Source organism: Sphingomonas sp. 320_CC, from assembly GCF_059691795.1.
The window spans coordinates 737,755-920,510 of the sequence record NZ_JCAWAE010000003.1 but is presented as its reverse complement, the minus strand read 5'-3'; the positions used below and the strand labels follow the sequence as shown (position 1 = coordinate 920,510).

The 182,756-nt window shown below is 65.8% G+C and carries 165 protein-coding genes, 6 tRNA genes and 1 other RNA gene (1 of these 172 running past the window's edge); 77 read left to right on the top strand and 95 right to left on the bottom strand.

The features are described from left to right. A tRNA-Asp gene (locus tag AC59GX_RS15825) sits at nucleotides 1-77 on the bottom strand. 54 nt (nucleotides 78-131) lie between these two features. Then, nucleotides 132-1,280 (bottom strand): AI-2E family transporter, encoded by a 1,149-nt coding sequence (locus AC59GX_RS15820; RefSeq protein WP_426282432.1) that lies wholly within the window; start codon nucleotides 1,278-1,280, stop codon nucleotides 132-134. A 172-nt stretch (nucleotides 1,281-1,452) separates the two neighbouring features. Between AC59GX_RS15820 and glpK the strand changes: the two genes are divergently transcribed. Further along, on the top strand, nucleotides 1,453-2,937 hold the full coding sequence (glpK, locus tag AC59GX_RS15815) for a glycerol kinase GlpK (RefSeq protein ID WP_426281924.1): 1,485 nt from the start codon (nucleotides 1,453-1,455) through the stop codon (nucleotides 2,935-2,937). 290 nt (nucleotides 2,938-3,227) lie between these two features. On the opposite strand, the gene AC59GX_RS15810 is transcribed toward glpK, so the two are convergent. Continuing rightward, the gene (locus tag AC59GX_RS15810) at nucleotides 3,228-4,934 is read right to left on the bottom strand and encodes a class I adenylate-forming enzyme family protein (RefSeq protein WP_426282431.1); all 1,707 of its coding nucleotides are present in this window, start codon (nucleotides 4,932-4,934) and stop codon (nucleotides 3,228-3,230) included. A gap of 193 nt (nucleotides 4,935-5,127) precedes the next feature. Between AC59GX_RS15810 and AC59GX_RS15805 the strand changes: the two genes are divergently transcribed. From AC59GX_RS15805 to AC59GX_RS15780, 6 genes are all read left to right on the top strand, one after another. Beyond that, nucleotides 5,128-6,348, top strand: a complete 1,221-nt coding sequence (locus tag AC59GX_RS15805) for a serine hydrolase domain-containing protein (RefSeq protein ID WP_426281922.1) — start codon at nucleotides 5,128-5,130, stop codon at nucleotides 6,346-6,348. Between the two features lie 115 nt (nucleotides 6,349-6,463). Next, nucleotides 6,464-8,494: a 3-hydroxyacyl-CoA dehydrogenase NAD-binding domain-containing protein gene (locus tag AC59GX_RS15800; protein ID WP_497302050.1), complete on the top strand. Its 2,031-nt coding sequence runs from the start codon at nucleotides 6,464-6,466 to the stop codon at nucleotides 8,492-8,494. Nucleotides 8,495-8,531: 37 nt separating this feature from the next. After that, nucleotides 8,532-9,836 (top strand): amidase family protein, encoded by a 1,305-nt coding sequence (locus tag AC59GX_RS15795; RefSeq protein WP_497302049.1) that lies wholly within the window; start codon nucleotides 8,532-8,534, stop codon nucleotides 9,834-9,836. Between the two features lie 4 nt (nucleotides 9,837-9,840). Beyond that, on the top strand, nucleotides 9,841-11,022 hold the full coding sequence (locus tag AC59GX_RS15790; RefSeq protein ID WP_426281915.1) for an acyl-CoA dehydrogenase family protein: 1,182 nt from the start codon (nucleotides 9,841-9,843) through the stop codon (nucleotides 11,020-11,022). A gap of 138 nt (nucleotides 11,023-11,160) precedes the next feature. Next, nucleotides 11,161-12,288, top strand: a complete 1,128-nt coding sequence (locus tag AC59GX_RS15785; RefSeq protein WP_426281913.1) for an acyl-CoA dehydrogenase family protein — start codon at nucleotides 11,161-11,163, stop codon at nucleotides 12,286-12,288. 133 nt (nucleotides 12,289-12,421) lie between these two features. Beyond that, nucleotides 12,422-13,309 (top strand): acyl-CoA thioesterase, encoded by an 888-nt coding sequence (locus tag AC59GX_RS15780; protein ID WP_426281911.1) that lies wholly within the window; start codon nucleotides 12,422-12,424, stop codon nucleotides 13,307-13,309. A 9-nt stretch (nucleotides 13,310-13,318) separates the two neighbouring features. On the opposite strand, the gene AC59GX_RS15775 is transcribed toward AC59GX_RS15780, so the two are convergent. Continuing rightward, a complete protein-coding gene (locus tag AC59GX_RS15775) occupies nucleotides 13,319-14,989 on the bottom strand; it encodes an amidohydrolase (protein WP_426281910.1) in 1,671 nt (556 codons plus the stop codon). Nucleotides 14,990-15,162: 173 nt separating this feature from the next. After that, complete coding sequence (locus AC59GX_RS15770) at nucleotides 15,163-16,017, bottom strand: NAD(P)-dependent oxidoreductase (RefSeq protein ID WP_426281909.1); 855 nt, start codon at nucleotides 16,015-16,017, stop codon at nucleotides 15,163-15,165. A 57-nt stretch (nucleotides 16,018-16,074) separates the two neighbouring features. Here AC59GX_RS15770 and AC59GX_RS15765 point away from each other — a divergent pair, with 57 nt between their 5' ends. After that, nucleotides 16,075-17,334, top strand: coding sequence for a threonine ammonia-lyase (locus tag AC59GX_RS15765; protein WP_426281908.1), 1,260 nt, complete (start codon nucleotides 16,075-16,077; stop codon nucleotides 17,332-17,334). Between the two features lie 127 nt (nucleotides 17,335-17,461). Next, nucleotides 17,462-18,238 carry an arginyltransferase gene (locus tag AC59GX_RS15760; RefSeq protein WP_426281906.1) on the top strand — a complete coding sequence of 259 codons (777 nt, stop codon included), beginning with the start codon at nucleotides 17,462-17,464 and terminating at the stop codon, nucleotides 18,236-18,238. Between the two features lie 266 nt (nucleotides 18,239-18,504). Here AC59GX_RS15760 and AC59GX_RS15755 read toward each other — a convergent pair whose 3' ends face one another. The 4 genes from AC59GX_RS15755 to AC59GX_RS15740 all read right to left on the bottom strand — a co-directional run bounded on the left by AC59GX_RS15755 (nucleotide 18,505) and on the right by AC59GX_RS15740 (nucleotide 24,051). Further along, nucleotides 18,505-19,314: a transglutaminase family protein gene (locus AC59GX_RS15755; protein WP_426281904.1), complete on the bottom strand. Its 810-nt coding sequence runs from the start codon at nucleotides 19,312-19,314 to the stop codon at nucleotides 18,505-18,507. Next, entirely contained in the window at nucleotides 19,314-20,249 is a 936-nt protein-coding gene (locus tag AC59GX_RS15750; protein ID WP_056048449.1) for an alpha-E domain-containing protein, read from the bottom strand. The genes AC59GX_RS15755 and AC59GX_RS15750 overlap by 1 nt, the downstream gene beginning before the upstream one ends. Then, entirely contained in the window at nucleotides 20,249-21,769 is a 1,521-nt protein-coding gene (locus AC59GX_RS15745; protein WP_497302048.1) for a circularly permuted type 2 ATP-grasp protein, read from the bottom strand. The genes AC59GX_RS15750 and AC59GX_RS15745 overlap by 1 nt, the downstream gene beginning before the upstream one ends. Before the next feature lie 233 nt (nucleotides 21,770-22,002). Continuing rightward, a complete protein-coding gene (locus tag AC59GX_RS15740) occupies nucleotides 22,003-24,051 on the bottom strand; it encodes a protein-disulfide reductase DsbD family protein (RefSeq protein ID WP_426281901.1) in 2,049 nt (682 codons plus the stop codon). 108 nt (nucleotides 24,052-24,159) lie between these two features. Here AC59GX_RS15740 and AC59GX_RS15735 point away from each other — a divergent pair, with 108 nt between their 5' ends. Further along, nucleotides 24,160-25,800, top strand: a complete 1,641-nt coding sequence (locus tag AC59GX_RS15735) for an alkaline phosphatase family protein (protein WP_426281900.1) — start codon at nucleotides 24,160-24,162, stop codon at nucleotides 25,798-25,800. 95 nt (nucleotides 25,801-25,895) lie between these two features. On the opposite strand, the gene AC59GX_RS15730 is transcribed toward AC59GX_RS15735, so the two are convergent. Continuing rightward, on the bottom strand, nucleotides 25,896-26,816 hold the full coding sequence (locus tag AC59GX_RS15730; RefSeq protein ID WP_426281898.1) for a right-handed parallel beta-helix repeat-containing protein: 921 nt from the start codon (nucleotides 26,814-26,816) through the stop codon (nucleotides 25,896-25,898). Nucleotides 26,817-27,064: 248 nt separating this feature from the next. Here AC59GX_RS15730 and AC59GX_RS15725 point away from each other — a divergent pair, with 248 nt between their 5' ends. Further along, on the top strand, nucleotides 27,065-28,273 hold the full coding sequence (locus AC59GX_RS15725) for a cation:proton antiporter (protein ID WP_426281897.1): 1,209 nt from the start codon (nucleotides 27,065-27,067) through the stop codon (nucleotides 28,271-28,273). Between the two features lie 129 nt (nucleotides 28,274-28,402). On the opposite strand, the gene pspF is transcribed toward AC59GX_RS15725, so the two are convergent. Further along, nucleotides 28,403-29,440, bottom strand: a complete 1,038-nt coding sequence (pspF, locus tag AC59GX_RS15720; RefSeq protein ID WP_107961990.1) for a phage shock protein operon transcriptional activator — start codon at nucleotides 29,438-29,440, stop codon at nucleotides 28,403-28,405. Between the two features lie 172 nt (nucleotides 29,441-29,612). Here pspF and AC59GX_RS15715 point away from each other — a divergent pair, with 172 nt between their 5' ends. From AC59GX_RS15715 to AC59GX_RS15670, 10 genes are all read left to right on the top strand, one after another. Further along, complete coding sequence (locus tag AC59GX_RS15715; RefSeq protein ID WP_168711631.1) at nucleotides 29,613-29,756, top strand: hypothetical protein; 144 nt, start codon at nucleotides 29,613-29,615, stop codon at nucleotides 29,754-29,756. A gap of 52 nt (nucleotides 29,757-29,808) precedes the next feature. Beyond that, on the top strand, nucleotides 29,809-30,474 hold the full coding sequence (gene pspA / locus AC59GX_RS15710; RefSeq protein ID WP_056482347.1) for a phage shock protein PspA: 666 nt from the start codon (nucleotides 29,809-29,811) through the stop codon (nucleotides 30,472-30,474). Between the two features lies 1 nt (nucleotide 30,475). Beyond that, the gene (gene pspB, locus AC59GX_RS15705) at nucleotides 30,476-30,763 is read left to right on the top strand and encodes an envelope stress response membrane protein PspB (RefSeq protein ID WP_426281896.1); all 288 of its coding nucleotides are present in this window, start codon (nucleotides 30,476-30,478) and stop codon (nucleotides 30,761-30,763) included. 1 nt (nucleotide 30,764) lies between these two features. Then, on the top strand, nucleotides 30,765-31,148 hold the full coding sequence (gene pspC / locus AC59GX_RS15700; protein WP_056482352.1) for an envelope stress response membrane protein PspC: 384 nt from the start codon (nucleotides 30,765-30,767) through the stop codon (nucleotides 31,146-31,148). Between the two features lie 32 nt (nucleotides 31,149-31,180). Continuing rightward, the gene (locus AC59GX_RS15695) at nucleotides 31,181-31,456 is read left to right on the top strand and encodes a hypothetical protein (RefSeq protein WP_121903299.1); all 276 of its coding nucleotides are present in this window, start codon (nucleotides 31,181-31,183) and stop codon (nucleotides 31,454-31,456) included. An 11-nt stretch (nucleotides 31,457-31,467) separates the two neighbouring features. Continuing rightward, on the top strand, nucleotides 31,468-31,794 hold the full coding sequence (locus tag AC59GX_RS15690) for a hypothetical protein (protein ID WP_426281894.1): 327 nt from the start codon (nucleotides 31,468-31,470) through the stop codon (nucleotides 31,792-31,794). Nucleotides 31,795-31,805: 11 nt separating this feature from the next. Beyond that, nucleotides 31,806-32,105: a hypothetical protein gene (locus AC59GX_RS15685; RefSeq protein ID WP_426281893.1), complete on the top strand. Its 300-nt coding sequence runs from the start codon at nucleotides 31,806-31,808 to the stop codon at nucleotides 32,103-32,105. A 25-nt stretch (nucleotides 32,106-32,130) separates the two neighbouring features. Continuing rightward, nucleotides 32,131-32,379, top strand: a complete 249-nt coding sequence (locus AC59GX_RS15680; protein WP_426281892.1) for a hypothetical protein — start codon at nucleotides 32,131-32,133, stop codon at nucleotides 32,377-32,379. 9 nt (nucleotides 32,380-32,388) lie between these two features. Continuing rightward, on the top strand, nucleotides 32,389-32,628 hold the full coding sequence (locus AC59GX_RS15675; RefSeq protein WP_056482364.1) for a hypothetical protein: 240 nt from the start codon (nucleotides 32,389-32,391) through the stop codon (nucleotides 32,626-32,628). A gap of 110 nt (nucleotides 32,629-32,738) precedes the next feature. Continuing rightward, the gene (locus tag AC59GX_RS15670; protein ID WP_426281891.1) at nucleotides 32,739-33,146 is read left to right on the top strand and encodes a SufE family protein; all 408 of its coding nucleotides are present in this window, start codon (nucleotides 32,739-32,741) and stop codon (nucleotides 33,144-33,146) included. A 135-nt stretch (nucleotides 33,147-33,281) separates the two neighbouring features. Here the strand turns inward: AC59GX_RS15670 and AC59GX_RS15665 are convergent, their stop codons facing one another. After that, a complete protein-coding gene (locus AC59GX_RS15665; protein ID WP_426281890.1) occupies nucleotides 33,282-33,602 on the bottom strand; it encodes a (2Fe-2S) ferredoxin domain-containing protein in 321 nt (106 codons plus the stop codon). Next, nucleotides 33,587-34,126: a J domain-containing protein gene (locus tag AC59GX_RS15660; protein WP_056058203.1), complete on the bottom strand. Its 540-nt coding sequence runs from the start codon at nucleotides 34,124-34,126 to the stop codon at nucleotides 33,587-33,589. Before AC59GX_RS15660 ends, AC59GX_RS15665 begins: the two co-directional genes overlap by 16 nt. A 216-nt stretch (nucleotides 34,127-34,342) precedes the next feature. On the opposite strand from AC59GX_RS15660, the gene AC59GX_RS15655 reads away from it, so the two are divergent. Both AC59GX_RS15655 and AC59GX_RS15650 read left to right on the top strand, forming a co-directional pair. Beyond that, nucleotides 34,343-35,923 (top strand): SulP family inorganic anion transporter, encoded by a 1,581-nt coding sequence (locus tag AC59GX_RS15655; RefSeq protein WP_353464271.1) that lies wholly within the window; start codon nucleotides 34,343-34,345, stop codon nucleotides 35,921-35,923. Beyond that, on the top strand, nucleotides 35,920-36,558 hold the full coding sequence (locus tag AC59GX_RS15650) for a carbonic anhydrase (protein WP_056058200.1): 639 nt from the start codon (nucleotides 35,920-35,922) through the stop codon (nucleotides 36,556-36,558). Before AC59GX_RS15655 ends, AC59GX_RS15650 begins: the two co-directional genes overlap by 4 nt. A gap of 47 nt (nucleotides 36,559-36,605) precedes the next feature. Here the strand turns inward: AC59GX_RS15650 and AC59GX_RS15645 are convergent, their stop codons facing one another. The 3 genes from AC59GX_RS15645 to AC59GX_RS15635 form a co-directional block, all read right to left on the bottom strand. Then, on the bottom strand, nucleotides 36,606-38,627 hold the full coding sequence (locus AC59GX_RS15645; protein WP_497302047.1) for a hypothetical protein: 2,022 nt from the start codon (nucleotides 38,625-38,627) through the stop codon (nucleotides 36,606-36,608). A gap of 60 nt (nucleotides 38,628-38,687) precedes the next feature. Further along, nucleotides 38,688-39,072: RNase P RNA component class A (gene rnpB / locus AC59GX_RS15640), an RNA gene on the bottom strand. A 242-nt stretch (nucleotides 39,073-39,314) separates the two neighbouring features. After that, a complete protein-coding gene (locus tag AC59GX_RS15635) occupies nucleotides 39,315-39,947 on the bottom strand; it encodes an N-acetylmuramoyl-L-alanine amidase (RefSeq protein ID WP_497302057.1) in 633 nt (210 codons plus the stop codon). Nucleotides 39,948-40,228: 281 nt separating this feature from the next. Here AC59GX_RS15635 and dcd point away from each other — a divergent pair, with 281 nt between their 5' ends. Continuing rightward, a complete protein-coding gene (gene dcd / locus AC59GX_RS15630; RefSeq protein ID WP_055878967.1) occupies nucleotides 40,229-40,783 on the top strand; it encodes a dCTP deaminase in 555 nt (184 codons plus the stop codon). Nucleotides 40,784-41,314: 531 nt separating this feature from the next. Here the strand turns inward: dcd and AC59GX_RS15625 are convergent. From AC59GX_RS15625 to AC59GX_RS15605, 5 genes are all read right to left on the bottom strand, one after another. Further along, nucleotides 41,315-41,674 carry a tetratricopeptide repeat protein gene (locus tag AC59GX_RS15625; protein WP_497302046.1) on the bottom strand — a complete coding sequence of 120 codons (360 nt, stop codon included), beginning with the start codon at nucleotides 41,672-41,674 and terminating at the stop codon, nucleotides 41,315-41,317. 246 nt (nucleotides 41,675-41,920) lie between these two features. Continuing rightward, nucleotides 41,921-42,349 (bottom strand): ExbD/TolR family protein, encoded by a 429-nt coding sequence (locus tag AC59GX_RS15620; RefSeq protein WP_056058196.1) that lies wholly within the window; start codon nucleotides 42,347-42,349, stop codon nucleotides 41,921-41,923. 59 nt (nucleotides 42,350-42,408) lie between these two features. After that, complete coding sequence (locus AC59GX_RS15615; protein WP_056058193.1) at nucleotides 42,409-42,885, bottom strand: ExbD/TolR family protein; 477 nt, start codon at nucleotides 42,883-42,885, stop codon at nucleotides 42,409-42,411. Nucleotides 42,886-42,976: 91 nt separating this feature from the next. Then, nucleotides 42,977-43,771, bottom strand: a complete 795-nt coding sequence (locus AC59GX_RS15610; protein WP_056058190.1) for a MotA/TolQ/ExbB proton channel family protein — start codon at nucleotides 43,769-43,771, stop codon at nucleotides 42,977-42,979. A 53-nt stretch (nucleotides 43,772-43,824) separates the two neighbouring features. Beyond that, on the bottom strand, nucleotides 43,825-44,505 hold the full coding sequence (locus AC59GX_RS15605; protein ID WP_056058187.1) for an energy transducer TonB: 681 nt from the start codon (nucleotides 44,503-44,505) through the stop codon (nucleotides 43,825-43,827). A 320-nt stretch (nucleotides 44,506-44,825) separates the two neighbouring features. Between AC59GX_RS15605 and AC59GX_RS15600 the strand changes: the two genes are divergently transcribed. Next, nucleotides 44,826-45,626, top strand: coding sequence for a hypothetical protein (locus tag AC59GX_RS15600; RefSeq protein ID WP_426281887.1), 801 nt, complete (start codon nucleotides 44,826-44,828; stop codon nucleotides 45,624-45,626). Nucleotides 45,627-45,648: 22 nt separating this feature from the next. Here the strand turns inward: AC59GX_RS15600 and AC59GX_RS15595 are convergent, their stop codons facing one another. Both AC59GX_RS15595 and AC59GX_RS15590 read right to left on the bottom strand, forming a co-directional pair. Next, the gene (locus AC59GX_RS15595) at nucleotides 45,649-45,924 is read right to left on the bottom strand and encodes a Rossmann fold domain-containing protein (RefSeq protein ID WP_426281886.1); all 276 of its coding nucleotides are present in this window, start codon (nucleotides 45,922-45,924) and stop codon (nucleotides 45,649-45,651) included. A gap of 4 nt (nucleotides 45,925-45,928) precedes the next feature. Beyond that, nucleotides 45,929-46,300 carry a dihydroneopterin aldolase gene (locus tag AC59GX_RS15590; RefSeq protein ID WP_107954904.1) on the bottom strand — a complete coding sequence of 124 codons (372 nt, stop codon included), beginning with the start codon at nucleotides 46,298-46,300 and terminating at the stop codon, nucleotides 45,929-45,931. Nucleotides 46,301-46,460: 160 nt separating this feature from the next. On the opposite strand from AC59GX_RS15590, the gene AC59GX_RS15585 reads away from it, so the two are divergent. The 4 genes from AC59GX_RS15585 to AC59GX_RS15570 are packed head-to-tail and all read left to right on the top strand — an operon-like array spanning nucleotide 46,461 to nucleotide 49,372. Further along, entirely contained in the window at nucleotides 46,461-46,988 is a 528-nt protein-coding gene (locus AC59GX_RS15585) for a GNAT family N-acetyltransferase (protein ID WP_426281885.1), read from the top strand. Between the two features lie 43 nt (nucleotides 46,989-47,031). After that, on the top strand, nucleotides 47,032-47,610 hold the full coding sequence (locus AC59GX_RS15580; protein ID WP_426281884.1) for a DUF1285 domain-containing protein: 579 nt from the start codon (nucleotides 47,032-47,034) through the stop codon (nucleotides 47,608-47,610). Continuing rightward, nucleotides 47,607-48,203, top strand: coding sequence for a CoA pyrophosphatase (locus tag AC59GX_RS15575; RefSeq protein WP_136190440.1), 597 nt, complete (start codon nucleotides 47,607-47,609; stop codon nucleotides 48,201-48,203). Before AC59GX_RS15580 ends, AC59GX_RS15575 begins: the two co-directional genes overlap by 4 nt. Further along, complete coding sequence (locus AC59GX_RS15570) at nucleotides 48,200-49,372, top strand: CCA tRNA nucleotidyltransferase (RefSeq protein WP_426281883.1); 1,173 nt, start codon at nucleotides 48,200-48,202, stop codon at nucleotides 49,370-49,372. Before AC59GX_RS15575 ends, AC59GX_RS15570 begins: the two co-directional genes overlap by 4 nt. 27 nt (nucleotides 49,373-49,399) lie before the next feature. Here the strand turns inward: AC59GX_RS15570 and AC59GX_RS15565 are convergent, their stop codons facing one another. Together AC59GX_RS15565 and parC are read right to left on the bottom strand one after the other, a co-directional pair. Then, nucleotides 49,400-51,073: a putative bifunctional diguanylate cyclase/phosphodiesterase gene (locus tag AC59GX_RS15565; RefSeq protein ID WP_426281882.1), complete on the bottom strand. Its 1,674-nt coding sequence runs from the start codon at nucleotides 51,071-51,073 to the stop codon at nucleotides 49,400-49,402. A gap of 65 nt (nucleotides 51,074-51,138) precedes the next feature. Next, nucleotides 51,139-53,388 carry a DNA topoisomerase IV subunit A gene (gene parC / locus AC59GX_RS15560; protein ID WP_426281881.1) on the bottom strand — a complete coding sequence of 750 codons (2,250 nt, stop codon included), beginning with the start codon at nucleotides 53,386-53,388 and terminating at the stop codon, nucleotides 51,139-51,141. Nucleotides 53,389-53,511: 123 nt separating this feature from the next. On the opposite strand from parC, the gene AC59GX_RS15555 reads away from it, so the two are divergent. The 6 genes from AC59GX_RS15555 (at nucleotide 53,512) to purQ (ending at nucleotide 58,394) form a co-directional block, all read left to right on the top strand. Next, a complete protein-coding gene (locus AC59GX_RS15555) occupies nucleotides 53,512-54,432 on the top strand; it encodes an alpha/beta hydrolase family protein (RefSeq protein WP_426281880.1) in 921 nt (306 codons plus the stop codon). Beyond that, on the top strand, nucleotides 54,429-55,643 hold the full coding sequence (kynU, locus tag AC59GX_RS15550; RefSeq protein ID WP_497302045.1) for a kynureninase: 1,215 nt from the start codon (nucleotides 54,429-54,431) through the stop codon (nucleotides 55,641-55,643). The genes AC59GX_RS15555 and kynU overlap by 4 nt, the downstream gene beginning before the upstream one ends. Nucleotides 55,644-55,705: 62 nt before the next feature. Further along, nucleotides 55,706-56,563 (top strand): hypothetical protein, encoded by an 858-nt coding sequence (locus AC59GX_RS15545; RefSeq protein ID WP_426281878.1) that lies wholly within the window; start codon nucleotides 55,706-55,708, stop codon nucleotides 56,561-56,563. 155 nt (nucleotides 56,564-56,718) lie between these two features. Next, the gene (purC, locus tag AC59GX_RS15540) at nucleotides 56,719-57,498 is read left to right on the top strand and encodes a phosphoribosylaminoimidazolesuccinocarboxamide synthase (RefSeq protein ID WP_056050712.1); all 780 of its coding nucleotides are present in this window, start codon (nucleotides 56,719-56,721) and stop codon (nucleotides 57,496-57,498) included. Next, on the top strand, nucleotides 57,499-57,729 hold the full coding sequence (purS, locus tag AC59GX_RS15535) for a phosphoribosylformylglycinamidine synthase subunit PurS (protein ID WP_056482414.1): 231 nt from the start codon (nucleotides 57,499-57,501) through the stop codon (nucleotides 57,727-57,729). Beyond that, entirely contained in the window at nucleotides 57,726-58,394 is a 669-nt protein-coding gene (purQ, locus tag AC59GX_RS15530; RefSeq protein WP_056482417.1) for a phosphoribosylformylglycinamidine synthase subunit PurQ, read from the top strand. Before purS ends, purQ begins: the two co-directional genes overlap by 4 nt. A 170-nt stretch (nucleotides 58,395-58,564) precedes the next feature. Here the strand turns inward: purQ and AC59GX_RS15525 are convergent, their stop codons facing one another. Then, nucleotides 58,565-59,320 (bottom strand): queuosine precursor transporter, encoded by a 756-nt coding sequence (locus AC59GX_RS15525; protein WP_426281877.1) that lies wholly within the window; start codon nucleotides 59,318-59,320, stop codon nucleotides 58,565-58,567. 61 nt (nucleotides 59,321-59,381) lie between these two features. On the opposite strand from AC59GX_RS15525, the gene AC59GX_RS15520 reads away from it, so the two are divergent. From AC59GX_RS15520 to AC59GX_RS15500, 5 genes are all read left to right on the top strand, one after another. Continuing rightward, nucleotides 59,382-59,458 (top strand) — tRNA-Arg (locus tag AC59GX_RS15520). Nucleotides 59,459-59,753: 295 nt separating this feature from the next. Beyond that, complete coding sequence (locus AC59GX_RS15515) at nucleotides 59,754-60,923, top strand: fumarylacetoacetate hydrolase family protein (RefSeq protein ID WP_497302056.1); 1,170 nt, start codon at nucleotides 59,754-59,756, stop codon at nucleotides 60,921-60,923. Between the two features lie 22 nt (nucleotides 60,924-60,945). Further along, entirely contained in the window at nucleotides 60,946-61,713 is a 768-nt protein-coding gene (gene xylB, locus AC59GX_RS15510) for a D-xylose 1-dehydrogenase (RefSeq protein ID WP_426282427.1), read from the top strand. Next, nucleotides 61,697-62,605 carry an SMP-30/gluconolactonase/LRE family protein gene (locus AC59GX_RS15505; RefSeq protein ID WP_426281876.1) on the top strand — a complete coding sequence of 303 codons (909 nt, stop codon included), beginning with the start codon at nucleotides 61,697-61,699 and terminating at the stop codon, nucleotides 62,603-62,605. Before xylB ends, AC59GX_RS15505 begins: the two co-directional genes overlap by 17 nt. A 72-nt stretch (nucleotides 62,606-62,677) precedes the next feature. Continuing rightward, complete coding sequence (locus tag AC59GX_RS15500; protein WP_426281875.1) at nucleotides 62,678-64,093, top strand: sugar porter family MFS transporter; 1,416 nt, start codon at nucleotides 62,678-62,680, stop codon at nucleotides 64,091-64,093. A 433-nt stretch (nucleotides 64,094-64,526) separates the two neighbouring features. On the opposite strand, the gene AC59GX_RS15495 is transcribed toward AC59GX_RS15500, so the two are convergent. Then, nucleotides 64,527-66,305: an IlvD/Edd family dehydratase gene (locus AC59GX_RS15495; RefSeq protein ID WP_426281873.1), complete on the bottom strand. Its 1,779-nt coding sequence runs from the start codon at nucleotides 66,303-66,305 to the stop codon at nucleotides 64,527-64,529. Nucleotides 66,306-66,386: 81 nt separating this feature from the next. Next, nucleotides 66,387-67,478 carry a LacI family DNA-binding transcriptional regulator gene (locus tag AC59GX_RS15490; protein WP_426281872.1) on the bottom strand — a complete coding sequence of 364 codons (1,092 nt, stop codon included), beginning with the start codon at nucleotides 67,476-67,478 and terminating at the stop codon, nucleotides 66,387-66,389. 413 nt (nucleotides 67,479-67,891) lie between these two features. Between AC59GX_RS15490 and AC59GX_RS15485 the strand changes: the two genes are divergently transcribed. Beyond that, nucleotides 67,892-69,445 carry an aldehyde dehydrogenase (NADP(+)) gene (locus AC59GX_RS15485; protein WP_426281871.1) on the top strand — a complete coding sequence of 518 codons (1,554 nt, stop codon included), beginning with the start codon at nucleotides 67,892-67,894 and terminating at the stop codon, nucleotides 69,443-69,445. 363 nt (nucleotides 69,446-69,808) lie between these two features. Beyond that, nucleotides 69,809-72,931: a PAS domain-containing protein gene (locus AC59GX_RS15480; RefSeq protein WP_426284202.1), complete on the top strand. Its 3,123-nt coding sequence runs from the start codon at nucleotides 69,809-69,811 to the stop codon at nucleotides 72,929-72,931. A gap of 287 nt (nucleotides 72,932-73,218) precedes the next feature. Here the strand turns inward: AC59GX_RS15480 and AC59GX_RS15475 are convergent, their stop codons facing one another. Further along, nucleotides 73,219-74,814, bottom strand: coding sequence for an isocitrate lyase (locus tag AC59GX_RS15475; protein ID WP_497302044.1), 1,596 nt, complete (start codon nucleotides 74,812-74,814; stop codon nucleotides 73,219-73,221). 257 nt (nucleotides 74,815-75,071) lie between these two features. Here AC59GX_RS15475 and AC59GX_RS15470 point away from each other — a divergent pair, with 257 nt between their 5' ends. The 5 genes from AC59GX_RS15470 to AC59GX_RS15450 all read left to right on the top strand — a co-directional run bounded on the left by AC59GX_RS15470 (nucleotide 75,072) and on the right by AC59GX_RS15450 (nucleotide 79,937). Next, nucleotides 75,072-75,653, top strand: a complete 582-nt coding sequence (locus tag AC59GX_RS15470; protein ID WP_426284205.1) for an SRPBCC family protein — start codon at nucleotides 75,072-75,074, stop codon at nucleotides 75,651-75,653. Beyond that, nucleotides 75,653-76,831, top strand: a complete 1,179-nt coding sequence (locus AC59GX_RS15465) for a zinc-dependent alcohol dehydrogenase (protein WP_426284206.1) — start codon at nucleotides 75,653-75,655, stop codon at nucleotides 76,829-76,831. The genes AC59GX_RS15470 and AC59GX_RS15465 overlap by 1 nt, the downstream gene beginning before the upstream one ends. Nucleotides 76,832-76,843: 12 nt before the next feature. Beyond that, nucleotides 76,844-77,629 carry an SDR family NAD(P)-dependent oxidoreductase gene (locus AC59GX_RS15460; RefSeq protein WP_497302043.1) on the top strand — a complete coding sequence of 262 codons (786 nt, stop codon included), beginning with the start codon at nucleotides 76,844-76,846 and terminating at the stop codon, nucleotides 77,627-77,629. A gap of 29 nt (nucleotides 77,630-77,658) precedes the next feature. Continuing rightward, the gene (locus AC59GX_RS15455) at nucleotides 77,659-78,144 is read left to right on the top strand and encodes a DUF4142 domain-containing protein (protein ID WP_497302042.1); all 486 of its coding nucleotides are present in this window, start codon (nucleotides 77,659-77,661) and stop codon (nucleotides 78,142-78,144) included. Nucleotides 78,145-78,266: 122 nt separating this feature from the next. Continuing rightward, on the top strand, nucleotides 78,267-79,937 hold the full coding sequence (locus tag AC59GX_RS15450) for a formate--tetrahydrofolate ligase (protein ID WP_426284209.1): 1,671 nt from the start codon (nucleotides 78,267-78,269) through the stop codon (nucleotides 79,935-79,937). Between the two features lie 143 nt (nucleotides 79,938-80,080). On the opposite strand, the gene AC59GX_RS15445 is transcribed toward AC59GX_RS15450, so the two are convergent. The 12 genes from AC59GX_RS15445 to AC59GX_RS15390 form a co-directional block, all read right to left on the bottom strand. Further along, the gene (locus AC59GX_RS15445; RefSeq protein WP_497302041.1) at nucleotides 80,081-81,967 is read right to left on the bottom strand and encodes an XrtA/PEP-CTERM system amidotransferase; all 1,887 of its coding nucleotides are present in this window, start codon (nucleotides 81,965-81,967) and stop codon (nucleotides 80,081-80,083) included. Further along, on the bottom strand, nucleotides 81,968-83,443 hold the full coding sequence (gene xrtA / locus AC59GX_RS15440; RefSeq protein WP_497302040.1) for an exosortase A: 1,476 nt from the start codon (nucleotides 83,441-83,443) through the stop codon (nucleotides 81,968-81,970). Then, nucleotides 83,440-84,726: a glycosyltransferase gene (locus tag AC59GX_RS15435; protein ID WP_497302039.1), complete on the bottom strand. Its 1,287-nt coding sequence runs from the start codon at nucleotides 84,724-84,726 to the stop codon at nucleotides 83,440-83,442. The genes xrtA and AC59GX_RS15435 overlap by 4 nt, the downstream gene beginning before the upstream one ends. Further along, entirely contained in the window at nucleotides 84,723-85,748 is a 1,026-nt protein-coding gene (locus AC59GX_RS15430; protein ID WP_426284346.1) for a FemAB family XrtA/PEP-CTERM system-associated protein, read from the bottom strand. Before AC59GX_RS15430 ends, AC59GX_RS15435 begins: the two co-directional genes overlap by 4 nt. Nucleotides 85,749-85,756: 8 nt before the next feature. Continuing rightward, nucleotides 85,757-86,584 carry an XrtA system polysaccharide deacetylase gene (locus AC59GX_RS15425; RefSeq protein ID WP_426284213.1) on the bottom strand — a complete coding sequence of 276 codons (828 nt, stop codon included), beginning with the start codon at nucleotides 86,582-86,584 and terminating at the stop codon, nucleotides 85,757-85,759. 19 nt (nucleotides 86,585-86,603) lie between these two features. Then, the gene (locus AC59GX_RS15420; protein ID WP_426284214.1) at nucleotides 86,604-87,677 is read right to left on the bottom strand and encodes an ExeA family protein; all 1,074 of its coding nucleotides are present in this window, start codon (nucleotides 87,675-87,677) and stop codon (nucleotides 86,604-86,606) included. A 13-nt stretch (nucleotides 87,678-87,690) separates the two neighbouring features. Further along, nucleotides 87,691-89,343 (bottom strand): TonB-dependent receptor, encoded by a 1,653-nt coding sequence (locus AC59GX_RS15415; protein ID WP_426284215.1) that lies wholly within the window; start codon nucleotides 89,341-89,343, stop codon nucleotides 87,691-87,693. 23 nt (nucleotides 89,344-89,366) lie between these two features. Then, complete coding sequence (locus AC59GX_RS15410) at nucleotides 89,367-90,461, bottom strand: AAA family ATPase (protein WP_426284216.1); 1,095 nt, start codon at nucleotides 90,459-90,461, stop codon at nucleotides 89,367-89,369. A gap of 4 nt (nucleotides 90,462-90,465) precedes the next feature. Next, nucleotides 90,466-91,989 (bottom strand): XrtA system polysaccharide chain length determinant, encoded by a 1,524-nt coding sequence (locus AC59GX_RS15405; protein ID WP_056058096.1) that lies wholly within the window; start codon nucleotides 91,987-91,989, stop codon nucleotides 90,466-90,468. A gap of 10 nt (nucleotides 91,990-91,999) precedes the next feature. Continuing rightward, nucleotides 92,000-92,644, bottom strand: a complete 645-nt coding sequence (locus tag AC59GX_RS15400) for an XrtA/PEP-CTERM system exopolysaccharide export protein (RefSeq protein WP_056058093.1) — start codon at nucleotides 92,642-92,644, stop codon at nucleotides 92,000-92,002. A gap of 140 nt (nucleotides 92,645-92,784) precedes the next feature. Further along, nucleotides 92,785-94,011, bottom strand: coding sequence for a pyridoxal-dependent decarboxylase, exosortase A system-associated (locus AC59GX_RS15395; RefSeq protein WP_497302038.1), 1,227 nt, complete (start codon nucleotides 94,009-94,011; stop codon nucleotides 92,785-92,787). Continuing rightward, entirely contained in the window at nucleotides 94,008-95,648 is a 1,641-nt protein-coding gene (locus AC59GX_RS15390; RefSeq protein WP_497302037.1) for an acyl-CoA ligase (AMP-forming), exosortase A system-associated, read from the bottom strand. Before AC59GX_RS15390 ends, AC59GX_RS15395 begins: the two co-directional genes overlap by 4 nt. A 93-nt stretch (nucleotides 95,649-95,741) precedes the next feature. Here AC59GX_RS15390 and AC59GX_RS15385 point away from each other — a divergent pair, with 93 nt between their 5' ends. The 3 genes from AC59GX_RS15385 to AC59GX_RS15375 are packed head-to-tail and all read left to right on the top strand — an operon-like array spanning nucleotide 95,742 to nucleotide 97,491. Then, nucleotides 95,742-96,020: an acyl carrier protein gene (locus tag AC59GX_RS15385; RefSeq protein WP_497302036.1), complete on the top strand. Its 279-nt coding sequence runs from the start codon at nucleotides 95,742-95,744 to the stop codon at nucleotides 96,018-96,020. A 29-nt stretch (nucleotides 96,021-96,049) separates the two neighbouring features. After that, the gene (locus AC59GX_RS15380; RefSeq protein ID WP_426284220.1) at nucleotides 96,050-96,727 is read left to right on the top strand and encodes an alpha/beta hydrolase family protein; all 678 of its coding nucleotides are present in this window, start codon (nucleotides 96,050-96,052) and stop codon (nucleotides 96,725-96,727) included. Continuing rightward, nucleotides 96,715-97,491 (top strand): hydrolase 1, exosortase A system-associated, encoded by a 777-nt coding sequence (locus AC59GX_RS15375; RefSeq protein ID WP_426284222.1) that lies wholly within the window; start codon nucleotides 96,715-96,717, stop codon nucleotides 97,489-97,491. The genes AC59GX_RS15380 and AC59GX_RS15375 overlap by 13 nt, the downstream gene beginning before the upstream one ends. A 105-nt stretch (nucleotides 97,492-97,596) precedes the next feature. Here AC59GX_RS15375 and trxB read toward each other — a convergent pair whose 3' ends face one another. Next, nucleotides 97,597-98,565, bottom strand: a complete 969-nt coding sequence (trxB, locus tag AC59GX_RS15370) for a thioredoxin-disulfide reductase (RefSeq protein WP_426284223.1) — start codon at nucleotides 98,563-98,565, stop codon at nucleotides 97,597-97,599. Between the two features lie 126 nt (nucleotides 98,566-98,691). Here trxB and AC59GX_RS15365 point away from each other — a divergent pair, with 126 nt between their 5' ends. Genes AC59GX_RS15365 through fdhD form a run of 3 tightly spaced genes read left to right on the top strand, consistent with a single transcriptional unit; the run spans nucleotide 98,692 to nucleotide 102,280 of the window. After that, nucleotides 98,692-100,980, top strand: a complete 2,289-nt coding sequence (locus AC59GX_RS15365; RefSeq protein ID WP_426284224.1) for an FdhF/YdeP family oxidoreductase — start codon at nucleotides 98,692-98,694, stop codon at nucleotides 100,978-100,980. Next, complete coding sequence (mobA, locus tag AC59GX_RS15360) at nucleotides 100,947-101,492, top strand: molybdenum cofactor guanylyltransferase (RefSeq protein WP_497302055.1); 546 nt, start codon at nucleotides 100,947-100,949, stop codon at nucleotides 101,490-101,492. Before AC59GX_RS15365 ends, mobA begins: the two co-directional genes overlap by 34 nt. Further along, complete coding sequence (fdhD, locus tag AC59GX_RS15355; protein WP_426284226.1) at nucleotides 101,489-102,280, top strand: formate dehydrogenase accessory sulfurtransferase FdhD; 792 nt, start codon at nucleotides 101,489-101,491, stop codon at nucleotides 102,278-102,280. The genes mobA and fdhD overlap by 4 nt, the downstream gene beginning before the upstream one ends. 33 nt (nucleotides 102,281-102,313) lie before the next feature. Here the strand turns inward: fdhD and AC59GX_RS15350 are convergent, their stop codons facing one another. The 6 genes from AC59GX_RS15350 to AC59GX_RS15325 all read right to left on the bottom strand — a co-directional run bounded on the left by AC59GX_RS15350 (nucleotide 102,314) and on the right by AC59GX_RS15325 (nucleotide 109,118). After that, nucleotides 102,314-103,102 (bottom strand): formate/nitrite transporter family protein, encoded by a 789-nt coding sequence (locus AC59GX_RS15350; RefSeq protein ID WP_497302035.1) that lies wholly within the window; start codon nucleotides 103,100-103,102, stop codon nucleotides 102,314-102,316. Next, nucleotides 103,099-105,471: an FdhF/YdeP family oxidoreductase gene (locus AC59GX_RS15345; protein WP_497302034.1), complete on the bottom strand. Its 2,373-nt coding sequence runs from the start codon at nucleotides 105,469-105,471 to the stop codon at nucleotides 103,099-103,101. The genes AC59GX_RS15350 and AC59GX_RS15345 overlap by 4 nt, the downstream gene beginning before the upstream one ends. A 180-nt stretch (nucleotides 105,472-105,651) precedes the next feature. Beyond that, nucleotides 105,652-105,728 (bottom strand) — tRNA-Met (locus tag AC59GX_RS15340). A 66-nt stretch (nucleotides 105,729-105,794) separates the two neighbouring features. Then, complete coding sequence (locus tag AC59GX_RS15335; RefSeq protein ID WP_426284232.1) at nucleotides 105,795-106,316, bottom strand: 2'-5' RNA ligase family protein; 522 nt, start codon at nucleotides 106,314-106,316, stop codon at nucleotides 105,795-105,797. Between the two features lie 175 nt (nucleotides 106,317-106,491). Beyond that, nucleotides 106,492-108,390, bottom strand: a complete 1,899-nt coding sequence (locus AC59GX_RS15330; protein WP_426284348.1) for a potassium transporter Kup — start codon at nucleotides 108,388-108,390, stop codon at nucleotides 106,492-106,494. A 287-nt stretch (nucleotides 108,391-108,677) separates the two neighbouring features. Further along, entirely contained in the window at nucleotides 108,678-109,118 is a 441-nt protein-coding gene (locus tag AC59GX_RS15325; RefSeq protein ID WP_056482500.1) for an Lrp/AsnC family transcriptional regulator, read from the bottom strand. Nucleotides 109,119-109,245: 127 nt separating this feature from the next. Here AC59GX_RS15325 and ald point away from each other — a divergent pair, with 127 nt between their 5' ends. Both ald and AC59GX_RS15315 read left to right on the top strand, forming a co-directional pair. After that, the gene (gene ald, locus AC59GX_RS15320; protein ID WP_426284234.1) at nucleotides 109,246-110,352 is read left to right on the top strand and encodes an alanine dehydrogenase; all 1,107 of its coding nucleotides are present in this window, start codon (nucleotides 109,246-109,248) and stop codon (nucleotides 110,350-110,352) included. A 51-nt stretch (nucleotides 110,353-110,403) separates the two neighbouring features. Then, nucleotides 110,404-110,622 (top strand): DUF3072 domain-containing protein, encoded by a 219-nt coding sequence (locus AC59GX_RS15315; RefSeq protein WP_056058060.1) that lies wholly within the window; start codon nucleotides 110,404-110,406, stop codon nucleotides 110,620-110,622. A 42-nt stretch (nucleotides 110,623-110,664) separates the two neighbouring features. On the opposite strand, the gene AC59GX_RS15310 is transcribed toward AC59GX_RS15315, so the two are convergent. The 20 genes from AC59GX_RS15310 to AC59GX_RS15215 all read right to left on the bottom strand — a co-directional run bounded on the left by AC59GX_RS15310 (nucleotide 110,665) and on the right by AC59GX_RS15215 (nucleotide 128,284). Then, a complete protein-coding gene (locus AC59GX_RS15310) occupies nucleotides 110,665-111,309 on the bottom strand; it encodes a tetratricopeptide repeat protein (RefSeq protein ID WP_497302033.1) in 645 nt (214 codons plus the stop codon). Continuing rightward, nucleotides 111,309-111,689, bottom strand: a complete 381-nt coding sequence (locus AC59GX_RS15305) for a cytochrome c-type biogenesis protein (RefSeq protein WP_426284237.1) — start codon at nucleotides 111,687-111,689, stop codon at nucleotides 111,309-111,311. Before AC59GX_RS15305 ends, AC59GX_RS15310 begins: the two co-directional genes overlap by 1 nt. A 137-nt stretch (nucleotides 111,690-111,826) precedes the next feature. Continuing rightward, the gene (locus AC59GX_RS15300) at nucleotides 111,827-112,354 is read right to left on the bottom strand and encodes a DsbE family thiol:disulfide interchange protein (RefSeq protein ID WP_426284238.1); all 528 of its coding nucleotides are present in this window, start codon (nucleotides 112,352-112,354) and stop codon (nucleotides 111,827-111,829) included. Then, nucleotides 112,351-114,264: a heme lyase CcmF/NrfE family subunit gene (locus AC59GX_RS15295; protein ID WP_426284239.1), complete on the bottom strand. Its 1,914-nt coding sequence runs from the start codon at nucleotides 114,262-114,264 to the stop codon at nucleotides 112,351-112,353. The genes AC59GX_RS15300 and AC59GX_RS15295 overlap by 4 nt, the downstream gene beginning before the upstream one ends. Further along, nucleotides 114,261-114,707 (bottom strand): cytochrome c maturation protein CcmE, encoded by a 447-nt coding sequence (ccmE, locus tag AC59GX_RS15290; protein WP_426284241.1) that lies wholly within the window; start codon nucleotides 114,705-114,707, stop codon nucleotides 114,261-114,263. Before ccmE ends, AC59GX_RS15295 begins: the two co-directional genes overlap by 4 nt. 97 nt (nucleotides 114,708-114,804) lie before the next feature. Continuing rightward, the gene (gene ccmC / locus AC59GX_RS15285; protein ID WP_426284243.1) at nucleotides 114,805-115,530 is read right to left on the bottom strand and encodes a heme ABC transporter permease CcmC; all 726 of its coding nucleotides are present in this window, start codon (nucleotides 115,528-115,530) and stop codon (nucleotides 114,805-114,807) included. 178 nt (nucleotides 115,531-115,708) lie between these two features. After that, nucleotides 115,709-116,758, bottom strand: a complete 1,050-nt coding sequence (locus tag AC59GX_RS15280) for a Leu/Phe/Val dehydrogenase (protein WP_121903357.1) — start codon at nucleotides 116,756-116,758, stop codon at nucleotides 115,709-115,711. A 111-nt stretch (nucleotides 116,759-116,869) separates the two neighbouring features. Next, nucleotides 116,870-116,946, bottom strand: a tRNA-His gene (locus tag AC59GX_RS15275). 66 nt (nucleotides 116,947-117,012) lie between these two features. Further along, nucleotides 117,013-117,738, bottom strand: coding sequence for a type II secretion system protein N (gspN, locus tag AC59GX_RS15270; RefSeq protein WP_426284244.1), 726 nt, complete (start codon nucleotides 117,736-117,738; stop codon nucleotides 117,013-117,015). Then, nucleotides 117,735-118,211, bottom strand: coding sequence for a type II secretion system protein GspM (gene gspM / locus AC59GX_RS15265; protein ID WP_426284246.1), 477 nt, complete (start codon nucleotides 118,209-118,211; stop codon nucleotides 117,735-117,737). Before gspM ends, gspN begins: the two co-directional genes overlap by 4 nt. After that, the gene (gspL, locus tag AC59GX_RS15260) at nucleotides 118,208-119,293 is read right to left on the bottom strand and encodes a type II secretion system protein GspL (RefSeq protein ID WP_426284248.1); all 1,086 of its coding nucleotides are present in this window, start codon (nucleotides 119,291-119,293) and stop codon (nucleotides 118,208-118,210) included. Before gspL ends, gspM begins: the two co-directional genes overlap by 4 nt. Continuing rightward, complete coding sequence (gspK, locus tag AC59GX_RS15255; protein ID WP_426284249.1) at nucleotides 119,290-120,288, bottom strand: type II secretion system minor pseudopilin GspK; 999 nt, start codon at nucleotides 120,286-120,288, stop codon at nucleotides 119,290-119,292. The genes gspL and gspK overlap by 4 nt, the downstream gene beginning before the upstream one ends. After that, the gene (gene gspJ, locus AC59GX_RS15250; protein WP_426284250.1) at nucleotides 120,275-120,961 is read right to left on the bottom strand and encodes a type II secretion system minor pseudopilin GspJ; all 687 of its coding nucleotides are present in this window, start codon (nucleotides 120,959-120,961) and stop codon (nucleotides 120,275-120,277) included. The genes gspK and gspJ overlap by 14 nt, the downstream gene beginning before the upstream one ends. Beyond that, nucleotides 120,958-121,362, bottom strand: coding sequence for a type II secretion system minor pseudopilin GspI (gene gspI / locus AC59GX_RS15245; RefSeq protein ID WP_497302032.1), 405 nt, complete (start codon nucleotides 121,360-121,362; stop codon nucleotides 120,958-120,960). The genes gspJ and gspI overlap by 4 nt, the downstream gene beginning before the upstream one ends. Further along, nucleotides 121,352-121,867 (bottom strand): GspH/FimT family pseudopilin, encoded by a 516-nt coding sequence (locus AC59GX_RS15240; protein ID WP_192977054.1) that lies wholly within the window; start codon nucleotides 121,865-121,867, stop codon nucleotides 121,352-121,354. The genes gspI and AC59GX_RS15240 overlap by 11 nt, the downstream gene beginning before the upstream one ends. After that, nucleotides 121,842-122,282, bottom strand: coding sequence for a type II secretion system major pseudopilin GspG (gspG, locus tag AC59GX_RS15235; RefSeq protein ID WP_136190649.1), 441 nt, complete (start codon nucleotides 122,280-122,282; stop codon nucleotides 121,842-121,844). Before gspG ends, AC59GX_RS15240 begins: the two co-directional genes overlap by 26 nt. Nucleotides 122,283-122,290: 8 nt before the next feature. After that, the gene (gene gspF / locus AC59GX_RS15230) at nucleotides 122,291-123,517 is read right to left on the bottom strand and encodes a type II secretion system inner membrane protein GspF (protein WP_132740198.1); all 1,227 of its coding nucleotides are present in this window, start codon (nucleotides 123,515-123,517) and stop codon (nucleotides 122,291-122,293) included. Nucleotides 123,518-123,639: 122 nt separating this feature from the next. After that, entirely contained in the window at nucleotides 123,640-125,292 is a 1,653-nt protein-coding gene (locus tag AC59GX_RS15225) for a GspE/PulE family protein (protein ID WP_426284255.1), read from the bottom strand. Beyond that, nucleotides 125,289-127,505 carry a type II secretion system secretin GspD gene (gene gspD, locus AC59GX_RS15220; RefSeq protein WP_426284256.1) on the bottom strand — a complete coding sequence of 739 codons (2,217 nt, stop codon included), beginning with the start codon at nucleotides 127,503-127,505 and terminating at the stop codon, nucleotides 125,289-125,291. Before gspD ends, AC59GX_RS15225 begins: the two co-directional genes overlap by 4 nt. Beyond that, a complete protein-coding gene (locus AC59GX_RS15215; RefSeq protein ID WP_426284258.1) occupies nucleotides 127,502-128,284 on the bottom strand; it encodes a type II secretion system protein N in 783 nt (260 codons plus the stop codon). The genes gspD and AC59GX_RS15215 overlap by 4 nt, the downstream gene beginning before the upstream one ends. Nucleotides 128,285-128,466: 182 nt before the next feature. Here AC59GX_RS15215 and AC59GX_RS15210 point away from each other — a divergent pair, with 182 nt between their 5' ends. Next, nucleotides 128,467-129,123 (top strand): prolyl hydroxylase family protein, encoded by a 657-nt coding sequence (locus tag AC59GX_RS15210; RefSeq protein ID WP_497302031.1) that lies wholly within the window; start codon nucleotides 128,467-128,469, stop codon nucleotides 129,121-129,123. A 267-nt stretch (nucleotides 129,124-129,390) separates the two neighbouring features. On the opposite strand, the gene AC59GX_RS15205 is transcribed toward AC59GX_RS15210, so the two are convergent. Together AC59GX_RS15205 and AC59GX_RS15200 are read right to left on the bottom strand one after the other, a co-directional pair. Further along, nucleotides 129,391-132,183: a TonB-dependent receptor domain-containing protein gene (locus tag AC59GX_RS15205; protein WP_426284261.1), complete on the bottom strand. Its 2,793-nt coding sequence runs from the start codon at nucleotides 132,181-132,183 to the stop codon at nucleotides 129,391-129,393. Between the two features lie 108 nt (nucleotides 132,184-132,291). After that, nucleotides 132,292-133,920 carry a beta-helix domain-containing protein gene (locus AC59GX_RS15200; protein ID WP_426284263.1) on the bottom strand — a complete coding sequence of 543 codons (1,629 nt, stop codon included), beginning with the start codon at nucleotides 133,918-133,920 and terminating at the stop codon, nucleotides 132,292-132,294. Between the two features lie 321 nt (nucleotides 133,921-134,241). On the opposite strand from AC59GX_RS15200, the gene AC59GX_RS15195 reads away from it, so the two are divergent. Continuing rightward, on the top strand, nucleotides 134,242-134,577 hold the full coding sequence (locus AC59GX_RS15195) for a DUF6481 family protein (protein ID WP_056058003.1): 336 nt from the start codon (nucleotides 134,242-134,244) through the stop codon (nucleotides 134,575-134,577). Nucleotides 134,578-134,846: 269 nt separating this feature from the next. On the opposite strand, the gene AC59GX_RS15190 is transcribed toward AC59GX_RS15195, so the two are convergent. The 7 genes from AC59GX_RS15190 to lon all read right to left on the bottom strand — a co-directional run bounded on the left by AC59GX_RS15190 (nucleotide 134,847) and on the right by lon (nucleotide 142,957). Next, on the bottom strand, nucleotides 134,847-136,310 hold the full coding sequence (locus AC59GX_RS15190) for an efflux transporter outer membrane subunit (protein ID WP_426284265.1): 1,464 nt from the start codon (nucleotides 136,308-136,310) through the stop codon (nucleotides 134,847-134,849). Next, nucleotides 136,310-137,926, bottom strand: coding sequence for a DHA2 family efflux MFS transporter permease subunit (locus AC59GX_RS15185; protein ID WP_426284267.1), 1,617 nt, complete (start codon nucleotides 137,924-137,926; stop codon nucleotides 136,310-136,312). Before AC59GX_RS15185 ends, AC59GX_RS15190 begins: the two co-directional genes overlap by 1 nt. Before the next feature lies 1 nt (nucleotide 137,927). Then, entirely contained in the window at nucleotides 137,928-139,109 is a 1,182-nt protein-coding gene (locus AC59GX_RS15180) for an HlyD family secretion protein (protein WP_497302030.1), read from the bottom strand. Next, the gene (locus AC59GX_RS15175) at nucleotides 139,106-139,744 is read right to left on the bottom strand and encodes a CerR family C-terminal domain-containing protein (protein WP_120299981.1); all 639 of its coding nucleotides are present in this window, start codon (nucleotides 139,742-139,744) and stop codon (nucleotides 139,106-139,108) included. Before AC59GX_RS15175 ends, AC59GX_RS15180 begins: the two co-directional genes overlap by 4 nt. A 277-nt stretch (nucleotides 139,745-140,021) precedes the next feature. Beyond that, nucleotides 140,022-140,096, bottom strand: a tRNA-Val gene (locus AC59GX_RS15170). A 67-nt stretch (nucleotides 140,097-140,163) separates the two neighbouring features. After that, nucleotides 140,164-140,460, bottom strand: coding sequence for an HU family DNA-binding protein (locus AC59GX_RS15165; protein ID WP_268795398.1), 297 nt, complete (start codon nucleotides 140,458-140,460; stop codon nucleotides 140,164-140,166). A 103-nt stretch (nucleotides 140,461-140,563) separates the two neighbouring features. Then, entirely contained in the window at nucleotides 140,564-142,957 is a 2,394-nt protein-coding gene (gene lon, locus AC59GX_RS15160) for an endopeptidase La (RefSeq protein WP_120300468.1), read from the bottom strand. A 249-nt stretch (nucleotides 142,958-143,206) separates the two neighbouring features. Between lon and AC59GX_RS15155 the strand changes: the two genes are divergently transcribed. From AC59GX_RS15155 to AC59GX_RS15145, 3 genes are read left to right on the top strand one after another with little or no spacing between them, the layout of a single operon-like run. Beyond that, nucleotides 143,207-144,931 carry a M1 family metallopeptidase gene (locus AC59GX_RS15155; protein WP_426284271.1) on the top strand — a complete coding sequence of 575 codons (1,725 nt, stop codon included), beginning with the start codon at nucleotides 143,207-143,209 and terminating at the stop codon, nucleotides 144,929-144,931. Between the two features lie 56 nt (nucleotides 144,932-144,987). Then, complete coding sequence (locus AC59GX_RS15150) at nucleotides 144,988-145,242, top strand: hypothetical protein (RefSeq protein ID WP_426284273.1); 255 nt, start codon at nucleotides 144,988-144,990, stop codon at nucleotides 145,240-145,242. Beyond that, a complete protein-coding gene (locus AC59GX_RS15145; RefSeq protein ID WP_426284274.1) occupies nucleotides 145,239-145,625 on the top strand; it encodes a c-type cytochrome in 387 nt (128 codons plus the stop codon). Before AC59GX_RS15150 ends, AC59GX_RS15145 begins: the two co-directional genes overlap by 4 nt. Nucleotides 145,626-145,627: 2 nt before the next feature. On the opposite strand, the gene AC59GX_RS15140 is transcribed toward AC59GX_RS15145, so the two are convergent. Further along, a complete protein-coding gene (locus AC59GX_RS15140) occupies nucleotides 145,628-146,752 on the bottom strand; it encodes a calcium:cation antiporter (RefSeq protein WP_426284276.1) in 1,125 nt (374 codons plus the stop codon). A gap of 133 nt (nucleotides 146,753-146,885) precedes the next feature. Here AC59GX_RS15140 and AC59GX_RS15135 point away from each other — a divergent pair, with 133 nt between their 5' ends. Continuing rightward, complete coding sequence (locus AC59GX_RS15135) at nucleotides 146,886-147,305, top strand: hypothetical protein (protein WP_497302029.1); 420 nt, start codon at nucleotides 146,886-146,888, stop codon at nucleotides 147,303-147,305. A gap of 316 nt (nucleotides 147,306-147,621) precedes the next feature. On the opposite strand, the gene clpX is transcribed toward AC59GX_RS15135, so the two are convergent. From clpX to AC59GX_RS15110, 5 genes are all read right to left on the bottom strand, one after another. Further along, nucleotides 147,622-148,887, bottom strand: a complete 1,266-nt coding sequence (gene clpX / locus AC59GX_RS15130) for an ATP-dependent Clp protease ATP-binding subunit ClpX (protein WP_056048170.1) — start codon at nucleotides 148,885-148,887, stop codon at nucleotides 147,622-147,624. Between the two features lie 123 nt (nucleotides 148,888-149,010). Beyond that, a complete protein-coding gene (locus tag AC59GX_RS15125; RefSeq protein ID WP_107954964.1) occupies nucleotides 149,011-149,700 on the bottom strand; it encodes an ATP-dependent Clp protease proteolytic subunit in 690 nt (229 codons plus the stop codon). A gap of 213 nt (nucleotides 149,701-149,913) precedes the next feature. After that, nucleotides 149,914-150,840, bottom strand: a complete 927-nt coding sequence (locus AC59GX_RS15120; protein ID WP_426284279.1) for a glycosyltransferase family 2 protein — start codon at nucleotides 150,838-150,840, stop codon at nucleotides 149,914-149,916. Between the two features lie 216 nt (nucleotides 150,841-151,056). After that, a complete protein-coding gene (tig, locus tag AC59GX_RS15115) occupies nucleotides 151,057-152,712 on the bottom strand; it encodes a trigger factor (RefSeq protein ID WP_426284280.1) in 1,656 nt (551 codons plus the stop codon). A gap of 68 nt (nucleotides 152,713-152,780) precedes the next feature. Further along, nucleotides 152,781-152,865: transfer RNA gene (locus AC59GX_RS15110), tRNA-Leu, on the bottom strand. Between the two features lie 109 nt (nucleotides 152,866-152,974). Between AC59GX_RS15110 and AC59GX_RS15105 the strand changes: the two genes are divergently transcribed. The 3 genes from AC59GX_RS15105 to AC59GX_RS15095 all read left to right on the top strand — a co-directional run bounded on the left by AC59GX_RS15105 (nucleotide 152,975) and on the right by AC59GX_RS15095 (nucleotide 154,050). Beyond that, entirely contained in the window at nucleotides 152,975-153,130 is a 156-nt protein-coding gene (locus AC59GX_RS15105; protein WP_426284282.1) for a hypothetical protein, read from the top strand. 2 nt (nucleotides 153,131-153,132) lie between these two features. Then, the gene (locus AC59GX_RS15100; protein ID WP_426284284.1) at nucleotides 153,133-153,351 is read left to right on the top strand and encodes a hypothetical protein; all 219 of its coding nucleotides are present in this window, start codon (nucleotides 153,133-153,135) and stop codon (nucleotides 153,349-153,351) included. 135 nt (nucleotides 153,352-153,486) lie between these two features. Next, on the top strand, nucleotides 153,487-154,050 hold the full coding sequence (locus AC59GX_RS15095) for a retropepsin-like aspartic protease family protein (protein WP_497302028.1): 564 nt from the start codon (nucleotides 153,487-153,489) through the stop codon (nucleotides 154,048-154,050). Between the two features lie 331 nt (nucleotides 154,051-154,381). On the opposite strand, the gene gatB is transcribed toward AC59GX_RS15095, so the two are convergent. From gatB to gatC, 3 genes are read right to left on the bottom strand one after another with little or no spacing between them, the layout of a single operon-like run. After that, a complete protein-coding gene (gatB, locus tag AC59GX_RS15090; protein WP_426284288.1) occupies nucleotides 154,382-155,863 on the bottom strand; it encodes an Asp-tRNA(Asn)/Glu-tRNA(Gln) amidotransferase subunit GatB in 1,482 nt (493 codons plus the stop codon). Between the two features lies 1 nt (nucleotide 155,864). Further along, on the bottom strand, nucleotides 155,865-157,349 hold the full coding sequence (gatA, locus tag AC59GX_RS15085) for an Asp-tRNA(Asn)/Glu-tRNA(Gln) amidotransferase subunit GatA (RefSeq protein ID WP_426284291.1): 1,485 nt from the start codon (nucleotides 157,347-157,349) through the stop codon (nucleotides 155,865-155,867). Beyond that, on the bottom strand, nucleotides 157,349-157,651 hold the full coding sequence (gene gatC / locus AC59GX_RS15080) for an Asp-tRNA(Asn)/Glu-tRNA(Gln) amidotransferase subunit GatC (RefSeq protein ID WP_056048145.1): 303 nt from the start codon (nucleotides 157,649-157,651) through the stop codon (nucleotides 157,349-157,351). Before gatC ends, gatA begins: the two co-directional genes overlap by 1 nt. A 247-nt stretch (nucleotides 157,652-157,898) precedes the next feature. Here gatC and AC59GX_RS15075 point away from each other — a divergent pair, with 247 nt between their 5' ends. Next, on the top strand, nucleotides 157,899-159,005 hold the full coding sequence (locus AC59GX_RS15075) for a DUF3089 domain-containing protein (RefSeq protein ID WP_426284292.1): 1,107 nt from the start codon (nucleotides 157,899-157,901) through the stop codon (nucleotides 159,003-159,005). Beyond that, nucleotides 159,002-159,469, top strand: a complete 468-nt coding sequence (ruvX, locus tag AC59GX_RS15070; protein ID WP_060524389.1) for a Holliday junction resolvase RuvX — start codon at nucleotides 159,002-159,004, stop codon at nucleotides 159,467-159,469. The genes AC59GX_RS15075 and ruvX overlap by 4 nt, the downstream gene beginning before the upstream one ends. Here the strand turns inward: ruvX and AC59GX_RS15065 are convergent. Continuing rightward, nucleotides 159,466-161,001: a hypothetical protein gene (locus tag AC59GX_RS15065; RefSeq protein ID WP_497302027.1), complete on the bottom strand. Its 1,536-nt coding sequence runs from the start codon at nucleotides 160,999-161,001 to the stop codon at nucleotides 159,466-159,468. The two genes, ruvX and AC59GX_RS15065, sit on opposite strands and share 4 nt — an antisense overlap. 122 nt (nucleotides 161,002-161,123) lie before the next feature. On the opposite strand from AC59GX_RS15065, the gene AC59GX_RS15060 reads away from it, so the two are divergent. Beyond that, nucleotides 161,124-162,110, top strand: a complete 987-nt coding sequence (locus AC59GX_RS15060) for an aspartate carbamoyltransferase catalytic subunit (protein WP_056482600.1) — start codon at nucleotides 161,124-161,126, stop codon at nucleotides 162,108-162,110. Next, entirely contained in the window at nucleotides 162,107-163,327 is a 1,221-nt protein-coding gene (locus AC59GX_RS15055) for a dihydroorotase (protein WP_426284294.1), read from the top strand. Before AC59GX_RS15060 ends, AC59GX_RS15055 begins: the two co-directional genes overlap by 4 nt. Nucleotides 163,328-163,478: 151 nt before the next feature. Here AC59GX_RS15055 and AC59GX_RS15050 read toward each other — a convergent pair whose 3' ends face one another. After that, nucleotides 163,479-164,795 carry an SPOR domain-containing protein gene (locus AC59GX_RS15050; RefSeq protein WP_497302026.1) on the bottom strand — a complete coding sequence of 439 codons (1,317 nt, stop codon included), beginning with the start codon at nucleotides 164,793-164,795 and terminating at the stop codon, nucleotides 163,479-163,481. Between the two features lie 212 nt (nucleotides 164,796-165,007). Here AC59GX_RS15050 and AC59GX_RS15045 point away from each other — a divergent pair, with 212 nt between their 5' ends. Together AC59GX_RS15045 and AC59GX_RS15040 are read left to right on the top strand one after the other, a co-directional pair. Further along, nucleotides 165,008-166,066 carry an SPOR domain-containing protein gene (locus AC59GX_RS15045; protein ID WP_426284297.1) on the top strand — a complete coding sequence of 353 codons (1,059 nt, stop codon included), beginning with the start codon at nucleotides 165,008-165,010 and terminating at the stop codon, nucleotides 166,064-166,066. Nucleotides 166,067-166,420: 354 nt separating this feature from the next. After that, nucleotides 166,421-166,903: a hypothetical protein gene (locus AC59GX_RS15040; RefSeq protein ID WP_426284300.1), complete on the top strand. Its 483-nt coding sequence runs from the start codon at nucleotides 166,421-166,423 to the stop codon at nucleotides 166,901-166,903. Nucleotides 166,904-167,107: 204 nt separating this feature from the next. Here the strand turns inward: AC59GX_RS15040 and serB are convergent, their stop codons facing one another. Further along, nucleotides 167,108-167,989: a phosphoserine phosphatase SerB gene (serB, locus tag AC59GX_RS15035; RefSeq protein ID WP_426284302.1), complete on the bottom strand. Its 882-nt coding sequence runs from the start codon at nucleotides 167,987-167,989 to the stop codon at nucleotides 167,108-167,110. Here serB and miaA point away from each other — a divergent pair. The 6 genes from miaA to leuA all read left to right on the top strand — a co-directional run bounded on the left by miaA (nucleotide 167,982) and on the right by leuA (nucleotide 175,421). Further along, a complete protein-coding gene (miaA, locus tag AC59GX_RS15030) occupies nucleotides 167,982-168,911 on the top strand; it encodes a tRNA (adenosine(37)-N6)-dimethylallyltransferase MiaA (RefSeq protein WP_497302025.1) in 930 nt (309 codons plus the stop codon). The genes serB and miaA overlap by 8 nt on opposite strands. An 82-nt stretch (nucleotides 168,912-168,993) precedes the next feature. Continuing rightward, entirely contained in the window at nucleotides 168,994-170,742 is a 1,749-nt protein-coding gene (locus AC59GX_RS15025; RefSeq protein WP_426284305.1) for an acetolactate synthase 3 large subunit, read from the top strand. Between the two features lie 137 nt (nucleotides 170,743-170,879). Further along, complete coding sequence (ilvN, locus tag AC59GX_RS15020; protein WP_056048113.1) at nucleotides 170,880-171,395, top strand: acetolactate synthase small subunit; 516 nt, start codon at nucleotides 170,880-170,882, stop codon at nucleotides 171,393-171,395. 98 nt (nucleotides 171,396-171,493) lie between these two features. Then, nucleotides 171,494-172,513 carry a ketol-acid reductoisomerase gene (gene ilvC, locus AC59GX_RS15015; protein ID WP_192977086.1) on the top strand — a complete coding sequence of 340 codons (1,020 nt, stop codon included), beginning with the start codon at nucleotides 171,494-171,496 and terminating at the stop codon, nucleotides 172,511-172,513. Nucleotides 172,514-172,962: 449 nt separating this feature from the next. Further along, on the top strand, nucleotides 172,963-173,568 hold the full coding sequence (locus AC59GX_RS15010; RefSeq protein WP_426284308.1) for a YceI family protein: 606 nt from the start codon (nucleotides 172,963-172,965) through the stop codon (nucleotides 173,566-173,568). A gap of 194 nt (nucleotides 173,569-173,762) precedes the next feature. After that, nucleotides 173,763-175,421, top strand: coding sequence for a 2-isopropylmalate synthase (gene leuA / locus AC59GX_RS15005; protein WP_426284311.1), 1,659 nt, complete (start codon nucleotides 173,763-173,765; stop codon nucleotides 175,419-175,421). A gap of 44 nt (nucleotides 175,422-175,465) precedes the next feature. On the opposite strand, the gene AC59GX_RS15000 is transcribed toward leuA, so the two are convergent. The 4 genes from AC59GX_RS15000 to folE all read right to left on the bottom strand — a co-directional run bounded on the left by AC59GX_RS15000 (nucleotide 175,466) and on the right by folE (nucleotide 178,134). Then, the gene (locus AC59GX_RS15000) at nucleotides 175,466-176,143 is read right to left on the bottom strand and encodes a type 1 glutamine amidotransferase domain-containing protein (protein WP_426284312.1); all 678 of its coding nucleotides are present in this window, start codon (nucleotides 176,141-176,143) and stop codon (nucleotides 175,466-175,468) included. 233 nt (nucleotides 176,144-176,376) lie between these two features. After that, on the bottom strand, nucleotides 176,377-176,733 hold the full coding sequence (locus AC59GX_RS14995) for a dihydroneopterin aldolase (RefSeq protein WP_426284314.1): 357 nt from the start codon (nucleotides 176,731-176,733) through the stop codon (nucleotides 176,377-176,379). Then, nucleotides 176,726-177,496 (bottom strand): SDR family NAD(P)-dependent oxidoreductase, encoded by a 771-nt coding sequence (locus tag AC59GX_RS14990; protein WP_497302024.1) that lies wholly within the window; start codon nucleotides 177,494-177,496, stop codon nucleotides 176,726-176,728. The genes AC59GX_RS14995 and AC59GX_RS14990 overlap by 8 nt, the downstream gene beginning before the upstream one ends. Beyond that, the gene (gene folE, locus AC59GX_RS14985; protein ID WP_426284317.1) at nucleotides 177,496-178,134 is read right to left on the bottom strand and encodes a GTP cyclohydrolase I FolE; all 639 of its coding nucleotides are present in this window, start codon (nucleotides 178,132-178,134) and stop codon (nucleotides 177,496-177,498) included. The genes AC59GX_RS14990 and folE overlap by 1 nt, the downstream gene beginning before the upstream one ends. Before the next feature lie 203 nt (nucleotides 178,135-178,337). Here folE and AC59GX_RS14980 point away from each other — a divergent pair, with 203 nt between their 5' ends. Further along, complete coding sequence (locus tag AC59GX_RS14980) at nucleotides 178,338-181,397, top strand: TonB-dependent receptor (RefSeq protein WP_426284318.1); 3,060 nt, start codon at nucleotides 178,338-178,340, stop codon at nucleotides 181,395-181,397. 412 nt (nucleotides 181,398-181,809) lie between these two features. Here AC59GX_RS14980 and fghA read toward each other — a convergent pair whose 3' ends face one another. Together fghA and AC59GX_RS14970 are read right to left on the bottom strand one after the other, a co-directional pair. Then, nucleotides 181,810-182,643, bottom strand: a complete 834-nt coding sequence (gene fghA / locus AC59GX_RS14975; RefSeq protein WP_426284320.1) for an S-formylglutathione hydrolase — start codon at nucleotides 182,641-182,643, stop codon at nucleotides 181,810-181,812. After that, a protein-coding gene (locus AC59GX_RS14970; protein ID WP_426284321.1) for a VOC family protein crosses the window boundary here: on the bottom strand, nucleotides 182,643-182,756 show its end. 270 nt of this gene lie beyond the right edge of the window; 114 of the gene's 384 nt are visible here — the last part of the coding sequence; its start codon lies off the right edge, out of view; the stop codon is at nucleotides 182,643-182,645. Before AC59GX_RS14970 ends, fghA begins: the two co-directional genes overlap by 1 nt.

Genomic DNA, 182,756 nt, shown 5'->3' with positions numbered 1-182,756 from the left:
TGGCGCGAGTGACGGGACTCGAACCCGCGACCTCCGGCGTGACAGGCCGGCGCTCTAACCAACTGAGCTACACCCGCTGAAACAGCGTGGAGGCGGCAACTAGGCGAGGGTTCGGATACCGTCAACCCAAATTATCCGCCAGTTTCACGTTGTGCCTCGGGCGGATCGCCGCGACGGCGATTTCGCCCGGTCTTGGGCTGCACTAGCGTCCCGTGCTCGAACAGGAACCCGGCGATATCGGGCTTGCCCGCCGCCTTCACGACCGTCTGGATGATGATCAGCAGTGGCACCGCCAGCAACGCACCCGACGTGCCCCATACCCATCCCCAGAAGCTCAGCGAGATCAGGATCAGTAACGGGCTGATCGTCAGCCGATGCCCGACGACGAACGGCGTGATCGCGTTCGCCTCGACCAAGTGCAGCCCGTACATCAGCGCCGGCGGCAGCATCGCCATCCAGATGTCCGAAAACGTCATCAGCCCGCCCAGCGCGAGCAGGAACGCGCCGATCACCGGCCCGAAATACGGGATGTAGTTGAGCAACGCGACGATCCCGCCCCACATCGCCGGATACGGCATGCCAATGAACCACAGCGCTACCCCGGTAATGATCCCCAAAACGATGTTAATGAGGGTAATCGTGCCAAGATACGCGGACACGTCGTCGACGATGTCCTGGATCACGCGCGCGGTCGCCATCGCGCCGTCGAAGCTGGTCCGCCCGGTGATCGTCTGGCGCCGCATCCGCGTCCAGCCTGAGAGGAAGAAGAACACGATCAGCACGCCGAACAGGAATTGCACGATAACGGCCGGCGCCGACGTCGCCGCAAGTTCGAGGATCGAGCCCGGCGCGGCGACGCCAGCGGTCGCCGGCTGCTTGATCGGCGTCGACGCGACCTGCCGCAGCGTCTTGTTCACGTATTTTTCGAGGCTCGAATAAAGATCGAGCAGCGGTGCGAGGTTGTTCTGGATCCGGTCCAACCGCGTCGGCAGGAGGCGGAAGAAGTCGGTCGCGGGCACGAGGATCGCCGCGATCGCGATGTTCGCGGCGATCAGGAACACGAGGATGCACAGGATCGCAGCCAGCGGCGACGGCACATGGCGTCGCTCGAGCCATTCCAGCACCGGCACGAGCGCGACCGAGATCACGAGCGCGATGGTGAGCGGAAGGAAGAACTCCGCCCCCGACTTCAACGCGAACGGCGTGGCGAGGATCAGGCCGACGCCAGCGGTGAGCGTCAGCGCCGCCAGCAACCGATCGCGCCGCTGCGCGATTCGCATCGCATCCTCGACCCCGACCGCGATCGGCAATCCGAACGCACTCTCGGCCGGCGGACCTTCGGTAACGGCGCTGTCCCCGCCCTGCGGCTGGTTCGTTTCGTGGCGAAGGCCCTCGTCCGTCATGGCATTTTCCTTTGTTCCCCCATCCCGTAATCGTGGCTAGCATTCAAGCATGCCGAACGACGCCAACGATCTAATTCTCGTCATCGACGAGGGCACCACGTCCACCCGCGCCATGCTGTTTGCGACCGACGGCCGCTGCATCGCCAGCGAAGCCCGCGCACTCGACCAGACATACCCCCGCGCCGGATGGGTAGAGCATGATGCCGCCGAGATCTGGCGCAAGACGTTGCGCGTAACCGCGGCGATGGTCGCGCAGGCAGGCGGCGCGCACCGGATTGCCGGGATCGGCATCACCAACCAGCGCGAGACGATCGTCTTCTGGGACCGCGCGACCGGCGAACCGCTCGCGCCCGCGATCGTCTGGCAGGATCGGCGTACCGCTGCGACCTGCCGGGACTTGCGCGAACGGGGCCACGAAGCTGAGGTTCAGGCCAAGACCGGCCTGTTGCTCGACCCGTATTTCTCCGCCTCGAAGATCGGGTGGGCCATGCGTGAATGGCCGCATCTCGCCGACGCGGGAGCGCGCCTTGCGATCGGCACGGTCGACAGCTGGCTGATCTGGAAACTGACCGGCGGGTTGCACGTGACCGACGCGACCAACGCCTCGCGCACCGCCTTGATGGACGTGCACACCGGCAGCTGGGACGACGGACTCTGCGCGCTGTTCGGCGTGCCCCGCGCAGCCTTGCCTGAGATCGTCGATTGCGCCGGACGGTTGGGCGAGACGACCGCGTTCGGCGGGGCGATTCCGATCTGCGGCATCGCCGGCGATCAGCAGGCAGCCGCGATCGGCCAGGCCTGCCTCGCGCCCGGCCAGACCAAGGCCACGTTCGGTACAGGGGCGTTCATCCTCACCCACGCCGGTGCGACACCGCCGACTTCGGGCCACCGTATGCTCTCAACGGTCGCGTGGCAGCTCGGCGGCGAGCGCGCCTATGCGCTGGAGGGGTCGGTGTTCGTCGCCGGCAGCCTCGTCCAGTGGCTCCGCGACACGCTAGGCCTGATCGGCACGGCCGCCGAAACCGAAGCGCTGGCCCGCAGCGTGCCCGACACCGGCGGCGTGTACCTGGTGCCAGCGCTCAGCGGCCTCGGCGCGCCGTGGTGGGAACCGGACGCCCGCGCGAGCATCTCGGGACTGAGCTTCGCCACGGGCAAGGCGCATGTCGCCCGCGCGGCACTGGAGGCGATGGCGTACCAGGCGCACGACCTGAAGACCGCCTTCGCCGCCGACGGCATCGACTGGCACAGTCTGCGCATCGACGGCGGCATGGTCGCCAACGACTGGATGGCGCAGGACATGGCGGACCTGCTCGGCATCGAGGTCGAGCGGCCGAGATTTGCAGAGACGACCGCGTTGGGCGCGGCGATGCTGGCCGGCGTGGGTGCGGGACTGTTCGGAGGGCTCGATGAGGCCACCTCAATGCGCGGCGAGGTCGAGACGTTTACGCCGTCGCTGGGAGAGGACGAGCGGCAGGCGCGACTTGTAGGGTGGAAGACAGCCGTCGATGTGGTGGTGGCTGCCAGCCGTTTGTAAGCGCAACGTGCTTCCCTCCCTGGAAGGGATGAGTTGGTGGGTTGATCGGTTCGATTCACGCTGCATCGAGCATGCGGCAATCGATCCACCCCCAGCCCCTCCCTTCCAGGGAGGGGAGCAGAAGATTTACGCGGTCACTCGGGCCAGATCCTCGAACAACGCCTGCTATTCCTCCTCAGGTCTTCCCATTCGCTCCACCATAAATTTCGATCAGGAGCGCGGCTGCGACCGACCACCACCGAAGCCCAGAGCACCACATGCCCCCTCCCTTCCAGGGAGGGGGCAGAAGATTATGCCGACACCCCGGCCCGATCCTCGAACAACACCTGCAGGTCCTTCTTCAAGATCTTCCCATTCGCATTCCGCGGCAACGTCTCGTGCACGAAGCGCACCGCGACCGGCGTCTTGAACGCCGCCAGATGCTGCCGCACCCAGCCCTGCAACTCCGCCTCGGTCGTCACCGCACCCGGCGCGAGGTGCACCACCGCTGCGGGCTCCTCCCCCAAAATACGATGTGGAATGCCGATCAGCGCCGCGTCGGTCACCGCGGGGTGCGCGTAGAGGACGTTCTCGACCTCGCTGGAGTATATGTTCTCGCCGCCACGGATGATCATGTCCTTGGCGCGATCGACGATGTAGCAGAATCCTTCGTAGTCGAGGCGCGCCAAGTCTCCGGTCCGAACCCAGCCATCGACGAACGTCGAGGCGGTCGCGTCCGGCTTGTTCCAATAGCCTTTCACGATCATCGGCCCGCGCGCCCAGAGTTCGCCGACCTCGCCCAGCGGCATCTCCGTCACGCCGTCGTCCGCCATGATCTTCAAGTCGGCAGCCGCAACCGGAGGCCCCGCGCTGGTCGGGCGGTTGAGATAGTCCTCTCCCCCATGATGCGTGACCGTCGCCATCGTCTCGGTCATGCCCCAGCCATTGCCGGGCATCGCGCCGAACTCGGCATAGATGCGCTTCACCAGTTCGGGGGCAGCGGGCGCTCCACCGTAAGCAATCGATTCGAGCGACGAGAGGTCGTATTTCCCACGATCGGGATGTTCCAAAAGCTGCCAGGCGATGGTCGGCACGCCACCGGTGATGTTGACCTTCTCGCGCTGAATGATCTCCATCGCCCGCACGGTGTCCCATTTGCGCATGAAGATCATCGTGCTGCCGGTCGCGATCACCCCCATCATCCCCGCGGAGCAGGCGGTGACGTGGAACAGCGGGATCACCGTCAGCGTCACACGCGGCGTCGGCTCGGGCGGTGCCTCGCCGCGCCGCAAAAACGAGCGGGCGGAGGAATAGCCGCCGGACATGATGTTCGACATCATGTTGCGGTGCGTGCCGAGTGCTCCCTTGGGCGCGCCGGTGGTGCCGCTGGTGTAGAAGATCGTCGCGTCGTCGTCGGGCGCGATCGTCGCTTCTGGGAGGCCTACATCGGGCAGCGCAGCCCAGTCGTGCGGGGTGCCGATCACGTCCTCAAGCCGCGTGACGATCCCCGTCAGCGGTTCTGCGGCGCGCGCGACGAACACGTGCTCCAGCGCCGGCAGCGTCGCGTAGGCCGCCTCCAGCCGGTGATGACGCTCGTCGTCGGTGATCAGCACGCGCGCGCCCGAGTCGGCTAGGCCGTATTCCATCTCCGCGCCGGTCCACCACGCGTTGAGCGGCACCATGATCGCACCGATGCTCGCGCCCGCAAAGAACGCGACCGGCCATTCGGACAGGTTGCGCATCGCCAGCGCGACGCGGTCGCCGGGACCGATACCCATCTCGCGCAACCGGTGCGCCAGCACCGCGATTGCGCGAAAGTTCGCCTCGTAGGTGACGCGCTCGTCCTCATAGGCCGTGAAGACCCGTTCGCCATGCGCGCGCGCCGCCTCGGCTAGCCAGCGCAACGACGGCGGCGCGTTCTTCCAGATGCGCGTTTCGATGCCGTCGATCGTCAGCATCTCCATCTCGAACTTCGCGCCGGGCGCGGTCAGCATTCGCTCGGCATCGGCGAGCGACATCGCCGGCCAGGAGGGATCGAGTGCGATGATCGGTTCGCTTGCCAAGACCGGTGGACTCCAGAGTTGAATTTCGGGTTTGGCTTATCGCCTGTTCGAAGACAGGTTATAGTTGATTCCTGCCGCACTCAAGGCAATAGAGGCACCAAGTTCGAACTAGGGGTATGGAGCGAGTCATGACACGGACGGTCGAATCGTGAAAATCGCTGAACCTGCCGCGCACGGCTTCGATGCGAGCCGGTTGGCGGCGATCGATACGCTGCTCCAGGCCCGCTACATCGATTCGGGCAAGCTGCCGAACGCGCAATTGCTGATCGCGCGTGACGGCGAGATCGTCCATTTCTCGAACGCGGGCGCGGCGCGCGAAGGCGGCAAGAGCGTCGACGAGGGATCGCTGTTCCGGATCGCGTCGATGACCAAGCCGATCACCTCGGTCGCGTTCATGATGCTGGTCGAGCAGGGCCTCGTCGCGGTCGATACGCCGGTCCACCACGTGCTGCCCGAGTTCAAGGATATCGGCGTCTATGATGGCGGCGGTGGCGGCGTGCCGTTCGTGACCAGGCCGACCGCCGAGCCGATGCGGATGGTCGACCTGCTCCGCCATACCTCGGGGCTGACCTATAGTTTCCAGAACCGCTCGAACGTCGATGCCGCGTACCGCGACGGCAAGATCGAGGGCTGGCATGGCGGGTATGACCTCGACGGGTTCATCGGCGCACTAGGGAAGATCCCGCTCGAATTTTCGCCCGGCACCGCGTGGAATTACTCGGTCGCGACCGACGTGCTCGGCGCGGTCGTGCAGCGCGTGTCGGGCCTGCCGCTCGACCAGTTCTTCCGGACGCGCATCTTCGCGCCGCTGAAGATGGACGACACCTTCTTCCAGGTTCCTGCCGACAAGCTCGACCGGTTGACCGATTGCTACACGCTCGCGCCGGGCAAGGGCCGCGTGATGTACGATCGCGGGACTGAGAGTGCGTGGAGCCGGCAGCCGAAGCTCGTTTCCGGCGGCGGCGGGCTCGTCTCAACCGCGCTAGACTACCACCGGTTCAACACGATGCTGCTGAACGGCGGCGAGCTCGATGGCGCGCGCATCCTCGGGCGCAAGACGCTCGACCTGATGACTCAAAACCACCTGCCCGGAAAATCCGATCTCGCGGCAATGTCGAAGTCGCTGTTCAGCGAGGCGTCTAACGCGGGCACCGGCTTCGGGCTCGGGTTCGCGATCACCGACGACGTCGCGAAGACGATGGTGCCGGGGTCGAAGGGCGAGTTCTACTGGGGCGGGATGTTCTCGACCGCGTTCTTCGTCGACCCGGTCGAGCGCCTGTCGATGGTGTTCATGACGCAGCTTTCGCCGAGCAGTTTCTATCCCATCCGCCGCGAGCTGAAGACGATGATCTACGCGGCGATGACCTGATCCCCCAACGGCCGTCATCCCGGCGGACGCCGGGACCCAGGGCCGCACGCACACCGAATTTGGCTCTGGGTCCCGGCGTTCGCCGGGATGACGGGGCCGGCACCAGGAGACTAGAATGACCAGCCCGATCAGCACCGAACGCCATGACGACGTGCTCGTCATCATCTCGAACAATCCCCCCGTCAACGCGCTCGGCGCGGCGGTCCGGCAGGGTCTCGAAGCGGCGATCAAGGAGGGCGTCAACGACGACAGCATCACCGCGATGGTGATCCGCTGTGATGGCCGCACGTTCTTTGCGGGCGCCGACATCACCGAGTTCGGCAAGGAAATGGTCGAGCCCGGCCTGCCCACCGTCGTCGACATGATCGAGGCGTCGTCGAAGCCCGTCGTCGCGGCGATCCACGGCACCGCGCTCGGCGGCGGCTGCGAAGTGACGCTCGGCTGCCATTACCGAGTCGCGGTCCCTTCGGCTAAGATCGGTACGCCCGAGGTGAAGCTCGGCCTGCTCCCCGGCGCTGGCGGCACGCAGCGTATCCCGCGGATCGCCGGCGTGAAGCTCGCGCTGGAGATGACCGCGAAGGGCGATCCGATCTCGGCGAAGAAGGCGCTCGACGCCGGCCTGATCGACAAGATCGTCGGTGAAGACAGCCTTGAGGCCGATGCCGTCGCCTTCGCGCGCGAGATCGCGACCAAGCGTCCCCTGCCCCGCGCGTCCGAGAAGACGGCGCAGGCCGATCCCGACGCCGTTGCGGCGTTCAAGAAGGAAAATGGCCGTCGTTTCCGTGGCTTCGAGGCGCCTCTTGCCAACATTGCTTGCATCGAAAAGGCCGCCGATGGCTCCAGCTTCGAGGAGGGCATCGCCTTCGAACGCCAGGAATTCATGAAGCTCATGACCGGCGTGCAGTCGGCCGCCCAGCGCCACATCTTCTTCGCCGAGCGTCAGGCGGCCAAGATCGACGACGTTCCCGCCGACACCAAGCTTCGCGAGATCAAGCGCGTCGGCGTGATCGGCGCGGGCACGATGGGCGGCGGCATTTCAATGAACCTCCTGTCCGCGGGCATCCCCGTGACGATCGTCGAGATGCAGCAGGACGCGCTCGACCGTGGCACCGGCGTCGTGCGGAAAAACTACGAAGCGACCGCCGCCAAAGGCCGGATGAAGCCCGAGCAGGTCGAGCAGGCGATGGGCGCGCTGAAGCCAACGCTCGACTTCGCCGATCTCGCCGAATGCGACCTGATCATCGAGGCTGTCTACGAGACGATGGAGGTGAAGAAGGAGATCTTCACCAAGCTCGACGCGATCGCCAAGCCGGGCGCGATCCTGGCGTCGAACACGTCGTATCTCGACATCGATGCGATCGCGGCGTGCACCAAGCGGCCCGAGGACGTGGTCGGGATGCACTTCTTCTCGCCGGCCAACGTGATGAAATTGCTCGAAGTGGTGCGCGGTGACAAGACCGCGGACGACGTGCTGGCAACGGTCATGGCGCTCGCGAAGAAGATCAAAAAGGTGGCCGTGGTGGCGGGCGTCACCTACGGGTTCATCGGCAACCGCATGCTGATGCCGCGCCAGGTCGAGGCGACCAAGCTGCTGCTGGAAGGCGCGAGCCCGGAGCAGATCGACAAGGTCCATGTCGCGTTCGGTATGCCGATGGGTCCGTTCCAGATGAGCGATCTCGCGGGCGTCGACATCGGCTGGCACCGCGATCCGAGCCGGATCGAGAACATCCGCGATGCGCTGGCGGCGGAGAACCGCTGGGGCCAGAAGACCAAGGCGGGCTTCTACGATTACGACGAGAAGCGGACGCCGTCGAACTCTGCGCGGGTGACCGAGATCATCGACGATTTCCGCAAGAAGTCGGGCGTGACGCCGCGCGAGATCAGCGACGAGGAGATCGTCGTGCGGACGCTCTACACGATGGTGAACGAAGGCGCGCTGATCCTCGAAGAGGGCAAGGCACAGCGGGCGTCGGACGTCGATGTGGTCTGGATCTACGGCTATGGCTGGCCCGTCTACCGCGGCGGGCCGATGTTCTGGGCGCAGTCCGAGGGGTTGGCAAAGGTCGTCGCGGGGCTCGAGAAATACGGGTTCCCGGTGGCGAAGTCGCTCAAGGACGCGGCGGCATCGGGCGGTCGGCTGAAGTGATCGGTCGCGGTCGTTTCTTGCCGGTAGTCGATCGCTGATGGAGCGTTCCGCGCTTCAGACTGCGGCTGCGATCCGTGCGGGCGAGACGACCGCGCTCGCCGCGTGCGACGCGGCGATCGCGCGGATCGAGGCGCGCGACGGTGCGATAAACGCCGTCGTGATCCGGGATTTTGCGCGGGCGCGCGAGGCCGCACGGGCGCTCGATGCGGAAGGGCCGGACGATCGGCCGCTGTTCGGCGTGCCGATGACGGTGAAGGAGTCGTTCGACGTCGCCGGCTTGCCGACCAGCTGGGGCGTCGGCGTCCACCGCGACAACATCGTCGACCGCGATGCCGTCGCCGTCACCCGGCTGAAGGCGGCGGGCGCGGTGATCCTCGGCAAGACCAACGTGCCGGTGCGGCTGAGCGACTGGCAGGCGGACAATCCGATCCACGGCCGGACGAACCATCCGCTCGACCCGACGCTGACGCCCGGCGGATCGTCGGGTGGTGCCGCGGCGGCGCTCGCATCGGGGATGGTACCGCTCGAGCTCGGCTCCGATATCGGCGGCTCGATCCGCGTGCCTGCCGCGTTCTGTGGCGTCTGGGGGCACAAGCCGACCTATGGCGCCTTGTCCGATCTGGGTCACCGCGTGCCCGGCACCGATGGGGCTAGTGCGGCTCTCGGCGTGATCGGGCCGCTCGCGCGCAATCCCGAGGATCTGGCCGTTGCGCTTGATATACTCGCCGACATCCCCTTGCCGCGCGCGACCGTCGACTTAGCCCGCCCACGCATCCTGCTGCTCACCGCGCATCCCTCGGCACGGGTCGATTCGTCGATCATCGGCGCGATCGAGCGCGTCGGTGAAGCCCTCGCCGCGGCCGGCGCCACCATTTCGAGTGCCCGCCCGCCGATCGACCTCGCTGCTCAGCATGCCGACTATATGCGGATGCTCGGCATCGCGATGACCCGCGGCGGGCCTGCGCGCGATGGCAAGGTCGCGACGCTGTCGCACTGGTTCGACCTCCTCGACTCGCAGGCGCGACTGCAGCGCGCTTGGAGCTTGCTGTTCGAGCGGTTCGACGCGGTGATCGCGCCGGCGAGCGGCGTGAACGCCTTCCCGCATATCGCCGAGCGCAACGTCGCGCGACGCACGCTGACGATCGATGGCGAGGATACCCCGTTCGGCGTCCAGTTCGCCTGGGCGGGGCTCGCCACCTTCCCCAACCTGCCCGCGACCAGCGTGCCCGTCGGGATCGACCCGCGCGGCCTGTCGATCGGCGTGCAGGTCATCACCAACCGTTACCGCGACCACGACGCGATCGCCGTCGCCGCGCTGTGCAATCGACTAAGCAGGAGCTGATCCGATGTCCGACCTCGATACTTTCCGGTCCGAAACGCGTGCGTGGCTCGCGGAGAATTGCCCGCCCGAGATGCGCAAACCGGTGCGCTCGGAGGACGACGTCTGCTGGGGAGGCCGCCAGTTCAAGCCGTCGAGCCCTGCGCAGAAGGAGTGGCTCGACAGGATGGCCGCCAAGGGCTGGACCGTGCCCGACTGGCCCAAGGCCTATGGCGGCGGTGGGTTGTCGCCTGCGGAGACGAAGATTCTGCGCGAAGAGATGGCAGCAATTAAGGCGCGCAACCCGCTCAATTCGTTCGGGATCTCAATGCTCGGACCGGCATTGCTCAAATACGGCACCGAGGAGCAGAAGCTCGATCACCTGACCAAGATCGCGCGCGGCGAAATCCGCTGGTGCCAGGGCTATTCGGAGCCGAATGCAGGATCCGACCTTGCCGGGCTTGCGACCTCCGCGGAGGACAAGGGCGACCATTATCTCGTCAACGGGCAGAAGGTGTGGACGTCCTACGCCGACAAGGCCGACTGGATCTTCTGCCTCGTCCGCACCGACAAGACCTCGAAGCAGGGCGGGATCAGCTTCGTGCTGTTCGACATGGCCTCGCCGGGCGTGTCGACCAAGCCGATCCTGCTGATCAGCGGCAATTCGCCGTTCTGCGAGACGTTCTTCGACAATGTCGAGGTGCCCAAGGTCAACCGCGTCTACGAGGAGAACAAGGGCTGGGACGTCGCGAAATACCTGCTCGGGCATGAGCGCGAGATGATCTCGGGGATGGGGCTGGCGTCGAGCGGCGGCAACCCGCTGATCGACGGGGCGATCGCGACCGTCGGGCTTGGGCATGACGGGCGGCTGGCCGATCCGTTGCTGCGTGCGTCGATCGCGCTGTTCGAGGTACGCGCGAAGGCGTTCGGGGCGATGTCCGAGCGGTTCATCGACGAGCTCAAGGCGGGCAAGGCGCATCCTGCCCAGCCGAGCATGATGAAATATTACGGCACCGAGCTGAACAAGGGTCGGTACGAACTGATGATGGCGGCAGGCGGTTCGGATGCGCTCGAATGGGACAGCGATCGGTCGCGCGGCGGGGCGATCCCGCGGTCGTGGCTGCGGACCAAGGCGAACTCGATCGAGGGCGGGACGAGCGAGATCCAGCTCAACATCATCACCAAGCGGATTTTGGAACTGCCGGCGTAATTCCCTCACCCCTTCGGGGAGAGGGTGCCGCAGCGAAGCGTAGGCGGGAGAGGGGCAGTGAGGCTCGGGCGATCCGACCCAACAGCCCCTCTCCCCGACCCTCTCCCCGACGGGGCGAGGGAGCAGAAGGACGAAAACATGCCATTGTATCTAGACGACGACCAGACCGTCCTTCAGGACACCATCCGCGATTTCGTCGCGGAGCATGCACCCGTGAGCCACATGCGGGCTTTGCGCGATGCCGACGACACGACCGGCTTCTCGCGCGACCTGTGGAAGCAGTTCGCGGAGATGGGCTTTACCGGCATCCTGATCGGCGAGGACCAGGGCGGGCTCGGGCTCGGCCATGTCGAGGCGGGCGTGGTGCTGGAAGAGATCGGACGCAATCTGTCCCCCTCCCCGTTCCTCTCCACCGCGGTCGCGGCGGTCGAGGCGCTCAAGGGCACGGGGCAGGCCGAACGCTGGTTCCCGAGCATCATCGCCGGCGAGACCGTGGCGGCGCTGGCGATCGATGAGGGTGCCAAGCATCGCGATACGGTGGCGATGACGGCGGAACGCTCGGGGAACGGGTTCAAGCTGACCGGCGCCAAGCGGTTCGTGACGCACGGCCACACCGCCGACCTGATCATCGTCGCCGCGCGGACCGGCGGTAGCGCCGACGACACGGACGGTATCACGCTGTTTGCGGTGCCGAAGGACGCTGCGGGGCTGACCGCGAATGCCGAGCGTCTCGCGGATTCGAGCTTGGCGGCGCGGCTGGAGTTCGAGGGCGTCGAGGTCGATGCGGATGCGGTAATCGGCGAAGTCGATGCGGGCCGTTCGCCGCTCGATCGACTGTTGCGCGCAGGCCGGACCGGGGCTTCGGCGGAGCTGCTCGGTGTCGGCGGTGGCGCGATGGACATGACGATTGGCTACATGAAGGAGCGCAAGCAGTTCGGCACGCTGATCGGCAGCTTCCAGGCGCTTCAGCACCGCGCCGCGCATCTGTATTCGGAGATGGAGGTGGCGCGGGCCGCCGTGCTGAAGGCGCAGCAGTTGCTCGACCAGGGCAGCGATCGCGCGGACGAGGCGGTATCGGTGGCCAAGGCGATGACCGCGCTAGCCACGACGCTGAGCGTGCAGGAGGGCGTGCAGATGCATGGCGGAATCGGCATGACCGACGAATACGACATCGGCTTCTATATGAAGCGCGCGCGGGTGCTGGCCGAGATGTTCGGGGATGCGAACTTCCATGCGGATCGGTTGGCCGTAGCCGCGGGGTATTGACCGTAGGGTGTGCCCCCGCGAAGGCGGGGCCCCAGTCTGGGAGTGCTGGGTCGGATCGTCCGCCGGACGATCCTTGCGCATGCGGGGCATGCGCATCCCAGCACTCGCCTTCGCGGGTGAACACGGAGGTCAGATGAGCTTAGATACTGCCGATACGTCGCCCGAAGCACTCGCGCAGGGGCTCTTGGACCTGCTCGAGATCGAGGAGGTGGACACCGATCTCTATGTCGGGAAGCGTCAGCCGGGCGGCGTCGGTCGCGTGTTCGGGGGGCAGGTCATCGCGCAGGCGTTGCAGGCCGCGCAACGCTCGACCGAGGCACCGAAGGCGGCACATTCGCTGCACGCGTATTTCATGCGGCCGGGCAACGAGGATTACCCGATCGTCTACCGCGTGGTGCGCGATTTCGAGGGGCGGAGCTTCGCGACGCGGCGCGTGATCGCGATGCAGAAGGGGCAGCCGATCCTCAACATGGCGGCGTCGTTCCAGACGCCGGAGGACGGCCTTCATCATCAGGACGCGATGCCCGATGTCGCCCCGCCCGAAGACCTGCGCTCCGATCGCGAACTGCGCCTGGAGAGCATCGACGGCATCCCCGAGAAATACCGCGCGCACATGCTGCGCCAGCGCCCGATCGAGATCCGTCCCGTCAACCCGCGCAGCTGGATCGAGCCCGTTCCGCAACCCGCGGCGCATGCCAACTGGTTCCGCCTGGTCGCGCCGATCGGCGACGATCCGGCGATGCACCGCGCGATCCTGTCCTATGCGTCCGACATGGCGTTGCTCGGTACCGCGCTGCTGCCGCACGGCGTCAACTGGATCACGCCGGGGCTGCAGACCGCAAGCCTCGACCATTCGCTGTGGCTGCACGAGGATTTTCGCGCCGACGACTGGCTGCTCTATGCGTGCGACGCACCGTGGTCCGGGCATGCCCGCGGGTTCAACCGCGGGCGCATCTTCTCGCGCGACGGCCGACTAGTCGCCAGCGTTGCGCAGGAAGGGCTGATCCGGATGCGGCAATAACCCGCGCGGTTACTTGCGCACCCAGACCTTTTCGCCGCCGATCCACGTCTCGCTGACCTTGGTCGCGCGTAGGTCGGTCGGCGAGGCCATTGTCGGGTCGCGGTCGACGACGATGAAGTCCGCACGCTGGCCGGGCGCGAGCGCACCGAACTGCTTCTCGGCGAACCCGGCATAGGCGGCCGCACCGGTCATCGCCCACCACGCCTGTTCGCGCGTGACGAGTTCCTGCGGCTGCCAGCCACCTTGTGGTTGCCCATCGGCATCCTGACGGGTGAACGCCGCCGCCCAAGTCGCGAACGGATCGGGCTTCTCGACGGGAAAGTCGGTCCCGAAGGCGAGCTTCGCGCCGTTGGTCAGCATCGATTTCCACGCATAGGCGCCGGCCAACCGGTTCGGCCCTAACCGTGCCTCGGCCATCGTCCGGTCGCTGGTTTCGTGCGTGGGCTGCATCGAGGCGATCGTGCCGAACTTGCCGAAGCGCGGCAGGTCGGTCGGATCGACGATCTGCGCATGCTCGATCCGCCAGCGGCGATCGCCGGTGTAGGTCTCGCTCTCGACCTGGATCGCGTCGAGCACCTCCCGGTTCGCCTTGTCGCCGATCGCATGGACCGCAACCTGGAACCCGTCCATCGCCGCGCGGCTCATCTGGTTCTGAAGCTGATCGTCGGTCAGGAAGCCGAGCCCCGACTGGCCCGGTGCGTCCGAGTAGGGCTTCAGCAACCACGCACCGCGCGAGCCGAGCGCACCATCGGCATAGAGCTTCACGCCGCCCATCCGCAGGTGATCATTGTACAGCCACGGCGTCGGCCCCTTGCCGCCGATCCGGCTCGCGGTCTCGACGCCCATCGCATAGCTCATGATGCGGACGCGAAGCCCGCCGATGTCCGCCATCCGGCGATAGGTCAGCCAGTCGTCGAGCGTCGTGCCCATGTCGGCGACCGCGGTGACGCCGTAGCCGAGCAGGATGCGTTGCGCGGTCAGGAACGCGGCATCGCGCTCCTTGGGCAGTGGCTGCGGCACGACCTTCTCGATCAGTCCTTGCGCGCCGTCGACGAATACGCCCGCGGGGGCGCCGCCGGTCTTCTCGATCCGCCCGCCCGCCGGCGATACGGTCGCGCCGGTGACCCCGGCCTCGCGCATCGCCTCGCGGTTCGCCCAGCCGGCATGCCCGTCGGCGCGCGACAGCCAGATCGGGTGGCCGCCGGAGACGGACTCCAGATCGGCGGCGGTCGGGAAGCGACCCAGCCCCCACGCCTCCTGGTTCCAGCCGCGGCCCAGGACCCATTTGCGATCGGGGTTGCCGGCGATGTAAGCGGCGATTCGCGACTTCGCCTCGTCGAGCGACTTGGTCATCGACAGGTCGAGCGACAGCGCGCCGAAGCCCATCTCGAGGACATGGCCGTGCGCGTCGATGAAGCCCGGCAACACCGTCTTGCCCCCCAGGTCGACGCGCCAGTCGTACAGCGGCTTGCCAGCGTTCTTCTTGAGTTCCTTGCGGCTCAGCTTGGGCGCTTCCTCGCCGGGGGGGACGAGCCGCGTGACGCGACCATCCTTGTCTACGAGGATCGCCTTGAAGTGGATCACGCGTCCGCCGTCAGCAATGGTGACCCCGTTGACGTTGTCGACGATCCCGTCGGCGAGCGCGGGAGTCGGAAGGAGTAGCGCCGAAAGAGCCAACAATGCTCCCCTCCCTGAAAGGGAGGGGTTGGGGGTGGGTCGGCTGGTTGGGGCAACGTGCCGCCTGAACGACGGGCCAACCCACCCCCGGCCCCTCCCTTCCAGGGAGGGGAGCAGTGTTGCAGTGACGAAGGCATTCTCGATGCAGGGGAGCAGTGCTGTGGTGTTGCGCTTGATCACTTCGGCAATCTCCGTACCAGCGCGCTCGTATCCTGGCGGGCGCCGCCCATCGCCTGAACATCGGCGTAGAATTGATCGACCAGCGCTGCGACCGGCAGCACAGCGCCGTTGCGTCGCGCCTCGTCTAGGGCCAGCCCGAGATCCTTGCGCATCCAGTCGACCGCGAAACCGAAGTCGAATTCGTCCTTCGCCATCGTTGGCCAGCGATTGACCATCTGCCAGCTCTGCGCCGCGCCGCCCGAGATCGCCTCGAACACCTTGTCGAGATCGAGACCAGAATTTTGCGCGAACCGCAGCGATTCGGCGACGCCTTGGATCACGCCGGCAATAGCGATCTGGTTGCACATCTTGGTGGTCTGGCCCGCGCCTGCCTCGCCGACGTGGACGATGCGTGCGGCATAGGCCTGCATGAACGGTTCGGCCTTTGCCATCGCATCGGCCGAGCCGCCGCACATGATCGAGAGCTTGCCGTTCTCCGCGCCAGCCTGTCCGCCCGATACCGGTGCGTCGACTACCAGCGCACGCTCACCCGCGAGGCGTCGCGCGATCGAGGCCGAGACGGTAGTGTGATCGACGAACACGGCGTCGTCGCGCATCGCGGCGAACGCGCCGTCTTCGCCAAGAGTGACTGAGGCAAGATCGTCGTCGTTGCCGACGCAGGCGAACACCGCATCAGCATCCTTCGCCGCAGCGCCGGGCGTGTCAGCGACCTTGCCACCATATTTTTCGGCCCATGCCAACGCCTTGGCCTGAGTCCGATTGTAGACGGTGACGTCGTGCCCTGCCGCGGCGAGGTGTCCCGCCATCGGCGCGCCCATGACGCCGGTTCCGATGAATGCCAGTTTTGCCATAGCGTCCGCGCATAAGCGGTGTTTCCCATGCGCGCCAGATGGTCTAGCGGGTCGGGCATGGCTACCCACGCTGCCGTAGCGGCACCCACCCTCCCCGTCTCGATCGACGACGTCCGCGTCGCGCATGACCGGATCCGCGACTCGATCGTTCGCACGCCGACGCTGATCAGCAAGACGCTGAGCAAGATGACCGGCGCGACGGTGTATCTGAAGTTCGAGAACCTGCAGTTCACCGCGGCGTACAAGGAGCGCGGTGCGCTCAACACGCTGTTGCAGCTGTCGGCCGAGGCGCGCGCGAAGGGCGTCATCGCCGCGTCGGCGGGCAATCACGCGCAGGGCCTCGCCTATCATGCCAACCGCCTGGGCATTCCGACGACGATCGTGATGCCGACCAACACGCCGACCGTGAAGGTCATGCAGACCGAAGGCCACGGCGCCAACGTCGTACTACACGGCGAAACGTTCGACGCGGCTTACGCACACGCTCGCATCCTCGAAGGTGAGTGCGGCTTTACCTTCGTCCACCCGTTCGACGACCCGCGCGTCATCGCCGGCCAGGGCACCGTTGCGATCGAGATGCTGGAGGACGTGCCGCAGCTCGATACTTTGGTCATCCCGATCGGCGGCGGCGGGCTGATCTCGGGCATGTCGACAGTCGCGCGCGCGTTGAGCCAGCAGGCCGGCGGACACCCGATCGAGGTCGTCGGCGTGCAGGCCGAGCTGTTCCCGTCTATGTACAACCGGATCAACGGCACGGACATGGCCTGCGCCGGCGATACGCTGGCCGAGGGCATCGCGGTCAAGGAGCCGGGTGCGATCACCTCGAAGATCGTTGCCGAGCTGGTCGATGACATCGTTCTTGTCAGCGAGCGCAGCCTTGAGGAATCGGTCAGCCTGCTGCTGCAGATCGAGAAGACGGTAGTCGAGGGTGCGGGTGCCGCCGGGCTCGCCGCGCTGCTGTCGCATCCCCAGCGGTTCGCGGGGAAGACCGTCGGGATCGTGCTGTGCGGCGGCAATATCGATACGCGGTTGCTCGCCAACGTGCTGTTGCGCGATCTGGCGCGGTCGGGGCGCCTCGCACGGCTGCGGATCCGGTTGCAGGACAAGCCGGGCGCGCTGTTCCATGTCGCGCGGATCTTCGACCAGGAACGCGTCAACATCATCGAGATCTATCACCAGCGCGTCTTCACGACGCTGCCGGCGAAGGGGCTCATCACCGACATCGAATGCGAGCTTCGCGACCGTGCGCATCTCGATCGGCTGGTGGGGGCACTGCGGGCTGGCGGATACGAGACGTCGACCGTCGAATTGGCATAATCCCATTCTGATACGGTGATTTAACGCGTTAACCGACATTCGTGGTAAACCGATTGCACGTCGCCACAGGGCGGCCATATACGGGGCGACGCGGCTGATCGCGCCTGCCTGAAGGACTTTTCGCTCGGTGACCGCGCCTTTCCGTTTCCCGCGCTTTTTCGTCACCAGCCCTGCGCCGTGCCCGTATCTGCCGGATCGGCAGGAGCGCAAGGTGTTCACCGAACTGACCGGTCCGCATGCGAACGAGCTGAACGACGCGCTGGGGCGGATCGGCTTTCGTCGCAGCCAGGGGGTAGCGTATCGGCCGTCGTGCGCGGGGTGTATCGCGTGCGTCTCGGTCCGTGTGGTGACCGACGAATTCGTGCCCAACGCGACGCAGCGTAAACTGCTGAAGCGGCTCGGCGATATCGAGGTGACTGCGTGCAAGGCGTGGGCGACCGACGAGCAGTTCCAGTTGCTGCGGCGTTACCTCGGCACGCGTCATCCTGGCGGCGGCATGGCGGGGATGGACGAGGACGATTACGCCGACATGATCGAGCATTCGCCGGTCAATTCGGTGATCGTCGAGTATCGCGAGCCGAGTGTCGACGGTGTGCAGGGCGCGCTGATCGGTGCGTGCCTGACCGATCGGCAGGCGGACGGGTTGTCGATGGTCTACAGTTTCTTCGCGGCCGATGACACGGCGCGACCGGGGTTCGGTAATTTCATCATCATGGACCACATCCTCCGCGCGCGCGATGCGGGGCTGCCGTACGTGTATCTTGGATACTGGGTGAAGGGCTCGCCGCGGATGGAGTACAAGACGCGGTATCGGCCGCTGGAGGTTCTGGGGCCGGCGGGGTGGCGGCGGTTAGAGGATGCGGATCTGGTGACGAAGGCTGCGCGGGTTGCGGCGTTGGTTTGAATTCTGTCAGAGGTGGTTGCCGAGCTTGTTAGCCCACCTCAAGAACCACCACCCCGGCGAAGGCCGGGGTCCAATTGGGAAACGCCGCTAATTGAGTGCGGCCCTCCGTTACGACCACCTTGCCAATTGGGCCCCGGCCTTCGCCGGGGTGGTGCATCGCGAGAAATCCGTCGCCTTTTTGTCTCCTGCGGTCGCCCCCTTGTTCTCCCGCGAAGGCGGGAGCCCAGTCTGGGTACCCGCCTTCGCGGGGAAACAAATTTTAAAGCTTAGTCTTCCCGCTGCACCACGACGTCGACGTCGAGTTCCTCCCCGCCTTCGCCCAACCTCGACCCCGCCACCGGCGCGGCTCCCGCCGCATCCAGCGCCATCGCGACGCGGACGTAATGCTCCTCCGGCGACATCCCCGTGCACGGATCGAACCCGACCCAGCCGAGCCCATCGACGAACGCCTCCGCCCAGCCGTGCGGCGTCGGCAGATGCACGACCTCGTGATCGTTGTGATGATACCCCGACACATACCGCGCCGGCGCCCCGAGCGACCGCGCGGCGACGGCGAACATCTGCGCCATGTCACGCGGCGTAGCGCTGTCCATGCGAAACGCCGCAGCGGCCGTCCGACCGGGTTCGGGACGCCCGGCATCAAACGCAAACCGCTTATGAAACGCACGGTTCAACCTATGTAGCGCGCCGATCCGGTCGCGTGCGCCCTCGGCTGCATTGGCGGCGAACTTCGCGATGGCCGTATCGAGGATGGTCGCCTCAGTGGACCGGAGGAACAGCGCGGGTGGGAGGGTTTCGTGCACGCCGTGCAGGACGCCGTCCGAATGGCTGGTCAGCACCTCGCCTTTTACGGTGATCTCGATCCCGTCGACCGGCCCTTCGGCATACAGCATCGTCACCGCGTTGCCGAAGCCGTCGCGCCCCGGCCGCAGCCGCGCGTCGCAATCGACGTCGATCCGCCACGACGCAATCGTCTGGTCATGCGTGTTCTCGGGTGTCAGCCGGAGCATCTGCACCAGCCGGCCCTGCGGCTGTGCGAAGCGGTAGATCGTGTGATGATCGATCGACAGCCGCATCAGAGGAACTTGAACTGACGGCCGATCGCGCCGTGCAGCAGCGCGTTCTCGGCGATGAATGCTTGCAGATACTGGTGCAGCCCGGAGGCGATGACCTCTCCCGATCGCGTCTTCGCCATTCGCGACGCCCGCATCCGGGCCATCCGGTCGGCCTCGCCGTGGTTGCCCGTCCGCTTGGCGAGCAGGTTGAGCACGTCGACCGTCTCCTCGACCGACGCGGCCAGACTGCGCGGCAGCTCGGAACGCGCCAGCAGAAGGTCGATGACGTCGGCAGGCCGCAGCCCGTCATTGTAGAGCCAGCGATAGGCGGTGACGGCGGACACGGTCTGGAGGATCGTCGTCCACTGATCGCGATCGATCGCACCGCCGAGCCGTTCGCCCTCGGGCAGCAGGATGTGATATTTGACGTCGAGCAAACGTGCGGTGTTGTCCGCGCGCTCGACCGCTTGACCGAGACGTATGAACCACGTCGTCTGGTTGCGGAGCATGCGGTGGACCGCGCCTTCGAAGCCGCGCGTCTCGTTCTTGACCGCCTCGACGAGGTTCAGCTGCGAGGTCGTGCTGCCGGGCGTGGCGCGGTTCTCGAACAGCAACCATGCGCGGTTGATCGCGGTCCACGCCTCGCGGGTCAGCGCGGTGCGGACCGCCTTGGCGTTGTTGCGCGCCATGTCGAGGCAACGGACGATCGATCCCGGATGACTCGAATCGAGCGTCAGGAACCGGACGACGTCGCGCTGGCCGATCTCGACGCCGGTCGCGGCGAAAGCCTCGTCGGTCTCGGTGACGGCCAGCGCGGACGCCCAGGCGGCGTCGCCCGAGGGTTGCGACGAGAGCACGTCGAGGCGGACGGTGGCTTCGACGAGCCGGGCGATGAAGTCGGCGCGCTCGAAATAGCGGCCGAGCCAGTAGAGCGAGGATGCGGTGCGCGAGAGCATCAGGCGGTCCCGCCGGACGTCTGGTCACCGAGGGTCTGCGTCATGCCGCCCATCGTCTGCGTCATCCCGCCGGCGTTCATTCGCTGCGACTGGTCGGCCATCAAGACGAAACTGTCCTTGGTGCCGCCGCCCTGGCTGGAATTGACCACGAGCGATCCTTCCTTGAGCGCGACGCGGGTGAGGCCACCGGGGACGACCTGGACGCCCTTCGCGCCGCTCAGGACGAAGGGGCGGAAGTCGACGTGGCGGGGGCTGAGGCCGCCTTTCGCCATCGTCGGGACGGTCGACAGAGCGAGCGTCGGTTGGGCGATGTAGCGATGTGGTTCCGCAATGAGCGCGGCGCGGAAGTCCTCGATCTCCTGCTTGGACGCGGTCGGGCCGACGAGCATGCCGTAGCCGCCCGAGCCGTCGACCAGCTTGACGACGACGTCTTCGAGATTGTCGAGGACGAACTTCAACGCCTGCGGTTCGCGACAGCGCCACGTCTCGACGTTGCGGAGTTTGCACTCGCCGCCCGAGTAGAACTTCACGATGTCGGGCATGTAGCTGTAGATCGCCTTGTCGTCGGCGATGCCGTTGCCCGGCGCGTTCATGATCGCGACGTTGCCGGCGGCGTAGGCTGCGATCAGACCGGGCACGCCCAGCGCGGAGTCCGGACGGAACACGAGCGGATCGAGATAATCATCGTCGATCCGGCGATAGATCACGTCGACCTTCACACGCCCCGCGATCGTCCGCATCCAGACGATGTCGTCATCGACCACCAGATCGGCGGCTTCGACGAGTTCGATGCCCATCGAGTCCGCGAGGAAGCTGTGCTCGTAATAGGCGGAGTTGTAGTGGCCGGGGGTCAGCAGCACGCAGGTCGGGTTGGAGCCGGTGCCGTGTGGCGCCACCGACTTCATCGTTTCGAGCAGGAGGTCAGGATAGCTGTCGACCGCAGCGACGCGGAACTCGCGGAACAGCTCGGGGCAGAGCCGGAGCATCGCCTCCCGGTTCTCTAGCATGTAGCTTACGCCGGACGGCGTGCGGGCGTTGTCTTCGAGCACGAAGAAGTCGTCGGGGCCGGTGCGGACGAGATCAATCCCACATATATGCGCCCATACACCGTGCGGCGGGCGGATACCGGCAATCTCGGGCCGGAACTGCGCGTTGCCGAGCACGAGGTCTTCGGGAAGGATACCCTCCTTCAGGATGCGTCGTTCGCCGTAGATGTCGTCGAGGAATGCGTTGATCGCCTCGACGCGCTGGACGAGACCTTCTGAAAGCCGCGTCCATTCGTCATGCAGGAATACGCGCGGGACGATGTCGAACGGGATGATCCGCTCGGCTGCCTCGTTCTCGCCGTAGACCGCGAAGGTAATGCCGAGTTGCCGGAACGTCGTCTCGGCGGCTTCCTGCCGGCGTCGCAGCTCGGCGTCGGGCGTATCCTCGATCCACTTGCCGAGAGCCGCCAGTTCGGGCCGGGCGGTCGTGTCGCCCGGTGTGCCCATGATCTCGTCGAACGCTTGTTTCCCCATCGAAACGGTCAATTCCCCATCAAGCGTTGCGGTTCCATGCTGCAACGCATCGCTGCGCTGCACAAGGTCTGAATGCGCAAGCATTAGTAGGCTGGCTGCGGTTAATCCTCCCCCGCAACGGGGAGGTGGCACCGCAGGTGACGGAGGGGGAGGACACGGAACAGCGGTTTCCCTTACCTCCCCCTCCGTCTGGCAAGTGCCAGCCACCTCCCCCTGGCGGGGGAGGATCGTGGTTAGGCGCCAAGGCCTACGAGCAGACCCGGTGTCAGAACCTGCGGCAACACGGTGGGCTCGGCTGCGCCTGGTGCGTAGTATAGGTACAGCGGCACGCCGGCGCGGTTGTGGGCCTGGATGAAGCGGCCCATTACCGGGTCGCCGTCGGTCCAGTCGCCGATCAGCGCCGCGACCTTGTGCTTGGCGAAGGCGTCGCGGACGCCGGCGGTGTCGATCGCCGCCTTCTCGTTGACCTTGCACGTCAGGCACCAGTCGGCGGTGAAGTAGACGAACACCGGGCGCTTTTCGGCGCGCAGCGAGGCGAGCTTGGCCTCGGTGAACGCCTCGTCGCCCGCGGTCGCTACTTTCGCGGACACTGGTGGCGCGCGCGAGATCAATACTGCGCTACCGACGAACACGACGAGCAGCAGGACCTGCGCGACCACGCCGAACGACTTGCCCTTGCGCTGACGCGAGCCGCCAATCCACAGCACCGCGCCGACCGCCAGCACCGCGACCAGCGCGAGCGTCAGCGTATCCACGCCGGTCTGGCGCCCGAGCACCCAGCCCAGCGCGATCGCGGTGAGGAACATCGGCACCGACAGGATGTGGCGGAACGTCTCCATCCAGACGCCGGGCTTGGGCAGCCAGCGCCGCCACGACGGGATGAACCCGATCGCGAGGAACGGGAGCGACAAGCCGATGCCGAGCCCGCCGAACACGGCGAGCGCCGCCGGCCACGGCAGCACCAGCGCCGCGCCGAGCGCTGCGCCCATGAACGGCCCGGTGCACGGCGTTGCGATGAACGCGGCGAGTGCGCCGGTCGCGAATGCGCCGCTGGCGCCGCTCTCGCCGGCAAAGCGTGGGGTCGGGACCTCGAACAGTCCGGCGAGGTTGAACGCGATCGCGGTGCTCAGCAGCAGCAGCGCGACGATCGCGCCGGGATGCTGCAACTGGAACGCCCAGCCGACCGCGGATCCGCCTGCGCGCAAGGCCAGGATCGCGCCACCGAGGCCGAGGCAGACCAGCACGACGCCTGCGGTGTAGGCCAAGGCCTCGCCGCGCGCGTCCTTCTCGCTGGCACCACCGCGGGCGAGGCTGAGTGCCTTGAGGCTGAGGATCGGGAACACGCAGGGCATGATGTTGAGGATCAGGCCGCCAAGCACCGCACCGGCGAACGCGATCAGCGCGGTCAGCCAGAGGCTCTCGCCATTCGCGCCCGTCTCGCCGCCGCCGGCCGCTTCGGCCACCGCACCGGGCGTCGCCTTGACGCCGAGCCCCTGTCCGTCGCCGATCCGGAGCACGCCCTCGATCGGGCCGCCGGTCTTCGCGTTCGCCGCAACCTTCGTCGTTATCGTCAGCCGGTCGCCGTCGCGCGTGACGGTCTGCGGCGCGCCATTCTCGATCGCACTGGTGTTGACGGGGAAGAAATACGCCTTGTCGGCTTTCGCGCTCGCCGGGAACGGCACCGCGATCCGCATCGTCCCGTTGCTCGCTGCATAGGTCGCACCGGCGTCGAGTGGCTTGGGGATCGCCTGACGCCAGCCTGCGAACGCGGCGGCCTGCGATGGCGCGCCGTCACCGATCGTGAGGTCGAGCGATAGTGCCTTTTCCTCGGGAACGCAGATCGTTGCCGAGCAGACGAGATAGCTCGTCTTCAGGCGGATCGGGAATTTCGTGCCCTCGGCCAGCCCGGCCGGTACCTGGATCGTCACGAGCGGCGCATAGGGCGCCTCGTAGACATAGTTCATTAGGCCAGCGATCAGCAGCGTCGTCGGCACCGGCCATTCGGGCTCGCCCGCCTTCGCACCCGTCGGCAGTGTCCAGTCGAACGTCGCGGGAAAACCCGCATCGCCGGGATTGCGCCAATAGCCGTGCCAGCCGGTCTCGGGCGTCGTCGCGAGCGCGATCGTCAGCGGCGCGCCGGCCTTCGGGTGATCGCTCTCGGCGACCAGCTTCATCATCAGATGCTGGCTGGAGCCGTTCAGCGATTCCGCAAGCGCGGGCGCACTCGCCAGCCCGCAGACGGCCAGCAAGACCGTCATGAGGACGCAACGTAATCCGCGCATGGCCATCCTTGTTTCGTTCATCGCGTAAAGCCATAGCGGTGACCTTGTCGTATTGCACTTCAAAGCGACGGCCGCGCTCGATGGTCTTCGCTTGCTAAAGGACTGTTCGTGAAAGCACTTATCGCCGCGATCCTGCTGACTTCGGCCGCTTCGGTCTCTGCCCAGACCTCACCGACACCCGCGCCACCTGCGCCGGCGACTCCGACGACCCCGCCAAAACTGATCGTCGCGATCTCGGTCGACCAGTTCGCCGCCGACCTGTTCCAGCAATATCGCAACCATTATATCGGCGGCTTCACGCGGCTGCTGAACGGCGCGGTGTTCCCGAGCGGGTATCAGAGCCATGCGGCGACCGAGACGTGCCCGGGCCACTCGACGATCCTGACCGGCATGCGGCCCGCGCATACGGGCATCATCGCCAACAACTGGATCGACCAGCGCGCCGGACGGCCCGACAAGGTCGTCTACTGCTCGGAGGACGAGCGCGTCACCGGCAGCACGCACGACAGCTACACCGTGTCCGACATGCATTTGAAGGTACCGACGCTCGGCGAGATGATGAAGGCACGCGATCCGCGGACGCGCTCGGTATCGGTCGCGGGGAAGGATCGCGCGGCGGTGATGATGGGCGGCCACAAGGTCGACGAGCTCTGGTGGTGGGACGGCAAGACGTACGTTTCCTATGCGGGCCGCGCGGTGCCGCCGGCGGTGCAGCGCACGCGCGACGCGGTCGCCGCGCTGATCGCCAAGCCCCAGGCGGCACTGCCGCTGCCCGGCTATTGCGCAGGCGTGAACCATCCGATCGTTATCGCCGGCAAGACGTACGGTCAGGGGCGCTTCGAGCGTGAGGCCGGCGACGCGAAGGGCTTCCGGGTTTCGCCCGCGTCCGACGCAGCGGTGTTCGCGATGGCGGCGGCGCTGGTGCAGGACATGAAGCTCGGCAAGGGTCCGCAGACCGACATCATCGATATCGGTGCGTCGGCGACCGATTATGTCGGGCACACCTACGGGACGCAGGGGTCGGAGATGTGCATCCAGATGGCGCAGCTCGACAAGACGCTGGGTGATTTCTTCGCGGTGATGGACGAGACTGGGGTCGATTACGAGGTGGTGCTGACCGCGGACCACGGTGCGCACGACGCGACCGAACGCCAGCAGCAGCGCGCGATGCCGATGGAGGCGCACATGGACGAGAACGTGCTCGCCAAGCAGGTCGGCACCGCGATCGCCAAGGACATGGGGCTGCCGGGGAGCGTGTTGCTCGGGACCGAAGGCGACGTGTATATCGACGATACGCTGCCGGCGAAGACGCAGGCGAAGGTGCTTGCGGAGTCGCTGCGTCGCTATCGGGCGATGCCGCAGATCGCGGCGGCCTTCTCGGCGGCCGAGATCATGGCGACGCCGATGGCGAAGTCTCCGCCCGAGACGTGGACGCTGATCGAGCGTGCGCGGGCGTCGTTCTATCCCGAGCGCTCGGGCCAGATGGTAGTCCTGCTCAAGCCGCGCGTGACGACGATCGTCTCGCCGGCGGGGGGCTATGTCGAGACGCACGGGTCGCCGTGGGATTACGACCGCCGCGTGCCGATCCTGTTCTGGCGCAAGGGGATGACCGGGTTCGAGCAACCGCTTTCGGTGGAGACGGTGGATATCGTGCCGACCTTGGCGGCGACGATCGGGTTGCCGGTTAGCGGGCTGGATGGGCGGTGTCTGGATCTCGATCCGGGGGCTGCGAGCACCTGCGCTAACTGAGCGCCGCGCACCTTCATTGCAAAGCATGTTCTCCCGCGAAGGCGGGAGTCCAGTCTGGGCTCCCGCCTTCGCGGGAGAACATGCTTTTTGGAAAGCTACCGCGTCTCGAACGCCCGTAACCCGGTGCCCAGCCGGTTCGCGCCCAGCGCCAGCTTGTCGTGGCTGTAATCCGCCAGAAACGCCGGGCTCGTACCGTCCCCCGGCGACAGTCTCGCGTCGTTCCCCTCGACCCGTAGCCCGGTCGAGCGATACGTCTGCGCCTCTGCCGCGACCACGATCAGGCCGGTGTGGTTCTCCTTGTTGCGCCCCTGCACGAAGGTGTTGCGCGCGATCAGGCCGGTGGCGCCTTCGGGGAGGTCGATCATGTAGTTGGTCTTGCGGCCCGCGGTGTCGTCGAAGCTGTTGTCGGTGATCGACACGTTGGGCACGCGGAGCTTGACGTAATGCCCGCCCGTACCGCGCTCGAACCGAGAATTGGTGATCGTCACGCTGCCCTTGTTGGCGAGGTAGATCGCGTGCGAGCAGCCGGGCGATTCGTCGCACTGGCCAAGCCCGGCGAAGGTGGAATGGTCGATGAGGATCTTCTGACCGGTAGGTTCGCCGCCGAGGATGCCCTCCTGGCTGTCGAGGAACATCGCGTTGGTGACGGTCAGGTCGCCCATCTCGGTGCGGATGCCGGCGCCGTTGCCGTCCGACACGCGGTAGCCGCGGAAGACGAGGCCGTCGACGACCGAGCCCTGCCCGCGCAGGACCAGCGCGGCCTTGTCCTCGCAGGCGACTTTCTCGAAGATCGCGGTGCCGGGCTTGACCGCCTTGAAGGTGATGCGGCCGCCGGCCTGCACCGCGCATTGCCGGTACGTGCCCGGTGCGATCAGGATCGTCGCGGTGCCGAGCCGGATCGACGAGACCGCCTCCTGCAACGTCGCGAACCCCTGCCCGTTCACGGTGAACGGCGCCGAGCTTTGCGCGAACGCGGGCGCGGCGAACAGCGCGAGGGCGAGCAACGATCGTTTCATCCGAGATCCTCTTCGTTCCGCAGCGGTGGCCCGCCGGCGATATCGGTTTCCTGATCGCACGGAACGTCGCGCCTCGACCAGTCTGTCCGCCGCTCTTTGACGACACCTGTCCCGTTATGAAGCATTGGAAAGAATGAACCGGCGCGGGGTAATCCCGGCGTCCGCATATTGCCGTGTCCGCGCCGACCGCATAATACCGCTACCGTAACAAAGCCGGCGGGGGGAACCGACCGGCGCGGGGGATCCACATGCACGCCATGACGCCGACGGAGGTCTTCCTCCTTGCGATGCTCATCATCTTCACCGTGCCGTATCTGGTGTGGCGGCTCGGGCGGACCGATTACTGGGCGCCGCTGGTGGTGGTGCAGATCATCGGCGGCATCCTGCTGGGGCCCGGCGTGCTCGGCGCGGCGTATCCCGATTATTATGCGACGATCTTCACGCCCGCGACGTTGGGTTCGCTGAACGGCATCGCGTGGTGGGCGGTGATGATGTTCGTGTGGGTCGCCGGTATCGAACTCGATCTCGGTGAGGCATGGAAGCGGCGCGGTGAAACCGGCGTCACCGCAGGGCTCGCGCTTGCAGTGCCGCTGATCACCGGCAGCATCGCGGCGGTATTGATGTTGCGCTACCCAGGGTGGCGTGGGCCGAACGGCGCGACATGGCAGGTGGTGCTCGGTATCGGCATGGCGTGCGCAGTCACCGCCTTGCCGATCCTCGTGCTGTTTCTCGAAAAGCTCGACGTGCTGCGTCAGCCGATCGGCCAGCGGATCCTGCGCTATGCGAGCCTCGACGACATCGCGATCTGGGGCGTGCTCGCGCTGATCCTGCTCGACTGGGAGCGCGTCGGGCGGCAGGGCGGCTTCCTGGTCGGGTTCGCTGTCGCCACGTTGCTGGTGCGGAAGCTGATGGAGCGGATCGAAGAGCGTGATCGCTGGTATGTCAGCCTGATCTGGCTTGCCGGCTGCGGGTTTGCGGCGGACTGGGCGGGGCTGCACTTCATGGTCGGCGCGTTCCTGTCGGGCGCGGTGCTCGACTCCAAGTGGTTCACGACAGCGAAGATGGACCAGTTCCGTCACTTCGTGCTGCTCGCGGTGATGCCGGTGTTCTTCCTGTCTACGGGGTTGAAGACGCAGTGGGCGGTCGGCGGCTATGCGGTGTTCGGGGCGGCGGCGTTGCTGCTGGTCGCGTCGGTCGGCGGCAAGCTGGCTGGGGTTCACGCCGCCGGACGGATCCTGAAGTGGCGGCCGGGCGAGGCGTCGGCGATCGGCTGGCTGCTGCAGACCAAGGCGCTGATCATGATCATCTTCGTCAACATCCTGCTGGATAAGAAGATCATTACGAATGAGACGTTCACCGCGCTGCTGCTGATGGCGCTGGCTAGCACGATGCTAACCGTGCCGGTGGTCGCGCCGAAGTTGAAGAAGCTGGCGGGATTGGTGGGGAAGAGCGCGTGACGCTTTTCTTCCCCCCTCCCTGGAAAAGAGGGGTTGGGGGTGGGTCGGCTGGCTTGTGCCGCTGACGTCGCCTGATGCGGAAGCCTACCCACCCCCGGCCCCTCCCTTTCAGGGAGGGGGGAAGTAGGCTTAGCCGCCCGCGTTAAGCAGGTCGTGGCGTTTCAGGGCGTGGCGGAGTTGATCGTAACTCAGGCCTAGGGCTTCGGCGGTGGCGCGTTGGTTGAAGCGGTGTTCGGAGAGGGCGCGCGAGAGCAAGTCGCGTTCGAAGCGGGACACCCGGGACTTGAAGTCCGAGGGACCTTCCTCGCACGCGACGACCGGGTCCTCACCTTCGTCCGGTTCGGCCGCGCGCGGCGCCACAACCATTGGCTTCGGCGCAGTCGACGCGCCAGGCCGGTGTGGCGACTGAAACGGGTCGATCTCGATAGCATCGATCGGTCCCGCCTGTTCCCAGCGATACACCGCGCGCTCGACGACGTTGCGCAGTTCGCGGACGTTGCCGGGCCAGCGATACGCGATCAGCGCATCCATCGCTGCCGGGCCGAAGCCTTCCCAGCGTTCGCGCCCCAGTTCCGACGCCATGCGCCGGCCGAAATGTTCCGCAAGTACCACCACGTCGCCTGTCCGCGCGCGCAGAGGCGGCAACGTTACCACCTCGAACGACAAGCGATCGAGCAGATCCGCGCGGAACTCGTGGCGGTCGACCTTGTCCGGCAGATGTTCGTTGGTCGCCGCCACGATCCGGACGTCGACACGCATCGGCCGCGATGAGCCGATCCGCGTGATCTCGCCATATTCGACCGCGCGCAGCAGCCGGTCCTGCGCCGCCATCGACAACGTGCCGAGTTCGTCGAGGAACAGCGTCCCGCCATCGGCCTCCTCGAACCGCCCTACCCGCGCCTTGGTCGCGCCGGTGAACGCGCCAGCCTCATGCCCGAACAATTCCGCTTCGATCAGCGTCTCGGGCAGGGCCGCGCAGTTCATGATGACCAAAGGCTGATCCCATCGCGGCGACAGGCGGTGGAGGCGTTCGGCGACCAGTTCCTTGCCCGTCCCCCGCTCGCCGATCACCAGCACCGGGCGATCCAAAGCCGCCGCCCGCGAGGCGCGTTCCAGCGCTGCCATGAACGTGCCGGACTCGCCGATGACCTGTGTGGTTCGCTCCATGGCGAAGATGTGGCGCGAATTCCCAACTCTTGGCAAGCTTCCGCCACGCCCCGAACACCTGAAATCGCGCAAACCCCTGCAATTCCGCCATTTTCGAAACTGGCACGACAGATGCAATGCTTCAGGCAACCCGCCGAATAGCGGAACCAACCATCCTTAAAGGGGACCCACCATGTTCAACACCACCATCGCCCGCACCGTCGTCGCCGCCCTCTGCACCATCGTCGCCAGCGCAACTTGCGTCATCGGCGCCGTGGGACCTGCGACCGCAACCAACATGACGCCTATCGCGGCAACCACCGCAATCGTGGCATAAGACCCCGACGGCTCGCCAAGAGCCTCGGGCCGACCCCTGGAGTAGGATTTACATGGGCATCTTTTCCCGCACCCGCGACATCGTCGCCGCCAACTTCGCCGATCTCATCGAGAAAGCCGAAGATCCGTCGAAGATGATCCGCATGATCATCCTGGAGATGGAGGAAACATTGGTCGAGGTTCGCGCCTCCGCTGCGCGCACCATCGCCGACCAGAAGGAGATGCGCCGCCATATCTCGAAGCTGGAGCAGCTTCAGGACAACTGGACCGAGAAGGCCGAACTGGCGCTGAGCAAGGACCGCGAGGACCTCGCTAAGGCTGCCTTGGTCGAGCGCCAGAAAGCGTTCGACATGGCCGAGCAGTTGAAGGCCGAGGTTGGCGTGCTCGACGACGCACTTCGGGCGTCGGAAGAGGACATCGCCAAACTCCAGACCAAGCTCCGCGAGGCACGCACCAAGCAGAACGCGGTGCAGACCCGGCTGGAGAGCGCGAACAACCGGACGCGACTTCGGGAAATGTACAACGGCCCGAAGACGCACGAGGCGTTCAGCCGCTTCGACATCCTCGACCGCCGCGTCGACGAGGCCGAGGGCCGCGCGGATGCGATGGGGCTCGGGGTCGTCAAGACGCTCGAAGAGGAAATCGCCGAGCTGCGCAGCGACGACAAGGTCAACGCCCAGCTCGCCGCGCTCAAGGCGCGCATGAAGAAGGACGACTGAGATGGATGACCTGATGCCCGTTCTCGTCTGCGCCGTGCTCTTCATCGGGCTGCCGTGGGTGATCCTGCACTACATCACCAAGTGGAAGCAGGCGCCGCGGATCACCGAAGAGGACGAACGCCTGCTCGACGAGATGCAGATGCTCGCCCGCCGCCTCGAAGACCGCGTGATGACCGTCGAACGGATCATCGCCGCCGACAATCCCGACTGGAAGCCGGGTCTCGGTACCACGCAATCGCCGTATCTGTCGGACCTTCAGTCCGACCGCACTTCTGATCGGAGGAACTGAGATGTCCGGCAGCCGCACACAGTTTTACCTCGATAAGCAGAACGCCAAGTGGAAGGGCGTCTGCGCCGGGATCGCCGACTATACTGGCGTCGATGCGCTCTTCGTCCGTGTCGGCATGGTCGTCCTGACGCTCGCCGGGGGCTTTCCCTGGACGCTGCTGGCCTATTGGATGGTCGCCTGGATGGGCCATGCCAAGCCGATCGGCCTGTACGAGACGCCCGACGACGCGAAGTTCTGGCAGGGCGTCCGCTCGAACCCGAAGCGCTCGACCGCGGAGGTCCGCAGCAAGTTCCGCGACATCGACCGCCGGCTCGCCGACATCGAGACGCACTATACCAGCCGCTCAAGCAACAGCCTCGCGGCAGAGATCGACAGCCTGCGCTGAGACGCTGCGTCGATCGAAAAGGGGGAAATACCATGCCACCGGAAGCAGCACTCATACTGGGTATCATACTGGGCACGCTGGCAACGCTGACGATCCAGGCATTTGGTCGCCGCAAGGCGCGGATCGCGGTCAAGGCTGCGAACCGGGATGCGGAACGCAGCATCGCGCTGCTCGATAGCGAGAATGCGCGCCGCACCGGCCAGATCGACCGCTTGCAGGAGCGGATCCAGGTCCTCGAACGGATCACCACCGATCCCGCCGAGCGCACCGCCCGCGAAATCGAGGCGCTTCGCCTCCAGCCGAACTGAGGGGATACGATATGAATTGGGCAGGACCTGGGTTCGTGATCGCGATCATCGCCATCACCACCATCGGCTGGATCGCGAACAACTGGATCCGTACGAAGCACGGCTATCCGCCGAGCGACGATTGGGGCAACTCGATGAACTGGGGCGCTGGGAACTGGGGCAGCAGGCACAAGCAGGACCCGGCGGGTGATCGCAAGGTTGAACTGCTCAGCAGCGAGAACGAACGCCTCACCGGTCAGGTTTCCCGCCTCGAGGAGCGGATCGCGGTCCTCGAACGCATCGCTACCGATCCCGCCGAGCGCACCGCTCGCGAGATCGACGCCCTCCGCGACCGCTGAAGGACACGATCATGGACGGATTTACGGTTTTCATGCTTGCCATCGTCTGTGTCGGCGTACCCGTCACGCTCGGGATCGGCAGCGAGATGTTCAAGAGCTGGTTGAGGCACAAGGAAACGATGGCCACCGCGCTCAATGCGCAGACCGCCGAAAAGGCCGCCCAATATGCCGCCCATAATGAGCGTCTGGAGCAACGCGTGCGCGTGTTGGAACGGATCGTCACAGACCGCGGGATCGAACTCTCCAACGAGATCGACCTTCTCCGGGACGCCGCCCCGACCCCGTCGCTAGCCGACCGTCCGCTCAACTGAACAACGATAACAAGGGAGTAGTGCCATGAATGGTGGACAGGTGATGGTCGTGATGATCGTCCTGATCGTGATGATTACCGGCATCTTCAAATCGCGCCACAAGGGCGCACGACGCGGCGAGGGCGTCTCGCTGATGAACGATCCCGAGGCCGCGCGGCTGCGCGACGAGGTCCAGCAGATGAAGGAGCGCATCCAGGTGCTGGAGCGCGTGATCACCGACAACCACAAGAGCGTCGATCTCGACCGAGAGATCGAGCGGCTCCGCGACCGCTAGGAGGCGGACATGATCGAACCGAACGTCTATATCACCCTGGCGCTGGCGAGCCTTGCGGGGCTGGCGATGATCGTCGCCGGTGGATTGGCCGGATGGCGCGGATGGCTCTCGCTGCGGCGGATGGAGCTGGATCACATGCAGGACGGCCGCATGCCGGTCGCGGTGTCGACCGGATCGCGGATCGAAATCGCGGATCTGAAGGAGCGGATCAAGAAGCTCGAGGCGATCGCTGCCGGGGTGGATCTTTAAGTCGTAGAGAGGATGTTCCCCCGCGAAGGCGGGGGTCCAGACTGGGCCCCCGCCTTCGCGGGGGAACACTGTAGTTGTGGCGCTAAGGCCGACCCGCTACCGCCCACGGCATGGCCACTCTCACCGACATTCGCGAGGAATATGACTTCCTCGAACCCGACGATCGCTATCGCCTGCTGATCGATCTCGGCAAAGAGCTCGAACCGATGCCGGATGCGCTCAAGACAGATGCGACGTTGGTGCGGGGATGTTCGGCTTCGGTGTGGGTGTATCCGACCACGACCGATGATGGCCGGCTGCACTTCCTGGCGGATTCGAATGCGGCGATCACCAAGGGGATCATCGCGCTGGTGTTGCTGACGGTGCAGGATCAGGCGCCAGGTATGATCGTCGCTACCGACATCACGGCGGAACTGGCGCCGTTCGATCTGAGCAAGCAGCTGAGTTCGAACCGGACTCAGGGAATTCCGAACATGATTGCGCTGATCCGGGAGACGGCCGAGCGGTACGCCGGCTGAACCTTTCGATCCTCCCCCGCAAGGGGGAAGTGTCGCCGAAGGTGACGGAGGGGGAGGAACACGCAACGGAGGTTACCCCTTCCTCCCCCTCCGTCTGGCAAGGGCCAGCCACCTCCCCCTGGCGGGGCAGGATCGTCAGGTTGCTGCGTCTTCGGTGAGGTTCGCAACGACCTCGGTCACGTCCGCACCAGCCGGGACCAGCATCCACCGGTCCGGCCGGGCGCCATCGACCATCACCACCGCGTTCTTCGGGCACACGCCAAGACACTTCACCTCAACCACGCCGCGATCCGACTTGCGGCCCTTTTTGACGCCGAGTGCCTGACGCAGCAATTTCACCAGCGGTGTCCGCCCCTTCTCGCCAAACCCGCCGTCCAGCTTCTTCGAGCATTTGCCGCAGACCAGAACGCTTCCCTGCCAGCGACTGGCGAGGACGCGGATCACGCCGGTTTCCACGTCCGCTGATCCTCGGCCACCTTCAGAACCTCATACGCCGCCTGCACGCCCTGGAACCGCTTCGCAGCATCCTTGTCGTTCGGGCGCACGTCCGGATGGTTCGCCTTAGCCATCCGCCGCCACGCCGCACGAACGTCCTCGAACGTCGCATCGGGCTCCAGATCGAGCACTTCCAACGCGCGCATCTCGTCGCGCGACCGGCTGCCGTCGCCCGAGCCAGCCCAGGCATAATGCTTCGGATCGGTATAGCCGTCCGCGGTACGCGTCTCCGCCGCCTCCCGCTCGGCCGCTTCCTCCGCGCTCAAGCCTTCGAAATAATTCCAGCCGCGATTATACTCGCCCGCGTGGTTCATGCAGAAATACCAGCGGTCGGGACTGTTGGGCGATTTTGGCGCCGGGCAGTTGCCGGGCTCGTTGCAGCCATGCCGATCGCACAGCCGGACCGTCACCGCCTCGGTGCTTGCGCCATATTCGCGCCAGCGCGGAAAACCCCAGTCTGAAGATCGTGTCGTGCTTCGAGCCATAGCGGTCCGAGATAGGCGTCCCCACGGACAACGCAACCACACGCAGCGAAGACGGCCGAAACTCCTCGGATACGACTATCTTCCGCGCCGCAACATTCCGCCTTGAGTCAGACACCGTTCATCGATTACTGAACATGAACTATTTGTCATGTGGCATGGATAGATGCGTCCGGTGCGGACGTATTCCCGGCCGACACCTTAAGGACAGGAGCCCTGGTGCCGACTCTCATTCCAAAGCTTACCACATGGCGCGCGGATCTTCCCGCTTCCATCGTCGTCGCGCTCGTCGCGCTGCCCCTCTGTCTCGGCGTGGCGCTCGCCTCCGGGGCGCCACTGTTCGCCGGCATCATCTCAGGCATTGTCGGCGGTATCGCGGTCGGCCTGTTCTCCAAATCGCCGCTGTCGGTTAGCGGCCCCGCCGCCGGCCTGACGGTGATCGTGCTGACCGCGATCGAGAGCATGCCGAGCTATCAGATGTTCCTGATGGCCGTCGTCTTGGCGGGCGTTCTCCAGATTTGCTTCTCGCTGACCCGTGCCGGCATCCTCAGCGAATTCGTGCCGTCCTCCGTCATTACCGGCATGCTGGCCGCGATCGGCCTGATCCTGATCCTCAAGCAGATCCCGCACGCTGTCGGCTTCGACCGTGAGGCCGAGGGTATCTTCGAATTCACCACCGCGAACGGCATCAATACCTTCTCGCGCATTCTAGACAGCCTCAGCGCGGCCGTGACGCCGGGCGCGATCCTGATTGCCTCGGTAAGCCTCGCCTTCCTGTTCTGGTGGGACGGTGCCAAGCCCAAGGACGGCCCGTTGCGCTTCGTCCCCGGCCCGCTCGTCGTCGTGCTGATCGGCATCTTCGGCAACATGCTGCTCGGCGCCGTGAAGCCCGACTGGCAGCTCCAGGCAACGCATCTCGTGCAGGTGCCGATCACCCAGACGCTGTCGCAATTCCCGTCGCTGTTTACCTTCCCCGATTTCTCCGGGATCACGATGGGCATCGTCTGGAGCAGCGCGGTCACGCTCGCGATCGTTGCCAGCCTCGAATCGCTGCTGAGCGTCAAGGCGGTCGATGAGATCGATCCGCGCCGTCGCTCGACCGACAAGAACTGGGAGTTGATGGCGCAGGGCGGCGGCAACATCCTGTCGGGCCTGATCGGCGGCCTGCCCGTCACCTCGGTGATCGTGCGTTCGTCCGCCAACGTCGATGCGAAGGCGGAGAGCAAGCTGTCGACGATCCTGCACGGCTTCTGGCTGCTGGTCAGCGTCGCGCTGATCCCGGCGGTGCTGAACCTGATTCCGCTGTCGGCGCTCGCCGCGGTGCTGATCGCGACCGGCTACAAGCTGACCAAGCCGAAGCTCTATACCGAGCGCTTCAAGCAGGGCTGGACGCAGTTCATTCCGTTCGTCGTCACGGTCGCGGCGATCCTGTTCACCGACCTGCTCGAAGGCATCGTGATCGGCCTTGCGGTCGGCTTCGTGTTCGTCGTCGCGCGCAACTTCCGCACCGCGATCACCTTTGCCTGCGACGACGAGGACTGCCTCGTTCGCGCGCGTCGCAACCTGTACTTCATCCACAAATACGAGTTGCAGAAGTCGCTCGCCAAGGTGCCCGACAATGCAAACCTGCTGATCGACCTGTCGTCGACCAGCTATGTCGATCTCGATAACGTCGACATCATCAACGCGTTCATCAAGGGCGCGCAGTATCGCGGCATCACCGTGCTTATCCGCGGCGATCTCGCGATGCGCACGGTCAAGCTGATCAACGCCCCCCAGACCGAGGTCCGTTTCGCATGAGGCAGTACAAGCAGCTCCTGCTCGCCAACAAGGCGTGGGCGGCCGAGATCATCGAGGAGAGCGCCGACTTCTTCCAGCGCCAACTGGTCGGCCAGAACCCGGAGTTCCTGTGGATCGGCTGTTCGGACAGCCGCGTCGGCCCCGAGCAGATGACCATGACGCCGCCCGGCAACATGTTCATCCACCGCAACATCGCCAACCTCGTCAACGACGACGACATGAATCTGATGTCGGTGCTGCAATATGCGATCGATGTGCTCGGCGTGCGGCACATCATCATTTGCGGGCATTATGCGTGCGGCGGGATCCGTGCGACGCTCGATGGCGGCACCACCGGGCCGGTCGACGACTGGCTCTCGACCGCGCGCTGCGTCTTGCACGACCATGCCGACGAGATCGACGCGCAGCCAGACCGCGAGCAGAAGGTCAACCGGCTGGTCGAGGTCAACGTCCGCGACCAGCTCATCCGGCTCGCGCGCACCAAGACGATCCAGGGTGCGTTCGCGCGCGGCCAGGAAGTGCTGCTCCACGGCTGGGTCTACGATATCCGCGATGGGCTGATCAAACCGATGATGGAGATCGATTCGACGACCGTGCTCGAAGAGGTCGGTCGGCCGGACAAGGTGCTGGTGTAAGGCGTTCCCCCTTCCCACCTTAGCCGTGGGAAGGGGCTATCTTTCGCTTACGAGCCGCGCCGCGCGGAGTCTGGCAGCATGAACTTGATACGGGTCGTCGTGGCGCCGCAACCGAGCCCGCCGTCGGGACGATACGTCTTGGCGTATTTGGCCTTGGTGAAGAACTTGGTGCCCGCTTCCGAGAAGATGAACGGCGGGTAGCTCAACAGTGCGCGCTGGTTGATGACGTTGCCGTCCGCGCCGATGTCGAACTGAACCTGGGTCCACCCTTCGAAACCCCAACGCATTGCTTCCATCGGGAACGCTTCCGATCCCGGCTGGGATACCATCTTCGGTGGTGCATCCATGATCGCGCACTGGTTCGCGGTTAGGCCACTCGACGCGAATGTCGCCCGCGCCGCATCGATCTCGCCGTTGCGCTCCTCGATCGATGCGATGCGGATCAGCGCGCCGACGCGCAGCGGATCGTTCGGCTTCAAGGCTTTGTCGTCCGCCACTTGCCGAAGCGTGACGATCGCCGTGTCGTTCTTCTCCGATTTCCTCGTTCGTGCGACGGCGCCATCGACCATCATCAGCCGGATCGCCGCTCGCGCCTGGGGGTCGTTCGCATAGACGGGTTCCGATACCATCGGCGTCAGCGTCCGTTCGAATACCCCCGGCCGCCAGATGTCGGTCACCGCATCGACGCGACCCGGCAGGTCGAACGTCAGCCGCGCACTAGGCGGTGCATCGTTGGCGACCGCGATCGCCAGCGCCCGCGCAGCCAATGCCGCACGCTCTTCGCGCGCTACCGTAGGATTGTTCGTCAGGCGATAGATTGCGGCGAGCGTACGCAAACCATTAGGCGACTGGGCGTTCGCAGATGCGAGTTCGGCGCGCTGTCCGGCGAGTGCTGCCGCCTGCGAGCCGGTCGGTGCAGGGGCGACCGTGACGCCCTTGCTGGACAGCCACTGTTCCAGGACGTCGTCCAGTCCGTCGTCGATCGACGGCCGCTCGAACGCGGTCGAACAGCGCATCTCGACCCGCACGTGATAGCGATAGAAGGCCGGGATCGCCTGCACCTTTTCGGCAGGCCACGACCAACCCTTGACCGCGCGCGCGAACTCGAGCGCGACCTGGCCGCCGCCCGCGGCATAGATCGGCGCCGCCTGGTCGATCGTGCCGTCGGACGCGATGTTGAATTCGACCACCGCGACGTCCTGCGGCTTGAGACCGGCATCGCCGCCACAATCCGGCGAGCGCATCTCCGCGGCAGGGTCGAACGATCCCTTCACCATGCGTCCGGCACCAGTATAGGCCATGTACCGCCGTGCCTCGTCCGCGTTGCCGCTCAGCAGGTACGCGATCGCGGCATCGGACCGCGCCGATGCGTCCATGATATCAACCTTGTCGGTTTCGAGGCCGCCGAGAAGCCTGATCGCCTGCAACGCGCTGGCGCGGGCGCCGGCGATGTCGCCGGTGTTGAGCTTCAGCAGGGTCCGCTCGCGCGCGAACCGCGCGGCGACGCTCTTCTCGAGCTTCACCGTGCCGACCAACGCGTCGCTGCGTGCCAATGTCGCCGCCGCAGCGGTGGGATCGATGAAGATTTGTGCTGTCACCAGCGACAGCATCGCACCCAGCTTGTCGGCGGTGCTGATCGCGCTCGCCTCCGCCTGCTGGAGCGCGGTCACGGCGCCCGCATAATCGAGCGTATCGGTCGCGACCTGGCCGAGGATGAGGAAGGCGCGTGTCCGGTCTTCTGCAAGACTGGCATCGTCCGCCGGCAGCAAGGCGAGCCCGGCCCGTGCAGCCTTAACCGATTCGTCGGCGCGGTTCAGGGCGAACAATGTCGGTGCCTTGCGGACGAGCACGATGCCGCGGCTGCGTGACCCGGGCTTGGTTCGCGCTTCCAGTTTCTCCCAGGCCGCCAGCGACGCCGCGCGATCGGGTTTCGCATCCAGCGCCGTCGCTGCGTCGAAGTCCTGTTGAATTGTCGTCGTCGACGGCGGCGTCTGCGCGCCAACGGGGACGAGCCCACCCGCCATCGCCAACACGCCTGCACCCACCAGCGCGATCGTCTTGATACGCATCACATTCCCCACGTCGCAGCCCAGCGCTATTTCGCCGCAGTCTGCAATGGTTCGGGGAAGGATGCCAGAGGGTCTGTAAGCCGGGTTCTGTCCATTTCCGATCCTTCGATACGGAAGTTAGGCGACCATTCCTCTAGGACGACGGTTGCCCGTCGCCTCAAGCAATCAACCCGGGTGACGAGCTGAAACGAAGCCCATGTGCCACCCCTATTCGATCTTGCTCCCGGTGGGGTTTGCCGTGCCGCCCCTGTTACCAGGCGCGCGGTGCGCTCTTACCGCACCCTTTCACTCTGACCGCCCCGACCGAAGCCGAGGGTTGGCCGTCTGCTCTCTGTGGCACTTTCCCTGAGGTCACCCTCGCCGGGCGTTACCCGGCACCGTCGTTTCGCGGAGCCCGGACTTTCCTCGCGTGTCCGAAAACACCCGCGGCCGCCCGACCCTCTGGCGAGGCGAGCCCTAGCGCGGGTGCGGGCGATGCACCACCGTTTTTAGCGTGCGCTCCCCGAAGCCAACGCTCCCCCCTCCCTGGAAGGGAGGGGTTGGGGGTGGGTAGGTCAGCTTTGGTCGCAACCGTGCCGTGATGCGGAAACCGACCCACCCCCTGCCCCTCCCTTCCAGGGAGGGGGGAAGGGCGTAACGCGCGCCCCCTCTGTCGCTCACTTCAGGGAGGAGAGACCGTTGTGTTCGTCAGTCGTCGCCCATCGGCTTCGGCAGCAACAGCGCCAGCAGGATGCACCGGCACTCCGCATCGACTTCGCCGTCGACCAGTTCCGGTCGAAATCGCCGCTGGAAGGCCATCGTCGCCGCCATCCGGTTCTCGACGTCGTAGCCGAACCGTTCGAGTGCGAGGCAGAAGCCGCCTTCGGTCCAGCCTGGGTCCATCAAATTCTTGGTCGGCCGCGGCAGCGCCAGGCGACGCCGCGCCAGTTCGTGCCACGGGAACAGCTCACCCGGATCGCGTTTGCGCACCGGAGCGATGTCCGAATGGCCGACGATGTTGCCGCGCGTGATCTCGTGGCGATCCTTGATCTCGGCGACCAGTTGCACGACCGATGCGATCTCCTCGGGCGGGAACGGGCGATACCCGAACTCGTGGCCGGGATTGACGATCTCGATGCCGATACTCGCCGAGTTGACGTCGTCGACGTCGCGCCAGTGCGACTTGCCCGCGTGCCAAGCGCGCTTGTCCTCCGCGACCATGCGCAGGACCGTGCCGTCCTCCTCCACCAGGTAATGCGACGACACCTTCGCCTCGGGATCGCGCAACCGGGCGATCGCCGACGCGCCGTCCTTCATGCCGGTATAGTGCAGCACGATCATCGTGATAGGCAGCGAACGATCGTCGAAATTGGGTGACGGGGTCTCGATGAACTTCAAGCCAGCTTCCCTTCTAGCCGTCGGGCCAGCACCGATGGCGCAGTCTCGATCGCGGCGATCGTGACGTTGCATTGTGACGCCACCGCCCGACCGCATCAATAGCCTACGCGCGTAAGCAGATGCTTCGTGCGGGAGTTGGGCAACGAGCAGATACGTGATTCGGCGCGTCCCTCTTGCCGTCTGCTCCCATCCGCGCGAAAGCCGCTCGCGAAAAGGGAGTTGCCATGTCCGTGATGTCCGACCGCTGGATCCGCGAGCGCGCGCTGGGCGATGCGATGATCGAACCGTTCCACGAAGCGCAGCGTCGCGACGGCTGCATCTCGTACGGGCTGTCGTCCTACGGGTATGACGCACGCGTTGCCGACGAGTTCAAGATTTTCACCAACGTCGACAGCGCAATCGTCGACCCGAAGGACTTCGCGGCAAACAGCTTCGTCGATCGCAAGACCGACGTCTGCATCATCCCGCCGAACAGCTTTGCGCTCGCCCGCACCGTCGAATATTTCCGCGTGCCCCGCGACGTGCTGGTGATCTGCCTCGGCAAGTCGACCTATGCGCGCTGCGGGATCATCGTCAACGTGACGCCGCTGGAGCCGGAATGGGAGGGGCATGTGACGCTGGAATTCTCCAACACCACGCCGTTGCCGGCCAAGATCTATGCGAACGAAGGCGCGTGCCAGTTCCTGTTCCTCAAGGGGAATGAGCCCTGCGAAGTGAGTTATGCGGACCGGGCGGGAAAATATATGGGGCAGCGGGGGGTGACGCTGCCGCGACTTTAGGGCTTCGGCTTTAGGCTCGGAGCGACGCAGGCGGCTACCGCGGACCTTGAGGCAAGAAGCGGATCACACCTCCCCGCACCCGACTTCCCCGGCGGAGGCCTCGGCGTCAGTAGCAGTATCTCGGTCACGGCGCTCACGGGTCGATTGACAGCGTCCCCGATTGGGCCCCGGCCTTCGCCGGGGTAGTGCCGTGCTTTTGTTGGTCGTCGATGTTTACGGGCATCGACAACGGTACGATCGCTTTAGGAACCGCGCACCCGCGGACAAAAATGACAAATGTCGTCGGTATGCGACCCAACCGCAGACGGCTCGCCCGCTGCTTAGACGGCACGTCCATACGACGTAGAGTTTTACAGCGAATAATGGCTCGACGCCCGACAGATACAGATCCTATCTGCCGGCCTCAGTTTGTTTCCCCGCGAAGGCGGGGACCCAGACTGGGCTCCCGCCTTCGCGGGAGAACAAGGTAATAAGCTGGCTTTCAGATCATTCCGCTCTGACGAGCGGCGATTCGTAATCATCGCACAGTCGTTAGCGAGTTGCGATCTGTTGTGACTGCCGCGCCAAGGCACGACTTGCCAGATCGTGCGACGACGCCACTGCGCCCGATGGCAGGTCCATCGCGACCGCGGGACGGTCCAGCACCGCCGCATACAGAGCTCGAGCCTCCGATTCGCGGCCGGTACGATGGTAGACCGACGCCAGATTGAGCATGAGTTCGGGGCGCTGCGGGAAGATCTTCCGCTCGGCGACGATGCGCTGTTCCGCCGTCGACAGGTCGCCTGCCGCGATCGCGGTGTAGCCGGTGCGATCCGTCGTCGCGGCCTGGTCCGCCAACGCCGGCGTGGCTGCACCCAAGGTTGCTAGAACGAACAGGACGGTCTTGCGCATCATCCATCTCCACTGACCTTCGCGTATCGGAAGGTTTCATTTTTGTGACAACGGTGTGTCACTTCGATGACTGTCATACAAGCACATTGATCAAGTTCGGTTCCGTAAGCGGATTATCTCCTTACGATGCACCACGACGCGTTCCGCCGCTGCCGTTCGTCCGCCGTTCGGCGACGACCGGACGACAAAAAAAGGGCGGCCCCGGAGGACCGCCCTTTGGACTTTCGATACTGTACGCAGGACGTCTTAGAAGGCGTTGCGATACTGCTCGTTGCCAATGAAGCCGAGCTTGGTGATCGCGGACCGCTTGATGACGGCCAGCGTGCGATCGACCACTTCATACTTCGATTCGGGATCGGGCTGGAAGTGGAGTTCGGGCTCTGGCGTCATGCCGGCGGACTGGTCCAGATACTGGCGCAGCGTGACCTCGTCGACCGGCGAACCGTTCCATGCGACCGTACCGGCGGGATCGATCGAGATCTTGTTCTTCTGCGGATCGACCGGGTTCTGCGGCTGGTTCTTGCTGTTGACCGGAAGGTCGACCTTCACCGCGTGCGTCTGAATGGGGATCGTGATGATGAACATGATGAGGAGAACGAGCAGGACGTCGATCAACGGCGTCATGTTCATTTCCATCATCGGCGCGCCATCTTCTTTGCCGCCGCTCATTGCCATCTTATACTACTCCTAAATACGTCCGAGCGATCATCAGCGTTCGGCATCAGCGTTCGCCATCAACGTTCAGTGGTGCCGCCGGGAGGCGGTTCGGAGATGAAGCCGACGCGGGCGAACCCAGCCTGCTGCATCGTGTAGATCGTCGCGCCGATGCAGCGATACGGTGCGTTCACGTCACCGCGGATGTGAGCCTCGGGCAATTCGAGACCAGCCGCGTTGACACCGCCCTGACGTGCGATCTCAGCCTTCAGCTTGTCGACAGCACGCTGCAGCAGCTCTTCGTGAGTTACCGGCGAAAGACCCCAGTACACCTGGCACTGTCCGCCAGCCGACGTTACCGACAGCGAGACGTTCTCAGGCTTGGTCATCGTCGGATCGAACCGAACATCCGGCAGCTTCAGCTGCACAGCCTGGACCGCGACAGTCGTCGTCACCAGGAAGATGATCAGGAGCACGAGCATGACGTCGACCAGCGGCGTCGTATTGATGTCCGATATCGAACTCTCGGTGGAATCGCCACCAACACTCATCGCCATGTGCGAACTATCCTATCCATATAATCGCCACCGGAACCGCCGGCGGCAATGAAGCGGGGCGGCTGCGAACAGCAGCCCCGCCTTTCGCGTCTTAGTTGGCGCGCGGTACGCCACCGGTCTGGCCGGCAGTCGTGGTCGTCGTGGCAGGCTTGGCCGAAACCGGCTTGGCTGCCGTTGCGATCGACGGACGCACTGCGCCGTTCGAGGCAAGGAAGCCGAGCACGTCGTTCGAGAAGGCCGACAGGTCCTCTGCGATCGACTTGTTGCGGCGCTGCAGCCAGTTGTACGACAGAACGGCAGGAACCGCGACAACCAGACCAAGGGCGGTCATGATCAGTGCTTCACCGACCGGCCCTGCGACCTTGTCGATCGATGCCTGACCCGACGCACCGATCTTCACGAGTGCGCGGTAGATGCCGATAACCGTACCGAACAGACCGATGAACGGCGAGACCGAACCGACCGTTGCGAGGAAGGCGAGACCGCCACCCAGCTTCGAGTTGATCGCGGCTTCCGAGCGAGCCAGCGAACCGTGCAGCCAGTCATGCGCCTCGACCGGATCGGTCAGCTTCGAATGCTGATCCTGAGCGGCCAGACCGTCGTCGACGATCTGCTTGTAGGCCGAGTTCTTCTCGAGCTTGGCCGAACCTTCGCGAAGGCTGTTCGACGACCAGAAGGCCTGACGGACGCGCTTGCCCTGGCCGATGATCTTCTGCTGCTCGAACAGCTTCGAGAACAGGATGTAGAACGACACGACCGACATCAGCACGAGAATGCCGAACACGGTCTGCGAAATCAGGCCGCCTTCGCGAAGTGCGGCTTGCAGGCCGTACGGGTTGGCGTCGGCTGCGGCGGGCGCTGCCGCTGCAAGAATGGTGGTGATCATGTTCGCTTAGTCCTCTGACTGAATTTTATCTGGTGCGGTTGACGTAGGATGGATCATTCCTGAGGCAGGACCCACCTGATGTTCAGCTGGTACGACGACCCGACGGCATTGCCGTTCTCGTCCTTGGCAGGCGTGAAACGCACCCTCGCCTTGGAGATCCGGCAGGTCGCATCATCCAGCGTCGTGTTGCCGCTGGACGACGTCACCGAACAGTCGGTCACGCGACCATCCGTACCGATCGTCAGCTTCGCGGAAACGCGACCCTGAGCACCCTCGCGCTGTGCCGACGGCGGATAATTGTCCGCGCCGAAATATTGCCCTGGGTTACCCTTGAGACCAGCAGCCTGCGAGACACGTGGCGTCGGCGGCGGTGCCGGCGGTGCTGGTGGTGCGGGCGGCGACGGCGGTGCCGTCGGCTGGAACCGAGGAATGATGCTCGACGTCGTCAGCGCGGGCGCTGGCTGCGGCGTTACCACGACTGGCGGCGGCGTCACGACCGTGGTCGGTGGCGGCGGCAGGTTTGGCTGGTCGGGTGGCGGCGGCGGGGGCTCGTCGGGCGGAGGCGGCGGCGGTGGCGGCTCCACGTCGAACGTCGTCATCTTTTCCTGGGCCTTTTTCACGTACTGGTACGCGAGGCCAGTGACGAAAGCATAGCCCAAGGCCGCATGGATCAGCGCGACGATCACGATCGCGACGATTTTGCCTCCGGACATCTTTTGGTCAGTATAGGCCATTCAGAAACGACACTCCCTTAATCTGCCTGCTCCGTACGCACGTGCCCGCAATGGGTACGCGGCACATGCGTCTGCCGTTGGCCGGAATAACCACGGGGCAGTGAGCAAGTCCTATCGCCACGTTCTGCGACACGCAAACGCTTTGTCGGACGCAACAAACGTACAACCATAGGATGGCAGAATTATTTCTGTATCGTTCAGCTTGCGTAGCGTAGCCTGAAGACATGAATCTTCTCTTTCACGTTACGGCTTCGGCCCTCTCCGTCATCATCGTGGCAACTCCTATCGGCGCTCAGGAAACCCCGGCTACACCCCGGGTTTTGACCGGCGACGCCGGTGTGGCGCAGGGTGCGGTGCAGCGCGAAGCGGCTGGCGGCATTGGATATTCCGACATCGCCGACCTGGTGCTTTCCGCCCCCGTGATCGCCGACGCGACCGTCCGGTCGACGACCAAGATCAAGCCGGCCGAGGCACCGAATCTCGCGGCGGGTCATGTCAGACTATATGTCGAGGTCGACGTCACCGCGCTGGTCCGCGGCGCCGACGGGCTGCCGCCGCGAATCGGGTATCTGCTCGACGTAATGCCCGACGCAGCCGGCCGGGTGCCTAAATTCAAGAAGGCGCGCGTGCTGATCTTCGCCAGACCAGTGCCCGGCGCCGTGAATCAGGTCCAGCTGGTCGCGCCCGACGCGCAGCTGGATTGGACGCCGTCCGCAGATGCACGCGCACGGAAGATCGCCCGCGATGCACTGGCGAGCGATGCGCCGCCGGTCATCACCGGTATCGGCAACGCGTTTCACGTGCCGGGCGCGCTACCCGGTGAAGGCGAGACCCAGATCTTCCTGACGACCGCGGACCAAAGCCCGGTGTCGCTATCGGTGCTGCGTCGTCCCGGTGAACAGCCACGCTGGGCGGTGGCCTTGAGCGAGATCGTTGATGAATCGGCGGCGCCCCCCACCCCGGAGACGCTGTTGTGGTACCGGCTGAGCTGCGCCTTGCCGCAGACCTTGCCGGACCGGAGCACGGGATCGCTGGAGGCCGCAGATGCGACGATCGCGCGGGAGGATTACGCGTTCGTCCTTGCCGCGCTGGGACCGTGCGGACGGACTCGGAAAAGCTGAACTACCCTCGGAAGCGCGCGGGCTAGCCGACGGCCAGTAATTGTCCGGTAGTGGAGCGCGCCTGCTCGAGAAACGCGACCGCGGCATCTACATCTGCGTGTCGAGCCGCCTCGGCCGGTGCCACCGCATTCACGCGAACCGCGGGCGCCAACTCGATCGCGAGGGGGCCGATCGCCGCCCTCGCTTGCGCCATCGTCAGCGGATCGAGGTTCGCGGGGATCAACACGACCCGCGATTCGCCAATCGCGCCACGAACCAGCGCCGCGATGTCCCCGCCCGGCTCCAGTGTCAGCAGCACGCGATCAGCGGCGATGTCGGACGAGGGTCACGCCGATCGCCTCGTCGGCTTCGGCGATCGCGAGCTTTACGATCTTGACCTGCACCCGCAGGACGCGCGCATCCTGCAGGAACAACGTCTCGCAGATATGATCCGCAACGCCCTCGATCAGCGTGAAATGCACGCCGGCCGGCAGCGCGGTGGTCGCGGCGTTCTTCAAATCGAGATAGTTCTTGGATGCCGACAACGGCGTATCCGGCGCGAAGTGTCTCGGGCAGACCATGTCCACGGTCAAAGAAATCCGCAGCGGCTGCGGCAGGTGCGTCTCCTCCGAATAGATGCCGGTCAGGACCTGCACTTCGAGATCGTGGACTTCGAGTTGGAGACTGTCTTCCATCTGCGCGCCTCTAGCAGACGCACCGCGAGATGAAAGTCACACCGTTCGAGCGCCGGGTCGTCCGAGCGTCGATCCGGTTATCCTTGCGTTCAGCGTCGCCAAGGCTAAAGCGCGCTGCCCTTCCCGCGTGTACGCGGCGCAGTCCGGGCCGGAGATGCCGTTGATCACTCTCGTTCCCCTGGCCAGCATCAACCCGACAGCGGTCGAGATGCTGCTCGATGCCGCTTTCGGCCCGGATCGGTTCACGCGAACCGCGTACACGATCCGCGGTGGCACGAAGCCGGTCGCCGCGCTCAGCTTCGCCGCGGTCGAGGATGGCGTGCTGGTTGGCTCGATCCAGTGCTGGCCGATTGCGCTGGTCGACGACGACAGACTGTTTCCGCTGATCATGGTCGGCCCGGTCGCCGTGGTACCCGACCATCAGGGCGACGGCATCGGTCGTCGCCTGATGACGCAGGCGCTCGACGCGGCTGCCGTCACGGGACTCGACGATGCGCTCATGCTGATCGGCGACCCCGACTATTACGGCCGGTTCTTCGGCTTCTCCGCCGAGCGCACGGCAGGCTGGGCCGCCCCCGGCCCGGTCGAGCGCCACCGCCTGCTCGCGCGCGGCGATGCCGTGCCGGACAGCACCGGCATGCTAGGCCCCCGCGTTGCCGAGACCATGCCGGTCGCCGCATCCGCATAAGCCACCGCTTTACCTCGGCCCCCTGCCCGCCTAGTCCGCCGCCATGCCCATGGACCCCATCCCTGATATCGCATCGCTCAGTCTCGCCGAGATCGCCAAGCTCGTCGAAGAGGCCAAGCTCCCGCCGGTCGAGAAATGGAACCCGACACACTGCGGCGACAGCGAGATGCGGATCGCGCGCGACGGCACCTGGTATCACCAGGGCTCGCCGATCGGTCGCCCGGCGATGGTCCGGCTGTTCTCGACGATCCTGCGCCGTGAGCCCGATGGCAGCCACGTCCTCGTCACGCCCGTCGAAAAGCTCGATATCGAGGTCGAGGACGCGCCGTTCATCGCGGTGGAGATGAAGGCCGAGGGCAGCGGTCGCGATTCGAAGCTCGCCTTCCGGCTCAATACCGGCGACCTCGTTACCGCAGGCCCCGAGCATCCGCTGCGCTTCGTCGAGGACACGACCGACGGAGATGGCGGTCCGCGCCCCTACCTCGCCGTCCGCGGCGGGATGGAGGCGCTGGTCGTCCGCTCGGTCTATTACGAACTCGCCGAGCGCGCGATCGCCGACAACGCGACTCCCACCGGCCTGTGGAGCGATGGCGCGTTCTTCCCGCTGGAGCCCGCTGCATGAGCCTGACGGAACGGATGACCGCGGCGCTGGCGAAGGGCGCCGGGTCGCACATGATCCTGCTCACCGGCGACCAGCATGACGGCGATCTCACCGCCGCCGACACGTTGCTTCCCGCCGCTGTGCTGATCGCGGTGACCGACCGCGCCGATCCGGGCGTGATCCTGACGCAGCGCACCGACACGATGAGCCGCCACCCCGGCCAGATCGCGTTTCCCGGCGGCCGGATCGATCCCGGCGAGGACGTCGTTACCGCGGCGCTGCGCGAGGCCGAGGAGGAAATCGCCCTCCCTCGCGACAAGGTCCAGGTGATCGGCGAGGCCGACAGCTACCGCACCGTCACCGGGTTCCAGGTGACGCCGGTGATCGGCATCATCCCGCCCGACCTGGTCTTCACCCCGAGCGAAGCGGAAGTCGCCAGCGTCTTCGAAGTCCCGCTCGCGTTCCTGCTCGACGAGGCGAACCATGTCGAGGCGACGCTCGAATGGCAGGGCCACGACCGGCATTATTACGAGATCATGTGGAACGAGCGGCGCATCTGGGGTGCGACTGCGGCGATGATCGTCAACCTCGCACGCCGCCTGAGGTGGTCATGATACTCCCGGCGGCGGCGTGGCGAGACCGTGACGGCCTCGAAGCACTGACCAACGTTCTCGGCGCGGCGGAGGGCGAGTCGCGCTTCGTCGGCGGTGCGGTGCGCGATACGCTGCTTGGCATCGACGTCGCCGATGTCGACATTGCCACGCGCTTGCCCCCGCAGGAGGTGATCGAGCGACTCCAGGATGCGCGGATCAAGGCGGTTCCGACCGGTCTCGCACACGGAACGATCACTGCCGTCACCCCCGCAGGTCCGGTCGAGGTGACGACGCTGCGCCGCGACGTCTCGACCGACGGCCGCCACGCGATCATCGCCTATACCGACGACTGGCGCGAGGATGCTGCGCGGCGCGACTTCACGATGAACGCGCTCTACGCCGATCCCGCGACCGGCGAGATCTTCGATTATTTCGGCGGCCTCGACGACCTCGCGGCGCGGCGCGTGCGCTTCATCGGCGACCCGTTGCAGCGGATCGCCGAGGATCACCTCCGCATCCTCCGCTTCTTTCGCTTCCACGCGCGGTTTGGCAGCATGATCGACCAAGCCGGGCTCGACGCCTGCACCACGCGCGCGAACGACCTGATGGCGCTGTCCCGCGAACGCGTGGCGAGCGAAGTGCTGAAACTACTGGTCGCTGCCAACGCCGTGCCCGTCGTCACGCTGATGGTCGAACGCGGCATCTTCCGGGCGGTATTGCCCGAGATAGACACCGAAGGGGCAGCACGTCTGGCGCTGCTCGCCGACCGCGAAACGGCGGCGGGCATCGTGCCGGATCCGATCCGCCGCCTTGCCGTGGCGATCGCGCCTGCCGCCGCTGAAGCCGTTGGTGCGAGGCTGAAGCTGTCGAACGTCGACCGCAAGCGCCTCATGGCTGCCACTGCGGGACCCGGTGAGGAAGGCCCGCTCGCCTTGGCCTATCGCGTCGGCGTGGCCGGTGCAGTCGACCGTCTGCTCATCGCTGGCGAAGACGTGTCCGCAATCAAGAACTGGACGCCGCCTGCGTTCCCGTTCTCCGGCGGGGCTCTGGTCGAGCGCGGACTTCGCAAGGGGCCGGACGTGGCTGCAATGCTGCGCCGAGTCGAGACGCAGTGGATCTCGGAAGGGTTTCCGCGCGCCGAGCGCGTGGCGGTCATCGCCGACGGACTGGTGGCGGAGGTTTCCGCCTAACCCGTTTTGAGCCGGCGTGGGCGCCAGTCAGTTCGTAGCAGTTATAGAGTTGATCATCGCATACGCCGCATCCGGCTCCAGCGGTCGTGCATAGAAATAACCCTGCCCGTACGTGCAGCCCAGCGCCGCGAGCGTCTGGGAGAGTTCATGCGTCTCGACCCCCTCGGCCGTCGTCCGCATCCCCAGTGCCTGCGCGAGACTGAGGATAGCGCGGACGATCGACACCTTGTCGCGGTCCGCCAGCATGCCCGTCACGAAGCTTCGGTCGATCTTGAGGATGTCGATCGGCAGCTTCTGGAGATAGGCGAGGTTCGAATATCCGGTGCCAAAATCGTCCATCGCCAGGTTCGTCCCGAGCGCCTTCAGCGCGTGCATCGTCCCGGCGATCCGGTCGGGATCCGAGACGATCGCGCTCTCGGTCAGTTCGAGCGTGAACCGATCTCCCGACAGCCCCGTCGAGTCCAGCGCCGCCTGCAGCACCGGGGCGATCGCATCGCGCTGCAGCTGGATCGCCGACAGGTTGACGGCGAGCCTCACGCCGCACGGTCCGCCGTTCGCCGCGTCCCAGCGCGCAAGCGTCTGCGCCGCTTCCTCGATCGCCCATCGCCCCAGCGGCACGATCAACCCCGATTCCTCGGCGACCGCGATGAATTCGGTAGGCGAATGTTCGTGGCCATCCTTGTCGGTCCAACGCGCCAGCGCTTCGAACGACACGATCCGGCCGGTCGCCAGGTCGCAGATCGGCTGATACGCCAGCCGCAGGTCGCGGTGCTCGATAGCCCGGCGGAGCGCGGTCTCCATACCGAATTGCGCGCGGGCGATCGCGAAATCCTGGACCTGGTAGAACTCGGCGCGACCACTCACCTTGGCGCGTTTGACCGCGAACTGCGCGTGGCGGACCAGATCGACATTGTCGCCGGACTCATCGGCACCAAAGGCGATACCGACCGAGCACTCGACGTTGATCTCGTAATCGGTCAACCGGAACGGCGTTTGCAACGTCCGGTGGATCCGCTCGGCAAGCGCCTGCGCCTCCTCACGATCCTGATCGATCGATATCAGGATACCGAATTGATTCCCTCCGATCCGCGCCAGCGTGTCGCGCGCGCGCAACGCACCCTTGATCCGACGCGCCACCGTGATGAGCAATTCGTCTCCCGCCAACGAGCCAAGGCACGAGTTCAGCCGGCCGAACCGATCGAGGTCGATCGCAAGCACGGCCCTGACCGTATGGTCTTCGAGCTCCTCGATCAGGTCCGCGAACCCTTCCCGGTTCAACAATCCCGTCAGGCTGTCAGTCGTCATCTCGCGACGCAGACTGCGCTCGGTCTGGACCTGCGACGTCAGGTCGATGAAACTGATCGTACACCGTTCCCGGAATATGGGATCGGATCGTGCAATCGTGACGCGGTAATGGCGGCAGTCGATCTCGTCGCCCAGGACCCAATCGAAGTCGGACCTGATCTGCTCCGACCCGAGAAACGCCCGTATCCGGTCGCCGAGCTCGGCGATCATCGGCGATCGTTCCGCAACGACGCCGAACCCCGCCAGACGATACGCGCGATTCATCGCGAACAGCTCGAGTTGCCCCGCGTTCAGGACGATATGAACCGCGGGGATCGGCACGAGTTCAAGCCCGCGTGCGACCATATCACTCGTCACGATCGGCTTTGCAGTCTGTTCGAGGGCGGTCGATGGCATGCTCCCCGGTACCGCGGGTTCGTTAAGAGGCTCTGAAGGACCCTGAATGGGGCCTTTCTCATCCATTATCCGAACCGATTATCGCGCGGAAACCCCGTGGGCGGCATCCGCCCGGCGGCTCCGCGGGCAGCGCGCCAAGGGCCAAGGTCCGATTCGGTCCGAGTGCGGCCGGTGCCGCCGCCCATCGCCCAGCTGAGGCCCTCGGCAAAGACGAACGTGATCGCGTCGGCGAGTCCGCCGTCGCGGTAGCGCTGCAACTGGAGCCCCTGCCCGCGCGTCATTTCGACCAGCTCGGCGAGCGGGAACACCAACATCTTCCGATTGTCGCCGATCGCCGCGACGTAATCGTCATTGGGGCCGATCGGCCGGACGATCTTCAACTGTGCACCCGGTCGCGGCGTCATTACTGTCTTGCCCTTGCGGGTTTCGGCGATCACTTCGGCGCTGCTCACCGAGAAGCCGCGGCCATCGGTTGCGACGACCAGCAGTTTCGGATGCTTGCTCGCGGGCAGCAACGCGACGATCCCGACGCTGCCGTCGAGATCGATCATCGCCCGCACCGGCTCGCCGAACCCGCGTCCGCCCGGCAGCTTGTCCGCCGCCAGTGTGTAGAACCGCCCGTTCTCCGCCGCGAGCAACAGCTTGTCGGTGGTCTGCGCGTGGAACGCATAGGCCGGGCCGTCACCCTCCTTGAACTTCAACGCCTCCGGGCTCGCCAGATCATTGTGCCCCTTCATCGCGCGGATCCAGCCGCGCTGCGACAGGATCACGGTGATCGGCTCGCGCTCGATCATCGCCTCGAGCGGGATGTCACGGGTCGGCGCGTGCTCCTCGATCGTCGTGCGTCGTTTGCCGAGAGGGGTCTCAAGCCCGTATCGATCGCGGATCTTCGCCATGTCGCGCTTCATCCGCGCACGCTGCTTCTTCGGGTCGGCGAGCAACGCCGCCAGCGTCGCCTGCTCCTTGTCGAGCTTGTCGCGCTCGGTCTTGATCTCGAACTCTTCGAGCCGGCGCAACGACCGCAGCCGCATGTTGAGGATCGCCTCGGCCTGGCGATCGGTCAGCCCGAACTCGGCGATCATCACCTTCTTCGGTTCATCCTCGGTACGGATGATCTCGATCACGCGGTCGAGATTGAGGTACGCGATCAGATAGCCGTCGAGCAGCTCGACCCGGTCGGCGATCTTGGCCAGCCGGTGCTCGGTCCGCCTGCGCAACACGACGAACTGGTGATCGACCCACGCCGCCAGCGCCTCGCGCAAGCTCATCACGCGCGGCGTGCGATCCTTGTCGAGCACGTTGAGGTTGAGGCTGATCCGCGTCTCGAGATCGGTCAGCCGGAACAGCCCGTCCATCAGGATCTGCGGATCGACCGTGCGGCTGCGCGGCTCGAGCACGATCCGGATCTCGGTATCCGATTCGTCGCGCACGTCGGCGAGGATCGGCAGACGCTTGGCGTTGATGAGGTCGGCGATCTGCTCGATCAGCTTGCCCTTCTGCACGCCGTACGGGATCTCGGTGACGATCAGCTGCCAGCCGCCACCCTTCTCGCGCTCGGTCTCCCAGCGCGCACGGACGCGGAATCCGCCACGCCCGGTCGCGTAGGATTCGCGGATCACGGCAGGTGGATCGACCACTAACCCGCCGGTGGGGAAGTCTGGCCCCTTCACATGCTGCAGGATCGCCGCATCGTCCGCGTCGGGCGTATCGATCAGGACGATCGCCGCCTCCAGCAACTCGGCGGCGTTGTGCGGCGGGATGCTCGTCGCCATGCCGACCGCGATCCCGCTCGCGCCGTTCGCCAGCAGGTTCGGGAACAGCCCGGGGAACAGTTCTGGCTCGTGATCTTCGCCATTATAGGTCGGGCGATACGCGACCGCGTCCTCGTCGAGCCCGTCCATCAGGTCGATCGCGACTTGAGTCAGCCGCGCCTCGGTATACCGGTAGGCGGCTGCGTTATCGCCGTCGATGTTGCCGAAATTGCCCTGCCCGTCGACCAGCGGATAGCGCATCGCGAACGACTGCGCCAAACGCACCATCGCGTCGTAGACCGACTGATCGCCGTGGGGATGGTATTTGCCGATGACGTCGCCGACGACACGCGCGCACTTCTTGTAGCCCTGCGCCGGATCGAGCTTGAGCAGCCGCATCGCCCACAGTAGCCGCCGATGTACCGGCTTCATCCCGTCGCGCACGTCGGGCAGCGACCGCGCGGTGATCGTCGACAAGGCATAGACGAGATACCGCTCGGACAGCGCGCTATCGAAGGGGGCGTCGACGATGGAGTCGAACGGATCTTTGAAATCGGTGGCCATTGCGCGCAGCGATAGCAGCCGGGAACGAAACGATCAAAGCATGAACGTACCAAGCGGCCTGCGCGCTCGATCACGACGATATGCCCGCATGACGCGGTCGATCGAGCCCGCTACACCAACCTTATGATCCGCCTCGCCTTTCTCGCGCTTGCCGCAATGTCCACGTCCGCCGTGGCGCAAACGCCTGCTTCGCCGCCGCCCAAGCTGCTGACTTGGCCCGACCTGACCAAGCGGCCGAAACCGGTGCCCGATGCGACCGTCGACTATGGCACTGACCCGATGCAGAAGATCGACGTCTGGCTTCCTAAGGGCAAGACCAAGGGGCCGTTCCCCGTGGTCGTGATGGTCCATGGCGGCTGCTGGACGACGAGCATCGCCGATCGCAGCCTGATGAACTGGATCGCCGACGACCTGCGGAACACCGGCGTCGCGGTCTGGAACATCGACTATCGCGGCGTCGACCGCACCGGCGGCGGCTATCCCGGTACGTTTGCGGATGCTGCAAAGGCTACCGACCAACTCAAGGTCAGCGCCAAGACGTTCAACCTAGATACGCGCCACGTTCTAGCGATTGGCCACTCAGCCGGCGGCCACCTTGCGCTCTGGCTCGCCGCCCGCGCGAAGCTTCCCACGACGAACCCCCTCTACACCGCGCACCCACTCCGCATCCACCATGTCATCAGCCTCGGCGGCCTGCCCGATCTCGAAGCCACCGCGACTAACGCCGACAATGGCTGCGGCACCGAAGTCGTCGCGAAACTGGTCAGCACGCCCACGCCGCAGCATCCGGACGTCTACGCCGACACCTCGGTCGCGCGCCTCCTGCCGCTCGGGGTAAAGCAGGACCTCGTCAACGGCCGCGAGGACAGGATCATCCCCTTCGTCATGGCGACCGACTATATCGCCAAGGCCAGGGCGGCCGGTGACACCGCCACGCTCCACACCATCCCCGCGACCGGCCATGTCGAACTGATCGCGCCGGAAACGCCTGCCTGGGCCGAGGCCAAACGCCTGATCCTGTCCTATTTCGGAAAGAGCCAGTGACCCTCGAAGACGCCCGCGCACTCGACGCGACCGATCCGCTCGCCGCCTACCGCGACAAGTTCGCGCTCCCCGAGGACGTGATCTACCTCAACGGTAATTCGCTCGGCGCCCTGCCCGAGGCCACGCCCGCAGCGCTCGCCGACGTCGCGACGCGCCAATGGGGCGACCGCCTAATCCGAAGCTGGAACGAAGGTTGGATCGAGGCTCCCCAACGGATCGGTGCGAAGATCGCGCCGCTGATCGGCGCGGGCGAGGACGAGGTGATCATCGGCGACACCACCTCGACGCACCTTTTCAAGGCGTTGGTTGCCGGGCTGCGCAGCAATCCGAAGCGTTACACGGTCTTGAGCGAGGCCGGTAACTTCCCCACCGACCTGCACATCGCTGAGGGTGCAGTCGCCTGCGTCCCCGGCGCACGGCTCAAAGTGGTGGCCCGCGAAGACCTCGCCGCCGCGCTCGACGAAGACACCGCGGTCCTCCTCCTCACCCACGTTCACTACAAGACCAGCGACCGCTTCGACATGGCCGCCTGGACTGCCCGCGCGCACGATGCCGGCGCGTTGATGCTCTGGGATCTGAGCCACAGCGTCGGTGCGGTCCCGATCGAGCTCAACGGCGCGAACGCCGATCTCGCCGTCGGCTGCACGTACAAATACCTCAACGGCGGCCCCGGCGCGCCTGCGTTCCTCTACGTCGCCAAGCGCTGGCAGGACACGCTCGCCAGCCCGCTATCCGGCTGGATGGGCCACGCCGCGCCGTTCGCGTTCGAGGATGCCTACCGTCCCGCCCCCGGCATAAAACGCTGGCTCGCCGGCACTCCCGCGATGCTCTCGACCGCAGCACTGGAAACCGCGCTCGACCTCTGGGCCGACATCGACCAGCACGCCGTCGCCACCAAGAGCGCGCAACTGTTCGACATCCTCGCCGCAGCCGGCGACGCGCTAGGCCTCGACTGCGTCAGCCCCCGTGATCCCGCCAAACGCGGCAGCCACATCAGCTTTCGCCACCCGCACGCTTACGCCTTGACCCAAGCCCTCATAGCTAGAGGCGTTATCGGTGACTTCCGCGACCCCGACATCCTCCGGCTGGGGCTGACGCCGCTATATCTCAGCCATGAAGACGTCTGGCGCGCAGGCGAGATATTGCGGGATACGGTGGAGACCGAAAGCTGGCGCGATCCGGCATATTCGCAACGGCTCGCCGTGACCTGAGCACGCTTGACGGCATATCCCACTTAATCGATAGTGATTAGCTCGATCACGGGAGACTGTCCATGAAGTGGGTTGTTAGTGGCGCTATCGCGTTGTCCCTCGCCGGATGCAGCAAGGCTCCCGAAAGTAGCGCCGGGGAGCCCGACATCGCCGGCAACTCTGTCGCCGGGGTGGCATTCGACTACAGCTATGACCTGACGCTACCCTCGTCCCGGATCCCGGATCTTCAGGAGGAACATGCGCGGGCCTGCGAACGGCTCGGGCCAACGCGCTGCCGGATAACGGGATTGCGCTACACGGTTGGGCAGCAAGGCGACGTCAGCGCAAGCCTGTCGGTCAAGATCGCCGCCCCCCTGGCGCGCGCCTTTGGCCGGGCCGGGGTGAAGCAAGCGGAGAGCGTGGGCGCAACGCTGACGGGGGCGGATATCAGCGGAACCGATGTCGCCACCGCCGCCGCGGCGACAGCGACCGAACGGACCGACGTCGCTGCCGAACGCGCCCGGATCGACCGCGAACTGGCCCGTGCCGATCTGGCCCCGCGCGAACGTGCCGAACTCCGCCAGCAACAGGCGGTCGCGCAAGGCCAAGCCACGGCGGCGGCCGCGACGGCATCCGAACAGCGCGAAAGTCTCGCCAACACGCCGATGTCGTTCGACTATACGACCGGCCGCGGGACCGGCCTGGTCGACCGTCTGCAAGATGCTGGCGACACTGCGCTCGGCTCGATCGGCTTGACCGTCACGGCGCTGCTATGGGTGCTGGCAGCGCTTGGCCCGCCACTGGTGGTGGCCTTGCTGGCCTTCCTGGTTTGGCGGCGTTGGATCCAGCGTTGGTGGACGGACTTGATGACGCGCATAGATCGTCGGACCGGCCGACCGCTCGCGACTGCCCACGACACGCCGTCCCCGCCCTTGCGATGACATCGGGCAGTATTCCGGGGGCAGTCATGCGCCGCGATTGCACCCCCCGCACCCTTCGCCTATAGGCGCGGCCTATTCCGGCCTCGGCTTCGCGAACGATCTCGCGTAGGCTGGGGCCGCTCGATTTTCATCGCTCGATTTCCAGGGGACCGCGCATGGCTCGCCGCCGCCAGATCTACGAAGGCAAGGCCAAGATCCTCTACGAGGGTCCCGAGCCGGGCACGCTGATCCAGTATTTCAAGGACGACGCGACCGCGTTCAATGCCCAGAAAAAGGGCACGATCAACGGCAAGGGCGTTCTCAACAACCGGATTTCCGAGCACATCTTCACGCTGCTCGATCATATCGGCGTGCCGACGCACTTCATCCGCCGGCTCAACATGCGCGAGCAGCTGATCCGCCAGGTCGAGATCGTCCCGATCGAAGTCGTCGTGCGCAACGTCGCCGCGGGCTCGATCTCGACGCGTCTCGGGATCGAGGAGGGCACCAAGCTGCCCCGCACGATCATCGAATATTACTACAAGGACGATGCGCTCGGCGATCCGATGATCTCCGACGAACACATCGCCGCGTTCGGCTGGGCGAGCCAGGAGGAGATGCACGACATCGCCGACCTCGCGATCCGCGTGAACGATTTCCTGTGCGGGCTGTTCGCCGGCGTCGGCATCCGCTTGGTCGACTTCAAGCTCGAATTCGGCCGCATCTTCGACAACGACTTCGGTCGCATCATCCTCGCGGACGAGATCAGCCCCGATGGCTGCCGCTTGTGGGACATGGAAACCAACGAGAAGATGGACAAGGATCGCTTCCGTCGCGATCTCGGTGGTGAAGTCGAAGCGTATCAAGAGGTCGCACGCCGTCTCGGCCTGCTGCCCGAGGGTGCCGACAACGCCGTCCTCGACCTCGAAAAGCATCGCAAGAACCGGGGCAAGTAAATGAAACTCAAGGTTTTCGTGACATTGAAGCCTGGCGTGCTCGATCCGCAGGGCCGGGCGATCCACCACGCGCTCGGCAGCCTCGGCTTTGACGGCGTGCACGACGTCCGCCAGGGCAAGCTGATCGAACTGGAAGTCGCCGACGACACCGACGACGCGACGATCGACGGCATGTGCCGCAAGCTGCTCGCCAACACGGTAATCGAGAATTACCGGGTCGAGCGCGCATGAAGACCGCCGTCATCGTCTTTCCGGGTTCCAACTGCGACCGCGACATCGCCGTCGCGCTGGAGGCGGTGACCGGCGTCAAGCCGCTGATGGTCTGGCACGGTGATGCGGACTTGCCGGCGGATGTCGGCTTGGTCGCGGTCCCCGGTGGCTTCTCGTATGGCGACTACCTGCGCTCGGGCGCGATTGCGGCACGGTCGCCGATCATGCGCGCGGTCGTCGAGCAGGCTGGCAAGGGCTTGCCCGTGCTTGGTGTCTGCAACGGCTTCCAGGTGTTGACCGAGGCGGGTCTGCTTCCCGGTGCGCTGATGCGCAACGAGGGGCTGAACTTCGTCTGCCGCGACGTCGCGCTGACCGTCGAGACGGCGAGCTCGACGTTCACGTCGGGCTATTCCGCGGGTGAACGCGTGTCCTTCCCGGTCGCACACCATGACGGCAATTACTTCGCCGACACCGAGACACTCGACCGCCTCGAAGGCGAAGGCCGCGTCGCCTTCCGCTATGCCGAGAGCGTCAACGGTTCTGCGCGCAACATCGCGGGTTTGTTGAACGACAAGGGCAACGTGCTCGGCATGATGCCGCATCCGGAGCGTCGGATCGAGGCGGCGCACGGTGGCACCGATGGCCGTCGTTTGTTCGAAGGCCTGCTGGAAGCCGTCAGCGCGTAACCTCCGTTACCTGAACCCGTTTCGTTATTGAACGCTGAAACACGCCCCCCCCGGCGAAGGCCGGGGCCCAGTTGGGACACGTTGCTGGCGACGGTCGCGCTCCATTATTGCAACCTTTCCAACTGGACCCCGGCCTTCGCCGGGGAGGGGGAATGTTTACGTTGCCGGCGCTAAACCCTGGTCCGGAATGGCGAGAAGTCCGTCCCGCGGTCGTACACATCCACACCCTCGCGCCGCTTCAGCCACCCCACCGCCACATACGTAAGCGGCGTCAGCAACACCTCCCACGACACCTTCAGCAAGAACTGGCTGACCATCACCATCAGCATCGCCTCCACCGGCCAATCAGGTGCGCCGTAGAAGGCGAGCGGGTAGAAGATCAGGCTGTCGAACGCCTGCCCCACGACCGTGCTGCCGATCGTCCGCGTCCACAGCATCCGCCCCTGCGTCCAGATCTTCATCCGCGCGAGCACGAAGCTGTTGGCAAATTCTCCCACCCAGAACGCGCAGATCGACGCGAACACGATCCGCGGCACCTGTCCGAACACGGACTCATACGCCGCCTGCCCCGTCCACCCGGCATCGGGCGGCAGCGCGACGACGACCGTGGACATGAACACCATGAACAACATCGCGCCGAACCCCGCCCAGATGCAGCGCCGCGCATACGCATAGCCGTAGACCTCGGTCAGGACGTCGCCGATCACATAGCTGACCGGAAAGAACAGGATGCCCGCGCCGAACGGCCACGCGCCGATGAACGGCAGGTCGATCACCGCGCGCTTGCCCGCCCCGATCACGTTCGACAGCAGCAGGATCGTGACGAACGCCGCCATCACGAAATCGAAATAGCGAAACTGCGCGCCGCCGACCGCGCTCGCGTCCACCGGTTCGAGCCCGGGCGCCTGATCCGTTCCAATTTCCATGCCCGGCGTTATGATCGAGGTTCCAAGCCCGCACAATCCGCGCTAGTCGTCGCCGCAGCGCGCGCCCGTAGCTCAGCTGGATAGAGCAAGGAGCTTCTACCTCCTCGGTCGGGGGTTCGAACCCCTCCGGGCGCGCCAACTCGCAAGTCGCTCTCGCCGTGCTTTAGGCACCCATGGGACCTCGCGCATGAGTGCAAGGCTAGACGCGGATGATATCGATACCACAGTTTTGGTAGCGCCTGTGAGGCTTTCTGTACGCAGTTATCGGCTGCCGGACACCGCCTTCCCATATTTTAATTGTGCGATTAATCGGTCGCGTTTACTTGAATCGTCGTTACGTCTGGGACGGGTCACCGACGTGACGTCAGGATTGGGGACTTGACGCTGACGCTGCGCAGCATACGGTACCGCTAACAAAAACGGAGGGGATAACATCGTGAAGATCGCATTCACGTCGGCGGGGGCTTTGCCCGTCGACTGGGAACAGGCGGCGTTGCTCGGTCGTATCGACCTTGGCGACGGTCCGACGCCCGTGATCGTTCGCGATGGCCGCGTGTATGACATGTCCGCCGTCGCGCCGACAGTCGCCGATTTGGTCGCGGGTGGGGATTTCGATACCGATGCCGGCGCCGATCTCGGTGCCCTCGGCGACTTGAACCTGACGCCAGCGGCCGATGGCAAGACCCGTCTGCTCAGCCCGATCGATCTCCATGTCGTCAAGGCATCGGGCGTTACCTTCGCCGTATCCGCGCTCGAACGCGTGATCGAGGAGCGCGCACGTGGCGACGCGTCCGCGGCGACCGCGGTCCGTGCCCGCCTCGAAGAGCGCGTCGGCGGCAGCATTCGCTCGGTCGTCCCTGGCTCGCCCGAAGCCGCTGCGCTGAAGGCCGCGCTGATCGAAGACGGCATGTGGTCGCAGTATCTCGAGGTCGCGATCGGCCCCGATGCGGAGATCTTCACCAAGGGTCCGACGCTGTCGACGATCGGCTGGGGTGGCGAAATCGGTATCCGCTCCGACTCCACCTGGAACAATCCCGAACCCGAAGTCGTGCTCGTCGTCGACCGCAACGGCCGCACGGTCGGCGCGGCGCTCGGCAACGACGTCAATCTGCGCGATTTTGAGGGGCGGTCGGCGCTCCTGCTCGGCAAGGCCAAGGACAACAACGCGTCCTGCTCGATCGGGCCGTTCATCCGGCTGTTCGACGAGAATTTCGGCATGGACGACGTCCGCGCGGCACAGATCGCGCTGACGATCGAAGGCGCCGACGGCTACCGGCTCGACGGCAGCAGTTCGATGGACCAGATCAGCCGCGATCCCGAGGAACTCGTTCGCCAGGCGATGAGCGAGCATCAATATCCCGACGGCTTCGTGCTGTTCCTCGGCACACTGTTCGCACCGACGCAGGACCGCGACGAGCCCGGCCGCGGCTTCACGCATGCGGTCGGCGACGTCGTCACGATCTCGAACCCGAAGCTCGGCGCGCTGGTCAATCCGGTGACGACGTCGAAGGATGCGGCGCCGTGGAATTACGGGATCGGCGACCTGATGCGCAATCTCGCGAGCCGGGGGCTGCTCGGCCATACCAAGAATCAAGGGGCGTAAGCGCGTGTTGCAGAAGACCGAAATGGCCGACCAGACGGCGATCTATCCTAGCCTGAAGGGCAAGCGCGTCCTGATCACCGGCGGCGCGTCGGGGATCGGCGCCGGTCTGGTCGAGGCGTTCGCGCGTCAGGGGGCGCATGTCGCGTTCGTCGATATGGCCAAAGACGCCGCGGAGGCGCTGATCGAGACGCTGACGCCCGACGTCGCGACCGCACCGATATTCCTGCCGCTCGACCTGCGTGACGTCGATGCGCTGAAGACGACCGTCGCGACGATCGAGGACCGGCTGGGCGGGATCGACGTGCTGATCAACAATGCCGCGAACGACGATCGCCACACGATCGAAGAGATCACGCCCGCTTATTGGGACGAGCGGATGGCGACCAATTTGCGCCACCTGTTCTTCGCAGGGCAAGCCGTGGTGCCGTCGATGAAGCGCGCAGGCGGTGGCGTGATCCTCAATTTCGGCTCGATCTCGTGGCATCTCGCGCTGCCCGAACTGCTGATCTACCAGACGGCCAAGGCCGGCATCGAGGGTATGACCCGCGCGATGGCGCGCGATCTGGGTGGTGACGGCATCCGCGTCAACACGATCGTCCCGGGCAACGTCGAGACGCCGCGCCAGCTCAAATGGTACACGCCCGAGGGTGAGGCCGAGATCATCGCGGCGCAGTGTCTGAAAACGCGCGTGCAGCCTGCGGACGTCGCGGCGCTGGTGCTGTTCCTCGCGTCGGACGATGCGCGGATGTGCACCGGTCACGATTATTTCGTCGATGCCGGGTGGCGTTGAGATGAGCCGCGCGGTTCCCGCCGAAACGACCGCGGAAAGCATCTGCGACGTCGGCGCGACGCTCGGCGAGGGCCCGATCTGGATCGCGCGTGACGCCGCGCTCTGGTTCGTCGACATCAAGTCGCCGTGCGTGCACCGGTTCGATCCGGCGACGGGAGCGCTCGACACCTGGAAGGCGCCAGACCAGATCGGCTGGATCATTCCGGCAGACGATGGCGGGTTTCTCGCCGGCGTCCGTGGCGCGCTCCACCGGTTCGATCCGGCGACCGGCGCATTCGACGAGATTGCGGTCGTTCACGCCGAAACTCCCGGCAATCGCCTGAACGATGCCGCGCGCGATCCCACCGGGCGCGTATGGTTCGGGACGATGGATAACGCTGAGTCCGAGGACACCGGCCACGTCTATCACTGGCATGACGGTGAACTAACCAAGACGGAGATCCCGCCCGTCGCGATCACCAATGGCCCAGCGATCTCGCCCGACGGCCGCACGCTGTATGCGGTCGACACGCTCGGCAAGCGGATCGACGCCTACCCGATCGACGCGGACGGTAATGTCGGCGAGCCACGGCTTTTCCTGACGATCGGCCCCGACGATGGTCACCCCGACGGGGCGATCTGCGATTCCGAAGGTGGCGTCTGGGTCGGGTTCTTCGGCGGCTGGGCGGCACGCCGGTTCGCGCCAGACGGCACTTGCACGGACATTGTCCGCTTCCCCGTCGCGAACATCACCAAGATCGCGCTCGGTGGGCCCGACGGTCGCACCGCCTATGCGACGACCGCCGCGAAAGGCCTCGACGACGAGGCGCTCGCAGCCCAGCCGCTCGCCGGAAACCTGTTCACCTTCCGCGTCGCCATTCCCGGCGTCCCGGTCGAACCCGTCACACTTTAGTGCAACCCATTTCACGACACCCCATTCACGATAAGCGTCGCCGTTAGAGCGCCGTCACGGAGAGGAAAACCAATGACTATAGCGGCAGAATCCGCGCCCCAAGTGAACCGAGCCCTGATTGCGATGATCGTCATCGTCGCGACCATTGGCGGGTTCATGTTCGGCTATGACTCGGGCGTCATCAACGGTACGCAGGCGGGGCTCGAGAGCACGTTCGCGCTGTCGTCGCTCGGCACCGGCTTCACCGTCGGCGCGATCCTGATCGGCTCGTCGGTCGGCGCGTTCATGGCCGGGCGGCTTGCCGACAACCTTGGCCGCCGCAACGTCATGATGATCGCCGCGGTGCTCTTCATCGTCAGCGCACTCGCGGCAGGTGCGGCAACGTCGGCCACGATGTTCGTGCTCGCGCGCATCGTCGGCGGCCTCGGCATCGGCGCCGCCAGCGTGCTCGCCCCGGTCTACATCTCCGAAGTCGTTCCCGCGAACGTCCGCGGCCGGCTTTCGAGCGTGCAGCAGATCATGATCATCACCGGGCTGACCGGCGCGTTCGTCGCCAACTGGTATCTCGCGCGCATCGCCGGATCGTCGACCGCGTTGTTCTGGCTCGATTACCCGGCATGGCGCTGGATGTTCTGGATGCAGGTCATCCCCGCCGCGATCTATCTCGCGACGCTGTTCCTGATCCCCGAAAGCCCGCGCTTCCTGGTGCTCAAGGGCCGTTACGACGAGGCGCAGGTCGTTCTCACGCGCCTGTTCGGTGCCGCCGAGGCCACGCGCAAGGTCGCCGAGATCCGCGGCTCGCTGTCGGTCGACGCGCACCGTCCCAAGCTGTCCGACCTGATCGACAAGGCGAGCGGCAAGATTCGCCCGATCGTCTGGACCGGCATCGGCCTGGCGATCTTCCAGCAGTTCGTCGGCATCAACATCGTGTTCTACTACGGCTCGGTGCTGTGGCAGTCGGTCGGCTTCAGCGAGAGCGATGCACTGCTGATCAACATCCTGTCGGGCTCGCTGTCGATCATCGCCTGCCTGCTCACCGTCGCGCTGGTCGACAAGGTCGGCCGCAAGCCGCTCCTGCTGATCGGTTCGGCCGGCATGACCGTCGCGCTGTCGATCGTCGCGATCTGCTTCGCCAGCGGCGCGATCGTCGAGGGTTCGCTGCACCTGTCGGATCGCAACGGCCTGATCGCACTGATCGCAGCCAATGCGTATGTCGTGTTCTTCAACTTGAGCTGGGGCCCGATCATGTGGGTGATGCTCGGCGAGATGTTCCCAACGCAGATCCGCGGTTCGGGTCTGGCGGTCGCGGGCTTTGCGCAGTGGTTCGCCAACTTCGCGATCTCGGTGAGCTTCCCCACGATGGCGATCTCGCTCGGTCTGTCGCTCACCTACGGCTTCTACGCACTGTCCGCGTTCGTCTCGTTCTTCTTCGTCTGGAAGATGGTTTCGGAAACGCGTGGCCGCGAGCTGGAAGACATGGTGGGGTAATACCGACCACCGGACCACGGGTTGGGTCGCGGTCCGGTTAGGTCCGATGGCTCATGCAGAAGTTGGACTTGGCCTGTATTAAGTCAGACAGCCAACGACCTCCCTCCAATAGCACTACCCCGGCGGAGGCCGGGGCCCAGTTGGCAAGGCGGAAGTAACGGCGGACCTTCCTCCGTTAGCAACGTCCCCCAACTGGGCCCCGGCCTCCGCCGGGGAGGCGCTTTTTGGGGGACGACTTCGGTTCATGATACCGCGTTTCGAGACGCTTGGCCGCCTCCCTCGGTCAATCCAGCGGAGGCGCGAAACCAGATTGGCTGAGCCCTGCGCATTGATCGCAAGGCTCGGCCATATGCATTCTTGGCGCGGAAGATGATCAGTCGCTTAAAGATGGGGTGAGACACCAAGCCCCACCCTCAGACGTCAGGCCTCAGGCTCAGTGGTTATGTCGAGGCGTCTTCGCTGAAATCCCACGATACTTTACCGCGAAATCGAGCACGCCGCCTTCGGCAAGCTGCCCGGTCTTCTCGCGGTAGAGTTCCTCCCACGGCGTATTGCTCTCAGGCACCGGTGGCAGCCCCTCGCCCTTTCGCCGCGCAATCTCGTCGGCCTCGACCAACGCATCGCAGGTCCCAGCGACCAGATCGATCCGGACCACATCGCCCGTCCGAATCCACGATAACCCGCCGCCGACAGCGCTCTCAGGCGACACGTTCAGGATCGAAGGACTGTCCGACGTCCCGGACTGGCGCCCGTCGCCGAGCGTCGGCAGCGCGAGCACGCCGCGCTGGATCAGCGCGTCGGGCGGCTGCATGTTGACGACTTCCGCCGAGCCGGGCCACCCGATCGGCCCGGCGCCGCGGATCACCAGGATGCAGCCCTCGTCGATCTCCAGCGCAGGATCGTTAATGCGGTGATGATAATCGTCCGAGCCCTCGAACACGATCGCCCGCGCCTCGAACCGATCCTCGGCCCCCGGAGTCGAGAGATAGCGCGTGCGGAACGCCGGCGAGATCACCGACGTCTTCATGATCCCGAAATCGAACAGATTGCCCTTCAGCACCAGGAAGCCGGCGCGCTCCATCATCGGCGCGTCGAACGGCTTGATCATCTCGCGGTCGCGCGTCTCACGCCCGGCGATGTTCTCGCCGATCGACCGCCCCGTGACGGTCAGGCAGCTCGTGTCGAGCTTCCCGCCGGCAATCAGTTCGTGCAGCACCGCGGGCACGCCGCCCGCCCGGTGGAACCGCTCGCCGAGATACTTGCCCGCCGGCTGCATGTTGACCAGCAACGGCAGATCGTAGCCGTGATCCGACCAGTCCTCTGGATACAGCGTGACGCCGGCGTGCTGCGCCATCGCCATGATGTGCGGCTGCGCGTTGCTCGACCCGCCGATCGCGCTGACCACGCGGATCGCGTTCAAGAAGCTCTCGCGCGTGAGAATCTTCGAGGGGCGCAGATCCTCATACGCCATCTCGACGATCCGGCGGCCGGTCTCGTACGCCATCTGCCCGCGCTCGCGGTACGGCGCAGGGATCGCCGCGCAACCCGTCAACGACAGCCCGAGCGCCTCGGCGACCGCGTTCATCGTCGAGGCCGTGCCCATCGTGTTGCAATGCCCGGCGGACGGCGCACTGTCGGTGGCGCGGTTGAGGAATTCCTCCTCGTCGATCTCACCCGCGGCGAGCTTGCGCCGGCTGCGCCAGATAACCGTCCCCGAACCGACCAGCTCGCCGTCATGCCAGCCATCGAGCATCGGTCCGCCCGACAGCACGATCGCGGGGATATCGACGGTCGACGCCGCCATGATGCCCGACGGCGTGGTCTTGTCGCAACCGGTGGTCAGCACGACCGCGTCGATCGGATAGCCATACAGCGTCTCGACCAGCCCCAAATACGCCAGGTTGCGGTCGAGTGCCGCGGTCGGCCGCCGGCAATTCTCGAAGATAGGATGGACCGGGAACTCCATCGCGATGCCGCCCGCATCACGAATCCCGTCCCGCGTCCGCTTGGCGAGTTCCAGATGGATGCGGTTGCACGGCGACAGGTCGCTGCCCGACTGCGCGATGCCGATGATCGGCCGGCCCGAGCGCAGTTCCGCCGGGGTCAGCCCGTAATTCATGAAGCGTTCGAGATAGAGCGCGGTCATGTCCGAGCGGGCGGGATCGGCGAACCAGTCGCGCGATCGGAACGGCTTCACCGGTACACGGTCCACTGCAAACTCTCCTGAACGCGGTCGATTATCTGATGGGAGCGCTACCGCGAGGGTCGTCGGTCGGTCAAGCGCCTGCAAACACTATAAGTGAACGCGCGACGGTGGTCGGCGACGCGGCGCAGCGTCCGACTGACGGCGGACCAGCGTGTAATCGAGCACGACATGGCCGTTCGCATCCTTGCCGCCGCTGCGACGATTGAAGATCGCCGATACGAGCAGTTCGACCGCCGCGCGCGACATGTCGGCGATCGGCTGGTGGATGGTTGTCAGTTCGGGCCAGATCGTCGTCGCAAGCGCGCTGTCGTCGAACCCGCACACCGTCAGGTCGCCCGGCACGTCCAGACCGCGGCGATGCGCGACCGCGACGGTCGCCGCCGCCATGTCGTCGTTGCTGGCGAAGATCGCGGTGGGTGCATCCTTCGCGTCGAGCAATTGCTCGGCACCGTCGAGCCCGGAGCGATAGGTAAACAGGCCGCCCACCACCAGCGACTCGTCTGGCGCCAGACCGGCATCGGCAATCGCCGCGAGATACCCCTCGTGACGAAGCCGGCTCGCGGTCTGGTTCGGGTTGCCGATGATGAACCCAATCCGCGAATGACCCAGCTTAACAAGGTGTTCGGTCATCGCGCGGGCAGCTTCGAAATCGTCGATCGTGACCGCAGCCGACCCATCCGGCGGCGATCCGGTCGCGACGACGACGGTCGGCACGCCGGCTTCCGTCAGCACGTCGAGCACCGCGCGCGAATCGCACAGCGGCGGCGGCAGGATCACGCCGTCGATCCCGCTTTCGATCATGTGCCGCGCAACCTCGATCTCATGGTCGCCGATGTCGCATTTCTCGACGATCAACTGGACGTCGCTGCGGCTCGCCTGTTCCAGGCTGCCGACCAGGAACTCGCTCAGATACGCCGCGCTCGGATTGCTGTAGAGCAGGCCGATCCGCATCTGCCCGCCGCCGGCCAGGCTGCGCGCGGCGCGGTTAGGTGCGTATCGCAGCGTATCGATTGCGACATTGACCGCCTCGCGCGTCGCCTCCCGGACCTTCGCTTCCCCGTTGATGACGCGCGAGACGGTCATCGGTGAGACGCCTGCGAGAACCGCGACGTCGGAAATGGTGGGTGCGCCGCTTCTGCGGCCCGAAGTGTTGCGCGGCTTGCGCGTGGCGAGGCTCATGCCGCGCTTTTTAGCAGGTGATTGCCATATTATCAGCATGTAATCTGAGTTACCGTGGTCGTATATTCAGAGAACATCGCGCCGCCGCCGTTCGCTCTTGCGTGTTATCGCTCCCAAGATTAGTCGGACAATCGGTTTTGCCTTACCGGGCAGCAAGCACATATGGGACGGACGGGGAGTGCGCGTGCGATACAATCTGATCCGTACACTCTACCCAAGCCATGGCCTCGGTGTCACATTGCCGTCCGCGACTGCTGCTACGCACTGGAACATGGTTCGCCTTCGCACCACATTGAAGAATGTGCCGAGAGTGATAGCGCGACCTTTGTGGCCTCGGCGCATCTTGGCCGACGACTTCCCGACGCACCGCCGTTCCGGTTGGCGCGTCCCTCGATTTGATTTGGAGAACTGACATGGACGGTACCTTCCCGATCGGCGCGCGCGCCGTAGACAGCGACGTCACCTTCCTCGCGATCGACCCGTCGACCGATGCGAAGATCGAACCGGCCTTTGCCGTTTCGAGCGAAGAAGACGTTGCGGAAGCCTGCAAGCTCGCCGAAGCAGCGTTCGACATTTTCCGCGAAACCGACCCCGAAACGCGTGCGAAATTCCTCGAGACGATCGCCGACGAGATCGAGGCTATCCACGATCCGCTCGTCGCCCGCGCTATCCAGGAAAGCGGCCTGCCCCGCCCACGCCTCGAAGGCGAGCGCGGTCGCACCACCGGTCAGCTCCGCCTGTTCGCCAAGCATCTCCGCGCCGGCACCTGGGCCTCGGTCGTCATCGACGAAGCACAGCCCGATCGTAAGCCCGCTCCCCGCTCCGACCTTCGCCAGCGCCGCATCGCGGTCGGCCCGGTCGCGGTGTTCGGTGCATCCAACTTCCCGCTCGCCTTCTCGGTTGCTGGCGGCGACACCGCCTCCGCACTCGCCGCCGGCTGCCCGGTCGTGGTCAAGGGTCACCCCGCGCATCCCGGCACGTCGGTGATGGTCGGCAAGGCGATCCAGGCCGCGGTCGCCAAGTGCGGCCTGCCCGAGGGCGTGTTCTCGCTGGTCCAGGGTCCCGCGAACGAACTCGGCGCCGCACTCGTCAAGGATGCGCGCATCAAGGCGGTTGGCTTCACCGGTTCGCGCGGCGGTGGCTTGGCCCTGGTGGCACTCGCCGCAGCCCGCCCCGAGCCGATCCCGGTCTATGCCGAGATGAGCAGCGTCAACCCCGTAATCCTGTTCCCCGCGGCTCTCGCGGCGCGCGGCGAAGCGCTCGGCAAGGCCTATGTTGGCTCGCTGACGATGGGCTCGGGCCAGTTCTGCACCAACCCCGGAATCGTCGTCGCGGTCGATGGTCCAGACCTCGACACCTTCGTCGAAGCCGCCGCTGCCGCCCTTGGCGAGGCTGCGCCACAGGTCATGCTGACCCCCGGCATCCATGCCAGCTACGACAAGGGCGTCGCCGCGCTCGCCGGTCACGATGCGGTCGAGACGCTCGCTCGCGGCACCGAGGCCGAGGGCGCAAACCGCGGTCGTGCGGCTTTGTTCTCGACCACCGGCAAGGCGTTCGTCGCCGACCCTGCGCTGTCGCATGAAGTGTTCGGTGCGGCCTCGATCATCGTCCGCTGCGCCGACCTCGCCGAGGTCCGCCAGGTTCTCGAACAGGTCGAGGGCCAGCTGACGATCACGCTGCAGATCGACGAGGGTGATTATGCCGACGCTGCGACGCTGGTGCCGGTGCTCGAGCGCAAGGCCGGTCGCATCCTCGCGAACGGCTGGCCGACGGGCGTCGAGGTTGCGCCGGCGATGGTGCATGGCGGGCCTTTCCCCGCGACGTCGGACCCGCGCACGACCTCGGTCGGTACGGCTGCGATCGAGCGCTTCCTGCGCCCGGTCTGCTACCAGGACCTGCCCGACGCGTTGCTCCCCAAGGCGGTCAAGCACGACAACCCGTTGGGCCTGCCTCGCACCGAGGGCTGATCGGGTTATGGAGATGAGGAAGGGGGTGCTCTCGCATGGCAGCCCCCTCCTCCTTGTTCTCCCGCGAAGGCGGGAGCCCAGTCTGGGTCCACGCCTTCGCGGGGAAACATGCTTGGGGTCGAATGCCTGTTACTGGCCACCACCCCGGCTTACCGATCACCACCCCGGCGAAGGCCGGGGCCCAGTTGGAGAGGTTGTCGTAACGAAGGGTAACGCTCCGTTAGCAACGTCCCCCAGCTGGGCCCCGGCCTTCGCCGGGGTGGTGTTAGAAGGGTATGGCGAGATGTCTGTACGATCCGCCCCCCCTCCCCACGCCCCCCCCTAATCATTGACACGCGCGCGCGCGATACTCACTAGTCCGGCATGACAACGCCTGACTCGTCGCGCACCATTTCCCTGCCCGCAGACCTCGGCAGCTACATCGACGAATTGACCGGCGGAGGGCATGGCGACGCCGCCGCCATCGTCCGCACCGCGCTCCAGCAGATGCGCGACCGCGACGCCGCCTCGGCCGCACCAGCGGAAATCCTGATCGGCGGCGGCGAATGCGGGATGCTCGTCCGCCAGCGCGACTGGAGCGCGACCTCGCTCGGACCGATCGACTCGTGGCCCGCCGAACTCCGCGTCACGCTCGCCAACATCCTCAACTCGCCCGTCGCCAAGGTCGTAATGTGGGGCCCTGAGCACATCATGCTCTACAACGACAGCTACCGCGCCGTCGCAGGAGACCGCCACCCCGCCGCACTCGGCAGCCCGGTCGCGACCGCGTTCCCCGAAGTGTGGGACTGGAACCGCGCGGTCCTCGAAACAGGCCTGCGCGGCGAGACCGTCGCCTACCGTGACCAGCCGATCCCGTTCCAGCGCCCCGAAGGCCTCGAGACGCTGACGCTCGACCTGTTCTACACGCCCGTCTATTGCGCCGGTGGCACAGTCGGCGGCGTCCTGTGCACGATGGTCGACAATAGCGGCCGCGTCGAAGCCGAGCACCGCCTAGCCGCCAGCGAAGCCGAACTGCGCCGCGTCACCGACGCCGTTCCGATGCTGATCTCGTACATCGATCGCGACCACGTCTACCGTCTCGCCAACGCGCAATATGACGAATGGCTCGGCGTCGCGCCCGAGTCGATGATCGGCAAGTCCGTTCGCGACGTGCTCGGCGACGCGGTCTACCAAGATCGCCGCCCGTCGTTCGAGCGTGCGCTCGCCGGCGAGAGCTTCATCGCGCAGACCGTCTTCCCGCACCGCGACGGCCGTCCGCGCCGCTCCGAATTCCGCTATGTTCCGCATGTCCAAGCGGACGGCGCGGTCGCCGGTATCTACGTGCTCGGCATCGACGTCGAGGACCGTGCCGAACGCGAGGCCGCACTCGGCATCAGCAACGGCCGCTTCCGCACCGCGATGGACGCGGTCCACGGCGTGCTCTGGACCAACAGCCCGGACGGCCGGATGATTGGCGAGCAACCCGGCTGGGCCACGCTCACCGGCCAGTCGATCGACGAATACCAGAATTTTGGCTGGGCCGACGCGATCCACCCCGACGACGTCGCATCGACGATCAAGGCGTGGACCGCCGCGGTCCTGAACAAGTCGATGTTCGTGTTCGAACATCGCGTCCGTCGGCATTGCGGCGCATGGCGCACGTTCGCCGTACGCAGCCTGCCGATCCTCGATTCAGGCGGCGAAGTCATCGAATGGGTCGGCGTCCACACCGACATCACGCATCAGCGCGCAGCCGAGGCCGCCTTGCGCGAACAGGCCGAAGCGCTCGCCCGCCAGGTCCGCCACCGCGAGCGCGCCGAAGATCAGCTCCGGCAGCTCAACGAGACGCTGGAAGCGCGCGTGATCGCCGAGATCGGCGAACGCCGCGAGGCCGAAGCCAAGCTCGCGCAATCGCAGAAGATGGAGACCGTCGGCAAGCTCACCGGCGGCGTCGCGCACGACTTCAACAATCTCCTCCAGGTCGTATCGGGCAATCTCCAGTTGCTCGGCAAGAACCTCGCCGGCAACGAGCGTGCGGAACGCTGGGTCGCCAACGCGATGGCTGGCGTCACACGCGGCTCGAAACTCGCCTCGCAATTGCTCGCATTCGGGCGTCGCCAGGCGCTGGAGCCCAAGGTCGTCAACGTCACGCGGTTCGTGCGTGGGATGGACGACATGCTGCGCCGCGCGATCGGCGAAGGCGTCGAGATCGAGACGGTGGTCGGCGGCGGCCTCTGGAACACCTTCATCGACCCCGCGCAGATCGAGAACGCGCTGCTCAACCTCGCGATCAACGCGCGCGACGCGATGGACGGCCAGGGCAAGCTCACCATCGAACTCGGCAACGCGCATCTCGACGACGCCTATGCCCGCAGCCACGAGGAGGTCGAAGCCGGGCAGTACGTCCTGCTCGCAGTGTCCGACACCGGCAGCGGCATGAGCCCGGAAATCATCGAGAAGGTCTTCGAACCGTTCTTCTCGACCAAGAGCGAAGGCAAGGGCTCGGGCCTCGGCCTGTCGATGGTCTACGGCTTCGTCAAACAGTCCGGCGGCCATGTGAAGATTTATTCTGAGGTCGGCGAAGGCACCACGATCAAGCTTTATCTGCCGCGTGCGATGGAGAGCGAGGATTTCGAGGTCATCGCCGATGCGGGGCCGATCTGCGGCGGCACGGAAACGGTGCTGGTGGTCGAGGACGACGACGAGGTTCGCACCACCGTGGTCGAGCTGCTGACCGACCTCGGCTACAGCGTCCTGAAGTCGGTCGACGCGGCCAGTGCGCTCAACGTGGTTGAGAGCGGCGTGCCGATCGATATCCTGTTCACCGACGTGGTGATGCCCGGAACCCTCAAAAGTCCGGAACTCGCGCGCAAGGCGAAGGAGCGGCTGCCCAATCTCGTGGTGCTGTTCACGTCGGGCTATACCGAGAACTCGATCGTGCACGGCGGCAAGCTCGATGCCGGCGTCGACCTGTTGTCGAAGCCGTATTCGCGCGAGGCGCTGGCACGGAAATTCCGCGACGTGCTGGCCAATCGGCAGCGCGGCGACTCGCCTGCCGCCAAGGTCGCGCGCGATGCGCGGATCGAGGCGGAGCGACGGCTCGACGCGTCGGCACGGCGCACCGTCCTGCTGGTCGAGGACGACGAGATGATCCGCGCGAATACTGCCGAAATGCTGCAGGGCAGCGGCTTCGTGGTGGTGGATGCCGCCAGTGCGGAGGATGCGATGACCGCGCTTCAGACCGTGCCGATCGACGCGCTGGTGACCGACATCAACCTCCCCGGCGTCTCTGGACCGGACTTCGCCCGCACCGCGCGCGCGCTGCGGCCGGGTGTGGGGATCGTCTTCGCGAGCGGGGACACCGCGTCGGTTGAGGGCGATACGGATGCGATCATGCTGGAGAAGCCGTACGGGCTCGATGCGCTGACGGCGGCGGTGCTGGCATCGTTGGGTGAGACGGCGCTGGCGGAACCGCTTGCGGCGGAACGGGTGGACTCGGCGGAGTAAGCCGGTCGCAATTGAACGATCCTCCCCCGCCAGGGGGAGGTGGCAGGCACTTGCCTGACCGAGGGGGCGGCGGTGCAACCGATGTTCCGTGTCCTCCCCCTCCGTCACCTTCGGCGACACCTCCCCCTGGCGGGGGAGGATCACTCGATACGGATCTCGGCTTTCGCGAGCCTCTTCGAAACTAGGCTACGCGCCGCGGCAATGCCGCGTCGTCGGACGGGGCTTTTGGCCCCGCCGGCCGGGCGTGATGCCGGATCCACGCCGGAGCTTTCGCTCCGGCTTGGGCATCACGCCGCAAATTGATTCATCGTATTATGCGCTCCCCCAGCCTTCAGAGCCGCGTCACCTGCAAAATACTCCTTATGGTCATCGCCAAGATCGGAGCCCGACATGTTCTGGTGCTTCACGCAGGCAATGCCCTCACGGATTTCCTTGCGCTGGACCCCCTTCACATAACCGAGCATCCCCGCATCGCCGAAATACTCTTTCGCGAGATTGTCGGTCGAAAGCGCCGCCGTGTGATACGTCGGCAGCGTGATCAGATGGTGGAAGATCCCCGCCCGCTTCGCCGAATCCGCCTGGAAAGTGCGGATGCGTTCGTCGGCTTCGTCCGCGAGCGTCGTGCCGTCGTAATCGACGCTCATCAGCCGCGCGCGATCATAGGCGGAGACGTCCTCACCCGCCACCGACCAGGCATCGAACACCTGCTGGCGAAAGTTCAGCGTCCAGTTGAAGCTCGGCGAGTTGTTGTAGACGAGCTTTGCGTTCGGCACGACCTCGCGGATGCGATCCACCATGCCGGCGATCTGTTCGATGTGCGGCTTCTCGGTCTCGATCCACAGCAGGTCCGCGCCGTTCTGTAGCGACGCGATGCAGTCCATCACGCAGCGATCCTCGCCGGTCCCCGCACGGAACTGGAACAGGTTCGACGGCAGGCGCTTGGGACGGAGCAGCTTGCCGTCGCGGTTGAGGATGACGTCGCCGTTCTGCGCGGTCGTCGGGTCGATCTCCTCGCAATCGAGGTACGAGTTATACTGGTCGCCCAGGTCTCCCGCTTCCTCGCTGACCGCGATCTGCTTGGTGAGGCCAGCGCCGAGCGAGTCGGTGCGCGTGACGATGATGCCGTCCTCGACGCCGAGTTCGAGGAACGCGTAGCGGCAGGCGCGGACCTTCGCGAGGAAGTCCTCGTGCGGCACGGTGACCTTGCCGTCCTGGTGGCCGCACTGCTTCTCGTCGCTGACCTGGTTCTCGATCTGGAGCGCGCAGGCCCCCGCCTCGATCATCTTCCGCGCGAGCAGATACGTCGCTTCCGCATTGCCGAAACCCGCATCGATGTCGGCGATGATCGGCACGACGTGCGTCTGGTGGTTCTCGATCGCGTTGAGCAGGCGCTGTTCCTCGATCGCGTTGCCCGATGCGCGGGCGGCGTCGACGTCGCGGAACATCATGCCGAGTTCGCGTGCATCGGCTTGGCGGAGGAAGGTGTAGAGCTCCTCGATCAATGCGGGGACGCTGGTCTTCTCGTGCATCGACTGGTCGGGCAGCGGGCCGAACTCGCTCCGCATCGCCGCGACCATCCAACCGGAGAGGTAGAGATAGCGGCGGTCGGTGGTGCCGAAATGCTTTTTGATGCTGATAATTTTCTGCTGCGCGATGAACCCGTGCCAGCAGCCGAGCGACTGGGTGTAGTGCGCCGGATCGGCATCATAGGCCGCCATGTCCTTGCGCATGATCGCCGCGGTATAGCGCGCGATGTCGAGGCCGGTAGTGAACCGGTTCTGCAACCGCATCCGCGCGACGGACTCGGGCGAGATCGCGTCCCACGTTCCGTTCTGGTCGGCGATGAGGTTGGTCAACTGGGCGATGTGGGTCTGGTAGGTCACGGGCGATCCTCGTCTGCTGCGATGATCGACGTGTAGGTATATTTACATGGTTAAGTGGCCAAATCGCCCCGAGATTGGCGTGCGCGTGTAACGAACGCCGCTTCCCGAATGTGACGATGTAAACTTCGTGACACAAGGCGGATTCGGCGCGGCGTCGAATGTCCTGATCGATATCAAGTCTTGCAAATTCAAGACCAAGGCGGCGGAACATAGGTCTTCGGACACTGTTGGAAGGACTTCGCAGCCAGGAGACGGTGATGACTGAAAGCGATCCAAGAGATGATGCTCCACTAAGCACGTCCAAGCGAAGCGACGCCGTAGCGGACGCTACGCAGCACCTTGCGGACGGCAAGGGCAGCAGCATCGTTGCCCGTGCGGTTACGATCAATCGCCCGGTCGGCGAACTGTTCGCCTATTTCCGCGATTTCGCGAACCTTCCGACCTTCATGGAGAATGTCGAGCGTATCGACGTCCTCGACCAGCGCCGCTCGCATTGGGTGGTCAGGGGTCCAGCGGGCAAATCCTATGAATGGACGTCGGCGATTACCGACGAAGCGCAGGACAGCTTCATCGCATGGTCGTCGGAGGATGGCGCCGATGTGCCTAACAGCGGCCGCGTCGAGTTTCGGGATGCGGGCGCGCGCGGCACGGTGGTCGTTGCGACCATCCTGTACGATCCGCCGGGTGGCGTGATCGGCAAGTTGATCGCCAAAATGTTCCAGCGCGAGCCTGCGATTCAGGCCCGCCGGGACCTGCGCCGTTTCAAGCAGTTGATGGAAACCGGCGAGATCGCGACTGCCGCGATGAACCGCAAGCAGCATGAAGAGGAACTCGCCTGATGCGCGCTCTGGCATGGCACGGTAAGCACGACGTCCGCGTCGATACCGTCGACGATCCCGAAATCGTCAACCAGCGCGACTGCATCATCAAGGTCACCGCGACCGCGATCTGCGGTTCCGACCTTCATCTGTACGACGGCTATATCCCGACGATGCAGGCCGGCGACATCCTCGGCCACGAGTTCATGGGCGAAGTCGTCGAGGTCGGCGCCAAGTCGACGCTGAAGAAGGGCCAGAAGGTCGTCGTCCCGTTCACGATCGCCTGCGGCAGCTGCTACCACTGCGGCAAGCATCAGTATTCGGCGTGTGACAACGGCCTCCCCGCCGACAACCAGGACATCGCGCAGGAAATCTACGGCCAGCCCATGTCCGGGCTGTTCGGCTACAGTCACATGACCGGCGGTTATGCCGGCGGACAGGCGGAATATGTCCGCGTGCCGTTCAGCGACGTAGGGCCGATTGTCATTCCCGACGGCGTCGAGGACGAGAAGGTGTTGTTCCTTTCCGACATCCTGCCGACCGGCTGGATGGCGGCAGAGAATGCGCAGATCGAACCCGGTGACACGGTCGCGGTCTGGGGCTGCGGCCCGGTCGGGCTGTTTGCTGTCCAGTCGGCCTTCCTGATGGGCGCCGAACGCGTCATCGCGATCGACCACTTCCCCCACCGGCTGGAGCTTGCCAAGAAGTTCGGCGCCGAGACGATCAACTATGAGGAAAGCGCGGTCTACGAGGCGCTGATGGTGATGACCGGCGGGATCGGTCCCGACGCCGTCATCGACAGTGTTGGGCTCGAGGCACACGGCTTCTTCGTCGACAACGTCGTCGATCAGATCAAGGCGTCGACATTCCTCGGCACCGATCGGACGCATTCGATCCGCCAGGCGATCATCGCGTGTCGCAAGGGCGGGCGGGTGTCGATGCCTGCGGTGTACGGCGGGTTCGTCGACAAGTTCCCGCTCGGTGCCTTCATGGAGAAGGGGCTGACGCTCAAGACCGGCCAGACGCACGTCCAGCATTACATGCCCGCGCTGCTCAACGCGATCATGGAGGGCAAGATCGACACCACCTTCCTGATCTCGCACCGCATGGACCTGGAGGACGCCCCCAAGGGCTATGACATGTTCAAGAACAACCAGAACGAAGTGACCAAGGTCGTGCTCAAGCCCGGCTTTAATTGAGGATATCTGACAATGGCTGATAAATTCGCAATCATCACCGGCGCGTCGACCGGTATCGGTTTCGAGCTGGCGACCCTGGCGGCGAAGGACGGCTACGACATACTGGTCGTAGCCGACGAGGCGTTGATCGACGCCGCCGCGCAGGACTTCAAGCAGTTCGGCACCGATGTTCAGTCGCTCCAGGCCGACCTCTCGACGATCGAAGGCGTCGACCAGTTGCTTGCGGCCACGAGCGGCCGGACGATCGATCTGGTCTGCGCGAATGCCGGGCGCGGGCTCGGCAAGGCGTTCCTCGACCAGGATCTGGCCGAGTGGCGCAAGGTCGTCGACACCAACGTGATCGGCACGGCGTATCTGTTGCAGAAAACCCTGCCGCCGATGGTTGCGCGAAACGCAGGCAAGGTGCTCGTGACCGGATCGATCGCAGGCTACATCCCCGGTGCGTTCCAGGCCGTGTATAACGGTACAAAGAGCTTCGTCGACAGCTTCGTCGCGGCGATCCAGAACGAGATCAGGGATACGGACGGCGTCACGCTGACCAACTTGATGCCCGGCCCGGTCGATACCGAGTTCTTCGACCGCGCGCACATGCTCGACACCGACGTCGGCACCGATCCCAAGAAGAGCGATCCGGCCGACGTCGCCAAGGACGGTTGGGACGCGCTGATGTCCGGCAAGGCCGCGGTCGTGTCGGGCTGGAAGAACAAGGTCCAGTCGGCGATCGCCAACGTCACGCCCAACGCCGTGCTCGCCGAGATGCACCGCAAGATGGCCGAGCCCGGCACTGCGAACGATTGAACGACAGTTTCAACAGGAGAGAGAAGACCATGACACGATTTCTGACTGCCGCCGCGCTGATCGCGCTGCCAATCGCCGCCGTCTCTGCACAGGCACCGATGCCCGCATCGACCTACGTGATGAAGGCCGGTGCCGGCGACCTGTACGAGAAGACGTCGAGCCAGATCCTGCTCGAGACGACCACCAATCCGAAGCTCAAGAGCTTCGCGCAGATGATGATCACGGACCACACCAAGAGCACCGAGGACGTAAAGGCCGCGGCGATGGCGGCGCATGTGAAGGTCGCACCGCCCAAGCTCGATCCGATGGGTGCCAAGAACGTCGCGGCAATTCGCGCGGCGAAGGGCACAGCGCGCGACCGGCTGTACGTGACGCAGCAGAAGGCGGCGCATGCCAAGGCACTGACGTTGCAGCAGGGCTATGCCGACAAGGGGACCGTGGCGGGCCTGAAGACTGTTGCAGCCGGGATCGTACCGGTCGTCCAGTCGCACATCACCGAACTGCAGACGATGTAATCATACGGCGTCCTATCGACAGCCATTTACAGACGGCGCTCGCTTCACAAAGCGGGCGCCGTTCTGCATTCGGAACTCCTAATCGTCTGGAAAGCCATCCCCGGCCCCGCTAGGTCAGCGCCATGGAAACCGATATCGCCATCGCTCGCAGCGTCGCCCTGCGCCCTATCGCCGCCATCGCCGCGAGCCTGCAGATTCCCGACGACGCGATCGAGCCTTATGGCCGGTACAAGGCGAAGATCTCGCTCGAATGGCTGAACGCGCGCAAGTCTTCGCCCAACGGCAAGCTCATTCTCGTCACCGCGATCAACCCGACCCCGGCAGGCGAAGGCAAGACCACGACCTCGATCGGCCTCGCCGATGCGCTCCGCCATACCGGGCGCAAGGCCGTGCTCGCCCTTCGCGAACCCTCGCTCGGGCCCTGCTTCGGGACCAAGGGCGGTGCGACCGGTGGCGGTCGTGCTCAGGTGGCACCGATGGAGGATATCAACCTCCACTTCACCGGCGATTTCCACGCGATCACCGCGGCGCATAATTTGCTCGCGGCGATGATCGACAACCATATCCACTGGGGCAACGCGCTCCAGATCGACGTCCGCCGCGTGGTCTGGCGGCGCGTGCTCGACATGAACGACCGGGCGCTGCGCGATATCGTCCAGTCGATCGGTGGCGTCTCGAACGGTTATCCGCGCGAGTCAGGCTTCGACATCACGGTCGCGTCGGAGGTAATGGCGATTCTGTGCCTCGCCGACGGGCTCGCGGACATGGAGCGACGGCTGGGCGATATCGTCGTCGCCTACACGCGCGACCGCACGCCGATCACCGCCCGCGACCTGAAGGCGGATGGCGCGATGGCGGTGCTGCTGGCGGAGGCGATCAAGCCGAACCTCGTCCAGTCGCTGGAGGGGACGCCCGCGTTCCTGCACGGCGGGCCATTCGCCAACATCGCGCATGGTTGCAACTCGGTGATCGCGACGCGGGCGGCGCTGTCGCTCGGCGACTACGTGGTGACCGAGGCGGGCTTCGGCGCGGATCTTGGCGCGGAGAAGTTCTTCGACATCAAGTGCCGCCAGGCGGGGCTTGCCCCCGACGCGGTGGTGATCGTCGCGACGGCGCGCGCGCTGAAGATGAACGGTGGCGTCGCCAAGGCTGATCTGGGGCGTGAAGACGTCGACGCGGTACGTCGCGGTGCGGTCAATCTCGTCCGGCATATCGAAAACATCCGCCAGTTCGGCGTGCCCGCAGTCGTCGCGATCAACCATTTCTACACCGACAGCGATGCGGAGATTGCCGCGATCGTCGAGGCCGCCGCGCACCACGGCTCGCGCGCGATCCTCTGCCGACATTGGGCCGAGGGTGGTGCCGGTGCGGTCGAACTGGCCGACGCGGTCGCCGAACTTTGCGACGGGCACGGGGGCGGGTTCGCGGCGATCTATGGCGACGAACTGTCGCTGTTCGACAAGATCGACACCGTCGCCCGCCGCATCTATCGCGCCGAGCACGCCGTCGCCGAGCCGAGCGTACTCGCGCAGTTGAAGCGCTGGGAGGATGCGGGATACGGTCACCTGCCCGTCTGCCTCGCCAAGACGCAGTACAGTTTCTCGACCGACCCTGCCCTGCTCGGCGCGCCGACCGGGCACATCGTGCCGGTGCGTGAAGTCCGGCTCGCGGCAGGTGCCGGGTTCGTAGTCGCGATCTGCGGGGAGATCATGACGATGCCAGGCCTGCCGCGCGTACCCGCGGCGGAAGCGATCCGGTTGAACGAAGACGGGCTGATCGAAGGGCTGTTCTAAAAACCCTACAATCCTCCCCCGCCAGGGGGAGGTGGCTGGCCCTTGCCAGACGGAGGGGGAGGAAAACGAAACACAGGTTCCGTGTCCTCCCCCTCCGTCACCTTCGGTGCCACCTCCCCCTGGCGGGGGAGGATCAGCAGCCCCTACCCGAACATCCGCTTCATCGAACGTTCGAGCATCACGAATTGCCACAACGTCCGACCATGCTCAGCACGCCCCATCCGGTGCTCGTCGGCGATCCGCGCGATCGTCGCCATGTCGAACCACCCCGTCTCGCCCAGCGTACGCGATTTGGCGAGCGCCGACGCTTCCCCCGCCAGCGCACCACGGAACCAAGCGCTGATCGGCGTCACGAAGCCCATCTTTTGGCGATAGAGAATGTCGCGCGGCAGATACGGCTCCATCGCTTTCTTCATCAGCCATTTGCCCTCGCCGTGCCGCAACCGCATGGTCGCCGGCAGCGTCGCGCAGAACTCGATCAGGCGGTGGTCGAGCAGCGGTTCGCGCGCTTCGAGGCCGACCGCCATGCTGGTCCGGTCGACCTTGGTCAGGATGTCGCCGGGCAGCCAATGCTTGACGTCGGCATATTGTGCGCGGTCGATCGCGTCGCGGGCGGGCGCGTTCGCCATCGTCGCGACATAGCGGTCCTCGGCCCGGTACCCACCGAGCTTCGCGCGAGCGCCGGCGTTGAATAGCTGCGCGCGGAGTTCGGGCGTGGTGACGCCAACCGAGCGCGCATACGCCTCGCCGCCACCTTGCGCGAGCGCGAGCAGCGTCGACTTCGCGCGCAGCGGTCGCGGCGCCCAGTCGGCCTTCGGATACCAGCGGCCGAGTGTCCCGAAGACGTCGGCGCGGAGATGCGACGGCAGCAGACCGCGGACGCGCTCCTCGACCGACTGGAACTTGTAGCGGCGGTACCCAGCGAGTGCTTCGTCCGCCCCGTCTCCGGACAGCGCGACGGTGACGCTCTCGCGGGCCAGCGCGCAGACCTGGTAGGTAGCGAGCGCGGATGCGTCCGCGAAGGGCTCGTCGAAGCTCGTGACCAGCGTATCGATCAGCCCGAAATCGCCCGACTGGACGACTCGCTCGCGGTGATCGGTGGCAAAGCGCCGCGCGACGGTGTCGGCATAGCTGCGTTCGTCGTGCCCAGCTTCGTCGAACCCGATCGTGCAGGTGCGCACCGCCTTGGGGCTCGCCTCCGCCATCAGCGCGACGACCGCGGAACTGTCCACCCCGCCCGACAGGAACGCACCAAGCGGCACGTCAGCGACCATCCGCGACCGCACCCCCGCCCGCATCCGGTCGACCAGTTCCTCCCCCAGCGCCTTGGCCGAACCGGTTGCGCGGTTGGAGAAGTCGACGTCCCACCATTTGCGCGGCTGCGGGACCGACTTGCCGCGTTCGACCAGCAGGAAATGCCCAGCCGCGAGCTTCTTCACGCCCGCGACCATGCAGGAGTCATCGGGGACGTACCCGAACGCCAGGTAATCCTCGACCGCGCCCAGATCGGGTACGCGGCGGAGTTGTGGATGCGCGAGCAAGCCCTTCAATTCGGACGCGAACGCCAGCGATCCGTCAGCCAGTTCGACATAATATAGCGGCTTCACGCCCATCCGGTCGCGCGCGAGGAACAGCGCGTGCGCGGCGGTGTCATGGATCGCGAAGGCGAACATGCCGTTCAGCCGATCGAGCATCGACGGCCCCCAGGCGCGCCACGCATGCAGCAGGACTTCGGTGTCGCCAGACGTCCGGAAGATCGCACCCTTGGCGGTCAGTTCGTCGCGCAGTTCGGCGAAGTTATAGACCTCGCCATTGTAGGTGATCGTCAGCGAGCCATCGGACATCGGTTGCGGCGAGCCTTCGAGGTCAATGATCGACAGGCGGCGATGGCCTAGGCCTACGCCCGGCGCAGTCCAGATGCCGTCGCCGTCGGGGCCGCGATGCGACAGCGCCGCGATGATCGCGTGGACGCGGTTCGGGTCGACCGGCTTCGGTGTGCCGGGGTGGAAGATCCCGGCGATGCCGCACATCTAGCGCATCCCCGCGGCGTGATCGGCGACCGGCGCGATCGGTCCGAGCGCGGCGAGGAAGCGCGCGATAGGGCGCGGATCGGCGCCCTCGACCGACAGGTGGATCGCCACCGCGCGTTGCGGCCCCCCGAGCAACCGCGCCTTCATCGTCTCGATCTTCACCAGCGTTTCGTCCTGCGTGGTCGCGTCGCCGACCCGGTACCACGTCGCGACGATCCGCTCTACGGGTCCGGGCGCAGTGATGCGCATGACGCTTCCGCCTTCGATATTGGGCAAATCAGCGACGCGGACCCAGCGATCTTCCTCGCGCAGCACGCCGGTACCGTAAGCGATCAGTTCCTTGCCCTCGCGCTGACTGCCGAACACCGCGATGCTCATGTCGACCTGCGCACCGGTCGCGTCAGCATAGCGGCCGAACAGATAATGGTCTGCGCCGGGGTAATAGGGCGTCCACGGCGCGCGCGTGCTGATGGGAACGCGGTGCCAGCCGGCGATATCGGGTAGGTCGATATGCGCGGGAAGTGGCTGTGCGCGGCTGGCGACTGCTGCGCTCCAGGCCGGGAACGCGGCAACCGTGGCTAAGACCAACGCCGTCGCGATGGCGAGATCGGTCCGTTGACGGGGTGTGACCTGGAGTTTCGCCGGATCGAAGGCGAGATCATCGGGCGCTCGGTCGAACCAGTGCCAGCCGATCGCCATCACGCCCGCCATGACCAGCGCGAAGAACACCCAGCCATAGACGATATGATCGATCCCGGTGGCGGCCTCGACCGAAGTCAGGTCCGCCGCCCAGATCGTGCCGAACGCGCGGAAGCCGTTGGCGATGACCGGCACGACGACCGACACGACGAGGAACACCGCACGGCGCTTCCACGACACGAAGCAGAGGTTGGCGACGAGCACGCCGAACGCGACCATAGCGATGACGAACTTGGCGCCCGAACACGCCTCCGCGACCTCGAAATAATAGCGCCCGGCGTGGATCAGCACGCCGTCGACCACTGCGGGTACGCCGACGAGGTGAAGCAGCGGCATGACGATCGCGACCGTGACGCTTTGCAGCGGCGGTTCGAGACCTTCGCCGAACGGCACGAGGAAGAACGCATACGCGAGCGGAAAAAGCAGCCCGCGCGCGACGTTGGGGCCGAGGATCGTCACGACCGCGCCTTGCAGCATCATCACGAGCCCGAGTTGGCGAGCGAACCCAACGGAAGCAGCGTCGCCCATCAGCCAGCCGCCGCCCCCGATTGCGACGAGTGCCAGGCCGGGCCACCAGCCGGTCGGGGTCAGTCCGGCCAGTTCAGTGCGGCGCTGCCACACGAGCCATGCGATCACCGGGCCAATGAAGAGGCAGTGGCCGAAGGTGGTGCTGGTCCACCAGATATGCACGAGATCGGCGACGTCGGTTCGGAACGTCAGGAGTATCAGCACCGTGACGACCGCAAGCGCGACGCCGTGGCGACGCCATGCGGTCATGGCGCGAGGCCGAGCAACGTGTCCAGCGGCGCGAGGCGGGCGTCCCAACCGTAGCGGCGGATGACTTGCGCTCGGGCGGACTGACCGAGCGTCGCAGCGATGTCGGGCGCTTCGAGCAGGTCGCAGATGCGGTCGGCAAACTCCTGCGCCGTCGTGGCGACCCGGATCGTGCCGGCATGATCGATGCCCTCGGCCGCGGCCGTGGAGGCGACGACGGGGCGGGCCATCGCCATCGCCTCAAGCACCTTATTCTGGATGCCGCGTGCAAGTTTGAGCGGCGCGACGCAAACGTCTGCGGCGGTGAGCCAGCCTCGAACGTCGACGACCGCGCCGGTGACGGTGACGTGATCGCTCGCGAGCGCTTGGACGGGGGCGGCAGGCGCGCGGCCGACGATCGCGAAGTGGGCGGGGTAGCGGTCCCGGACGAGCGGAAGGATGTCGCGCGCGAACCACGTCACCGCGTCGATGTTCGGACGGTAGTCCATCTGGCCGGTGAAGACGATGAGGGGCAAACCACTTAAAGGCTCTCCCCCGGCAGAGGCCGGGGTCCAGTTGGGGGACGTCGGTAACGACGGATTACGCTCCGTCACAGCGACCTCTCCAACTGGGCCCCGGCCTTCGCCGGGGTGGTGGCTCTCGGTAAGTTTCGTAAACTCAGCCGCCGGATCGTACTTCGCCGAATCGATGCCGTTCTCGACCGCAATGATCCGCCCGGTTGCCCCACCCTCCCGGAACAGTGCAGCTTCAGCCTCGCTGACGAACAGGCTGGCCAACACCCTGCCCGCCACCTCGCACTCGAACGCGCCGAGCAGCCGAGCCTCGCGGCGCATCATCCACCGCATCGGCCCCGATACATCGTCTGCAAACCCGCTGAACTTCGCGGAATCGACATCGACGAAATCCATCAGGACCGGCGAACCTCCGACCGGCAGATACTGTGCCATCTGGCCGGAGAAGCAGTAAACTGCGCTTACGTCGGGCAAGACACGATCGACAGCATCCTGCATCGCGGCGCTCGCAAATGCAGTCAACGAAACGGGCTTACCGGTCGCGAGCGCCTCGATCGCGGCACGTTTCTGCGACTTCCGACGCGGCAGAATCGTGTAACTCGCCAGCATATTGGTGAACACCGCCGGCGGATCGACGTCGGCCTCGTCGTCAGCGAACGCCACCAGATGCACCGGCGTTCGTTTCGCCAGATACTGGAGAATATGGAAACTGCGGATCTTGTCGCCCCGGTCGGGCGGAAAGGGAACGCGGTGCGCCAGGAAGAGCAGGCTCACCCCAGGCCTCGAGAAATCCACGGTCCTGCTGCGTTGGCCGCCCAGAGCGGTAGCTTCTTCCACGTCCGCACCATCAGCGCGTATTTCGGGTTCAGCGGGTTCACCTCGCGCGCCGGCCCGTTGCTGCGCTTGGCGTAGAGCCGCGGTTCAGGCATGAATCCCCAGTTCTTCTTGAACGCCGCCGCCCCCGTGCCGGTCTTCGAACGGCCAAAGTCGAACCGCGTGCAGCCCCGCGCGCGCGCATGCGCCATCAGTGCGAAATACATCCGGTCATTGGCGCGCAGTCCTCGCGCGGCATCAGTCCCGCCGCCCCAATAGGGATAGACGGTACCGTTGAAATACAGGCTTAGGACGCTGGCTACCGCGCGGCCTTTGTGTCGAACGGTAAGAACATCGACGTCCATCATGCTCGCGACGCAGCGGAAAAGCTTGGCGGGAAAAACAGGTGTACCGAGATTGCGAACCGACTCCGCATAAACGCGGTAATGCTCGGCGAGCAGTTTCCGATCGTTGCCGATGACGATTTCAAGGTCGAAGCCAAGCGCCCGACGGACTTCGGCACGCTGCTTTCGAGGGATCGCGAGCAGTTCCGCATCGTCGTCCGCGGCTAGATCTCGAACGAAGCCGAGATAGCTGGTGTCGTCGCTATCCCAGCCGCTTGGCGCAGGACCGCCGCGTAACTCGACCGACGGACAGCTGATCCGCAGCGCGAGGTTCCAAGCCCCCGCCGACAGCGCTTCGACCGCGTCACCCAGAACGCCGCCATCGACACCGAACCCGGTCGACGCCAGCGCGCGCCCGAACAACGGCGAACGCATCTCGGTCAACGGCAGCACGCCATCGATCGCGCCTTCGCTCTCCAAAACCAGATAGTGCGCGCGCTGGCCGCAACCGTCCTGCACCGCGAGGCTCCAGGTTGGCAAATGGAACGGCGTAGCGCCGCCGCTTGCCTCGACGAACGCCGTGATCCGAGCGCACTCGGCCGGATCGCGAAGGTCCGCTTCGCGCACACCGACGGGCATCGGCGCGGTCACGCCAGCCGCGCCGCTTCGCGCGCGACGACCGTATCGACCCGGCCCCATTCGTGGCGATCGAGCAACCCGCGCAGCTTGCCCGCCATCGCACCCAGCCGCGAGTAATGACGGATCTTCGAACGCATCGGTGCCGCATCGACTCGCGGCTGCGACGGGTCGATCTCCCACGGGTGGAAGTAGAACATCGCCGGACGGTCCTCGCGATTGACCTGCCGTACCGCGAGATCGGTGATCGCCGCAGGGAGCAGGCGGAAGAACCCGCCGCCGGTCGCCAACTTGCGCTCGCCGAACTTGGCCACCGTCACCGGGACCTCGATCAACGCGCTGTCGCCGAGCGGCTTGAACCCGTAGCGCGGCGCGTCGAGCCAGCCGTAATGATCATGCTTCACCGGCGCGACGCTGGAGGAATAGGCATAGCCCGCCTCGGCCAGTTCGACGTGCGCCCAAGGCGTCCGCTGGTCGATCGAGAAGCTCGGCGCGCGATACCCCGTGACCTTCGTCCCCGCCGCGTCCTCGATCGCCACCCGAGCTCGCACCAGATCGGCGCGGAAGAGCTCGGGCGTCATCGTGAAGACGCGTTGGTGGTCCCAGCCGTGACTGGCAACCTCATGTCCGGCGTTGACGATGCGGCGGATCAGGGCGGGGTAGCGGTGGGCTACCCAGCCTAAAGTGAAGAACGTTGCCTTCGTGTCGCGCTCGGCGAACAGGGCCAGGACCGCGTCGGTGTTGGCCTCGACGCGCGGCTGGAGCGAGTCCCAGTCGGCCTTGTCGATCACCTTTTCGAACGCGCCGACCTGGAACCAGTCCTCAACATCGACGGACATACCATTGAGAACAGGCATTTCAGGCAGCATCGTGCCAAGCGGCCACACCGCGGATCGGTGCGTATTCGGGCTTAGTATCGTCGCCCTCGACCCAGTCGACCAGCAGCGTCAGCACGCGACGTAGCGCCTTGTCCTGCATGTCCACCCGCGCCTCGAGTTCAGCGAGCCGCTCCTCGACCGCAGGATCGATGCTCGGCGTGTCGACACGCGGCTCGGAAACGGGTTCGCGCGGTTCGTGCGCGTTACGCGCACCTTTTCCCCGGTCCTGCGCAATCATCGGCAGGTCGCCCTCAAGGTCACGTTGCACCGCCCGCACCGTATCGCCGTCGATCACCGTGAGGTCGTCGATCGCCGCGTGCAGCATCACCCGCCCGGCAAGCTGGTTCAAACGACGCGGCACACCAGCCGACCCGGTGAAGAACGCCGCGAACGCGTCCTCGGTAAAATCGGGGTTCCCCGTCCAGCCGACCACCGTCAGGCGGTGCGCGAGATAGTCGGAAACCTCATGCTCCTCCATCGGATCGAGATGGTGGATCGCGATCACGCGCTGGCGAAGCTGTTCGAGACGCTCCGAGCCGTGGAGCCGGTCACGGAACTCGGGCTGGCCGAGCAGGACGATCTGCAACAGCGCGTGGCCGCCGGCCTGGAAGTTCGACAGCATCCGCAGTTCTTCGAGCGCATCGACGGGCAAGGCCTGCGCCTCGTCGACGATCAACAGCGTCCGCTTGCCGGTGCGCGCGACCGCGTGCAGCCCGCGCTCGATCGCGGTGAGAAGCTCGGCCTTGCTCAGCCCAGCGGGATCGACCTGCAGGTCGGTAGCGACGATCCGGAGCAGGTCGTCCGCCTCGATCGCGGTCGAGACAAGCTTGATCGCGTTCAGTCGCTGAAGGTCGATCGTGTCCATCAGGTGACCGACGAGCGTCGTCTTGCCCGCGCCGATATCGCCGGTGATGACGATGAAGCCCTCGCCCTGCGCCAGACCATAGCCGAGATACGCCATCGCTTTGCGGTGGGTGGCGGTCTCGAACCAGAATTTGGGATCGGGGGTGAGCTGGAAAGGCCGACCCGTCAGTCCATAATGTTCATCGTACATAAGCTGCTCGCCTTCAGAACTGGTACCGCGCACCGATCAGCGCCTGCGCCGACCAGTCGCTGTCGAGGTCGCCGACCTTGAAGCTGTAAAGCCCGAGCGACGCGGTGGTGCCGAGACGCCCGAAATTGTGAAAATATGTCCCCGTCCCACCGTAAGACCACACGCCGGTATCTCCGGTGATGTCGTCGACGCCGCTGTCGTAATAATTGACGAACAGGTCGGCGTTGACGCCGGAAACCGGGGTCAGCCTGCGCGTGTAGAAGAGCTGGCCGTAATAGCTTTCGTCATCGAGACCCGCGACGACCAGGCCGGGCGCGAGCCGCGGTGCATAGAGCTTGCGGTTGGCGTAGCCGATGCCCGCGCCCCAGGTAGAGCGCCCGCGCGTCGCCGAGATCACGCCGTCGATTCCGCGCGCGCGGTAGCTGGCGGTCGAGATCGACTGGAACACGTCGTTGAGGCAGCCGCCCGGTTGCGCACCGGTGGAGCCGAACACGCAGCCATTGAACTGCTGGCCGAAACCCTGCTGGTTGCCGCTCAGGAAGCTGGTCGGCAGATTGCCGATACCGGTCCGGAGCTGACGGCCGAAGGTCTGCACGCCGTCATACACGTTGACCGCGAGGCCGACGGAGTCCGATGCCTGATAGGTCGCGGTGCCGGTGTAGCTGAGCGATCCGTAGCGGCGCCCGACATGCCCCTCCACCGAGGTTCGGCGATTGGGCCGCCAGACGACACCGGCGTCGTAATAGATGCCGTCGGTGCGGTAGGCGACGCGGCGCGGCGATGCCTCGTTGGTGACGAAGCGACCGTCGCGATCGAGCACGGGCGTGCCGGTCGCGTCGACGACCGGATCCTTCTGGCTCGTCTCAATCTTCTCGTAACCGACGCCGGCGGTGAGCGCGACATAGGGCGAGATCGGCTGGAGTATGTCGCCGCGGCCGTAATAGCCCTCGTAACGCTGCTTCAACTGGCTGGCGGTCTCGCGGTCGTAAGCGCCGCTGACCGTGAGCCCGAACGGCGCGATCGCACCAGGGCGCACCGACGCGCTCGCGGTCACGGTGTTGCCGATCGAATCGTCGTAATAGTCGAGCCGTTGCCCGCCCAGGCCCGCATCGCCGAACGTCGGCGTATCAACCTTGGTATAGCCGAGCCGGTAGTTCGCGTTCAGCGCCACCGGACCGGCGTTGCTGGTGAAGCTGGGGCCGGCATAGACCGAATAGATCTGGCTGACGTTGCTGACATTGCCGACGAGGACGCCCGGCGCCGCGCCGCGGATATCGGAGCGCGACCGCGTGGCGATACCGGCAGCCTCCAGCGTGAGGTTCGGCGTGACGCGGGCATCGACGCGCGCGAGGCCCGAATGGATATCATCGTCGCCGAGACGATCGCCCCAGCCGAATCGATGCTCGTACCGATAGCTGACTTGGCCCGAGATACGCTGGGTCTGGACCGCCGCGTCGACGCCGGCGGCGAGGCTGGTATAGGTCAGCACGTCGCCACCGTTGAGATCGGCGGACAACGTCTGGTTTGCCTCGACATACGGATTGATCGTGATGCGGCGCGACGATTGCGCGGGTTGCGTCGGCAGATCGGCCTGCGCGACGACCGGCGTCGCGGGCAGTGCGGCGAGCACGCAACCGCCGGCGATCAACGCCAGCTTCCGGGCCATACGCCTGGTGTGCAGTGTCCGCATCACGACGCGTGCCCGTAATAGCTACCGAAGCGTGCGCCGCCCTGGACGAACGACACGGCATTCAGCACGAGCTGGATATGCTCGCATCCGTCGAGCAGGTTCACTGCCGCCCGCAGTTCGTTCTCGGGGGTGTGGTCCGCGCGGACGACGAGCATCACCTGCCCTACCCGCATCGCCAGCACCGATGCCGGCGACGCCGCCAGCGCAGGGGGCGAATCGAAGATCACGACGCGGCGCGGATTGGCCTCGAGCAGGCGCGCGATCACCGACTTGGTCCGCGCGCTGGCGAGGAGTTCGGTATCCATGCTGGTCTTGGACCCGGCAGGCAGGATCGAGAGATGCGGCACGTCGGTCTGGATGACGAGATCCTCGACGTCGATCCGGGTATCGCCCAGCGCATCGAGCAGTCCGGGGCCATCGGTGAGGCCGAGCTGCGCGACGACATCGGGCTTGGCGACGTCGGCATCGACCAGCAGCACTTCGGTATCACGCTCGGCGGCGATCGAGAGCGCGAGGTTGATCGCGCAGAACGTCTTGCCGTCGCCGGGGCGCGCCGAGCAGACCAGGATCATGCGCGCCTTGTCGGCGCTCCCGCTCTCCGCGATCCGCGCGCCGGTGATCAGCAGCTGCCGCTTGATCAGCCGGAACTCCTCGGCAAGCGGGCCGACGGGCGCACCGGGGACGATCATGCCGTTCGCGGCCAGCATCCCGCGATCGATCCTCACGGTGTCGGATGCTTCGTCGGGCAGGTAGAATTCGTCGGGAAGCTCGTCACCGACCGGTGCGCGCAGTTCTTCCGGGATCGCCAGGAAGGTGGGGTCGACGAATTCGTGCGGCGGCTCGGCCTCGGATACCGGCGCAGACGCCGCAACAGGCGTCTCTTCGACCTGCGTTTCAAGCTTCGGCGACTCGGGTTCCGACACCTCGACGACTGGGGGGGCCACGGGCGCGACCGCGGGCGCAACCGGGGGCGCGGCGACCTGCGGCGGAGTCGGCACGACGGTACCACGCAGCCGGGCGTGCGCGTTGAAATCATACACCTTGGCCGCTCGTTCGAGCAGCGAGGGTTCGCGATCAGGCTTCGTCACGGTCATCCCCCTATGCCGCCAGTCCGCGCTGGAGGATCTCTACCCCCAGCAACAGGACATAGGCGACGCCCAGTGCGGCCGTACCGCCCAGGAACATCTTCAACTTGTGCCGACGCTGGCCGGATTGCACGCGCGTCACCACTTCGCCGATCGACCCGATCACCGGCATCCCCGCCGCCTTTTCGAGCCGCGCGGTCGTCGCGAACGTGGATCGCAGCTGCCCCATCGCGAAGGCCGCGCCGATCCCCGCCGCGAGTCCCGCGATCAGAACCCCCGTGAGTAGCAGCAATCTGTTCGGCGCGCTCGGCTTGCTCGGCATGGTCGGCGGATCGATCACGCTGAACTTCACGTGATCGCTCTGCGACTGCGCCTGGCCGACGATCGCGGTCTGCTCGCGCTGTTTGAGCAGCGCGTCGTACTGGTCCTTCAACACCTGATAATCGCGATCGATCGAGCCCTGTTCGGCGGCGACTTCGGGATCGCCCGACAGCTTCGAATTGAGCAGGTCGAGGTCGCCCTGCAACTGGCTGCGCCGCATCCGCAGCGAGGCGACCGTGGCGGTGCGATCCGCGACCATCGACTGGAGCGACGCGTAGAGCGGATTCTGCGCGCTGCCCCCTGCACTGCCGCCCGCCAGCGGCTCGCTGCGCGCCGCCGCAGTGGCCGATGCAAGCTGGCTTTTCAGCGCGATCACGTCGGGGTGGTTCTCGGTATAGCCGCGCGCGCGGGCATCGGCGAGCTGACCCTGGATCGCCTGGAGCCGTGCGCGCGCCGGCCCGGCCGCGCCAGCGACGCCCCCCGTCCCTGCGACCGTCGCCGGCGTCCCGGCCATCTGGCCCTGGACCGCGGCAAGGCTCGACTGCGCGGCGGCGAGATCGCCGTCGACCTGCGACATCTGCGACCGCGCGGCGCTGATCCGGTCGCTGACCGAACCCGTGCCGGGGAGAGCGCCGAGATAGCGATTCTGGAAGTCGGCGCGCTTGGCCTCGGCGTCGGCGAGCTGCTTCTGGCGCGAGGCGAGCTGCTGGTCGAGGAAGGTCAGGCTCTGCGTCGTCTTCGAGCGATCGCCGGCGAGGTTCTGCTCGACGAACAGGTCGATCAGCTTCTGCGTGATCTGGCGTGCGAGCTTCGGCGTCGCGGCGCTGGTCGTGATCTGGAACAGATTGTCCTGTTGCGACACGATCTTGATGTTCGGGGCCAGCGCCGCGACGCGGTCGGCGACGTCCCGGTCGCTCGACACGGTGTTCGCGAGATCGGTGCCGCGCACGACCTTTTCGAGGTTCACCGCGGAGATCAGCGTCGTGCGGATCGTGTCGACCGTCATCGGCGCGACCTGTGGCACGCCGTCCATGCCCGAGGGCAGGATCGTCTGCATCTGCACGAACACGCGCGCGGTCGAATCGTAGCGGCTCGGGATCTGCGACACGACCAGCCAGCCGAGCACGCACACGCCCCATGCCACCGCCAGCGCCAGCCAGCGCCGCGTCCAGATCGCATGGAGCGCAATCCGCACCTCGTCGTAGATCCCGTTCATCCCGATCGCCTCAGAACATCGATTCGGGGATGATGATCACGTCGCCCGGCGCGAGCCGGACGTTGGCCGACGAGTCGCCCTTCTTCAGCAGGTTGTTGATCTGCAACCCGAACTCGGTCTGCTTACCGGTCGCGCGATCGTAGCGCACCAGCCGTGCCTTGTTGCCCGCCGCATACTGGCTGAGCCCGCCGACCGCGATCATCGCGTCGAGCAGAGTCATGTTGGCGCGGTACGGGATCGACGCGGGCTTCTCGGTCGCGCCGACGATGCGGACCTGCTGGCTGTAGGTGCCGCTGAAATTCTCGACGATCACCGAGACGATCGGGTCCTTGATATAGGCCCCCAGCGCCTTCTTGATGTCGTCGCTGAGCATCGCGGGGGTCTTGCCGACCGCGGGCAGGTCGTTGATCAGCGGCGTCGTGATCCGGCCGTCGGGACGCACCTGGACCTTCGACGACAGTTCTGGATTGCGCCAGACGAAGATGTTGAGCTGATCGAGCGGGCCGATCACATATTCCTCGCCCGGCAATTCCTGCTTCGCGACGAACGAGGCGGGCGGCAGTGCGGGCGGCGTGCTGCCGGTGGTGCACGCGCCGAGCGTGGTCGCGGCGAGGCCTAGGGTCAGCAGGGATTTCGATACAGATCCGGAACGCATGGGTAACTTTCTCCTGGCGCCGCACCGTCCATCGGTTGCCCGACGGGCGGCTAACTCAGCCTTCGCTATGCAAGTAACAGGTGAAGATAGCGTTAGGAGCGCCCCGTAACCATGCCCCGCCAAGGCACTGCAACTGCACCTTATATACCAGTAACGATCTCGGACGCTGGTGGATGCCCGAGAAACGCGCTCGGGCTGGCGCTCGCCCCGTAGGCACCCGCCATGAAGATCGCGATCAGGTCGCCGACATGGACGGGGGGGAGCGCGACCTTGTCGCCGAGCCGGTCGAGCGGGGTGCAGAGCGGACCGACGACGGAGACGGTTTCGGTCGGCGCGTGGCCCATCCGCGCCGCGACCGCGATCGGGTAGTTGCGGCGGACCACGGTGCCGAAATTGCCGCTGGCGGCGAGCTGGTGGTTGAGGCCGCCGTCGACGACGACAAAGGTCTCGCCTTGGCTTTGCTTCATGTCGATGACGCGGGTCAGGTAGACGCCCGCTTCGGCCACGAGCCAGCGGCCGAGTTCGATCGCGAATCGTGTTTCGGTGAGGATCGCGGGGCGGAATGCGAGCGCTTCGGCTAGCGCCTCGCCGACGCGCTCGACGTCGAGCGGCATGTCGCCGTTGAAATAGGGCACGCCGAAACCGCCGCCGAGGTTGACGAGCGGCGGCGCAGCGCCCGCTTCGTCCGCCAGGCGTCCCGCGAGTGCGATCGTCGCCGCGTGCGTCTCGATGATCGCACCGGCATCGAGCGCCTGGCTGCCGGCGTAGATATGGAACCCGCGCCAGTCCGCGCCCGCTGCGACGATCGCTTTCACAAGCGCTGCCGCCCGTACCGCATCGACTCCGAACGGCGATGCGCGACCGCCCATTCGCATGCCCGAACCGCGGAGTTCGATGTCGGGGTTTACGCGGACCGCCATGCGCGGTGTGTGGCCGAGCCGCTCGCCGATCGCGAACGCCCGCGCCGCCTCGCCTTCAGATTCCACGTTGAGCGTGGCGCCGGCGGTGATCGCGGGGGCGAGTTCGTCGTCGCGCTTGCCGGGGCCCGCGAAACTGATCGACGCGGCGGGTTTGACGATCATAGCCTTCGCGAGTTCGCCCGAGGAAGCGACGTCGAGCCCGTCGACCAGCGGTGCGATGGCGGTCAGCAGGTCGGCGTGCGGATTGGCCTTTATCGCGTAATGGAGGTCGATCGCCGGCATCGCCGCACGAAACCGCGCGATGCGCGCAGCGACGATCGCCATGTCGTAGACGAACAGCGGAGTGTCACTGGCCTCTACAGCCCAACCATCGGCAGGCCGATCGCCGATCGTTAGCGCCCCCGACTGCGCAGCAAACTCAGGAGGAAGAGCACCCATCGGTTTCATGACGCGCTCCCTTCCGTGTTCCCCCGCGAAGGCGGGGGCCCAGACTGGACTCCCGCCTTCGCGGGAGAACAAGCTTTTACCTCCGACGCAATGGCAGACCGATCCAACTTCCCATTGGCATTACGCGGTAATTCGTCCCGCCAGAGGTATATCCCCGGCTGCATGAAGCTCGGCAGAGCAGTCCGCAACCGCGCCCGCAACGTCGCCTCCTCGCTCGCATCCCCCGCCAGCATCACGACGATCGCCTGCCCCAGCCGCTCGTCCGGCACGCCGACCGCGACCGCCTCGCGCGCTTCGCCGCCTGCCAGCACCGCCTCCTCGACCTCGAGCGGGCTGATCCGGTTGCCTGCGCTCTTGATCATCTCGTCATCGCGGCCAACGAATCGGAGCAAGCCGTCCTCGCCCTCGACGACGGTATCCCCTGACCAGACCGCCATGCCGTTGCCACCGGGAGCCGGGCGGAACCGCTGCGCCGTCCGCTCCGCATCCTGCCAATAGCCTTGCGCGACGAGTGGGCCCGCATGCACGAGTTCCCCCGCCTCCCCCGGCGCGGCGCGCGTGCCGTCGGGTTTCACCACTGAGACCTCGGCGAACGGGATCGCGCGCCCCATCGCGTCGGGATGCGTATCGATTAGCGCCGGGTCGAGATAGGTCGATCGGAACGCCTCGGTCAGCCCGTACATCGCGTACATCTTCGCCGCCGGGAACCGCTCGCGCAGGCCCCGTACGAGTCGCGGCGTCAATGCGCCGCCCGAGTTGGTCAGGCGTTTCAACCGAGCGGCGGTTTCCGCCGGCCACTCCGCTTCCAGTAGCTGAACCCACAAGGGCGGCACGCCCGCGAGCGTCGTCGCCTCGACCCGCTCGACCGCCTTCACCACGTCGCGTGCGACGAGGTAGTCGAGCGGCGCTACCGACGCGCCGGCCGCCCATGTGGAGAGTAGCTGGTTCTGGCCGTAGTCGAACGACAAGGGGAGTACGCCGAGCACGCGGTCTTCGGGCTTCAGCTTCAGATAGTGCGCGACGGAGATCGCGCCGAGCCACAGGTTTGCGTGGCTTAGCATCACGCCTTTCGGCCGGCCGGTGGAACCGGACGTGTAGAGGATTGCGGCCAGGGTATCGGGGTCAGCGTCGGAGGGACCCATCATTCCGTTCCCCCGCGGAGGCGGGGGGCCAGGAATCACGGGCGTCGCGTTCTGCAATCCTGGGCCCCCGCGTTCGCGAGGGAACAGAGAAAGAGGATCCATCTCGTCTACGATCGCGCAGCCGTCCGGTACGTCGCCATCGTCTAGCGTCCCGGCCCTCGCGCTTTGGGTCACCAGTAAGCGAGCGCCGCTGTCCCCCAGGATATGCGCGACCTGCGCTCGCCGGAGCAGTGGGTTGACCGGCACATGCACCAGCCCCGCTCGCGCCACCGCGAGCGGCATCAGGCAGGCGACGCGCGTCTTCGGCAGCCACGTCGCGACGCGGTCGCCCGCCGACAGCCCCCGGGCAGCGAGCCACCCCGCCAGTTCACCGACCCCTGCCTCGAGCTCGGCAAAGGTCATCGCGCCCGCCTTGTCGACCAGCGCAATCGCGTCAGGCGCACCACGCAGCGCGATGTGGTCGATAGGGTACGGCTTGGGGTCGAGCGCGATCATGCGCCCCTAATAGCGCCAAGCCCCGTTAGCGCGAACCCGTTGCCGAATTCACCCCCACACGCTAGCGGGGCCGGGTTCCTAACCGTTCAGGCGATGCTCGTGATCTTCGAAGGCACTTCCCAAGTCGAAACGACGGTACGCGCCGTCCTCGCCGATATCCTCGGTCTGAGCGCGGACCGCATCGCTGCGTTCACCGCCGACACACCGCTGTTCGGCGCGCTGCCCGAGCTCGATTCGATGGCGGTCGCAAGCGTGCTGACCGAACTCGAGGACCGGCTCGGCATCCTGATCGAGGACGACGAGATTGACGGCGAGATGCTCGAGACGTTCGGCGCGCTCGTCCAGTTTGCAGCGAGCAAGGCACTGGTCTAGCTTCAAAGGGGGGTCTAGCCTCACCCAGGATGACCGCCCTGCGCTTCGATACCTATGACTGGAGCGGCGGCCGCGAAGCGATGCTGCGGTTCGGCGCCGATGCCGGCCCGATCGTCATCGGCGCCCTCCCGCTGTTCGAAGAAGCGAACCGGACCCGCCAGTTCCTCGTCACGATTCTACGCGCACTCGCGGTCATTGGGATCAGCAGCGTGGTTCCCGATCTCCCCGGCATCGGCGAGAGCATCGTTGTCACAGGCGAAGCGCGACTCCGCGACCAGCGGACAGCCTATACCGATCTTGCTCAACAACTTGGCCGGAACATTTACGGCCTTTCGATAAGAAGCGGCGCGCTTTTCGATACCGACGCGGCCCTCGCCGGACGATGGCAGCTGTCCCCGCAAACGGGCGAAGACCTGTTGCGTGAACTGGACCGCGCGCGGGTGGCCTCCCGCTCCGCTCGCGCCAGCGAACCCGACTATGCGGGCAACACGCTGTCCCGCGAAATGCTAGCCGACCTCCGCGACGCCACACCCTATGCTGGAACCGGCCCCCTGCGAGGTGTCCGGCTCGAATCCGACCCGCGCGACGCAGACGTGAAATATGCGGCAGCGCCCCTGTGGCGCCGGTCGGAGCCGGACAATGATATCTCATTGGCTCAAATACTTGCTGGCGACATCTCACACTGGATTGCATCGTGCGAACGCTGATCGCGTTCGCTTGCGAAGGCGAAAGCCTTGCCGCGACGCTGGATGAGGCAGACGGGTCTACAGGACTGCTCATCGTGTCCGGCGGCAATGAAATCCGCAGCGGCGCACATCGCGGCATGGCGATGCTGGCGCATCGACTGGCCGCCGCTGGTATACCCGTGTTCCGTTACGACCGCCGCGGCGTGGGCGACTCGACGGGCGACAATAAGGGCTTCCTCAGCGCCGAACCTGACCTGATCGCAGCCGTCGCCGCGTTCCGCCGCGCGGCACCGGGGGTCAGCCGGTTGGTCGGTTTCGGCAATTGCGACGCCGCCAGCACGCTCGCGCTGTTCGGACGATCGGCGGGGATCGACCGGATCATCGTCGCGAATCCCTGGGTCGTTCAACCGGTCGACGACCTCCCCCCTGCCGCCGCGATCCGGGCTCGCTATCACAGCGCGCTACGCGACCCCGCAACCTGGCGACGCGCGCTGACGGGACGGGTCAGCATTGCCAAGCTTCTCAGAGGCTTGAAAAGAGTTGTGACCGCCAAGACTGAAGAGCGTGCTTCACTAGCGACCAACGTCTTGACCGCACTTGACGGCTGGCACAACGACGCCGCCATCGTCCTTGCGACGGGCGACGCGACCGCGATCGCCTTTGCCGCACGGTATCGCGGTGGCGCGAAAGTGAAGCGGTTCGACACGGCGTCCCATAGCTTTGCCGGGGCGGAGAACGCCGCAGCGCTCCACGCCGCGATCGTCGACGGGATCGAGCAGGAGTAGCAGCGCGTCATCCGGACGAACGGCAGGACCAGAGCCTTGAACGCTATCGTTCTGAACTCTGGGTCCTGACTTTCGTCAGGATGACGATGACGAAGGACGCGGGCGTTATTCCGCGGCTTCGGCCAACTCAGCAAACTCGGCTGCCGCGAGGAAGCGCTCGGCATCCAGCGCCGCCATGCAGCCCGTCCCGGCCGCCGTCACGGCCTGCCGATACACCTTGTCCGCGACGTCGCCGCACGCGAACACGCCCTCGACGTTGGTCCGGGTCGAGCCGGTCTCGACCGAGATGTACCCGTCCGAATCGAGTTCCAGATGCCCGCGGAACAGCTCGGTTGCAGGATGGTGGCCGATCGCCACGAACCCGCCATCGACTGCGAGCCGTGAACGCTCGCCGGTCACCGTGTCCTCGAGTTCCAGCGCGACCAGGCCTGCATTGCCGCCACCATCGACGAACTCGCGAACCTCCTTGTTCCAGAGCACGGTCACGCCCTTGTGCGCGAACAGCCGCTCCTGGAGGATCTTTTCCGAGCGCAGCGAATCGCGACGGTGGATCAGCGTCACGTCGGGCGAATGATTGGTGAGGTACAGCGCCTCCTCGACCGCGGTGTTGCCGCCACCGATGACGGCGACCTTCTTGCCGCGGTAGAAGAACCCGTCGCAGGTCGCGCAGGCGCTGACGCCCTTACCCTTCATCGGCTCTTCGCTGTCGATTCCGAGCCACTTCGCCTGCGCACCGGTCGCGATCACCAGCGTGTCGCCCTCATACACGTCGCCGCTGTCGCCGATCAGACGGAACGGGCGGCTGGTCAGATCGACCTGCACGATCGTGTCCCACATCATCCGCGTGCCGACATGCTCGGCCTGTGCCTGCATCTGCTCCATCAGCCACGGCCCCTGGATCACGTCCTTGAAGCCGGGATAGTTCTCGACGTCGGTGGTCGTCGTAAGCTGGCCGCCGGGCTGGATGCCCTGCACGACGATCGGCGCCATCCCGGCACGCGCGCCATAGATCGCGGCGGAGAGCCCGGCGGGGCCCGAGCCGAGGATAAGCATGCGGGTCGTGTGCGTCGTCATCGGAGTTCCTTGGAGATTCGAGACTGCATCTAGGGGATGCGCGTCCGGATTTGAACCGCCGGTAAATCTGTGGTGCCTGCATCGAAAGCTTTGCCACTGCGTTGGACTATAAAAGCGGAGATAAGCATGAGCGACGACCGGACCGTAGAGATCGAGGATTACACGGCACCAGCAGGCGGCTGGGGGTCGATGAAGTCGCTCGTCGAGATTTCCGCGCGCGAGAAGGTCGGGCCTGAGGTGATCCGCGAACTCGCCCGGCAGAACAAGCCGGATGGCTTTGCGTGCGTGAGTTGCGCGTGGGGCAAGCCCGCGCATCCACATGTCGCGGAGTTCTGCGAAAATGGTGCGAAGGCGACGGCTTGGGAGCTGACCTCGTTCCGCGTGACGCCGGCGTTCTTCGAGCAGCACACCGTCAGCGAGCTGATCGGCTGGAAGGATTACGATCTCGAACAGGCGGGGCGGCTGACGCACCCTCTGAAGTATGATGCCGCGACGGACAAGTATGCGGCGTGCAGTTGGGACGAGGCGTTCGCGGGCATTGGCGCCAAGCTGAAGACCTATGATCCGACCAAGGTCATCTTCTACGCGTCGGGCCGCGCCAGCCTCGAGACGTCGTACATGTATAGCCTGCTCGCGCGGATGTACGGCAGTCAGAACCTGCCCGACAGTTCGAACATGTGCCACGAGACGACCTCGGTCGGTCTGAAGTCGGCGATCGGGTCGGCGGTCGGCACGATCCACCTGTCGGACTATGAGAAGTGCGACGCGATTTTCTATTTCGGGCAGAACCCCGGGGTTAACAGCCCCCGGTTCCTGCATCCGCTGCGCGATTGTGCGAAGCGTGGCGTCGAGATCGTCGTGTTCAATCCGCTAAAGGAGCGCGGGCTGGAGAAATTCCAGGATCCGCAGAACCCGATCGAGATGGTGACGGGCAAGTCGACGCCGATCGCCTCGCAATATCACCAGCTGAAGACCGGCGGCGACGTCGGCGCGATCATGGGGATGTGCAAATACCTGATCGAAGCCGACGACAACGCCAAGCGGATCAACGGCTTGCCGGTGCTCGATCATGCGTTTCTTGCCGAGCACACCACCGGGTTCGAGGCGTTCGCCGATGTCGCGCGCGCAACCGAGTGGGCGACGATCGAGCATGAGAGCGGCCTGCCCCGTACCGAGATCGAGGCGGCGGCGAAGGTCTATGCCAAGTCCAAGGCGGTCATCGCGGTGTACGGCATGGGGCTGACGCAGCATGTCGGCGGGATCGACAACGTGCACATGCTCGTCAATCTGATGCTGCTCCGCGGCAATATCGGCAAGCCGGGTGCCGGCATGGGGCCGGTCCGCGGTCACTCGAACGTGCAGGGCCAGCGCACCGTCGGCATCACCGAGAAGCCCGAACTCGCGCCGCTCGACAAGCTTGCCGAGCAATATGGCTTCGAGCCGCCGCGTGAGAAGGGTTGGGATACGGTCGAGGCGTGCGAAGCGGTGCTCGACGGCAGCGCGCAGGCGTTCGTCGGTCTTGGTGGCAATTTCGTGCGCGCGATCCCGGATCATGCGCGGATGGAGCCGAAGTGGCGCGCGCTCGACCTGACGGTGCATATCGCGACCAAGCTCAACCGCTCGCACCTTCTGCCGGGCGAGACATCGTATCTGCTCCCCTGCCTCGGCAGGATCGAGACGGACATGCAGGGCACCGGGCCGCAGAGCGTGTCGATCGAGGATTCGTTCAGCCAGATCTACGGGTCGAAGGGCAAGGCGACGCCGGCTTCCGAGACGCTGCTATCGGAGCCTGCGATCGTCGCGGGGATTGCCAAGGCGACGCTCGCGCCCAATCCCAAGCTCGATTGGGATGCGTGGGTGCGCGATTATGCGCGGGTTCGCGATGCGATCGAGGTGACGTATCCAGGCCTGTTCAAGAACTTCAACGACCAGATGTTCACGCCCGGTGGCTTCTGGAAGGGCGTTCCGGCGGCACATCGCGAGTGGAAGACGAAGAGCGGCAAGGCGGAGATCAACGTCCCGCAGGCGCTGAACGTCACCGGGTTCGAGGAAGCGGAGGGCCGCTTCCGGCTGATGACACTGCGGTCGAACGACCAGTTCAACACGACCGTGTATGGCTATCACGACCGCTTCCGCGGCGTGAAGGGTACGCGCGACATCGTGTTCATGAACCGCAGCGACATGATCCGGATGGGGATCACCGATGGCGACGACGTCGATCTGGTCGGTGACGCCGGCGGCAATTCGGACCGCCGCCTGAACAAGCTCCGCGTGGTCGAATATGCGATCCCCGAGGGCTGCCTCGGTGCGTATTACCCCGAGTGCAATTTGCTCATACCGGTTGCTCACCATGCCCGCGAAAGCCATGTTCCGGCAGCGAAATCCGTGCCGGTGCGGATCGAGAAGACGCGCTGACCGAGCAGCGCATTCTGGGTGTCGTACTGGCTGGCGGGAGGTCGTCGCGCTTCGGGTCCGACAAGGCGATGGCGGTGTTGGACGGACGCGTGCTGGCTGAGCATGCACGGGCGCTGCTGTCGCCTCATGTCGAGACCGCGGTGATCGCGGGACGCGACGGCGCGATACCTGACCTGCCAAGTCCGAATATTGGGCCATTGGGGGGCATCGCTGGCGCGCTCGGTTATGCGGGCTCGCGCGGGTTCACCTCGGTGCTGACGATTGCGTGCGACATGCCGTGGCTGCCGGACGGGTTGCTGACGGTGCTGTCCCGACGTGCCTCTGCCTATTGCCCCGACGCTCCGGTGCTCGGGCATTGGGAGACGGGTTTGCTCGGCAATTTGCTGACCCACATCGAGGCCGTGCCGCGGCGATCGGTGCGCGGATGGGCGGAGGCGATTGGCGCTATCCCGATCCCGGCGGGTGCGCCTATTCCGAACGTCAACACGCCGCAGGACCTCGATATCTTATGAGTACGTCGCGCAACGAAGCGATCAAGATCCTGCGGCCTGATTCGATTACCGCGGGCGAGCGCGCCATTGCCGTCGAAGTTCCGGTCGCGATCGAGATCGACGGGCTCGGCTATGCGGTGATGATGATGACGCCCGCCGACTTGGCCGAATTCACGACCGGCTTTCTGCTGACCGAGCGGCTCGCGGACAGCGCCGACGACGTGCGCGACATCGATGTCTTCGAGGCGGAGGCTGGCTGGATCGTCCGCGTCGGACTGTCCGAGCGATGCAAGGGCCGCATTCACGACCGCGTTCGCCACCGGACCAGCGACACAAGTTGCGGGCTCTGTGGGATCTCCGGGCTCGAACAGATCCGCAAACCGGTCCCACAGACGCCGCCCAAGCCCGGCACGCCTGTGGACGCGCTGTTCGCCGCGCTGGGTGGGTTACGCGCCCACCAGCCTCTGAACGCGGCTACGGGCGCGATCCACGCCGCCGCCGCCTGCGATCGCGAGGGTCGGATCGTTGCAGCGTATGAAGACGTCGGCCGTCACAATGCGCTCGACAAGCTCGTCGGCGGCATCGCGATCACGGGGCAGCCTATCGCCGGCTTCATCCTCGTCACGTCGCGAATCAGTTTCGAGATGGTCGATAAGGCACTGATCGCCGGTGCGCCGATGCTGGTGGGCATCTCCGCACCGACCAGCCTGGCGATCGATCATGCGCGCGAGCACGGCCTGACATTGCTCGCGCTCGCCCGCAGCGACGCGATCCTTGTCGTCAACGATCCGTGGGAGATGTTCGCGTAGCAGCAGGGCCGCCGCTGCTACGCGAAAACGCGGTTACTTAGCGGCCTGCACCGCGTCCGTCTTCGACGCGACCAGATAGCCGCCGACGACGAAGACCAAGGCACCGATCGTGTTGCCGACGGTGACGATGGCAAGATTGCGGACCACGCCGGCGAGGTCGATCGACGAGTTGGGCACCAGCAGGCCGAGCGTCAGCGCGGTCATGTTGGCGACCGAATGCTCGAACCCGGCGGCGACGAACGCGAGCAGAATCCAGGCCATCGCAATGCACTTGGCGGTGTCGCCGGTCATCCGTGCCGCGGTCCAGATCGCGAGGCAGACGAGCCAGTTGCACAGGATCGCACGCGCCATCAGCGCGGTCGCGTCGACCGACACCTTATGCAGGACATAGCCGTGGAACATCGTATCTGCGTTGGCGAAGATGGCACCGCCACCGCCTGCCGCGAACACCACCGACAGCACGACGCCGCCCACAAGGTTGCCGATCCACACGACGGCGGCGAGCTTGAGCGCGTCGCCGATCGTGATCGTCCGGCGTGCGAGGCCGAAGCCGAGATACATCACATAGCCGGTGAACAGTTCAGCCCCGGCGAACACGGTCAGGATGAGCCCGAGCCCGAAGGTCGCGCCCATCACCAACGGTCGCACGCCGGGTTCGAGGCCCGAGCCCGTGCTGAGCGCGAGGATCATCGCAATGCCGATATACGTGCCCGCTAGGATCGCGCCAGCGAAGAACCCCGCGGGAGAGCGCCGCAACGCCTCCGCCTTGGTCGCAGCTAGGGTCGCGTAGGTGTCGATCGTCGACGAATAGCCGGTGCTCATGCGTGTACTTTACTCTCGTGCCCGACGATCCCCGCGCGCACCACGCCGCGATCCGAACCCATGTCGGCGGCGGCGGGACGGACGGTCACCGGGATGGATTTGTAGGAAGGGGTGAAGCTCTGCGGATCGTGATCCTCGAGCGCGATCAACGGCTGCGTCTCGGGGTAGTAGGAAGCGACGCAACCATCGGGCAAAGCGTAGCGGACCAGCATCAGCTTCTGCACGACGCGGTCGGGCCGGGCGAACTGAAGCGCGGTGGCGATGTCGACGACGTCGCCTTCCTTGTGCCCGAGCCGTGCCATGTCGCGCTCGTTCATGAACAGGATGTCGCGGCGCCCGAATACGCCGCGATAGCGGTCGTCGAGGCTGTAGACGGTGGTGTTGTACTGATCGTGCGCGCGCAGCGTCGTCAGACGCAAAACGGTCGGATCGCCCGCGCTTTCGTCCTCCTCGACGCCCTTGGCGACGATGAAGTTCGCCTTGCCGCTATCCGTCTTCCACTCGCGCATCGCCGCCGAGTTCGGCAGGTGGAAGCCGCCCGGCTTGCGGATACGTGCGTTGTAGTCGGCGAACGCGGGGAACACCGCCTCGATCTTGTCGCGGATCAGGCTGTAGTCGCCGACATAGGCATCCCAGTCGATCTCGACCGGCGCGCGGCCCTTGGCGGCGAAGGTCGCCTTGGCGATCTCGCCGACGATCCAGATCTCCGACTTCACGTTGTCGCCCGGTGGCATCAGGAAGCCGCGAGAGGCGTGGACCATCGACATCGAATCCTCGACCGTGACCGATTGCTGGCCGGTCGCCTGCATGTCGAGTTCGGTCCGACCGAGGCACGGCAGGACGTAGGTCGCCTTCGCCATCAGCAACTGCGTGCGATTGAGCTTGGTGGTGATGTGGACCGCGAGGTCGAGGTTGCGGAAGCCCTCCGCGCATGCCTGCGGATCGGACGAGGCGATAGCGAGGTTGCCGCCGAGGCAGACGATCGCCTTGGCGTGGCCGTCGCGCATCGCCGCGATGCTCTCGACCACCGAATGGCCATGCTCCCGGGGTGGTTCGAATCCGAACACGTCGCGCATGTTGTTGAGCAGCAGGGGCATCGGCCGCTCGGTGATGCCGACGGTGCGGTCGCCCTGGACGTTGCTGTGGCCCCGCAGCGGACAGATGCCCGCGCCTGGCCGGCCCATATTGCCGCGGAGCAGGAGCAGATTGGCGATCTGCTGGACGTTGGTCGTGCCGGTGCGATGCTGCGTGACGCCCATGCCGTAGCAGCAGATCGTCGACTTCGACTTCGAATAGGCGAGCGCGACTTCTTCGAGGTCCTTCTGCGAGAGCCCGCTGGAGCGCTCGATATCCGCCCATTCGGTGGTGGCGAGATCGGCGATATAGTCGTCGAGCCCCGCGGTATGCTCGGCGATGAACGCGTGATCGAGCGCGCGCTCGCCGCCAGAGGCCTTGGCCGCCTCGTCGAGCGCGACCAGCGCCTTGGCGATACCCTTCAGCGCGGCTGCATCGCCGCCGACCTTCACCTGGTAATAGCTGCTCGCGATCGGGGTTGCCGACATCGTCGCCATCTCGACCACCGACTGCGGCGATTCGAAGCGTTCGAGCGAACGTTCCTTGAGCGGGTTGAAGACGATGATCTTACCGCCGCGCTTCGACACTTCGCGCAGCGTCGCCATCATCCGCGGATGGTTGGTGCCGGGGTTATGGCCGATCGACAGGATCAGGTCGGCGTGGTCGAAATCCTCAAGGCTGACGGTGCCCTTGCCGATGCCGATCGACTTCGGCAGCCCGACCGACGTCGCCTCGTGGCACATGTTCGAGCAGTCGGGGAAGTTGTTGGTGCCGTAGAGCCGCACGAACAGCTGGAACAGGAACGCCGCCTCGTTCGAGCAGCGGCCCGAGGTGTAGAACTCCGCCTGATTGGGATCGGGGACGGCGGCGAGGCCTGCGCCGATCTCGCGCATCGCATCCGCCCAGCTCACGACCTCATAGTGATCGGTGGCGGCGTTGTAGCGGAGCGGCTCGGTGACGCGGCCCTGGTCCTCGATCCAGTGATCGCTCTGCTTCCAGATGTCCGACACGCTGTGCGTGGCGAAGAAGTCCGCGCCGATCGTCTTGGCGGTGGATTCCCATGCGACGGCCTTCGCGCCGTTCTCGCAGAATTCGAAGGAGGAGGTATGTTTCGGGTCGGGCCATGCGCAGCTCGGGCAATCGAAGCCGTCTGGCTGGTTCGACTTCAGGAGCGTCTGGCCGCCGCGGACGACGATCTGCTGCGCCTTGAGCGAGACGGCAACCGCCTTCAGCGCGCCCCAGCCACCAGCCGGACCCGTATAATCGGCGATCCCATCAGGGCGTTTGTCGCGCATACTCGTATCTCCCGAACGGCCGGGCCGACGCGTGCGCCCAAGATGCGGCACACTGGCTGACCATTAACCCAAGGCAATAGAAGCGCATTTTGCGATTGCGAAGACGAGTTTCCCGCAGTTGGTGATCGCTTGCGTCGGTCTGCGGGGATGTGCCGGCGGCGCCATGCGCCAGGTCTGAAATGGTAGCGAAGGAGGGACTTGAACCCCCGACCCCAGGATTATGATTCCCGTGCTCTAACCAACTGAGCTACTTCGCCGTACCGTCCGTCAGGGAAGCGTTCTTCCCTGCGAGGCGCGGCCTATAGGAAGCGGTTTCGAGGCGGTCAAGCGAACATGTGCCGGGAAATCGCTTCCCACGGTCCGCCGCGATACCACCACGCGCCCAGACCGACGATTTCGACGTCCTTCGTCGTGAAATCGCGCTGCAGATTGCCGAGCAGGAGCTTGGCGACTTGCGGGCTGACCTTGTTCTGGATCGTGACGTGCGGACGCCAGCCGCCGGCGTCCTGCGGGGTGAGCATGCCGGTGAACGCGTCCGCGAGGCGCGCGCGGATACCGACGAGATCGGGGGACTCGATCCGGTAGGCGACACCGCGACCCAGCGACATCAGGCCGCCCACGCGCGCCTGTGGAGCACGGATGCCGCGCGTTTCCTGGTTGAGCCGGTGCTTGAGCTCGTCGAGGCCCGAGGGCGGCAGGTGGTGGAACAGCGTCAGGTGCGCGTCGAGCTGGTTGCGCTCGGGCGGGAAATGCTCGCGGCGCATCGAGTCGAAGAACGCGGTGTCCTTGCGGCCGAACAAGGCGGTGACGATGATCGGGGCTACTTCGGTTGGCACAGCCGTCATAGAGGCTCCCCCCCGGCGGAGGCCGGGGCCCAATTGGGGAACGTCAATGACGATCGCTGCGCTTCGTTACTGCAACCTCTCCAATTGGGCCCCGGCCTTCGCCGGGGGGGTATTACTGTTTGCAGATGATACGTGCCTATCAAGCTGAGGCTTACGAGGTGGACCGAAGGAGCCATCAAATCTCGACCTGGCTACCCAGCTCGACGACGCGGTTGGTTGGCAGGCGGAAGAACTCCATCGCGCTTTCCGCGTTGCGCAGCATCCACGCGAACAGCTTTTCGCGCCAGATCATCATGCCGGGCTTGTCCGACGCGAGCAGCGTCTGGCGCGACAGGAAGAAGCTGGTGTCCATCATCTTGAAGTCCGCGCCGCAATTATGGACCTGGCGCAGCGCCGCGGGCACGTCGGCGTCCTCCATGAAGCCGTAGCGCAGCACGAGGCGGTGGAAGCCATCGCCAAGCTCCTCGCGCACCGCACGGTCATGCGCTGGCCAATAGGGCTGGCCGACGATCTTGACGGTGAGCAGGATGACGCGCTCGTGCAGCACCTTGTTGTGCTTGAGATTGTGGAGCAGCGCATGCGGCACGCCGTCGGCGGTTGAGGTCATGAACACTGCGGTCCCCGGCACGCGCGACGCCGAACTCGCTGCCGAGCCGATGAACACCTTAATCGGCATCGCTGCCTCGTGCATCCGGTCGATCATCAGCTGGCGCCCTTTCGACCAGGTCGTCAGGAACGTGAAGATGATGAACCCGACCAGCAGCGGGAACCACCCACCTGCGGGGACCTTGGTGAGGTTCGCCGCGAAATAGGCGCCATCGACGGTGAAGAAGATCGCCAGCAGCGGGATCGCGGCGATCTTCGGCCAGTTCCAGAGGCGGAACAGCACGACGCCGAGCAGGCACGTGTCGATGAACATCGCGCCGGTCACCGCGATGCCATACGCGCTCGTCAGGTTCGACGAGGTGCGGAAGAACAGCACGAGCAGGATCACCATCACCATCAGCGCGCCGTTGACGAGCGGGATGTAGATCTGGCCTGCGGTCGAGGCGCTGGTGTGCTCGATCCGGAGGCGCGGGATGAAGCCGAGCTGGATCGCCTGCTGCGTTACCGAGAACGCGCCCGATATTACCGCCTGCGAGGCGATCACCGCGGCCATCGTCGCGAGGATGACGAGCGGGAGCTGGAGGCTCTCGGGGGCGAGGTTGTAGAACGGGCTGACCAGCGCCTCGCGGCCGTCGCGAAACAGCAGTGCGCCCTGCCCCATGTAGTTGAGGATCAGCGCGGGGAGCACGAAGAACAGCCACGACAGGCCGATCGGCTTGCGACCGAAATGGCCCATGTCCGCGTACAGCGCTTCCGCGCCGGTGACCGCGAGGACGACCGAGCCCAGTGCGAGGAACGCCCGCTCCGGGTCGATGATGAAGAACTCGACCGCGTAGTGCGGCGACAGCGCCCAGAGCACCTCGGGGGTCTGGACGATGCTGAGGATACCGAGCACCGCGATGACGCTGAAATACACCAGCATGATCGGCCCGAACACGAGGCCGATGCGCGCGGTGCCGCTCTTCTGCACCCAGAACAGTCCGATCAGGATGACGATCACGATCGGCAGCACGAGGCCGCCGAAAGCGGGCGCGGCGACGGCGAGGCCTTCGACTGCGGACAGCACCGAGACGGCGGGCGTGATCATGCTGTCGCCGTAGAACAGCGCCGTCGCGAACACGCCGAGCAGGATGATGCCCTTGCTCCAGCGCTTGGTCTTGGTCTTGCCCGAGACGAGTGCGAGCAGCGCGAGGCTGCCGCCCTCGCCCTTGTTGTCGGCGCGCATGATGATGATGACGTACTTGACCGTCACGACAATCATCATCGACCAGAACATCAGGCTGATGACGCCCATGATGTGCGCGGCGTCGAGCGCGAGCTTGTGGTGGCCAGCGAAGGTCTCGCGGAAGGCGTAGAGCGGGCTCGTGCCGATATCGCCGAAGACGATGCCGATCGCACCGAAGGCGAGCTTCAGCATGCCGTCCGAGTTATGATGCCCCGTCTCGAGATCGAGATTGGCGGGTGGCACGGTCGAAGCCGCGGCGGTCTGGTCGACGCTCACTGGACGGTGAATCGACCCGGAAGTGCAGCAATCTTCATCGAATTTCCGATTTCACCCTGTGCCCCAAGCGCGCGCATTTAGCATGAGGGCTGGAAGGCGGCAACGGCGAGGCGGGCAACGTGGATTAACTGGGGCTGATCGGACCGGCGCTTGAGGGCATAACGCACCCCCTTCCGTTCTCCTGCGAACGCAGGAGCCCAGGGTCACGGGCGCCGTCGTTCTTAACCCTGGATTCCTGCGTTCGCAGGAAAACACTAGCGCCTGATCACCTCTCGGATCACGAAATGCGACGCCAGCCGCGTCACCCCCGGCAGTTGCGACAAGGTCTCGCGGTGGATGCGCTCGAACGTCTCGCCGTGGCGGATCTCGACGTGGAGCATGTAATCCGCCTCCCCACTCATCAGGAAGCATTGCACGACCTGCGGACACTCGACGATTACCGCCTCGAACGCCGCCATCGTCTCCTTGCGCTGATCGCGCAGCGTGACGTTGACGAGCACGATGCTCGGATCGCCGCGCGCGGCCTGCGACAATACCGCACGATAGCCGGTAATCGCGCCGCTCTCCCGCAACTGCGCGACCCGGCGATGCGCGGCGCTTGCCGACAGGCCGACCGCGTCGCCAAGCTCCGCGCTGGTCAGGTCGGAATTGGCGGCGAGCAGGTCCAGTATCCTGCGTTCGATCGTGATGCTCAAGATTATCCCGTTTTGGCGACGACGGATGCAATCATCTTGCAGATGCGGTATCGCACCGCGACCAGTTTGCGAACCCTTCCCGTCCAAGGCGCGCTAGTATGGCGCAAACGATAATGGAGTGGAATCAATGCGCGTCGGTGTCCCCAAGGAAATCAAGAACCACGAATATCGCGTCGGCCTTACCCCGCCATCGGTGGCCGAACTGGTCGCCGCCGGTCACGAGGTCGTCGTCGAGACGCTGGCCGGATCCGGCATCGATTTCGAAGACCAGGATTATATCGACGCGGGCGCGACGATCCTGCCGACCGCTGCTGCCGTATTCGCCGGCGCCGACATGATCGTGAAGGTGAAGGAGCCGCAGCCGGGCGAGATCGCGATGCTCGAACCGCGCCACCTGCTGTTCACCTATCTCCATCTCGCCGCCGACAAGCCGCAGGCAGAGGGGCTGATGAAGTCCGGCGCGACCTGCATCGCGTACGAGACCGTCACCGACAATCGTCGCGGCCTGCCGTTGCTGAAGCCGATGTCGGAGGTCGCAGGCCGCATGTCGGTGCAGGTCGGCGCACATTATCTCGAGAAGGAGCAGGGCGGACGTGGCGTGCTGCTCGGCGGCGTTCCCGGTGTTGCGCCGGCCAAGGTCGCGATTCTCGGTGGCGGCGTCTCGGGCGTCAACGCGGCGCAGATGGCGGTCGGCATGCGCGCCGACGTGACGATCTACGACATCTCGAACGATCGCCTCGCCGAACTCGACATGTTCTTCTCCAGCCAGATCAAGACGGCGTATGCGTCGAAGGCCGCGATCGCGGCGGCTGTGAAGAACGCGCATCTGGTGATCGGCGCGGTGCTGGTGCCGGGAGCGGCTGCGCCGAAGCTCGTCACGCGCGAGATGCTGAAGACGATGAAGCGCGGCTCGGTGCTGGTCGACATCGCGATCGACCAGGGTGGGTGCTTCGAGACGTCGCACGCGACGACGCACGAGGATCCGGTGTTCGAGGTCGACGGCGTGATCCATTACTGCGTCGCCAACATGCCGGGCGCCGTGGCGCGCACGTCGGCATTCGCGCTCAACAATGCGACGCTGCCGTTCGCGCTGAAGCTCGCCAATTTGGGCGCCGAGGCAGCGATGAAGGCCGACCCGCACCTCGCCAACGGGCTGAACGTCTACAAGGGCAAGATCGCGTACAAGGCGGTCGCCGATGATCTAGGTTTACCTTGCGAAGCTTGGGCGGGCTGACTCGGGAACGGATACGGAACACGGGTGTTGGACAGGGGAAAGGAATTTCCAATGTCCGACACCCCGAACCCCAAGTCCGAACCATTCTCGAACGCCGAGAAGGACCCGGACGACTGGACCACCGGCGACGAGAAGATGACCGGTGCGCAGGCGAGCTACCTCAAGACGCTGTCCGAGGAAGCGCATGAGGAATTCGACGAGACGCTCACCAAGGCGGATGCGTCGAAGAAGATCGACGAGTTGCAGTCGAAGACCGGCCGCGGGCAGTAAGCGCTTCATCCCGTCATTCTGGGTTGCGCCAGGATGACGGGATTATTTTTGACCTGCGTTCGGCGTATCCTGAATAGCCAGAAACCGATCCAGCAACGCGAGCCGAGTGGCGATCTCGCCCCGATATGAGATGTTGGCCGGTGTCAACGCCAGCGCCCTCGCCCAATATGGCCGAGCCGTCGCGAACTCACCCGCCCGCACATACGCCAGCCCTAGAAAGAACGGCGGAGCAGGATGCTTCGGCGCCAACCGCATTGCCTGCTGAAAGGCGAACAACGCGGGCGGCGAAACCTGGTTGGCATCGTGCGCCGCCAGCGCGTTGGCGAGGCCCGTCCACATCACCACGCTCTTCGGGGCGATCCTGAGCCCTCCGAGCAACACCTGCACAGCCGCGCGCCGGTCGCCGATCCGCGTCATCGCGTCCGCCGCAACCAGGTACGCTGCCGCGCCCGTATACCGCTCTAGCATTTGGTCGCGCAGTTCGAGCATCGCGCTGTCGTCCGGCGTTGCTGCAAGCCCGGGCGACGCTTCATGGCCGGCAAGTCCTGGCTGCCCCTGCCACGCATACCCCGCCGCACCGAGCATCAGCGCCGCCGCGACCATCGTCCAAAGAACGCGGTTCACCTTCAATGCCGCGAGCAGCGCAAACGCACCGGCGCCGATCGCGGCCAGCCAGACGTAACCCATCAGCGTGTCCTCCGCCGGAAGCTCGACCGTGCGATCCAGCCGCCGATGCCGAGCAGCAGGATCGGCGCTAGCCACAACGGCCATGTGAGCCCCGATAACGGCGGATCGTACGTCACGTAGTCGCCGTAGCGTGCGATCAGCCAGTCGCGGATCGTGGCAGGCTTTTCGCCACGCTCGATTCGCTCGCGGACGAGCGCGCGCATGTCGGCCGCCATATCGGCATCGCTGTCGGCGATCGACTGGCCCTGGCAGACGAGGCAGCGCAGCGTTTCCATGAGCGCTCGGGCGGAGGCTTCCTTGGCCGGGTCGGCGAGTTGCACGTTGGCGTAATGCGCTAGTGGGATGACCGGCTGGGCGAAGGCCGGCGAGATACAGAGCAATAGCGCGGCAAGAACCTCCCCTCCCGCTCGCGGGAGGGGCCGGGGGAGGGCATGACGCGCGCGGGTGCTTGGTGAGATACGAGAAGCCCCTCCCCTAGCCCCTCCCGCAAGCGGGAGGGGAATGAAGTGCGAGCCCCTCACTTCGCGTCCTTCACGGCTTGCACGATCTCCGGCACATTCTCCGGCCGGATATCGCCGATGATCTGCTTCACGACGATCCCGCGGCCGTCGATCACGAACGTCTCCGGCACGCCCGACGAGCCCAGCGCCAGTTGCACCTGGCTGGCCCGATCGCTGCCGATCCGCTCGTACGGATCGCCGTTGCGGCGGAGGAAACCGCTAATCGCCGGGGCGGTGTCGCGGATCGCAATCGCGTCGATCGGCACGCCCATCGCCTTCAGCCGCATCAGCTGCGGCGCCTCGGCGATGCACGGGATGCACCAGCTCGCGAACACGTTGAGCAACCGCGGCTTGCCCTGCCGGAACGACGCGCTGGTCAGGCCGGGCTTGCCGGGGACCATCGCGGGCAGGGCGAAATCGGGAAGCGGTTTGCCGACCATCGCCGATCGCACCACCTTTTCCGCGGGCCTGAACAGCCCGCTCGCGACCACCGCGAACAGCAGCGCGAAGATCGCCAGCGGTGCCCAGAGTGCGAACCGCTTCATGCCCATTCAGCCCGTATCGCGGCACGTCGCTCGCGCCGCACCCGGCCGAGCAGCGACAGCATACCGCCGAGCGCTATCAGCACGCCACCGAACCAGATCAGTGTAACGAACGGCTTCCACCAGAGGCGAAGCTGCCAGCGCCCCTGCCCGTCCGGCTGGCCGAGTACGGTATAGAGCTGTCCGTCGAGCACCGTCAGGATCGCGGACTCGTTCGTGCTCGTCGGCGGGTTGGCGAAGAAGCGGAGTTGCGGGCGCAGGATGCTCTCGCTGCCGCCGCGTGTCGCGGTGAGCCGCGCTTCCAGTGCCGACCAGTTCTCGCCGATCACCGGCGAAATGCCGTCGAGCGTCACGGTGTACGGACCGACCCGCGCTGGTTCGCCCGCGCGCACCGCGACCAGCGTTTCCTTGGTGAAGGCGCTGTCCGACGCCATACCGGCGAGGCTGACTGCAATGCCGAGATGCGCGATGACCATGCCGTAGGTGAAAAGCGGCGTGCGCCTGAGATTGCGCTTCCAAAGAGGCGCAATGCTGGCGACGGCAAGACCGGCGGCCAGCGACAGCCCCGCCCACGGCAGCACGCCGGGCCAAACGAACAGGAGCGCGATTGCCGCAGCCAGCGTTGCGCCGATCGGCAGCATCACGCGGCGCAGCACCGCCTTCGCATCGTCACGCCGCCAGCGCAGCAGCGGACCGACAGCCATCACCGCGACCAGCAGCAGCGCGATCGGCCCCGCCGCCTTGTTGAAGAACGGCGGCCCGACCGACAGCTGCACGCCGAAGCTCGCCGCGACGATCGGGTAGAGCGTGCCGATCAGGACGATCCCGAGGATCACCGACAACAGCAGGTTGTTCGCGACCAGCCCGCCCTCGCGGCTGACCGGATCGAAGGTCGTGCCCGCACGGACCGTGCCGATCCGCGCGGCGAACAACGCGAGCGCCCCGCCGATGTAGATCGCGAGCAACGCCAGGATGAACGCGCCGCGCTCGGGGTCGACCGCGAAGGCGTGCACGCTCGTCAGGATGCCCGAGCGCACCAAAAACGTGCCGATCATCGACATCGAGAATGCCACGACCGCCAGCATGATCGTCCACGCACGCAGACCGTCGCGGGTCGCGAGCACGGTTACCGAATGGAGCAATGCGGTCGCGGCGAGCCACGGCATCAACGACGCGTTCTCGACCGGATCCCAGAACCACCAACCGCCCCAGCCGAGCTCGTAATACGCCCAGTACGATCCGGCGGTGATGCCGAGCGTCAGGAATATCCACGCGACCAGCACCCAGGGGCGCATCGCCTTCGCGAACGCCGGGCCGACGTCGCGCGTGACGAGGGCACCGACCGCGAACGAGAACGCGACGGAGAGACCGACATAGCCGGTGTAAAGCGTCGGCGGATGGAACGCCAAGCCGGGGTCCTGCAACAGCGGGTTGAGCCCGAGGCCGTCGGCGGCCGCCGGGTTTAATCGCGCGAACGGGTTCGAGGAGAACAGCAGGAACGCGTAGAAGCCGAGCGCGATCGTCGCCTGCGCGCCGAGCGTGGCGGTGAGCGTACGTTCGGGCAGCGAGCGTTCGAAGATCGCGACCGCGCCACCGGCCAACCCTAGAATCGTCACCCAGAGCAGCATCGAGCCCTCGTGATTTCCCCATGCCCCGGCGAACTTGTAGAGCCAGGGCTTGGCCGAATGACTGTTCTCGACGACCAGCTTTACCGACATGTCCGAATCCAGGAATAGCTCGATCAGCAGCGCCATTGCGAGCAGTGCGAGCAGGCCCTGGACGATCGCCACCGGCCGGACCGCCGCCGCGACATCGTCACGACCGCGTGCGATGCCGATCGCTGCCATCACGAGCTGCAACGCCGCGAGCGCGCCTGCGAACCAGAGCGCGGCTAGGCCTGCTTCGGCGATCATTGCTTGGCGTCCGGTTCGAGCGTCTTGGTCTCGTGCATCTTGCCGGCCATTTGCGGCGGCATGTATTTTTCGTCGTGCTTGGCGAGCAGGTTCGACGCGACGAAGCTGCCGTTGGGCTGGAACTGGCCTTCGGCGACGACGCCCGATTTTTCGCGGAACAGGTCCGGGACGATGCCGGCGAACACGACCGGTGTGGTCGCCTGACCGTCGGTGACGGTGAAATGCACGGTGATGCCGTCCGCGGCGCGCTTCACCGAACCACCCTCGACCATCCCGCCGAGCCGGACCGCACGCCCGAGCGGGAGGCCGTCGCGGCGAACGTCGGAGGGCGCGTAGAAGAACGCGGCCTGGTCCTTGAGCGCAGACAGCGCGAGCAGTCCCGCGACGACGACCGCGCCGAGCGCCAGCAGCGCCAGCGTCAGGCGTTGATGCTTGGCCTTCATTTCTCGGCCCTACGCATCGCGAGGTAGCTCAACAACGCGATGATCGCGCCGCCTCCCAGAGTCACGACATACGCGGCAGTCACGAATGGCCAAGGGTTCATGCTCGCGCCATCCGACGCATGCGGGCTTCGGACTTCGCCACGGCCAGCATCGTCCGCATCCGCATCAGCACGATGCCGGCGAACACGAAGGTAAAGCCGGCTAGCATGATCGGCAGCGGCCAGAGGATCGAACCGTCGATGGTCGATTGCGTGAGGCCGATGCTCGGCCCCTGGTGCAGCGTGTTCCACCACACCACCGAATAGCGGATGATCGGCAGCAGAACCGACCCGGCGATCCCGTAGAGCGCCGGCACGCGCCCGTCGCCGCCACGATCGGCATCGGCCTTCGCGAGCGCCATGTAGCCGAGATAGACGAAGAACAGCAGCAGCATCGAGGTCAGCCGGCCGTCCCACTGCCACCACGTTCCCCAGGTCGGACGGCCCCAGATCGAGCCGGTCATCAGGCACAGTGCGGCGAACACCGCGCCCGGCAGAGCGATCGCGCGCGCGGCCACATTGGCGAGCGGGTGGCGCCAGACCAGGAACATGATGCTGGAGATCGCGATCCCACTCCACCCGCCCATGCCGAGCCAGGCGGCGGGGACGTGGATGTAGAGGATGCGGACGGTCTCGCCCTGGAGATAGTCGGGCGGGGTTTGCGTCAGGCCTGCCCAGCAGCCCAGCACGATCAGCGCGACGCCAGCCCAGAACAGCGCTGGCGTCAACGGCTTGGCGATCTTCAGGAAGCGCGCCGGGTTTGCGAAGGCGTGTAGGGTGGCCACTGGGGACAGCCATTATGGCAAGTCATCGCGGACTTAAAGCCCCTCTCCCGTCGAGGAGAGGGAGGGGCCCGCCCCACTTGCGGTGGGAGGGTGAGGGGGAGTGAGGCTAGGGTCGTTTACCAAACCGCCCCTCATCCGGCACTGCGTGCCACCTTCTCCCCGGAGGGGAGAAGGACCGTTACCGGCCGATCAGGCGCTTGGCGATCGAGTCCGACACGTCCGACGCCGGCTGGCCGGTGCGGTCGCTCTCGTTCCAGACTTCGATCAAGCGCTCGGGGATGCGCGCGATCCGGGCCTTCACCTCGGCCTCGTCGCCGTGACCCAGATACTCAAGGCCGACGTTGATGATCCCGCCTGCGTTGATCACATAATCCGGCGCATACAGGATGCCGCGAGCATGCAGCCGAGCACCGTCTTCACGAACGCTCAGCTGGTTGTTCGCGCCGCCCGCGACGACCTTTGCCTTCAGCGCCGCGATCGACATCTCGGTCAGGATCGCGCCCAGCGCGTTCGGGCTGAAGATATCCGCTTCGGTCGTCAGGATCGCCTCGGCCGCCACCGCGGTCGCGCCGAGCTCAGCCGCCAGCTTCTGCGCCCGGCCCTCGTCGACGTCGGCCAGCGTCAGCACCGCGCCGTCCTTGGCCAGCAACCGCGCGAGCCCACCGCCGACCGAACCGACGCCCTGGATCGCGACGCGCACGCCCTTCATGTCGGTCGCGCCGAGGCCGCGCTGGGCCGCCGCCTTCACGCCGAGATAGATGCCGAGCGCGGTGTACGGCCCCGGATCACCACCCGCAGCGCCGCTCGCGACCGGCAGGCCCGAAACGTAGCGCGTCTGGCTGGCGATCACCTTCATGCGGTCTTCGGACATGCCGACGTCCTCGGCCGTCACGTAGCGCCCGCCGAGCGAATCGACCGCGCGGCCGAACGCCTCGAGCTGGGCGGTCGTGATGACGTCGCCGGGCTTGGCCGCGAGAACCACGCCCTTGCCGCCGCCGAGCTCCAGGCCCGCCATCGCGTTCTTGAAGCTCATGCCGCGCGACAGGCGCAAGGCGTCGGTCACCGCGCGGCCGTTGTCGGCATAATGCCAGAAGCGTGCGCCGCCGGCTGCCGGCCCAAGCTTGGTCGAGTGCACCGCGATCACCGCGTGCAGGCCCGATTCGGGATCGGTGAAGGCATGAACGCCCTCGTGGTCGTCGAAATCGGGAAGGTCCCAAACCGCTGTCATCGCCGGCTCCTGAGGAGAATAAAATTACCGGGAAGCGAAATATTATTTTCCGGCGGGTTTTACCAGCTCAAAGCGCTCACATTGGGGAGGCTCGGAAAAATAATGGGAAAATGGGGCGACCGACGGGACTTGAACCCGCAACATCCGGCATCACAAGCCGACGCTCTAACCAATTGAACTACGACCGCCGCGTAGGCATCGCCCCCTAGCGGGGGTCGCCGGGCGGCGTCAACCGTCGACTTGCCAAAAAGACGTCAAAAACGTCCCTCGATGGCGAGCTTGTATCCGCTCGGGCCGCTCACGAAGCCCGCCTGCTCGAGCTTCTGGATCGCCAGTGGATCGGAGGGACGCAGCGAAAGCTCGGCGCGATAGGTCCCTGCCCCCTCGATCCGGAGCGCGATGCTCTCGGTCCCGGACTGGCTCGCCAGCGGCAGCAGCAGTGCCGTGCCATCGCAGCGCGCGGTGCCGCTCACCGACTGCGGCAAGGTGATCCCGCCGACGTCACCCGCGAGCGTTGCGCGGACGCGGCCCTCGGCGGCTTCGCACTGGCCATCGCGAAAGCGGACCGAGACGTCGTCGAGGTCGAGCGCGGAGACGGGCACCGGCGCGAACAGCCGACCAGTCGCGACCGTGGCGGTCATGTGGTCGACGCCGAAGCCATGGCGACTGACGCTCGCCGACCCGCGCAATGGCTTGGCCGACACCGATTCGGGACCGGCGAAGACGATCGTCGCGCGGCCGACCAACAGCGGCAGCGGCGACAGCCGCGCGTGGAGGTCCCCAAGCGCGAGATCGCCGAACCGCGCTTCGGTCAGCGTCGCGCCCCAGATCGTTCCCGACACGCGCCGCGCGACCAGCCCTTCGTCGCCGACGCCGACCCAGCCGAGCACCGCGCGCATCGGCAGGAAGACGATCAGCGCGATCAGCAGCATCCCGCCGAACAGCGCGGCGGGGCCGGTACGCAAACGGATCCGCCTCATGCCGCGCGCACCTTCAACGTAAGCGCGACGCCGACGGTCTTGTCGCCCTTGTCGGTCATCGCCACCGAATCGACGAGGATGCCGAGCCGTTCGAGGCGCGCGAGCCACGCGACCAGCGCCGCGGGGCGTGCCGACTGGATGCCGATCCGTACCCGGCTCGCGCCGTCCTGGTCGAGCGAGGCGAGCGCAAAGCCGGCCTGGTCCGCCTCGGCGCGCACGACGTCGGCGAGCGTGCCGGTCAGCGGCGTGGCGCGCGTCCGCTGGATTTCGCGCAACGTCGCGACTTGCGCGCGCGTCTCGCCGAGCCGCGTGACCGCATCGGCATGACGCTCGCGCGCGCTCGACAGGCCGTCGCCGACCGGGCGGATGATCAGCGCCCACAGCAACGTGAGGACCGCGAGCCCCGCCATCACGAGCAACAGCCGCCGCTCCCTGAGCGAGCGTCCCTCGAACCACGTCTTCAGTCCGGTCATCGTCCGCTCTCCGGGCTGATCGTAAGTTCCCCCGTCACGCGGCCGGCGGCGGCCTGGAACACACCCGCGCGGACCGAGAAGCCTGCGGATTCGAGCGCGCGCTTCAGGTCGGTCGCCAAGGCTTCGCGCTCGACCGCCACCGACAGGCGCAGGTCGCCGTTCGCCTGGAAATCGAGTGCGGTGACTTCGGTGCCCGGCGTGGCGCGCACCGCCGCGAAGACTGCCGCGGTCGTGCTGGTGAACCCCAGCCCCGGTCCCCGCACGCGCGACAGACGCTCGTCGAGCTGGCGGCTGGCGTCGACCACCGTCTCGCCGCGCGGCAAACCGGTGACCGCCACCGTGTCGGCTTCCGCCTCCAACGCATCCGCGCCGAAGCTGTACTTGGCAATGCGGACAAGCGAGATCGCCAGCGTCACGGCCAGAATCGTCAGCGACAAAAGCGCAAGCCGCCGGATCAGCCCCCAGTCGATCGCGAACCGTCGCCGCCGCGCGAACGGCCCCTGGCGTAGGTCGAGCGGTGGCGACGCGACGGCGGCGACGATCGCCGCTTCCAGCGTATCACGGTCGATGGTCGAGGGCGCGGTGCCGCCGGTCACAAGCTCGGTCAGCCGGGCTTCATCGGCGAACCCGCTGGAGGTGCCACGCACGACACCGCTGCCAGCGAGTTCCGCCCGCGCGTAGCCCTCTTCTGGTCGCGGGAGGAGCATCGGCGCAGGAATGACGGCGACCGGGTCGACGCCTGCCTCCGCCAGCATCAGCAGCCAGTCGCGCATCGTCGCGGCACCGACGACGCCGATCGGTCGGTCGGTCGCGCCTTCGTCTCCAACTGCGACGTGGAGTTCGGCGAGCGGCGACGCACTCGCCTCGCTCGCAAGGATTCGCGCGGCCGCCGTTGCCTGCGCCGCAGACCGCGACGGCAGTTCCGCCCAGTGCAGCGTCACCGCGTCGGCGGGCGCGACCGCGATCGTCTCGTCGTCGATCGCATCGGGGATCCCCTCCCCCTCCCCGACCACCCGCGCGTCCGCGACACGCATCCAGCGATATCCGGTCTCGCCGGCGGGAAGGAACAGCAAAGTGGTCATGATGGCTCGCCCCATTGCCGTGATACGAGCTGCGCGGGAAGCCGGTTCGCGTCGATCAGCGCACGTTCCTGCATTTGAGTGGTGCCGAGCGTCACGTCGATATCGAGCGTGAACCATTTCGACAGCACCTGCGCGTCCGCGCCGGGCGCGATATTGGCGGCGCCGAGCAACGACGCGCCCTTCTGCATTTCGTCAAACGTGGCGTAGCCCTGCACCGGTCGCCGCAGCAGCAGTTGCTGGGCGGCGCCGACCGACAGCGTATCGGGATACATCATCGCCAGCAGCACGGACTGTTCGGGCAGCAGCGTGTTGACGTTGATCGGCGAGGGCTTGGCGAAGGGCAGCGTGCAGATCCACGGCCGGATCTTCGTGTAGATCTCGGGCGTCATCCCGGCGATCGCGCGCAGTTCGCTGGGGTCGCTCATCAGCGTGCCGGCGGTGCGGTACGACGGCACGCGACCGAGATACGCGCCGTCCTCGGCCCCCATCGGTGACTGGTCCTGATCGCTGTCGATCCAATCGGTCGTGCCCGCCGCGATCTGTTCGGCAACCTGCACCGGCACGTCGAGCAACCGCATCAGGCGAACGAACTGCGGCCTGACTTCGCCGCGCGCGACGTACACGCCGGGGGTCGTCATGCCGACGAGAGAGTTCAGGTTGAAACAGTTCGCACCGTCACGCACCCGCGCGGTTGCAAAGCCTCCGGGGACCGGGAGGCCGAACGGGGTGTTGCTCCAGCCGCCGGCCAACGTGACCCGCGTAGGCTTTGGCGCGAGCAGGTTGGAGACGCGAGTCAGTGCCATCGTCTCCGCCGCGAGCGCATAGGCGCGCGCCTGCTCGCCGGTCGCGGCGTTGCTCGCGAGCCGGGTCGACAGCCGCAGTTTCTCCAGCGCCGCGCCTGCCATCACCGCGATGATCGCGACGAGCATCAGGACGGTGAGCAACGCTGCACCCCGTTCCCGCCCACGCTCGAGGCCGCGATCAGGTGCGTGCACCGGGCGTCTCCCGTCCCGGAGGGGTGCCCGCGGGTGGCGTGGCGGCGGGACCCGTTCCATCAGATGGCGCCGGGACGTAGCTGGTGCCGACGAGAAACATCTGGCGGAACTGCGTACCGTCATCGCGCTGGACGGTGAGTTCCATCGCGTCGGGCAAAGGCCTGCCGCTCGCGCCGTCCCATCGATCGCTCCAGGCGCCCGCGATGCGATAGCGCAGTCCGACCTGACGAACTTTGGTGAGCAACGCGGCAGGCGGCAGCGGCTGCGCGCCGTCGACCATCGGATACGCGATCCGTTGAAGCGCGCCGCCATCGACGCGGTAGGCGACCTTCTGCATGCTGGACCGGGCCGTGCCGTCGATGTTGCTCCAGCCGGCGCGGACGAGGCGGAGCATCGGCGTGACGCCCGACCCGCTCTCACCGATGAACGCGGGAACGCTGGTGCCGGCCTCGTCACGGCTGGTGCGGTTCGATGCCTGGGCGAGATCGGCGGACAAGATCGACATCGTCCGCGTGAGCGCGCTGATGTCGTCGAGCTTGGCGCCCGTGCTGCTTTGCGCCTTGACGCTGAACGACAGGATCGCGACGCCCGCTGCGGCGATCATGCCGAAGATCATGAGCGACACCATGACTTCGATGAGCGTGAAGCCGGATTCGGTTTTCGGATGAGTCACATCACCATCCGCGGCGCGGGTCGCACCATCGTCAGGCGGCCGAGTTGCGTGCCGGTCCGGTCGGCGACGGCTACGTCGATCCGCAGCACGCTCGATCCGCCGAGTGCGCTGACCTGTCGGGTCCACGTCCAGGGCTGGCCGCCGTTGGTCTCTGTACCGGTGACGCGACCTGCCGTCGGTGGCTGCGCGCTGGTGACCGCGTCGATCGCGACGTTGCGCGCGACCATCTGCGCGACCAGCGTTTCGTCGAGGATCGAGGCGCCGCGGATCGTCGCGCTCTCCAGACGCACGAGCGCCATCGCCGCGAGGCTGAACACTGCCAGCGCGACCATGATTTCTATCAACGTGAAGCCGTGTTCGGCGTAACGTCGACGAAGGGTGAATCCGTGATCAGCCCGCATCGGCTCTTACGCTGCCGTCGGCGTCGATGTGGACGGTCGCCGCGACGCCGCCGCGATCGAGGCGGATCTCCGCGGGGCGGTCGACGAGGCCGGTCGGGTCGAACGTCACGCGCATCCGGCCGGTGGTGTCACCGATGCTGGCCCTGGTACCTTCGTTCCAGCGTTCGACGCGCATGGGTTTCTCGGCGATCGGCGTCCAGCCGCCAGCGAGCCGCCGGTCGAAGCCGTAGCCGCCGCCACTGATCCAGACGCTCACCGGGCGTGCCTCGACGATCGCCGAATCGTGCGCGGCGCGGGTGCGCAGGGCGAAGCGCGTCGCCTCGTCGAGCACCCGGCCGCGCGGGTCCGGCATGACGAGCACGGCCACAGCGGAGGCCAAGCCGATGATCGTAACGACGACCATCAGTTCGACCAGCGTGAAGCCACTTTCGCGTCTCCGCGAAAGTGTCCCCGCGCAGGCGGGGACCCAGTCCAAGGACTTATTGCCAGCTGCCGATATCGGCATCGATCCCCTCGCCGCCTTCCTTGCCGTCCGCCCCGAAGGTCCAGACGTCGGCCTCGCCATGCGCGCCGGGCGAGGCATAGAGATACGGGCGACCCCAGGGATCGTTCGGCAGCTTCTTCAGATAACCGCCACGCTGGTACCGCGATGGATCGGATAGGCCCGCGGGTGCCGAAACGAGCGCGTTCAGCCCCTGCGTGGTGTTGGGGAAGGTCATGTTCTGGAGCTTGTAGAGTTCCAGCCCGCCCTCGATCTGGGCGATGTCGGCCTTCGCCTTCTGGATCCGCGCGGTGTCGCCCGAGGGCAGGACGTTGAGCGCGACGATGGTGGCGAGCAGGCCGATGATCACGATCACGACCATCAGCTCGACGAGGGTAAAGCCAGCCTCGCGGCGCTTCTTTTTATCTTCGGGACGCATACGAAACCTCATTGTCCGGCCAGCGTGTTGAGCTGGAGGATCGGGAGCAGGATGGATAGCACGATCGTCGCCACGATGCCGCCCATCACGACGATGATTAGCGGTTCGAGCAGCGAGAGTGCGGTGGCGGTGAAACGGTCGAACTCGCGTTCGAGATAGTCCGCCGCGCGCTCGAGCATCTCGTCGAGGCGGCCGGCGGCCTCGCCCGATGCCGCGAGATAGGTCAGCAGTGGCGGGAAGACGCCCGCGCGGCGCATCGCGGCGGAAAGCGAGCCACCGCCGCGGATCGCGTCGACAATCTGGTCCGAGGCCTGGCGGAGACGGCGGTTGTGGATCGTGCTGGCGGTGAGGTTGAGACCGTCGAGCAACGGCAGGCGGCTAGCGACCATCGTGCCGAGCGTGCGCGCCATGCGTGCCGCGTGAAGGTCTCGGATCAGGCGGCCGAGCAGCGGGATACGCAGCAGCCAACCGTCGAAGGCGAGCCGCAACGTCGGATCCTTGAGCGCCCGCCACCCGGCCAGGCCGCCGCCAACGACGATCAGCAGCATCACCCACCAGTATCCGACGAGGAACGCCGAGAACGCCATGACCATGCGCGTCAGCAGCGGGAGTTGCTGGCCGACCGTGTCGAATTGCTCGACGACCTGCGGCACGACGAACATCATCAGCGCGGTAACGACGCCGAACGCGACGAGCGCGAGGATCGAGGGATAGGCCAGCGCGGTGATGAGCTTGCCGCGGATCTCGGCCTGGCGTTCGAGCAGGGCTGCGAGACGGTCGAGGATGGTCGGGAGCGAGCCCGAGCTTTCGCCGGCGGACACCATCGCGCGGTAGAGCGGCGGGAAGCTTTTCGGCTCGCGCGCCATCGCGTCGGCGAGGCGACGGCCTTCGACGACGCCGGCATGGACGTGCTGGACGATCGTGCGGACGCTGTCCTGTTCGGTCTGGCGCGTGATCGTACGGAGCGATTCTTCCAGCGGGGAGACGCGGTTGAGGGTCGCGAGCTGGCGGGTAAAGAGCGTGAGGTTCTTGCCCGACATCTTGGGCGTGCCGAGCTGGAGGCCGAACAGCGGGCGGCCCTTGGTGGCCTGTGGCGGCGCGCCTGGGGTGATCTTGACGACGTAGAATTTGCGCGCGTCGAGGGTGGCGCGCGCGACGTCGATATCGGCCGCGGCGACATGACCGCGGCGTTCGGCGCCCTTGGTATCGATCGCGATATAGTCGAAATCAGCCACGACGCGCCCCCCTCCCTGGAAGGGAGGGGTTGGGGGTGGGTCGGCTTGTTAGGCGGGAGGCGGTGGCCGAAGCGGGCCGACCCACCCCCGGCCCCTCCCTTCCAGGGAGGGGGGAAGAGGCGTTACGCATCGGCCACCTCGGGCGCGACTTCGGTCGTGTCGCGGCGGGATACTCGGACGGCTTCTTCGGCGGTGGTTTGCCCGGACAGGACGAGGTCGCGGGCTGATTGCGCCAGGTTCGGGGACTTCGCAAACGCGTGCGCGGTAATCTCGGATTCGTGGCCGTCGGTGTTGATCAGGCGGCGGATGGTGTCGTCGATGCGGACCGCCTCGAAGACGCCGATGCGGCCCTTGTAGCCGGTCTGGTTGCAGTCTTCGCACCCTTGCGCGACGTAGACGACCGCGTCGGAGGCGATGCCGAGCAGCGGCGCTACCGTATCCGACGCGGGTACCGCCTTGCGGCAGGTCGGGCACAGGCGACGGACGAGGCGCTGGGCGATCACCGCACGCAACGTCGAGGCGAGCAGGAAGCTCTCGACCTTCATGTCGCGCATGCGCGTGATCGCGCCGATCGCGTCGTTGGTGTGGACCGTCGACAGCACGAGATGGCCGGTGAGCGACGCCTGCACCGCAATCTCGGCGGTCTCGCGGTCGCGGATTTCGCCGACCATCACGACGTCCGGATCCTGGCGGAGGATCGCGCGCAGGCCTGCCGCGAAGGTCAGGCCGACCTTCGGGTTCACCTGCGTTTGGCCGACGCCGTCGACGGCATATTCGACCGGGTCCTCGACCGTCAGGATGTTGCGGCTGCCGTCGTTGAGCAGGCGCAGCGCGGCGTAGAGCGACGTGGTCTTGCCCGAGCCGGTCGGGCCGGTGACGAGGATGATGCCGTTGGGTTCGCTCAGCGCCTCGTTGAGCAGTGCGAACAATGCGGGCGGCAGGCCGAGCGCCTCCAGATCGATGCCGGCGTTTTCCTTGTCGAGGATACGCAGCACCACGCGTTCCCCTGCGCGGCTCGGCAGCGTCGAGACGCGGACGTCGAGCAGCTTGCCACCGAGCGTCAGGCCCATGCGGCCGTCCTGTGGGACGCGGCGCTCGGCGATGTCGAGGCGCGCCATGACCTTGATGCGGCTGACCACCACCGGGGCGACGTTGGGCGGCATCCGCAGCGTTTCGCGCAGCACGCCGTCGATGCGCATGCGGACGACTAGGCCGGACTCATATGGCTCGATGTGGATGTCGGACACGCCGTTGCGCGCGGCATCGGCGATGATGCCGTTGATGAGGCGGATCGCGGGAGCGTCGTCGGCGGTGTCGAGCAGATCCTCCGCGGTCGGCATGTCGCCGGCGAGCAGGTCTAGTTCGTCGCCCATGCCGACTGCGGCGAGCGCGTTGGCCTGGCCGTCCATCGCGTAGACGTTCGAGAGGAGGCGGTCGAAGGCGACCTGCTCGACGAATGTCACGTCGAACGGGCGGGCGAGGTAGCGGCGGAGTTCGAGCAGGACTTTGGGATCGGCGCCGGCACGCATCGCGATGGTTAGGTGGGAGTCGATGTCGGTGTGGTCGACTACGACGCCGAATTTTCGGGCGAAGGCGTACGGGATGGTGATCTGGGGGAGGTCACTGCTCCCCTCCCGCTCGCGGGAGGGGTTGGGGGAGGGAATGACATACCCCTCGATCACATCGTCCGTGATCGAGGCAGGCCCTCCCCCGACCCCTCCCGCAAGCGGAAGGGGAGTAGCAGCGTCGATCTCGTGGCCTTCGCGGATGATCATTTCTTGGGCCGCACGACCATCGTCGAGGTGCGGACCGGCACCGCGATGCGCGGGTCCTCGATGTTGCCGGGGATCGGCGCGCTCGGGATCGGCGGGGCAGCGCCCATGTAGTCGCGGACGAGCTGGTCGATCGACGGCTCGGCGCCCGGCTCCTGCAAGCCCTGTTGCAGGCGGACGTAGCCGTAGCGCTGCTCGGTCAGCTTGCGGCTGTCCTCGGCAGTGCGCAGGATCGTCGGGCGGATGAAGATCATCAGGTTGGTCTTCGACCGCTGCTTCGCCTTCGAGGTGAACAGATGGCCGAGCACGGGGATGTCGCCGAGCAGCGGAATCTTCTCGATCGTGCGCCGCTCGTTATCGTCGAGCAGACCGCTGATCACCGCGATCTGACCGTCGTCGACGGTGCGGACGGTCTCGACCTCGCGCTTGTTGAGGATTAGGTCGCTGTTGTCGCTCGATACCGGGCCAGCGATCGAGCTGACCTCGAGGCGAAGGTTGAGCTTTACGGTACCCGACGAATTCACCTGCGGCCGCACGGTCAGTTCGATGCCGACATTCTGGCGCTGCGTGGTGCGGAAGGCGTTGTCGAAATTGGTGCTGAGCGCCTGCCCCGTTGTGATCGGGATCTCCTGCCCGACAAGGCTGTGCGCCTCCTGATTATCGAGCGTGACGAGGTGCGGGACCTGGAGCAGGTTCGAGGTCGTGTCGCTCTTCACCGCGTTGATGATCGCGCCGAAGAAGGTGCTGCCGATCTTGCCGCCGAACCCGCCAAAGCCGCCGGTGGCCGCAAGGATCGACGCGATCGCCGACTGCTGCAGCGCGTCCGCCGCGGCATTGGGGGTGTTCGTTTCGGTGCGCGTGCCATCGGGCGCGACGACCGTCGTGCCGTTGCCGCCGATCGAGCGCGCGCCGATCGCGCCCGCGATCTGGAGGATGTTGGGCGCGGAGTTCGAGAAGGTCGATGCGCCGAACGCGCCGCCGCTCGGGTCGCCGACGATGAACTGTGCGCCGAGCGTGCGCGCGGTCGAATCGGAGACCTCGGCGACGATTGCCTCGACCAGTACCTGTTCGCGGCGCGTATCGAGCTGGCGGACGACTTCGTTCAGCTGACGCTGGATCTCGGCGGGTGCGGCGATGACGATCGCGTTGGCGCCAGCGAAGCGCGTGACGACCACCGCCGACCTGCCAGCAGACGTGATCGCGGCCTGGCCCGATCCACCGCTGCCGCCGCTCGGCGACGGTCCCGACTGCGGGATCTGTGGTTGCGAGAAGTTCGACTGGCCGCCGGACGCGCCGCTTGTGCTGCTCGATCCGAAGTTCGAGCGCGACAATGCGGTCTGCACCGGCTGCGTCGGAGTCTGGCCGACGAGTTCCTGCAACACCGGCAGCAACTGTTCAGCATCGGCGTTCTCGAGGAAGACGACCTTGATCTCGGTCCCGTTGCGCGCCTTTTGATCAAGGTCGGCGGCGACCTGTGCGAGGCGGGCGACGGTCGTCGGATCGCCGCGCAGGGCGACCGCGTTCGAGCCTTCGACTGCGACCACAGATGCGCTCGGGCCGGCGGCGGCACCACCGCCCTGCCCGCCCTGTCCGCCGCCCGTGCCGGCGCCGATGAGCCCCTGGAGCGCAGTCGCAATTTCCTTCGCGCTGGCGTTCTTCAGCGCGACGACGCGGGTGGAGGACGTGTCGGTGTCGATCCGGCGAAGGACTTCGCGGATGCGGCGGATGTTGTCGGCGAAATCGACCACGACGAGGCTGTTGCCGCCGCGGTTCGCGCTGACCGAGCCCTGCGCGCTGACCAGCGGGCGGACGGTCTCGACTGCGGACTGCGCGTCGATCGCGCGGAGGCGGATGATCTCGGTGACGTAGCTGTTGCGCGCGGCGCCTGCGACGCCGATCCGGCTCGGCTGCGACGCGGCGTTGTCGAGCGGCTGGACGCGGAACGCACCGCCCGAGGTCGGCACCGCGACGAGGCCGTTGGCGCGCAGGGTCGAAAGGAATATCTCGAAATATTCGGAGCGCGACAGCGGGCGATCGGTGACCACCGTCACCTTGCCGGCGACGCGGTTGTCGATGATGAAAGTGCGCCCGGTGACCTTGGCGGCATCGGCGATGAACGCGCGGATGTCGGCGTCGCGGACGTTTAGCGTGGTCTGGGCATGAACGCCGGCCGCCAGCGCGAGGGCTACGACGGGGCCGAGAAACAGTTTTTTCATTGGGGGGGCGCGATCGTGATGGCGAGCGGCAGGGTATCCTGGCCGCGTTCTACAGTGATGGGGACGTTGCCGCCGCCCGCGAAATCCTTGGCGATGCGGTCGAGATCGCCGGGACCGGAAACGGGACGCCCGCCGATCGACGTAACGACGTCGCCGTCCTTGAGCCCGGCCGAGCGGAACGCGTTGCCCGAGCCTTGCGAGCGGACGGTGAGCCCGCTGATGCGGCCGCCGTCGATGCGGGGAATGAAGCCGATCTCGCTCCGCAACTGCGCCACGGGAATACCAACGACCGGCGCCACCGCTCCGGTCGCACCTGCCGGTGCCGCCCCCGGAACGACCGGCGTGACGGCGCCCGACTGGTCGAGGAACAGGTCCTCGTCGGCACCGCCGCGGTCGATCGTGACGTGATCGAACGCAACCGACTTGAGGCGCACGCCGGGCTGGATCTCGTCACCAACCGCAACGCTCTGCTGGACGCCGTCGGGACCGGCGATGATCGCGGAGCTGCGGCCCATCGCTTCATCGATCCGCGTGCCGAACAGGGTCAACTGAAGCGACGTGACGGTGGCGGGTGCGCCGGCCGCGCCACCAAGGCGGAAAAACGGGTCGAAGCCACGCAAGATGTCGGCGGGCGAACCCACCACCATCGGCGTGGCGGGACGCCAGTCGCCGAGTGGCGTGATCGGCGTCACGATCGTCCACGCCAGCCGCGCGCACTGCACCGCCAGCCCGGCCAGCAGCGCCAGTTCGACGACACTATAGACATTCACGACGGGCATACGCCGCAAGATACGGCGCGCCCGCGCGTCCAGCTTCAATCGCATCCGCGACCCACCCCAATTTCCCGCTCTCTTCGTCGCGTAGGCATGCCATGTTACAATTCCGCGTCAATGGCTTGCGCGTTGGTTGCTTCGATTCTGATGGGGTAGCGCTTCGCGTCAGCGATGGGCAGAAGACGCTCATGTCCGATCCTGTCCCGTCCAGCGGCTCCGGCCTGCCTCCCGAAGCGATCATCGCGCGGCTCTCCGTACCCGGCGTGCAGCGCGTACCAAGCCCGAAGCTCGACCTGTTCGTGCGGCGCGATTTCCTGCCGCCGGACCTGTGTGCGACGCTGATCGAGCGGATCGACGCAGTGCGACGGCCGTCGACGATCTCCGATTCGAACGGCGATGCGAACTATCGGACGAGCGAGACGGGCGATCTTTCTCCGCTCGATCCGGTCGCGATCGAGGTCGAGCGCCGGATCGCCGCGCTGACCGGCCTCGACCCGGTGTACGGCGAACCGCTCCAGGGGCAGCGCTATGCGGTCGGGCAGGAGTTCAAGGGACACACCGATTATTTCGAGCCGAACGGCGTCGATTATCAGCGCTATTGCGGGGTCGCGGGCAATCGGACGTGGACCGTGATGATCTACCTCAACCAGCCAGAAGCTGGCGGCGCGACGCGGTTCAAGGCGATCGACAAGATCGTCCAGCCGGAGACTGGCAAGCTGCTGGCGTGGAACAACCGGCGGGCGGATGGGAGCATGAACCCGGCGACGCTGCATCACGGGATGAAGGTGCGCGCGGGGGTCAAGTATGTGATCACCAAATGGTTTCGCGAGAAGCCTTGGGGTTAGGCTTGGTCTAGGGCCATGATTGGTCTGGCGAGAACGGACGGATTGGCGCAGCGGCGACTCCTGCGCCTCAGCACCTAGCACTCTCAAAGCACCTCCCCGGCGAAGGCCGGGGTCCAGTTGGGCAACGCTGGTGACGAAGGACGGCGCTACGTTACACCGACCTTTCCAACTGGGCTCCGGCCTTCGCCGGGGAGGTCATCTTCTTGGGAGGTCGGTCGCTCCGACTGCGCTCGCCACTGGAGCGGAACCCGAACGACCGCCCCTTCCTCAGAACGTCGTGCTGATGCCCAGCGTGAACACCTGACCCAGGTTATACCGGTTAATGTACACCTTGTTGCCGTTCTCGAACGTCTGGCCCTCGGTGAAGCGCGTCTTGGTGAGGTTGCGTGCCTCTGCCTTCACCTCGAACTTGGCGCCGCGCAGTTCGACACCCTGGCGGGCGACGAGGTCGAGGCGGATGCCGGGCTTCTCGATGATGTCGGGCAGGAAGCCCGTGCCGCCGAGGTTCGATGGGCCGCGGTTGGTTACGCGGTCGCTGGCGTAGTTGAACAACAACGTGATCTGCGACAGCCGCTTGGTGTCCTCCAGCCCGAGCTGGACGTTGACGAGGTGGTCCGACTGGCCGGTGAGCGGCGCGCCGTCGCGGAAGTTACCCGTGGCGGGCGCGAAGCCGGTCTGGCAGCCCGCAACCTTGGTCGTCTGGTCCACCACGTTCGGGACGCAGCTGCCGTCCACGGTGATCGACGACTGCGTATAGGTGTAGTTGGCGATGAACAGCAGGCGGCGTGTCGCGAAGAAATCGCTGCCGAGCGTGTCGAGCGGGACGTATTTCTGGAACTCGACCTCGCCGCCGTACAGCTTGGCCTTGGGCAGGTTGGTGAAGCCCGTCTGGAGACGATCGTCGGCGCCGGTGTAGAAGCCGACCTGTTCGATCGGCTTGTCGATCCGCTTGTAGAACGCGCCGAGCGTGAAGCGCTGATCACGCGCGAAGAACCACTCGTAGCGCGCGTCGAGATTGTAGAGCTTGGTATCCTGCAACAGCGGGTTACCGAAGAACAAGCGATCCGATTCGGGATCGCGGAACTGCTGTGGTGCAAGCTCGCGGAACTGCGGGCGCGAGATCGTCTTCGAGGCGCTCGCACGAAGCTGCATGTCGGGCGCGAAGTTCCAGGTCAGCGTCGAGGCCGGCAGGAAGTAATCGTTCTTCAGACGCGTCGTGGTCGCACCGATTGGGGTAACCCGCTCGTCCGCCGTCTCGTAGCGTACGCCGATCGTCGCGCGGACGCCGTCGGTCGCCTCGGCTTCAGCCTGGACGTAGCCCGCATGGATCCGCAGCGACGCATCATATTGATACGCACCGAGCGGGGTGTTGAACTGCAATTCGAGCGAGTTGAGCGGATCGTTTGTATCGATCGCCAGCAGGTAATCCGGACGGAGCAAATTGTACGGATAGCCCGGCGCGGTGCCGCCACCGCGCGGCGTCTGGTAGTTGAACTGCAGACGCGACGACGTACGCTTCGTATCCGAGTAGAAATAGCCGGTCGACAGCGTCATCGGCCGATCGGTCGACAGCTTGTACGCGGCGTCCGCCTGGCCGCTGTAGAGGTCTTCCTTCAGTTCGCTGAAGATGATCGACGCGAACGGCGAGAAGCGCTGCGTCACCTGGTACGCGCCGTTGCACTGCGCACCGCCGGTCCCGTTCGGATCCTGCACCGTGATCGGCTGGCCGGTCGTGGTGGTGTTCGAGCAGAGATAGTCGAACTGCCGCTCGTACGGCGCATTGCGCTTCGAATTGGCATACGCGCCGCGGACGTCGAGCGTCAGCGCGTCGACGGGCTTGAACGCACCGACCAGCTGGCTCTCGAACAGCTGGCGTTCGAACCAGTTGGTATTCTGCTGGAAACGAAGACCGCTCGAGTTGTTATAGGTGGTCGCCGCCGACCCACGCGCCTGCTTCAGCGTGTCGTGGATATAGACGTTGGTCAGCTTGATGCTGTTCTCGCCGAACTCGTAGCCGACGCCGATCAGCGCGTTGGCGACGATCCGGTTGTCGGTCAGCAGGGTCTGGAAATCGTTGCGGAGCAGACCTTCGTTGGTGACCGAATCCTGCTGCGTGATGCTGCGGGTACGGAAGGTGTTGCTCGCGCTGACCGACGCGATCACGCCGAGCCGGCCCGAACCGATGTCGAACACCGAGCCGCCGCTGATCTCGCCCGAGAAATTGGCGGGGAGCTGGTTGTTGCGCTGGAGCAGCGAAGTCGAGGCGTTGCTGAGCGTCGCGGCCTGCGCGGCCGAGATGTTGCCGGTGCCGCTCGGTGCGTTCTTGATGAAGCTCGGCACCTTGCGCGTGCCGTCGTCGAAGCCGATCCAGTCGGCATCGCCACCATAATAGGTGTAGCCGAGTTCGCTGGTGGTCGCGGTGTCGGCCGAGACCGAGCCGCCGAACGACAGGAAGTTCTTGTCCGGGATTGCCTTGGTCGTGAGGTTGATCACGCCGCCGCCGAACTCGCCGGGATAGTTCACCGAATAGGTCTTCTGGACCAGCGCGGAGCCGACGATCGTGGTCGGGAAGATGTCGAGCGGGACCGAACGGCGCAGCGGCTCGGGGCTTGGCAGTGGCGAGCCATTCAGCAGCGACGACGAGTAGCGATCGCCGAGACCGCGGACATAGACGAAGCCATTGCCGACGATGCTGAGACCGGTAACGCGCGACAGCGCGCCGGCGATGTCGCCTTCGCCGGTACGTGCGATGTCCTCGGTCGACAGGATCGAGACGACCTGCGGGGTCGCGCGGACGAAATTCGGGATGTTGCGGCCAACGACGACGATGTCCTCGCCGCCATTGGGATCATAGCCCGGCGTCGACACTTCGGCCTCTGCTCCGGCTGCTTGTGGCGCAGACACGTCCACCGGCGTCGAGGTCGGACCGGTCTGCGTCGTCGAGGCGGGTGGCGAGGCGGCTGGAGCGGGTGCAGCGCCGCCGGTCTGGGCGAGCACCGCGGGCGCGACCAGCTGCGAGGTCAGGAGAAGTAAGGTGGCATAGCCGAAGCGCGTTTGCATGGCCGAATATCCAGATCAGGGGGTCTATGGGCGAATGCCGGGGTGGTCTTTGGAACCACCCCGGCATCGCTGCTCACATCATCGACTGCGGAGAGCCGACCGGAAGCGTTACCGGCCGTTGCAGTTGAAGTAGACCGAGGTGAAGATCGGCGGGCCCTGGTCCTGCTTCGAGGCATCGGCCGCGCGGATCGTCGAGCGATCGGCCTGGCTGGTTTCCTGCGCGATCAGGTTGAGGCAGGCGACGGTCGCCGGCGACTTCACGATGCCGTTGATGAAGCGCATGTCCGAACCACCGCGCTGGCGGATAGCGGCCGGCGCGAGCGCGGTCTGCACGAACGTGAAGTTCGAATACTGACCGAACGTACGAGGCAGCAGGTCCTCGGCACCGTTCGAGTCGATCTCGGTCGAGAACGAGTCGGCGGTCGCACCCAGCAGGCGCTGTGCGGCGATGATGAACTGCATGAAGCCGCGATAGCCGTTGTCGATATCGTAGCCGTCGTCGTCTGCGCCGGTGACCGCGAAATACTTGATGTTCGTGGTGCCGCCGAAGATCTCGATGCCGTCATCGGCCGAGTTGTGGCTCTGGACGTGATCGATCGTCGTCCCCGAACCGGTGCCGCCGAGCGTCAGGCCCTGCAGCTCGTTGCCGTCGCTGATCGCGATGCCGCTGTAGCGGATCTGGACATACTGCATCGTGCCGCTGTTGTCGGCTGCCGTCGGGCCACCGTAGAAGCGGCCGGTGACGCCTTCGATCGCCTGCTGGCAGGTCGTGCTCGTGCCGCCGGCGTTGTTCGGGCCGGTACCCGTGGCGCAAACCGCGACGGGCGCGCGGCCGAGCAGGATGATCCCGCCCCACTGGCCCTGCGTCGCATCGCTGACGCCGTTGGCGGTCAGGTTCTGCTGCGACGTGAAGATGATCGGCGCGTCGCGCGTACCGACGGCGCTGATCTTCGACCCGCGATTGACGAGCAGGAGATCGGCGGTGACTTCGGTCGAGTCCGCGGCGACGACGACGCCCGGTGCGATCGTCAGCGTCACGCCGGTATCGGCACCGGTCGTGCCGACATCGGCGCCGACTTCGGTCTGGCCACGCAGGCGGTAGAACACGCCAGCGATCTTCGGCAGCGTCAGGCTGGACGTGATGTTGGTCGGCAGGCGGCAGGCGCGGAACGTCTGGACCAGGCCGTCGTCGATCGTGCCGGTCGGGCACGCTGCGGCCGAACCGCCGGCGCCGACGGCAGGAACCGCGGTGCAGCGCGCGGTCGTGCTGCCGCCGAACTCGGCCGACGTGGAGGCGCAGGTCCAGCCCTGGAATGCGGTGTCGGTCGGGCCGTTGAGCGCGCCGACGAAGTTGGTGCTGGCGAAGAACGGGTTGATCAACGACGGGTCGGTCGCGGTCGTGGCGGACGTCGCGGCGGTCGGGTACACGCCGGTCAGGACGTTCGTGCCGCTGACGTTGTTGTTGGTGCCGGCGTTGACGATCGCAAGCTGCTCGTCGGCGCTGATCGTGATCGTGCCGTCCGAGCGGCCGCCCGAAGTCGAGGCGAACTGGGCTGCCGTGATCGCCGATGGGGTCGGCGTCGGGGTGGACGGCGTCGGAGTCGGCGTAGCTGGCGGGGTGATGATCACCGTGCCTGCGCCCGGCGAAGCGACGTCGTCGGCACCGCCGCAAGCGGTGAGTGCGAGGCAGGCCGTGCCGGTCAGCAGGATCGTGCCGAGGCGAGTAAAGCTGGTCATGCGAAGGACTCCCGAGTCGTACCGTTGATTGTTCGGATCGACCCAGGCTCCCCCCTGCCGACCGTGACATGGCGGTTAGGCTGGCCAGATGACGCCGCGATGCGATTTCGATGACGCTTGCATGACTATGATATGACGGTTCGATGACTGTCGATTGGGGTGCCGCTGGCCTGCGGGGTTGAAAACCGCGCTATCGAACACATCTCTTCCGATCCGGCGCGCGATGATTTACAGGCGCTGCCAGAGTCACTGCTCCCAAGACCTCTGGCGCAATCCTGCGTCCGGACGGTCAGACCGATATTACAGGATTATCTCACGACAATGGCCTCTTTCAAGGACCCCAGCTTCCAGGACCGTACGAGCAGCGCAGCCGCCGCCAAGCAGAAGGCGCTCGAAGCGCTGCGTGCCAAGCCGCCGATCGACGAAGCCGTCGTAGCCGAGCGCCTTGCCGCGCGCGAGGCCAAGGAATTGGCCGAGCGCGAGAAGCGCGCTGCGAAGCGCGCTGCAGAGGACGAGGCCAAGGCTGCGAAGAAGGCTGAGGCCGAGGCTGCTGCTGCTAAGAAGCGCGAGGCCGAGGCTAAGGTCGAATTGACCGACGCCGAGAAGAAGGCGATTCGTGACGCTAAGTATGCGGCGCGGAAGAACAAGAAGAAGTGATCTTTGGGCGGTCGTTTGGCCGCCCGCTCTTCACCTGCGCGACTGATTGACTTTTCAGGCCAAGACTTACTACCCCGGCGAAGGCCGGGGCCCAGTTGGCAAGGTCGAGGTAACGAAGCGCAGTCTTCCGTTGGCAACGTCCCCCAACTGGGCCCCGGCCTTCGCCGGGGTGGTGGCTAATGAATGGACGAGCCCTACTAACAAGCGTGTTCTCCCGCAAAGGCGGGAGAACAAGTAGGTTCGGGTGACGGATGTGGTGAAGCGGCCCCCTACTCCGCCTGCTCCCAACCGCCCCCCAGCGCCTTGAACAGCGTCACCGTCAGCTGCCGCAACTGCGCATCGCTTGACACCAGCTGTTCGCGCGCCGTCAGCACGTCCGTCTCCGCGTTCAGTAGCGTCGTCTGCGCCACGAAGCCGGTCCGGTACTGCGATTCCGCCGCCTTCGCGCTGCTCTGCGCATCGACCACCGCGCGCTGCAACGCCGCGTTCCGGCGACGCTCGGCGGCAATCTGCGCGAGCGGATCCTCGACGTCGCGCAGCGCCTGCAACACGGTGGAGCGATAGCGGAGATACGCCTGCTCTCGATCTTCTTCGCGCGACTTCACGGTTGATTTGCGCCGGCCCCAGTCGAGCAGGGGAAATTGCGCCGCGCCGGAGGCGGTCAGCTGAAGGCTGTCGCCCGAGAACAGATTGCCGAGTGCGGTCGAGATCAGCTGGCTCATGCCTGTGAGGCTGAACTTCGGATACATATCCGCAACCGCAACCCCGATATCCGCGGTCGCGGCAGCCAAGTCGCGTTCGGCCGCACGGATATCGGGGCGACGTCGCAACAGTTCCGAAGGCAGGCCAGCCGGAATAGCCGGTACGCCGAGCGGCGCTACCGATCGCGCGGCGAGTTCGGCCATCAGCGTCGCAGGCGGCTCACCGAGCAGGATCGCCAGCGCGTGCATGCGGACATCGACATCGGCGCGGACCGGCTCGGCGCGCGCTTCGGTCGAGGTGATCGAGGCGCGCTGGCGGGTGACGTCGATCGGCGGGACGAGACCTACCTTGGCCGTGTTGCCCGCGATCTCGAGCGCACGACGCTGGCGGACGATCTCGCCCTCGATCGTCACGATCTGCGCCTGATCGAGCCGGAGCGCGAAATACGCCTGCGCGACTTCGGCGGCCAAAGTCACTGCGGCGTCGCGCTTCGACCAGACCGCCGCTTCCGTTCGTGCCCGTGCGCCTTCGGTGCTGCGGCGAACGCCACCGAACAGATCGAGCTCCCAGCTGGCGTCGAAGCCGACGGAATAGGTCGTGATCCCGCTGCCAGGCAGCGCGATGCCGCCGGTCGAGCCGGTGCCGCCTGCCCCCGTGCCGCCGCTGAACGCACGCGCGATCGACGAGAGGCCGGCGTTCTTGCTGAACTCGATATGGCTCGGGCTGGCGCTCGCGTTGACGCTCGGCAACCCCTGCGAGCGCGCGACGATCTCCTGCAACCGCGCCTGGCGCACGCGCGAGGCGGCGATCGCGATGTCGGGATTGCCCTTAAGCGCGCGCTCGACGAGGCCGTCCAGCTGCGGATCGCCGAATGCCGACCACCAGCGCGCTGGATCGACCGTCGTCCCAACTGTGGCCTGCGGACCGACGAACGCCGGCGGCAGCGTCATCTCGGGAGCGATGTAATTCGGGCCGACGGTGCACCCCGCGAGCAGGGCCGCAACCGCAACCACCATGAACCGCGCACGCATCAATGCATCCCTCCCGAGGGGGCGCCGCCGGTCTTGCCGGAGCGCATGAATAGAACCAGTGGCGCGACGACCAGCACGACCACCATCATCGCGCGGAACACGTCGAGGAACGCGAGCATCGTCGCCTGCCGCTGCATCTGGCTGTAGAGAACGGCCAAAGGCGTCGTCGCATCGCCCTGCCCGCCGAACACGCTCGTCGCCTTCTGCATCCAGTCGTTGTAATTCGGATCGAGCGGGTTGAGCGTCTGCGTCAGTTCCGACTGGTGCCGCTGCAATCCGCCCGCGAGCTGCGTCTGCGCGAAGCAGATGCCGATCGTCCCGCCGAGGTTGCGCGAGACGTTGAGCAGGCTCGACGCCTGCGCGGTCTGCGTCTGCTTGAGCCCGACATAGGCGATCGCGTTGATCGGCACGAACAGGAACGGCAGCGCCATCGCCTGGAACAGCCGCGCGAACGCCGCGTCGGAGAACGCGATGTCGGCGGTCAGGTGGCTCATGTTCCAAAGCGCGAACGCCTGTACCAGCAACGCCGGGAACAGCAGGAAGCGAACGTCGACCAGCCCGCTAAGCCGCCCTGCGAACGGCACCATGACGAGCGTCGCGAGACCGCCCGCGGTCAGCGCTAGGCCGGCATCGAGCGAGCTGTAGCCGAGCACCTGTTGCAGCATTTGCGGTATCAGCTGCGTGGTGCCGAACAGGATCATGCCGGTGACGCCCATCACGCCGATCGTCAGCGCGAAGTTGCGGTTCTTCATCAGCTTGAGGTCAATCACCGGGTCCTTGTGGTTGAGCTCCCAGATGACGAGCGTCACCAGCGACACCGCGGCGATGATCGCCGACATGACGATGAAGCCGCTCGAAAACCAATCCTCGCGCTCGCCGCGATCGAAGGTGAGTTCGAGGAAGCCAAGCCCGAGTGCAACCAACGCGACGCCGACATAGTCGATCGTCAAGCCGTTCTTGAAGCGCTCGTCGCGGTCCTTCTTCACCTGGTCCGGCTCGTCGACGAACGTCTCGACCAGGAACCACGCGGCGATGCCGACCGGCACGTTGATCAGGAAGACCCAGTGCCAGCTCGAATATTCGACGATGTAGCCGCCGAGCGTCGGCCCGAGCACGGGGCCGACGACGACGACGATCGCGAAGGCGGCGAACGCCATCCCACGTTGTTTCGGCGGGAAGGTATCGGCAAGGATCGACTGTTCGACCGGCGCCAGGCCACCGCCGCCAATGCCTTGCAGCACGCGGGCGACGACGAGCGTAGCGATATTGGGCGCTAGGCCGCACATCAGCGAGGCGAGCGTGAACAGGGCGATCGACAGCAGGAAATACCGCTTTCGACCGATCGCGTCCGACAGCCAGCCCGAGATCGGGATGACGATCGCGTTGGCGACGAGGTAGCTGGTCAGCACCCAGGTCGCCTGATCGGTGGTGATCGACAGCCCGCCCGAGATATGATCGAGCGCGACGTTGGCGATCGAGGTGTCGAGCACCTCCATGAAGGTCGGAATCGAGATGATCGCAACGATCAGCCACGGGCTGTACTTGCCCGCCGCCGACCGGCTTGGCGACCAGGTATGACCGCCCCCCGCATCGGCTTTTGCAGGAGCTTTCGCCACCTCAGCGGACCTTGACGGTCGGCACCACCGACATGCCGGGACCGATCGGATAGCGCTTCGGATCGGGGCCGTTCTTCGCGTCGAACACGACACGGACTGGGACGCGCTGGACCACCTTCACATAATTGCCGGTCGCGTTCTGCGGGGGCAGCAGGGCGAACGCCTGGCCAGCGCCGCGCTGGATCGAGTCGACATGACCCTTGAAATCGACGCCGGGATACGCATCGACATGAATGTCGACGGGCTGGCCGATCTTCATCAGCGTGAGCTGCGTTTCCTTGAAGTTGGCCGTCACCCACATTGTGTCGGGGACGATCGCCATCAGCTGCGTGCCGGGCGCGACATAGGAGCCGACGTTGACCGAGCGATTGACGACTTGCCCCGCGACCGGCGCAGTCAGGCGGAGATCGCCGATCGTGACGTTTGCCTGGTCGACCTGCGCGCGGCGGGCGTCGATTACCGACTTGGCCGCACCGACCTGCTTCCTGGCGACGCTGATCTGCGCGGTGGCGGTGTCGATCTGCTCGCGGGCGGCGGCGGCATCGGCGGCGGTCTGGCGAGCGGTGGCGCGCGCCTGATCGAGCTGTTGACCGGCGACCGCGCTCGGATCGAGCCGCAGCAACGCCTCGTAGCGCGCGAGATCCTGCTGGGCCTTTACCGCCGCCGCCATCGGGACGCGCGCCTGTGCCGCAGCCTGCTGGCGTTGCGCCTCGGCGGCGGTGACCTGAGCCTGCGCCTGCGCGAACTGTGCGCGGGCCTGCGATTCGTTTGCCTGCGCCTCGGCGACCTGGGCATCGCGACCGGACGCCTTGATGACCGCGAGCAGGCGGCCGGCCTCGACGTGGCGGTTGTCGATGTCCGCGACCTGGACCAGCGTACCCGCGACCTGTGGCGCGAGGCGGACGATATGCGTGTCGACAAACGCGTCGTCGGTCGATTCGAACTGCCGCGCGTGGAGCCAGTAGAGCACGCCGCCGATGATCAGCCCGCCGACGACGATGACGAGGATGATCCAGAACAGCGGCTTCTTGAAGACCGACGGCTTCTTGTCGTCGCCCTCGGCCTTGTCGTCGTCAGACTCGTCCTGCTGGTCGGTATCGGACTGCTGGTCCTCGCCGTTCGGATCGTCCTTGGGATCCTCGTCGTCGTGGTTGGCGTCGGAGTGGTTCGTCTGGTCGGTCATGCCTGGCCCTGTTCTTCAGCACGCATCGAATCGAGAATGGCGTCGATATTGGCGTCGATACGCGCCTTGATATCGAGGATGTCGTTGGGTTCGAGCGTGTCGCGCTCAAGCAGTTTGAGGCAGGTCGCGCGGTTCGCCCGCAGCGTGATGACCTGCCCCATCAAGGTGATCGTCGCGATCCTGCCGGTGCGGATCTCGGCACAGCCGGTGGCGATGCAGACCAGGTCGCTCAGCCTGCGCACCATCTGGCCCATCACGCCGCCATAGATGCGCTCGAACGCCTCGCCCGGCTTCATCTGTTCGCGGAGCACAAACAGCGTCCAGTCGGCGCTTTCGTTGCTCGCCATCTTGTCCGCCAGTCGGCCGAAGATGCGGTGAATCTGGGCGCGGGCTTCGCTGGCGTCGTCCGCTGCGACGTCATGCGACAGTTCGGACGGGTCGCCCAAAACGGCCGTCATGCGCTCGGCGATCCGGTCGGCGGCCGCGAGGTACAAGCCCTCCTTGCCGCCGTAATGATAGGTGATCGAGGACATCGCAGTGCCCGCGGCGGCGGCGATCCCGCGCGTGCTCGCGCCCTCCAGCCCCTTGGTGCCGAATTCGCTGATCGCGATGTCGAGGAGTCGGGACTGGAGCACGAGGGGCGTTTAGTTCGATCGAACGAACCAGCCTAATGAAGAAGCTGTCATGTTGTGTGGAGGAGTGATCAGCAGGTCACGCGGCCTTTCCCCGCGCGCCCGTCATCCTGACGAAAGTCAGGATCCAGAGCCATGGGGTGCGACGCTCGTTACCCTGGATCCTGACTTTCGTCAGGATGACGGATCTTTGGGGGCGAAGCATGCCGCCAGATAATGTTGCCTGCATTGCCAGAAACAGCAACGCCGGCCCCTTCGTGCGAAGGAACCGGCGTAAATCTGGTGGGCGCGGCTGGGATTGAACCAGCGACCCCACCCGTGTGAAGGGTGTGCTCTACCACTGAGCTACGCGCCCGAAACTCGTTCGGAAGCGGGCCTTTAGGCAGACCCCGTCCACCTGTCCAGCCCTATCGGCACCGGTCCTAGTTGACCGCGTCCTTCAGGCCCTTGCCGGCCTTGAACTTCGGCTGGGTCGAGGCCTTGATCGTCATCGGCTCGCCGGTCCGGGGATTGCGGCCGGTCGACGCCTTGCGCTTCGAGATCGAGAACGTGCCGAAACCAACCAGGCGAACCTCGTCGCCCTTCTTGAGCGATGCCTCGATCGCGTCGAACACCGCCTCGACCGCCTTGACTGCGTCGGCCTTTACCAGCCCGGACGTATCGGCGACCGTCGCGATCAGCTCCTGCTTGTTCATATAATCCCCCGGAAAAACTCGAATCGGCCGAGATGGACTCGCGACCGCAATCAGCGCGCAATAATGCGGCGGCCCCGTCTGCTGTCAAACGAAACCGCCGTATTGTCGCTGACGATCCAAACATGGATCAGTGGTGAAGGCCACCCCCGACCGGCGCGATCGGCGCCGGTGGCAATGCCGCCAACTCGTCCGCATCGGTCCACTCGATCGCTTCGAGCGGCTCGGTGAGGGCCAGGCGAAGTACCTCGTCGACATGCGAAACGGGGATAATCTTGAGCCCCGCCTTGATGTTCGCCGGGATCTCCGCGAGGTCCTTCTCGTTCTCGGCCGGGATCAGCACCGTCTCGATGCCCCCGCGCAACGCCGCGAGCAGCTTCTCCTTGAGGCCACCGATCGGCAGCACGCGACCACGCAGCGTCACCTCGCCGGTCATCGCCACCTCGCGCCGGATCGGCACGCCGGTCAACGTCGAGACGATCGACGTGACCATGCCGATACCCGCCGACGGACCATCCTTCGGCACCGCACCCTCGGGCAGATGGATATGGATATCCTTCCGCGCAAACAGGCTCGGCTTGATCCCGTAGCTCGGCGCACGCGCCTTCACATAGCTGAACGCGGTCTCGATCGACTCCTTCATCACGTCGCCGAGCGTACCGGTGAGCTTGGCTTGCCCCTTGCCCGCGACGGTCACGCTCTCGATCGTGAGCAACTCGCCGCCGACTTCGGTCCAGGCGAGGCCGGTGACCGCGCCGATCTGGTTCTCGGTCTCGCCGAGGCCATGGCGATACTTCTGCACGCCGGCATATTCGCCGATGTTCTCGGGCGTGATCGTGACGCTGGTGGTCTTGTTCTCGAGGATCTGGCGCAGCGCCTTGCGGCACAGCTTGGCGATCTCGCGCTCCAGCGTACGCACGCCGGCCTCGCGCGTGTATTGCTGGATGAGCGTACGAAGCCCTTCCTGCGTCAGCGTGAACTCACCCGGCTTCAGGCCGTGTGCCTCGATCTGCTTCTCGACAAGATGGCGCTCGGCGATCTCGACCTTCTCATCCTCGGTATAACCCTCCAGACGGATGATCTCCATGCGGTCGAGCAGCGCCTGCGGCAGGTTGAGCGAGTTGGCGGTGCAGACGAACATCACGTCCGACAGGTCTATATCGACTTCCAGATAATGATCCTGGAACTTGCCGTTCTGCTCCGGGTCGAGCACCTCGAGCAGCGCCGACGCCGGATCGCCGCGGAAATCCTGGCCGAGCTTGTCGATCTCGTCGAGCAGGAACAGCGGGTTCGACGTGCCGGCCTTCTTCAGGTTCGTCACGATCTTGCCCGGCAGCGAGCCGATGTACGTACGGCGATGGCCGCGAATCTCCGCTTCGTCACGCACGCCGCCGAGCGACTGGCGGATAAACTCGCGCCCGGTCGCCTTGGCGATCGACTTGCCGAGCGAGGTCTTGCCGACACCCGGAGGGCCGACGAGGCACAGGATCGGGCCCTTCAGCTTGTTGGTGCGCGCCTGCACGGCGAGATACTCGACGATCCGGTCCTTGACCTTCTCGAGCGCGTAATGATCCTCGTCCAGCGTCACCTGCGCGGCGGCGATGTCCTTCTTGATCTTCGACTTCTTGCCCCATGGGAGCCCGAGCAGCACGTCTAGATAATTGCGCACGACGGTCGCCTCGGCGCTCATCGGCGCCATCGTCTTGAGCTTCTTCAGCTCGGACGTCGCCTTGCCACGGGCTTCCTTGCTCATCTTGAGCGTCGCAATCTTCTGCGTCAGCTCGGCGATCTCGTCGCCTTCGCCCTCGCCGTCCTCGTTGCCGAGTTCGCGCTGGATCGCCTTCAACTGCTCGTTGAGGTAATATTCGCGCTGCGTCTTCTCCATCTGGCGCTTGACGCGGCTCTTGATCTTCTTCTCGACCTGAAGGACGCCCAGCTCGCCCTCCATCGCCGCGAACGCCATTTCGAGACGCTTCGACGGATTGGTTTCGAGCAGGATCGCCTGCTTCTCGGCGACCTTGATCTGGACGTTGGCGATCACCGCGTCGGAAAGCTTCGACGCGTCCTCGATCTCGGACAGCTGCACCGAGGTTTCCGACGAGAGCTTGCGGTTGAGCTTAGCGTAGTTCTCGAACTGGTCGACCACCGATCGCATCAGCGCGATGAGCTCGGGCCCTTCCACCTCGGCATCGGCGACCGGTTCGACCGTGGCCGTGAGGTACTCGCCCGACTCGTCCAAGGTCTCCAAAGTCGCGCGGCCCTTGCCCTCGACCAGCACGCGCACGGTGCCGTCGGGGAGCTTCAGAAGCTGGAGCACGGTCGCGGTGACGCCCATCGAATACAGATCGTCGCGCGAGGGATCGTCCTCTGCGGGATCGACCTGCGCGACGAGATATATCTCCTTGTCCGCCGCCATGGCCGCTTCGAGCGCGGCAACGGACTTATCGCGGCCGACGAACAGCGGCACGATCATGTGCGGGAACACGACGATGTCGCGAAGGGGAAGGACGGGGTACTGGGTCATGAACGCTCCGGTAGGTGCCTGCATGGGGGCATAATCTACAGCTTATATGGTGAGGATGAACCGTCCATCAATTGGTTGGCGGTGGTTAGGGGTTTTCGCGCGTTCCCCGAAGCCCCGCCGTTCTCCTGCGAACGCACGAGTCCAGGGTAACGGGCGGCGGTTTGAGTGATCCTGGGCTCCTGCGTTCGCAGGAGAACGGCGGTGGCGGATCGCACTTGTGCGCGAGCCGCCCAGGCGCGAGAACGCGGCATGATTTCGCGTTTTCTCCTCGCCGCCAGCGCCACCGTGCTTCTCGCCGCCGCCCCGCTCCCCAAGAAGGGCGAGCCTGCGATTACCGCGCAGACGCAGCGGTCTGGTGGCGTACTGACACCCGAGCAGACCGCACTCCAGTTCGACAGCGCGGACCTGGCGTTCGAAGTGCTGCCCGAGACGGAGAGCTTGAACGGCGTGGCTACGCTGGTCTTTACGGCGAAGGCCCCCCTCACCCGCCTGCCGATCGACCTCGACCGCAACCTGCCGGTCAGCAAGATCGCGATCGACGGCGTGCCGCTCGCTCCGTCGGCCTGGAGCAATCCCGAGGGACGGCTGACCATCACGTTGCCCAAGCCCGTCCCCGCTGGCGGGAAGGTCACCGCGAAGATCATCTATGGCGGGACGCCACACGTCGCGGTGAAGGCGCCATGGGACGACGGGATGGTCTGGTCGAAGACGCCGGATGGCCGCACCTGGTTTGCGACGACCGCGGAAGGCTATGGCTGCGACCTGTTCTGGCCGTGCCTGGATTTCCCGACCGGCGAGCCCGCGCTGGTGACGCTGCACATCACCGTGCCCAAGGGTCTGAAGGCGCCTTCCAACGGCGTGCTGCTCGGCGTCGACACGCTGGCGGACGGGCGGACGACGTGGAACTGGCGGGCCAAGCATCCCAATACCTATGGTATCGCGCTGAACGTCGGGCCGTATGAGGAGATCAGCGGTACCTACAAGAGCCGCTTCGGCAACAGCATCCCGATGTATTACTGGTACCTGCCAGGCGAAAAGCTGCAGGCGGAAAAGCTGTTCGCCGAGTTCGCGCCGACGCTCGACTTCTTCGAGCGCATGATCGGCCCTTACCCGTTCGGCGACGAGAAGGTCGGCGTGGTCGAGACGCCGCACAAAGGCATGGAGCACCAGACGATCAACGCGTACGGCAACGAATATGCCAAGGCGCCCGAGGGGTTCGACTGGCTGTTCCAGCACGAGTTCGCGCATGAGTGGTTCGGCAACCAGCTGACCGCCGCCAACTGGGACGATTACTGGCTGCACGAGGGCTATGGCACGTACATGCAGCCGCTCTACGGCCAGTGGCGCGAGGGGCGTGCGCGGTACGCGACGATCATGCAGACCGAGCGCGCGTCGATCATGAACCTCAAGCCGATCACGCAGCAGCGCGTCACCACCGAGGAGGAGGTGTACGAACTCGACAAGGGCGGTGCGGGGCAGGACATCTACTACAAGGGCTCGTGGATGCTCCACACGCTGCGCGCGCTGATCGGCGACAAGGCGTTCTTCGATGTGACGCGGCTGGCGGTATATGGGCGCGCGGATCCGAAGCCGGGGAATTTCGCGCCGCGGTTCGGGTCGACGAAGGAATATGAAGCGCTCGTCCGGAAGGTGACGGGGAAGGACTATAAATGGTTCTTCGACGTGTATCTTCGGCAGGCCGCGCTTCCTGAACTGGTTGAGACGCGGACGAGAAATACGCTGGGCTTAGTTTGGAAAGTGCCGGGGAACGGCCCGTTCCCCCTTCCGGTGGAGGTGCAGATCGATGGGAAGACGCGGACTTTGCCGATGACTGGGGGGAAGGCGAGCTTGTCGGTCCCGGCCGGCGCGCATGTTGTGATCGACCCGGATGCGCTGGTCCTGCGTCGGAGTATCGCACTGGAAGACGTGGCCGCCTGGAAAGCCGCGCAAGCTGCGAAGGCCAAGTCCCAATGACCTTTCCACCGTTCCGCCGCGAAGGCGGGGGCCCAGGGTCCCAGGAGACGACGCTCGTGACTCCTGGACTCCTGCGTGCGCAGGAGAACATCTGGGCGTCTCGCGCGGCGGAGATGGCGGCGATCTTCATGGTCGGCGACGGCTTGATCGGCTTGCTCCAACCCAGCCGCCACGTCGATCTCTGGAAAGACGATGCGCTCGGGACCGAAAAACTGGTGAAGCCCTTCGTCGACCGGCCGGGCCGCCGTCGCCTCTACGCCGTCGTGCAGATTGCCGCCGGTCTCGCCTTGGCTGCACGTCAGAAGCGATGACCCTGCCGCGGTGGCCCCTGCTGGCGCTGGCGCTCGCCGGCTGCGGTTCGAACTCCGACACCGGCACGATCAGCCAGATCGCCAGCGGCGAACGTGTCTTCCGCCGCTGCACCGCGTGCCATACGATCGGGCAATATGCCGGCGATACCGACGGCCCGAACCTCTACGGCGTTATGGGCGGCCCGATCGGCGAGCGGCGCCCGCGCTTCTCCTACACCGCCGGGCTGAAGGCGCTTGGTGGCAACTGGGACGCCAAGCGTATGGACGTTTGGCTCACCAACCCGCGCAAGATGGTGCCCGGCACGACGATGGCGTTTGCGGGCCTCCCCGATCCGAAGGACCGCGCCGACGTCATCGCCTATCTGTCTACGCAGGGCCCCTGAGCTTACGGCACCACCGTCGTGAACAGATAGGCCGCGAAGATCACGAGGTGGACGACACCTTGCAACACCGTCGTCCGCCCGGTGCCGAGCGACAGCGTCGCGACGAACAGCGACAACGCGAGCAGCGTCATGCTCTTCGCGTCGATGCCGAGCGCAATCGGCAGGTCGAGGACCAGCGACACGATCGCGACGCTTGGGATCGTTAGCCCGATCGTCGCCAGCGCGGAGCCAAGTGCGAGGTTGAGGCTCGTCTGCAACCGGTTGCGGCGCGCCGACTTGTAAGCAGCCAGGCTCTCAGGCGCGAGCACCAGCGCGGCGATCACCACGCCGACCACGGTAAGCGGCAGCCCGGCACCGAGCACCGCTGCCTCAATCGTCGGCGACAGCGTCTTCGCGAGGAGCACGACCGAGACTAGCGCGACGAGCAGCGCAGCGAAGGCGATGCCCGTCGCGCGGCCCGATGGCGGCGCAGCGTGATCGTCCTTGTCGTCGGTCGACGGCAGGAAATAATCGCGGTGGCGCACCGTCTGTACCAGCACGAACGTGCCGTAGAGGATCAACGATACGACCGCGACGAACATCAACTGCGATGCCGCGTAGGTCGGGCCCTGTGTCGACGACGTATAGTTGGGCAGGATCAGCGACAGCACCGCCATCGCCGCGAGCACGCCGAGGGCCGCCGTCATGCCCTTCAGCGTGAACCGCTGCTCATGATGCCGCACCGCGCCCGCGAGCAGGCAGATGCCGATGATGAAGTTGAGGATGATCATGATCGCCGCGAACACCGTGTCGCGCGCGAGCGTGGTGGCGTCGCCGGCGTTGGAGAGCATCAGCGAGACGATCAGCGAGACCTCGATCACGGTGACCGCGATCGCGAGGACGAGGGTGCCGAACGGCTCGCCAACCTTGTGCGCGATTACTTCGGCGTGGTGGACGGCGGCGAGCACGCTGCCGATCAGGACGATGACGGCCGCCGCGGTGCCGAGCGTGCCCATCTTGGCGAGTCCGACGAGGACGGCGATGAGGCCAAGGCCCGGCGCGATCAGCGTCCAGATCGGGAGCGCGAGGCGGTCGGGCATCGTCTCCACAATTTCTTCACTCGGTCGGTCGGCCACTTCGATCGTCATGCATGCTCCCTCGTTCCACTTGGTCAACGAATGCGTGAGGGCCGATAAGGGTCCGAGTCGGGGCGATTGCGGGGCGGTAAGGATCGGCTAGGTTGCAGCGATGTTGGCTTGCGATCTCCGCGAAACGCTCGTCATGACCGCCGGTGCGATGCGGGATGCTCACGACCCGTGGTGGGTCATTTCCAGCGCGGCGGTGGCGCTTCACGGCGTGACGCCGATCGAGGTCGGCGACGTCGATGTGCTGATGAGCGTGGGCGATGCTCGGCGAATGATGGACAGGCTTGGCGTCGTACCGATCGAGGATGGCGCGAGTTTGTTGTTCCGGTCGACGCTGTTCGGGCGGTGGACGATGCCGCCTTTGGTCGTCGAGATCATGGCGGGGTTTCATGTTGCGACGAGCGCGGGTTGGGCGGAGGTGCTGCCTCGGACGCGCGTGCCGATTTTTGTGGATGAGCGCGTGGTTTATGTGCCTGACCGTGCTGAATTGGCCGAGATGCTCAGGCTGTTCGGACGTCCAAAGGATTTGGAACGCGTTCGGCTTTTGACCTCATAGATTTAGCACCCGAGCCGTCCGCGCTGTTTCTACGGCGCAGTCGCCGTGGGGCGTTTCCCAATTCCAGTTGGGAGAGGGTGAGACGTCGGAGACCGCGGTGGGTCAGGACGCGACGGTTGATACGGATGCGCTGCCCTACCCTTCCCCGTCATCCTGACGAAAGTCAGGATCCAGGGTTACGGCGGGCTGATCCTCGTGGTTCTGGATCCTGACTTTCGTCAGGATGACGGACGGGGGTTTTCGCGCGTATGCCCCAAATAAAAAAAGGGCGCCGATCGCTCGACGCCCTTTCCCGTATTCCCAAACCGATCAGCGCTTACGCAGCGTCGCCAGTCTTCTTCTTCTCCGCATAAACGCGGATCGGTTCCTTGCGGCCTTCGATCACGTCCTTGTCGATCATCACCTCGTCGACGCCGTCCATGCCAGGCAGGTCGAACATCGTGTCGAGCAGGATGCTCTCCAGGATCGAGCGAAGACCGCGCGCGCCAGTCTTGCGTTCAATGCCCTTCTTGGCGACCGACACAAGCGCATCGTCGGTAAAGCCGAGCGCGACGTCCTCCATCTCGAACAGCTTCTGGTATTGCTTGACCAGCGCGTTCTTCGGCTCCTTCAGGATCTTCACCAGCGCGTCGACATCGAGATCCTCGAGCGTCGCGATCACTGGCAAGCGGCCGACGAACTCGGGGATAAGCCCGAACTTCAGCAGATCCTCCGGCTCGACCGACTTCAGCGTCTCGCCCGTCTTGCGCTCGTCCGGCCCTGCGACATACGCGCCGAAGCCGATCGACTTGCCCTGGAGGCGGTCGCCGATGATCTTCTCGAGACCCGAGAACGCACCGCCGCAGATGAACAGGATGTTGGTCGTATCCACCTGCAAGAATTCCTGCTGCGGATGTTTCCGCCCACCCTGCGGAGGAACCGACGCGGTCGTGCCTTCCATCAGCTTGAGCAACGCCTGCTGCACGCCCTCGCCCGACACGTCGCGCGTGATCGAGGGGTTCTCGGCCTTGCGCGAAATCTTGTCGATCTCATCGATATAGACGATCCCGCGCTGCGCCCGCTCGACATTGTAGTCGGACGCCTGGAGCAGCTTGAGGATGATGTTCTCGACGTCTTCGCCGACGTAACCCGCCTCGGTCAGCGTCGTCGCATCGGCCATCGTGAACGGCACGTCGAGGATGCGGGCGAGCGTCTGTGCCAGCAAGGTCTTGCCGCAACCGGTCGGCCCGACGAGCAGGATGTTCGACTTGGACAGCTCGACATCGGCACCCTTGGCGCCGTGGTTGAGCCGCTTGTAGTGATTGTGCACCGCCACCGACAGCACGCGCTTGGCGCGCTTCTGGCCGATTACGTAATCGTCGAGGACGTCGCAGATCTCCTGCGGAGTCGGCACGCCGCCGTCCTTCTTGGACACCAGCGCCGACTTCGTCTCCTCACGGATGATGTCGTTGCATAGCTCGACGCACTCGTCGCAGATGAAGACCGTCGGCCCGGCGATCAACTTGCGGACCTCGTGCTGCGACTTCCCGCAGAACGAGCAATAGAGGGTGCTCTTCGAGTCGCCACCGCTCAGCTTCGTCATTCAATCACCTCTCGCGCATGTCGGTGCACGTGCCGTTTCCGGGGCCGCTACCGTAACGCACCCCGGAGTTCCTACAATCAAATAAACCGGCGGGGTTTACGATTCGCCCCATGCCAGTGTCGCTTAGGCCGGTTTCGCACCATCCTCGGATACCGCCGGACGCTTGTCGAACACTTCGTCGATCAGCCCGAAATCCTTCGCTTCGTTCGCTTCGAGGAACGTATCGCGGTCCATCCGGCGCTCGATCTCTTCGATCGGCTGGCCGGTATACTGCGAATACAGCTCGTTCATGCGCTTGCGGATGCGCAGGATCTCGCGCGCCTGGATCTCGATGTCGCTGGCCATGCCCTGTGCACCACCCGATGGCTGATGGATCATGATGCGTGCGTTGGTCATCGCGACGCGCATGCCGGGCTCGCCGCTCGCGAGCAGGAAGCTGCCCATCGACGCGGCCTGGCCGATGCAGACGGTGCCGACGCGCGGACGGATGTACCGCATCGTGTCGTGGATCGCCATGCCCGCCGTGACGACACCGCCCGGCGAGTTGATGTACATGAAGATGTCCTTCTTCGGGTTCTCGGACTCGAGGAAGAGTAGCTGTGCGGTGATCAGCGAGGCCATGCCGTCCTCGACGCCGCCGGTCACGAAGATGATGCGCTCGCGGAGCAGGCGCGAGAAGATGTCGAACGAACGCTCGCCGCGGTTCGACTGCTCGATGACGATGGGAACCAGGCCTGCTTGCGTCTGCTGCAGGCCGAGCCCGGCGCTGGCCAACGGGCTCGCGAAATCGCCGGTCTCGAACGGATTGTGCATGGAAATCTCTCTTATGCCCCAGTGAACCGCTAACATCGGCGGTCCGAGAGGGGAGTTCAAGCCCTGCTTAACCACTCGCCCCTCCGGGGGGAGGGAGGGGCCCGCCCGCACTTGCGGGTGGGAGGGTGAGGGGTGGTGGGGATCCGCCAACCGCCCCTCACCCTCCCGTCGCCGAGTGGCTCCTCCTTCCCTCTCCCCGTAGGGGCGAGGGAGTCAGATGCCTGGGGCGGGATAGGCCAGGTACGCGAGGCGGCGGACTTCTCGGCGGCCGCGAACGACCGTGTCGAGGATCAGACCGGTGAAGACGTTGAGCGCGGCGAAGATGCCGAGGCCGGTGATCAAGATCGCGGTCGGGAAGCGGGGGACCTGGTGGATCTCGATGTACGTCAGCACCAGCGGGATGCCGAGGATCAGCGCGAGCAGGCCGAACACGCTGCCGATCGCGCCGAAGAACCAGAGCGGGCGCTCGATCCGGTAGAGCGTCATGATCGTGCGGAGGATGCGCCAGCCGTCGCCGTACGTGCTGAGCTTCGATTCGGAGCCTTCGGGACGCGCGTAATAGGGCGTCTCGACCTCACCGATCGGCATTTTCAGTTCGAGCGCGTGGACGCTGATCTCGGTCTCGATCTCGAACCCGGCGGAGAGCGACGGGAAACTCTTCACGAACCGGCGCGAGAAGACGCGGTAGCCCGAGAGGATGTCGGTGAAGCTGCGGCCGAACAGGCGGGCGAGCATGCCGGTTAGCAGCGCGTTGCCGAAGCGGTGGCCGCGGCGGTAGCTTTCCTGGACCTGGCTGATGCGGGAGCCGACGACCATGTCGAGCTGCTCGTCGAGAACGCGAGCGACCAGATTTGGGGCGGAAGCCGCGTCGTAGGTCGCGTCGCCGTCGGCCATTACGTAGATGTCCGCGTCGATGTCGGCGAACATGCGGCGGACGACTGCGCCCTTGCCCTGGATGCGTTCGGTGCGGACGACCGCACCGGCAGCGCGGGCGACCTCGATCGTGCGATCGGCGCTGTTGTTGTCGTAGACGTAGATGGTGGCGCCGGGCAGCGCGTCGCGGAAGCCCGCAATCGTCTGCGCGATCGCGGCTTCCTCGTTGTAGCACGGGAGCAGGACGGCGGTTCTTGGTTCGGTCATGGCCTGCCCTGCCCAGCGAAGTTCAAAACGGTATTATCGGCCACCGAACCACCTTCGAAACGCACTTCCCCGGCGAAGGCCGGGGCCCAATTGGGAAAGGTCCATAACGAAGCGTTGCGCGCCGTTACAGCTACCTTTCTAATTGGACCCCGGCCTCCGCCGGGGAGGTGACCCGGTGGGGTGGAGCGCCTCAACCCTGAGGCGCTCGATGGTGCGTTACGCCTCGGTCTTGGTCGGAGCCTTCTTCGCGCGCGGCTTTTTCACCGGTGCGTCGGCAGCCTCGGTGCCCTCTGCGTTCTCGGCAGCAACCGGCGACGACTCCGTCACGGCGGTCTCTGCTTCGACCGGAGCCGCCTTCTTCTTGGCAGGCGCCTTCTTCGCAGGCTTGGCCTCGTCCGTCGCGTCCGAAGCAGGCGCGTCGTCCGTCACGGCGTCATCCGAAGCAGCCTCGTCCGACGCTGGCTTGGCCTTTTTGGCAGCAGCCTTCTTTTTCGGCTTGTGGTTGTCGTGGTCATGCGTGTGCGTGCCGCTGGCGAACCCGTCCTCGCTCTCGATTGCTGCCTCGAGCTCCTCGCGCGTCGCTTCGCGGTCGGTGATCTCGGCCTTCTCGAACAGGAAGTCGACGACCTTGTCCTCATACAACGGCGCGCGCAGCTGGGCGGCCGCCATCGGCTCCTGCTGGACGTACTGCATGAACTGCTGGCGCTGCTCGGCGGGATATTGCTGCGCTGCCTGTGCCAGCAGACGCTGCATTTCCTGGTTCGAAACTTCGACGCCGTTGGCCTGGCCGATCTCGGACAGGAGCAGGCCGAGGCGCACGCGACGCTCGGCGATCTTGCGGTAATCGTCGCGCTCGCCTTCCATCTCGGCCATCGCAGCCTCGGGGTCGGCCTCGTGCGTGGCTTCGTGCTGAAGCTGCGACCAGATCTGGTTGAACTCGGCCTCGACCATCGACGGCGGCACTTCGAAGTCGTGACCCTCGGCGAGTTGGTCGAGCAGCTTGCGCTTCATGTGCGTGCGCGTGAGACCGTTATGCTCCTGCTCGATCTGACCCTTGAGCAGCCCCGTGAGCTGCTCGAGGCTTTCGAGACCCAGCGACTTGGCCAGGTCCTCGTCGATCTTGCTCTCGCCCGCGGTCTTCACCGACTTGACGGTGATGTCGAACGTCGCCGGCTGACCTGCGAGCGACTTCTCCTGATACTCCTCGGGGAAGGTCACGTTGAGGACCTTGTCGTCGCCGGTCTTCACGCCGACGAGCTGATCCTCGAAGCCCGGGATGAGACGACCCGAACCGAGCTCGACGCCCATGTCGGTGCCGGTGCCGCCGTCGAACGCAACGCCGTCCGCGGTCTTGCCGACGAAATCGACGGTGACGAGATCGCCCATCGCCGCGACATAATCGTCAGCTGCGTCGTCCCACTTCTTCTGCTGGTCGGCAAACTTCTGGAGCTGCTCGGTGACCGCGTCGTCGGCGACGGGCACGGTCAGGCGCTCGAGCTTGATGCCGTCGATCGCGGGTGCGGGGACCTGTGGGAGGACCTCCATCTCGACCTTGACCACGGCGTCCTTGCCGAGGTCATAGCCGTCTTCCAGCTCGACCGAAGGCTGCATCGCGGGGCGAAGCTGCTTCTCGGCGACGAGCGTCTGTACGCTCTCCTGGATCGCCGCGTTCAGCGCGTCCTGCGTCAGCGCCGGGCCGTGCATCTTGCGGATGAGGTTCGCCGGCACCTTGCCCGGACGGAAGCCCGGCATCTTCATCTGCGGCGCGAGGCGCTTCAGCTCGACATCGACCTTGGCATCGATATCCTTCGCGGTGATGGTGAGCGTAAAGGCGCGCTTGAGGCCCTCGTTCAACGTCTCGACAGTCTGCATGTCCGGCCTTTGTCTAAAAGAGCATTCAGGATAATTCTTCGGGCGGTCGCCTCGCCTGCGCGGCGGGCTGGTGCGGGCGAAGGGACTCGAACCCCCACATCTTGCGATACTTGGACCTAAACCAAGCGCGTCTACCAGTTCCGCCACGCCCGCACAGGACATCGCCGTAGCGGGCGCGTCTATACCAACGTTGCATGCGGGGGCAAGCAGATAGGCAACTCCCGGTGATTACGGGCGTTGAACACCTCGAAGGAGAGACATCATGGCTACCCAACCCCCGGCAGAATTTCCGACCCCGACGTCGCCCGTCGAGCCGACTGCGCCGCCGCCCGAGTTCAATCCGCCCGCACCGGACGTCGACGTTCCCGCGCCGGGAACGCCGTCGAACGATCCCGCGCCCGTCCAGCCGGAGTTTTGAGCGTGAGCGATCCGCATTCCGGCACGAATCCCGAAACGCTCCCCGAGGACCGTGACGAGGACACGCGCAGCGACATCGAACAGGCGGTTGAGTCGCGTTCCGACGCGGTCGAGCGCGGCGAAGGCGGCGATGAGCCCGAGACGTTCACGGATACCGGCATGCCCGATGGCGTCGGTGGTACCGGTGGCATCGTGAAGAACCAGGACGGCGACGCGCAGTAAGCTCGCGTCAGCAACCGTACAGGCGGGGGTGGATATCTAGATAATGCCATTCCCGCCAATCAGGACCTGATAATTTACACGATACCCACCTTTGCCGAGCACCAGAGCCTGTATATCGCGCTCGGGTTCGCCGTATTGCTGCTGATCCTGGCGCAGCGCATCCCGATCATCCGAACGCTCGTCAATCTGGCGATGACGTTTGTCCTTGTCGGACTGCTTTTCGTCGCGATCGACCAGCGGCGTCAGTTCGATCCCTATGTCGGCAAGATTGCGCGGTTCCTGAAGATCGAGGACCAGCAGGTGGTTGGCGGCGAGGTCCGTATCCGGATCTCGCCGGATGGGCATTTCTGGGCACGGGCGACGATCGATGGGGTGAGCCAGCGGCTGCTGATCGATAGCGGCGCGACGATCACGGCGATTTCGGCGAAGACGGCTGAGAAAGCTGGGGTTGAGGCGCGGGTTGGCGTGGTGCCGATCGTCTTGCAGACCGCCAACGGGTCGATCGCGGCGAAGACGGGGACGATTGCCTCGCTGCGTCTCGGCGCGATCGTCGCGCGCGATTTGCAGGTGGTGGTGTCGCCGGCGTTTGGCGAAACGAACGTGCTGGGGATGAACTTCCTGTCGCGCCTGGCGTCATGGCGGGTGGAGGAGAACACGCTGATCCTCGTGCCGCATCATCCGCAGAAGGTGGACTCGTAACGGTGCATCCGCACAGCCCTTGCGCTTGCTTTTAAACTGACCCCACCTCACCCAACTGCACTACCCCGGCGAAGGCCGGGGCCCAATTGGAACGTCTGCAGTAACGAGGCGCTGCCCTCCGTCAGCAACGGCCCCCAATTGGGCCCCGGCCTTCGCCGGGGTGATGCCTTTTGAGTGCGGGCGAACTACACTTCTGCTAGTTCCCTCGCGAACGCGGGGGCCCAGGAATCAAGCAGCGCTGCGTTCGGTTACCCTGGACTCCCGCCTTCACGGGAGAACGGAAAGCACGGGAGACCAGCAGGTGCGGGAGAGAGCGCGAAAGTCGGTAGCCTTACGAAGCCACCGACTCCCCAAGCATCCCCTTCAGAACCTCGTTCACGACAGCAGGGTTGGCCTTCCCCCCCATCGCCTTCATCGTCTGACCCACGAAGAACCCGAACAGCTTGTCCTTCCCGCCGCGGTAGTCCGCAACCTTGTCAGCATTCGCCGCCATCACATCAGCGATCACGGCCTCGATCGCCCCGGTATCGCTGGTCTGCTTCAACCCGCGATCCTCGACGACCTTCGCCGCGCCGTCACCAGTCTCGAGCATCACCTCGAACACCTGCTTGGCAAGACTCCCCGACAGCGTCCCGTCCGCGATCAGCCCCAGCAGTTCCGCCGCCTGCGCCGGGGACACCGGGGAATTCTCGATATCCTTACCCGTGCGGTTCAGCGCGCCGAACAGTTCCGATGTCGTCCAGTTCGCCGCCGCCGCCGGCTTCACGCCCGCGTCGAGCAACGCATCGAACCACCGCGCCGCCTCGACCTCGGCGGTCAGCACCGTCGCCTGATACGCGGTGATCCCGAGCGCCTCGTACCGCGCGCGCTTCGCATCCGGCAGCTCGGGCAGCGACGCCCGGCACTCGGCCAGGAACGCATCGTCGAGCACCAGCGGCAGCAGGTCGGGATCGGGGAAGTAGCGGTAATCATGCGCATCTTCCTTCGACCGCATCGACCGCGTCTCGTTGCGATCGGGATCGTAGAGCCGCGTTTCCTGCTGGATCTTGCCGCCGGCTTCGAGCACCTCGACCTGACGCTTGGCCTCCTGCTCGACCACCGCCATCACGAAGCGCACCGAATTGACGTTCTTCGTCTCGGTCCGCGTGCCCAACTCGTCGCCGGGCTTGCGCACGCTGACATTAACGTCGGCGCGCATCGAGCCCTCTTCCATATTGCCGTCGCACGACCCGACATAGCGCAGGATCGATCGCAGCTTCCGCAGGTAAGCCCCTGTTTCCGCTGGCGAAGCCAAATCGGGCTTCGACACGATCTCCATCAGCGCGACGCCCGAGCGGTTGAGATCGACGTACGACTGGGTCGGATGCTGGTCGTGCATCAGCTTACCCGCATCCTGCTCGACATGGATGCGCTCGACGCCGATCCGCTTGCCGGCCGCGTCCGGATTCTTCTCGTCGAGGCTGATGTCGATCGCGCCTTCACCGACGATCGGATGATAGAGCTGGCTGATCTGATAGCCCTGCGGCAGATCGGCGTAGAAGTAATTCTTACGGTCGAACCGGGACCACTTATTGATCTGCGCCTCGATCGCCATGCCGGTGCGGACCGCCTGGCGGATGCACTCGCGGTTCGGCACCGGCAGCATCCCCGGCATCGCCGCATCGACCAGCGACACCTGCGTGTTGGGCTCCGCGCCGAACTCGGTCGCCGCGCCTGAGAAGAGCTTGGCGTTCGACGTCACCTGCGCGTGCACTTCGAGGCCGACCACGACCTCCCACTCGCCGGTTTCGCCCTGAATCCTGTAATCGCTCATGTTACCACCAAGCCTCTGGTCGCGCGGTAAATCCTGCTCGCTGTTCGATCGCGAGCCCTGCGTTCAGCACGCCTTGCTCGTCGAGCGGCTTGCCGATGATCTGCAATCCGAGGGGCAGACCCTGCTTGTCGAGACCACCCGGCACCGACATCGCCGGCAACCCCGCAAGCGACGACGGCACGGTGAAGACGTCGTTCAGATACATCGCGATCGGGTCGGCCGACTTCTCGCCGAGCGCGAACGCTGCCGAGGGGGCGGTCGGGGTCAGCAGCACGTCGCACGTCTCCCAAGCCCGCTCGAAATCGCGCGCGATCAGCGTACGAACCTTCTGCGCTTGCGTGTAATACGCGTCGTAGAAACCGGCCGACAGCACGTATGTGCCGATCATGATGCGGCGCTTCACCTCGGGGCCAAAGCCGTCCGCACGCGTCGCGGCGTACATGTCCTGCAAACCGGCCCCGGTCGGCAGGTCGCGGATCCCGTAACGGACGCCGTCATAGCGCGCGAGGTTCGACGACGCTTCGGCGGGCGCGATGATGTAATAGGCGGGCAGCGCGTATTTCGTGTGCGGGAGCGAGACCTCGCCGATCGTCGCGCCGGCGTCCTTCAGCCAGTCGATGCCCTGCTGCCAGAGCGCTTCGATCTCCTCGGGCATCCCGTCGACGCGATACTCCTTGGGAATACCGACGCGCAGGCCGTTGAGATTGCCGGACAAACCCGCTTCCCACTTCGGCACGTCGAGCTGCAACGAGGTGCCGTCCTTCGCATCGAACCCGGCCATCGCCTCGAGCAGGATCGCGCAGTCCTTGACGTCGCGTGCCATCGGCCCGGCCTGGTCGAGCGACGACGCGAACGCGATCGTCCCCCAGCGCGAGCAGCGGCCATAGGTCGGCTTGATGCCGGAGATGCCGGTGAAGGCGGCGGGCTGGCGGATTGACCCGCCCGTGTCCGTGCCGGTCGCACCTGGGCAGAGCCGTGCGGCGACCGCCGACGACGAACCGCCCGACGAGCCGCCGGGGGCGAGCGAGGCGTTACCGCCGTCATTGCGCTTCCACGGCGAGATCACGTTGCCGAACGCCGAGGTCTCGTTCGACGAGCCCATCGCGAACTGGTCCATGTTCAGCTTGCCGAGCATCCCCGCGCCCGCGTCCCACAAATTCTGCGAGACGGTCGACTCGTAGGTCGGCGTGAAGCCTTCGAGGATATGGCTCGCCGCGGTCGTCGTCACGCCCTTCGTGCAGAACAGGTCCTTCATGCCGATCGGCACGCCGGCCAGCGGCTTGAGCGTCTCGCCGGCTTCGCGCGCGGTATCGGCCGCGGTGGCGGCGGTGATCGCGTGTTCCGGCGACTCGACAAGAAACGCGTTCAAGGCCTTGGCCTGGCTCACCTTTACGATGAACGCATCGGCGACTTCGCGCGCCTTGAAGCTGCCATCGCGGACGCCGTCGCGGATGCCTGCGATTCCGAGATCGGTAAGGTCGGTCATTATTCGATCACCTTCGGCACGGCGAAGAAGCCGTGTTCGGCCACGGGCGCGTTGGCGAGGACCTGCTCGCGGATGCCGCCGCCGGTCAGCGGGTCGGCGTTGACGACGTCGTCGCGCAGCCGCAGCGTGTTGGGGATGACGGCGGTCATCGGCTCGATACCGGTCGTGTCGACCTCTTCGAGCATCTCGATCCAGCCAAGGATGTTACCGAGTTCCGGCGCCATGCGGGCGGCGTCCTCGTCGGTGATCGCGATGCGCGCAAGGCTCGCGATCCGCTTCACGGTTGCAGTATCTACGGACATGGGCTGCGGCTAGCACCCGGCGCGGCGGGGGCGCAACACCCTTCTAGCGCAGCATCCTCTTCTGGTTCCCCCGCGGAGGCGGGGGCCCAGGATTACAAACGATACCGCCCGAGATCCTGGGCCCCCGCCTCCGCGGGGGAACAGGCCACTTTCCGGCCGCCGGCGTTTTCCTCTACAATCAGGCGCCCGTTGCAACCTTCCTCCGCTTGCGGCACGGGGGCCAAACCGCCTGCACGGAAGGTCCCGCTTGGCCCGCAAGTTTCTCTATTTCGTCGCCGCGATGATCGTCCTCGCGATCGCCGCCCTGCTCGCCTACCGCCTGTTCGGCACGCAGTTGATGCGCGCAGTGATGGTGCCGAGCGAGAATTTTCAGGCGCAGCGCGAAGCCCCGCGCAACATCTACGCACGAAAGATCATGTGGCTCGCGCGCCCCGATGCGCCGGGTAATCCGGCGCTCTGGACGCCGCCCGGCTACACGCCCGGCAAGCCCGGCACGGGCGCAGCGATCTTCTTCATTCACCCGACCTCGTACATCAACCGCGACCATTGGAACGCGCCGATCAACGACCCCGAGACCAATGCGCGAGCGGAACTGTTCCTGCGCGGCCAGGCGAGCGCGTTCAACGAAGCGGGCGACATCTGGGCGCCACGCTATCGCCAGGCGACGTTCGGGGCGTTCCTGACCAGCGTCGCGGATAGCGAACGCGCGCTGGCGCTCGCCTATGGCGATGTCTCTGCGGCGTTCGACCGGTTCCTCAAGGAAGCCGGCCCGACCCGCCCGATCATCCTCGCCGGCCACAGCCAGGGCGCGCTCCATCTCACCCGCCTACTCCGCGACCGCATCGCCACTGATCCCAAGCTGAAGGCACGGATCGTCGCGGCCTATGTCGTCGGCTGGCCCGTCTCGCGTGCGACCGACCTGCCGCGCATGGGCCTCCCCGAATGCCGAGCCGCGGACCAGACCGGCTGTATCCTGTCATGGGAGAGCTTTGCCGAGCCTGCCGATCCGTCGCTGATCGTCGATGCCTATGACCAGACCACCGGCTTCAACGGCCAGCCGCGGAAAGCCACGCCGATGGTCTGCACCAACCCGCTGACCGGCACCGCCGACGCGACCGCGCCCGCAACCGCCAACCTTGGCACGCTTGTCCCGTCGGCCGACCTGAAGACCGCGACGATCGCGATCGGTAGCGTCGCCGCACGCTGCGCCGACCGCGGCTTCCTGCTGATCGGCGAGGGCCCGAACCTGGGGCCGTACGTGCTGCCCGGCAACAATTACCACGTCTACGACTACAGCCTGTTCTGGGCGAACATCCGCACCGACGCCAACCGCCGCCTGAAGGCCTTCAAATGATCACGCTCTCCGCCGCGCAGTTCCGCGACGCGCTCCCGAACGGCGGCCGGCTGATCGGTCTCGACGTCGGCACCAAGACGATCGGCACCGCGCTCTGCGACGCCGGCTGGTCGTTCGCGAGCCCTGCCCTCCTGATCCGTCGGACCAAGTTCCAGAAGGACAAGGCCGCGCTTGCCGAGATCATCAAGGCCCAGGCGGTCGTCGGGCTCGTCATCGGCCTGCCGATCAACCTCGACGGTAGCGAGAGCCCACGGTCGCAATCGACGCGGGCATTCGCGCAGAACCTCAAGGACATGGGGTTACCGATCCTGTTGCAAGACGAACGCTGGTCGACCGTTGCGGTCACCCGCACGCTGATCGAACAGGACGCCAGCCGCGCCAAACGCGCCGAACTCGTCGACAAGATGGCCGCCGCCTACATCCTCCAGGGTGCAATCGATGCACTGGTGACAGCGCAGATCTAGCGCGCCACCCGGTAGAGGGTGGACTGGCCGTCGGTCCAGATGACGCGCAGGTCGGCGGCCTTTGCAGCCCCTGGCGGGAAGCCGATCGTCCAGACGTGTGTGAAGGCGGCGCGGGGAAACTGTGCGATCGTCTTGACGAAGTTGGAGCCGACGGTCGAACAGATCGACGGAAAGACGCTCTGGGTCGGGTCCCCGGTATAGGGTGCGGCGACCGCGTAGCGGATGTGCAGCGATTGCTGTCCTTCGATCGCCCATTGCTCGTTGGTAAACACGTCGCGTCGGACGATCGCGAGGGCTGGAAGGTGATTGCGCCGCAGGTCGTCCCATGCGCCCCCACATGGCAACTCGACTAACGAGAGTACCGCAGCGCCGTGCGGGATGGCTGCAACAGCCGCAAGTTCGCGTTGTTGGTCGCTGGAGCGCTCGACAAAGCTCAGCGTCGTGCCTGCCAGGCGCAGGACCAGGAATGCAGTGCCCATCACGGCCAGCGTGCGTGCCATTCGCGAATCGCGCGGCGCGATCGCGATCAATCCCAGCATCACCGCGGCGGGTGCCATCCGCATGTCGACATAGGCGCCCCCCATCAGCAATCGTGGGAGGACGACGAACGCTGCGAGGCACAGCAGCGCGGGTATGCCCAATAGCGGCGAGAACCCGAGGCGGGCGCTCCGCATTCCTGCATACAGCATGGCGATCAACGGCAGCAGCGAGAGGAGATCGAACCATGGCCAGTGATCGCGGAACAGCGAAACAAGCCATACCAGCTTCACCGGTGCGTCGAACCAGCCCTCCCCACCGAGTCCGCCCGCTGCCGCGCCCGTCCCGGCCCCGATAGACGCCAGCATGACGAGGAGCGGGACCGTCATCGACAGACACTGGATCGCGCCACCGACGAGCGCCGCCGGCCAGCCACGACCTGCCATGCGGAGCCGCGCGATGTCCGCGCCTGCCGCCATCAGCCCCAGCAGCCCCCAGCCGAAGCTGTGCGAAATCCATATCACGCACGCAATGGGTACGAAGAGCAGCGCGCGTACGATCAGGCGATCCTGTCGCCCTAGCCGGATCCACAGCGCCAGCGCGCAGAACGCCAGCGCCTGAGACAGCGCGAAATTGACGAAGCCGAACTGGAACGGCCACGCATAGGCGAGCGGCAACGCGAACATCGCGGTCGGCGGTATGCGCCACTGCGCCTCGCGCGCGGCCCATAACAGTCCGGTGGCGGTCAGCATCGGGATCGCGATCACCGCCAGCTTGGTCGCGACCTCGAAGGGGAAGAGGTGCGACAGCGCCGGTACGAGCAGGTCCATGCCCAGATTGGGGATCAGCGCCCAGTGGTAGGCATAATAGCGCTGCAGATCGGGCGAGCTCGGCAGTGCCATCGCAATATGCCAGCGGCCCATATGGCCGGGCAGGTCGCCGAGCGGGGGCAGCGCGGGCCATAGCAACGGCACCGCGGATGCCAGGACGAGGGCCAGCGCGAACCACCGCGTTTCCCACCATCGCACCATCGTCCGTGCCGCTGCGTCCTGCATCATTTTCCCCGTTCGCCATCGCCATCCCATGCCTGCGCTAAAATGCAGTTAACCATGCGGTTGTGGCGAGGCGTCGCGCGACGCTTGCCCCCTGCCCCCGCGGACACTATCCCGCGCTTTTAATGCGAACCTCAGATCACCGCCCCGCCGCCCTCATCGAAGGCGGCGCCGTCTTCCCGCACCGGCATCTCACCGGCATCGACGGGCTCCAGCCACATGAGATCGCGTTCCTGCTCGACGAGGCGGAGACGTGGGTCGAGGCGAACCGCACGCACGCGACTCCCGACAAGCGGCTGGCCGGGCTTACCCAGATCAACGCGTTTTTCGAGAACAGCACGCGGACTTTGCTGTCGTTCGAGATTGCGGGAAAGCGATTGGGGGCGGACGTCGTCAACATGCATGCGGCGCAGTCGAGCGTGAAGAAGGGCGAGACACTGATCGACACGGCGATGACGTTGAACGCGATGCGCGCGGACGTGATCGTGATCCGGCATATGTCGAGCGGCGCGGTGCGGTTGATCGCGGACAAGGTGGATTGTCCGGTGCTGAACGCGGGCGATGGACGGCACGAGCATCCGACGCAGGCGTTGCTCGATGCGTTGACGATCCGGCGGCGGAAGGGCTCGATCGCCGGCCAGCGCGTCGTGATCTGCGGGGACCTGCTGCATAGCCGGGTCGCGCGGTCTAACATCCTGGCGCTCACCGCGCTTGCCGCAGAGGTGCGCGTTTGCGCGCCCTCGACGCTGATGCCGCCGATGATCGAGCGGATGGGCGTGCGTGCGTTTACCGATTTCGACAAGGCGCTGGAGGGTGCGGACGTGGTTATGATGCTGCGGTTGCAGAACGAGCGGATGGATGGCGCTTATGTGCCCTCCACACGCGAATACCGTATGCGCTACGGCCTGACGCTCGACCGGTTGGCGAAGGCGGCGCCTGACGCGCTGGTGATGCATCCCGGGCCGATGAACCGGGGTGTGGAGATCGACTCCGCAGTGGCGGATCACGCACGCTCGGCGATTACCGAGCAGGTCGAGATGGGGGTCGCCGTCCGGATGGCGTGCCTCGATGTACTGACGCGAAGAGCGCGCGGCGTGGAGGGTTGGGCATGATCCTCGCGCTCACCAACGCAACACTCGCCTGCCCGGTCGGGGGCGTGACCAAGGGTAATCTGCTGGTCCGCGACGGCGTGATCGTCGCGACCGGGATCGTCGACATTCCGGCTGATGCGGACATCGTCGATTGCGGCGGCAAGACGGTCGCGCCCGGGATCGTCGATCTCGGCGTGGCGAAGGTGGATCGTGCGGCGTTTCGCGCCGGCGGGATCGTGCGGATCGGCCTCATGCCCGACCAGTCGCCCGTTCTCGACGACCCCGGCATCGTCCAGCGGGCGGCGTTGATCGGCAAGCCCGACCTCTGGATCCACCCGATCGCCGCCGCCACGCGCGGACTTGCAGGCCATGACCTCGCCGAGATGGCGATCTGTCTTTCGGCTGGCGCGAAGGCGGTGGGCACGGGCAAGCACTGGATCGCCGATAGCGGCGTGATGCGGCGCGTGCTCGCCTATGCGCGCGATCTCGACGTGACGGTGATCGCGCATGCCGAGGATGGCGGACTGACCGCCGGCGCGGTCGCGACCGAGGGTGAGACGGCGACGCGGCTTGGCCTGCCTGCCGCACCGGCGGTGGCGGAGGCGCTGGCGATTGCGCGTGACCTGATGCTTGCCGAGGATACTGGGGCTCGGATCCATATTCGCCAGGTGACGACGGCGGCCGGGTTCGACCTGATCCGTGCGGCGAAGCGTCGCGGCGTGCCGGTGACCTGCGGAATCACGCCGGCGCATCTGCATCTGTCGGAGATCGCGGTCAGTGATTTCCGGTCGTTCGCGCTGCTGTCGCCGCCTTTGCGCGCGGAGAGTGACCGACAGGCGGCGCTCGATGCCATCGCAGACGGGACGATCGACGTGCTGTGTTCGGGGCACGAGCCGCGCGGGCCGGAGGAGAAACGGCTGCCGTTCACCGATTCGAGCAGTGGGATGGCGGGGGCGGAGACGCTGTTGCCGCTCGCGCTGATGCTGGTGCGTGACGAACTGCTGACGCTGGAGCGGCTGATCGCGCTGCTCGCCAGCAATCCGGCGCGGGTGCTGGGGCTGGATACGGGGACTCTGGAGGTCGGCAAGCCTGCCGACCTGATGCTGTTCGACCGGCTGGCGCCTTGGCAGATCGTCGGGGAGGCGTTCCTGGCGGAGGCGGGGAATACGCCGTTCGATGGCTTGCCGGTTCAGGGGCGCGTGTTGCGGTTGTGGAAGGGTGGGCGCGAGGTTCCGTGAGGGTGCACCACCCCGGCGGAGGCCGGGGCCCAGTTGGGGGACGTCGCAAACTGAGGACAACGCTCCGTTACGCCTACCTCCCAACTGGGCCCCGGCCTTCGCCGGGGTGGCGTCTATCGAAGCGGTGGGACGAACAAGGCGGCAGCGCCCGTTACCGCGACGCCATCTGCATGCCGGGCTTGCGCAACCACTGTGCCATGATGTCGCCCGCGCCTTGGCGGACGAAGCAGGCGCCGCCCTTGGCGCGGTACTGGCGGCACATCGTATTCGCCGCCGACTTGCTGAACCCGCCTACCGAGAGGCGGTAGACATCCTCGCCCCGCGCCTTGAACGTCATGCCGTTCGGCGAATAGCTGGCGAGCACCGCGAATCGGCGTGCGGCGCGGGCCCAGCCGTCTCTTGCGACCCCCGCGCTCTCGAAGGCGCCGAGCTGGACGTACCAGTTGCCGGTTGCCGGCGCCTTCACCTGATACGCCGCAGTCGCCATGGCGCGACCCGACGACATGGGCGCGGACGCGAGCTTGATCGGGCCGCCGGCCGGACGGAGCATCATCGTCGGCAACGCCTGGACGACCTCCTGCCGCGGTCCGAACGCGATCTTCGAGACGCCAGCCGCTGACACCGAAGCGAGCTGCACAGGGGCAGCTTCGGTCGGCGCGACGACCGGATCCGCGGCCGCCAAGGCCTGTTCGGGAACACCCGGTGTCTCCGGCGAAGGCGCGTTCAACGCCAGCGCGACCGGCTGTCCCGCATCCGCCACTGCGCGAACGCCAAGCAGGCTCGCCACCTGGTCCGACGCTTTGGCCGGCTGAGCGAATAGCGCCCATTGCTCGAGCCGGGCGTCGACGTCTGCTGGTGCCATGTCCGTTGCCGCGACGACGCGTGCCTCCTGCCAGCGTCCCGCCAGCGCGAAGCTCAACGCCAAATTCTGGCGTATCTTCGCATTCGAAGCTGGCGAACGGGCGGCCTCGGTCAGGACCGCGATCCCGCCCGCGGTGTCGCCCGCCAGCGACAACGCAAGGCCACGATCGACCGCCGGGATGATCGCGGCGTTCGCTTCGAGGCTGTGGCGCGCCGACTGCCAGTCTCCGGTCGCGATCTGCGACAGCGCGAGGTTGAGCGCCGCCCTGCCGTTGGTCGGCGACAGTTGCAGCGCGTCGGCGAACGCGTGCGAGGCCGAGGCGAACCGCCCGCCCTTGAGATAGCTCTGACCGAGCAGCATCCGGTAGTCCGCCTGCTGCGGCATGAGTGCCACCGCACGCTCTGCGTAACCGATCGCGATGGGACCATCGTTGCGCGCGAGTGCCGCCTGCGCCTGCCCCGCAGTGCCGGCCGCGGCCTTTGTCGCGAGCGCTGCATTACGGTCGCTGGCCGAGGCGATGCCGCCCCCGTTCGCGGCACAGCCGACCATCGTACCCCCGAGCAGGAGGGCGGAGATCCCGCCGAGGAGGAGAGCGCGCGTGGTCATCGGGGCAATCCCTGTTTCATGGCAAACGCTAGACCGCACATAGTTCCCACTCCCGGTATTCGCATACGCAGTGCCATGTCGGTTTAAAGAAGCGGTTAACGCGACTTCATAATGACTTACTGAGGCGCGATGTTGGGCATCGGGAACGGTCGCCCTTTGCCTTGGGCGACGAACGGCGGCATGGTGGCGGCGAGACGGTATGAGGGATGGCGATGACGGTTCGGCGTAAGCTTTTGGTGGGTGCGATCGCGTTGAGCGGGATGCTGGCCGCCGTCCCCGCGTTTGCCGATGTGAAGGCCGGCGTCGATGCCTGGGCGAAGGGCGATTATCCGCGTGCGATCACCGAGTGGCGCCCGCTGGCGGTGGCAGGCGATGCGGATGCGCAGTTCAACCTGGCGCAGGCGTACAAGCTTGGTCGCGGCGTACCGCTGGATCCGGTGCTGGCCGAGAGTTGGTTCCGGAAGGCGGCGATGCAAGGGCATGTGCAGGCCGCCGACAATTACGGGCTCGCGCTGTTCCAGGCCGGCAAGAAGACGGATGCGCTGCCGTGGCTGCAGAAATCGGTCGCGCATGGTGAGCCGCGGGCGCAACTCGTGCTCGGGACGATGCTGTTCAACGGCGACGGCATACCGCGCGATTTCCCGCGGGCCTATGCGCTGATGACGCGGGCCTCGGCGTCGGGATTGCAGTCGGCCTCGCAGACGCTCGCGCAGATGGACCAGTATATCTCGCCAGCCGACCGCGAGAAGGGCACCGCGCTGGCGCAGCAATATGCGTTGCAATCCCCGCCGCCGGGGCCTTCGCGTGCTACGGTCGGGCAGACGCCGATGGCGCCGTCGCGTATCGCCAGCGCGCCGCGTCCGTCGAAGCTGCCGCCGAGTTCGCTTCCTGCGCGCATTCCCGGGCCGACCCGCGAACCGGCCCCTACGCGGGAACCGACGCCGACGCGCGAGCCGGCACCGGTCAGGCAGGCGCAGGTGAAGCCGCCCAAGCCTGCGCCGACGAAACCTGCTCCGGCAAAAGCTATAGCGGCCAAGCCCGCGCCCGTGCGTGCGACGGGCAATTGGCGCGTCCAGCTTGGCGCGTTCCGCGACCAGGGCAATGCCGAGACGCAGTGGAACAAGGTTCGCGGCAAGCTACGTGGTGCTCAGCCCTTCTACGCGAAGGCCGGCAGCGTGACGCGGCTCCAGGCGGGTGGCTTTGCGTCGAAGGCGGATGCGACGCGGGCTTGCTCGGCGTCTGGCGTGGCGTGTGTGATCGTTGCGCCCTGAGCGGATGAGCCCGGCGGCTACGATACTCATGACGAGGATGTGCGCATGTTCTTCCTGACCTTGGCGTTGTTGTCGGCGCCATCGACTTGCACCGAGGTCAAGCAACAGTGTCGCGCGTGTCCTACCGCGGGTAGCGTCAAAGGGTGTTCTACGGTCGGGATTGCGTGCCAGCCGACACGTCGCATCTGCGAACCTGCCGTCCCTTCGAAGACCGTGGCGCGAGCGGACTTTCGGGTTGAGAAGAGGGCGCGCTGAGCGATCGTGCCTTTGCCCGGCGGGCGAGCGATCGGATGCGGCAGGGATCAAATAGCCGGACCGGTCGTTTCGTTTCGACATCGACCGGGAGCTAGATGCATGATTTTGAAGACCTTGGCGCTGGCACTTGCCGGCGCAACGCTGTTGGCCGCGTGTTCTGGCGAGCAGCCTGCGACTAACAATACCGACGCGATGGTGGACAACGGCGTGTCGTTGCGCAATCTGGCCGAGACCGAAGTGGCGGTGCCCAAGCCCGAGCAACTGACGGTGAAGGGGCGGCTGATCCCTACCCCTTCCGATCCGACGTCACGCCATTTCCTGTTGCGTGAGCGTAAGGCGGCAAGCGGCACGATCATCGCGATCCTGCGGCAGGAGCATGATGGCAAGGTCGCCTATGCGCGTACCGAGACGGATTGCGGCAAGCGGCTGTTCCATGTGCTGGGCGTGGGTCCGAACCGAGCGCTCGTCGAGACCAACGTGGCGCATGATGGACCATTGCGGCCGATCAAGGGGCTGCCGTTGCGTGAGGAACTGGCGACGTATGTTTGCGCGGCAAGCGGTACGCCGTTGGCGAAGGGCTGATTCTCACTTCTGCGCCCCTCCTTGGAAGAGAGGGGTGAAGTTCAGTGATTATACCTTTCGCGCAGGCAGCCGTCATTCCCGCGCAGGCGGGAACCCATACTGGCAAACCTCGCGGCGAAATCGCCCACGTCGGAGGATATGGGTCCCCGCCTCCGCGGGGATGACGATAATTATACGTCGGATGAGCATAATCACCGTGAAGTTCTAGGCCGTGACCCAGTCGCGCTTTGCGATACCTTGGGCGTAGAGTAGCGCGGTCAGGTCGCCGTGATCGATCCGGGCGGCTGCGGCCGCTGCGACGATCGGCTTGGCGTGGTAGGCCACGCCCAGCCCCGCTGCCTCGATCATCGCAAGATCGTTCGCACCGTCGCCGACTGCGAGTGACTCTTCGACCACGATCCCCCGCTCGGCGATCGCGGCCCGTAGCGTCGTGAGTTTTGTGTTCGATCCGACGATCGGCTTGGTGACCGTGCCCGTCAGGACACCGGCCTCGATCCCCAGCACGTTGGCGATCGCGCGGTCGAAGCCGATCTGCTTGGCGACCGGCTCCGCGAACCGCGTGAAGCCGCCCGACACCAGCACCGCCAGCGCGCCCCGCGACCGCATCGTCCGTACAAGAGCTTTCGCGCCCGGCATGATCGTGACGCGTTCGGCTAGGCAGCGTTCGATGTCGCTTTCCGCCAGCCCCCTGAGCAGCGCCACGCGGGCGTCGAGTGCGGATTCGAAGTTCAGTTCGCCGCGCATGGCGCGTTCGGTGATGTCGGCGATCTGCGGCTTGATCCCGGCGTAGTCGGCGAGTTCGTCGATGCATTCCACGGTGATCATCGTCGAGTCCATGTCGGCTACGAGCAGCGTCTTGGTTCGCGTCAGGCTCGATTGTACGACGACGTCGGTCGCGGGGAATGCCCCCTCGAGCGCGACCCGCGCCGCGTCCGGCGCCATCCCGAAGATCAGGTCGGCCGCCTCGCCCTCATCGATCCAGCCGCTAGCGCCCGGTGCGCAGCCTGCGTCGCGCAAGCGGTCCATCGCGGTCGAAATATCGCCTGCGGTCAGCGTGCCCGAGGCTATAAGCGTTGCCGTGAACATTAAACATCTCCCGAAGGTCGCGCTCATCGCAGGGCCGACCGCGAGCGGCAAGTCCGCGCTCGCACTGGCCATCGCCGCGCGCCACGACGGTGTGATCATCAACGCCGACTCCGCGCAGGTCTATGCCGACCTCCGCATCCTGACCGCGCGGCCCTCAGCAGAGGAAGAGGCCAGCGCCCCGCACCGGCTCTTCGGCCATGTCGATGCAGCCGATGCGAGCTACTCGGCCGCGCGCTGGGCTGCCGACGCGACGCTGGCGATCCGCGATACGCTTGCCGAGGGGAAGCTGCCGATCCTGGTTGGCGGGACCGGGCTCTATATCCGCACCTTGCTCGACGGTATCGCGCCTGTTCCCGAGATCGACCCGGCCCTTCGCGAGCAAATCCGTGCCCTCCCCGTCGCCGAAGCGCACGCCGCGCTCGCGCAACTCGACCAGCAGGCTGCCCAGAAACTGAACGCAGCCGACACAACCCGCGTCGCCCGAGCGCTCGAAGTCGTTCGCGGTACCGGCCGGACGCTCGCCGAGTGGCAGACCGAGAAGGTCGGCGGGATCGGCGACACGATCGACGTCCGCGCGCTGATCCTGATCCCCGACCGCGACTGGCTCAACGCGCGCATCGACCAGCGCTTCGCCGAAATGGCGGACACCAGCCGCGAGGAAATCACCGCGCTACTCGCCCGCACCGACATTCCGCAGGACGCTCCGATCCGCCGCGCGATCGGCGTGCCCGAGATCGCCGCGTTCGTCCGCGGCGAGACCTCGAAACGCGACGCCATCGCAGCCGGATCGCTCGCCACGCGGCGCTATGCCAAGCGCCAATATACGTGGCTCCGGCACCAGCCGCCCGCCATCTGGACCCGCACCGAAGCCCTCGATCTTTCAACGCGCTTGCGGCAATTTGAAACTATATTGCTCAAATGATGTTTGACACGCATCTTTTATATCGGTAGCCGGCCCCTCCACGAGACGCTAAAGGCAGCGTTCTCGCAAAGGATGATATGAAATGACCGAGAAGAGTGGAGCCGATATCCTGATCGAGGCGCTGTGCGATCTCGGCGTGGAGGTCGTCTTCGGCTATCCGGGTGGTGCCGTGCTGCCGATCTATGACGCGTTGTTTCGCTCGGGTCGGATCAAGCACATCCTCGTGCGCCACGAACAGGCTGCGACGCATGCGGCCGAGGGTTACGCGCGCTCGACCGGCAAGCCCGGCGTGGTGCTCGTCACCTCCGGCCCCGGCGCGACCAATGCGGTCACCGGGATCACCGATGCGCTGATGGATTCGATCCCGATGGTCGTGATCACCGGCCAGGTGCCGACCGCGCTGATCGGCACCGACGCGTTCCAGGAGGCCGATACCGTCGGCATCACGCGCCATTGCTCGAAGCACAACTACCTCGTGAAGGATCCCGCCAAGCTTGGCGACGTGATCCACGAGGCGTTCCACATCGCCACCTCGGGGCGTCCGGGGCCGGTGGTCGTGGACATTCCAAAGGACGTGCAGGTCGCGACCGCGCGCTACAAGAAGCCGGGGCCGATCCAGCACAAGACCTATCGCCCGCAGGTGAAGGCCGACCAGTCGCAGATCGAGCAGCTCGTCGACATGCTCGCCGCGGCCGAACGTCCGATCCTGTACACCGGCGGCGGCATCATCAACTCGGGGCCCGCCGCGAGCCAGTTGCTGTGCGAACTCGTCCGCATCACCGGCGCACCGGTGACGTCGACGCTGATGGGCCTTGGCGCCTATCCCGCGTCCGGCCCGCTATGGCTCGGCATGCTCGGGATGCACGGCACGTACGAGGCCAACATGGCGATGAACCAGGCCGACCTCGTCGTCGCGCTCGGCTCGCGCTTCGACGACCGCGTGACCGGGCGGCTCGATGCGTTCAGCCCGAACTCGCGGAAAGTGCACATCGACATCGATCGCTCGTCGGTGAACAAGACCGTGCGCGTCGATCTCGGGATCATCGCGGACGTCGGTCATGCGCTCGAGGACATGGTGCGGATCTGGAAAAGTCGCCAGCATCCCAAGCCCGACACGACCGATTGGCAGCGGCGGATCGCCGGCTGGCGTGCGGTGAAGTGCCTCGATTTCCCCGAGAACGACCCGACCGAGATCATGCCGCAACGCGCGATCCGGGCGCTGTTCGACGCGACGCACGCGCGCTCGCCGATCATCACGACCGAGGTCGGCCAGCACCAGATGTGGGCGGCGCAGCATTTCGGGTTCGAGAAGCCGAACAAGTGGCTGACCAGCGGTGGTCTCGGCACGATGGGGTACGGCCTGCCCGCCGCGATCGGCGCGCAGCTCGGCAACCCGAACGCGCTGGTGATCGACATCGCCGGCGAGGCGTCGATCCAGATGAACATCCAGGAGCTGGCGACCGCCACGCAATACCGGTTGCCGGTGAAGATCTTCATCCTCAACAACCAGTATATGGGCATGGTCCGCCAGTGGCAGGAGCTCACCTATGAGAGCCGCTATGCCGAGAGCTATTCGGATTCGCTGCCCGATTTCGTCAAGCTCGGCGAGGCTTACGGCTGGAAGGGCATCCTGATCGAGACGCGCGACCAGCTTGATAGCGGGATCGCCGAGATGCTGGCCTATGACGGCCCGGTGATCGTCGACTGCCGCGTGTCGCAGCTGACCAACTGCTTCCCGATGATCCCGTCGGGGGCGGCGCATACCGACATGATCCTGCAGGCGAACGAAGTGTCCGGCACGATGGACGACGAAGCGAAGGCGCTGGTGTGATGACGGCCCAGATCGCAACAGAATCCCCCTCCCGCTTGCGGGAGGGGTTAGGGGAGGGCCTGATGACCACGTCGTCGGCAGCCCTCGCCTCCCCTCCCCCGACCCCTCCCGCAAGCGGAAGGGGAGAGTAAGAAACCATGCACATTTCCCAGGAAAAGGCCGAGCGGCACACGCTCGCCGTCATCGTCGACAACGAACCGGGCATCCTCGCCCGGATCGCCGGCCTGTTCACCGCCCGCGGCTATAATATCGAGAGCCTGACGGTGTCGGAGATCACCGCCGACAAGTCGGTCAGCCGGATCACCATCGTCACCAGCGCGTCGCCGGCGACGATGGAGCAGATCATCGCCCAGCTCGACCGGCTGGTGCCGGTGCACAAGGTCACCGACCTCACGGCACAGGGCGCGCATGTCGAACGCGAGCTGGCGCTGGTGAAGGTCCGCGGCACCGGCGACCACCGGATCGAGGCATTGCGCCTCGCCGACGTCTACCGGGCGCGCGTCGTCGATGCGACGACGTCGAGCTTCGTGTTCGAGGTCACCGGCGGCATCGACAAGATCGACAAGTTCGTCGAACTTATGGGTGAAGTCGGTCTGATCGAAGTAGCCCGAACCGGCATCGTCGCGATCGCTCGCGGCAAAGAGCCGGCTTAACTTTTCCACTACAAAGTTTTGTTCTCTCGCGAAGGCGGGAGCCCAGCCTGGACCTCCGCCTTCGCGGAGGGACACACCTTATCGAAAGGACCATTTCAATGCGTGTGTATTACGATCGCGACGCCGACCTGAACCTCATCACCGACAAGAAGATCGCGATCGTCGGCTATGGTTCGCAGGGCCATGCGCACGCGCAGAATCTCCGCGATTCAGGCGTCAAGGACGTCGCGATCGCGCTGCGCGAAGGCTCGGCCACCGCCAAGAAGGCGATCGAGGCGGGCTTCGCGGTCAAGTCGAACAAGGAAGCTGCCGCCTGGGCGGACATCGTCATGATCCTCGCGCCCGACGAGCATCAGGCGGCGATCTACGCTGCCGACCTGCACGACAACCTCAAGCAGGGCGCGACGATTGCTTTTGCCCACGGTCTCAACGTGCATTTCGGCCTGATCGAGCCGCGCGCCGATCTCGACGTCATCATGATCGCGCCCAAGGGCCCCGGTCATACCGTGCGCAGCGAATATGTCCGCGGCGGCGGCGTCCCCTGCCTGATCGCGATCGACCAGGACAAGTCGGGCAACGCGCATGACATCGCGCTCGCCTATGCCAGCGGCGTCGGCGGCGGTCGCTCGGGGATCATCGAGACCAACTTCCGCGAGGAATGCGAGACCGACCTGTTCGGCGAGCAGGCCGTGCTGTGCGGCGGGATCACGCATTTGATCCAGGCCGGGTTCGAGACGCTGGTCGAAGCGGGCTACGCCCCCGAGATGGCGTATTTCGAGTGCCTGCACGAGACCAAGCTGATCGTCGACCTGCTGTACGAGGGCGGCATCGCCAACATGCGCTATTCGATCTCGAACACCGCCGAATATGGCGACATCACGACGGGTCCACGGATCATCACGGCGGAGACCAAGGCGGAGATGAAGCGCGTGCTGGCGGACATTCAGTCGGGGCGGTTCGTGAAGAACTTCATTCTCGACAACCGTGCGGGGCAGCCTGAGCTGAAGGCGGCGCGGAAGCAGGCGCTGGCGCATCCGATCGAGAAGATTGGGTCGGAGTTGCGTGGGATGATGCCGTGGATCGGGAAGAATGCGCTGGTGGATCGCGAGCGCAACTGAGCGAAGCGAACGTGCGTGAGCGCGGCCGGCACGACGGAGCCTGCCCATAGGGCACGGCTTCGCCGGGTCCGACGGGCTGGCGTTCCCGCGCGTGCCACCACCCCGGCGAAGGCCGGGGCCCAGTTGGTAGACGCTGCTAACGGAAGACGGCGTTCCGTTACTCCGGCCTTTCCAACTGGGCCCCGGCCCTCGCCGGGGTGGTGGCGTTTTGGGAGAAGCGTCAATCGCTGCCTATCCTGTTCCCCCGCGAACGCGGGGGGCCAGGATCTCGGGCGGTGCTCGTGGTTTTAGCTGGGCCCCCGCGTCCGCAGGGGAACGAGAGCTTGCGGTGCACTCTACCGGGAACGGCGCCCCCCCACCGACCCAATTCCGAAACACAGCGTTGGCATAACGTTGTTTGACGCGCCCCCTCCCGTCGGCCAGCATCGCGCGTTCAACAGGAGATATCCATGCGCCTAGTCCTAGCCACGATCCTCGCCCTTACCGCCGCGCCCGTGCTGGCCCAAACCGCAGGCGTCCCCGGCGCCCCCGTCAAGGCACGCGTTGCCGCCGGCACCTACGCGGTCGACCCCAACCACACGCAGGTGACGTGGGCGGTCAACCACATGGGCTTCTCGATGCTCGAAGGGCAGCTCGGCGCGTCGGGGGGCAGCATCACGATCGATCCCGCCAAGCCGAACGCGACCAAGGTCGAGGTGAACTTCGCAATCGACCAGCTCTCGGTCACCGCAGCGCCGTTCGCCGGCCATCTGAAGTCGAAGGACTTCTTCGACACCGCGACCTATCCGACCGCCAAGTTCGTCTCGACCAAGGTCGTCGCGACCGGCGACAAGGCGACGATCACCGGCGACCTCACGCTCAAGGGCGTCACCAAGCCGGTCGTGCTCCAGGCGACCTTCATCGGTGCCGGTGCGAACCCGATGAACAAGAAGCTCAACTTCGGCTTCCGCGCGACGACTTCGATCAAGCGTAGCGACTTCAACATCGGCGCCTACGCCCCGGTGGTGTCGGACAAGGTCGACCTGACGATCAACGCCGCCTTCGCCGCGCAATAATATACCAATTTCCCTATCGCGCTGGACATGGGACGTGTCCGCGCGATAGGACGCCATCAATGACGCACGGCCGCCTCCTGCTGCTTCGACTTACGCGCCCTTAGGCGCGCCGATCGTTTGCGCGGTGGCCATGCCTCGCGCCTCGCGCCTAAGGGCTGACCCGAACGCTCCCGACGACACGAGAGACACGAGCCATGCTGCGCGACCCATCGACCAAATACCGTCCCTTCCCGCAAGTCGACCTGCCCGACCGCCAATGGCCGTCGAAGACCATCGTCAAGCCACCCCGCTGGCTCTCCACCGATCTGCGCGACGGCAACCAAGCGCTGATCGACCCGATGGATGCCGAGAAGAAGACGCGCTTCTTCGACCTGCTCTGCAAGGTTGGCTTGAAGGAGATCGAGGTCGGTTTCCCGAGCGCAGGCGCGACCGAGTTCGACTTTATCTCGGGACTGGTGAAAACCGGCCGCATCCCCGACGACGTGTCGATCCAGGTACTGACCCAGTCGCGCCGCGACCTGATCGAGACGAGCTTTGCCAGCCTGGTCGGCGCGAAGACCGCGATCGTCCATCTCTACAACGCGGTGTCGCCGGCGTGGCGCAAGATCGTGTTCGGGATGGACCGCGCGCAGGTGAAGCAGATCGCTGTGGACGGCGCCCAGGTGCTCCGCGACGAAGCCGCCAAGCAGCCGAACGTCCGCTGGCAGTTCGAATACAGCCCCGAGACCTTCTCGACCGCCGAGCTCGATTTCTCACTGGAGGTCTGCGAAGCGGTGATGGAGGTGCTGATGCCGACGCCCGAGAACCCGATCATCTTCAACCTGCCCGCGACCGTCGAGTGCGCGACGCCGAACATCTATGCCGACCAGATCGAGTGGTTCGGCCGCAACATCCGCAACCGCGATGCGGTGGCGATCTCGCTGCACACGCATAACGACCGCGGCACCGGCGTCGCGGCGGCGGAGCTCGGCATGATGGCGGGCGCGGACCGCGTCGAGGGCTGCCTGCTCGGCAATGGCGAGCGCACCGGCAATTGCGATCTCGTGACCGTCGCGCTCAACATGTACACGCAGGGCGTCGACCCGAAGCTCGACCTTTCGGACATCGACGGCGTCGTGAACACGGTCAATTACTGCACCAACATCCCCGTCCACCCGCGCACGCCCTATGCTGGCGACCTGGTCTTCACCGCCTTCTCGGGGTCGCATCAGGACGCGATCAAGAAGGGCTTCGCGGCGCAGGAAGCGAAGAACGACACGTTGTGGGAGGTCCCGTATCTGCCGATCGACCCAGCCGATCTCGGTCGCAGCTACGAGGCGGTGATCCGCGTCAACTCGCAGTCGGGCAAGGGCGGCGTCGCCTGGGTGATCGAGCAGGACAAGGGTCTGAAGCTGCCCAAGCGGTTGCAGGCGGACTTCAGCCGTCACGTGCAGGCCTATGCCGACGAGACCAGCCGCGAGCTGAACGCCGCGGATATCTGGAGCCTGTTCGAGCGGACGTACATGCCGCAGGCGGACGACCGGGTCGAACTGCGCGATTACGAGGAAAGCGGTGCCTCGGGGCAGCGCGTGTTCATAGGTCGCGTGGCGATCGATGGCGAGGAACGGTCGATCTCGGGGCGAGGCAACGGGCTGATCTCCGGCGTGATCGCGGCGATCGCGGAGTCGACCGGGCCGACGCTCGACGTGGTCGACTACAACGAACACGCGATCGGCCACGGTGCGGATGCGCAGGCGGCGGCGTATGTCGAATGCCGGACTGCCGAGGGTCGGACAGTGTTCGGCGTCGGCATGGACACCGACATTGCCACTGCCTCGGTGCGTGCTGTGCTGAGCGCCGCCAATCGCGCCTGACCTTATGAAAGACGGCCACCGGCTGAACCGGTGGCCGTTTCCTCTTACGCCAGTTTCGCCAGCAGCGCCTGCGCCGCCTTTGCCGACGAGGCGGGGTTCTGGCCGGTGATCAGCAAGCCGTCCTCGACCACGTACACGCCCCAGTCGGCGGTCTTGGAATAATTGCCGCCCTTCTGTTGCAGCATGTCCTCCACCAGGAACGGCACGACCTCGCTGAGCCCGACCGCGGCCTCCTCGCTGTTGGTGAAGCCGGTGACGGTCTTGCCCTTTACCAGCGGCGCGCCATCGGCGGCCTTCACGTCGCGCAGCACGCCGGGTGCGTGGCAGACGAGAGCGACGGGCTTGCCTGCGCCGATCGCGGTTTCGATCAACGCGATCGATGCCGGATCGTTGGCGAGATCCCAGAGCGGTCCATGCCCACCGGGATAGAACACCGCGTCATAATCGGCGATCCGCATCTCAGCGAGCTTGCGCGTATCGGCGAGTGCGGCGGTCGCCTCAGCGTCCGCCTCGAACCGGCGTGTCGCGTCGGTCTGTGCGTCGGGCTTGGCACTGCTCGGATCGAGCGGCGGCTGGCCACCGGCGGGCGACGCGAGCGTGATGTCCGCACCCGCATCCTTGAACACGTAATAGGGCGCAGCGAGTTCCTCGAGCCAGAAGCCGGTCTTGCGGCCGGTAGCGCCGAGATCGGCATGCGAGGTGAGGACGACGAGAATTTTCAACTTTGGTCTCCGGATCGGGGTTTATGGGGAGAGAACGACCCGGCACTAGGATCGGCGCCTTACGCTTGTGAAACGAATTGCGCCCGAACGTGGGACGATCGCCCTGGGCAGGGCCGGTCGGCAATCATACGACGCCATGCCCCTCCTTGTTCTCCCGCGAAGGCGGGAGCCCAGTCTGGATCCCCGCCTTCGCGGGGAAACAAGTCTTTCCCAAACGCTGTATTGATCTCCCGCTAGATCCGTCGCTCCCGCACGATGCGGCATCCGATGGCCGCGTCCGGGTAGATGTCGGTCTTCATCGTCTCGATCTCGACCCGCCGCACCCGTTCGTCACCCAGGCACAGCGCAGCAATCGCCTCGCACAGCGTCTCCTGAAGCGCGAACGGGCGCTCCGCTACCATCGCAAGGATCCCTGCGCGGACGAAGTCGTAATCGAGCACTTCCTCGATCGCATCCTCGCCGAGCGGGCCTGGATACACGACCGTCATCTCGACCGAGACGACCACGCGTTGTGGCGCGAGCTCGTGCGGGTGGATGCCGAGGCGCATCATCACCTCGAGCCCGTCCAGGATCGTCGTGAATTCAGCCATTCCGCCCCCCAGGGTTCCGATCGAACATCACGTCACCGTCTCGCGTCAGAAACCGTTGTCCGCAATCGACGAACACATTCTGCCCCGTCACGCCTTTTGCGATCAGCAGCCACGCGACCGCATCCGCCACCGCCTCGGCGCCGACCGGTCGCTCGAGCAAATTGTCGCTTGCCACGGCCGCGAACTCTTCTTCAGTCTGGTCTCCGCTCGGTAAGGTCAGCCCTGGCGACACCGCGTTGACCGAGATGCGCGGGCCGAGCGCCTGTGCCAGCATCATCGTAGCCCCCTCCAGCGCGATCTTGCCGCAACTGTACGAGAAGAAGTCCGGGTTGAGGTTCGCGACCTTCTGGTCGAGCACATTGACCACCGCGCCGTCCGCGACGTCGTCCTGCGATGCTAGCGCGGACGCCAGCAGCACCGGCGCGCCGCAATTGATCGCGCCAAGCTCGGCGAACAGTACCGGATCGACGGCCGGCGGTCGGTCGAATTCGAACTTCGACGCGCAGTTCACCAGCCCGTCGATCGGCCCGCCAATCGCCGAGCGTGCCGCCGCGAACAGGTCACCGATCGTGCCCAGATCGCTCAGGTCACCCGCTATCGAAGCAGCACGCCCTCCCCCGTCGACGATCTCCGCCACCAGCGCGGCCGCCTCGTCGGGGGAATGTCCCTGGTGCACGACCATCGCGTGTCCGTCCGCCGCCAGCCGCCGGACGATCGCCGCACCCAGCCGCTTCGCCCCGCCCGTCACCAGGACGGTTCGCATCAAACGCCGCGCCCCATCAATGCCAGCACTTCCTTGCGGCTGCGCTCGTCGTCGCGGAACACGCCCATCATCCGGCTCGTGACCATCGTCACCCCCGGCGTGCGGACACCGCGCGCGGTCATGCACGCATGGCTCGCCTCGATCACCACCGCGACGCCCTGAGGTTTCAGATTGTCCCAGATGCAGTCGGCCACCTCCGCGGTCAGCCGCTCCTGCACCTGCAACCGCCGCGCGAAGCCGTGCAGCACGCGCGCGAGCTTCGAGATGCCGACGACATGATTGCGCGGCAGGTAGGCGATGTGCGCCTTGCCGATGATCGGCGCCATGTGATGCTCGCAATGCGACTGGAACGGAATGTCCTTGAGCAGGACGATCTCGTCATAGCCGCCGACTTCCTCGAACACGCGTTCGAGATGTTTCGCCGGATCGTCGCCATAGCCCGCGCAATATTCCTTCCACGCACGTGCAACACGGCGCGGTGTATCGAGCAGCCCCTCGCGGGTCGGATCGTCGCCCGCCCAGCGGATCAGCGTACGGATCGCCGACGCTACGTCTTCGGGCACAATCACCTTGCCGTCGGAACCGAGCACATCGTCTTCAACCGGCCGCCTCTCGGACCCGTTCAGTTCATCCCGCATCGCAACACCCTTTGTCAGCATACCCAACCATCGGAACATGGGTCCTCTTTTGCAACTGTTTCATTTCAGCAACGCGCCGTAAATCCCCGTATTCCGGGGCTCAAAATGCGTTGACGCTAGATCGTTTTCGTCGTTACTTCGCCATACCTGAAAAACTAAATCGTGAATCGGCACAGACCGGCACGATCGGGGAGAGGACTGACATGGCCAAGTTCGAATTGCTCGCCGCCTCGGCGATGATACTCCTGTCGATTGCGCCGGCAATGGCCCAGACGGCCACCACATCGGCTGAAAACGCCGGCCCCACCAATGGCCCCGGGCAGGAAGCGCCGTCGACGCCCAGCACATCGACGCAGACCGCCGCCGCCGATACCGCCGCCAGCGCCTATGCGTCGCAGGATATCGTGGTTACCGCGCAACGCCAATCGCAACGTTTGCAGGATGTTCCGATTGCAGTGAGCGCTTTTACCGCGGATACGATCTCGAAGCAGCAGATCGTCAACCCGAGTGCGCTCCAGCAGACGCTGCCCAACGTCACCTTCACCAAGACCAATTTCACCACGTCGAGCTTCACGATCCGCGGGATCGGCGATCTGTGCGTCGGCGCGACCTGCGACCAGGCGACCGCGATCCACGTCAACGACATGCCGCTGGTCACCACGCGACTGTTCGAAAGCGAGTTCTTCGATCTAGAGCGGATCGAGGTCCTGCGCGGCCCGCAGGGTACGCTGTTCGGCCGTAACGCGACCTCGGGCGTGGTCAACTTCATCACCGCCAAGCCCGACCTGTCGGGCATCCACGCGGCCGCCGAGGCCGAATACGGCAACTATGACTCGAAGCGTGCGCGGGCGATGATCAACCTGCCCTTCACCGATACGCTCGGCATCCGCGTCGCGGGCACGTATCTCAACCGCGACGGCTATACCAAGAACACCTATGACAATTCGAAGATCGACGGGCGCGACCTGTATTCGATCCGCGGCACGTTGTCGTGGGAGCCGACCAGCGATACCCGCGTCGACCTGATCGGCTATTATTTCCGCGAGAAGGACAATCGCAGCCGTATCCAGAAGCAGCTATGCCACCGCGATCCGACCGGCATCCTGGGCTGCCTTCCCGACCGGCTCGCCAACGAGACGCCGAACGGCAACTCGACGCTGGCCGCGACGCTCGCCTCGACGCAGTATTTCGGGATCGCCGGCACGCAGCTTGGGCACCCGGAGATTGCCGCGATCGGCCTGCAGAACCTGTATGCGACCGACACCTATGCCGGGGTCGTCAATCCCGGCGACGTCCGCACCGTCCGGATCGACTCCAACCCGACCTATTTCGCCGAGGAAGAGCAGTACACCGCCAAGATCTTCCATGATTTCGGTCCGGTCTCGTTCAACTTTACCGGCGGGTTCTCGCGCAATACGGTCGACAGCACGACCGACTTCAACCTTGCGGTCGAGAATCCCCTCGCGGCCAATGTCGGCCTGAACACGCTGAACGCGATCGGCCGCCCCGGCGTGGTGATCCCGCTTCCCGGCGGTGCGCTGGTCAATACCGGCTATCTCAATGGCGTCCGTTCCGTGCTGATCCCCAATGGCCCCGCCGGCGGCGCGTGCCAGTCGGGTGCCGATCCGAACAATGTCGGCGTGTTCGGCGGCAACGGCATCGGCTGTTACGCGCAGAGCCTCGACGTCGATCGCTCGCGCCAGGTGAACCGGCAATATTCGGCCGAGGCGCATATCGACAGTTCGTTCGACGGCATGTTCAACTTCCTGCTCGGCGGCATCTATGTCGACTCGCGCAGCCAGAACACCGACTATTTCGTCAACGCGTTCGGGCTGGATTACGCATCGGGCGTGCTCGGCGCAGCCAGCTCGGCGGCGATCCCGGGCGTCAACGGCAACGCGTTCCTCGCCACCCCGTTCTACCGCAACGACGGCGACGATTTCCGCCTGAAATCCTACGGCATCTTCGGCGAGACCTATTTCGAGTTCAACGACAAGCTGAAGCTGACGCTGGGCCTGCGCTACAACCACGACGAGAAGGACGTGAAGGCGCGCAACATCACGCTGAACGTGCTGACCCCGATCGGCGCGTCGAACATGACGCAGGGGCTGAACTACACCACTACCGACTTCGACTCCACGCGCGCCGGGGTGCAGGAATATGCGCTCGACAAGGTCAGCTTCTCGCGGCTCACCGGCCGCGCGGTGATCGACTACAAGATCTCGCCGGACAATCTGATCTACGCGTCCTATTCGCGCGGCTACAAGTCTGGCGGCATCAATCCGCCCTTGCCCGCGACCTTCTCGGTGCCGACGACGTTCACGCCCGAGAAGATCGACTCTTTCGAGATCGGCTCGAAGAATACCTTCGGTAACGGCGCGTTGCGGCTCAACGTCACGGGGTTCTACTACAAGTACAAGCAGTTGCAGCTGAGCCGGATCGTCGCGCGGACCGCGGTCAACGACAATGTCGACGCCAATGTCTACGGCGTCGAGGCGGAGGCGATCCTCAGCCCGATCCCGGCGTTCGTCGTCAATATGAACGCGAGCTACCTTCACAGCGAGGTGTCGGCGGACAAGTTCCTGGTCAATCCGCGCGATCCGTCGGGCGGCCGCTCCGACGCGGTGATCATCAAGGACCTGCAGAGCGCCGCCAACTGTGCGGTCGTGCCGACCACCGCGGGCAATATCGTCGGGGTGAACACCTATGTCGGCGCGGTGAACTCAGGTCTCGGCCTGCGCGCACCCGTGGCGATCCCGACGACCAACACCACCGGCGCGTACAGCCTGTGTTCGGTGCTGGCTTCCACTGCGGCCAATCCTCCAGCGACGCTGCGCGCGCTGTTCGGCGTGCCGACCGGTGCCCTGCCGTACAGCGTCATCGACGGCGTCGGCGTCAACATCCGCGGCGGCAAGCTGCCCCAGGCACCGACCTACAAATTCTCGGCCGGCGCGCAGTACACGATCGGGTTCGGCAACGGAATGTCGATCGTGCCGCGCGTGGACCTCAACTACACCGGCGGCTTTACCGCATCGATCTTCAACCAGCTGGTCGACCGCGTGCAGGGCTATGAGGTGATCAATGCGCAGGTGCAGCTGAATGGCGCGGAAGACCGCTGGTTCCTGCGCGGCTTCGTGCAGAATTTGACGAACAATGACTCGATCACAGGTCAGGCGGTCGGCGACCAGTCGTCGGGGCTGTTCACGAATATCTTCACGATCGACCCGCGGCGGTATGGGATTGCGGCTGGGTTCAAGTTCTGAGGGACGGCGCAAACGATCCTCCCCCGCCAGGGGGAGGTGGCGCCGAAGGTGACGGAGGGGGCGGACACGGAGCAGAGTTCGGCGCGTGCCTCCCCCTCCATCTGGCAAGAGCCAGCCACCTCCCCCTTGCGGGGGAGGATTTCAAACCCTCCCCCGCCTCGCAATGGCGGGGACACTAACCGGTCTCCCGGCGGCGTGACAGAACCGGAGCAAGGTGCCTGCCGTACGGCACAGACTTAAGCTTTCGAAGGGCTAGCCACCGATTTGCTCCCCTGCCTGGAAGGGAGGGGTTGGGGGTGGGTCGGCCCGGAATGGCCGCGGTGGTTGCCAAGCAGCCGACCCACCCCCGGCCCCTCCCTTTCAGGGAGGGGGAAGATAGCAGATGCCCCTCCTCACCGGAGAGGAGAGACGATTATTTCAGGCGCTCGGCGTGCCACGCCACATGATCCGCCATGAAGGTCGAAATGAAGTTGTAGCTGTGGTCATACCCAGGCTGCATCCGTAGCGTCAGGTCGATCCCCGCCGCCTTGCACGTGTCTGCCAGCAACTCCGGCTTCAGCTGCTCGACCAGGAAACCGTCTGCATCGCCCTGATCGACCAGGATGTCCTTCACCCGCGCGCCATCCTCGATCAGCGCGCACGCGTCGTACGCCCGCCACGTCGTTCGATCCGGTCCGAGATATCCGCCGAGCGCCTTCTCGCCCCAGGCGCACTGCAACGGCGCGACGATCGGGGCGAACGCAGACACGCTCCGGAAGCGATCTGGATTGCGCAGCGCGATCGTCAGCGCGCCATGGCCGCCCATCGAGTGGCCGAAGATCCCCTGCCGCGCCATGTCCGCCATGGGAAACTCCGCCGCGATCAGCGCTGGCAGTTCGTCCTCGACATAGGACCGCATGCGAAAACTCTTCGCCCAAGGCTGTTCGGTCGCATCGACGTAGAAGCCTGCGCCCTTGCCGAAGTCGTACGCCTCGTCATCCGGCACGTCGTCGCCACGGGGCGAGGTATCCGGTGCGACCAGGATCACGCCAAGTTCTGAACACGCGCGGCGATACTCGCCCTTGTCCATGACGTTGGCGTGCGTGCAGGTCAGGCCCGACAGGAACCACAGCACCGGCAACCGCGCGCCCTCGTCATGCGGCGGCACGTAGACCGCGAAGGTCATGTCGGTGCCGGTCGCGGTCGAGGCGTGGCGGTACACGCCCTGCGTGCCACCGTACGCCTTGCTGGTGGAGACGGTCTCCATCACGCGACCCGGTGCGTAGCGCAGAGCTTGTTGCCCGACGGATCGCGCAGATAGGCGAGATACAGCGTGCGGCCGGCGGTACCCTGACGGATACCGGGAGGGCTCTCGCACGC

Coding starts and splice junctions, on each gene's coding strand:
- AC59GX_RS15380 (WP_426284220.1), top strand. CDS start 96,050: ATGACCGCCCTGCGCTTCGATACCTATGACTGGAGCGGCGGCCGCGAA.
- AC59GX_RS15800 (WP_497302050.1), top strand. CDS start 6,464: ATGACCAGCCCGATCAGCACCGAACGCCATGACGACGTGCTCGTCATC.
- AC59GX_RS15430 (WP_426284346.1), bottom strand. CDS start 85,748: ATGCCCGTCGGTGTGCGCGAAGCGGACCTTCGCGATCCGGCCGAGTGC.
- AC59GX_RS15490 (WP_426281872.1), bottom strand. CDS start 67,478: ATGAGCCTCGCCACGCGCAAGCCGCGCAACACTTCGGGCCGCAGAAGC.
- AC59GX_RS15045 (WP_426284297.1), top strand. CDS start 165,008: ATGACGGTTCGGCGTAAGCTTTTGGTGGGTGCGATCGCGTTGAGCGGG.
- AC59GX_RS15450 (WP_426284209.1), top strand. CDS start 78,267: ATGGAAACCGATATCGCCATCGCTCGCAGCGTCGCCCTGCGCCCTATC.
- AC59GX_RS15350 (WP_497302035.1), bottom strand. CDS start 103,102: ATGAGCACCGGCTATTCGTCGACGATCGACACCTACGCGACCCTAGCT.
- folE (WP_426284317.1), bottom strand. CDS start 178,134: ATGCGGGATGAACTGAACGGGTCCGAGAGGCGGCCGGTTGAAGACGAT.
- AC59GX_RS15460 (WP_497302043.1), top strand. CDS start 76,844: ATGGCTGATAAATTCGCAATCATCACCGGCGCGTCGACCGGTATCGGT.
- AC59GX_RS15105 (WP_426284282.1), top strand. CDS start 152,975: ATGGCTACCCAACCCCCGGCAGAATTTCCGACCCCGACGTCGCCCGTC.
- AC59GX_RS15055 (WP_426284294.1), top strand. CDS start 162,107: ATGATCCTCGCGCTCACCAACGCAACACTCGCCTGCCCGGTCGGGGGC.
- AC59GX_RS15820 (WP_426282432.1), bottom strand. CDS start 1,280: ATGCGAATCGCGCAGCGGCGCGATCGGTTGCTGGCGGCGCTGACGCTC.
- AC59GX_RS15280 (WP_121903357.1), bottom strand. CDS start 116,758: ATGACAGCGGTTTGGGACCTTCCCGATTTCGACGACCACGAGGGCGTT.
- AC59GX_RS15225 (WP_426284255.1), bottom strand. CDS start 125,292: ATGATCATCCGCGAAGGCCACGAGATCGACGCTGCTACTCCCCTTCCG.
- AC59GX_RS15420 (WP_426284214.1), bottom strand. CDS start 87,677: ATGTACGATGAACATTATGGACTGACGGGTCGGCCTTTCCAGCTCACC.
- AC59GX_RS15770 (WP_426281909.1), bottom strand. CDS start 16,017: ATGGCAAAACTGGCATTCATCGGAACCGGCGTCATGGGCGCGCCGATG.
- gatA (WP_426284291.1), bottom strand. CDS start 157,349: ATGACCGACCTTACCGATCTCGGAATCGCAGGCATCCGCGACGGCGTC.
- AC59GX_RS15445 (WP_497302041.1), bottom strand. CDS start 81,967: ATGTGCGGCATCGCCGGGATCTTCCACCCCGGCACACCGAAGCCGGTC.
- gspN (WP_426284244.1), bottom strand. CDS start 117,738: ATGAGGCGGATCCGTTTGCGTACCGGCCCCGCCGCGCTGTTCGGCGGG.
- AC59GX_RS15670 (WP_426281891.1), top strand. CDS start 32,739: ATGGCCACTCTCACCGACATTCGCGAGGAATATGACTTCCTCGAACCC.
- AC59GX_RS15740 (WP_426281901.1), bottom strand. CDS start 24,051: ATGCGCGGATTACGTTGCGTCCTCATGACGGTCTTGCTGGCCGTCTGC.
- AC59GX_RS14980 (WP_426284318.1), top strand. CDS start 178,338: ATGGCCAAGTTCGAATTGCTCGCCGCCTCGGCGATGATACTCCTGTCG.
- AC59GX_RS15810 (WP_426282431.1), bottom strand. CDS start 4,934: ATGTCGCTCGCCGATGCCGAGCGAATGCTGACCGCGCCCGGCGCGAAG.
- AC59GX_RS15025 (WP_426284305.1), top strand. CDS start 168,994: ATGACCGAGAAGAGTGGAGCCGATATCCTGATCGAGGCGCTGTGCGAT.
- AC59GX_RS15755 (WP_426281904.1), bottom strand. CDS start 19,314: ATGCGGCTGTCGATCGATCATCACACGATCTACCGCTTCGCACAGCCG.
- tig (WP_426284280.1), bottom strand. CDS start 152,712: ATGCAGACTGTCGAGACGTTGAACGAGGGCCTCAAGCGCGCCTTTACG.
- xylB (WP_426282427.1), top strand. CDS start 60,946: ATGGCCGACCAGACGGCGATCTATCCTAGCCTGAAGGGCAAGCGCGTC.
- AC59GX_RS15215 (WP_426284258.1), bottom strand. CDS start 128,284: ATGCCCGTCGTGAATGTCTATAGTGTCGTCGAACTGGCGCTGCTGGCC.
- AC59GX_RS15795 (WP_497302049.1), top strand. CDS start 8,532: ATGGAGCGTTCCGCGCTTCAGACTGCGGCTGCGATCCGTGCGGGCGAG.
- pspB (WP_426281896.1), top strand. CDS start 30,476: ATGGATGACCTGATGCCCGTTCTCGTCTGCGCCGTGCTCTTCATCGGG.
- AC59GX_RS15390 (WP_497302037.1), bottom strand. CDS start 95,648: ATGATCGCGCTCGACCCCAAGCCGTACCCTATCGACCACATCGCGCTG.
- gspG (WP_136190649.1), bottom strand. CDS start 122,282: ATGCGTCCCGAAGATAAAAAGAAGCGCCGCGAGGCTGGCTTTACCCTC.
- AC59GX_RS15620 (WP_056058196.1), bottom strand. CDS start 42,349: ATGGCAATGAGCGGCGGCAAAGAAGATGGCGCGCCGATGATGGAAATG.
- AC59GX_RS15425 (WP_426284213.1), bottom strand. CDS start 86,584: ATGTCCGTCGATGTTGAGGACTGGTTCCAGGTCGGCGCGTTCGAAAAG.
- AC59GX_RS15310 (WP_497302033.1), bottom strand. CDS start 111,309: ATGGGTTACGTCTGGCTGGCCGCGATCGGCGCCGGTGCGTTTGCGCTG.
- AC59GX_RS15580 (WP_426281884.1), top strand. CDS start 47,032: ATGCCCATGGACCCCATCCCTGATATCGCATCGCTCAGTCTCGCCGAG.
- AC59GX_RS15365 (WP_426284224.1), top strand. CDS start 98,692: ATGAGCGACGACCGGACCGTAGAGATCGAGGATTACACGGCACCAGCA.
- gspI (WP_497302032.1), bottom strand. CDS start 121,362: ATGCGGGCTGATCACGGATTCACCCTTCGTCGACGTTACGCCGAACAC.
- AC59GX_RS15695 (WP_121903299.1), top strand. CDS start 31,181: ATGCCACCGGAAGCAGCACTCATACTGGGTATCATACTGGGCACGCTG.
- AC59GX_RS15295 (WP_426284239.1), bottom strand. CDS start 114,264: ATGATCGCCGAAGCAGGCCTAGCCGCGCTCTGGTTCGCAGGCGCGCTC.
- AC59GX_RS15400 (WP_056058093.1), bottom strand. CDS start 92,644: ATGCGTTCCGGATCTGTATCGAAATCCCTGCTGACCCTAGGCCTCGCC.
- AC59GX_RS15725 (WP_426281897.1), top strand. CDS start 27,065: ATGCACGCCATGACGCCGACGGAGGTCTTCCTCCTTGCGATGCTCATC.
- AC59GX_RS15555 (WP_426281880.1), top strand. CDS start 53,512: ATGATCCGCCTCGCCTTTCTCGCGCTTGCCGCAATGTCCACGTCCGCC.
- AC59GX_RS15485 (WP_426281871.1), top strand. CDS start 67,892: ATGGACGGTACCTTCCCGATCGGCGCGCGCGCCGTAGACAGCGACGTC.
- AC59GX_RS15675 (WP_056482364.1), top strand. CDS start 32,389: ATGATCGAACCGAACGTCTATATCACCCTGGCGCTGGCGAGCCTTGCG.
- AC59GX_RS15335 (WP_426284232.1), bottom strand. CDS start 106,316: ATGACGGCTGTGCCAACCGAAGTAGCCCCGATCATCGTCACCGCCTTG.
- ruvX (WP_060524389.1), top strand. CDS start 159,002: ATGATCACGCTCTCCGCCGCGCAGTTCCGCGACGCGCTCCCGAACGGC.
- AC59GX_RS15690 (WP_426281894.1), top strand. CDS start 31,468: ATGAATTGGGCAGGACCTGGGTTCGTGATCGCGATCATCGCCATCACC.
- AC59GX_RS15455 (WP_497302042.1), top strand. CDS start 77,659: ATGACACGATTTCTGACTGCCGCCGCGCTGATCGCGCTGCCAATCGCC.
- AC59GX_RS15125 (WP_107954964.1), bottom strand. CDS start 149,700: ATGCACAATCCGTTCGAGACCGGCGATTTCGCGAGCCCGTTGGCCAGC.
- trxB (WP_426284223.1), bottom strand. CDS start 98,565: ATGACGACGCACACGACCCGCATGCTTATCCTCGGCTCGGGCCCCGCC.
- lon (WP_120300468.1), bottom strand. CDS start 142,957: ATGACCCAGTACCCCGTCCTTCCCCTTCGCGACATCGTCGTGTTCCCG.
- xrtA (WP_497302040.1), bottom strand. CDS start 83,443: ATGACCGCATGGCGTCGCCACGGCGTCGCGCTTGCGGTCGTCACGGTG.
- AC59GX_RS15300 (WP_426284238.1), bottom strand. CDS start 112,354: ATGAAGCGGTTCGCACTCTGGGCACCGCTGGCGATCTTCGCGCTGCTG.
- gspL (WP_426284248.1), bottom strand. CDS start 119,293: ATGACCACTTTGCTGTTCCTTCCCGCCGGCGAGACCGGATATCGCTGG.
- leuA (WP_426284311.1), top strand. CDS start 173,763: ATGCTGCGCGACCCATCGACCAAATACCGTCCCTTCCCGCAAGTCGAC.
- AC59GX_RS15405 (WP_056058096.1), bottom strand. CDS start 91,989: ATGAACGGGATCTACGACGAGGTGCGGATTGCGCTCCATGCGATCTGG.
- AC59GX_RS15120 (WP_426284279.1), bottom strand. CDS start 150,840: ATGACCGAACCAAGAACCGCCGTCCTGCTCCCGTGCTACAACGAGGAA.
- AC59GX_RS15500 (WP_426281875.1), top strand. CDS start 62,678: ATGACTATAGCGGCAGAATCCGCGCCCCAAGTGAACCGAGCCCTGATT.
- AC59GX_RS14995 (WP_426284314.1), bottom strand. CDS start 176,733: ATGGCTGAATTCACGACGATCCTGGACGGGCTCGAGGTGATGATGCGC.
- ald (WP_426284234.1), top strand. CDS start 109,246: ATGCGCGTCGGTGTCCCCAAGGAAATCAAGAACCACGAATATCGCGTC.
- AC59GX_RS15195 (WP_056058003.1), top strand. CDS start 134,242: ATGGCCTCTTTCAAGGACCCCAGCTTCCAGGACCGTACGAGCAGCGCA.
- AC59GX_RS15415 (WP_426284215.1), bottom strand. CDS start 89,343: ATGGCCCGGAAGCTGGCGTTGATCGCCGGCGGTTGCGTGCTCGCCGCA.
- gspD (WP_426284256.1), bottom strand. CDS start 127,505: ATGAAAAAACTGTTTCTCGGCCCCGTCGTAGCCCTCGCGCTGGCGGCC.
- AC59GX_RS15565 (WP_426281882.1), bottom strand. CDS start 51,073: ATGCCATCGACCGCCCTCGAACAGACTGCAAAGCCGATCGTGACGAGT.
- AC59GX_RS15050 (WP_497302026.1), bottom strand. CDS start 164,795: ATGACCACGCGCGCTCTCCTCCTCGGCGGGATCTCCGCCCTCCTGCTC.
- AC59GX_RS15210 (WP_497302031.1), top strand. CDS start 128,467: ATGTCCGATCCTGTCCCGTCCAGCGGCTCCGGCCTGCCTCCCGAAGCG.
- AC59GX_RS15650 (WP_056058200.1), top strand. CDS start 35,920: ATGAGGCAGTACAAGCAGCTCCTGCTCGCCAACAAGGCGTGGGCGGCC.
- AC59GX_RS15240 (WP_192977054.1), bottom strand. CDS start 121,867: ATGCCGATATCGGCAGCTGGCAATAAGTCCTTGGACTGGGTCCCCGCC.
- dcd (WP_055878967.1), top strand. CDS start 40,229: ATGTCCGTGATGTCCGACCGCTGGATCCGCGAGCGCGCGCTGGGCGAT.
- AC59GX_RS15615 (WP_056058193.1), bottom strand. CDS start 42,885: ATGGCGATGAGTGTTGGTGGCGATTCCACCGAGAGTTCGATATCGGAC.
- gspM (WP_426284246.1), bottom strand. CDS start 118,211: ATGACCGGACTGAAGACGTGGTTCGAGGGACGCTCGCTCAGGGAGCGG.
- AC59GX_RS15065 (WP_497302027.1), bottom strand. CDS start 161,001: ATGCAGGACGCAGCGGCACGGACGATGGTGCGATGGTGGGAAACGCGG.
- AC59GX_RS15060 (WP_056482600.1), top strand. CDS start 161,124: ATGCGAACCTCAGATCACCGCCCCGCCGCCCTCATCGAAGGCGGCGCC.
- AC59GX_RS15200 (WP_426284263.1), bottom strand. CDS start 133,920: ATGACCAGCTTTACTCGCCTCGGCACGATCCTGCTGACCGGCACGGCC.
- AC59GX_RS15385 (WP_497302036.1), top strand. CDS start 95,742: ATGCTCGTGATCTTCGAAGGCACTTCCCAAGTCGAAACGACGGTACGC.
- AC59GX_RS15155 (WP_426284271.1), top strand. CDS start 143,207: ATGATTTCGCGTTTTCTCCTCGCCGCCAGCGCCACCGTGCTTCTCGCC.
- AC59GX_RS15605 (WP_056058187.1), bottom strand. CDS start 44,505: ATGGCCTATACTGACCAAAAGATGTCCGGAGGCAAAATCGTCGCGATC.
- AC59GX_RS15010 (WP_426284308.1), top strand. CDS start 172,963: ATGCGCCTAGTCCTAGCCACGATCCTCGCCCTTACCGCCGCGCCCGTG.
- AC59GX_RS15660 (WP_056058203.1), bottom strand. CDS start 34,126: ATGGCTCGAAGCACGACACGATCTTCAGACTGGGGTTTTCCGCGCTGG.
- purC (WP_056050712.1), top strand. CDS start 56,719: ATGGCTCGCCGCCGCCAGATCTACGAAGGCAAGGCCAAGATCCTCTAC.
- AC59GX_RS15685 (WP_426281893.1), top strand. CDS start 31,806: ATGGACGGATTTACGGTTTTCATGCTTGCCATCGTCTGTGTCGGCGTA.
- pspA (WP_056482347.1), top strand. CDS start 29,809: ATGGGCATCTTTTCCCGCACCCGCGACATCGTCGCCGCCAACTTCGCC.
- AC59GX_RS15410 (WP_426284216.1), bottom strand. CDS start 90,461: ATGACCGTGACGAAGCCTGATCGCGAACCCTCGCTGCTCGAACGAGCG.
- AC59GX_RS15785 (WP_426281913.1), top strand. CDS start 11,161: ATGCCATTGTATCTAGACGACGACCAGACCGTCCTTCAGGACACCATC.
- purQ (WP_056482417.1), top strand. CDS start 57,726: ATGAAGACCGCCGTCATCGTCTTTCCGGGTTCCAACTGCGACCGCGAC.
- AC59GX_RS15505 (WP_426281876.1), top strand. CDS start 61,697: ATGCCGGGTGGCGTTGAGATGAGCCGCGCGGTTCCCGCCGAAACGACC.
- AC59GX_RS15715 (WP_168711631.1), top strand. CDS start 29,613: ATGTTCAACACCACCATCGCCCGCACCGTCGTCGCCGCCCTCTGCACC.
- AC59GX_RS15790 (WP_426281915.1), top strand. CDS start 9,841: ATGTCCGACCTCGATACTTTCCGGTCCGAAACGCGTGCGTGGCTCGCG.
- AC59GX_RS15645 (WP_497302047.1), bottom strand. CDS start 38,627: ATGCGTATCAAGACGATCGCGCTGGTGGGTGCAGGCGTGTTGGCGATG.
- AC59GX_RS15040 (WP_426284300.1), top strand. CDS start 166,421: ATGATTTTGAAGACCTTGGCGCTGGCACTTGCCGGCGCAACGCTGTTG.
- AC59GX_RS15765 (WP_426281908.1), top strand. CDS start 16,075: ATGGCTACCCACGCTGCCGTAGCGGCACCCACCCTCCCCGTCTCGATC.
- fghA (WP_426284320.1), bottom strand. CDS start 182,643: ATGGAGACCGTCTCCACCAGCAAGGCGTACGGTGGCACGCAGGGCGTG.
- glpK (WP_426281924.1), top strand. CDS start 1,453: ATGCCGAACGACGCCAACGATCTAATTCTCGTCATCGACGAGGGCACC.
- ilvN (WP_056048113.1), top strand. CDS start 170,880: ATGCACATTTCCCAGGAAAAGGCCGAGCGGCACACGCTCGCCGTCATC.
- AC59GX_RS15395 (WP_497302038.1), bottom strand. CDS start 94,011: ATGAAACCGATGGGTGCTCTTCCTCCTGAGTTTGCTGCGCAGTCGGGG.
- ccmE (WP_426284241.1), bottom strand. CDS start 114,707: ATGAAGGCCAAGCATCAACGCCTGACGCTGGCGCTGCTGGCGCTCGGC.
- AC59GX_RS15465 (WP_426284206.1), top strand. CDS start 75,653: ATGCGCGCTCTGGCATGGCACGGTAAGCACGACGTCCGCGTCGATACC.
- AC59GX_RS15345 (WP_497302034.1), bottom strand. CDS start 105,471: ATGCGCGACAAACGCCCTGATGGGATCGCCGATTATACGGGTCCGGCT.
- AC59GX_RS15470 (WP_426284205.1), top strand. CDS start 75,072: ATGACTGAAAGCGATCCAAGAGATGATGCTCCACTAAGCACGTCCAAG.
- pspC (WP_056482352.1), top strand. CDS start 30,765: ATGTCCGGCAGCCGCACACAGTTTTACCTCGATAAGCAGAACGCCAAG.
- AC59GX_RS15480 (WP_426284202.1), top strand. CDS start 69,809: ATGACAACGCCTGACTCGTCGCGCACCATTTCCCTGCCCGCAGACCTC.
- fdhD (WP_426284226.1), top strand. CDS start 101,489: ATGAGTACGTCGCGCAACGAAGCGATCAAGATCCTGCGGCCTGATTCG.
- AC59GX_RS15190 (WP_426284265.1), bottom strand. CDS start 136,310: ATGCGTGCGCGGTTCATGGTGGTTGCGGTTGCGGCCCTGCTCGCGGGG.
- AC59GX_RS15180 (WP_497302030.1), bottom strand. CDS start 139,109: ATGACCGACCAGACGAACCACTCCGACGCCAACCACGACGACGAGGAT.
- AC59GX_RS15610 (WP_056058190.1), bottom strand. CDS start 43,771: ATGATCACCACCATTCTTGCAGCGGCAGCGCCCGCCGCAGCCGACGCC.
- AC59GX_RS15590 (WP_107954904.1), bottom strand. CDS start 46,300: ATGGAAGACAGTCTCCAACTCGAAGTCCACGATCTCGAAGTGCAGGTC.
- AC59GX_RS15140 (WP_426284276.1), bottom strand. CDS start 146,752: ATGACGATCGAAGTGGCCGACCGACCGAGTGAAGAAATTGTGGAGACG.
- AC59GX_RS15315 (WP_056058060.1), top strand. CDS start 110,404: ATGTCCGACACCCCGAACCCCAAGTCCGAACCATTCTCGAACGCCGAG.
- serB (WP_426284302.1), bottom strand. CDS start 167,989: ATGTTCACGGCAACGCTTATAGCCTCGGGCACGCTGACCGCAGGCGAT.
- parC (WP_426281881.1), bottom strand. CDS start 53,388: ATGGCCACCGATTTCAAAGATCCGTTCGACTCCATCGTCGACGCCCCC.
- AC59GX_RS15145 (WP_426284274.1), top strand. CDS start 145,239: ATGACCCTGCCGCGGTGGCCCCTGCTGGCGCTGGCGCTCGCCGGCTGC.
- AC59GX_RS14990 (WP_497302024.1), bottom strand. CDS start 177,496: ATGCGAACCGTCCTGGTGACGGGCGGGGCGAAGCGGCTGGGTGCGGCG.
- AC59GX_RS15780 (WP_426281911.1), top strand. CDS start 12,422: ATGAGCTTAGATACTGCCGATACGTCGCCCGAAGCACTCGCGCAGGGG.
- purS (WP_056482414.1), top strand. CDS start 57,499: ATGAAACTCAAGGTTTTCGTGACATTGAAGCCTGGCGTGCTCGATCCG.
- AC59GX_RS15745 (WP_497302048.1), bottom strand. CDS start 21,769: ATGGGGAAACAAGCGTTCGACGAGATCATGGGCACACCGGGCGACACG.
- pspF (WP_107961990.1), bottom strand. CDS start 29,440: ATGGAGCGAACCACACAGGTCATCGGCGAGTCCGGCACGTTCATGGCA.
- AC59GX_RS15750 (WP_056048449.1), bottom strand. CDS start 20,249: ATGCTCTCGCGCACCGCATCCTCGCTCTACTGGCTCGGCCGCTATTTC.
- AC59GX_RS15635 (WP_497302057.1), bottom strand. CDS start 39,947: ATGATCGTGCTGCACTATACCGGCATGAAGGACGGCGCGTCGGCGATC.
- ilvC (WP_192977086.1), top strand. CDS start 171,494: ATGCGTGTGTATTACGATCGCGACGCCGACCTGAACCTCATCACCGAC.
- gatB (WP_426284288.1), bottom strand. CDS start 155,863: ATGAGCGATTACAGGATTCAGGGCGAAACCGGCGAGTGGGAGGTCGTG.
- AC59GX_RS15205 (WP_426284261.1), bottom strand. CDS start 132,183: ATGCAAACGCGCTTCGGCTATGCCACCTTACTTCTCCTGACCTCGCAG.
- AC59GX_RS15575 (WP_136190440.1), top strand. CDS start 47,607: ATGAGCCTGACGGAACGGATGACCGCGGCGCTGGCGAAGGGCGCCGGG.
- AC59GX_RS15525 (WP_426281877.1), bottom strand. CDS start 59,320: ATGGAAATTGGAACGGATCAGGCGCCCGGGCTCGAACCGGTGGACGCG.
- clpX (WP_056048170.1), bottom strand. CDS start 148,887: ATGACGAAGCTGAGCGGTGGCGACTCGAAGAGCACCCTCTATTGCTCG.
- AC59GX_RS15570 (WP_426281883.1), top strand. CDS start 48,200: ATGATACTCCCGGCGGCGGCGTGGCGAGACCGTGACGGCCTCGAAGCA.
- AC59GX_RS15625 (WP_497302046.1), bottom strand. CDS start 41,674: ATGCGCAAGACCGTCCTGTTCGTTCTAGCAACCTTGGGTGCAGCCACG.
- AC59GX_RS15730 (WP_426281898.1), bottom strand. CDS start 26,816: ATGAAACGATCGTTGCTCGCCCTCGCGCTGTTCGCCGCGCCCGCGTTC.
- gatC (WP_056048145.1), bottom strand. CDS start 157,651: ATGTCCGTAGATACTGCAACCGTGAAGCGGATCGCGAGCCTTGCGCGC.
- AC59GX_RS15135 (WP_497302029.1), top strand. CDS start 146,886: ATGACCGCCGGTGCGATGCGGGATGCTCACGACCCGTGGTGGGTCATT.
- AC59GX_RS15680 (WP_426281892.1), top strand. CDS start 32,131: ATGAATGGTGGACAGGTGATGGTCGTGATGATCGTCCTGATCGTGATG.
- AC59GX_RS15545 (WP_426281878.1), top strand. CDS start 55,706: ATGAAGTGGGTTGTTAGTGGCGCTATCGCGTTGTCCCTCGCCGGATGC.